The 230686-nt window shown below is 42.5% G+C and carries 212 protein-coding genes, 3 tRNA genes and 1 pseudogene (1 of these 216 cut by a window edge); 85 read left to right on the forward strand and 131 right to left on the reverse strand.

All coding sequences use genetic code 11. The features are described 5' to 3' along the window. Positions 1-410: 410 nt before the first annotated feature. Together J8M00_RS13550 and J8M00_RS13555 are read right to left on the reverse strand one after the other, a co-directional pair. Positions 411-1349, reverse strand: a complete 939-nt coding sequence (locus J8M00_RS13550) for a porin (protein ID WP_211010936.1) — start codon at positions 1347-1349, stop codon at positions 411-413. 165 nt (positions 1350-1514) lie between these two features. Further along, on the reverse strand, positions 1515-2363 hold the full coding sequence (locus J8M00_RS13555; protein WP_211010938.1) for a LysR family transcriptional regulator: 849 nt from the start codon (positions 2361-2363) through the stop codon (positions 1515-1517). Positions 2364-2447: 84 nt separating this feature from the next. Here J8M00_RS13555 and J8M00_RS13560 point away from each other — a divergent pair, with 84 nt between their 5' ends. Both J8M00_RS13560 and J8M00_RS13565 read left to right on the forward strand, forming a co-directional pair. Next, positions 2448-2822 carry a DUF413 domain-containing protein gene (locus J8M00_RS13560; protein WP_211010940.1) on the forward strand — a complete coding sequence of 125 codons (375 nt, stop codon included), beginning with the start codon at positions 2448-2450 and terminating at the stop codon, positions 2820-2822. Positions 2823-3000: 178 nt separating this feature from the next. Further along, entirely contained in the window at positions 3001-4236 is a 1236-nt protein-coding gene (locus J8M00_RS13565) for a response regulator (RefSeq protein ID WP_211010942.1), read from the forward strand. A 37-nt stretch (positions 4237-4273) separates the two neighbouring features. Here the strand turns inward: J8M00_RS13565 and rarD are convergent, their stop codons facing one another. After that, positions 4274-5176, reverse strand: a complete 903-nt coding sequence (gene rarD / locus J8M00_RS13570; RefSeq protein ID WP_211010944.1) for an EamA family transporter RarD — start codon at positions 5174-5176, stop codon at positions 4274-4276. Between the two features lie 257 nt (positions 5177-5433). Here rarD and recQ point away from each other — a divergent pair, with 257 nt between their 5' ends. The 3 genes from recQ to J8M00_RS13585 all read left to right on the forward strand — a co-directional run bounded on the left by recQ (position 5434) and on the right by J8M00_RS13585 (position 9334). Next, the gene (gene recQ / locus J8M00_RS13575) at positions 5434-7257 is read left to right on the forward strand and encodes a DNA helicase RecQ (RefSeq protein ID WP_432652271.1); all 1824 of its coding nucleotides are present in this window, start codon (positions 5434-5436) and stop codon (positions 7255-7257) included. Between the two features lie 12 nt (positions 7258-7269). Further along, on the forward strand, positions 7270-7569 hold the full coding sequence (locus J8M00_RS13580; protein WP_211010948.1) for a DUF3630 family protein: 300 nt from the start codon (positions 7270-7272) through the stop codon (positions 7567-7569). A gap of 70 nt (positions 7570-7639) precedes the next feature. Next, a complete protein-coding gene (locus J8M00_RS13585; protein ID WP_211010949.1) occupies positions 7640-9334 on the forward strand; it encodes a hypothetical protein in 1695 nt (564 codons plus the stop codon). A 31-nt stretch (positions 9335-9365) separates the two neighbouring features. Here the strand turns inward: J8M00_RS13585 and J8M00_RS13590 are convergent. Then, a tRNA-Arg gene (locus J8M00_RS13590) sits at positions 9366-9440 on the reverse strand. 210 nt (positions 9441-9650) lie between these two features. Between J8M00_RS13590 and J8M00_RS13595 the strand changes: the two genes are divergently transcribed. Beyond that, positions 9651-9833 (forward strand): helix-turn-helix domain-containing protein, encoded by a 183-nt coding sequence (locus J8M00_RS13595; RefSeq protein ID WP_023399936.1) that lies wholly within the window; start codon positions 9651-9653, stop codon positions 9831-9833. A 29-nt stretch (positions 9834-9862) separates the two neighbouring features. On the opposite strand, the gene J8M00_RS13600 is transcribed toward J8M00_RS13595, so the two are convergent. The 16 genes from J8M00_RS13600 to trmJ all read right to left on the reverse strand — a co-directional run bounded on the left by J8M00_RS13600 (position 9863) and on the right by trmJ (position 23874). Then, positions 9863-10711 carry a phosphotransferase gene (locus tag J8M00_RS13600; protein ID WP_211010951.1) on the reverse strand — a complete coding sequence of 283 codons (849 nt, stop codon included), beginning with the start codon at positions 10709-10711 and terminating at the stop codon, positions 9863-9865. After that, positions 10665-11285, reverse strand: coding sequence for a nicotinamide riboside transporter PnuC (gene pnuC / locus J8M00_RS13605; RefSeq protein ID WP_211010953.1), 621 nt, complete (start codon positions 11283-11285; stop codon positions 10665-10667). Before pnuC ends, J8M00_RS13600 begins: the two co-directional genes overlap by 47 nt. Further along, positions 11285-11539: a YkoF family thiamine/hydroxymethylpyrimidine-binding protein gene (locus tag J8M00_RS13610; RefSeq protein WP_211010955.1), complete on the reverse strand. Its 255-nt coding sequence runs from the start codon at positions 11537-11539 to the stop codon at positions 11285-11287. Before J8M00_RS13610 ends, pnuC begins: the two co-directional genes overlap by 1 nt. A gap of 77 nt (positions 11540-11616) precedes the next feature. Continuing rightward, positions 11617-12117 carry a nuclear transport factor 2 family protein gene (locus J8M00_RS13615; protein WP_247687383.1) on the reverse strand — a complete coding sequence of 167 codons (501 nt, stop codon included), beginning with the start codon at positions 12115-12117 and terminating at the stop codon, positions 11617-11619. Between the two features lie 69 nt (positions 12118-12186). Further along, complete coding sequence (locus J8M00_RS13620; protein ID WP_211010956.1) at positions 12187-13560, reverse strand: Gfo/Idh/MocA family protein; 1374 nt, start codon at positions 13558-13560, stop codon at positions 12187-12189. A gap of 395 nt (positions 13561-13955) precedes the next feature. After that, complete coding sequence (locus J8M00_RS13625) at positions 13956-15023, reverse strand: phosphotransferase enzyme family protein (protein WP_211011454.1); 1068 nt, start codon at positions 15021-15023, stop codon at positions 13956-13958. Positions 15024-15066: 43 nt separating this feature from the next. Further along, positions 15067-15954, reverse strand: coding sequence for an NTP transferase domain-containing protein (locus J8M00_RS13630; protein ID WP_211010958.1), 888 nt, complete (start codon positions 15952-15954; stop codon positions 15067-15069). 136 nt (positions 15955-16090) lie between these two features. Next, positions 16091-17524, reverse strand: a complete 1434-nt coding sequence (locus tag J8M00_RS13635; RefSeq protein WP_211010960.1) for an NAD-dependent succinate-semialdehyde dehydrogenase — start codon at positions 17522-17524, stop codon at positions 16091-16093. A gap of 66 nt (positions 17525-17590) precedes the next feature. After that, on the reverse strand, positions 17591-17929 hold the full coding sequence (fdx, locus tag J8M00_RS13640) for an ISC system 2Fe-2S type ferredoxin (RefSeq protein ID WP_023399927.1): 339 nt from the start codon (positions 17927-17929) through the stop codon (positions 17591-17593). Position 17930: 1 nt separating this feature from the next. Next, on the reverse strand, positions 17931-19793 hold the full coding sequence (gene hscA, locus J8M00_RS13645) for a Fe-S protein assembly chaperone HscA (RefSeq protein ID WP_211010962.1): 1863 nt from the start codon (positions 19791-19793) through the stop codon (positions 17931-17933). A 32-nt stretch (positions 19794-19825) separates the two neighbouring features. Further along, positions 19826-20350, reverse strand: a complete 525-nt coding sequence (gene hscB, locus J8M00_RS13650; RefSeq protein WP_211010964.1) for a co-chaperone HscB — start codon at positions 20348-20350, stop codon at positions 19826-19828. Positions 20351-20413: 63 nt separating this feature from the next. Continuing rightward, a complete protein-coding gene (gene iscA, locus J8M00_RS13655) occupies positions 20414-20737 on the reverse strand; it encodes an iron-sulfur cluster assembly protein IscA (RefSeq protein WP_023399924.1) in 324 nt (107 codons plus the stop codon). Between the two features lie 10 nt (positions 20738-20747). After that, positions 20748-21131, reverse strand: a complete 384-nt coding sequence (iscU, locus tag J8M00_RS13660) for a Fe-S cluster assembly scaffold IscU (RefSeq protein ID WP_023399923.1) — start codon at positions 21129-21131, stop codon at positions 20748-20750. Positions 21132-21190: 59 nt separating this feature from the next. Next, positions 21191-22405: an IscS subfamily cysteine desulfurase gene (locus J8M00_RS13665; protein ID WP_211010966.1), complete on the reverse strand. Its 1215-nt coding sequence runs from the start codon at positions 22403-22405 to the stop codon at positions 21191-21193. Between the two features lie 22 nt (positions 22406-22427). Beyond that, positions 22428-22919, reverse strand: coding sequence for a Fe-S cluster assembly transcriptional regulator IscR (gene iscR, locus J8M00_RS13670; protein ID WP_211010968.1), 492 nt, complete (start codon positions 22917-22919; stop codon positions 22428-22430). A 232-nt stretch (positions 22920-23151) separates the two neighbouring features. Beyond that, complete coding sequence (gene trmJ / locus J8M00_RS13675; protein WP_211010970.1) at positions 23152-23874, reverse strand: tRNA (cytosine(32)/uridine(32)-2'-O)-methyltransferase TrmJ; 723 nt, start codon at positions 23872-23874, stop codon at positions 23152-23154. Between the two features lie 182 nt (positions 23875-24056). Here trmJ and suhB point away from each other — a divergent pair, with 182 nt between their 5' ends. Further along, positions 24057-24860 carry an inositol-1-monophosphatase gene (gene suhB / locus J8M00_RS13680; RefSeq protein WP_023399919.1) on the forward strand — a complete coding sequence of 268 codons (804 nt, stop codon included), beginning with the start codon at positions 24057-24059 and terminating at the stop codon, positions 24858-24860. A gap of 63 nt (positions 24861-24923) precedes the next feature. Here the strand turns inward: suhB and J8M00_RS13685 are convergent, their stop codons facing one another. From J8M00_RS13685 to J8M00_RS13700, 4 genes are all read right to left on the reverse strand, one after another. Beyond that, positions 24924-26099 (reverse strand): mandelate racemase/muconate lactonizing enzyme family protein, encoded by a 1176-nt coding sequence (locus J8M00_RS13685; protein WP_211010971.1) that lies wholly within the window; start codon positions 26097-26099, stop codon positions 24924-24926. Positions 26100-26107: 8 nt separating this feature from the next. Beyond that, positions 26108-26875, reverse strand: coding sequence for a class II aldolase/adducin family protein (locus J8M00_RS13690; protein ID WP_211010973.1), 768 nt, complete (start codon positions 26873-26875; stop codon positions 26108-26110). 151 nt (positions 26876-27026) lie between these two features. Then, positions 27027-27314, reverse strand: coding sequence for a c-type cytochrome (locus J8M00_RS13695; RefSeq protein ID WP_432652274.1), 288 nt, complete (start codon positions 27312-27314; stop codon positions 27027-27029). 157 nt (positions 27315-27471) lie between these two features. Then, positions 27472-28014, reverse strand: a complete 543-nt coding sequence (locus J8M00_RS13700; protein WP_211010977.1) for a DUF2058 domain-containing protein — start codon at positions 28012-28014, stop codon at positions 27472-27474. Between the two features lie 254 nt (positions 28015-28268). On the opposite strand from J8M00_RS13700, the gene J8M00_RS13705 reads away from it, so the two are divergent. Further along, positions 28269-29420: an MFS transporter gene (locus J8M00_RS13705; protein WP_211010979.1), complete on the forward strand. Its 1152-nt coding sequence runs from the start codon at positions 28269-28271 to the stop codon at positions 29418-29420. On the opposite strand, the gene J8M00_RS13710 is transcribed toward J8M00_RS13705, so the two are convergent. Further along, entirely contained in the window at positions 29384-29887 is a 504-nt protein-coding gene (locus tag J8M00_RS13710) for a prolyl-tRNA synthetase associated domain-containing protein (RefSeq protein ID WP_211010981.1), read from the reverse strand. The two genes, J8M00_RS13705 and J8M00_RS13710, sit on opposite strands and share 37 nt — an antisense overlap. Continuing rightward, positions 29884-30270 (reverse strand): hypothetical protein, encoded by a 387-nt coding sequence (locus J8M00_RS13715; RefSeq protein ID WP_211010983.1) that lies wholly within the window; start codon positions 30268-30270, stop codon positions 29884-29886. Before J8M00_RS13715 ends, J8M00_RS13710 begins: the two co-directional genes overlap by 4 nt. A 124-nt stretch (positions 30271-30394) precedes the next feature. Here J8M00_RS13715 and J8M00_RS13720 point away from each other — a divergent pair. Both J8M00_RS13720 and J8M00_RS13725 read left to right on the forward strand, forming a co-directional pair. Then, a tRNA-Ala gene (locus J8M00_RS13720) sits at positions 30395-30470 on the forward strand. A 32-nt stretch (positions 30471-30502) separates the two neighbouring features. After that, positions 30503-30578 (forward strand) — tRNA-Ala (locus tag J8M00_RS13725). A 5-nt stretch (positions 30579-30583) separates the two neighbouring features. Here the strand turns inward: J8M00_RS13725 and J8M00_RS13730 are convergent. Further along, a complete protein-coding gene (locus J8M00_RS13730; RefSeq protein WP_211010985.1) occupies positions 30584-31831 on the reverse strand; it encodes a glutamate-5-semialdehyde dehydrogenase in 1248 nt (415 codons plus the stop codon). A gap of 268 nt (positions 31832-32099) precedes the next feature. On the opposite strand from J8M00_RS13730, the gene J8M00_RS13735 reads away from it, so the two are divergent. Continuing rightward, entirely contained in the window at positions 32100-33956 is a 1857-nt protein-coding gene (locus J8M00_RS13735) for a cation:proton antiporter (protein WP_211010986.1), read from the forward strand. A gap of 1 nt (position 33957) precedes the next feature. Here J8M00_RS13735 and J8M00_RS13740 read toward each other — a convergent pair whose 3' ends face one another. From J8M00_RS13740 to J8M00_RS13790, 11 genes are all read right to left on the reverse strand, one after another. Further along, positions 33958-34581: a tetratricopeptide repeat protein gene (locus J8M00_RS13740; protein WP_211010988.1), complete on the reverse strand. Its 624-nt coding sequence runs from the start codon at positions 34579-34581 to the stop codon at positions 33958-33960. Positions 34582-34697: 116 nt separating this feature from the next. Further along, positions 34698-36014: an adenylosuccinate synthase gene (locus J8M00_RS13745; protein ID WP_211010990.1), complete on the reverse strand. Its 1317-nt coding sequence runs from the start codon at positions 36012-36014 to the stop codon at positions 34698-34700. Positions 36015-36199: 185 nt separating this feature from the next. Then, a complete protein-coding gene (gene hflC, locus J8M00_RS13750) occupies positions 36200-37078 on the reverse strand; it encodes a protease modulator HflC (protein ID WP_211010992.1) in 879 nt (292 codons plus the stop codon). 5 nt (positions 37079-37083) lie between these two features. Then, positions 37084-38247, reverse strand: coding sequence for an FtsH protease activity modulator HflK (gene hflK / locus J8M00_RS13755; protein WP_211010994.1), 1164 nt, complete (start codon positions 38245-38247; stop codon positions 37084-37086). 91 nt (positions 38248-38338) lie between these two features. Next, positions 38339-39628 carry a ribosome rescue GTPase HflX gene (gene hflX / locus J8M00_RS13760; protein WP_023399905.1) on the reverse strand — a complete coding sequence of 430 codons (1290 nt, stop codon included), beginning with the start codon at positions 39626-39628 and terminating at the stop codon, positions 38339-38341. 21 nt (positions 39629-39649) lie between these two features. Further along, a complete protein-coding gene (gene hfq, locus J8M00_RS13765; protein WP_023399904.1) occupies positions 39650-39913 on the reverse strand; it encodes an RNA chaperone Hfq in 264 nt (87 codons plus the stop codon). A gap of 77 nt (positions 39914-39990) precedes the next feature. Further along, positions 39991-40881, reverse strand: coding sequence for a tRNA (adenosine(37)-N6)-dimethylallyltransferase MiaA (gene miaA / locus J8M00_RS13770; RefSeq protein WP_247687403.1), 891 nt, complete (start codon positions 40879-40881; stop codon positions 39991-39993). 28 nt (positions 40882-40909) lie between these two features. Beyond that, positions 40910-42826 (reverse strand): DNA mismatch repair endonuclease MutL, encoded by a 1917-nt coding sequence (gene mutL / locus J8M00_RS13775; RefSeq protein ID WP_211010998.1) that lies wholly within the window; start codon positions 42824-42826, stop codon positions 40910-40912. Between the two features lie 2 nt (positions 42827-42828). After that, complete coding sequence (locus J8M00_RS13780; RefSeq protein ID WP_211011000.1) at positions 42829-44169, reverse strand: N-acetylmuramoyl-L-alanine amidase; 1341 nt, start codon at positions 44167-44169, stop codon at positions 42829-42831. Continuing rightward, complete coding sequence (gene tsaE, locus J8M00_RS13785; RefSeq protein WP_211011002.1) at positions 44162-44638, reverse strand: tRNA (adenosine(37)-N6)-threonylcarbamoyltransferase complex ATPase subunit type 1 TsaE; 477 nt, start codon at positions 44636-44638, stop codon at positions 44162-44164. Before tsaE ends, J8M00_RS13780 begins: the two co-directional genes overlap by 8 nt. Continuing rightward, complete coding sequence (locus tag J8M00_RS13790) at positions 44635-46113, reverse strand: NAD(P)H-hydrate dehydratase (RefSeq protein ID WP_211011004.1); 1479 nt, start codon at positions 46111-46113, stop codon at positions 44635-44637. The genes tsaE and J8M00_RS13790 overlap by 4 nt, the downstream gene beginning before the upstream one ends. Between J8M00_RS13790 and queG the strand changes: the two genes are divergently transcribed. Beyond that, positions 46093-47262 (forward strand): tRNA epoxyqueuosine(34) reductase QueG, encoded by a 1170-nt coding sequence (queG, locus tag J8M00_RS13795; protein ID WP_211011006.1) that lies wholly within the window; start codon positions 46093-46095, stop codon positions 47260-47262. The genes J8M00_RS13790 and queG overlap by 21 nt on opposite strands. Positions 47263-47279: 17 nt before the next feature. On the opposite strand, the gene J8M00_RS13800 is transcribed toward queG, so the two are convergent. Both J8M00_RS13800 and J8M00_RS13805 read right to left on the reverse strand, forming a co-directional pair. After that, the gene (locus J8M00_RS13800) at positions 47280-48413 is read right to left on the reverse strand and encodes a response regulator (RefSeq protein WP_211011008.1); all 1134 of its coding nucleotides are present in this window, start codon (positions 48411-48413) and stop codon (positions 47280-47282) included. A gap of 56 nt (positions 48414-48469) precedes the next feature. Next, entirely contained in the window at positions 48470-50422 is a 1953-nt protein-coding gene (locus J8M00_RS13805) for an ATP-binding protein (RefSeq protein ID WP_211011010.1), read from the reverse strand. Positions 50423-50765: 343 nt separating this feature from the next. On the opposite strand from J8M00_RS13805, the gene J8M00_RS13810 reads away from it, so the two are divergent. The 4 genes from J8M00_RS13810 (at position 50766) to J8M00_RS13825 (ending at position 52753) form a co-directional block, all read left to right on the forward strand. Beyond that, positions 50766-51299: a glutathione peroxidase gene (locus tag J8M00_RS13810; RefSeq protein ID WP_211011012.1), complete on the forward strand. Its 534-nt coding sequence runs from the start codon at positions 50766-50768 to the stop codon at positions 51297-51299. Between the two features lie 71 nt (positions 51300-51370). Then, positions 51371-51652: a peptidylprolyl isomerase gene (locus J8M00_RS13815; protein ID WP_023399894.1), complete on the forward strand. Its 282-nt coding sequence runs from the start codon at positions 51371-51373 to the stop codon at positions 51650-51652. 152 nt (positions 51653-51804) lie between these two features. Beyond that, entirely contained in the window at positions 51805-52383 is a 579-nt protein-coding gene (locus J8M00_RS13820; protein ID WP_211011014.1) for a glutathione S-transferase family protein, read from the forward strand. A gap of 19 nt (positions 52384-52402) precedes the next feature. Continuing rightward, positions 52403-52753, forward strand: coding sequence for a DUF2750 domain-containing protein (locus J8M00_RS13825; RefSeq protein WP_036976436.1), 351 nt, complete (start codon positions 52403-52405; stop codon positions 52751-52753). Here the strand turns inward: J8M00_RS13825 and J8M00_RS13830 are convergent. From J8M00_RS13830 to ndk, 10 genes are all read right to left on the reverse strand, one after another. Further along, the gene (locus J8M00_RS13830) at positions 52730-53119 is read right to left on the reverse strand and encodes a VOC family protein (protein ID WP_211011016.1); all 390 of its coding nucleotides are present in this window, start codon (positions 53117-53119) and stop codon (positions 52730-52732) included. The genes J8M00_RS13825 and J8M00_RS13830 overlap by 24 nt on opposite strands. 163 nt (positions 53120-53282) lie before the next feature. Further along, a complete protein-coding gene (der, locus tag J8M00_RS13835) occupies positions 53283-54755 on the reverse strand; it encodes a ribosome biogenesis GTPase Der (RefSeq protein ID WP_211011018.1) in 1473 nt (490 codons plus the stop codon). A 73-nt stretch (positions 54756-54828) separates the two neighbouring features. Further along, positions 54829-56004, reverse strand: a complete 1176-nt coding sequence (bamB, locus tag J8M00_RS13840) for an outer membrane protein assembly factor BamB (protein ID WP_211011020.1) — start codon at positions 56002-56004, stop codon at positions 54829-54831. 9 nt (positions 56005-56013) lie between these two features. After that, entirely contained in the window at positions 56014-56628 is a 615-nt protein-coding gene (locus J8M00_RS13845; RefSeq protein ID WP_211011022.1) for a YfgM family protein, read from the reverse strand. Positions 56629-56637: 9 nt separating this feature from the next. Then, positions 56638-57915 carry a histidine--tRNA ligase gene (hisS, locus tag J8M00_RS13850; protein ID WP_211011024.1) on the reverse strand — a complete coding sequence of 426 codons (1278 nt, stop codon included), beginning with the start codon at positions 57913-57915 and terminating at the stop codon, positions 56638-56640. 143 nt (positions 57916-58058) lie between these two features. Then, entirely contained in the window at positions 58059-59180 is a 1122-nt protein-coding gene (gene ispG / locus J8M00_RS13855; protein WP_211011026.1) for a flavodoxin-dependent (E)-4-hydroxy-3-methylbut-2-enyl-diphosphate synthase, read from the reverse strand. Positions 59181-59185: 5 nt separating this feature from the next. Then, positions 59186-60181: a RodZ domain-containing protein gene (locus J8M00_RS13860; RefSeq protein ID WP_211011028.1), complete on the reverse strand. Its 996-nt coding sequence runs from the start codon at positions 60179-60181 to the stop codon at positions 59186-59188. Further along, complete coding sequence (pilW, locus tag J8M00_RS13865) at positions 60178-61857, reverse strand: type IV pilus biogenesis/stability protein PilW (protein ID WP_211011030.1); 1680 nt, start codon at positions 61855-61857, stop codon at positions 60178-60180. The genes J8M00_RS13860 and pilW overlap by 4 nt, the downstream gene beginning before the upstream one ends. 67 nt (positions 61858-61924) lie before the next feature. Continuing rightward, positions 61925-63055 (reverse strand): bifunctional tRNA (adenosine(37)-C2)-methyltransferase TrmG/ribosomal RNA large subunit methyltransferase RlmN, encoded by a 1131-nt coding sequence (locus J8M00_RS13870; protein ID WP_211011031.1) that lies wholly within the window; start codon positions 63053-63055, stop codon positions 61925-61927. Between the two features lie 190 nt (positions 63056-63245). Then, positions 63246-63677 (reverse strand): nucleoside-diphosphate kinase, encoded by a 432-nt coding sequence (ndk, locus tag J8M00_RS13875; RefSeq protein WP_023399882.1) that lies wholly within the window; start codon positions 63675-63677, stop codon positions 63246-63248. Positions 63678-63893: 216 nt separating this feature from the next. Here ndk and yegQ point away from each other — a divergent pair, with 216 nt between their 5' ends. The 4 genes from yegQ to J8M00_RS13895 all read left to right on the forward strand — a co-directional run bounded on the left by yegQ (position 63894) and on the right by J8M00_RS13895 (position 67807). Next, the gene (gene yegQ / locus J8M00_RS13880) at positions 63894-65252 is read left to right on the forward strand and encodes a tRNA 5-hydroxyuridine modification protein YegQ (RefSeq protein WP_211011033.1); all 1359 of its coding nucleotides are present in this window, start codon (positions 63894-63896) and stop codon (positions 65250-65252) included. A 3-nt stretch (positions 65253-65255) separates the two neighbouring features. After that, on the forward strand, positions 65256-65513 hold the full coding sequence (locus J8M00_RS13885) for a YfhL family 4Fe-4S dicluster ferredoxin (RefSeq protein ID WP_211011035.1): 258 nt from the start codon (positions 65256-65258) through the stop codon (positions 65511-65513). A gap of 197 nt (positions 65514-65710) precedes the next feature. Beyond that, positions 65711-66862 carry a M23 family metallopeptidase gene (locus J8M00_RS13890; RefSeq protein ID WP_211011037.1) on the forward strand — a complete coding sequence of 384 codons (1152 nt, stop codon included), beginning with the start codon at positions 65711-65713 and terminating at the stop codon, positions 66860-66862. A gap of 228 nt (positions 66863-67090) precedes the next feature. Next, on the forward strand, positions 67091-67807 hold the full coding sequence (locus J8M00_RS13895; protein WP_211011039.1) for a helix-turn-helix transcriptional regulator: 717 nt from the start codon (positions 67091-67093) through the stop codon (positions 67805-67807). Here J8M00_RS13895 and J8M00_RS13900 read toward each other — a convergent pair. From J8M00_RS13900 to J8M00_RS13915, 4 genes are read right to left on the reverse strand one after another with little or no spacing between them, the layout of a single operon-like run. After that, the gene (locus J8M00_RS13900; RefSeq protein WP_211011040.1) at positions 67773-68606 is read right to left on the reverse strand and encodes a CsgG/HfaB family protein; all 834 of its coding nucleotides are present in this window, start codon (positions 68604-68606) and stop codon (positions 67773-67775) included. The two genes, J8M00_RS13895 and J8M00_RS13900, sit on opposite strands and share 35 nt — an antisense overlap. Next, positions 68606-69028 carry a curli assembly protein CsgF gene (locus tag J8M00_RS13905; RefSeq protein WP_036976433.1) on the reverse strand — a complete coding sequence of 141 codons (423 nt, stop codon included), beginning with the start codon at positions 69026-69028 and terminating at the stop codon, positions 68606-68608. Before J8M00_RS13905 ends, J8M00_RS13900 begins: the two co-directional genes overlap by 1 nt. Further along, on the reverse strand, positions 69022-69402 hold the full coding sequence (locus J8M00_RS13910) for a CsgE family curli-type amyloid fiber assembly protein (RefSeq protein WP_211011041.1): 381 nt from the start codon (positions 69400-69402) through the stop codon (positions 69022-69024). Before J8M00_RS13910 ends, J8M00_RS13905 begins: the two co-directional genes overlap by 7 nt. Positions 69403-69453: 51 nt before the next feature. Then, the gene (locus J8M00_RS13915; RefSeq protein ID WP_211011042.1) at positions 69454-70986 is read right to left on the reverse strand and encodes a curlin; all 1533 of its coding nucleotides are present in this window, start codon (positions 70984-70986) and stop codon (positions 69454-69456) included. Between the two features lie 715 nt (positions 70987-71701). Here J8M00_RS13915 and J8M00_RS13920 point away from each other — a divergent pair. Beyond that, positions 71702-74203, forward strand: a complete 2502-nt coding sequence (locus J8M00_RS13920) for a S8 family serine peptidase (protein WP_211011043.1) — start codon at positions 71702-71704, stop codon at positions 74201-74203. Positions 74204-74249: 46 nt separating this feature from the next. Here J8M00_RS13920 and J8M00_RS13925 read toward each other — a convergent pair whose 3' ends face one another. From J8M00_RS13925 to J8M00_RS13945, 5 genes are all read right to left on the reverse strand, one after another. Next, positions 74250-74864 (reverse strand): flavin reductase family protein, encoded by a 615-nt coding sequence (locus tag J8M00_RS13925; RefSeq protein ID WP_211011044.1) that lies wholly within the window; start codon positions 74862-74864, stop codon positions 74250-74252. A gap of 104 nt (positions 74865-74968) precedes the next feature. Next, complete coding sequence (locus J8M00_RS13930) at positions 74969-76108, reverse strand: RNA polymerase sigma factor (RefSeq protein WP_211011045.1); 1140 nt, start codon at positions 76106-76108, stop codon at positions 74969-74971. Between the two features lie 181 nt (positions 76109-76289). Beyond that, positions 76290-78716, reverse strand: coding sequence for an ATP-binding protein (locus J8M00_RS13935; RefSeq protein WP_211011046.1), 2427 nt, complete (start codon positions 78714-78716; stop codon positions 76290-76292). A 326-nt stretch (positions 78717-79042) separates the two neighbouring features. After that, positions 79043-79597 (reverse strand): hypothetical protein, encoded by a 555-nt coding sequence (locus tag J8M00_RS13940; protein ID WP_211011047.1) that lies wholly within the window; start codon positions 79595-79597, stop codon positions 79043-79045. 99 nt (positions 79598-79696) lie between these two features. Then, positions 79697-80608, reverse strand: a complete 912-nt coding sequence (locus J8M00_RS13945) for a LysR family transcriptional regulator (RefSeq protein WP_211011049.1) — start codon at positions 80606-80608, stop codon at positions 79697-79699. Positions 80609-80731: 123 nt separating this feature from the next. Between J8M00_RS13945 and J8M00_RS13950 the strand changes: the two genes are divergently transcribed. Then, positions 80732-81577: a type 1 glutamine amidotransferase domain-containing protein gene (locus J8M00_RS13950; RefSeq protein WP_211011051.1), complete on the forward strand. Its 846-nt coding sequence runs from the start codon at positions 80732-80734 to the stop codon at positions 81575-81577. 626 nt (positions 81578-82203) lie between these two features. On the opposite strand, the gene J8M00_RS13955 is transcribed toward J8M00_RS13950, so the two are convergent. The 7 genes from J8M00_RS13955 to J8M00_RS13985 are packed head-to-tail and all read right to left on the reverse strand — an operon-like array spanning position 82204 to position 87115. After that, the gene (locus tag J8M00_RS13955) at positions 82204-83148 is read right to left on the reverse strand and encodes an ion transporter (RefSeq protein WP_211011053.1); all 945 of its coding nucleotides are present in this window, start codon (positions 83146-83148) and stop codon (positions 82204-82206) included. Between the two features lie 44 nt (positions 83149-83192). Beyond that, a complete protein-coding gene (locus J8M00_RS13960; protein ID WP_211011055.1) occupies positions 83193-84398 on the reverse strand; it encodes a low temperature requirement protein A in 1206 nt (401 codons plus the stop codon). Position 84399: 1 nt separating this feature from the next. Further along, complete coding sequence (locus J8M00_RS13965; RefSeq protein ID WP_211011056.1) at positions 84400-84954, reverse strand: carboxymuconolactone decarboxylase family protein; 555 nt, start codon at positions 84952-84954, stop codon at positions 84400-84402. Between the two features lie 12 nt (positions 84955-84966). Beyond that, complete coding sequence (locus J8M00_RS13970) at positions 84967-85608, reverse strand: DsbA family oxidoreductase (RefSeq protein ID WP_211011057.1); 642 nt, start codon at positions 85606-85608, stop codon at positions 84967-84969. Positions 85609-85610: 2 nt separating this feature from the next. Next, positions 85611-85973: a cupin domain-containing protein gene (locus J8M00_RS13975; RefSeq protein ID WP_211011058.1), complete on the reverse strand. Its 363-nt coding sequence runs from the start codon at positions 85971-85973 to the stop codon at positions 85611-85613. A gap of 8 nt (positions 85974-85981) precedes the next feature. After that, a complete protein-coding gene (locus tag J8M00_RS13980) occupies positions 85982-86524 on the reverse strand; it encodes a redoxin domain-containing protein (RefSeq protein ID WP_211011059.1) in 543 nt (180 codons plus the stop codon). A gap of 9 nt (positions 86525-86533) precedes the next feature. Then, on the reverse strand, positions 86534-87115 hold the full coding sequence (locus tag J8M00_RS13985) for an NAD(P)H-dependent oxidoreductase (protein WP_211011060.1): 582 nt from the start codon (positions 87113-87115) through the stop codon (positions 86534-86536). A gap of 120 nt (positions 87116-87235) precedes the next feature. Here J8M00_RS13985 and J8M00_RS13990 point away from each other — a divergent pair, with 120 nt between their 5' ends. Beyond that, complete coding sequence (locus J8M00_RS13990; RefSeq protein WP_010559183.1) at positions 87236-87607, forward strand: winged helix-turn-helix transcriptional regulator; 372 nt, start codon at positions 87236-87238, stop codon at positions 87605-87607. 79 nt (positions 87608-87686) lie between these two features. Here the strand turns inward: J8M00_RS13990 and J8M00_RS13995 are convergent, their stop codons facing one another. The 3 genes from J8M00_RS13995 to J8M00_RS14005 all read right to left on the reverse strand — a co-directional run bounded on the left by J8M00_RS13995 (position 87687) and on the right by J8M00_RS14005 (position 89561). Next, a complete protein-coding gene (locus J8M00_RS13995) occupies positions 87687-88004 on the reverse strand; it encodes a hypothetical protein (protein ID WP_211011061.1) in 318 nt (105 codons plus the stop codon). Positions 88005-88082: 78 nt separating this feature from the next. Beyond that, positions 88083-88853 (reverse strand): 2OG-Fe(II) oxygenase, encoded by a 771-nt coding sequence (locus J8M00_RS14000; protein ID WP_211011062.1) that lies wholly within the window; start codon positions 88851-88853, stop codon positions 88083-88085. A 3-nt stretch (positions 88854-88856) separates the two neighbouring features. Further along, on the reverse strand, positions 88857-89561 hold the full coding sequence (locus J8M00_RS14005) for an aldehyde dehydrogenase family protein (RefSeq protein WP_211011455.1): 705 nt from the start codon (positions 89559-89561) through the stop codon (positions 88857-88859). A 25-nt stretch (positions 89562-89586) separates the two neighbouring features. On the opposite strand from J8M00_RS14005, the gene J8M00_RS14010 reads away from it, so the two are divergent. The 3 genes from J8M00_RS14010 (at position 89587) to J8M00_RS14020 (ending at position 91939) form a co-directional block, all read left to right on the forward strand. After that, on the forward strand, positions 89587-90189 hold the full coding sequence (locus J8M00_RS14010) for a hypothetical protein (RefSeq protein WP_211011064.1): 603 nt from the start codon (positions 89587-89589) through the stop codon (positions 90187-90189). Further along, positions 90128-90736, forward strand: a complete 609-nt coding sequence (locus J8M00_RS14015) for a glycoside hydrolase family 16 protein (protein ID WP_211011066.1) — start codon at positions 90128-90130, stop codon at positions 90734-90736. Before J8M00_RS14010 ends, J8M00_RS14015 begins: the two co-directional genes overlap by 62 nt. Before the next feature lie 330 nt (positions 90737-91066). Further along, the gene (locus J8M00_RS14020; RefSeq protein WP_211011067.1) at positions 91067-91939 is read left to right on the forward strand and encodes an SDR family oxidoreductase; all 873 of its coding nucleotides are present in this window, start codon (positions 91067-91069) and stop codon (positions 91937-91939) included. A gap of 42 nt (positions 91940-91981) precedes the next feature. On the opposite strand, the gene J8M00_RS28315 is transcribed toward J8M00_RS14020, so the two are convergent. The 3 genes from J8M00_RS28315 to J8M00_RS14035 form a co-directional block, all read right to left on the reverse strand. After that, positions 91982-94336, reverse strand: coding sequence for a hybrid sensor histidine kinase/response regulator (locus tag J8M00_RS28315; protein WP_211011069.1), 2355 nt, complete (start codon positions 94334-94336; stop codon positions 91982-91984). Next, on the reverse strand, positions 94333-95361 hold the full coding sequence (locus tag J8M00_RS14030; RefSeq protein ID WP_211011071.1) for a cytochrome-c peroxidase: 1029 nt from the start codon (positions 95359-95361) through the stop codon (positions 94333-94335). The genes J8M00_RS28315 and J8M00_RS14030 overlap by 4 nt, the downstream gene beginning before the upstream one ends. A gap of 490 nt (positions 95362-95851) precedes the next feature. Next, positions 95852-96913 carry a hypothetical protein gene (locus J8M00_RS14035; RefSeq protein WP_211011073.1) on the reverse strand — a complete coding sequence of 354 codons (1062 nt, stop codon included), beginning with the start codon at positions 96911-96913 and terminating at the stop codon, positions 95852-95854. A 665-nt stretch (positions 96914-97578) separates the two neighbouring features. On the opposite strand from J8M00_RS14035, the gene J8M00_RS14040 reads away from it, so the two are divergent. Then, positions 97579-99297 (forward strand): alkaline phosphatase D family protein, encoded by a 1719-nt coding sequence (locus J8M00_RS14040; protein ID WP_211011075.1) that lies wholly within the window; start codon positions 97579-97581, stop codon positions 99295-99297. 121 nt (positions 99298-99418) lie between these two features. Here the strand turns inward: J8M00_RS14040 and J8M00_RS14045 are convergent, their stop codons facing one another. Next, positions 99419-100606, reverse strand: a complete 1188-nt coding sequence (locus J8M00_RS14045) for an NAD(P)/FAD-dependent oxidoreductase (RefSeq protein ID WP_211011077.1) — start codon at positions 100604-100606, stop codon at positions 99419-99421. Positions 100607-100972: 366 nt separating this feature from the next. Between J8M00_RS14045 and J8M00_RS14050 the strand changes: the two genes are divergently transcribed. Then, positions 100973-103105, forward strand: a complete 2133-nt coding sequence (locus J8M00_RS14050) for a S8 family peptidase (protein ID WP_211011079.1) — start codon at positions 100973-100975, stop codon at positions 103103-103105. 451 nt (positions 103106-103556) lie between these two features. On the opposite strand, the gene J8M00_RS14055 is transcribed toward J8M00_RS14050, so the two are convergent. The 4 genes from J8M00_RS14055 to prlC all read right to left on the reverse strand — a co-directional run bounded on the left by J8M00_RS14055 (position 103557) and on the right by prlC (position 109826). Then, positions 103557-105479, reverse strand: a complete 1923-nt coding sequence (locus J8M00_RS14055; protein WP_211011081.1) for a methyl-accepting chemotaxis protein — start codon at positions 105477-105479, stop codon at positions 103557-103559. Between the two features lie 169 nt (positions 105480-105648). Further along, positions 105649-106416 carry a class I SAM-dependent methyltransferase gene (locus J8M00_RS14060; RefSeq protein WP_211011083.1) on the reverse strand — a complete coding sequence of 256 codons (768 nt, stop codon included), beginning with the start codon at positions 106414-106416 and terminating at the stop codon, positions 105649-105651. Positions 106417-106503: 87 nt separating this feature from the next. Further along, on the reverse strand, positions 106504-107658 hold the full coding sequence (locus J8M00_RS14065) for a response regulator (RefSeq protein ID WP_211011084.1): 1155 nt from the start codon (positions 107656-107658) through the stop codon (positions 106504-106506). Between the two features lie 122 nt (positions 107659-107780). After that, positions 107781-109826, reverse strand: a complete 2046-nt coding sequence (prlC, locus tag J8M00_RS14070) for an oligopeptidase A (RefSeq protein WP_211011086.1) — start codon at positions 109824-109826, stop codon at positions 107781-107783. A gap of 152 nt (positions 109827-109978) precedes the next feature. On the opposite strand from prlC, the gene gorA reads away from it, so the two are divergent. After that, on the forward strand, positions 109979-111337 hold the full coding sequence (gorA, locus tag J8M00_RS14075) for a glutathione-disulfide reductase (protein ID WP_211011087.1): 1359 nt from the start codon (positions 109979-109981) through the stop codon (positions 111335-111337). Positions 111338-111616: 279 nt separating this feature from the next. Continuing rightward, positions 111617-112708 carry a 2-aminoethylphosphonate--pyruvate transaminase gene (gene phnW / locus J8M00_RS14080; RefSeq protein ID WP_211011456.1) on the forward strand — a complete coding sequence of 364 codons (1092 nt, stop codon included), beginning with the start codon at positions 111617-111619 and terminating at the stop codon, positions 112706-112708. A 66-nt stretch (positions 112709-112774) separates the two neighbouring features. On the opposite strand, the gene J8M00_RS14085 is transcribed toward phnW, so the two are convergent. The 7 genes from J8M00_RS14085 to J8M00_RS14115 form a co-directional block, all read right to left on the reverse strand. Next, positions 112775-113467 carry a UTRA domain-containing protein gene (locus tag J8M00_RS14085; RefSeq protein WP_211011088.1) on the reverse strand — a complete coding sequence of 231 codons (693 nt, stop codon included), beginning with the start codon at positions 113465-113467 and terminating at the stop codon, positions 112775-112777. A gap of 6 nt (positions 113468-113473) precedes the next feature. Then, complete coding sequence (locus J8M00_RS14090) at positions 113474-114025, reverse strand: phosphohydrolase (RefSeq protein WP_211011089.1); 552 nt, start codon at positions 114023-114025, stop codon at positions 113474-113476. Further along, positions 114022-115416 (reverse strand): FAD-dependent oxidoreductase, encoded by a 1395-nt coding sequence (locus J8M00_RS14095; protein WP_211011090.1) that lies wholly within the window; start codon positions 115414-115416, stop codon positions 114022-114024. The genes J8M00_RS14090 and J8M00_RS14095 overlap by 4 nt, the downstream gene beginning before the upstream one ends. Next, positions 115413-116219, reverse strand: coding sequence for a phosphonoacetaldehyde hydrolase (gene phnX, locus J8M00_RS14100; RefSeq protein WP_211011091.1), 807 nt, complete (start codon positions 116217-116219; stop codon positions 115413-115415). Before phnX ends, J8M00_RS14095 begins: the two co-directional genes overlap by 4 nt. Beyond that, positions 116216-117601: a DUF5690 family protein gene (locus J8M00_RS14105; RefSeq protein ID WP_247687386.1), complete on the reverse strand. Its 1386-nt coding sequence runs from the start codon at positions 117599-117601 to the stop codon at positions 116216-116218. Before J8M00_RS14105 ends, phnX begins: the two co-directional genes overlap by 4 nt. A gap of 61 nt (positions 117602-117662) precedes the next feature. Beyond that, complete coding sequence (locus tag J8M00_RS14110; protein WP_211011092.1) at positions 117663-120500, reverse strand: TonB-dependent receptor; 2838 nt, start codon at positions 120498-120500, stop codon at positions 117663-117665. A 323-nt stretch (positions 120501-120823) separates the two neighbouring features. Beyond that, positions 120824-121378: a TetR/AcrR family transcriptional regulator gene (locus J8M00_RS14115; protein WP_211011093.1), complete on the reverse strand. Its 555-nt coding sequence runs from the start codon at positions 121376-121378 to the stop codon at positions 120824-120826. A gap of 155 nt (positions 121379-121533) precedes the next feature. Between J8M00_RS14115 and J8M00_RS14120 the strand changes: the two genes are divergently transcribed. The 6 genes from J8M00_RS14120 (at position 121534) to J8M00_RS14145 (ending at position 127559) form a co-directional block, all read left to right on the forward strand. Beyond that, a complete protein-coding gene (locus J8M00_RS14120; protein WP_211011095.1) occupies positions 121534-121950 on the forward strand; it encodes a 4-oxalocrotonate tautomerase in 417 nt (138 codons plus the stop codon). A 420-nt stretch (positions 121951-122370) separates the two neighbouring features. Beyond that, complete coding sequence (locus J8M00_RS14125; RefSeq protein WP_211011097.1) at positions 122371-122541, forward strand: hypothetical protein; 171 nt, start codon at positions 122371-122373, stop codon at positions 122539-122541. Between the two features lie 18 nt (positions 122542-122559). Continuing rightward, positions 122560-122715, forward strand: coding sequence for a hypothetical protein (locus J8M00_RS14130; protein WP_211011099.1), 156 nt, complete (start codon positions 122560-122562; stop codon positions 122713-122715). Between the two features lie 346 nt (positions 122716-123061). Then, a complete protein-coding gene (locus J8M00_RS14135) occupies positions 123062-124204 on the forward strand; it encodes a fibrinogen-like YCDxxxxGGGW domain-containing protein (protein WP_211011101.1) in 1143 nt (380 codons plus the stop codon). Between the two features lie 488 nt (positions 124205-124692). After that, the gene (locus J8M00_RS14140) at positions 124693-125523 is read left to right on the forward strand and encodes a GNAT family N-acetyltransferase (RefSeq protein ID WP_211011102.1); all 831 of its coding nucleotides are present in this window, start codon (positions 124693-124695) and stop codon (positions 125521-125523) included. Positions 125524-125606: 83 nt separating this feature from the next. Next, positions 125607-127559, forward strand: coding sequence for a BCCT family transporter (locus J8M00_RS14145; RefSeq protein ID WP_211011103.1), 1953 nt, complete (start codon positions 125607-125609; stop codon positions 127557-127559). A gap of 9 nt (positions 127560-127568) precedes the next feature. Here J8M00_RS14145 and J8M00_RS14150 read toward each other — a convergent pair whose 3' ends face one another. Together J8M00_RS14150 and J8M00_RS14155 are read right to left on the reverse strand one after the other, a co-directional pair. Beyond that, a complete protein-coding gene (locus J8M00_RS14150; RefSeq protein WP_023399827.1) occupies positions 127569-128054 on the reverse strand; it encodes a MarR family winged helix-turn-helix transcriptional regulator in 486 nt (161 codons plus the stop codon). An 89-nt stretch (positions 128055-128143) separates the two neighbouring features. After that, a complete protein-coding gene (locus J8M00_RS14155) occupies positions 128144-128860 on the reverse strand; it encodes a glutamine amidotransferase-related protein (RefSeq protein ID WP_211011104.1) in 717 nt (238 codons plus the stop codon). A 100-nt stretch (positions 128861-128960) separates the two neighbouring features. On the opposite strand from J8M00_RS14155, the gene J8M00_RS14160 reads away from it, so the two are divergent. After that, positions 128961-129740, forward strand: a complete 780-nt coding sequence (locus J8M00_RS14160) for a helix-turn-helix transcriptional regulator (protein WP_211011105.1) — start codon at positions 128961-128963, stop codon at positions 129738-129740. 10 nt (positions 129741-129750) lie between these two features. On the opposite strand, the gene J8M00_RS14165 is transcribed toward J8M00_RS14160, so the two are convergent. Further along, a complete protein-coding gene (locus tag J8M00_RS14165; RefSeq protein WP_211011106.1) occupies positions 129751-130392 on the reverse strand; it encodes an NAD(P)-dependent oxidoreductase in 642 nt (213 codons plus the stop codon). Between the two features lie 198 nt (positions 130393-130590). On the opposite strand from J8M00_RS14165, the gene J8M00_RS14170 reads away from it, so the two are divergent. The 4 genes from J8M00_RS14170 to purU all read left to right on the forward strand — a co-directional run bounded on the left by J8M00_RS14170 (position 130591) and on the right by purU (position 133908). Then, entirely contained in the window at positions 130591-131409 is an 819-nt protein-coding gene (locus J8M00_RS14170; protein WP_211011107.1) for an arylamine N-acetyltransferase family protein, read from the forward strand. A 25-nt stretch (positions 131410-131434) separates the two neighbouring features. After that, on the forward strand, positions 131435-132301 hold the full coding sequence (locus tag J8M00_RS14175; RefSeq protein ID WP_211011108.1) for a DMT family transporter: 867 nt from the start codon (positions 131435-131437) through the stop codon (positions 132299-132301). A gap of 37 nt (positions 132302-132338) precedes the next feature. Further along, the gene (locus tag J8M00_RS14180) at positions 132339-132932 is read left to right on the forward strand and encodes a Crp/Fnr family transcriptional regulator (RefSeq protein WP_247687387.1); all 594 of its coding nucleotides are present in this window, start codon (positions 132339-132341) and stop codon (positions 132930-132932) included. A gap of 145 nt (positions 132933-133077) precedes the next feature. Further along, positions 133078-133908, forward strand: a complete 831-nt coding sequence (gene purU, locus J8M00_RS14185) for a formyltetrahydrofolate deformylase (RefSeq protein WP_211011109.1) — start codon at positions 133078-133080, stop codon at positions 133906-133908. Between the two features lie 38 nt (positions 133909-133946). Here the strand turns inward: purU and J8M00_RS14190 are convergent, their stop codons facing one another. Beyond that, entirely contained in the window at positions 133947-134600 is a 654-nt protein-coding gene (locus J8M00_RS14190; protein ID WP_023399819.1) for a response regulator transcription factor, read from the reverse strand. A gap of 92 nt (positions 134601-134692) precedes the next feature. Next, positions 134693-136633 carry an acetate--CoA ligase gene (acs, locus tag J8M00_RS14195; RefSeq protein WP_211011110.1) on the reverse strand — a complete coding sequence of 647 codons (1941 nt, stop codon included), beginning with the start codon at positions 136631-136633 and terminating at the stop codon, positions 134693-134695. 368 nt (positions 136634-137001) lie between these two features. Here acs and J8M00_RS14200 point away from each other — a divergent pair, with 368 nt between their 5' ends. Further along, positions 137002-138165 (forward strand): DcaP family trimeric outer membrane transporter, encoded by a 1164-nt coding sequence (locus J8M00_RS14200; RefSeq protein ID WP_211011111.1) that lies wholly within the window; start codon positions 137002-137004, stop codon positions 138163-138165. Positions 138166-138217: 52 nt separating this feature from the next. On the opposite strand, the gene gpsA is transcribed toward J8M00_RS14200, so the two are convergent. From gpsA to J8M00_RS14220, 4 genes are all read right to left on the reverse strand, one after another. After that, a complete protein-coding gene (gpsA, locus tag J8M00_RS14205; protein ID WP_211011112.1) occupies positions 138218-139225 on the reverse strand; it encodes an NAD(P)H-dependent glycerol-3-phosphate dehydrogenase in 1008 nt (335 codons plus the stop codon). A 3-nt stretch (positions 139226-139228) separates the two neighbouring features. Continuing rightward, the gene (gene secB, locus J8M00_RS14210) at positions 139229-139711 is read right to left on the reverse strand and encodes a protein-export chaperone SecB (RefSeq protein WP_211011113.1); all 483 of its coding nucleotides are present in this window, start codon (positions 139709-139711) and stop codon (positions 139229-139231) included. A gap of 76 nt (positions 139712-139787) precedes the next feature. Continuing rightward, on the reverse strand, positions 139788-140045 hold the full coding sequence (gene grxC / locus J8M00_RS14215; protein ID WP_023399814.1) for a glutaredoxin 3: 258 nt from the start codon (positions 140043-140045) through the stop codon (positions 139788-139790). A 12-nt stretch (positions 140046-140057) separates the two neighbouring features. After that, a complete protein-coding gene (locus J8M00_RS14220) occupies positions 140058-140489 on the reverse strand; it encodes a rhodanese-like domain-containing protein (protein ID WP_211011114.1) in 432 nt (143 codons plus the stop codon). Between the two features lie 272 nt (positions 140490-140761). Here J8M00_RS14220 and gpmM point away from each other — a divergent pair, with 272 nt between their 5' ends. The 5 genes from gpmM (at position 140762) to J8M00_RS14245 (ending at position 146111) form a co-directional block, all read left to right on the forward strand. Further along, positions 140762-142306 carry a 2,3-bisphosphoglycerate-independent phosphoglycerate mutase gene (gene gpmM, locus J8M00_RS14225; RefSeq protein WP_211011115.1) on the forward strand — a complete coding sequence of 515 codons (1545 nt, stop codon included), beginning with the start codon at positions 140762-140764 and terminating at the stop codon, positions 142304-142306. Positions 142307-142308: 2 nt separating this feature from the next. Continuing rightward, positions 142309-143454, forward strand: a complete 1146-nt coding sequence (locus tag J8M00_RS14230; RefSeq protein WP_211011116.1) for a murein hydrolase activator EnvC family protein — start codon at positions 142309-142311, stop codon at positions 143452-143454. A gap of 38 nt (positions 143455-143492) precedes the next feature. Continuing rightward, the gene (locus tag J8M00_RS14235; RefSeq protein ID WP_211011118.1) at positions 143493-144716 is read left to right on the forward strand and encodes a S41 family peptidase; all 1224 of its coding nucleotides are present in this window, start codon (positions 143493-143495) and stop codon (positions 144714-144716) included. 115 nt (positions 144717-144831) lie between these two features. After that, entirely contained in the window at positions 144832-145593 is a 762-nt protein-coding gene (locus tag J8M00_RS14240) for a divergent polysaccharide deacetylase family protein (RefSeq protein WP_211011120.1), read from the forward strand. A gap of 98 nt (positions 145594-145691) precedes the next feature. Then, positions 145692-146111 (forward strand): CBS domain-containing protein, encoded by a 420-nt coding sequence (locus J8M00_RS14245; RefSeq protein WP_023399808.1) that lies wholly within the window; start codon positions 145692-145694, stop codon positions 146109-146111. A 51-nt stretch (positions 146112-146162) separates the two neighbouring features. Here J8M00_RS14245 and pepB read toward each other — a convergent pair whose 3' ends face one another. Continuing rightward, positions 146163-147458 (reverse strand): aminopeptidase PepB, encoded by a 1296-nt coding sequence (gene pepB / locus J8M00_RS14250; protein ID WP_211011122.1) that lies wholly within the window; start codon positions 147456-147458, stop codon positions 146163-146165. 82 nt (positions 147459-147540) lie between these two features. Here pepB and sfsA point away from each other — a divergent pair, with 82 nt between their 5' ends. The 8 genes from sfsA to J8M00_RS14290 all read left to right on the forward strand — a co-directional run bounded on the left by sfsA (position 147541) and on the right by J8M00_RS14290 (position 154146). Further along, positions 147541-148248 (forward strand): DNA/RNA nuclease SfsA, encoded by a 708-nt coding sequence (sfsA, locus tag J8M00_RS14255; protein WP_211011124.1) that lies wholly within the window; start codon positions 147541-147543, stop codon positions 148246-148248. A gap of 163 nt (positions 148249-148411) precedes the next feature. Beyond that, positions 148412-148855 carry an RNA polymerase-binding protein DksA gene (gene dksA, locus J8M00_RS14260; RefSeq protein WP_023399805.1) on the forward strand — a complete coding sequence of 148 codons (444 nt, stop codon included), beginning with the start codon at positions 148412-148414 and terminating at the stop codon, positions 148853-148855. A gap of 45 nt (positions 148856-148900) precedes the next feature. Continuing rightward, positions 148901-149866 (forward strand): tRNA glutamyl-Q(34) synthetase GluQRS, encoded by a 966-nt coding sequence (gene gluQRS / locus J8M00_RS14265; RefSeq protein WP_211011126.1) that lies wholly within the window; start codon positions 148901-148903, stop codon positions 149864-149866. Positions 149867-150143: 277 nt separating this feature from the next. Continuing rightward, positions 150144-151565 carry a polynucleotide adenylyltransferase PcnB gene (gene pcnB, locus J8M00_RS14270; protein ID WP_211011458.1) on the forward strand — a complete coding sequence of 474 codons (1422 nt, stop codon included), beginning with the start codon at positions 150144-150146 and terminating at the stop codon, positions 151563-151565. Continuing rightward, on the forward strand, positions 151562-152068 hold the full coding sequence (gene folK, locus J8M00_RS14275; RefSeq protein ID WP_211011128.1) for a 2-amino-4-hydroxy-6-hydroxymethyldihydropteridine diphosphokinase: 507 nt from the start codon (positions 151562-151564) through the stop codon (positions 152066-152068). Before pcnB ends, folK begins: the two co-directional genes overlap by 4 nt. Continuing rightward, positions 152068-152862 (forward strand): 3-methyl-2-oxobutanoate hydroxymethyltransferase, encoded by a 795-nt coding sequence (panB, locus tag J8M00_RS14280; RefSeq protein ID WP_211011129.1) that lies wholly within the window; start codon positions 152068-152070, stop codon positions 152860-152862. The genes folK and panB overlap by 1 nt, the downstream gene beginning before the upstream one ends. Beyond that, complete coding sequence (panC, locus tag J8M00_RS14285; RefSeq protein WP_211011131.1) at positions 152862-153710, forward strand: pantoate--beta-alanine ligase; 849 nt, start codon at positions 152862-152864, stop codon at positions 153708-153710. The genes panB and panC overlap by 1 nt, the downstream gene beginning before the upstream one ends. 199 nt (positions 153711-153909) lie before the next feature. Then, positions 153910-154146 carry a hypothetical protein gene (locus tag J8M00_RS14290; RefSeq protein ID WP_348772555.1) on the forward strand — a complete coding sequence of 79 codons (237 nt, stop codon included), beginning with the start codon at positions 153910-153912 and terminating at the stop codon, positions 154144-154146. A 92-nt stretch (positions 154147-154238) separates the two neighbouring features. On the opposite strand, the gene J8M00_RS14295 is transcribed toward J8M00_RS14290, so the two are convergent. The 10 genes from J8M00_RS14295 to J8M00_RS14340 form a co-directional block, all read right to left on the reverse strand. Further along, positions 154239-155207 carry a PstS family phosphate ABC transporter substrate-binding protein gene (locus tag J8M00_RS14295; RefSeq protein WP_211011135.1) on the reverse strand — a complete coding sequence of 323 codons (969 nt, stop codon included), beginning with the start codon at positions 155205-155207 and terminating at the stop codon, positions 154239-154241. A 77-nt stretch (positions 155208-155284) separates the two neighbouring features. Further along, a complete protein-coding gene (gene phoR / locus J8M00_RS14300; RefSeq protein ID WP_211011137.1) occupies positions 155285-156613 on the reverse strand; it encodes a phosphate regulon sensor histidine kinase PhoR in 1329 nt (442 codons plus the stop codon). A gap of 61 nt (positions 156614-156674) precedes the next feature. Continuing rightward, positions 156675-157364: a phosphate regulon transcriptional regulator PhoB gene (phoB, locus tag J8M00_RS14305; protein ID WP_023399796.1), complete on the reverse strand. Its 690-nt coding sequence runs from the start codon at positions 157362-157364 to the stop codon at positions 156675-156677. 636 nt (positions 157365-158000) lie between these two features. Further along, positions 158001-159065, reverse strand: a complete 1065-nt coding sequence (fba, locus tag J8M00_RS14310) for a class II fructose-bisphosphate aldolase (protein WP_023399795.1) — start codon at positions 159063-159065, stop codon at positions 158001-158003. A 148-nt stretch (positions 159066-159213) separates the two neighbouring features. Further along, positions 159214-160392: a phosphoglycerate kinase gene (locus J8M00_RS14315; protein ID WP_211011139.1), complete on the reverse strand. Its 1179-nt coding sequence runs from the start codon at positions 160390-160392 to the stop codon at positions 159214-159216. A gap of 30 nt (positions 160393-160422) precedes the next feature. Continuing rightward, the gene (epd, locus tag J8M00_RS14320) at positions 160423-161436 is read right to left on the reverse strand and encodes an erythrose-4-phosphate dehydrogenase (protein ID WP_211011141.1); all 1014 of its coding nucleotides are present in this window, start codon (positions 161434-161436) and stop codon (positions 160423-160425) included. Positions 161437-161594: 158 nt separating this feature from the next. Beyond that, positions 161595-162215: a 3'-5' exonuclease gene (locus J8M00_RS14325; RefSeq protein ID WP_211011143.1), complete on the reverse strand. Its 621-nt coding sequence runs from the start codon at positions 162213-162215 to the stop codon at positions 161595-161597. Between the two features lie 4 nt (positions 162216-162219). Further along, complete coding sequence (locus tag J8M00_RS14330) at positions 162220-164073, reverse strand: DUF294 nucleotidyltransferase-like domain-containing protein (RefSeq protein WP_211011145.1); 1854 nt, start codon at positions 164071-164073, stop codon at positions 162220-162222. A gap of 60 nt (positions 164074-164133) precedes the next feature. Beyond that, positions 164134-165858, reverse strand: coding sequence for a sodium:solute symporter family protein (locus J8M00_RS14335; protein ID WP_211011147.1), 1725 nt, complete (start codon positions 165856-165858; stop codon positions 164134-164136). An 11-nt stretch (positions 165859-165869) separates the two neighbouring features. Then, positions 165870-166133, reverse strand: coding sequence for a DUF4212 domain-containing protein (locus J8M00_RS14340; protein WP_211011149.1), 264 nt, complete (start codon positions 166131-166133; stop codon positions 165870-165872). A gap of 401 nt (positions 166134-166534) precedes the next feature. Here J8M00_RS14340 and J8M00_RS14345 point away from each other — a divergent pair, with 401 nt between their 5' ends. Beyond that, the gene (locus J8M00_RS14345) at positions 166535-169954 is read left to right on the forward strand and encodes a hybrid sensor histidine kinase/response regulator (RefSeq protein ID WP_211011151.1); all 3420 of its coding nucleotides are present in this window, start codon (positions 166535-166537) and stop codon (positions 169952-169954) included. Between the two features lie 5 nt (positions 169955-169959). On the opposite strand, the gene J8M00_RS14350 is transcribed toward J8M00_RS14345, so the two are convergent. Beyond that, on the reverse strand, positions 169960-171045 hold the full coding sequence (locus J8M00_RS14350; RefSeq protein WP_247687388.1) for a sensor domain-containing diguanylate cyclase: 1086 nt from the start codon (positions 171043-171045) through the stop codon (positions 169960-169962). 328 nt (positions 171046-171373) lie between these two features. Beyond that, positions 171374-173002: a pyridoxal-dependent aspartate 1-decarboxylase PanP gene (gene panP, locus J8M00_RS14355; protein ID WP_211011153.1), complete on the reverse strand. Its 1629-nt coding sequence runs from the start codon at positions 173000-173002 to the stop codon at positions 171374-171376. A 294-nt stretch (positions 173003-173296) separates the two neighbouring features. Here panP and J8M00_RS14360 point away from each other — a divergent pair, with 294 nt between their 5' ends. After that, positions 173297-175186 (forward strand): EAL domain-containing protein, encoded by a 1890-nt coding sequence (locus J8M00_RS14360; RefSeq protein WP_211011167.1) that lies wholly within the window; start codon positions 173297-173299, stop codon positions 175184-175186. Positions 175187-175206: 20 nt separating this feature from the next. Here the strand turns inward: J8M00_RS14360 and trmB (J8M00_RS14365) are convergent, their stop codons facing one another. Continuing rightward, positions 175207-175878, reverse strand: coding sequence for a tRNA (guanine(46)-N(7))-methyltransferase TrmB (gene trmB, locus J8M00_RS14365; RefSeq protein ID WP_211011168.1), 672 nt, complete (start codon positions 175876-175878; stop codon positions 175207-175209). A 306-nt stretch (positions 175879-176184) separates the two neighbouring features. Between trmB (J8M00_RS14365) and J8M00_RS14370 the strand changes: the two genes are divergently transcribed. Continuing rightward, positions 176185-176541 carry a hypothetical protein gene (locus J8M00_RS14370; RefSeq protein WP_211011169.1) on the forward strand — a complete coding sequence of 119 codons (357 nt, stop codon included), beginning with the start codon at positions 176185-176187 and terminating at the stop codon, positions 176539-176541. A 328-nt stretch (positions 176542-176869) separates the two neighbouring features. On the opposite strand, the gene J8M00_RS14375 is transcribed toward J8M00_RS14370, so the two are convergent. From J8M00_RS14375 to rph, 6 genes are all read right to left on the reverse strand, one after another. Next, entirely contained in the window at positions 176870-177637 is a 768-nt protein-coding gene (locus J8M00_RS14375) for an ABC transporter permease (protein WP_211011460.1), read from the reverse strand. Positions 177638-177639: 2 nt separating this feature from the next. After that, complete coding sequence (locus J8M00_RS14380; protein WP_023399781.1) at positions 177640-178560, reverse strand: ABC transporter ATP-binding protein; 921 nt, start codon at positions 178558-178560, stop codon at positions 177640-177642. A 42-nt stretch (positions 178561-178602) separates the two neighbouring features. Further along, on the reverse strand, positions 178603-179220 hold the full coding sequence (locus tag J8M00_RS14385; RefSeq protein WP_211011171.1) for a flavin prenyltransferase UbiX: 618 nt from the start codon (positions 179218-179220) through the stop codon (positions 178603-178605). 4 nt (positions 179221-179224) lie between these two features. Then, positions 179225-180574 carry a UDP-N-acetylmuramate:L-alanyl-gamma-D-glutamyl-meso-diaminopimelate ligase gene (gene mpl / locus J8M00_RS14390; RefSeq protein ID WP_211011173.1) on the reverse strand — a complete coding sequence of 450 codons (1350 nt, stop codon included), beginning with the start codon at positions 180572-180574 and terminating at the stop codon, positions 179225-179227. A gap of 139 nt (positions 180575-180713) precedes the next feature. Continuing rightward, on the reverse strand, positions 180714-181358 hold the full coding sequence (gene pyrE, locus J8M00_RS14395; protein WP_023399778.1) for an orotate phosphoribosyltransferase: 645 nt from the start codon (positions 181356-181358) through the stop codon (positions 180714-180716). 14 nt (positions 181359-181372) lie between these two features. Continuing rightward, positions 181373-182086 carry a ribonuclease PH gene (gene rph / locus J8M00_RS14400; RefSeq protein ID WP_023399777.1) on the reverse strand — a complete coding sequence of 238 codons (714 nt, stop codon included), beginning with the start codon at positions 182084-182086 and terminating at the stop codon, positions 181373-181375. Between the two features lie 153 nt (positions 182087-182239). On the opposite strand from rph, the gene J8M00_RS14405 reads away from it, so the two are divergent. The 4 genes from J8M00_RS14405 (at position 182240) to J8M00_RS14420 (ending at position 187215) form a co-directional block, all read left to right on the forward strand. Then, positions 182240-183100 (forward strand): YicC/YloC family endoribonuclease, encoded by an 861-nt coding sequence (locus J8M00_RS14405; protein ID WP_211011174.1) that lies wholly within the window; start codon positions 182240-182242, stop codon positions 183098-183100. Positions 183101-183337: 237 nt separating this feature from the next. Next, positions 183338-183727, forward strand: coding sequence for an Arm DNA-binding domain-containing protein (locus J8M00_RS14410; RefSeq protein ID WP_211011176.1), 390 nt, complete (start codon positions 183338-183340; stop codon positions 183725-183727). Positions 183728-184761: 1034 nt separating this feature from the next. Beyond that, the gene (locus J8M00_RS14415; RefSeq protein ID WP_211011178.1) at positions 184762-185835 is read left to right on the forward strand and encodes a Mut7-C RNAse domain-containing protein; all 1074 of its coding nucleotides are present in this window, start codon (positions 184762-184764) and stop codon (positions 185833-185835) included. After that, entirely contained in the window at positions 185836-187215 is a 1380-nt protein-coding gene (locus J8M00_RS14420; RefSeq protein WP_211011180.1) for an SDR family NAD(P)-dependent oxidoreductase, read from the forward strand. A 365-nt stretch (positions 187216-187580) separates the two neighbouring features. On the opposite strand, the pseudogene J8M00_RS14425 reads toward J8M00_RS14420, so the two are convergent. After that, positions 187581-188647: pseudogene (locus J8M00_RS14425) on the reverse strand (IS3 family transposase). Positions 188648-189725: 1078 nt separating this feature from the next. Here J8M00_RS14425 and J8M00_RS14430 point away from each other — a divergent pair. The 6 genes from J8M00_RS14430 to J8M00_RS14455 all read left to right on the forward strand — a co-directional run bounded on the left by J8M00_RS14430 (position 189726) and on the right by J8M00_RS14455 (position 197533). Next, positions 189726-191738 carry a methyl-accepting chemotaxis protein gene (locus J8M00_RS14430; RefSeq protein ID WP_211011182.1) on the forward strand — a complete coding sequence of 671 codons (2013 nt, stop codon included), beginning with the start codon at positions 189726-189728 and terminating at the stop codon, positions 191736-191738. Positions 191739-191835: 97 nt separating this feature from the next. After that, positions 191836-192459, forward strand: coding sequence for a guanylate kinase (gmk, locus tag J8M00_RS14435; RefSeq protein ID WP_211011184.1), 624 nt, complete (start codon positions 191836-191838; stop codon positions 192457-192459). 121 nt (positions 192460-192580) lie between these two features. After that, positions 192581-192856 (forward strand): DNA-directed RNA polymerase subunit omega, encoded by a 276-nt coding sequence (rpoZ, locus tag J8M00_RS14440; protein WP_211011186.1) that lies wholly within the window; start codon positions 192581-192583, stop codon positions 192854-192856. Positions 192857-193039: 183 nt separating this feature from the next. After that, entirely contained in the window at positions 193040-195142 is a 2103-nt protein-coding gene (gene spoT, locus J8M00_RS14445) for a bifunctional GTP diphosphokinase/guanosine-3',5'-bis pyrophosphate 3'-pyrophosphohydrolase (RefSeq protein ID WP_211011187.1), read from the forward strand. Positions 195143-195153: 11 nt separating this feature from the next. Next, positions 195154-195546, forward strand: a complete 393-nt coding sequence (locus J8M00_RS14450; RefSeq protein ID WP_023399754.1) for a RidA family protein — start codon at positions 195154-195156, stop codon at positions 195544-195546. 376 nt (positions 195547-195922) lie between these two features. Next, positions 195923-197533 carry a DUF342 domain-containing protein gene (locus J8M00_RS14455; RefSeq protein ID WP_211011189.1) on the forward strand — a complete coding sequence of 537 codons (1611 nt, stop codon included), beginning with the start codon at positions 195923-195925 and terminating at the stop codon, positions 197531-197533. 27 nt (positions 197534-197560) lie between these two features. Here J8M00_RS14455 and asnA read toward each other — a convergent pair whose 3' ends face one another. Further along, positions 197561-198556, reverse strand: a complete 996-nt coding sequence (asnA, locus tag J8M00_RS14460) for an aspartate--ammonia ligase (RefSeq protein ID WP_211011191.1) — start codon at positions 198554-198556, stop codon at positions 197561-197563. A gap of 177 nt (positions 198557-198733) precedes the next feature. Between asnA and asnC the strand changes: the two genes are divergently transcribed. The 3 genes from asnC to recG all read left to right on the forward strand — a co-directional run bounded on the left by asnC (position 198734) and on the right by recG (position 202074). Next, the gene (asnC, locus tag J8M00_RS14465; protein ID WP_211011193.1) at positions 198734-199192 is read left to right on the forward strand and encodes a transcriptional regulator AsnC; all 459 of its coding nucleotides are present in this window, start codon (positions 198734-198736) and stop codon (positions 199190-199192) included. A 93-nt stretch (positions 199193-199285) separates the two neighbouring features. Next, on the forward strand, positions 199286-199981 hold the full coding sequence (trmH, locus tag J8M00_RS14470) for a tRNA (guanosine(18)-2'-O)-methyltransferase TrmH (protein WP_211011195.1): 696 nt from the start codon (positions 199286-199288) through the stop codon (positions 199979-199981). Between the two features lie 8 nt (positions 199982-199989). Continuing rightward, positions 199990-202074 (forward strand): ATP-dependent DNA helicase RecG, encoded by a 2085-nt coding sequence (recG, locus tag J8M00_RS14475; protein ID WP_211011197.1) that lies wholly within the window; start codon positions 199990-199992, stop codon positions 202072-202074. Here the strand turns inward: recG and J8M00_RS14480 are convergent. After that, the gene (locus J8M00_RS14480; protein ID WP_211011199.1) at positions 202071-202466 is read right to left on the reverse strand and encodes a VOC family protein; all 396 of its coding nucleotides are present in this window, start codon (positions 202464-202466) and stop codon (positions 202071-202073) included. The two genes, recG and J8M00_RS14480, sit on opposite strands and share 4 nt — an antisense overlap. A 14-nt stretch (positions 202467-202480) precedes the next feature. Here J8M00_RS14480 and J8M00_RS14485 point away from each other — a divergent pair, with 14 nt between their 5' ends. Both J8M00_RS14485 and J8M00_RS14490 read left to right on the forward strand, forming a co-directional pair. Further along, positions 202481-202750: a ribbon-helix-helix domain-containing protein gene (locus J8M00_RS14485; protein WP_211011201.1), complete on the forward strand. Its 270-nt coding sequence runs from the start codon at positions 202481-202483 to the stop codon at positions 202748-202750. A 112-nt stretch (positions 202751-202862) separates the two neighbouring features. After that, positions 202863-203540, forward strand: a complete 678-nt coding sequence (locus J8M00_RS14490; RefSeq protein ID WP_211011203.1) for a hypothetical protein — start codon at positions 202863-202865, stop codon at positions 203538-203540. A gap of 66 nt (positions 203541-203606) precedes the next feature. On the opposite strand, the gene galU is transcribed toward J8M00_RS14490, so the two are convergent. From galU to rplU, 7 genes are all read right to left on the reverse strand, one after another. Continuing rightward, a complete protein-coding gene (gene galU / locus J8M00_RS14495; protein WP_211011205.1) occupies positions 203607-204482 on the reverse strand; it encodes a UTP--glucose-1-phosphate uridylyltransferase GalU in 876 nt (291 codons plus the stop codon). Positions 204483-204590: 108 nt separating this feature from the next. After that, entirely contained in the window at positions 204591-204947 is a 357-nt protein-coding gene (gene hpf, locus J8M00_RS14500) for a ribosome hibernation-promoting factor, HPF/YfiA family (RefSeq protein ID WP_211011207.1), read from the reverse strand. Positions 204948-205200: 253 nt separating this feature from the next. Further along, positions 205201-205575 (reverse strand): DUF3718 domain-containing protein, encoded by a 375-nt coding sequence (locus J8M00_RS14505; protein ID WP_023399743.1) that lies wholly within the window; start codon positions 205573-205575, stop codon positions 205201-205203. A gap of 78 nt (positions 205576-205653) precedes the next feature. Continuing rightward, complete coding sequence (folA, locus tag J8M00_RS14510) at positions 205654-206145, reverse strand: type 3 dihydrofolate reductase (RefSeq protein WP_211011215.1); 492 nt, start codon at positions 206143-206145, stop codon at positions 205654-205656. 51 nt (positions 206146-206196) lie between these two features. Then, positions 206197-207345 (reverse strand): Obg family GTPase CgtA, encoded by a 1149-nt coding sequence (gene cgtA / locus J8M00_RS14515; RefSeq protein ID WP_023399741.1) that lies wholly within the window; start codon positions 207343-207345, stop codon positions 206197-206199. 129 nt (positions 207346-207474) lie between these two features. Continuing rightward, on the reverse strand, positions 207475-207732 hold the full coding sequence (rpmA, locus tag J8M00_RS14520) for a 50S ribosomal protein L27 (protein WP_023399740.1): 258 nt from the start codon (positions 207730-207732) through the stop codon (positions 207475-207477). A 19-nt stretch (positions 207733-207751) separates the two neighbouring features. Continuing rightward, complete coding sequence (gene rplU / locus J8M00_RS14525) at positions 207752-208063, reverse strand: 50S ribosomal protein L21 (RefSeq protein ID WP_023399739.1); 312 nt, start codon at positions 208061-208063, stop codon at positions 207752-207754. 378 nt (positions 208064-208441) lie between these two features. Here rplU and ispB point away from each other — a divergent pair, with 378 nt between their 5' ends. Next, positions 208442-209416 carry an octaprenyl diphosphate synthase gene (gene ispB, locus J8M00_RS14530; RefSeq protein ID WP_211011217.1) on the forward strand — a complete coding sequence of 325 codons (975 nt, stop codon included), beginning with the start codon at positions 208442-208444 and terminating at the stop codon, positions 209414-209416. Positions 209417-209449: 33 nt separating this feature from the next. On the opposite strand, the gene J8M00_RS14535 is transcribed toward ispB, so the two are convergent. Further along, positions 209450-209722, reverse strand: a complete 273-nt coding sequence (locus J8M00_RS14535; protein ID WP_023399737.1) for an oxidative damage protection protein — start codon at positions 209720-209722, stop codon at positions 209450-209452. 39 nt (positions 209723-209761) lie between these two features. Next, positions 209762-210820 (reverse strand): A/G-specific adenine glycosylase, encoded by a 1059-nt coding sequence (gene mutY, locus J8M00_RS14540; protein WP_211011219.1) that lies wholly within the window; start codon positions 210818-210820, stop codon positions 209762-209764. Between the two features lie 125 nt (positions 210821-210945). On the opposite strand from mutY, the gene trmB (J8M00_RS14545) reads away from it, so the two are divergent. From trmB (J8M00_RS14545) to arcA, 5 genes are all read left to right on the forward strand, one after another. Beyond that, positions 210946-211671: a tRNA (guanosine(46)-N7)-methyltransferase TrmB gene (gene trmB, locus J8M00_RS14545; RefSeq protein ID WP_211011461.1), complete on the forward strand. Its 726-nt coding sequence runs from the start codon at positions 210946-210948 to the stop codon at positions 211669-211671. Positions 211672-211749: 78 nt separating this feature from the next. Beyond that, positions 211750-212787, forward strand: a complete 1038-nt coding sequence (locus J8M00_RS14550; protein ID WP_211011221.1) for a methyltransferase — start codon at positions 211750-211752, stop codon at positions 212785-212787. A gap of 145 nt (positions 212788-212932) precedes the next feature. Beyond that, a complete protein-coding gene (locus J8M00_RS14555) occupies positions 212933-214552 on the forward strand; it encodes a sensor histidine kinase (RefSeq protein ID WP_211011223.1) in 1620 nt (539 codons plus the stop codon). Continuing rightward, positions 214552-215079 (forward strand): YfiR family protein, encoded by a 528-nt coding sequence (locus tag J8M00_RS14560; RefSeq protein WP_023399732.1) that lies wholly within the window; start codon positions 214552-214554, stop codon positions 215077-215079. The genes J8M00_RS14555 and J8M00_RS14560 overlap by 1 nt, the downstream gene beginning before the upstream one ends. Positions 215080-215186: 107 nt before the next feature. Then, positions 215187-215912: a two-component system response regulator ArcA gene (gene arcA / locus J8M00_RS14565; protein ID WP_023399731.1), complete on the forward strand. Its 726-nt coding sequence runs from the start codon at positions 215187-215189 to the stop codon at positions 215910-215912. 4 nt (positions 215913-215916) lie between these two features. Here arcA and arcB read toward each other — a convergent pair whose 3' ends face one another. Then, positions 215917-218244 carry an aerobic respiration two-component sensor histidine kinase ArcB gene (arcB, locus tag J8M00_RS14570; protein ID WP_211011225.1) on the reverse strand — a complete coding sequence of 776 codons (2328 nt, stop codon included), beginning with the start codon at positions 218242-218244 and terminating at the stop codon, positions 215917-215919. Between the two features lie 262 nt (positions 218245-218506). Between arcB and folE2 the strand changes: the two genes are divergently transcribed. The 4 genes from folE2 to J8M00_RS14590 all read left to right on the forward strand — a co-directional run bounded on the left by folE2 (position 218507) and on the right by J8M00_RS14590 (position 221900). Further along, a complete protein-coding gene (gene folE2 / locus J8M00_RS14575) occupies positions 218507-219427 on the forward strand; it encodes a GTP cyclohydrolase FolE2 (RefSeq protein WP_211011227.1) in 921 nt (306 codons plus the stop codon). A gap of 110 nt (positions 219428-219537) precedes the next feature. Beyond that, entirely contained in the window at positions 219538-220128 is a 591-nt protein-coding gene (locus J8M00_RS14580; protein WP_211011229.1) for a DUF2726 domain-containing protein, read from the forward strand. Positions 220129-220247: 119 nt separating this feature from the next. Next, positions 220248-220955, forward strand: a complete 708-nt coding sequence (gene mtnN, locus J8M00_RS14585) for a 5'-methylthioadenosine/S-adenosylhomocysteine nucleosidase (protein WP_211011231.1) — start codon at positions 220248-220250, stop codon at positions 220953-220955. Further along, positions 220956-221900 carry a cobalamin biosynthesis protein CobD/CbiB gene (locus J8M00_RS14590; protein ID WP_348772556.1) on the forward strand — a complete coding sequence of 315 codons (945 nt, stop codon included), beginning with the start codon at positions 220956-220958 and terminating at the stop codon, positions 221898-221900. Between the two features lie 38 nt (positions 221901-221938). Here J8M00_RS14590 and tyrS read toward each other — a convergent pair whose 3' ends face one another. Next, positions 221939-223138 (reverse strand): tyrosine--tRNA ligase, encoded by a 1200-nt coding sequence (tyrS, locus tag J8M00_RS14595; RefSeq protein ID WP_211011463.1) that lies wholly within the window; start codon positions 223136-223138, stop codon positions 221939-221941. A gap of 151 nt (positions 223139-223289) precedes the next feature. Here tyrS and J8M00_RS14600 point away from each other — a divergent pair, with 151 nt between their 5' ends. Beyond that, a complete protein-coding gene (locus J8M00_RS14600) occupies positions 223290-224627 on the forward strand; it encodes a peptidoglycan DD-metalloendopeptidase family protein (protein ID WP_211011233.1) in 1338 nt (445 codons plus the stop codon). A 50-nt stretch (positions 224628-224677) separates the two neighbouring features. Here J8M00_RS14600 and J8M00_RS14605 read toward each other — a convergent pair whose 3' ends face one another. Together J8M00_RS14605 and radA are read right to left on the reverse strand one after the other, a co-directional pair. Beyond that, positions 224678-225601 (reverse strand): hypothetical protein, encoded by a 924-nt coding sequence (locus J8M00_RS14605; protein WP_211011235.1) that lies wholly within the window; start codon positions 225599-225601, stop codon positions 224678-224680. Positions 225602-225610: 9 nt separating this feature from the next. Continuing rightward, positions 225611-226981 (reverse strand): DNA repair protein RadA, encoded by a 1371-nt coding sequence (gene radA / locus J8M00_RS14610; RefSeq protein WP_211011237.1) that lies wholly within the window; start codon positions 226979-226981, stop codon positions 225611-225613. 139 nt (positions 226982-227120) lie between these two features. Between radA and J8M00_RS14615 the strand changes: the two genes are divergently transcribed. Next, positions 227121-229619 (forward strand): PilZ domain-containing protein, encoded by a 2499-nt coding sequence (locus tag J8M00_RS14615; RefSeq protein WP_211011239.1) that lies wholly within the window; start codon positions 227121-227123, stop codon positions 229617-229619. 19 nt (positions 229620-229638) lie between these two features. Here the strand turns inward: J8M00_RS14615 and ampE are convergent, their stop codons facing one another. Beyond that, positions 229639-230523 (reverse strand): beta-lactamase regulator AmpE, encoded by an 885-nt coding sequence (ampE, locus tag J8M00_RS14620; protein ID WP_211011241.1) that lies wholly within the window; start codon positions 230521-230523, stop codon positions 229639-229641. A gap of 5 nt (positions 230524-230528) precedes the next feature. Continuing rightward, positions 230529-230686, reverse strand: partial view of a 1,6-anhydro-N-acetylmuramyl-L-alanine amidase AmpD gene (ampD, locus tag J8M00_RS14625; protein ID WP_211011243.1) — the end only. It continues 406 nt past the right edge of the window; only the last 158 of its 564 coding nucleotides appear in the window; its start codon lies beyond the right edge, outside the window; its stop codon occupies positions 230529-230531.

Below are 230686 nucleotides of genomic sequence, written 5' to 3' on the forward strand. Positions count from 1 at the left end.
TCTGTACGAGTGCCCACACAGATGATTGCTTCATATTTTTAAAGAACAGTGTAACTAACCCTTGGTTAGTTACCGCAGCGTTGCTGCGAAGTGGAGCGCCATATTAACCGCTTCACTTTTAAAGTCAACTAGAAAATTTAATTTTTCTTAACTAAGCTTTCCGTTTAACTTTCCCCTTCACTTTGGTTTGCGTTTTTGTTTGCGTCCCGCTGTGTCAGTGGGTGCGCATTATAGGGAGATTTAAGATTGGCGCAAGCGTTTTTTTACAGGAAAGTAGGAAACACAGCTTAAACGCTCAAAAATCACGCAAACCCGTACGGTAAGCTCAAAAAAGGACAAAAAAAGCCTGCTTTTTATATTTCAAAAAAGCAGGCTTACTTAATTCTTACTTATTCTAATGTATTTTTTGATTAGAATTTATATTCAATACCTAGTCCTAGGTAATCTTCTTCAGTGCCAGCATCTTCATCAACAGATGAGTAGAAAGCGTAAAGCTTTGCTGCTTTTGCAAGCTTATGGTCAATACCAATGCTGATACCGTCCACATCTTTTGACGCTGCGGCATCAAAGTCAATCATTTGATATTGCACTTTAAGTGTATTCGCACCAAAACTATAAGCTGCGTTTAACAAGAAACCATCAGCAGTACCTGTTCCATCAACTTTTTCTTGCTTTTGGTACATAGCACCTAACTTCAAGCTGTCCGTTGCTTTGTATTGGCCTGAAAAACGTAGTGCGTCATAACCTTTTACTTCACTATCACCTGCAAGCGCCAAATAGAATTTGGACTTTTTAAGTTTCGCGTCGCCGTAAGTAACCGCACCAGAATATCCATTTTCGCCGTCTGTTGCATCTTCAGCGATAAAAGTACCTAACACTTTAAAGCCGTTATAGCTAGCTGATTTAAACGAAAGAGAATCACCTAAGCGGTTTTCACCTTTCCAGATATTTTTAATATCAGCTTCTAAATCATTAAATAGGTCCATTTTGCCTTGAGACTGTTTAAATGCAGTGTCATTGCGGCCAATTACCACTTCACCGAATTTACCTTTCAGACCTACATACTGATTACGAGCAGTGATGTTGTCATCGTCACCTTTCGAATCAGCGTCTGAAACGTCTACTTGAAATTCTAACTTGTATATAACCTCAAGTCCTGAATTTAGCTTTTCAGAACCTTTAAAACCAAAACGTGAAGCATTGCTTTTCACTTCAGTAAATGAACCGTCACCTTCGTCAGAAGATTGTACAGAAAGGTTAGCTTTACCATATACATCAACATCGGCATGAGCATTCAAAGAGAGACCACTTAGAATCGAGAGTAGTAATGCTGATTTGGTTAGTTTCATGTGTATTTCCTCAATATCGCAACACGTAATTTTTTAGACAGGCGCAGTCTGCCAGCTATAAGTGACAGAAATATTACACACAAAATAAAAATGACATTTAATTGAAACTGAAATTTCAGCTTTGTGTCATAAATAGGTAATCATAATTAAAACAACATTTTTAAATTACTCTGCAAAAGAGGCCAATAGATTTACGACAGTTTCTATATGCTCTAACTGCTCATTCCCTTTATGATATGCTACAAACACTTCCCGAAAGCTTCGCGAAACGGTACCAACAAGAAACAACTTTTGTTCTTCTATTAGGTCCGCAGCTAACATTTTAGGTAGGTAAGCTGAACCACCACATTGTAAAATAAGCTCCAAGGCAATACGCCCAGTATTAGTACGAAAATAAGGCGGCCCCGCTCCTTCGCATTGCTTTGCATGCCATAGCGAAAAAGAGGTTCCCCAATCTACATAAATATACTGTTTGCCAAAAAAGTCATCTCTATTTGTATAATTAAAAGTACTGACTGGAATTATAGACAAATTTTTAACTTGTCTAACGATTAATTCATCAACCTTGGGCGGATCAAAAAGTACAGCAATATCCAGTGTGCGCTCCAACAAAAGTCTGACACTCTCTTGATGAGCTTTTACTTCAGCTACCAGTGATACCTCTGGCATTGATGAAATAACTTGATTAATGCCGAAATGCAAATATGCATCCCAAATATTTGGCGTTCCCGCCAATGAAAGCTGCTGTTGCCGGTTACTAGCCAAAGTGACATCTAATCGTGCTCTTTGCATTGCGGTCAATAGCATTTTGGCATGGGGAAGTAATCGCTCTCCGGCAGCGGTTAGTTGAATATTGTTTCGCTGTCGAGTGAATAGACTTACCCCTAGGTTTTGTTCCAACTGCCGGATCCTAAAACTCACAGCAGACTGAGTGATGTATAAGTTTTCTGCTGCCCGACCAAAATGACGAGTTTTTGAAACTTCAACAAAAGTTTTTAATAGTTCTTTGTCCATCACCCTACCTTTCAATAAAAAATATTCGTTTAAAAAAGCAGCGTCGTTAGTTCATACTTTTCCAAACAATGTGAGGAAACCATCATGGATATGACTATAGCCGAACTAAAAGAAGCTTTTGCTGCATCTAAGCCTTTTTATGATGATGCAAACTTCCCCCGAGGATTCTCTCGAAGTGGACACTTTACGTTACTTGAATCGGAGCTCTTGCAGCAGCATGGAAAGCTTCTGTCGAGTTTATACAAACAAGAGAGTCCGCCATCCAACTCCTTTCAACAGCAATTTGTTGATACCTTCACCCAACATACCCCCCCCTCCAATCAGATGGAAAAAATATGGGCAAAGTACTTAGATTTGACCACTCGGAAACACAAAACCCACACATTAAGCAGTCAAAAGCCATTTACAAAAAGCCATAATGTTGCCGAGCAACCTGAAGTGGAAGTCAGTTTGGACTAATACTTTATATTTAACGTCAACCCGCTCTTTTTCCGTTAAACGTACACCTGTAGGCGGGTTGACGTTGTCAATAGGGATATTAAGCAGAGAATTGCCCTAGTGAATCTTATAATCATCATTGCTTTTTTCATGCTTTCAGTTAAAACTGAAGTAAAGAAAAGCTGTTAAGGTTGAGCATGTGTTGAGAAAGGTGCTAATAATAGAAGACACTCCAACTATCGCAAAAGTCCAGAAACACATTGCCAGCTCTGTCGGCTACGATGTTGACGTTGCAACCACTTTAGAGAGCGCAAAGCGACTGATAAACGATCACAATTATTTTTGTGCTGTGGTGGATTTTGTTTTGCCTGATGCTTCAAACGGGGAGGCTATCCCATATACGGTTAAAGCCAATATTCCAACAATAGTTATGACAGGTAACCTTGAATCAAGCACTCGAGATACTGTAGATAAATACCCTGTTATTGACTACATCACCAAAGAAAACAAACAAGCTTACCAGTATTTGAAAAGACAGTTACAGCGCCTGCCACGCAATGAGCAGGTTAAAGTCCTAGTTGTCGACGATTCTGCTGCTACAAGGCGACATATTAGTTCCTTATTACAGCGCCATAAATATCAAGTATACGTCGCCGAGGATGGGATAAAAGCCCTCGCTGCTCTAAACGAAAACCCTGACATTGATGTCATCATAACTGACAACGAAATGCCCAACATGCGTGGAGAAGAGCTCTGCGCAGAGATTAGGCGCTTGTATAGTAACGACGATAAAGCCATTATTGGCATTTCTGGTACAGACAATGCCTATTTGTCCGCCAGATTTTTGAAAAGCGGTGCCAACGATTACTTACGTAAACCTTTTAACCCTGAAGAGTTTTATTGTCGTTTAAGTCAAAACGTAGATATGTTGGAAAATATCGCCACCATTAGACGCCAAGCAAATACCGACTATTTAACACAACTCCCTAATAGACGATATTTCTTTGAGCACGCAAGCAAGCAGCTCACGATGAATAGTAGGCAAAACCATGGCTGTATGCTCGCGATGATCGATATCGACTTTTTCAAGAAAATCAACGACCAGCATGGCCATGATGCCGGTGATAAAGTACTCCAATCAATTGGAGAGTGTTTCGAAAAGTTTTTTGAGCATGATCTTTATGCCAGATTGGGTGGGGAAGAGTTTGCTGTTTTATTTCGATCTCAAGATAGAGAAAAGAACGCACAGCAATTAGAGCACTTTAGACTCTATTTAGAGAAAAATAGTAGTTCACTGACGCCTTACCACATCCCGTTTACGGTTTCTATCGGGGTTGCAGACAAGGGGATCGAAAGTATAGATCCGTTAATTAAAATCGCTGACGAAAACCTCTATAAAGCAAAGGAATCAGGGCGCAATCAAATCGCCTTCTGACCGCTTTGAGGCAGAAGGCTATGGTAACTACAATAACTTAATGGGCGTTCACTAACTTAGATTGACTCGCTTTCCAAGAGTCAATACTGAATAAAATGAGCGCTCCCCAAATAAAGGCAAAAGTGACAGCTCGTTCAATGTCAAATGATTCTCCATAAAAGGTTACTGCCAACATGAACATTAAACTTGGCCCGATATATTGGAAAAACCCCAAAGTTGAATAGGGTAACCTTTTCGCTGCAGCAGTAAAGCTCAGTAATGGTAATGTGGTCACAACACCAGCGGCAATTAACAACACATTTAAGTCGATGTCATTCAATAGCATATTACTGGTTGGGCTAGGTGTCATCATCAACCAATAGGCACCTGCCAATGGTAATAAAATAACAGATTCTATCAGTAAGCCTGGTAAAGACTCGACAGCCATTTTCTTTCTCAGCAATCCATAAATTGCAAACGAACAAGCGAGCGATAGCGCAATATACGGAAATGATCCAAAACTAATTAATTGAATTACTACCCCAGTAGAAGCCAGTAAAACAGCTATTTTTTGGCCTTTACGAAGCGTTTCAGATAAAAATAACATTCCCAAAAGAACATTAAGTAGCGGGTTAATATAATAACCTAGACTCGCATCAAGCATATATCCATTGTTTACGGCCCAGATAAACAAACCCCAATTGAAACCTAATAGTAATGCAGTGACCACTAACATCATTAAAAGTTTAGGGTTCACCAAGATCGCATAAACTTTACGCCAATTGTTTCGTAGCGCGATCACAACAACAACAAACACAACAGACCAAACGACTCGATGCACCAAAATTTCCAGCGCTTCAACTTGCTCTATCGACTTGAAATAAATTGGTGCCAAGCCCCACATAATAAAAGCAAGTATGGCATATATATAGCCTTGCCTCGCCTTAGTATCCCCAGCCATTTCACTCCCCTATTCACCCAGATGCGAAGAAGGCGAGCATTATACAGATATAATACTGCATCTCCATTTTGCTACGCTATTGCAATAAACCATCAGCATTGCAATGTTTACAATAGTGTATCGAACTGCTGCCACCAATGCTTCTGCTGTACAATACCATTGTAATTAATGACTCTTTGCCAACATTGACTAAAACTCCTTCAACTCGCATTAAGAATAATCATTAAAGGAAGACAATTACATCAAAACCCTCTAAAATGCGCGCAATGGACACACTTGCAACTCAACAATCATTGACTCCCCAATCAGTACTAAAAGAATTTTTTGGTTACACAACTTTTCGCGCGGGACAACAGGATGCGATAGAAGCATGCCTTGCTGGCCGTGATAGTTTAGTGTTGCTGCCCACAGGGGGCGGGAAGTCTTTATGCTACCAAGTTCCGGCGCTGATGTTACAAGGTGTCACAATCGTAGTATCGCCATTAATCTCTTTAATGCAGGATCAAGTCGCGCAATTACAAGCTCAAGGAATTGCAGCTGAGTTTGTCAATAACAGCGTAGAGTGGCAACAACAACAACATATCTATCAGCGTTTACACAACGGCGAAATTAAAATGCTCTATGTTGCTCCTGAAAAGGTGTTGCAGAGAGAGTTTATCGATCGCCTTAGAAATTTGTCTCTATCATTATTTGCAATTGATGAAGCTCACTGTGTCTCGCACTGGGGTCATGACTTTAGACCACACTATTGTAGGCTGAGCGAACTCAAACAATTATTTCCTCATGTCCCAACAATAGCGCTTACAGCAACTGCTGATATGGCAACTCGCAATGACATTATTTCGCAACTCAACCTAAATGATCCATTCGTTCATACAGGCAGCTTCGATCGCCCAAATATACGCTATACCATTGAAGAGAAATTCAAACCGCTGTCACAGCTTATGCGGTATTTGAAAACGCAAAAAGGCCAAAGCGGCATAATATACTGCTCTAGCCGTCGACGTGTTGATGAGATAGCCGAAAAGCTCTCTGAAGGTGGATTTAATGCAGCTGCCTACCACGCTGGTATGGACAATGATCAGCGTCAGTTTGTACAAAATGCGTTTGCGCGTGATGACGTTCAAATTGTCGTCGCAACAGTGGCCTTTGGTATGGGGATCAATAAACCCAATGTCAGATTTGTATTGCATTATGACATTCCCAAAAGTATAGAGTCCTATTATCAGGAAACAGGTCGAGCGGGACGTGATGGGCTGGCCGCGGAAGCAATTATGTACTTTGACCCAGCGGACATTGGCAGAGTGAGACGCTTTTTCGAAGATATTACTGATGAGCAAAGACGTAAGGTAGAGCAGCAAAGATTTAATGCAATGGCAAACTTTGCGGAAGCTCAGACCTGCCGCCGACAAATTTTACTGAATTATTTTAGCGAATATCAGCGGGAGCCATGCGGCAACTGCGATATTTGTTTGAACCCTCCCAAGCATTTCGATGCGACTATCGTTGCACAAAAAGCACTGTCTTGCGTGTATCGTGCTGAGCAACGTTTTGGGCTTGGGTATATTGTCGATCTGCTGCGTGGTGCAAATACTGCACGCATTCGCGATAACCAACATCACAATTTAAGTACCTACGGTATAGGTAAAGATCAAAGCAATGAATACTGGCTGAGCGTGCTTAGACAGCTCATTCATCACGGCTTGTTGGCTCAAGATATTACTCAAGGTGCCACTTTAAAACTGACCGAAGCTGCACGTGCAGTACTTATAGGTGAATATACATTAAATTTAGCTGAACCTAGATTGCAAGCAAGCCACGTATACCAAGATAAACTCGCACAGTTTAACTATGATCGGAAGCTATTTGCTAAGCTGCGCAGTTTACGCAAGGAGCTCGCAGATCAAGACGATGTGCCACCTTATGTCGTATTCAATGACAAAACACTGGCAGAAATGGCGCAACAAATGCCAACCGAAGACAGTGCTTTTCTTAAAGTATCTGGTGTCGGATTCACAAAATTGACCAAGTATGGTGCTCCTTTTATGCAGCTGATCCGCAATTATTTAGCAGCAGAATAAGCCGAGGAATCTATGACCAATATAAAATTACTGAGCGACAAAAGTACTTTACAAGTCATGCCTAGCGTATTTCCAGATAGCGATGAATTTCAATTATGGGGAAGTATATTTCTCTCGATGGACGCCCTTACCACGCTCGAATTTAACGAGGGGGCCGATCGCCACCAGTGGCGATTTAATTATGAACATCAGTCATTTTGCCTTAATTTCGAATACTATAGCGAGAGTATTTGGATCTCACCTGAAGGAGTTGAAGCTACACAGCTTATCCCAAACCTTCTGACTTACCTTAGATTAAATTTACAACAATAATATAGACTTGCCTAAGCATGTATGCCTAACATAAGCCATACTAATAATAATAGTAGCGTTAGGCATACACATGGTGATATCTAGGTTTTGCTTCTTTGTTTTTTTGGCCACATCAATTACTGGTGTTGTAGCACCTACTCATGCAAATGAGCAAACTATCGCTTCTAATAGTTGCTCAAATGCTTCCCACGATACTCATAACAGTTACAGTCAAGAATTAAGCACCGAACACACCTTGCCCAAAAAAAACGGCGGAAAAATAAGCGCTATTGAACTACACCAGCTCAATGTATTTGATACATCTTTGCCTGAAGAAGACAATGCGCTGTTTAGATTCGCCAATGAGGCACACATAACAACTAAACCAGAAGTCATTAAAAGTGTCTTATTATTTACTGAAAATACTGCCTACGATCCGCAATTATTAATTGAATCAGAGCGCTTGTTACGACAACAACCCTATTTGTACGATGCACGAATTTTCGCTGAAGAAAATTGCCATGGTGACGTTACAGTCACAGTCGTCACCCGAGACCTTTGGACTCTCTTACCTGATCTCAGCTTTAGTCGTAGCGGCGGAGAAAACTCAAGCCGCATAGGATTTCGCGAAAGCAACCTATTTGGGTATGGTAAGCGCCTCTCCCTCACACATATTGAAGATGCAGACAGAAGTGGCTATTTATTTGTTTATGACGACCCCAATATCTTATCTTCTCGATACCAAGGCCGAGTTGAATATTCAGATAATGACGATGGAGAGCGTCACTACATCGGTGTGGATTATCCATTTTTTTCGACTCGTACTCCTGTTAGCTATGGTTTCCTAAATTACGGTAATAAACGTATTGAGCCCCTTTATGAAAACGGTGAAACCGTATCAGAATTTGAGCAAGACTCAGAAGTCACTCAGATTTATTACGGCATAGCAACAGCTCAAAAAGCAAACTGGACACGCAGAGTCATTGCCGGATATAGAGATCAGACGGAGTCATTTCGTGAAGTAAAAGAAACAACTTTGCCCATTGCGCAACAACGAAAACTCAGCTATCCCTACGTGCAAGTACAGTGGCTAGAAACGGACTTTATCAAAGTCAAAAATTTTGACTCCATCTACAGAACAGAGGACCTGAATTTGGGATGGAATATCAACTCACAACTGGGTTACTCTAGCGATTCTATTAGCAATGATGACTCTAGATGGATATTTAATACGACTATCAGCAAGGCCCATTATACTTCAGAAAGAAGCCTGTTTCGGGTCAACTTTGCGTTCAATGGGTATTGGAACCTAGAAAAAGGTGAAAGTGAAAACCTAATTACACAATTAAACCTAGAGTATCACTTAGCTACTGGAAATTATCAATCTTGGTATTCTCAGCTCAATATTGCCCACGGCAAGCACTTGACCGAAGACAAGCAACTAACATTAGGTGGAGAAACCGGATTAAGAGGCTTTCCTGCAAGGTACTTGCAGGGTGATAGACGTATCGTGTTAAACCTAGAAAAGCGATACTATTGGGAATATGACTTACTACATTTGTTTAAAGTAGGTGGAGCCGCATATTTTGATATAGGTCGCGTAGATGGTAAAACCCTTTTCAGCGTAAACCATAAGTTTTACAAAAACCTCGGGTTTGGTATTCGCATGGCACCAAGTAGAGCTAACTCAGGTTTAGTATTGCATTTGGACTTGGCAGCACCAATCGACAAACCTAGCGGCGTGGACTCACTACAATGGCATTTTACTGTAAAAAACAAGTTTTAATTTGACAGGGAGCATATTCGTGGGGCTTTACTGGCGCTCTCGACAGGGATCGAACCTGTAACTTAGCTTCCGGAGAGCCACGTGATATCCATTTCACCACGAGAGCACAGCAATTTAAGCAGCCCCATAATAATCACATCTTAAATGAAATACCAGTCCAGTGACGTTTGTATGACTATTTATTAAACTAAGACGCGAAAAAACATCACTAACTAGACTAAAAGTCATATATTTAGCTATGATTAAAGTTCAAAAATAATAAATGTGTTTGGATTTTAGTAGCCAAGCTACCAACATCATCTTGAGGATTTGTATTATGACCCCTATGACCACTGAGCAAGTTGCTGAATTTTTAAGTGTAAAAGTGGAGCGTGTAAGGCGGCTAGCGAGAGAGAACTTGTTAGTTGCAAAGGAACATGATGAAAATGGAGAGCCTATATTTGACAAGGATGATGTTGAAAAATATAAAGAGTTAGCCAAAAGATTAGGCGGAATTTAAAATCATCACGCCTCGTAAAAATCACTCATTTACGAGGCATAAACCAAATTGTGCTGACGGCACCAAGGTTTAAACTGCTTTTCTAACATCTCCATTTCAGTATTGATATTTTTTTGTTTATACCAAGCAATACTAACCAGCAAATAAATACCTCGAAACACATCTAACTTATATATTGAGTTATCTGGATTTGGACTGCGCCGATAGAAAAAGTACCGTTCTAATAAAGCCTGTCTTTGTTTTTCGTTAAGTTGGTAGGAGCAGCAGATCGCTGCCAAATCAAAAAAACTGTCGTTGTATTGCGCATATTCAAAATCAAGCATACGTACACCGTGAGGTGTGTTTAACACATTATCTTGAACCAAATCATTGTGACAAAAGCAAATATCAGATGGTAACGCTGACAGTTCATCAATCAAGTACTCTCCAAGCCAAGTTTGCTCTAGAAATGAAGATGCCTCCAAGATCGCACCCTTTAAATTAAGCTGTGATGACTTTTCAACAGACAAACTATGAATACCTGATAATAGCTTTGGAATTTGCTCTTCTAGACAGATTGGGGCTTGCACAGCAGTTAAAAACTCCAGCACTGCGACATTATCTATCCTATCCAAACATAAAATAGCCTGAGATACTTGCTGCTGCGCCAGTGCATTTTGAGCATTCAATGCAGTGACCGGCACGGCACCGTTAAACGCTTTCAACAAACAGGGTTTGGCGTCCAGCTTAAAATAGAAGTTATGGTTGCTTAGCCCCTTATCTAGCTTAGAAAGCTGTTCAATTTGGCTATCGGGAAATAGCCTTTGTAGCACATGCAATGCGCAGCTTAAATCAAAGCTGCGCAAGTGTTTTGCCTTCTCTGTTGCTATGCTCTTCATACCACTTCATGTAACCCCAACACGCCATGAATGTATAAAAGATATATAACGCAAGTGTTGGGTAATAACCTTTTAAATAATACAGATACATAGATGCTGCATCGATCACTACCCAGTATAGCCAATTTTCAAGTACCTTTTTTGCAACTAAGTAAGTGGTCACAACCGCAAAACAAGTTGTGAAGCTATCCAAATATGGTAGATCGGCATGGGTATAATTGTCTGTCATATAACCCATAAACACGGCTACACAGGCAGTTATTAAAATGATTTTCATATGTTTGAAAAACGACCAAGATACAATCTTTGATTCAGTATTTTTTTGTCCTGATCGCCACATCCACCAACCAACAAACGCCATAACCAAATAATAAAAGTGTAGTAAGGACTCCATCAACAGCGCACCATTCCAATACATTATGGTATATATAAATGTGCTGAAAAAAGCGGCTGGCCAACACCAGATATTTTCTCGGATAGCTAACAATAGATAAAGAATCGAGAGCGCTACAGCCAAATACTCCCAACCAGACATAGCGGTAAAGCCTGCAAGGGTCTTAGTAATTAATTCCATTATGCCTCAGGGGATAAATCACCAGAAATAAACTTACAAACAAATACGCATTTTCCGTATTGTTCAAATGACGTTTTCATTTGAGATTGAATTACCGACATGACTAGATCAAACTCACCAAACACTTGAGTTGACATGGTATTGGTGATCACGGTTAACCCTTCATGTTCATTCAGCCTTTCAATAAAAGACTTTATGAAAGGGATATAGTCCGAATGAAGTGGGTACTTACTAATCTCTACAGAAAGCTGCATAAGATATTCCTAATTCTCAAATTTCAAAATAGTTGAAATGCAGTTTACATGTAATTGTGATATTTGGGTAAAATAACTTACTTGTCAGTGTTTAAGTTTGGCGCCTCTAACACAAAACTTCTCGGATAGTAATTGATCCAGTCTTGTTGATAATAAATTAAACCAGCATCATTGAACTTTAATACGGTTGTAAATCGCCATGGCCCTAGTTGCTGACCGTTGTAAGAAAAAAGGTTAAACGTACCACGTAAAACAGCAGTACCTTGCTCTTGGGATATTATCGTTTGTTCAACCGAAAAGGTCTTGTTTGAGTCCAGGACGTGGACTTGTTCTGCATTCCAGTTGAAGAAATCGCCTAACTGCTGTTTGGTTGTTGTTTTATACCCATACAACATGTCTTCTAGAACGACATCATCTGAATAAAACGCTAAAAATCGTTCAAAATCGGAACGTGCTTGATATACCTTGATATAGTTTTCGACTACTTCATTTAAGCTAAGCTCACTATCTTTTGTTTTTGTGCTAGTGCAACCTACTAAAATGACTATGAACATCAAGCTGACAAAAAACTTTTGCATTGTTTACCCTTAATAAGTCGTGTGACCCTATTTAAGCACAAAAAAAGCGCCCTTTGGCGCTTTTCTTAACTATGCTCCGACAATCCCTAATGGTTTAGCTGTTTGCCAATGGCCTCGGGTAAAATCAGGAATTGATACTGACTCGCTGCGATTGGCGACTGACTGAGCAGATAGTGGAGATATAACTGACCAAGCAGCCCCATCATATACATCTTGGTCTAGTGGCTCACCATTTCTCAAACAATAAATCATGCGCCAGAACATTAAAAAGTCCATACCACCATGCCCACCATTGCGTTCAGCCTCCTCTCCCATCTTCACCCACAACGGGTGATCATATTTTCCATACCAATAAGCCATATCTTCATCCCAATCATGAAATGAGCCTCTGCCACCTTGCTCCAACGCAATTCGATTTGGGAATCCTGCAAAAACACCATTAGTCCCTTGAATAAGGTTATGACGAGAATAAGGTCGCGGCGTTGTAGTATCATGTTGGACCACAATCGAACGTCCATTTACCGTTTTGATCATGGTCGTATTCATATCACCACAAATATAGTTCCATTGATTACGTTGGTGCGCTTTTGGAAATTCCCTTTGCGCATAAGCAGCTCGTCCAAGTGCAGGAGAACTCATAGAGGTTAGGTAGTCGAATCTGTCACCACGGTTGATATTCATATACTGCGACACAGGTCCAAGGCCATGAGTTGGATATAGGTTGCCATCTCGTCTAGTATGCCATTCAGTCCGCCAAGATCCTGTTTTATGCTCTAGCTCTTTCATTTGCCAACGCAGCTCATGAATATACGCGGCTTCACCATGTAAAAGCTCACCAAACAGTCCTTGACGGACCATGTTCAGCACCATTAACTCATCGCGACCATAGTTGACGTTTTCCATCATCATGCAGTTTTTCTGCGTACGCTCTGCTGTATCGACAATCTGCCACATTTCTTCTACAGTCAATGCAAGAGGCACTTCTACAAATGCATGCTTACCACTCTCCATGGTGTCGATGGCCATCGGTGCATGCCACTTCCATGGTGTAGAAATAATCACAATATCAATATCTTCACGTTCGAGCATTTCTTTATATGCAAGCTCTCCTGTCCCATACAGCGCTGGTTTTTTTAGCCCCTTGTCAGTGAGATATTTTGCAGAACGTTCCAAAACTTCATTGTGAGTATCACAAATAGCGACAATCTCAGCACCTTCAATATGACTCATGCGCTTCACATGTCCGTATCCTCGCTGACCTACACCAATAAATGCAACTCGGACTACATCCATTTTAGGCACCACAAGCCCGATCACAGACTTGCCTTTTGGATTGGAAGATAGTGTGCTAGTGCTATTCGGCTGCGCACAACCTGCAACTACACCTGCAGCTGCGGCTACGCCTGCTGCTTTTAAAAAATGTCTTCTGTTTATTTGTGTCATGAAGGATCCTAGATTAACACTTTATTCTAATTCTTAATTTCATTTTTATGCTTTCCCGTACAGCAGGAAGCCTGAAAAGAGTTATTTTTTCAAACTTCACTACTAATACTTGTTGTTATGACAACGCTATCGTAAGCAGCGCAGAGAATCAAAACGGATGCGACTAATTGATCCTTGTCGCTGATAAAAAGTATCTGATGCTTAAATAATTCGTCACCAACTATAATTCGTCACCCGCCAACTAATTTCGCTTTGCCAAGTTGGCTTTATCCATATTCAACTACTCTGGAGTAAATTCAGAGCATAGATCTGACGCTACGAATAACATGCTCAGCGCAAAAAAAAGCCTGATGGTGGTTCATCAGGCTTTTATTCATTATTTGTCGCAAAGCAATCTAGTTTATCAAAGCACTTAACTGCGTTTCTTTTTTCAGAATATCTTGATAAAGCGCAAATTGATTGCGTGCACGCTCCAAGTTATGGGCTTCATGGTGGGTTGTAAAATAATTATCGCCATCCAAGTAATCGGTTAAGAATCGAATGCCGATCATAAGTGGCATCACTTTCGCACCGAGTATAAAACTCTTTCTTTCAATATCCGTTAACCTTTCTGATACCTCTGCGATATACCCCTTTACGATAGCCTCAAAGATTTCAACGCGAACCACAACATTGTTCAAATTCGTCGAATCTTCTGGTTCAGGAGAACAAAAAGTACGAACCATATCACCAAAGTCATATAGCCAATACCCTGGCATGCAGGTATCAAGATCTATAACAGCCTTGGCTCTATTAGTAGAAGCATCAAACAACATGTTATTTATCTTGGTATCATTGTGACAAACACGCAGTGGCAACTGTGCTTCCATTGCCGTTACTTCATTTGCTAAACGGTATTGCGATTGGCAAAATTCGATGACGTCTAAACACGTATCAACACGACCCACAGGATCCGCTTCAATCACCGCTTTCAATTTCTCGATTCTCATCGCTAAATTATGAAAGTCAGGGATTACCGGAAATAACTGTTTTGCATCAAAATCATTTAATGCATTAGCAAAACATCCAAACGCACCGGCAGCAGTTTGCGCTTTAATCGCGCAATCTACAACGTCTTCACTATAGCTTTTGCCAATAAACTCGAGCGCTCGCCACACCTCTCCTTGATATTCAACCAAGAACTTACCTTCATGGGTAGGTACGTGCTTTATAATGCCTAATTCGTAAGAGCCTGAATCTAATTTAGACGCCAAGTGCTGTTCAATTAAACGAGCATTTTCAACAAGCTGATTAGGTTCAGGAAACACTGTTGTATTTAGTTTTTGAACTACCAGCACTCGTTTGCTGTCCTTTAAAAGCATGGTTGTATTAATATGCCCGCTGCCAATAGGTTTCATTGAGATTTCTTCCTCACACAGGCCATACTGCACAGCCAAATGCTCAGCGATTGAAAGGTATTCCATACTTACCCTATAAACTGGCTTATTAATTACACTTGCGGTTAATTCATCCGTGACGTAGTTCATATATTTTTCCTGCGACACTATCTATTTCTTCTTTATAAGTAACACCAAACCATCTGTCGCGAGCTTCGAATACTCGGACGGCAGCTTGGTCAAAATTAATCATATGCTGAATACAATCGGGTAGATAATACTCTTTTTTGACATCGCTGTCATGACATTCTAGAAAATGATCGAACAACACTTCAAGATTATCAAAAAGTTGCTGAGTTACCCCCCAGCATGTCATCGAAACGAGGCTGTTAGATGCGACAGGTATGTCTTGGTTATTAAAATACCCTTTGTAGCCATCGTCGACCCGGCGTATATTTATGTACTCATGCACTTGCGTAAGGTAGTTTTCTGACAAAGCGCATATGCCCCTATTAACTCCACCAAGCTCTGACATGGTTTGAGTTAAAGGATAGGCTACTATCGCCATTTCGCTAGTATTATGATCTTTATTACAAAAGTGCGAAACTAGCTGCCGGTATGCACTAGGCCCATAGTAGTCGTCTGCCGTAATTACAATTGCATTACCAGTGACATTTGAACGGGCACACAGCAGTGCATGACCTGTTCCCCAAGGCTTTGAGCGTTTAGCGGCAATATCTTTAAACCGCTCAGGCACTCGCTCAATGGACTGCTCTACCAGTTCAACTTTTAACTCGCTAGGCAGTCTAGGTAATATCACTGACTCAATGGTAGATCTGACCAAATCATTTATCACCAACACGACGTGCCGTACACCAGCGCTATAAGCATCTGCTATGCTAAGCTCCATGATTGTTTTACCTATATTCGGTAGCTCTGCGATCTGCTTATTGCCACCAAAGCGAGTACCTAACCCGCCAGCAAGTACAACCAAGGTTGGTAAGTTTGCGCTTGTCATTATATTTTTATATAAAATTGAAAACTACAGCGCAGTCTACCTAGCTTTTTTACAAATTTAAAGCAATTGCAAAAATTGCATTGTTCCAATAATAATTTTTGTCATCATATTTTAGTTCTTATAACAAGCGTTCTCGTTATAAAGTACGCTGGCAAATATATTTGGTTTCCAGATACTCCTCAATCCCTTCCACTCCTCCTTCTCTCCCCAACCCAGACTCTTTCATTCCACCAAAAGGAGCCGCGGGATTAGATATTCCCCCTTCATTAATGCCTATCATCGCAAAATCCAACTCTTGTGATACACGCGCGATTTGCTTAACATCCTGAGAATAAAAATAAGCAGCCAGCCCTGCATCAACTTCGTTTGCCATATCTATCACGTTAGATTCAGAGCTAAATTCTATAATACTGACAACTGGCGCAAAGATTTCACTATGATAAATCGCCATCTGAGAGGTCACATTTTCCAGTATGACTGGAGACATAATAGAACCGTCTCGCACCTTAGCTGGATAAGTTGCATAAGCGCCTTTACTAAGCGCATCTTCGATTAATTGTGCAGCCTTGTCTTTCGCAAGTTCAGTGATCAGGGGACCAATATCATAGTTCTCTTCCAACCCCGAACTTACTATGAGTGCACTTACGCGGCTTTTTAATTTCTCTAAGAATTTGTCCCTTATTGCTTGATGCACAAAGATACGATTTGCGGCAATACAGGTTTGTCCAGCGTTTCTAAATTTGGCAGCCATGAGTCCATCAACGGCGGCATCTAAATCGGCACTCTCAAATACGATAAATGGTGCATTGCCCCCCAATTCCAATGAAATATGCTTCATCGTGTCGATGCACTGGGCATATAGCAACTTGCCAACTTGGGTAGAACCTGTAAAAGTCAGTTTTCTAATTTCTTTTTTGCTCGTTAGGTGTTTAACCAATTGCTCCGGTTTCGCGTTTACTAACACCTGAAAAGCCCCACTTTCCATACCAGCTTCGAGTGCTAGTTTAGCGACTTCAATCGCACTAATCGGCGTTAACTCTGAGGGCTTTAAAATAAAACTGCACCCTGCTGCATAAGCCGGAGCGACTTTACGCGTTATCATTGCCAGCGGGAAATTCCATGGCGTTACACCTAGTACCACACCAACGCCTTGTTTCACTGTCAGTAGCTGATGAGCTTGCGAGTTGGCAGGAATAACAGTGCCATATGCGCGTTCGGCTTGTTGCGCATACCATCTTACATAACCCGCAGCATAAGTGACTTCTGCCAGTGACTCTTTCAGAGGTTTACCTTGCTCTAGCGTAATTATTTCTGCCAGCTGAGAGCGCTTTTCCAGAATTAGTTGATACCAACGATAAAGCGTATTACTGCGCGCCTGTGCGGTGGTGCTTTTCAACTCGAGAAAACACGATTGGGCACTCTCTAGTGCATGATCAGCTTCAACTAAACCTGCTTGCGTCACCTCTGCAAGTAAAGAGCCATCAGCCGGGTTATGTACGGCCAATAGCTTGTCACTTTGGTGATCTAATCCATTAATAATTGAACAAACAGTCTGACCTTTTAAGTACATAATTTTTCACTCCAAATAAAAAAGGCTGTAGTGATAAGCTACAGCCTTTTCGATAAACTTTATGAATTAGTGCTCTTCATTAACAATGTTTAGATTATATTTTGGAATTTCTACAACCAAATCTTCATCGTTGATCACTGCCTGACAGCCCAGACGTGATTCAGGTTCCAAACCCCAAGCTTTGTCTAACATGTCATCTTCAAGCTCATCGCTTTCTTCTAGCGAGTCAAACCCTTCGCGGATAACAACATGACATGTCGTACAAGCACATGACTTTTCACATGCATGAGGGATACTGATCCCATTTTTTAACGCGACATCTAGCACTGTATCACCAGATTTTGCGTCTATCGCCGCGCCCTCAGGACAAAGCTCTTCATGGGGTAAAAAGATAATTTGTGGCATATTAAACCTCGTCTACAGACTGACCTTGCAGTGCCTGTTTGATTGATACATCCATGCGGCGAGATGCAAATTCACTACTTGCTTCATCAACCACTTCAATTGCATGCTTTATCGCATCTGGATCCGATGCATTTTGGCGTTTTTCATCTAACATCGCCATCGCCTCTCTTAGGCTATTTAACTCTTCTTCGTTTAATAACGCAGATTCTGTTGCCAGTGAAGCTTCAAGGGCTTCAAGTACTCTCAGCGCTTCAACCTGCTGTTCTTTGAGCATACGTGCTTGCATATCTTCTTTAGCAAAACTCATTGAGTCTTTAAGCATTTGTGCAACCTGATCATCACTCAAACCGAATGACGGCTTTACTTGGATCTCGGCTTGCACACCAGTCGACTTCTCACTCGCAGACACGCTCAACAAGCCATCTGCATCCACTTTGAACGTAACGCGAATATGTGCTGCCCCGGCAGCCATGGCTGGAATGCCTTTGAGGCTGAATTTAGCCAGTGAACGACAATCATCTACTAATTCTCGTTCACCTTGGAGTACATGCAATGACATCGCAGTTTGGCCATCTTTGAAGGTGGTGAACTCTTGCGCGCGAGCAACTGGAATTGTTGTATTACGTGGAATGATCTTTTCTACCAAGCCACCCATGGTCTCTAAACCCAAAGATAGAGGTAAAACATCCAATAACAGCATATCCGAGTCAGGTTTATTACCTGCTAGAATATCAGCCTGAATTGCAGCGCCAATAGCAACAACGCGATCTGGATCAATAGAAGTTAGCGGCTCTTTTTCAAAAAACTCACCAACCGCTTCACGGATCACAGGCATACGGGTTGACCCACCAACCATCACAGCTTCAAGCACTTCTTCTTTGCTTACACCCGCGTCTTTTAACGCTCTACGGCATGCTCTAAGCGTTTGCTTAACAAGTGGTGCAACTAGCTCAGCAAACTGCTCTTGCGTCACTGTTACCAAGTGCTCAGTTGAGCGCAGTTCGAGTTTCACATTGACAGTTAAATAACTGCTCAACGCTTCTTTGCAGGCTTTTGCTTTTTGGATCAATAAACGCAGCTCTTGTGGTGTAAGCTCACTCAGGCCTAACTGCGACTTAAAGTGTTCAACCAATACAGCATCAAAGTCATCTCCACCTAAACTTGAATCACCACCCGTTGCTAGTACCTCAAAAACACCTTGATTCAAACGCAGTATTGAAATATCAAACGTACCACCACCCAAATCATAGACAGCAATTACACCTTCTTGACCTGAGTCCAAGCCATAAGCAACAGCTGCGGCAGTTGGTTCATTGAGTAACCTCAGTACTTTTAAACCTGCAATTTCAGCTGCATCTTTGGTACTTTGCCTTTGTGCATCATCAAAATAAGCAGGTACAGTGATAACACTCCCCACTATTTCCTCTCCTGCAAAGCTCTCCGTCGCACGTTGATAAAGAGACTTTAAAATTTCTGCTGATGCTTGGATTGGATTGATTGGGCCAGCAACCGTGTTGATTGCCAGCGCACCTTGATGTTCAACAAACTCATAAGGTAAGTTTTGATAGCGCGTGGTAACTTCTGAAACAGATTTGCCAAGAAAACGTTTTACGGAAATAAGCGTATTGGTCGGATCTTCAACCGCAGCCAATTGCGCTTGTTGACCAACAGTGACATTCTCAGCATGATATCTTACGACAGACGGTAGCATAGCATCGCCATTAATATCCACAAGCGTTCTGGCTTCACCACTTTGTACTGTGGCCACCAAAGAATTTGTTGTACCTAAGTCGATACCTATTGCCAGTTTATGTTCGTGAGGTGCCGCGCTCTGCCCCGGCTCAGCAATTTGCAATAATGCCATAATGCTCTTTTAACTTAAGTGGTGACGCTAGATTAATCGAAAAGGCTATCTTCAATGCGAGACAGCTCTTCACGTAATTTATATATGAATTTTAACTTGCGAATATTGTCAGCAGCAATTTCTAACACCGAGTGTTCTTGATCAATAAGCTGCTCTGCTAGTTTTGCGCTGTACTGTTGGTCGAGCACTTTAATTTGGGCTTCAAACGCATCGATTTCATCTTCTGGATCGCTGCTATGCTGGATATCTTCCAGTGCCTCTCTTAGCTCCATTTGCTGCATTAAAAATGCAGGGTCTTGCAGTGTTTGCTGCTCAGCTCTGATATCGACACCTTGCTCACTTAACATATACTCAGCACGTTTCACTGGGTGTTTTAAAACCGCTAAAGCATCATTAATTTCAGACGTTTTTTGCACGGCGATCAGCTTTTCACGCTCACTTTTCCCCGCAAACTTATCAGGATGAACGGCACGTTGTAACTCTAAATAACGTTGATTTAATACTGATAAATCTACGTCATAGCTTACTGGTAAATTAAATAATTCAAAATATCGCATACGGACCTAATACAGCAAAGCCCTACCAAGGCAGGGCTTAAGCTCACTATCTTTTATAGATGGTTAAACGGTAAAGCTTTCACCACAACCACATTCGTCTTTTTGATTTGGGTTGATAAACTTAAACCCTTCATTAAGACCTTCTTTGGTGTAGTCCAGCTCAGTACCGTCGATATAAACCAAGCTTTTTGCATCAACGATGATTTTTACGCCCATTTCTTCGAACACTTCATCGCCTTCAGCTAGCTCATCAACGAACTCGAGTACATACGCAAGACCTGAGCAGCCAGTGGTTTTAATCCCCACTCGCAAGCCAAGACCTTTTCCTCGGTTCGCAAGGAAAGTCTGCACACGATTTGCAGCTGCTTCAGTTAATGTCACTGCCATAATTTATCTCTTACTTCGCCTGCTTATTTTTGTAGTCTGCAATCGCTGCTTGAATTGCATCTTCAGCAAGGATTGAACAGTGGATCTTTACAGGTGGTAACTCTAGCTCAGCAGTAATGTCGGTATTTTTAATTTCTGCAGCTTGGTCTAGAGTTTTACCTTTCACCCACTCTGTCACCAAAGAAGATGAAGCAATCGCACTACCACAGCCGTATGTCTTAAACTTAGCGTCTTCGATAACACCTTCGTCAGACACTTTAATTTGCAGTTTCATTACGTCGCCACAAGCCGGTGCACCAACCATACCGGTTGCTACATTCGGATCGTTTTTGTCTAACGTGCCTACGTTACGTGGGTTTTCCACGTGGTCAATTACTTTATCACTATATGCCATAACTCTTTCCTCACTAACCGCTTATATACTTGCTACAGTGTCAATACAAGCTGTCTTGTTTAATGGTGTGCCCATTCAACTGAATCTAAATCAATACCGTCTTTAAACATTTCCCAAAGAGGAGACATCTCTCTCAAGCGACCGATTGAGTCTTTGATAAGCTTGATGGTGTAATCAATTTCCTCTTCTGTTGTAAAGCGACCGATACTGAATCGAATTGAGCTATGTGCTAATTCGTCATTACGGCCTAGCGCGCGAAGTACATAAGACGGCTCAAGGCTTGCTGATGTACATGCTGAACCAGACGAAACAGCAATGTCTTTCACAGCCATCAGAAGAGATTCACCTTCAACATAGTTGAAGCTGATATTAACAATACCCGGTACAGACTGGTCTACAGTGCCATTGAAATACACTTCTTCCATATCCATAATGCCGTCAACTAGACGCTGGCGAAGTGCGCTAATGTGTGCATGATCTTTGTCAAAATCAGCCTTAGCAATACGGAATGCAGAGCCCATACCTACAATTTGGTGTGTCGCTAGAGTGCCTGAACGCATACCGCGCTCATGACCACCACCGTGCATTTGCGCTTCAAGGCGAGCACGAGGTTTACGACGCACATATAAAGCGCCAATACCCTTAGGACCATAAACTTTGTGACCAGAAAATGACATGAAATCTACTTTTAACTGTTTCATATCAATTGCAACTTTGCCTGCGCTTTGTGCACCATCTACGTGGAACATGATTTTGCGCTCACGGCACATCTCACCGATTGTCGCAATATCTTGAATAACACCCAGCTCATTATTTACGTGCATAACGCTGATTAAAATAGTGTCTTCACGGATCTCACTTTCTAGCTTTTTAAGATCTAATAGGCCGTTTTCTTCAACGTCCATATAGGTTACTTCAAAGCCTTGGCGCTCCAGTTCACGACACGTATCAATAACAGCTTTGTGCTCTGTCTTAACGGTAATGATGTGCTTGCCTTTCTTTTGATAAAAGTTCGCAGCACCTTTTATTGCAAGGTTGTTTGATTCAGTCGCGCCAGAAGTAAATACGATTTCACGCGGGTCTGCGTTAATCAAATCAGCGATATCATTACGTGCTTGGTCAATTAGTTCTTCGGCCTGCCAACCAAAACGGTGTGAACGGGACGCAGGATTACCAAAGTTACCATCCATTGTCAGGCATTGCATCATTTCGTCAGCAACACGCTGATCAACCGGCGTGGTCGCAGCATAATCTAAATATATCGGTAATTTCATTTCTTTCTCCGCTTGACGCCAATTATAGTTGGCAACTCACTTGAATATTATCTAATTGCTTCATCGCATCGCTAACGCTTCTATCTTGACGTGATGCAACTGATTGCACATCAGAGTTAGCGACTAGCTCGGCAAGGGAAATACTGTTTAAAAATTCTTCTATTCGCACGCTTAAATCCGACCACAAGGTGTGGGTCAAGCAGCGCATGCCACTTTGGCAACCACCACCTTCTCCGTGGCATCTTGTTGCATCAACCGATTCATCCACCGCGTTGATAACATCTCCTACAGAGATTGTGTGTGCGTCGCGCCCTAGGAGGTAACCTCCACCAGGGCCTCGTACTGAGCTCACTAGCCCATTCTTACGAAGACGTGCAAATAATTGTTCTAAATATGATAGAGATATTTCCTGACGTTCAGAAATATCAGCCAGAGGCACAGGTCCAATGTTTGCGTGTAGCGCTACATCTAGCATTGCAGTTACTGCATACCTGCCTTTTGAAGTCAGTTTCATACGCGCCTCTAGGTTACATTTATCAAATGCCGCAAATTGTAATTACCTGACTAAGATAGTCAAGTATTAACGACACCTATTGCTTATAAAATAAGTTACTACTTACTCAGTCTCATTTAGCTAATACCTGACTAATTTAATCAGGTATTATCGACATTGTAATTACCCGAGTAATTTAGTCAAGTATTACTGTGATGAAAGTATCTAATCTTTAGATTCTTTCCGATCTTAACTATTTCGTTGATTTGTTAACTGAGCTGAGAATACCACGCAGGATGTTGAGCTCTTGATCTTCCGGTCTTGCACGATTGAACAAACGTTTGAGTTTTGTCATCACCATGCCCGGGTGCTGCTTTACAATAAAACCAGTGTCATTCAAGGTTGATTCAAGGTGCTCATAGAATAGGGCCATTTGCTCAGAGGTAGGATACTTTGTGTCATCAACTTCTGGCTCAGCTTCTTGTGTGTCCAGAAACGTCATGCGCGTTTCATAAGTAAGTGTTTGCACAGCCATTGCCAAATTCAAAGAGCTGTACTCTGGGTTTGCAGGAATACAAACATGGTAGTTACAAAGCTGTAGCTCTTCGTTTGTTAAGCCACTGTTTTCCCTGCCAAACACAAGTGCAACTGGACCATCGCTAGACTCAGCAACAAGTTTTTGTGCACATTCTCTTGGGTCCACCATAGGCCAAGACAAGGTGCGAGAGCGCGCGCTAGTACCTATTACCAAACTACAGTCTGCGATGGCATCTTCCAGTTTATCAACGGTTACTGCATCACCAAGGACATCTGTCGCACCTGCTGCCAGTGCACTTGCGTGACTGTCTACCTCGCAAGCAGGATCGACTAAATATAATTTTGAAAAGCCCATGGTTTTCATTGCGCGTGCAACTGAACCAATATTTCCCGAATGTGAAGTGTTCACAAGTACGATTCTAATATCTTGTAATGCCATGCTATTTATCTCAGACAAAAATAATGGCGTAGTTTACCATAGGTTGACAGGATCAAACCACCAAACCAACTGAACAAAAAAACACCAATTTTTTTCATGCAAAGTTATTTACTTTATCGAGAAAATCGCTAGAATACGCCGGCTCAAAAAATTTAGTTCTTTTACAATTCAAAGGTAATGCTATGCATCCAATGTTAAACATTGCGGTACGCGCTGCGCGTAACGCGGGTAAAGTGATCTTACGTGCAACTGAAGATCTGTCTCAAGTTGAAGCGACTCAGAAGGGTACTAACGACTTCGTGACAAGTGTTGATACAGAAGCAGAACGTGTGATCCGTGACACAATTTTAAAATCTTACCCAGATCACGCAATTGTTGGAGAAGAGCTTGGCCACACTGATGGCAAAGATAAAGATTACCTTTGGGTTATTGATCCTCTTGATGGCACAACTAACTTCATCAAAGGCATCCCTCATTTCGCAATTTCAATTGCACTTAAAGTAAAAGGCCGCGTTGAACAGGCTGTTGTTTACGATCCAATTCGTAGCGAGTTATTCACCGCATCTCGTGGCCAAGGTGCCCAATTAAACAATAAGCGTATTCGTGTAACTAAGAGCAACGAGCTTGCTGGTAGCGTGTTAGCAACTGGTTTCCCATTCAAGCAAAAGCACCACTTAGATGCGTACACAGAAGCTTTTAAAGCACTATTTATTCACACAGCTGATATTCGTCGTGCAGGCTCTGCTGCACTAGACATGGCATACGTTGCGGCAGGCCGTATTGACGGTTTCTATGAAATTGGTCTTAAGCCTTGGGATACAGCGGCAGGTGAACTGTTAGTAAAAGAAGCTGGCGGTATGCTTATGGATTTTGCAGGTGGAGCAAACTACAACAACAGCGGTAACATCGTCTGTGGCGCACCTAAATTGTGCCAAGCGATTGTTAAAGAGATCCGCCCAGTACTGACAGAGTCTCTGCTTAAATAAATGCATTCTTTGAATATAAAAAAACCAGGCTAAGCCTGGTTTTTTTATTGGATATCACGTGCGTTATTTAATTTCTACACGCTGTGAGCGCATCACAACTTCATCATTCAGCTCAATCCCAATACCAGGTTCTTCTGATACCTTAAATACCCCTTTTTCAGGTTGTGGATCTTGAAGACAAAGCTCTCTATTCCACTTTTTAATCGCATATGTATGATGCTCATGGATTAAGAAATTAGGAATGGCTGTCTCTAAATGCAGTGAAGCTGCGGTTGCGACCGGGCCGCCACAAACGTGTGCTTGAATGCGTATATCGAAGATATCTGCATAGTCACATACTTTTTTAGTTTCAGTAAAACCACCACATAAACCAATGTCTGGCTGCAATACATCAATACTTTGATCTTCAAAATAAGGTCTTACATCCCAGCGGTTATAGAGGCGTTCACCACCTGCGATCGGCACAGCTGTTTTGTTGGCAACTTTGGCATGTAAAGAATGGTTTAAGTAGTTTACTGGCTCTTCGTAATACATGCAGTCAAACTCTTCTGCAATCTCTGCAATTTGAATTGCCGATGTCGCACCCGGCAGGCTGTGGCATTCAAAAATAATATCAACTTCATCACCTACCGCTTCACGGATAGCTTTCATACGTGATCGATATAGCTTCATTTCGCCGCGAGAGATAAGCTTTGTACGGTCATAATATGTATTGCCATCTTTGTCATACATAATTGGATCAACCTTCACCGCGTCATAGCCTTCAGCCAAAGCTTTATGAGCTGCCTCTGCATATTCATGGGGCTGTACTAAGGCCTTAAACTCGCTGTCCCAGTCAAATTGCAATTGTGACGCATAGGTGCGTAACTCTGGATTTACTTTACCACCTAACAGCTGGTAAACAGGCAGGTTTAGCGCCTTACCTTTAATATCCCAAAGCGCAGTATCGATGGCACTCATTGCAGCATATACCACGGGACCACCACCTAACCCCCAAAAGCTCTCTCGCAACATGCGAGACCATAACAGCTCAGTTTGGAATGGGTCATGACCAATCAAAAATGCCTCAGCCATTTCTTTGATCATACTTGCCGCAGCACTGTGTCCCAAATCATAAGCAAGTCCTGCTTCACCTACTCCCGAGATCCCTTCATCAGTATGAATCCTGATGAAGACAGGTGTCCAAGCTGGTCTGTCTGGACAGTGTATATCAAATACTTCGACGCGATTTACTTTCATTTCGACTCCTATTTGGCAAAGCCAGGATCTAAGCGATATGCTTTTCTGAGCATTGCAGGCCAAGCTAACTGACCACCGGTACTCCCGCTGTGCACAACTTTAGCTTGATTATAAATGTTATCTTGGATTGGTTGAGGTACTGCAATTGCGGGTTGCCCAGTGGCCAATATCGCCACTTGAATTTCACACGCTCTTTGCAAATCATAAAAGCGCATAAATGCATCTCCAACAGTTGGTCCCACCGTTAGACCACCATGGTTTACCAATAGCATATGGTTGGTATTGCCCAGATCGGCTTGCAAACGCGCTCTTTCGTCATCATTTACAGCAAGTCCTTCATAGCCGTGATAAGACAAAGAAGGAAGCGAAAACATACTGTGTTGACTTAAAGGCTGCAATCCCCCCTCAAGACTCGCTACGGCAATCGTTTCTTTGGTATGCAAATGAATTACGCAATGGGCATCTTCACGTACCTCGTGGATAGCGCTGTGAATTGTAAAACCAGCAGGGTTTATCTCGTATGGCGTATCATCGAGAATATTTCCTTGCAGATCTACTTTCACTAAATTGGATGCGGTTACCTCGTCAAAACTCAAGCCAAATGCGTTAACTAAATAATGATTGGTCCCTGGCAACCTAGCTGACATATGGGTATAAATTAAGTCGCCCCAACGAAAATGCTCAACCAAGCGATAACAAGCTGCAAGATCAACGCGTAACTTCCACTCTTCATCGCTCACTTTACCCTTTAGGTTTAACTCAGGTAGATCAAACATCTTTGCTCCTTACACTCACCATGGTGTTTTTAGATGTATAGAAGTCTAAAACACATAAAAAAATAGTTCAATACACAGAGCTCCCCCTGTGCAAATTAATTCGGTACTAAAAAAGCCACCATGAAAGGTGGCTTTTTCCAGCAGTTAAAACTTAGTTTACTGTAGAAAGATAGGCAGCAATCGCTTCTAGTTCTGCATCAGATACATTGGCAACCATGGCTTTCATTGCAGCAGACATACCATTGCTGCGTTTGCCTGTTTTAATATCTTTCATTTGCGCTAAAAGATACTCTTTACTTTGCCCATTAACTTTTGGGTACAAAGGCATTATAGGTGATTTCCCTTCCGCTCCATGGCACGTTTGGCATAACTTTGCAGAGTACAACGCCTTACCATCTGCAGCAGCTACATTACCAGAGAGCATTGCAGTGACAGCCATGCTTGATGCAAACACAAATTGCTTTATCTTCATCATATCATTTCTCTTTTTTGACGGTTATTTAACCAGTGTAGACGACTCAAAGCCGCTCTACACAATTACTTAATTCAGTTTTAGAATATGAACCTAGTCAGCTAAGAGAAATGAACCTAATACATTACCAAATCAGGTCGTCTGGCACTTCATAGCCCGAGTATGGATCATCGCCATCCTGCTTGTCGTTGTTATCTTCGACGTGGAAAACGATGTACTTTTCATCAACTTCGGCAATCTTTCTAGCTGGTTCATCTTCTAATACATAGAACTGCCCTTCCAGTACGCAGATTGCTAAACGTCCCTTTGATAAAGCCTGTTGCGTCTGTTCGTTTACATCTAGCTCCTTGACTTTATTTTCATAAGTGAAGTTAAATGTGCGGTCGCCTTTGATCTCTGCTTGGTTGTGATGCTCTAGGATTTGTTTAACACGTGCGACTTGTTCACGTTCTTTTAAATCGTCTTGCTTCGCTTTATTTTGCGCTTCTGCTTTTTGCTGCTGAGCAAGTTTGGTTTGCTCAATATGCTTTTGCAGATCTGTTTGATCGCTTGTTGCGCCTTTTTTCTTTTTCTTCTTTTGCTGCTTGCGTTTTTCCGTCTTGGCAACTTTCATTTTGTGCTCAGTTGTCAAACCGGCTTTTAACAGCTGATCCTGTAAAGACCCCATAATGCCACTCCATCAATCTAAACTTGCCGCCATTTTAATACCAAAATTAGCAAATCTCTAAACAATTTCTTTAATAGCTAGGGAAAAGTACATACAGCTTCTAACAAACACGAATTCATTTTTGAGCCATGTACATTAATCTAGCAAAGCCACTAAAGTAATTTATGATGTATAACAAGTTTTTACTTCTTTTTAGAGAAAAAGCTTCGTCAAATGTAGATAATAATTAAGTACATTCATCGCTAAGAAATCGTATGCCAATATTTCATTTACTGCTCTGCTCTGTGGTTATATTTTTCGTGCTTTATGCGCCACAGCCAATGCTGGCGCAATTTGCTGAACACTTCGCGATCACCCCCGCAAAATCAGGCCTTTTAATGACTGTCACCATGCTGCCATTGGCTGTCGCGCCCATTTTTTATGGTTTGGTTTTAACCAGATTTTGTAAACTCATTGTGCTGCGTAATACTATGATTGCGCTGGCACTGTGTTGCACTGTGATAGGTGTAACTCAGCAGTTTGAGTTATTTTTAGCTATGCGATTTATAGAAGGGCTGTTGCTGCCCGCGGCACTGACTTCAATGACTGGCTATATAGGGCAAACTTGGCAAGGCCAATGTCTGCGTAAGAACATGACTTGGTATGTAGGTAGTACCATTGCTGGGGGGTATTTAGGTAGAGCTTTGGCGGCAAATTTTGCGACATGGTGGGGGTTCGAAAGCTTTTACCTATTTAATGCTGTGTTGCTTTTGGTACTTGCTTTGATGGTTAAACCTACCTACGACAAATCAACAAGCCAAGCACCAATCACTTCTCCAAGAGCGTATTTAAAACCTTTAAAGTCGGCCAAGTTGCTGCGCCTTTATGGGGCGGTTTTTTGCATGTTTTACTGCTTTTCTGCACTGCTAAATTACCTCCCTTTTATTTTGAGTAACGAGTATCAAGTCAAAGATCCTAAGCTGATAGCTTGGATATACAGTGGCTATTTAGTCGGCGCATTAATCTCGATGGTTACCCCCTTGCTGTCAAAATTAACCCATAATAATTGGCAAATTTTAACGACGTTATTTGCTATCTACAGCCTGACTTTACTTGCCATGCAATGGAGCTCTCTCAGCTTCTTTGTCGCCATGTTTACACTCTTCTGTGCCTGCATGTTTATGATACATGCCAGTGCGGCTCCCCTAGCCAACGAACTCAGTACGGCCAATGCCAGCATCACCAATGGTGCTTATGTATCATTTTATTATTGTGGCGGGGCGCTAGGCACTTTCGTACCCGGCTTTATTTATCAAATATATGGATTGGCAATCTTCTTAATTAGTTTACTATTTGTGTGTATGTTTGGCGGTTACTTAGTATTGCAAAATCAACGCACTGGCAGTGAAACCCAGTGTGGAGTGTGACCACTTCTTTGCCAAAACACCTTTAAATCAGCCAGCTGTAATACCCAAGTTTTGTCATTTTCAAATGGGTGACACTGCCATTGTTTAGCATCTTCCAATTCACTGTCTAACCACAATTCAACATGATTTTCTGTGTCGTTGAAAGTCGCAAGTGCAGAGACACAACCGGGCCTAACTTGCAGATATTTCGCCAAACGTTCACTGGAACAAAACCCAAGTCGAGAAACACCCTGCTGCTTTGACAAAGTTTTTAAATCAAGCTGCTTTTCAGCTCGCGTGATCACCAAAAAGTGCCTTTTACCATAGTTGTCGCGTAAAAATAGGTTTTTTAATCCCGTACCATCTCGCTCTAGGCCGATTTCTTTGGCTGCATCGCAATTCGCCAATGGTACGTGTTGGTAACTTAAATAGTGAATGTTCAATTGAGCCAGATGCCTTTCTAACGCCTCATAACGAGATAATGTCACAAACAATGTCCTCGCAACTGCACACTACGTTGACGCCAATAAACATTGTCAATGTTATAACCGCTCTGACAATAATTGTCGGCTTTCAAAGCCTGCTGTAACAATGTCACAGCTGTATCCTCAAGTACTAACTTCAACTCGGGCGATTCTTCAACTCGCTGGTAATCTGCAAACTTTTTCAGTTCCTTTTTTGAGATAGGTTTATTTTTAGCAAGATCCATTCTGGGTGTAGACTTCACCGTCACTACAAACGCAAACTCGGGCTGACCTTCTGCGTTGATGCGCTTATGTAAGGTTTGTTTTTCTATTTCAAAATCAGGTTTTGGGGCGGAACTACAAGCAACCAGCACAGTTGACAAGAGCAGTAAAAATAGACGACTCATAATTTTCCTATCCATAAATTTGTCCCAGTGTACCAAAGCTGCTCGTATTTTTGAGTTTTTTAATAAAAAAACTTGACGCGGGAGGCAAAAGTCTTTAAATTTCGCCTCGTCCAAAAGACATGTTGGGGCTATAGCTCAGCTGGGAGAGCGCCTGCCTTGCACGCAGGAGGTCAGCAGTTCGATCCTGCTTAGCTCCACCAATTTTCTTTTGTGATACTTCCCAATTTAAAGTGGGGCTATAGCTCAGCTGGGAGAGCGCCTGCCTTGCACGCAGGAGGTCAGCAGTTCGATCCTGCTTAGCTCCACCACTTTACTAACTTCTTATATTTCCCGTTCCATTAACCAAGTACTTTTCGGTTGTTAACGACTCCAATCCCATTGGACCATATGCATGCAATTTAGTGGTTGCAATACCAATTTCAGCACCTAAACCTAGTTGACCACCGTCACTAAATCTAGACGACGCATTTACCATAACAACAGACGCATCCACACATGTTTGAAATTGTTTAGCTGTTTGCTCAGATTGAGTGCATATAACCTCAGTGTGATGGCTGCCAAATTGATCTATGTGTACCAGTGCCGCAGAAAAATCATCAACAATACGGATTGCTATCTCTAGTCCCAAATACTCTTCTCCAAATTCACCATCGTCCAGTACGTTTGCACAGCTAAAATACGCCGCAGCTGACTGACAAGCATGAACCTGAACACCCGCTTCACTCAACACGTCCCTCACTCGTGGCAAAAAGGTTTGCGCGATTGCACTGTGCACAATTAACCCTTCGAGTGCATTGCATACACCTGTCCTCTGTGTTTTACCATTTAAAAGCAAGTCGATTGCCATATCTAAATCTGCATCTTTATCTACATATAAGTGGCACACACCCTTAAAGTGCTGAATAACAGGGACAGTACTGTGCTCGGTCACAAACTCAATCAAACCTTCACCCCCTCTCGGGATTATTAGGTCGATGTAGGCCTTTTGTTGCATTAGCTCTAACATAAGGGCTCTATCAGGATCGGGGACAACGGTGATCAGCTCAGTAGGTAAACCATGTTCATTCAGCACACCATGCATAACTTGCGCAATCGACAAAGAGCTATTTAACGCCTCCTTTCCGCCGCGTAAGATTACGCCATTGCCAGACTTAAAGCACAAGGCACCTGCATCAGCGGTCACATTTGGCCTCGCTTCGTAAATCATACAAATAACCCCCAGTGGAACACGCATTTTTTGCACTTCAATGCCACTCGGTTGCTTGCCAAGAACTCGCACCTCCCCAACTGGATCTGGAAGCGCCGCTACTTCTTCTAGCCCTAAAGCCATGTCATTTATACGTTGCGAATTTAAAGTTAAACGGTCTACCATAGCCTGCGAGAGCTGATTGTCCCGTGCCGCGCCAAGGTCTAGCGCATTCGCATCTAAAATACTCTGTTCATTTGCTCGAAGCGCGCTTGCCATCTCGATCAGTATGGCGTTTTTCTGTTCTGTATCGAGAATCGCCAGCTTTTTTGCAGCCTTTGCGGCGTTTTTGGCCAAATTCGTTATTAATGTCATCGTCTTCCTCTCATCCCTAGCTAGTGTGTATTCACACAGAGCCTGTTACTCAGACCTTGATAATACGCATTTTAAAAGAGCCTGGTAAAGTGAATATTGTTTAAATTGCACACTTTAATTGCTCGTCCCCCTACCAGAAAATTTGTCAAAAGAATCGGAAAAAAGAAAGCACTTTTAACAGCTTATTCTCTTTTTTGACTTATTTACTATGATATAACGAGGCTAACACTATACTAATATTCAATAAGCTAACTAAGCTGGAGAGTTTATGTCGGCTATTTACATCGCCGCAATTGCCATATGTTCTGTATTTGCCCAGTGGCTGGCATGGGTTGCAAAAGTACCCGCAATTTTATTTTTACTATTAACAGGGCTATTGCTGGGTCCTGTTTCTGGTGTGTTAGACCCAGATAAACTATTAGGTGATCTCCTTTTTCCCGTCGTTTCCTTGTCTGTAGCCATCATACTTTTTGAAGGGTCTTTGACACTTCATTTTCGAGAGCTAAAGGGGATTGGAAAAGTAGTTCGTAATCTCTGCTCAATTGGCATGTTAACTACCTTTGTTATTATTACCGCCTGCGCCATTTATGTATTGGAGTTGGATTGGCCCGTCGCAGCGGTTTTGGGAGCAGTACTGGTTGTGACCGGCCCCACCGTTATTGCGCCTATGCTCAATGCCATGCGCCCAACCAAAGATATAGATAGAATCTTACGTTGGGAAGGCATCGTTATTGATCCAATAGGCGCTTTGTTTGCTGTATTGGTGTTTGAGGCCGTCAGTTTAGTTGATCAAGATGGGGTATTTAGCCACACATTAATGGCTCTACTATCGACACTCGGTGTCGGATTAAGTGTGGGTATCGTTTCTGGCTGGTTTACCAGCTATATTATCCGCAAAGAGTGGCTGCCGTTTGAGCTGCACAAGTTTGGGATATTAGCTCTGGTATTGATGAGCTTTACGCTGTCAAACCATTTAAGTCACGAGTCAGGCTTACTAGCGGTGACGATTTTTGGTATTTGGCTTGCCAATCAGGATGATTTAGAAATAGATGCGGTGCTAGAGTTCAAAGAGGACTTGTCGATGATATTGATTTCTAGCCTATTTATTTTGCTAGCTGCACGCTTGAAGCTAGAAGAATTAATGATGCTAGATAGTGGTATATTTTGGTTTTTAGCCATCGTGCTATTTGTCGCAAGGCCCCTTAGCATTGCCGTTTCGACTTTTAATAGCGACATTCAGCTCAAATCTCGCTTAATGCTCGCATGGATAGCTCCACGCGGTATTGTTGCCGCTGCAGTTGGATCTGTATTTGCGCTCAGTATGGCACAATCCGGGCACCCCGATGCGGCGAAAATAGTACCGCTCATCTTCACCGTCATTATTGTCACTGTCATACTTCAAAGTTTAACTGCAACGCCATTAGCACGCCTACTGGGTGTCCGACAACCCAGCCCAAATACCCTATTGATCATTGGTGCCAACCATGTAGCACGAGCAATTGCCTGTGGACTCAAAGAGCAAAACATAGACGTTTACCTGTCCGATCCTGCATGGGAAAACTGCAAAATGGCGAGAATGGATGGCCTGCCTTGTTATTACGGTAACCCACAATCAGAGCATGCGGAGCGCTACCTGCCGCTTACCAGTTTACACTCTGTACTCGCTTTATCACCCAATCGCCATCACAATGCATTAGGCGTACAATACTTTTCTCACTTACTCGATGAGCAGAGTGTATACTCGTTAAAGTCATCGACAAACCACGCTAAAGCGAATAAAGACAGCGCTACTTTTTTATCTCGGCAAATATTATTTGGAGACACAGGTAATTACGCCAAGCTGAGCAGTTTGATGGCAAAAGGCGGTAAAGTAAGTGCCACTAGATTGTCAGAGGAGTTTAGTTGGGAGCAATACTTAGAAATTAATAAAGAAGCAATTCCTTTGTTCATCATCTCTGAACAGAAAAAAGAGGACGATCCTTTATCCGTGAGGCCTTTTACTTCCGAAGAGGAGAAGCTCCCGCAACAGGGTGACAAAATTTTGGCTTTGCAACCACCTAAGATGTCTATTTTGAAAGACCCGGCAAGTAAAGAGTCTTCAATTGGTGAGAAGTTAAGCAGTTAAGTTAATTTGGCAATCTTGCCCGTTTGATAACACTCTCGGGCATTTTTTCAGCTAACCTTGTCAGTGAGCTTTCTATTTGTTTATGTACCTGCTTATCAGCAACTACAGCGTGAAACAACCATCGATAAGCATCTTCATAGTCGCGAGGACTTCCAAATCCTTGATTGAATAACCCAACAAGACGCAATTGTGCATTTAAGTTCCCAAGCGCAGCCGCTTCGCGCAAATATACAATTGCCATCGCTTTATCAGCTTGCACCAGTTGGCCTATATCATAGTATCTACCGAGTTGCTCAAGCGCCGCAGCAAGGCCTTGCTGTGCCGCTTGCTTCATATAATACAGACCCAACTCCACATCACGCTCAACGCAGACTTCATATGCCAACATATCGCCATACAAAAACTGATAAGATGGCAGGCCCATAATTTCCGCACGTGCTTCTATATCCTGCACTAACTGGCAGTCATCATCTTTCACACGCTGCAAATGGGCATTATTATTGATTAAGGTGATCAACTCATCTTGGGTATATAAAGGTACCGCCTCTATTTGTTCATTGGCAGCACAGTGCCCTGCAAAAATGAACCCAAGCGTTATCAGAGGAAGTCGAAGTGTTCTAATCATAATATTTGGCAATTATTTGATGTCTACAAATATGGATACAAAAACCATACCAAATTATTTTATAGGATATAATTGGATATAAAAAAAGCTGTCGAAGCAGCTTTTTTTATTTTTCATTATTCGCCGAATGGGTTGCGAACAATCATTGTTTCTACACGGTCTGGACCTGTTGAAATAATATCGACTGGTACACCGGTAATTTCTTCTAAGCGCTTGATGTAATTGATCGCAGCTTCCGGCAATTGTTCAACTGACGTTGCGCCGAATGTGTTCTCGCTCCAACCAGGCATCTCTTCATAAACAGGCGTTACCTTCTCGTAACCTTCTGCCGCAAGAGGTGTCACGTTTGTTACTGTACCATCTTCAAGTTGGTAGCCAGTACAAATTTTAATTGTTTCAACGCCATCTAATACATCTAGCTTAGTTAAGCAGAAACCTGTGATGCTGTTGATTTGAACCGCACGGCGCATTGCAACTGCGTCAAACCAGCCCGTACGACGTAAACGACCTGTTGTCGCGCCAAACTCATGGCCTTTTTCACCTAAGTGCTTACCAACTGGGTCTTGCTTATCTACACCATCATATAGTTCAGTTGGGAAAGGACCTGAGCCTACTCGTGTAGTATAAGCTTTAACAATACCTAGCACGTAATCTAGGTTCAACGGGCCAAAACCTGCACCAGTTGCTACACCACCTGCTGTCGTATTTGACGACGTAACATACGGGTAAGTACCGTGGTCGATGTCTAGCAGAGTACCTTGCGCACCTTCAAATAGGATGTTGTCACCCTTCTCACGAGTTTGATCAAGCAGCTCAGTAACATCAACAATCATTGACTTAAGAATTTTGGCAATTTCCATCGCATCATCGTAAGTCTTCTGGAAATCTACTGGCTCTACTTTGTAGTAATGCTCTAGTGAGAAGTTGTGGTACTCAATAACTTCTTTAAGTTTTGCAGCGAATTGCTCTGGGTTGAATAGGTCACCAACACGAAGACCACGGCGTGCAACTTTGTCTTCGTATGCTGGACCAATACCACGACCGGTTGTACCGATGGCTTTATTACCACGTGCAAGTTCACGTGCTTGGTCTAGCGCAACATGGTAAGGAAGAATTAGCGGACATGCTTCACTGATAAGCAGACGCTCACGAACAGGTACACCACGCTCTTCAAGCATGTTTACTTCTTTCATTAGTGCATCTGGCGCCAAAACAACACCGTTACCGATCACACACTTTACGTTGTCACGTAAAATACCTGATGGGATCAAGTGCAGTACTGTTTTCTCACCATTAATAACCAAAGTATGGCCAGCGTTGTGTCCACCTTGATAGCGTACAACTAAAGAAGCCTTATCTGTAAGTAGGTCTACAACCTTACCTTTACCTTCGTCACCCCATTGGGTGCCTAATACAACGACGTTTTTACCCATTGCAATATCACTTAGAAAAAATTAGGCGCAGATTTTACCAGAAAAGGCAGGGGAAAATCACCCTGTTTCGAATGATTTTTCTTCAGACACTTTGATATTAAATAAAAGCGATTGAAATAAATACAAAAAAGCCCGACACAATGCGGGCTTTTTATTTCAAATTAATGACTTTACAAAAGCAAAGACTACTTGCTGTCCTTCTGCTTCATGTAGTCAAAAAACTCACTATCAGGCGAAAGTACCATAACATCGCTTTTGCTTGTGAAAGTTTTCTTATACGCTTCTAACGAACGTATAAAGCCAAAGAACTCAGGATCTTTGTTATATGCTAACGCATAAATATTAGCCGCTTCTGCATCACCTTCACCTCGAACTGTACGCGCATTACGCTCAGCATCAGCCAACATAACCGTTACACGACGGTCAACTTCAGCACGAATAGTCTCAGCTTTCTCTTGACCTTCTGAGCGGTGCTCTTTTGCAACCGCCGTACGCTCAGCACGCATACGTTGGAAGATTGAATTACTGACTTCGTTCGGTAGGTTAATTTGCTTAACGCGCACATCCAGCACTTCAATACCTAGTTCTTGTGCACTGTCAGAGGCTTGAACTAACGCTTCTGCCATCAGCTCACTTCGCTCACCCGATACAATTTCTTTAATTGTTCGAGAACCGAAGTTAGTTCTTAAGCCATTGTTTACTTTCTGTTTTAGTAGCGTTTCAGCATATTGCTTATCACCACGAGCACGTAAGTAAAAGTTAGAAAAGTCACTGACACGCCATTTGACATAAGAATCAACAATAAGGTCTTTCTTCTCGCTTGTTACGAAACGATCAGGTGCACCATCCAATGTTTGAATACGCGCATCAAGATGACGTACTTGGCTAAAGAATGGCACTTTTAGATGCAACCCCGGCTCGTAAACAACTGCGTTATCTGCACTGTCTTTTTGTACTTTACTAAATAACAGCACAATCGCACGCTGCCCTTCAGTTACAACAAAGACAGAAGAAAACCCTAACAGGGCGAGAAGTATTAAAAAGACAAAACCAAAATTTCTCATCAATATTATCTCCCGCTGTTAAAACGATCTTGTGAGAATCTATCATTACTGCTGTTTACGCTGCTGTTACGAGACTGACCCAGTGTTTGACGCAACTGGTTAATGTCGTTTCGGCTAGGCAGAGTCACAGGTGCAGATGATTGAGATTGCTGCATGATCTTATCAAGTGGCAAATACATCATGTTATTGCCGCCTTTCACATCAACGATAACTTTAGAGCTGCGACCTAGAATTTCTTCCATCGCCTCAATGTATAAACGTTCACGTGTTACTTGTTTCGCTGCTGCGTATTCAGGTAGTAACTTTTCAAAGCGAGCGACCTCACCTTGGGCTTCTAAAATGATACGCTCTTTGTAACCTTCTGCCTCTTGAGTCATACGAGTCACTTGACCACGTGCACGAGGCTCTATTTCTCTCGCGTATGCTTCTGCTTCACGAATGAAACGCTCTTCATCTTCTTGTGCAGCAATTGCGTCGTCAAATGCATCTTTAACTTCAGCAGGAGGACGAGAGTCTTTGAAGTTGACGTCTGTCACAATCAAACCAAGGTTATATGGTTCAATAATTTTGTTAAGCTCATCCCACGTACGTTGACGCACCTGCTCACGACCTGTCGTTAATACTTGGTCCATGCGAGAATGGCCTACTACGTAGCGAAGGGCACTATCAAGTGCTTGCTGCAAACTGTGGTCTGCATCTGTTACACTGAAGCGATATAATGTTGGGTCAACAACACGATACTGCACTTCAAACTCAACACTTACCACGTTTTCATCTTCTGTTAGCATAAAACCAGATGCTGATAAAGAGCGAACGGCTTCAATATCAATTGGAATTACACGCTCGATAAACGTCATTTTCCAGCGTAAACCCGGTTCAGCAATACGGTCGAATTTCCCAAATTGCAGCACGATACCGCGCTCAGCTTCTTTAACCGTATAAATACCACTTAGTGCCCATACAATTAAAGCAATAATAAAAATGAAGGTAATTCCAGCGCCGCCAAGTCCATTCTTATTGTTACCTGGCTTACCGCCAAATATCCCGCCAAACTTGTTGTTAAACTTGCGGAATACCTCGTCCAGATCAGGTGGCCCTTGATCTCGTCCACCGCGATTTTTCCACGGGTCGTTATCATTGCCATTATTACCCGGTTCGTTCCAGGCCATAGCTATACTCCATTGTTATAAAATGAATTAAATTAAATCTAACAAAAATTGCCGCATTCTTATAGAGAATTAGGCCGAATTAGTATTTTTTTCAATTTTGAGCAATAAACCGTTCTATTTCCGGCCCTTGTTCTTTTTTCAATCGCTCCCAGTCGGCTTGAGGTAACCTCACATCCAGCAACCAGTTGCCGAGCTCATCGTAGCTCTCGCTGTGAACGGCATTGAGATTAAACAACGCTCCACGTAGCTTGCCAAAAGCAGGCGGCACCAAGAGCTGATGACAAAACATCTTTTTCGCAAGCAATTCAGATATTGCTTGCGAGAGCAACTCTATGCCTTCATTCGCCTGCGCTGAAAGCCATACTCTAATCGGCACACCATTTTCGTCTCTATCGATTTTAGGTTGAATTTCCTCAACTAAATCAATTTTGTTATAGACCAGCAATTGAGGAATTTCATCTGCCTCAATCTCTTCCAAGACCGATTGTACCTGTTCTATATTTTCTTTTCTTCTTTGATCTGCAACATCTACCACATGAAGCTGCAAATCAGCTTCCCGTGTCTCTGTCAATGTCGCTTTAAATGCCGCGACTAAATCATGAGGTAAATGCCTGATAAACCCAACCGTATCGGCCAGTATTACAGCGCCTACATCATCAATTTCAAGTTTACGCAGCGTCGGATCAAGCGTTGCAAACAGTTGGTCTGCTGCATACACATCGGAATTTGTAATTCGGTTGAAAAGCGTGGACTTGCCAGCATTCGTATAACCAACTAATGACACTGTCGGTATTTCATTGCGGCTTCTCGCTCTGCGTCCTTGTTCTCGAACAACGGCGACTTTATCCAGCCTTTTACGAATACTCTTTATACGCTCTCTGAGTAGTCGACGATCCGTTTCTAATTGTGTCTCACCAGGGCCGCGCAGGCCGATCCCGCCCTTTTGCCTCTCTAAGTGCGTCCACCCTCTAATCAAGCGTGTTGAAATATGCCTCAGCTGAGCCAACTCAACTTGCAACTTACCTTCGTGCGTTCTTGCTCGCTGAGCAAATATATCCAAGATAAGCGTTGTTCTATCTAGCACACGGCATCGACAAATATGCTCTAAATTTCTTTCTTGAGAAGGACTTAGTTGGTGATTAAATATAATGACGTCTGCTTTATAAGTTCTGACAATCTCGGCAATTTCTTCTGCTTTACCCGTACCGACAAATAGCTTGGGGTGAGGTGCCTGACGGCTGCCTTGCACAACCGCCACGCTACTAACACCAGCAGAAGATACTAGCATTTCCAATTCTTGCAGATCTTCACGATCTCCTTCATTAGGAAACTCTATGTGCACTAAGACTGCCTGTTCGCCGGCTTCATAACGGTCAAACAAGCAATATGCTCCTAATATCTATTAAAAATTTCCATCTTCACTTTGTTCTGCGCCTTCATTTCCTTGTGTATTTTGGAAATTGACAGCTCTAGCAGGAACAACTGTTGAGATAGCATGTTTGTAAACCATCTGGTTCACGGTATTTTCAAGTAAAATTACAAATTGGTCAAAAGACTGTATTTTGCCTTGTAATTTGATGCCGTTAACTAAAAAAATTGAAACTGGAATGCGCTCACGACGCAAGACATTCAAAAACGGGTCTTGTAACGATTGGCCTTTTGCCATTTTCTTATCCTTCGTTCTAGGTGTTATTATGTTGAGTTAGTTGAATAAAACAAAACAAATTATCGGTTCAACTACTATTAGCTTAGCGAACTTAAAATTCGTTGCAAGTTTTCTTGCTCTCCGGTCTCTAGCCAAGTTACATTTGGCCAACTACGAAGCCAGGTCAACTGTCGCTTTGCAAGTTGTCTGGTAGCGGCGATACCTTTGAATACCATTTCATCGTAATCGCATTCACCGCTTAAATGCTCCCACATTTGCCGATATCCAACACAGCGGATTGAAGGCAAATCAGGATGTAAATCTTTTCGATTATATAGGGTCAAAACTTCGTTTTTAAACCCTTGATCGAGCATTATTTTAAATCTTTTCTCGATTCTTTCATGTAATACTTTACGATCGCTAGGTGCGATCGCAAATTGGTAAAAAGTATAAGGTAGCTCTGGTTGTTTTTGCTTTTGCAATAACGACATGGGCTTACCTGTTATACGATACACCTCTAAGGCCCGATTAATACGCTGAGAGTCATTTTCACTAATTTTCTCAGCAGCCTCAGGATCAATTTTAGCCAGCTCGGCGTGAAGTGCCGGCCACCCTTGCTCTGCAGCATCGCGCTCCAATTCAGTGCGAACCTGAGCAGAAGCTTCAGGCAATGGAGATAAGCCATCTATAAGCCCTTTGAAGTACATCATTGTACCACCAACCAACACCGGGATTTTGCCTTGTGCATGTAGTTTATCTATCAGGGCTATCGCATCACGACGAAAATCAGCCACAGAGTAGCTTTCTTTGGGATCGATCAGGTCGATTAAGTGATGAGGGGCTTGCGCTAACTCACTGGGTTCAGGTTTAGCGGTACCTACATCCATACCTTTATATACTAGCGCTGAATCAACACTGATAATTTCAGTGTCTAAATGCTTACATAGTTCAATAGCCAAAGCTGTTTTACCAGCAGCCGTCGGCCCCATCAGCGTAATAACGGGTTTATTCTGCAAACTAATACCCTTTTGGTAACAAATCTAAAATATAATTGGGGTCTATTTTAACGGCTTTTGCCGTAATTGCTGCTCTGCTTTTCTGTTTTTTTAGCATTTTTTCACGAACTAGAGCAAAATGCTGTGAACGAAAGTACCCTGAAGGGGTATTTTTCAGTAGCCACTCAAGCCAAAAATGCAATTCATTTACCTGACTTTCTTGTTCGCAGCAGGTTTCAACCAATTGCGATACACACTGGGCTACATCTAAACTGTATAAACAGACTGGCAACTTTTTAACCATCACATGGGCATCTTGAAAAACTAGCTCGAATCCTAATAACGTCAGCCAAGAATTAATTTTTTCTAATACCTGCGACTCTTGTTTAGTATGACTAACACGTACAGGGAGCAACAGTGCTTTCCCCAATAATGTGCCATCGGTTTCAATTTGTTCTAGCCACATAGCACAAAGTCCCTCTCTGCCATGAGAGAGCATTAACCCTTCGTCACTTTGTAATAAAATAGCGCCTTCAGGCAAAGCCATCCACTGAGTTTGCTCAACCTTTTGAACCCCATCAGATTCCCTGTTAGAAGCATTATGTTCTGGTGGCGAATGTTTTACAGGACGCTCTGCAGCCTCAGTTGTGAATGCTTGATAAAGCTGATTTACGTTAACCTGTTTTTTATGACCCGACACTGAACCACTGCTTACTCTAGAAGCTGAGCTACTAGATTGGTTGATTCTATCTGAAGAATAAGTGTTATTGTGATAATCAGGCTTGATTTGCCGATCACTAAATAAACTAGGCTCTGTTACTTGTGCACGTTCTTGGCGAAGTGGAGTCCTATACGACTGATGCACATCCCCTTGGTTATGCTCAGTACCCGATCCGCCCTTCTCCAAAATCGGTTCAACTTGGGGGGGGTGTTCGGCGTATGGCAATTGCACAGAGCTGGGTTCAACAACCTGTTTGATCGCCTGCACAATAAAGTCATGAACCAACCGCGCTTGATGAAATCTAACCTCGTGTTTTGCGGGGTGAACATTCACATCCACTTGCCTAGGATCCAACTCTAAATAAATGACAAACCCAGGTGTCTCTTGGCTCCCGGTGGCCTCTTCGAAAGCCTGTCTAATCGCATGTAAGATCAACTTATCACGCATCATTCGACCATTTACATAGGTATACTGTGGTTGGGGATTGCTGCCTACTGGTAACACCCAGCCATACAACTCTAAACCTTCATACCCAGATTCTATGAAACTGGCCTCGCGTTGAAATACCTTGCCCGCAACCTGCGCCACGCGCTCAATACTCCGAGAGTCCTGCTTTGCACGATACTGTCGCACTACTTTCTGATTGTGGGTCAACGTGATTGCAACATCAAACCGACTTAGCGCTATCCTTTTCACTAGCTCATCAATATGGCTAAACTCTGTTTTTTCAGTTCGCAGGAACTTTCTTCGTGCAGGCGTATTAAAAAATAAATCTTTAACTTCAATAGTCGTCCCATCAGGGTGTGCCGTCGGCTGTACTTGCACAGCCATATCTCGCCCCTCTGCGCAAGCTTGCCATGCTGTATCTTGAGATGCTGGTTTCGAGCTCAGCGTTAACCTCGAAACTGAGCTTATCGAGGCCAACGCCTCCCCTCTAAAACCCAATGAAGCAATTGCTTCAAGATCATCTAAGTTCTTAAGTTTACTGGTGGCATGTCGAGATAAGGCCAAAGCCAATTCGTCTTTATTAATGCCCGACCCATTGTCACGAATACGGATCAGCTTGTGTCCGCCTCGTTCAATTTCTATTTGGATCCGGTTAGCCCCAGCATCAATGCTGTTTTCTACCAATTCTTTTACAACAGAAGCAGGTCGCTCGACCACTTCACCAGCAGCAATTTGGTTAGCTAGCCGCGCTGGTAAGATTTCAATTGCCATTTTTACGCCTTTGGAATCGTCAACACTTGACCGACATGTAAAATATTATTTTTTAATCTATTAGCCCGCTTTAACGCGGACACCGTCGTACCATATCTCGCAGCCAGTACACTGAGTGACTCGCCTCTTCTAACCTTGTGATGTAATGGTTTCTTTTCTTTTAACCGTGCAAATAAAGAGTCATCAGGTGGATTCTTCTGATAATACCGTTTAATAGCAACAAAAACAGCATTGGCTAATCGCTGTTGGTGGTACGCGGTTTTCAATTGTTTCTCTTCTTGCGGATTCGAAATGAACCCAGTCTCAACCAGAATAGAGGGAATATCTGGCGATTTCAGCACACCAAAATTTGCAGCCTGTGGTCTTTTTTTATGTAATTTAGCTACTTTTTGCAGCTCCCCCACAACTTGCTCCGCAACTTGAAAACCTGTTTTCATAGAGTGATCCATAGACATATCTAACAGTGTTTTAGCTAGATACTTTTCATTTTCGGTATCCTTAAGTACCCCGGCAGCCCCTCCTAATAATTGTGACTGTTTTTCCCTGTTCTCTAGCCACTTACCTATTTCAGAGTTAGCTCTGCGCAGCGAAAGGGTCCATACAGATGCACCTCTCGGTCGTGGGCTAGAAAACGCATCAGCGTGAATTGAAACAAAAAAGTCTGCACGCTTTTTTCTCGCCTTTGCGGTACGGGTATTCAATTTAAGAAAATAGTCACCAGAGCGTGTAAGCTGTGCTTTCATTCCCGGTTGCTTATTTATCAAACGCTCAAGCCTTTTGGCTATTTGCAGTGTAATGTGCTTCTCGTATGTCCCCGTAGGGCCGATAGATCCCGGATCTTGGCCACCATGCCCGGCATCTATGGCGACAATAATATCGCGGTCACGCTTTACATTGCGCTTCTTACTTGCAGACTTTGTCGCAACTGGCTTTTTCTGACCATAAAGGTCAACCACCAACCGGTCTGAGCTCTTGCCCGTCGGAGCCAATGCAAAAATCACCGGTTTAGTAGGTCGATTCAATTCAAAAACGACTCGAGTGCTGGAACGCTTTTTAGGTGTGCTGTAGCGAATTTTACTGATAACACGATGGCTTTTGGGGATTGTGGGCAGTTTTGGTAGGCGTTTAGTATTTTCAAAGTCGACCACTAATCGCAAAGGTTTTTGCAGCACAAAGTAACTAAAATCGGGCTTTTTAGATAGATCGAATACCACCCGAGTACTCTCTGCTGATGGGCTAATACGCACATTTTTAATAGTATTTTTAGCAACTGTTTGTGCTGCGAACATCAGCAGCACACACATAGTTATAAAATGAATATATTTGATATGTACGCTACGCATAACTACTGATAGCTAATAATACTTGTATTCCACGTTCACTATGTGCTTTGAGCGTAACCGTTCTTGCATCACCCTCATAAGCTAGATAAATATCAATGTCTGGATTAGGAATAAATCCCTCACCCTTTTCTGGCCACTCTACAATACAAACAGCATTTGCAGCAAAGTAATCTCGGATACCCATGAACTCGAGCTCTTCAGGATCACCAAGTCGATATAAATCAAAATGGTACACTGCTTTTGAAGGTAACTCATATGGCTCAACCAGCGTATAAGTTGGGCTCTTCACGTTACCTGTATGTCCTAACCCCTGCACAATGCCCCGAGTCATCGTGGTTTTACCAGCACCTAAATCGCCGTGCATATAAAATACGGCGCCCTCAATAATTGAAGAGGCAAGCCTGCGCCCAAGCTCGACGGTTGCTTCTTCATCACCAAGAGAAAGCGTTAAAGTACTGTTTTGGCTCATCCCATAATACCTCTAATATGGTCAAATAAATCACTCGCTAGCATTCCAAGATGCCCATCGCGAGCGGCTTGCTCTGCTGCAAGACCATGAATATACACACCAAGCGTCGCCGCTTCATAACGGCTGAGGCCCTGTGCCAATAAACCCGCGATTATACCAGATAATACATCACCCATCCCAGCACTGGCCATTGCAGAACACCCTGAGCGGTTAATATTTATTCGTTTGCCATCAACAATTAAACTGCCAGGCCCTTTGAGGACAATACATGCTGCATATTCCTTACTCAATTGTTCAGCCATTTCAAAGCGTTTTGACATATTTAGCGTGGTATTACCTAGCAAGCGCCGAGCTTCCCCAAAATGGGGAGTTAATATTGCACGATGCCATGGAAGGTGAGATTGCGCAAGTAAGTTCAAGCCATCTGCATCACAGACAACCAGCCCTTTGAAGTTTTTAACCGCAGCGTACATTTTCTTTGCCCAAGCATCTTGACCCAGCCCCGGGCCGATTACAACGACATCAGCTTTATCAAGCAAGGCATCTAACTCTTTAGGTAAAGAGATGCCATGAACCATCAATTCATATCGCCCGTTTAACACTGTCGCTTGATTGTCAGGGTGAGTTGCTACGCTCACCAAGCCTGCACCAGTACGCAAACACGCTTCAGCAGCCAACCGAATTGCTCCGGCCATCCCTTTTCCTCCGCCGACTAATAAAACGTGACCACACTGATTTTTATAACTATCTGGGCTTCGTTTTGGTTTCAGAGAATGCAGGTATTTGCCCCCTGGATAACAGCAGTTAGTATGGGATAAATCCTCAAATGCTTGGGCAATCCCTAAATCCGCCAACAACAATTCTCCACATAAACTTGCTGCACTGCCTGTGAGCATCCCTTGCTTCAATGCGATAAAAGTCAGCGTTGTATCCGCATCAAAGCTGTCTGGCGCGACTTCTGCGGTCGATCCATTTACCCCACTGGGAATATCGACAGCCAGTTTCCAAGCTTTACTGGATTTGAACTGGCCAAACGCCTCTTTTACTGAGTCGGGTAGCTCACCTCTAAACCCAGTCCCAAATACGGCATCTACTATTGCGTCAAAGTCTCGGTCTATACATGAGCGCAGAGCAACGACCCGTCCACCGCTTCGACAGAACAGCTGATAGGCCTCCCCTGCATCCCCTTTGAGTAAGGAGGGTTCAAACAATGCGCACACGGTGACATTGATTTGCGCATGCAAGCAGCGCTTTGCAAGCATAAACCCATCACCCGCATTGTTCCCCTTACCGGTGAAAATCAGAATATTTTTAACCGCTTTATTGCGTACAAGTTCAAATAAAGCGTGACCAGCTCGCTGCATCAGCTCACTGAGCGTTGTACCCGAATTTAAAGCTGCTTGTTCTTCATGCAGCTTTACTTCTTGGGCGCAATAAGCAATTTGTGGTAAATTATGCGTGTATTGACCTTGCAAAATAGACAGTCCGTGAATAAAGCCATACCTACTATTAACTATACTGAACTTGCCGAAAAAATTAAGTGTTGGGGCAAAGAATTAGGATTTGCAGAGGTAGGGATCACCGATATAGACCTGAGTGAGCATGAAAAACAACTCCAGCGATGGCTTGATTTAGGCTATCACGGTGAAATGGAGTATATGGCGGCACACGGAATGAAGCGAGCACGACCGGCAGAATTAGTCCCAGGCACCAAAAGTATCGTATCGGTAAAAATGAATTACCTTCCACCTGATGCCAGCTTTGCCAAAGCACTTAAAAACAGCACGACAGCCTATATCAGCCGCTATGCCTTGGGTCGTGATTACCACAAAGTGCTGCGAAACCGTTTAAAGAAACTAGGCCAGAGGATCGAACAAGAAGTTGGCCAATACGGGTTTCGTCCATTTGTTGACTCAGCCCCCGTATTAGAACGGCAAATTGCCGAAAAGGCGGGCCTTGGCTGGCGAGGTAAAAATAGTTTGCTCATTCATAAACAAGCCGGTTCTTGGTTTTTTCTTGGCGAGCTTTTTGTCGATTTACCACTGCCTCCAGATAACAACAAGGTTGAAGAGGGATGTGGCAAGTGCAACGCCTGTATCAGCTTGTGCCCAACAGGCGCAATTGTCGAACCCTATGTCGTCGATGCAAGACGCTGCATCTCCTACCTCACCATTGAATTACAAGGTGCGATCCCGGAAGAATTTCGCCCCTTACTGGGCAATCGCGTTTATGGCTGCGATGACTGTCAACTCGTCTGCCCTTGGAACCGATTCGGCCAGCTAACCGAAGAAGCTGATTTTCACCCAAGAAAAACCTTAAAAGATAGAGAACTGCTTGAACTGTTCGCGTGGGATGAAAATACTTTTTTAAAAAACACTGAAGGAAGCCCTATTCGGCGCATAGGTCACGAGCGATGGCTACGCAACCTTGCTGTAGGGCTTGGCAATGCAAATTACGATGAGCAGATCGTCACAGCACTTAACAACAAGCTGCACCTTGTTAGTGAACTAGTTCAAGAGCATATTCATTGGGCACTGGCACAGCAACATAAAAAGCACCACGACGAGCGAAAAAAAGCACGACTAATACGGATCGTAGAAAAAGGCTTACCAAGAGATGCTTAGTAAGCTTTAATTCTGCTTTAAGAGTCATCTCGTGTGAGCGTACACAGGTCATGTTCTATTTCGGCAAACGCTTCTTTCACTTGAGCGATTGCCTCTTCTCTGGCCACAGAGCTCTGAATTGCTTCATCAATATGCGTAAAAATAAATACCTCTTGATCTTCATCTAACCCCATTGATGGAATGCGAGATTCAAACAATTCTTGAAGGCGTTTAAAGATTGCTTCATTTTGCGAGCGGTTGTTGTTGAGCATAGACAGTAAACCGGAAAATTTGCTATGAATGGTTTTGATTGCCCCATTTAACTCTCGCTGTTGATTTATCAAAGTGTCTTTGGTCAAAATTGATAGCAGCTGTTGCTCTGTAACACTCACAATAAAACATATATGATCTCGAATACGACCGTGTTTGTCTGGATCCTCAGACGGCATATTGAGGATAAGTACGCTTAGCAATTCATAGTTAACCAGTATTCTATTCGTAAATTCATGTAGCCGTCCTTTTGAATGCAAAATTTCGAACAACTCCATTACGATTGGTGAACACAAGCCAGTAGAAGCAAAGTGTTGCCTTTCACCACTGACGCGCATTTCAATATTACAGCTCAAACCAAAATTGGCGAGACAGCTGATCAATGCATTTGCAAGCTCGGACACATCTTGAATATTACCTACTTGCTCAACAAAATTGACAATTTGCCCCATTTCACTACTTGTTGCCATCGCGCTAAATGCAGTGGTTGTCGCATCTTCTACTTGCTGCTCTAGAATATCTTTTTCTAATAACATCTGCCCTAAATGCAACAGTTTTGCTTTTAGTTCACTGTGACCAAACGGTTTTACAATATAGTCTTCGGCGCCAACAGAGTACCCCTCCATACGCTCTTCAACAGATCCTCGCGCCGATACAAACATAACGATAATATGCTGTAAGTTGGGATTAGCTTTGATTTCCCGACACACTTCGTAGCCACTCATTTGAGGCATGCTAACATCCAGTAGAATCACTTGGGGGTCAAAGGACTCAACAACTTCCAGACACTCTTGCCCGCTGATTGCGGTCATGATTTCAAAGTCAAGATCTTCTAAAATTTCTTCAATGATTTCGAGATTAAATGGTTCATCGTCCACTGCTAAAATTCGTTGTAGTGCCATGATTTAATTTCCTTGTGCTCTTTCCATATAGTTATAGTCGGGGATTTAACTTGTCGCTAGTTGCCCTGACCATAGGGCAATTCAATTACGAATTCAGCGCCACCACTATCGCCATTTCGCGCATAAATACACCCTTTGTGCAAAAGAATGAACTCTTTGCAAATAGCAAGACCTAAACCGGTTCCCCCTGCACCACTATTGGTCTTGCTACTTTGCGCAAATTTATCAAATATGTGTTCCAACTCATCTTTGGGAATACCAACCCCTTGATCGCAAATCGTCAGGTTTAATGTATCCACATTGTTGGAAAGATATACTTGCACCTGACTATTTTCTGGGCTGAATTTAAGCGCATTGCCCAATAGATTTCTAACCACTTGAACCATTTGATCTCTATCGCATAAAACTTCTAGTCCACTTTCTTGGGCATGCAAATTAATAGAAATGCACTTTTTCATCGCTAAGCCAGATACATCCTCGACTCCCTCTGCGAGAATGGCGGTGAAATTATGAACACTGGGATTAAAAGGAAAACGCCCCGCATCCAATTTTGATAAGTCGAGTAAATTGTTGAGTAATAAAAGCAGCCTTTCACCACTGGTTTCGATCCTTGATAAATACTTGGTGAGCTTTTCAATTGGGGCTTCATTTGCTGCCAATTTATCAAGACCAAAGCGCGCGAAGCTCAAAATAGAATGCATTGGAGTGCGCAATTCATGGGACATATTTGCTAAAAACTCAGATTTACTAATATTCGCGCGCTCTGCTGCTTCTTTCGCAGATTGCAATTGTGCGGTTCTTGCCTGAACTTCCGCTTCCAACACTTCTTTGGCTTCCTCTAGCAGCTGCTGTTTACGCTTCAAATGCGCGACGTTTTTGAAAATCGCCGCCAGCCCGATCTCTCCATGATGGTCAATTTCAATAAACGTACCCATTAGAGGAACCGAGAGTCCATCAGGTCTAGGTAGTACTAAGTCACAGTCAAAATGCCTTGCCATCAAACCAGCTTCAATTCGGTTTTTTAAGGCCTCTACGGACTGACGCTCAAATAAATTAAAGATTGAGTGAGACTCAAGCTGCTCCGCATTGAGACCAAACAAATTTAAACAGGCGTCATTCGCTTCAATTACGAACCCTTTTAAGTTAAAAAGCATAATCGGATCTGGGGTGTGCTTATAGATGACCCGCAGTAAGCTATCACGCTCGATCAATGCATCAACGGTATCTTGCAAACGCTCCACCAATTCTTGGTTGTGGCGCCTTAACAGCTCTGTTTGCCAAAGTTTATGCAACGACTGTAATAATGCATTCTCATCAACAGGCTTAGTCAGCACATCTTCAACCCCCTGTCGGATCGCTTTTAATGTATCAACTTGGCTCTCTCTTGATGTCATTAATAGACAACGACAGTTAATATGGTAGCTTCTCACTTGTTCGAAAACGTCCAGCCCAGTTTCTTCTTGCAAGTTAAAATCACAGATAAGCAAATCAAAGCTGTGCTCTTTCGCTAATAACCCAGCTTCATGTGCATTACTTGCAGTTTTCACATCCAATTGAGCGCCGGTGAGGCTCACCGACAATTGCTTGAGCCGCGTAGGAACATGATCAACCAATAGTACTTTGGGCAGCAGTAATTGCGCCTGCTCACCAATTTCCATTACCCGTTCTAGCAAGCCTGTAATCTCTTTATTGCCAAAAAATGGGTAAATCACAATTGCATTTGACAATACGCGGTTTAACTGACTAAAAGCACTCAGGTGTTCAGAATTTTCTGGCTTTGGGGCCAAAAGGATGATTTTTTCATGCTGACTCAGCACATCTAAAATTTCAAAATACTCAGGCGGGATCCCGTGAGCAATAGCAATAACATCAAAGTGAGCGAAACAAGTCTGATTGTCTAGGTTTTCATAATGTATGTGCTCCACTTCACTCCCCAGTAGCTCGAACAGTACTTTAATACGCATTGCTAGAACACTATTGCTGTCTATGATCAATACTTTATTTGTCATAGCTATACCCTTTGTCCATGGTACAGCTTAGTGTAGTTCAATTTATAACAATCATTACACTAATCAAAAAGAAGGGATGTTTACGAAAAAAAAGCAGTCGCGCGAGCGCTGTATCTTGGTATCAATCAGGCACTACCTATTTGTCCGTCGCAAACTATAGAGCAATCACTCTTTATCAAGTTTTGTGATAACCTCTGTTGTATAAAAAGGCGTGTAGCTCCAATGGATTGCGCCACAATTGTTGGCACAGTGAAACACGCTTATTTAACAGTCGTTAAATTGCTAACAAAAGATGAACTATTTCTTTCGACGCACGTAAAAAAAATAAACAACGGAATTAGCCATGTTAAAAAAGACAATTTTAAGCCTTATATTTGCACTAAGCAATCCACTTGCCTTTGCTCAATGCGACGACTTTACCGCTGTCGAACTGAGAAAGTTGCGCTCAAAAGACACTGTCGATTTATGTCAGTTTAAAAATAAACCATTGCTCATAGTAAACACTGCTAGTAACTGTGGCTTCACCGGGCAATTTAAAGATCTTGAAGCTCTACATCAAAAATATAAAGATCAAGGTCTTGTGGTACTCGGGTTTCCATCAGATGACTTTTTCCAAGAAGAAAATGATGAAGCAGATACGGCCAAAGTATGCTTTGTAAATTACGGCGTTACCTTTACTATGCTTGCAACAAGCCCTGTAAGAGGCAGTGATGCCAATCCAGTTTTTAAACATTTGGGCGAACAAGTTGGCTCTCCAAAATGGAATTTTTACAAATATCTTGTTTCTGCGGATAGAAAAGAAATACAGCGCTTTGGCAGCCGCACAAAACCATTATCAGCAGAGCTCTCTACGGCAATTGAAAAGCAAATCAGGTAAAAGCATGCGCTTTTACCACTTTTGCATTAGAATAAGGTATGAATAAAAATCAGGCAAGGCATGGAGAGAAGATGACATTAGCAAGTGCAAGACATATTTTAGTAGACAGCGAGGCGCAATGCTTGGAGCTTAAACAACGTATCGCAAGTGGGGAAGACTTTGCGGATCTAGCCAAAGAGTTTTCTAATTGTCCCTCTGGACAAGACGGCGGTGCACTTGGAGAATTTGGACCTGGCATGATGGTACCTGAATTCGATAAGGTTGTATTTTCTGCACCGCTAAACGAAGTTCAAGGGCCTGTACAAACACAATTTGGCTATCACCTATTAGAAGTCACGAGTCGACAAGATTAACATCATCTAGGGTAGGAGTTACATTGTCTACTACCCTAACTTACAGCCCTCACCAGTTTCATTCGTTGTTAGCCTTTCCAAATATAACGTTCTTAAATTCAGCTGATGACATGCTACACTCATAGTCACTAAAACTAATGAGGGAACACACTTTGATTTTATATGGCTCCAATACATCACCTTACGTCAGAAGATTAAGAATATACTGCGCAATGCATAATCTCACAGTGGATTATAAGGCCATTGATATATTTAACGCTGAAGAACGGGAAACCCTTATCAGGCACAACCCTGCACGTAAAATTCCCTTTTTAATTTGTGGTGAAAACACCATATGTGATTCCAATGTAATAGCCAGATACTTGCAAACGAAGTACTCATTACCCCATTTAAACTGGGAGCAGGAAAACTTACTAACAACTATCAATGCCTGCAACGATTCACTGGTCGAGATACTGCTAGGCGAACGCTCAGGGTTAGATACAAAGGCGGATGTGTTGTTTTTTAATTTACAACGCGAACGTATAACTGAAACATTGACCCATTTAGATAGACAATGCACAACAGATGTATTTTTGAACTGCGAGTATTTGCAGATCAGTTTATACTGCCTGTTAGACTGGATCCGATTCAGAAATCTAGCCGATCTTAACAATCACGAAGGGCTGTTAAATCATCTAGAGAGCTGGCAAGACAACAAATATGCTCAAGCAACGGATCCGCGCAGTTAATTTTATACTGGTAAATAATATGAATGATCTTGAATTAGAGTCAGAAGTAGTCAACTTTGTCACCGTTGTTAAACAGAGTGAACAGTTATGGGCACTGGGTGCGGAAGATGGCGGCTTTGTGATTGTGGAATCCAATCAGTTTGAAGAATCAGACGTGTTACTACTCTGGAGCGACGAATCCGCAGCGCAAGAGCAGTGCAAGGACGAGTGGGAAGAGTTTAAACCCATTGAAATTGGTCTAGATACTTTCCTAGATGAGTGGGTAGAAGACTTAAGGGATGACAGTGCACTGGTTGGTATCAACTGGAATAACGATAACGTATGTATTGAAATCGAGCCAGTCAGTCTAGCTCGCGCTCTCGCTGACTAACGCGATTAGCGTCCCCTCTATAGCGCGTACATATGCCTGTATATGTACGCCTTTTTGGCATGGAGCACACAAAGGCTCAGCCCCTGCTGCAACGGCTTTATCGTAACTGCTAGACACATTTTCACAACCAAGTGTCAATTCAAAACCCAAAGCTGGCTGCTTTGGCTGAGAGCGAATATAATTTTGTTTAAATTGGGATTGGGCAACAGGGTGTGTCGCAAAAGCCAGCAAAACTGTTCCGGTGTCTAACTCACCATAATCACCATTCTCTGTTACTGAGTGAGCGCCCAAGCCAAAAGCTTGAAAATAAAAATCTAAGACTTCTTCGACATCATCTACATAAATGACTGTTTTAAGAAAATGCATCACAACAATAAGTTAAACAAATTTATACTAATAAAGCATAATTAATGAGCAGCGTAAAGGCTAGCTCACAAATCAATACCTATCGTCTGTTACACATAAAAAATAAATTTTACCGAATCTATTAAGGCAAATAGCAAAAAAATGGCGCTTTACGCGCCATATTTTATGTTTTGTTCCGTTGCTCTTTAGTAAACGCTCTGAGTTTGCGCTTTTGTGACAACGTCATTTTATTTGTTCGACCTGAGTACGGGTTATCCCCTTCTCTGAACTCAATTTTTATCGGCGTGCCCATAATATTGAGCGCCTTACGATAATAGTTCATCAGATAGCGTTTGTAGCTATCCGGTAAGTCATGTACTTGGTTGCCATGAATAACAATCCTTGGAGGGTTGTAACCACCTGCGTGGGCATATTTTAATTTCACACGTCTACCACGTACTAACGGCGGCTGGTGATCGGCTTGTGCCATATCCATGATACGTCTCAGCATTGCTGTGCTGACACGTTTCGTTGCTGATTCATAAGCTTCATCAACTGACTCAAACAAATGACCAACACCTGTGCCATGCAGAGCAGAAATAAAGTGTAAACGGGCAAAGTCAATAAAGCCTAAACGACGATCCAGCTCAGATTTAATCCTCTCTTTCACGTAATTGTCTAACCCATCCCACTTATTCACTGCAATAACCAGTGAACGACCTGAGTTCAAAGCAAAGCCCAACAGGCTTAAATCTTGATCAGAAATACCCTCACGCGCATCAACAACCAATAAGATAACGTTTGCATCTTCAATTGCTTTTAAGGTCTTAATAACCGAGAATTTCTCAACCACATCACTGACTTTTTTACGCTTACGTACACCTGCTGTGTCAATTAAAACGTACTCTCGATCATTACGAGTCATTGGAATATAAATTGAATCACGCGTCGTGCCTGGCATATCGTAAACAATCACACGCTCTTCGCCTAAAATTCGGTTTGTCAGCGTTGATTTTCCAACATTAGGGCGACCAATAATTGCCAGCTTAACAGGCTTGTCTTCAAATCCTGTTTTTCCTTCTTCAGGTGCTTCCTCACCTTCAAGGTAAAGCTCGGCAATACTGTCATCATCTTGTGCAATTTCGTCATCTTGCTGAGCAAGTTCAGAAATGATGGGGCTCAGTGTTGCATCAAGTAATTGAGTCACACCACGGCCATGCGCTGCTGCGATTTGATGAATATCACCCAGTGCTAATTGGTAAAACTCCGCACAGCTTGAATCAGCGTCTATGCCGTCAGTCTTATTTGCAACGATGAAACTCTTCTTTTCTTGCTTCCTTAAGTGTTGCGCAATGGCTTGATCCGCAGCTGTCATACCTGCGCGCGCATCCACCAAGAACAAAACAATGTCCGCCTCTTCAATCGCCAGAAGCGACTGCTCAGCCATTTCCGTTTCGATGCCCTCTTCACTGCCGTCGATACCACCTGTATCTACTACAATGAACTCATAGCCATCATAATCAGCTTGACCATATTTACGGTCGCGAGTTAGGCCAGGGAAATCGGCGACAAGTGCGTCTCGTGTACGCGTTAAACGATTAAATAATGTGGATTTCCCCACATTTGGTCGCCCTACCAGAGCGATCACAGGAAGCATAGACTACCTCTTCTTTAAACAACAAAAGGCTTCGCAGTGCGAAGCCTTACTAAAACCTTTACGTCAGTGATGATTAAGGGATTCTTATCGCACTGATCTCACCATCTCGGGTGTATACGATCAACTTATCATCGACTACGATGGGTTCAACAAAAAAGCCCGAACTATCAAACTCTTGACGAGAAACTAAATCACCAGTTTGTTTATCAAGCCAGTGCAGGTTACCTTCCTGATCACCAACAACAACATAATTCCCGGCAACAGCTGGTGCCGTTAAATACCAACCCCTTAGGCCAGTTTGGCTCCAGCGCTCTGTTCCAGAGTCTTTATCTAGAGCATAGAGCACACCATCACTATCTACCAAGTAAATCGTATTTAGTTCAATGGCCAAATCGCGATAACTGCTATATTCACGATCCCAAACAACGCTACCATTACGCACATCAATGGCTGCAAGTTTGCCATTATACGCTATCGTGTAAACGTACGCACCGGATACCACAGGTTTTGTATCAACATCGACCAAACGCTCAAATTCAGAGGCGCCTTCCGCAAGTGCGACATCGGCACTCCAAGCTGTAAACCCACTTTCAGCGATAAGTACACTCAGCTTGCCACTTTCTTCGCCGATCAAAACACCGCCATTTGCAGACGTTGGTGAGCTTAGCCCTCGAAGCGTGAGAGCCGGAACTTCTTGCTCATAGCTCCAGCGTTCTTCACCTGTATCTGGGTGCAACGCAAGTAATTTGCCAGAACCTAAGTTGACATAAACTAAACCGTCACCAGCGCTGGGAGAAGATAAAGCTTCACCAGGTACAGACTTACGCCATACAACTTCACCGCTTTCGCGATCCAGTGCGATAACTTCACCATGTTCAGAACCGATATATATCTTGCCGTACGCCTGCAAAATACCTCCGGATAACTTTGCCGAGTCATCGTCTGCCCACGGCCAAATTGAGGTATCTTTTCGGGTATCAATTTCCCACAGCTGCTCGCCATCTTCTGCACTGTACGCAGCAACCAAGCCTTTTCGCTCAGCTGCAAAAATTCGATTATCGTGTGCAGTTGGGGTCAATCGCGAGAAATAGTGCTCTACGCCATCTCCTAGCGACTCTTGCCAAACTGTTTGCGGTTCAAATTGATTGACGATTTCAGGGAGCACTAACTCCTCTTCATCGTCACTTGATGAACAACCCATTAATGACGCCATACACAATGCCAGTGAGGCCATTGCCAACTTCTTCATGGCTACTCCTTAGTTCGATGCGATTGCCAAGTCATCCAATTTAATCTGCAGCAACGCATTATTTTTTGCGCCATCTGCATCAATTGCAGCTTGATATTGCTCGCGAGCTTTACTTTTTTCGCCTTGAGATAAATAGATATCACCTTTCACTTCAGCTACTTGTGCAGTAAACCCTGCTGGCATTGGTTGCGACAAAGTGCTCAAAGCTTGTTCATAATTGGCCTGAGCAGCCTGTACACGCGCTAAACGTAGCTGTGCAGTTGCTTTTAGCTCTGGGCTTTTAACTGTATCGGTAACAAAGGTTAACTTAGTTGCAGCTTGGTCTAGTTTACCGGCTTCAACTGCTTCTCTAGCCGCAACGAATGCTGCCAATACCGAGTAATTAGAGTCCGCATTTTCCGCCAAAAACGCATCGCTTTTTGACAGAACTTCACCGCTTTCAATCAATGAATTGTATGCTTCTGAGCTTGCTTCAGCAGTTGAAATTTGATTCTGGTTATACGCTTTCCAGCCATATAAACCACCTAGACCTAAAACAGCACCAATAATTAATGAAGTCCCGTTTTCTCTAAAAAAATTCTTTATTGCTTCAGCTTGTTGTTCTTCTGTTGAATAAATTTCCATTCTAACCTCTTACCCTACCAACTCGGCCAAAGTAGTGTGTGCTTCAGCCATAGGTAAGGTCAATTGTTCTTTTTGTTCACGTAAATACTTAATTGTCACAGTATTATTCGCGATTTCATTTTCACCAAAAATCAGCGCAACAACCGCACCGCTGTTATCAGCACGTTTCAGTTGTTTTTTAAAGTTGCCGCCACCTGCATGTACTTGAACACGTAGCCCAGGTACCGCATCGCGCAACTCTTCAGCAATCGCCGGCGCTTTGATGCTAGCAACATCACCCATCGCTGCAACATATACGTCTACATTGCGGCGAATGTCACCAACACTATTGAGCTCTTCTAGTAGTAATACTAAACGCTCCATACCCATTGCAAAGCCGACCGCAGGTGTGCCTTTGCCACCGAGTTGCTCTACCAACCCATCGTAGCGCCCACCTGCACATACAGTCCCTTGAGCACCTAGACTCTCGGTAACCCATTCAAATACAGTGCGGTTATAATAATCTAAACCACGTACCAAGTTCTCATTTACCTGATATTCGACGCCAGCCGCGTCCAAACGTTCACATAAATTTGCAAAATGTTGTACAGATTCTTCATCCAAGTGCTCTGAAAGCTTTGGCGCATCCGCAACAACTGCCTGCACATCTGGGTTTTTGCTATCTAAAACACGCAGTGGGTTGGTATACATGCGGCGTAAGGAGTCTTCATCCAATTTATCTTTATGCTGCTCTAAATACGCAACCAACACTTCTTTGTAAGCAGCCCGCGCTTCATTGGAGCCTAACGAGTTTAGTTCTAGTCGCACGTGATCTGAAATACCAAACGACTTCCAAAGACGTGCAGTCAAAATGATCACTTCAGCGTCAATATCAGCACTCGCGATACCAAAAGTCTCTACGCCAAATTGGTGAAATTGACGGTAACGGCCTTTTTGCGGGCGTTCACGACGAAACATAGGGCCCATATACCAAAGTCTTTGCTCTTGGTTGTAAAGCAAACCACCTTCAACACCAGCTCTGACGCATACTGCAGTCCCTTCCGGACGCAGAGTCAAAGAATCACTATTACGATCTTCGAAAGTGTACATTTCTTTTTCAACAATATCGGTCACTTCACCGATTGAGCGCTTAAACAGATCTGTTGATTCAACAACCGGAAAACGAATTTCCTGATAGCCGAATGCACCCATTGTGTCTCTTAAAGTCCCTTCAATTTTTTGCCAGATTTGAGTCGTGCCCGGCAGGCAATCTTTCATGCCACGAATTGCCTTAATTTGCTTTGCCACTGAAATTCCTAACTTTTAACTATTCTTTTCATTAAATTACGAGTGCAGGATACAACAAAACCCTGAATACGGTACGATAAAATGCGTCTATTATACCCTGCTCGATTAAAACGTAAACGAAATAAATTCAGCCTCTAAAAGGCTTACTCTTCGATAATTTTGACATCAATACTCGGCTGAGCTTCTTTTTTAGCAACATAATCGCGTACTTGCTCTTCTAACTGCTCAACAATGTTGTCATTATCTATTCGGGTCTTTTGACGCTCACCATTAATATACAGGCCTGAACGGCGGTTTGCCCCAGCTAAACCGAGGTCACTCACTAGAGCTTCACCCGGGCCATTAACCACACAGCCTATCACCGATACCGTGATCGGTGAAATGATGTCTTCCAGTCTTTCTTCTAGCTGGTTCATGGTGTTGACTACGTCAAACTCTTGTCTTGAACAGCTTGGACAAGCAATGAAATTAATGCCACGAGAGCGGATCCGTAACGACTTCAAGATATCAAAACCGACTTTAATTTCCTGAACAGGGTCAGCCGCCAGTGACACACGCAATGTATCGCCGATACCTTCAGCAAGTAGCATGCCCAAGCCAACCGCTGATTTAACAGAGCCAGCTCTAAAACCGCCGGCCTCCGTGATGCCTAGATGCAGTGGCTGGTCAATTTCTTTTGCAAGTAAACGGTACGCACCTACCGCTAAAAACACATCTGATGCTTTTACAGATACTTTAAACTTATCAAAGTTTAATCTTTGCAAAATCTCTACGTGACGCATGGCTGATTCAAGTAATGCTTCCGGTGTCGGTTCACCATACTTTTCTTGTAAATCACGCTCTAATGAGCCACCATTTACACCAATTCGGATCGGGATATCACGCTCCTGAGCTGCATCAACAACAGCTCTGATCCTGTCTTCACTGCCGATATTACCCGGGTTTATGCGCAGACAATCAACACCATATTGCGCCACCTTTAAGGCGATACGGTAATCAAAATGGATATCCGCAACCAACGGAATATCAACTTGCTGCTTAATACTCTTAAATGCTTCAGCTGCATCCATTGTCGGAACAGATACACGTACAATGTCGGCACCTGCATCTTGAATAGCCTGAATTTGTGCAACGGTTGCATCTACATCTAATGTATCGGTATTTGTCATTGACTGAACAGCAATTGGAGCGCCATCACCAATCGGGACATTACCAACGTTAATACGTGTGGATTTTCTGCGTTTTATAGGAGATTCTGAAAACATGACGACTACTCTGCTAACGGTAATTTAAACTTTGCTAAGCGGTTTCGAGGCAACCCCGAGATATCGATTGGTTGACCATCCAATTCAATACTAACCACTTGATGCTTACCCAAAACGACAGAAAACGGCGCGAGACCTGTTACTGTCATGGTATACCCTGCTTTTTTTACACCAAATGCAACACGTTCCTGCGTTGCATCAAAAATTTCTACCCAGCTATCTTGCTCGAAATACATCACAACAGTGCTTGACTCCACCACTTCGGTAAATATTTCGGGCTCGGGTTGCTCTGCGACTGGCTCACTTTGTTGAGCTGATGCTGCTGGTATTGTTTCAGCGGCTTCGCTAACGTCGTTTGTTGCGGGCTCCACAGCGAGTTCATCAGATGCAACTGCTACGTCTTGAGCCAATATGGATTGCTCTCTAGGCTGCTCAAGAGGTTCAGCACTGGCCGCTTGTTCCGAAACATCTGCTGTCGCTATATTTGATTCTATTGCTTGAGACGCTTCGCCACTAGTTACCAGAGATGAGGAAGTCGTTTCTGGTGTAGTAATCGCTTCATTTAATCCGCTGATCTCTTCGGGGCCTTCAGAGGTACTTGCTGTTTGCCACCACCAAAATGCTGACAGGCCAACAAACACTATCAGCACTAAGTAACTCACTACCATCAAACGGTTATCGTTTGCCTCTTTTTCAGTGCGCCTCGAAAAGCTTTTCATATTTCGCTTTTGTTCTGGAACTTCTGGGGTTTCATATAAAGCAAGTACTTGCTCACTATCTAAACCAAGTAGTGCGCTGTAACTTTTAACATAACCCCGTACAAATGTTTCAGGCCCTAAACTCTGGTACTCATCGTTTTCAAGTTTAGTGATTTGACTGTGGTTTAATTTTAGCCGTGCAGCAATATCATCAAAGCTGAGATTTTGCTCAGCTCTGGCATGTGCAAGGGTCTGACCGAGTGATAATGACTCAGTCGTTGTTTCATTCTCTTCTTGATTCATAAAATATAGTTATTGGGATCTACTATTAAAATATGTCGCCCTGGTGTCAGGGCAACATCAGGCGTTAATCTGTTCCAGCGCATCAAATCATCAATTAATAACTTATGCTTCATAGCAATATCAAATAATGACTCCCCTTTAGCAATGGCATGAGTCGTATTGGGATTATTTAAAAACACAACTTGTCCAATCGCCAGTCGATCTGACTTTTTCAACGCATTCCATTTTAGCAACTTTTCTAGCTTAATATTATATTTAACCGACAGGCTGAATAGGTTTTCCCCCATTTCCATACGATGGGTAGGCACTTGAGGAATCAACACTTCTTCATTCAGCATTTTACCCAAGTTTTCATCGTTCCCTAAATCAATGCTAGGAGCTTGCTCAGTAAACCTTATCTCACTTGGGTCAACGCGATGAAACACAACTTGCTCTGGGGTATCTGGCTTCTGACTGGTTGTAAAGCGTACTTTGGGTTCTTCTGTCTGATTGGTAGCAACAACCTCTTCTAACGTTGATTCATCAAGTGTGGGTAATGTACGCACTACAGGTGAACCACTCGTGAACGCTTTCTGTTGTATCTCTCGTTGCGCATTACCTTTAGATTCAAAACCCTCAGCCTTTATAGTATGTAAGCTCTTACTTTGTCCATCGCGTAGCAATGAATGGCTGCGCTCTACCCGATTGGCGTTCTCTTTTGTCGTGTTTGCTATTTTATTCTGACTAGAAACTTTGCGCTTGATCTTAATTTGCGGATTTGCAACAACTCTGTTGTCGTCTGCTTGAGTTATTTTATCTAACTGGGCTGTTCTGTACTGTTCTTTGAGCTGCTCAAATTCACTCAATTGCAAGGTGTTATTTAAGACAAGCCTCGCCTCAAGAGAGTTCGGGTAGGTCTGTAATAACAGCGTTTCTAACTCTTGCGCATACTGCAAACGTCCCATTCGGGCAGACAGTAGATGCTCCAATAACATGCCTCTTGGTGACACAAACCCTTTATCAGCATAAACTTTTAAAACATCTTCAGCTCGGTGTAGTTCACTTTTGGCATAAAAAACACTCGCCATCAAAATTAATACTGACTGGCGCTGAGAATTGTGATCGAGGGCCCGTTTTAAATACTCAAGCGCTAACTCAAAGTTGTCTTGGCGCAGCGCACACAATGCTAAGTTTTCGTAACTTTCCGCGACCCGCAAGTAACTAGGGATATCTATCGCTTTGAAGAATTGTTCAGTCGCAGCATCAAACTCTCCAATACGACATAAAAATGCACCATAGTTGTTACGTGTATTTGGATCATTTGGCCCGTACTCCAACGCCGTAATGTATGCTTTTTGCGCTTTCTCATTTTCGCCAACTTGTTCAAAGTAGTAAGCCAGCGCATAATGACTTTCTGGTAGTTTGGGCGCAAGATTTACAGCCCGGTCAAGGTTATACTTTGCCTGTGTGTTATTACCCGCATTAAGATATTGAAGTGCCAGTGCAATACGGGTTTTTGCCGCATCTTGGCCATTGGTCTTTTTTTGCACTACGGGTTTGTTACTGTTGGCATATCGTGTTTCGGTTACACAGCCACTCAAGCTGGTCAAAATGACAGCACAGCTTGCGCCGAGCAGCAAACGCCGACGCACACTACACGCGAATTGAGTGAGTAAACCATCCGTTAAAGCAGGCATTGACCACCTTTTTGCTAAGACACAGTGACTCTATCTTACCTGAAAGCCACTGTGTTTCATCTATTTTTTAGCCTACTTTTACTGCTATTGCATTATCTTGATTTTGTTGCTTTCTGACCACGCGTTTGGTTCTGTCAACAACATCCCCTACTAACTGCCCACAAGCAGCATCAATGTCATCTCCGCGTGTACGACGTACAATACATGTCAGACCAGCAGCTTGTAGTACTTTCGAGAAGCGATCAATACGGCTATTACTTGAACGGCCATAGTCATTACCCGGGAATGGGTTAAATGGAATTAAGTTAATTTTAGACGGTGTGCCTTTGAGCACTTGTACTAATTCATGTGCATGATCGGTACTATCATTGACGCCTTGAAGCATAACATACTCAATGGTGACATCTTTGTTTGCTTTTGAGCCATCGATATATCGACGACAAGCTGCTAAAAACTCTTCAATTGGATATTTTTTATTGATCGGCACAAGTTCATCGCGCAATGGGTTGTTTGGCGCATGTAATGATATTGCCAAAGCAACATCAATTTTCTCTTTTAAAATGTCCAGTGCAGGAACAACACCTGATGTACTCAATGTAACGCGACGCTTAGACAAGCCAAATGCCCAGTCATCCATCATCAATTCCATCGCAGGTACAACGTTGTTAATGTTTAGCAATGGCTCCCCCATGCCCATCATTACAACATTGGTAATTGGTCGTTTGGTGCTATCGCCATTATGCAATCCAATGTCTGTTGCTACACGCCATACCTGACCGATGATTTCAGATACCTTTAAATTACGGTTAAAGCCTTGCTGCGCGGTTGAGCAAAAAGTACATTCGAGTGCACACCCAACCTGAGATGATACACATAAAGTTGCGCGGTCTTTTTCAGGGATCCAGACCGTTTCAACTTCCTGACCCCCTTCCAAAATCATCGCATATTTAATCGTGCCATCACTGGCCACTTGTTTAACTGAGATTTCAGGAGCCTTGATCTCACATTGGCTTTGTAACTTTGCACGCAACTTTTTGTTGATATTGCTCATATCATCAAAGTTGTCGATACCAAAGTGATACATCCACTTCATCACCTGATCGGCGCGGAATGGCTTTTCGCCAAATGAAGCAAACAACTCGCGCATCCCCTCGCGGTTTAAATCTAATAGGTTAATTTTTTTCTCAGTCGTGGCCATGAAACAACCTCAGTTCAGGTGACGGATTGAACAACATAAATAAAAGCGCGCAATTGTACAAAAATCAATCAAACATCGCAATGATGTAATCGCTTTCAAAAACACCCCAATTGCTTTTCAAAACGATCAACGTGTATTAAAGGGATTAAAAAAGGGCCCTAGAGCCCTTTTTTATCTGCTCAACTCGATATTAACGAGTACGTGGGCAGATTTCTTCGTCGCTGAAGAAGTAAGCGATTTCGCGAGCTGCAGACTCAGTTGCATCTGAACCGTGTACTGCGTTCTCGTCGATGCTATCAGCGTAGTCAGCACGTAGAGTACCAGCTAGTGCTTCAGCAGGGTTAGTAGCACCCATGATTTCACGGTTTTTACGAACTGCATCTTCACCTTCAAGAACCTGAACCATTACTGGACCAGAAGTCATGAACTCAACTAGTGCACCAAAGAAAGGACGCTCTTTGTGCTCTGCGTAGAAACCTTCAGCTTTCTCTTGAGAAAGGTGAACCATTTTAGAAGCAACGATCTTAAGACCAGCAGACTCAAAACGGTTGTAGATTGCACCGATGTGGTTTTTAGCTACCGCATCAGGCTTAACGATTGAAAAAGTACGCTCTAAAGCCATCTTTTTAGCTCCAATAATAATTGTTGATATTTACGGGCGCGAATTATACGCTCTTTATACGTAAAAGCCCACACCCTTGTTGAAATACCGTGTTTATAGCCCCGAGATAAACCTGATCTACGTCAAAATCCGCCGCGCAAAACTCACTTATACTGCGCCGCTTTTTAACATCCCCAGCAGCTGGTTTGTACCCAGTTCAATGTATGAGGTTTAGATATGTTTGTACCAGAGCTACTATCACCCGCAGGCAGTTTAAAGAATATGCGTTACGCTTTTGCGTATGGCGCCGATGCCGTGTATGCCGGACAACCAAGATATAGTTTGCGTGTTCGCAATAATGAATTTGACTTGGCAAACTTAGAGATAGGTATAAATGAGGCTCGTCAGCAAAACAAAAAACTCTATGTGGTTTCTAATATAGCTCCCCACAATAGCAAGGTTAAAACATACTTAAGGGATATAGAGCCTGTTATCGCAATGAAACCGGATGCACTGATCATGTCCGATCCTGGTTTGATTATGTTAGTGAGAGATAAATGGCCTGACATGCCTATTCATTTATCTGTCCAAGCTAACGCTGTCAATTATGCCTCTGTGAAATTTTGGGCAAGTCAGGGCATTGAGCGGGTTATTTTGTCTCGGGAGTTGTCACTGGAAGAAATCGCCGAGATCCGCACGCTTTGTCCAAATACTGAGCTTGAAGTATTTGTGCATGGTGCACTATGCATGGCGTATTCTGGACGCTGCTTACTGTCTGGATACATCAATAAACGTGATCCTAATCAGGGCACCTGTACAAATGCTTGCCGTTGGAGTTATGACGTTAAGCCAGGTCAAGAAACCGAACTTGGCGATGTTGTCCACAAAGTAAACCCTCAAGATGTGATCCCGACGCTGGGCGATGGACAGCCAACTGAGCAAGTCTTTATGTTAGAAGAGCAAGGCAGACCCGGTGAATTCATGCCTGCGTTTGAAGATGAACACGGCACCTATATTATGAACTCAAAAGATTTGCGTGCTGTGCAGTATGTCGATCAGTTGACCAAAATGGGCGTACACAGCCTAAAAATAGAAGGTCGAACCAAGTCTTTTTATTATGTTGCACGCACGGCTCAGGTTTATCGCAAAGCCATAGATGATGCCGTAGCTGGAAAACCTTTTGATCCTAACTTAATGAGGACATTGGAAAACCTCGCCCACCGAGGTTATACGGAAGGCTTTTTAAAACGCCATGCCCATCAAGACTATCAAAATTATGAGTACGGCCACTCGGTGTCAGACAAACAACAATTTGTTGGCGAAGTGCTCGGTCGCAATCAAAATGGGCTGGTCGAAATAGATGTAAAGAATAAATTTTGCACAGGCCACAGCTTAGAGCTGATGACACCTCAAGGGAATATCGCCTTTAATCTTGAACATATGGAGAATAAAAAAGGCGAAGCCATCAATGACGCCAAAGGCTCTGGGCATATAGTGCAAATACCATTGCCAGAAAACATTGATTTAGACTACGCAATTTTGATGCGAAATCTGGGCGCCCAGGAGGATACCAGAAACCCATTTAAAAAGGCTTAAATGATGGCCTTACTCATCACAAATAAATGCATCAATTGTGATATGTGTGACCCTGAATGTCCAAACCAGGCCATTTATATGGGCAATAAAGTATACGAAATTGATCCCCATAAGTGCACTGAATGTGTTGGTCACTATGACCAACCCACCTGTGTCAGTGTCTGTCCTATTGACTGCATAAAGCCAGATCCTAACCACCGAGAAAACCTCGATACCCTGGCTGAAAAGTACTTACGCTTGACAGGGCAACTAGACACTTAAAGTACGAGGCAAGCACCTTCAATATGGGGGTGTGTGTCTTTACCGCGCTATTATTGCAGCCTCATTGATTATCCGTTCAATTTGTACTCATTTTTTTACAGCCTCCCCCATTTAGTGTCAAAGCTCTTATTTTACAATTTTATTACTTCTCGATATACAAGTTAAGGCAGTACAAAAAACAATCAAGAGGATACAACATGAAACTATACATAAACACCTTGGCTACGGCCTTTGGGGTGCTCTTACTCACGGCCTCAGAAACTAGGGCTGAAGGCCAGCATCTCGATATTCCCGATTTTCAGTTTGAAAAATCTCAGATCCAACAACTGGCCATCAACCCTTTGCTCCAAGTGGATGAGTCACAATTTATCTTTACGGATGAACTACTCAATGAAGATTGGCAATCTCTGTTATATAGCACAGCGCCACACCTCATCGACCATCAAGAGGCCCTGCTGCATTGGGCAGGGTACACCAGTATCAACCCTAAGCTGCTTCTCGTGCTGATGGAGCACGCAAGTCAGGTTATTAGCCAACCAAGCAAGGTAGCCATGACAAAACCTTTCGCCAATTGGTCCGATAAAACCGGGTTTGAAGCGCAACTTGAAGACGTTGCACTGAAATTAAACCAACGTTTTTACGCATTTGAATTGTATGCAACTAAACATAAATCTGTAACGAGTAACTCTGCGACGGCGGCACTATCAAGCCTGTTGGGAAGCGCAAATGCATTGGCCCCCTTAGCACAGCTTTATAACACCACCTTTGCAACACATTTATTGTCACCTCAACAAGTGCGATTTGAAGCTAAATCTGTTGCGCCGCAAGTAAACTTTTCAATGAACTTACCTTGGCCCTCAGGTTACGCATGGTATAGCGGCGGTGCCCATTCCAATACAGGTTCTGGTTACCCATACTCTTCTCTTGATTTTAACAATGGTTCTGGTGGTTGGGGATCGAACACTCCGTGGGTGCAAGCGGCCCATGGAGGAAAAGTAACTCGTTATTCAGCGTGCAATATCAGAGTCACACACTCAAGCGGATACTCGACTCAGTATTACCACATGGACAACTTACAATATAGTACCGGAGACTATATCTCTGCGGGCGATTGGTTAGGCAGATACGCAAATAATCGCAATATGGCTCTTTGCCAAGGGGGACAATCGAGCGGACCCCATGTCCACTTTTCACTCCTTTACAATGGTCGTTTTATCTCCTTACACAACGCCTATATTAGCGGCTACCGTATCGATGTAGGTAATTATAACTATGACGGTAACTGTTACCGTTTTTATTTTGAGAAAAACGGTTACAAAACATGTGCTTGGTCAAGACTTTATCACTAGGATAAACAAGCCTTAAGTTGTATGTTAGGTCGCCTTCCCAAAACGGCCTAACATTTATTACAGACCGTCCAATTGAACTGACAAGCCTTCCAATTCCCTCAGAGCATTTAATCATACTTTATAACTAAATAATGATACAGCCACAGTAAATTGAAAATTAAAGCTAAACTTATTGTGAAAAATATGTATATTTAAAGTAATAGGAACAATAAAAGGTCGTCTAAAAACATGAAAGCGATTCAAACTAGCAACAAGGAAGTTAGTCTATTTGTTTTAACCCACAACAAAACTGATACTCAAGACTTTGAATTTATCCGTTTCGTGAAAATACTGGAAGCAACCAGTAATCAAATTAAAATAGATACTCGCCTACCTGATACACCCCTACGGGCTCAACATCATTTATACTTGGTTGATATTAGCCACCGTGAATGCCAAGATTTGCTCAGCGCAGAAGTCAGTGCCTTGGCGTCACAACAAAACGTATTGTTATTTAACGCTCAGCCAAACTTAGTCAATGAGCAAACAGCCCTTCTTGCACGAATTAAAGGTGTAATTTACCAAAACACATCAGCAGAAAATATTTTCAAAGGGATCCAACGTGTACTTAATGGCGAGTTGTGGTTCTGCCGTACCTCTATCTCTCAAGCCTTTAACGAGCTTATCCAACAAATACCCAATATTCCTCGCCCGCAATCATTGGATATTCAAGACTCAGAGCTTGAGCTGCTGACTGCTCGAGAAAAGTCAGTGATCAAATTATTGGCCAGCGGTGCAAAAAATGACGATATAGCAGATTCGCTCAACATCAGTAGTCACACCGTCAAAACACATATTTATAGCGCCTTTAAAAAAACCAACTCACGCAATCGTATAGAGTTGGCAAACTGGGCACAAAAACATATTCCCCTTAACTCTGCCCCGGTCTCAATACAGCGCCATTAACTTCTTTCGGTAAGGCAGCAACAGCCTGCTCTTTTGCTGCCCAAACCCCCCTATCAATTCCCTGCTCCACCAGCATTGTTAACGCCTTTTCAATAGCTTGAGTAACACAAATATGCATCGGTTCATTTTCACTAAAACCCGCTTCAGCTTCAGCCAATCGCTTGTAACTCACATAGCGGAAAAAGCCAGCACGCACCTCCATTGAGAGCACCTTTTTCGTTGTCGCAACCGACAATAATACTTGACCGGTCCGCACATCCACAGCTCGTAAATAAATTGAGATCACGTCTTCACGGTATAACTCCGAAGCACCAATACCAAAATACTCCATACCTAAGCCGCCCGTTTTTACATTTGAGTCATAGCTAATGATCCCGCCTTCAAAAATGATTTTTGCCATCGTTAATGGGGGTAACTGCGCTGATTTTTTTTGCTCATCGGTCATTGCTGCGCGAGTAATTTTTCGCTCTGTTAGTAAATTTTGCAATCCTTCACGCTCTACCGGAATAAACCACTCTGTTTCATGTAATGCTTGCATCAGAATAGAGTTGGCGCCTTGAGTTACTGCCGTTGAGAATGAACTGACATTATCCTTTGGTTTGTATTGACCAGTTTGATCTCGAAATGAATACACTGCGACAGGGATCCTGCCTCGCGGCTTAGGCAGCTCTTTAAGAGACTGAAATTCATGACTTTTCTCTAATGCCTCAGGCAAACTTTGATCCGGTGGTAACACAGCCCCAATACTGCTGCACCCCACAAGAAACACTAAACAACATACTGCAACTACTTTATACATTAGCCAAACCTCGGCACTTCAATGATTGTGGTATCTCCATTGTCGATATGTTTGATCTGCACCGTTATTGAATCTGGTGTACTCGTGATCACTTGTATTTCATAGTCACCACTTGTAAATGTAGAGTCTTCATTAAAAATGCTGTCTTCTACATCATCACCAAATGCCATGTCTGAGATCTCTCGCACCATACGGTTGAGGTATGTCCGCTCCAATGATTCTTGAAATCGTTCTCCGTAAGACTTTTCGATAATTGGCGCACGATGTTTATTTTGGGCATTGGCTTTATTGAGTAGCATATTTGCATTTAGTGGATTACCACCAAATGAAGGGTTAATGGGTTTGTAAACAATCTCCGTTGCTGATGCACTCAGAGTGAAAAAAGATAAATAGACCAATATTGTTGTTTTCATTACTACCATCCGCTTTCAGCTAAATCGGGAGAACCTTGTTGGTAACGATCACTGGCCATGGCATCCATAACCGCAAATAGCGCAGCTTCAACTCGCTCATCCATAGGGCCTCCGCGACGCCCCATTGCCGTACTGTAAACTAAACGACGATTCATACGCACATCTAGTCGAGTACCTGCACGGGGTAATACAGTTTCTTTTATCGTGATATTTACACCAGAAGTATTAGGCAGTTCTCGCCAAAGTTGTGAGAAGTCATAATAAAATTGATAACCAAAGCGACTAATGCTTTGGTCCATTACCAGACCACCTAATTCAACTTCTTCAGTCTGTTTGGATGTTTTTGCAATTGAGGTGCTGCACAGGCCAAACAGTATCAACATGCATAATATGTGTTTCATAATAGTCAGGGGGCAAAGCCCCCTCTTACATTATTACTGCTGTGTCACTGTTGCGACGTTATTGTCACCAATTTGTGTAATACGCAAAGTTTGCGCATTACCAGTAACACCACCTTCAACCAAGTTGCCGTTACCTGTTTGACTGATAGACACTATATTGTCATTGCCAGCTACTACAAAACCGCCTGACTCAATGCCTGCAATAAAGTTATTGCTGCCATCTTGCGCTAGGTCAATTGAGTTACTACCACCTTCAAGTAATAAATCGATCACGTTGAGCTCACCAGCTTGTGCGATATCAATTTGGTTATTCGAACTAGCTACCGCGTATCCCATGGTAATTGCAGTGCTATTACCAATGTCATTTTGTACAACAGTTACATCATTGTTGTTAGCTTCAATACTCGGATCAGGCTCTGAGGATTGTAGTAAAAACTCATTTTGACTGCCGTTTTGAACAAGGTCTACGTCGTTGTCATCACCATTAAAGAGCGCAATGTGGGCATCATTTTGCTCACCAATTTGCATGGTTGTGATCTCGTTATTGTCACCCGCTAGACCGACATAAAGCGTGTTCAAACCCGCATCTTGATTAAGCGCTTGCTGCGCACTCGTAACTGTGTTGTTATCGCCTTGAATATCAACACCGACAGAAGAGTCATCGCCTCGTTGAGTCACAGTAACATCATTGTCATTCCCTTCGAACAGGCCACTTTCAAACTTAATTTTGTTGCCTTCTTGATCTACCTGTAAGTTGTTGTCGCTACCTACAATGCCAGCAACATTGATGGTGTTGTCATTACCTTCACTTTGCTCAAATTCAATGTCATTGTCATTGCCAGTTACTTGACCTATTTCAATGCGGTGATCCTCACCAATTTGCGACACTTCAATATCATTGTCGTCACCAACGAGAGTTTCAATCTCTACCTTATTGAATACGCCATTTTGATCAATTGTGAAGGCGTTTTGGTCACCTGTAACATTATTCAGATGCACTTCATGCCAACTACCTGATTGAGTACTTGTGACTGTATTTTGGTTGCCTTGCATGTTTTTGTTATACATCCAGTGGCCGCCAGTGCTTTGCGACACGCGTACATCGTTTTCATCACCATTGATGACATTGATAACTTCATTGTTGATACCAAAGTAACCTTCACCGGTTTGTGCCACCGCAAGTTGGTTGCTGTTACCTGTCAACGTTGTTTCAACGCCGTGAGAGTCACCGTCTTGGGTATAGCTTTGAATATTGCTATCACCCGTTGTTGTTACAAGTATTGCGTGGCTTGTGCCCGTTTGGTTCGTCGTGGTTTCATTGAAGTTACCAGTTGTAGTCACGCTCGCCTGATTGCTTGTTCCCTCTTGGAAACTCACCTGTGAATTACCACCCAAAGATGAGTTTTGCGTGAGCGTAAGCGAATTTCCTGTTGTAAGGCCTCTTTCGATTTGACTCAAGTTAGAAATAGATTGTGTTTTGCCTGTTTCTTGTACCGTTTGAGCCGCAACTGATTGAGTAAATGCAACGGCCAATGCGCAGCTAATTAATGATTTAGAAAACTTCACACTTTTCTCCTTAGTGTTTTTGCGTTTTAATTTTGATTTTAGTACCTGATATGCTTTACATTTATTGAAATTAACTGCGCGAAAATTCGTCGTTGCCGGGACAAAAAAACTCAAACTAAAATAAAGTGCATTCGCTATACAAAGTACTGCTAATTAAAGTTGATCTATTCCAGTTCATAAAAACTTGAGAATAAATCATGATGCGTCCTGTTCTTATTTAGAAGTTCTTTAATTATTGGTTTGTCACTTTTTGATCTAATTCAGTATTTATTCTGTGGAAACTGAGTAGACTAGAAAGCAAGTCACGTATTCACTCTAATTTGCTATTTGATGAAGATAAATGAGAAATTTTATTGAATAAATTACTCCATTATAATCATAAACTTATAGTAAATTATCAATTTTATGTAAGTAATCCCCCCTCCGGATACCAAAAAAGTATGAGTAGAAAAAGGATAAAAAAATTGAGCATTAAGTGACTGCAAATACCAAAAAAGCATGAGCCATAGCTAAAAAGCATACATAAAAGTCACAAAAAAACATGAAATTTAACTATTGAACTAATTTCAATTTGATGTCCGCTAATTCTCTATATTAGGTTTTAAGACGTTGCCCAAAATGATGTCGTCATCAGTTCTTAGAAGAAGTCACAAAAAGTAGTCGTGCTCACATGCACAACTTCTAACCACTTAGAACAACTAATATTGGAAGAATGATGAAAACTAAACTTACAGCTTTAACTCTGGCACTCACGCCATTGCTTGCCTTTAATTCACACGCAGCAGTGCAAATTCAATCTACAACACAAACAATTGATGACAGTGTACTCGTTGTATTTAAAGACAATGCGAGTGTTGCCATGCGTGCTCAAGCTAGACAACTCGTCAAAGCTCGTATTTCCGATAGCAATGCCGATGAAAAAGATGACAACTATAAGAATGTTTTGAACGGCCGATTAGCCAAGTTTGACTTAGATGGCATGACGCCCAAGCAAGCTATCAAGCTACTAGAAAAACACCCTGCTGTTTCATATGTTGAACCAAACTATATCGTTACGGCTCTAGCTATTCCTGACGATAGCCGCTTTGATGAACTTTGGGGTTTGCATAATACCGGACAAACAGGCGGTACTAATGATGCTGACATTAATGCCCCAGAAGCATGGGACATCAGTATCGGTTCTCGCGACGTCATTGTCGGTGTTATCGATACCGGTGTAGATTATAATCACCCTGATCTTGCCGCAAACATGTGGCTCAACCCTGGTGAAATTGCAGGCGATGGTGTTGACAATGACGGCAACGGCTATGTCGATGATGTATATGGTATCAATGCAATTACCGATAGCGGTGACCCAATGGATGACCAAGGCCATGGTACTCACGTTTCAGGTACCATTGGTGCTACCGGAAATAATGCGCTAGGCGTTGTCGGCGTTAACCACGAGGTATCCATCGTCGGTTGTAAGTTCTTAAACTCTTCAGGTAGTGGATCTACTGGCGACGCTATTAAGTGTATTGACTATATGGTAGGACTAAAAAATGCGGGTCATAATGTCAGTGTGCTAAATAACAGCTGGGGCGGAGGCGGTTTCAACCAAGCGCTTTATGACTCAATTACAGCGAGCGAGCAAGCTGGCATTTTATTTGTTGCAGCAGCTGGTAACAGTGCTAGGGACAATGATGTTTCACCTGGCTACCCGTCTAGCTATGATCACGATAGTGTCCTTGCTGTCGCATCAACAACCCACACTGATAGCATGTCTTCATTCTCACAATGGGGACTTACATCTGTCGATTTAGGTGCGCCGGGTAGCAATGTATTATCAACAGTACCTGGTGGTGGCTACTCATCTTTTTCTGGTACTTCAATGGCGACGCCTCATGTAGCTGGTGCAGCTGCATTGGCACTGGCAGTGAATCCAAGCCTGACAACTCTTGAACTAAAAAACCTCTTGATGGAATCTGGTAAGCCAATTGCCGCATTAGAAGGTAAAACAGTGTCAGGGAAACGACTTGACGCGCACCAAGCACTGATAGACGCAGATCCGGAGCCTGGCTTTAGAGTGATAGCTACACCAGTAGCACAAGAAGTAACAGCTGGGGAAAATGCTGATTACCAGTTGACGTTTAGTTCAATTGCAAACTGGGATGGTGACATCGCATTGACAGCAAGCGGCGACTTAAATGGTGTCACACTGTCAAAGACAACAGTAAAGCCTGGTGATACCGCAGTGCTGAGTGTGCCAACCACAGCTGAAACTGCATGGGGCGATTATAGCTTCACAGTTGATGCGACGTCTGGTCAGCTCAGTCAACAAAAACAAGTATCTCTGACTGTACTACCTCAAGGGTTGCGTGATTTTACCTATGACAACACAACCAGTGTAGACATACCTGATAACAATCAAGCTGGTGTAGAGTCAAAGATCAACATCGTGGACCCAATCACTATTTTTGGCTCTAGTGTGGCATTAAACATCAGTCATACATATATTAGTGATCTATTGGTAACGCTTACATCACCTGCGGGCACTGTGGCAACCCTGCACAATCGCACCGGTGGCGGCGCTGATGACATCGTCGGTAGCTTTACTTCAGATGCGTTTAACGGAGAAGTGGCAACAGGTGAGTGGACATTGAAAGTCGTGGACAATGCGACTTTAGACACTGGTACTTTGAATAACTGGTCTGTGACTCTTACAGGTATTGGCGAGATCTCTGATCAACCACCAGTCTCTGGCTTCAATTTTGTTCGTGAAGGACTAAACGTCACCTTTACTGACACCAGTACAGATGTCAACGATGACATTGTCAGTCGAGCATGGGACTTTGGCGACGGAAATGTCAGTGATCAGCAAAACCCTGTACATACTTTCGCTGCCTCTGGTACGTATGACGTTGCCTTGACTGTAACTGACAGTAAGGGAAATACCCATACAAGCACACAATCTGTGATAGTAAGCTCTGACAATCCACAACTTGAAATCGTCCGTGCGAATAAAACACGTTTGGGCTCAATCCGAGTTGAATTAAAATGGAGCGGCTCTACTGCCGAGCAGGTTTCAATTTACCGTGACGGACAATTGATCCGCACAGTCAATAACACAGGTAAATTCCGTGACTTCTCTCGCAATGCAGCCGCAACAAGTTACACCTACAAGCTGTGTCAAGATGGTGACATTTGCTCACCGGAAGTGACTGTTAACTTTCAATAACATAAGCGAGTGAACGCTAGGAACCTAGCGCTCGTTATCTGCACGGCTATTGTGGCCGTGCAGACTTAAATACCTCACCTAAACTGGCGAATTCAGCGCCCCCCAGCCTCGCTAGTGGATCTAATTTCAATGCATCAACTTTACTGCGCGCTTTTTCATCGAGTTGAACTATTTCATCATCAATATAGGCCTGTGTCACTTCAACAAACACTAACTTCATGGGCAATTCTCCCATTTCAACCACTTTATGTAGTTTACATGCGAACGCTACTTTTGCTTTTTCTAATCTGGGCAGAGGTGAATCAGGAAAATCAACCAAATCCAAATCAAGTAGATCTAACTCTGACTCATCATTTGGTAGTGATGCCGCCGACTGGGTAACCTCATGAGCTAAAGCACTGTCAGCGATGTGGATAACCAACTCTTCTGTCGCTTCAACATTCACCACAGAATCTTTGTACTCTCCTGTGGGTTTCTGTCCCACTGCATACATTAAAATAGCAGGATCAGAACTGATCGCTGTGAAGTAAGAAAAAGGCGCTAAATTTAATACCCCTTGTGTGTTTTTCGATAATACCCAAGCAATGGGCCTAGGGACCACAGTTTGGGTCAGAGTATGATAAACACGGTTTGGTGATAGTTCCTTGAAATTTAATATCATCCCAATTGCCTCAAAGAAATAAAGCAGCATATGTTAGCCTGCTATCTTTGTACATAGAAAATAGCAGACTATGACTCTCTTCATCACTGAGACTGGCGCACGAACTAAAGTATTTGCGCCAACCGCCCTGTTTGCACAAATCCACCAATTAACCCTGCTGAGCCACCTATTACGCCTAAACACCAACCAAGCATGCCATATTTTTGTTGTCTTGCGAGGCGCTGATAAGCGCTCTGATCAAGCTCTGCTTGCTGTAACAAACGACGCTTATTGGCGACGGCCATCAATAAAGTGAAGCGCGTCACGCCTATCAACAGAAATACAAAACTCAACAAGGGCAACAGCCAGCCCGAACTAATTTCATAGCACACCATCATGATAATAACACTTGCGATGATCCACAGGTTGGTGATTTTTCTCGCGCGATGTAATTGCGCAACGACCGCTATATCATCAAAATGTTTGAGAGCACGTTTTGCACTTAGTTCATTGGCCAGTAATGCCAATATCCCCCCGGTGACGGCGCCTCCGAATAGACTAATCAGCTGCCAAAACCACGACGTTTGATAACCTGACACCACTGTACTTACCGTCATTGCAGCTGCCGGTGGTGCTGTCACCGCTAGGGACATTACCATGGATGACAACCCCACAGGTGCCGTTGCCAAAATCACTTTGCCATATTTTGCCAAAATTTGACTTTTAAGCTGCCGACGTACCCGCTCAAGGCGCTTTCTTACTACCCCTTCATTTATCCCAAGTAATACGCTGACAGCATGCGTGCTTTGCTCTTCTCGATAGTACAGCAAAACCACTTCCCGACTTTCATCAGGCAACGAATCTACAAAGTGATAAAGGACTTGGTTTTGTTGTTGCTGAACAAGTAATGAGTCTAGGGGCATACTGCCATCAAAGAGCTGGTTTAATTGTTGCTCTGCACAAGCTGAACTCACTTGGTGCTGCTCTACAGCCCCCAAATCTCTTAGGTGGTTTATCGCCGTATAGCGTGTAAGCTGCCTGATCCAAGGCAGTATACTGGCATTATTCTTGAGCTCCCCTAGCTTTTGCCAAACCTTAATAAATACTTTTTGGCTGACGTCCTCACTGTGATTCACATCTTTAGTGATCGCCAATGCAATGCTACTGACCACGTTCGAGAGCTGATCAATCAGTGTGGAAAACGCTTTTTGATCCCCTGACTTTGCAGCCTCAACTAATTTTTCCAGTTGTGTATCTACGTTCATTCCCTTACCTCCTCGCTAGCCACGGTGAAACAGCATATTGATTTACCGACTTTAACATATGTTTTCCTTTTGAATGGTTGCTATAGATAAAGTCCCGGTGGATAAATAAACTGTGACAATTTTTATTTATTCATGGATGGAGGGTTGAAGTGGCGCAATACTGTGCCGCCCGTCGCAGCACTTATAAGCTATTGGTCAATGGGCACAATATAATAAAGCATGTGCCTGAGCGCCCGTTTTGCGACTGCAATTCAATTTTGCCATTGAATTCATTTTTGATGATATTGTATAAACGGCCAAGCCCTAAGCCGCCACTGCCCTTGCCTAATGCATGTGCTGCAAAAGGAACAAAAATGTTCTTCGCCATTGTTTGCTCAATCCCACAGCCATTATCACAATAAATAAGCTGAACCATGCGCCCCGCATCTATGATATTTGCACTTATTTCAATATGTCCTTTTTGCGCCACGGTAAAGCCATGCTTAATCGAGTTGTCTATCAATTTACTCAGCACTTCATCCATCGCTTCAGCAGAGCCATGTAAAGATATATTTGGATCGATATTCAATGCATAAGTCACTCTATTGTCTGCAAAGCGTACCGCAAATTTTTCAATTACTTGTGTGCCAAGTTGAGACAATGAAAAAGCATTGTGCGGCGCGTCTGTTTCATGCCGATAACCTAGACCTTGAAACTTCTCACTTAATGCCACCAACTTGTCTACGCTCGCACTATTTGACTGCAAGCTCATTTGAATCACATCAAGTGTTTCTAGCAGGCTAGCCTTTTTCAGCTGATCATGATCAATAGCAGACAGTAAAGCCTCAATTTTTGATTTCATAACCGACTCTGCAATTGCAATATTGCCAATCGGCGTATTGATCTCATGAGCCATACCTACCACCATATTGGTCATTGAAGCCATTTTTTCCGCTTCCACCAGCTCATTCTGAGTTTGTTGCAGCGCTATTAGAGAGGCCTGCAATTTAGTTGTTTGATCGGTCAGCTCTTGATTAGCAACTTGCAATTCTGCTGTTTTTAATGCCACCTTTTCATCTAAAGTCATATTTGATATTTTCAGCTTTTGCTCTGTTTCTTTGAGTTCTGTAATATCGGTGATCACGCCCTCAATGTTCTGCTGATTATCACTATAACCTCCCCGTTCTATCATCCATCTAATCCCTCCGGCGCGATGAATTACTCTGTAGATCACCTTAAACTTACCTGTTGTCTCTAGCTCATCTTGGATCACTTGCCACACCATACCTTGATCATCTGGATAAATAATATCGGCAAACGCCAGCGCTTTATTGTCGATAAAGTCTTCGGCGAGGTAGCCAGTAACGGCTTCTATGGCTCCATTTAAGTACAACATCGTCCAATATTTATCATTCTTGCAGCGATAAACGATTGACGGGATTTTATCTACCAGTGCTTGATAGCGTTGCTTTTCCTGCGCAAGGGTTTGCGAAATGTCTTTGAGGTGCCTGACGTAAGCTCTATTGCGGCGGTGGAAAAACGCAAACAACACAGTCAATATAATGACCTCAACTGCAATACTAATGAACGCCATTGTTTGCAGCGCGGTAAAAGCTTGTTCAATTTTATCTGTGGCAGGTTTAAGCGGCATTGAGGTGAGTAAAACCCACCCTTGAGAATCAATAACTGACATTGTGAACAGTCGCGATTTATAGGCTAGATATGACTCACTGTGCGCCCATAGTTTTTGATACGCCTCATACCACACGCCGTGCTCAAATGTTTTAAAGTCTTCCGCGCCCCCGGCTTGCATCAAGCTTTCAATATCAGATGCAACGATTTCGCTTTTTTCGTTTAGTAAAATAAAAGCACTATGTTGCTCCCCTTTTAGCAACTTTGCGTTATCTAGCAGGCTCTGTAAGGTAATGTCGTGCCCAACAGTGCCGTACCATTTATCTTCGATATAAACTGGCGTTACAGCAGACAACATCAATAATTGAGGAATTGGATCTTCCACCAAGGGGGTCCAATAGGTACCAGGAGCAGCATTTGGCACCAACCATGGCGTCCCCTTATAGCTAAATCCAGCTTGCGCTTTGAATACGAATTCAGGCACCTCGGGCCAATAAATGACAATGCCTCCGGTTCGATTCATAAACCAAGTATCTGAAAATTGATTCGACAAAGCTCCTTGACCAAAGGTTTCAACAATTTGTTTTGCCGTTAATAACCTTTGAGATTGTTTTGCTGACAACTCGCTACCTGGTGGTAAATAAATACCAGCTTGGTGAAAACCATCAAACCCACTTTTGCGCGTCCGCTGTGAACCATCAGGATACGGTTGGATAAGCTCCGACAGTTGCTTACCTAAAGTTGGATAACCTTGCTCTAAGCGTAATTGCAAAGCTCTTGCTAAGCGCCCAGATGACTCAGACGCATACTGTAACCTTTGCTCAATCTGCTCGGCGATAAACCCCGCTTGCCAAGCCCGCTGCTCTTTGATTTCATCAAGTTCTTTGTTGATCAATTTTGACTGTTCTAACATGCTGAAATAAAGCAATACTGACAACACCAGTATTGCCGAAATTGCAGGGACAAACCACGGGGTTGTACGATACTTTACGCCCATACGCACTCTTGTGATACCCAACCCAATAATTCGGCACGTTGTAATTGACTAGAACTCATATTTCATCTAACCACTTATGCATTTACTTAATCATTGTCAAAAACGCTAATTTTTCAAATTAATCCTGCAACTCCCTCTTTGCATCGCTATGAGTGGAGGAAATTGATGACATCTAAAAATTGTATAGTGCAGTGATCAAACGCATTGTGCGCGACGATACGGATGGGGGTAATGGTTAGTCGTATAAACGCTGGCGTGTGAACGCAATCGTGTGAACGACAGCACACCCAGAAGTGTGCTTTTAGACAGTCGTCTTTGCTCTGACGTTATTGCAAGTTTAACTGATGAATTGTCATGGATGCTCGACCACCCGCTTTGTCTGTTAAGTCAGGAACAAAATATAACGCAGAAACCGAAGATTTGATGATCCCTCTATCCTTAGACCACAACGGTGTCCAGTCAGGTCGAGTAAATTGCTGTAAGGTTACTCGCTGAGTTTGAGGTGTGAGTGCTCGTGGCAACACCACTTGATAGTGCGCATAACTTTTGTCTCCCTGACCGCCATATTCTTGCTGTGATAATTTAATCACAAGCGGTTGATCACTTTGATAGGTCAATTCGATGCTATCTAAGCCATTCAAGTTTCCACTGGGAATATCATAAATTAATTCAACCCAAGAGTTATTTTGTTTATCTACCCTAGGTACACGATCAAAGCCTATTTTAACGCGGTTATTTTGCACCAGAGGTTCATCGAGTAACACTTGGCTACCGTGCGGGTCGGTCGCATATCGCCAGTGATCCTCATTAAATTTTACTGGGGACTGCGTACTTGTGCACCCAACTAACAACAACCCACTTAAAAAAGAAACTACACGCATTCAGCTCTCCTTATTCATTCTCTGCGATGATGATAATTCAACCGCTTCGTTTTAACAGGCAATTGCGTTTAGTCACGATATGGACTCGATCAAATGCACTCAGAGCTCACCTCGCGCGACAATAATTAGCTGCTCACGAAACCACTTGATGGCTTGTTCATCATTGTTCTTTATGTGCCAATACAACTTCATTGCATATGAATCTATAGAGACTGGGGTCTCAAATTTTGATACTTGGAACTGATGACCAATCGCTTTTATGAACTTCCTCGGCGCAGTAAAAATTGCATCTGTTTGCTCTACGATATAGGGTGCACTGGAAAAGTTTGCGACCTTGTACTGAACTGTCCGAGATAACCCCAGAGCATTTAACGCATCATCCACCATACCTCGCGTATCCTTACCCGTTCCAGCTAATACATGTGGATAATGACAAAATGCTTTCATGTCTTGAGGGCTCTCCAAGACTGGGTGCCCATTTCTGGCAATTGAAACAAAGTCATCTTTGTATAGGGTTGTTACCATTAAGCTTGGGTGACTCGACTCCATAACACTGATAGAAAAATCAACTTCACCACTTTCAATTTGACTAGCCAACCCTCGCTTATCCAGCTTACGAAACACCACTCTGATCTGTGGCGCAATACCGGCTAGATGTGTGATTAGCGGCGCTGATAACGCCTGCTCAACTAAATCACTGGTAGCAATAAAAAATGTTCGAGTAGACGTTTTTGGTTCAAACTGCTCTTGGAAAAGAATGTTTTTTTCAAAGTCGTTCAGCCACCTATTTAACTGCGGCTTTAATGTCTCGGCACGCGGTGTCATGACCAACTGGTTGCCCTGTCGAATTACCAGTGAATCGTTGAAGCTGTGGCGGAGTTTTTTTAGCGTATGACTGACCGCAGATTGCGTTAACCCTGCGCGTTCTCCTGCCCGTGTTAAGTTTTTTGTTTCAAAGATAATCTGCAACAACCTAAGTTGGTTTAGTTCAATATCCGAGATATTTGCCATCTGGCCACCTCAACCATTAATCATATTCATGATTATATTAAATCAATTAATTTCAATAATGAAGGGAGAGTTTATATGCTGTTTTACATCGCAATCACCTACAGATAAAGCATAGGAAATACAATGAAATTAAACCCCCTCGTAGCGCTGGGCGCTTTGACATTAAGTCCACTAGCTCTTGCAGACGAAATATTAGTGGTTATGTCTGATACGCATAAAATGACTTTAAAAAATGGCACAGAATATAAAACCGGCGTGTATCTCAATGAGTTGATGGAGCCCGTAAAACTATTTTTAGAAGCTGGTCACACCCTTACCTTTGCGTCACCAAAAGGCATGGCCCCTAGGTTAGATCCAGTGTCAGATACACCAGACCACTTTTTAGATACCAGCAAAGCCTATTATAACTCGCATAAGGCGCTGTTTAATCAACTTATGATTGATGATAAAACGCATAGCCCTGTAGTCAGCTTTTCACGTATCGAACAAATAGGTATCGACAAATTTGACGCCGTATTTGTTCCAGGGGGTCATGCTCCTCTCGGGGATTTAGTCGCCAACCCTAAATTAGGTGCTTTTTTAAAACACTTCAATGCAACACAAAAACCGACAGGGTTAGTCTGCCACGGTCCTGTTGCACTTTTATCTGCGTTGCCTGATGCAAAAGCGTTTGAGACACAAATGAAGCTAGGCAAAGAACCGACATCTACAAAGGGCTGGATATATGAAGGGTATAAAATGACCACTTTCAGTAACTCAGAAGAAGCTGTTGCGACACAGTACTATCTTAGTGGGGATGAGCTATTTTACTGGCCACAGGATGCGTTAACTGAAGCTGGCGGCAAGTACGACCGAAGTGAGCAAGACTGGCAACCTCATATTGTTGTCGACCGCGAACTGATAACAGGACAGAACAATAAGTCTTCTGTTGGCGTTGCTCAGGCGCTTTTAGATAAGCTTAACAAATAAGCTATTCTCACATTCTTTTATCAGCGTGCGATTGCACGCTTTTTTTGATCGCACCTGCCGTATATAACCGCCAAAACCCTCTCGTTCTCAACCCCTTAAATACTCGTTTGTACCCTACCTTTATCTATGCCAGGTTCTGGCGCCGCCAACAGCTATTTCACTCTTTAATTTTTGTAATCACGTGGTGATTCCAGAAAGAATTCAGAATTAGATAGACTATTAATCAGCAAGTTATCAAATAACTCATAATTTGAAGTTTTCGTTATTTTAATCTCAGAATAATCATACTTACAAATAACTAACAATTAATAGTTTAGTTTTTGACTTGTTTTTATCGTGTAAATTTAGAAAAAATTGCAGCGCTTTATTCCTACACTGTGAGATAAGCCATTTATTTCCTAAATTTAAACCTTATGTACAATCTTCTGGTGAAGCTCCTAATAACTTATCGTATAAACTAGATTATAAATTTATCTGGCCGGCACTATAGAGCGATGAAGGGACAGTCGCAGTTATTTTCTGTCATAGGCTGACTTATACAGAGTGGACTTAAACCAACTCGTTTATGCACCAAATTATTTAGATATCTTGGTTTATTATATCTTTTAGGCAGAATCGCTAAAAAGCTAGGCTTTACCGCAATGTGCGCATGTCACAGACTTAGAGTTGTGTCTGTTATAGTTTAATATTACCTGCTCAAGCTCTTGAGATGAGATCCCCATTGATTCAGACAACTTTTCAATAGCGACTTGTTCTTCAGAAGTAATTATTCCGTCCTGAAGAGCAGTAGCTATCTCATGTTCTAGTAGTTGTTTCCGCGTTCTCAGCTCATCTCCGAACTTAGCTGCAAGCATAGCAGCAGGTAACGCGACTATACCAACACCTAACAACATGATAAAAATGGATATAAATTTTCCTAAGAAAGTGATTGGTGTCACATCACCATAGCCAACCGTCGTCATAGTCACTACGGACCACCAAATGGCGCTGGGAATACTATCAAACACATCAGGTTGAGCCTCGTGCTCAACGCTATACATAACACTGGCTGACATTAACACTAAGACACTCATGATTATAATTGCTGCGCCTATGCTGGGTAATTCTTTTCTCAAGACATCCATGAATAGTCGAAGTCCTTTGAAGTAGTGAGTTAGTTTCAATAACCTAAGCATTCTAAGCAAACGCAGATATCTTAAATCTATTGCAAATATGAACGATAAGTAAAAAGGTGCTATTGCTAACAAGTCTATAAGTGAAACAGGGCTTAATGAATACCTAACTCTAGATTTTATTGGCGAAGAACTATCACTATGCGGTGATTCAACTGAAACCCATATTCTCGCGAAATATTCTAGCGTAAACACAACAATAGAAAAGATGTTAAACAAGAGAAACTCTAGATGGTACATTTCGCCTATAGGTTTATAAGACTCAAGAAGAATGGCACTCACATTTAAAATGATAAGTACTACGATAAAGCCGCTAAATAATCGACTAGTCCTCGAACCATCGAATCCGTGTTCGAGAATATCGTATACTTTTTGTCTAATTGTTAGTGCCTCGGTCATCTGTATTTCCGCTAATGTTTGAGTTAACTTTTAGTGCCTAATTCTTAAGTTTTAGCCTGTTCTTCTTTAGAAAAAGTAAGATAGGCTCTTGTTACTGGAATGGCTATTTGAGAGATTAATGCCGTTCCCCATAAAAGATTACCCACTAAAGCGGGCACATAGGGTAAGACCATTAATGTTGCTAAAGCCAAAGCAACACCAAACATTCGTACATTTGCGGTAGCAAATCGATGAGCAATGCGTTCTTCGATATTGAATTGAATCCAAAGTAGACACAGTAAATATGAGGCAAGCCCGATACAACCAATTGCACCATATTTAAGCGGGTATGGGTCCCAAAATCCTACTTTTACTTCACCAGCAAGCGCAACACCCACCATCACAGCAGAAAGCATCAGAAACAAATGGGCTAACCACCAGTTAACAAGTGTCCATTTTTCTTGATTTTTCGGTTTTCCATTGCCTACAAAGTCGAAATAAATCCAGCATTGAACAAATACCGCGATACCCCCAAACATAAAGTTAAATAGGACTTCTGGGGTGACTTTATAGACACCTTTTTCGGATAGTGTGATTACTAGCTTAAAGAATCCTTCGCCAACAACAATGAGTAACAGTAGAGCAAATCTCTCAGACATATGCCCTAACCGAGGCAAAAATCGCTTACACTCTAAAACGCCAATTTTGGGAAGCATATACAGAAGTTGGATCGAAAGTATGGCAAGAGCAAATAACGCAAAATTATACGGTTCAGGAAGAAAAGCACTTATTGCGAATACGATAGCAAGAACAAAGAAGTTGCGGCTTACTGTTCGTGAAAGCACTGTTGCTTCAACACCAAGCCTATTCGTTCTGTGATACAAATAGGCGGTGATCATTCTATTTGCTGCGTAAGCAAGGGCAAAATACATCCAGCCCTTATCTAAAACATGAGGAATCGACGCAGCCATAACCATTGCGCTTACAATTTGGCAAGACATGATGAGTCGATGTTTTACGTCTGTGCTGACATAGAGTGAGTTAAATACGCTAGAGTCTGCCCATGCAAACCACACAGCGATAAATAGTCCCGCAAATGCTAGAAAACCATCCACACTCAAGTGGTCACTTAAAAAGTTTCCAAGTAAGAAAATAATGACCACATGGATCAGATCATAAAATAACTCAACCCAATGCACATGGTCATGGGTATTATCATAGTCTAAGTGGTGCTTTGGCAATCGCCACATTGGATGATTTTCTAGTGGCATACTATTTCTCCGGCTTTTCCCAAGCATAAGGCTTCATAGCATCGTCCACTTTTGTATGTGTTAATGCGTTTGTGAAGTTTGAGATTAGTTTTGATGCCAGTCCGGTGAGCACTTCCAAAGCTTGGCGCTTAGTATATCCCGCATTCAAAAACTCATTTAACTTATCGTCACCAATATGACCTCGGTTGTCTAATAAGGCTTTTGTGAAATCATGAAGCGCTTGAAGTTTTGCGTCTGGCAGATTAGTGCCATTTCTCAACGCTTCAATAACATTATCTGGCATTTTAGATGACTTCATCATCCATGTATGGCCCGGAACACAATAGTGGCAATTATTCTCAAAGTTTGACGTCATAAAAACAACTTGTTGCTCAACTGGGCTAAATGTTGTTTCTTTCATGAAGCTTGTAAAGGTTTGGTTATACGCTTTATAGGTTGCTGGCGCTTCAGCTAAAATTTTGTGGAGGTTTGGGATCATGCCAAAACCTGCTAAAGATTGTTCCATTAGTGGTTTCGATTCTTCTGGAGCTGTATCCGGTTCATAATAAGTAAACATAATAAGTTGTCTCTATTTTAAATATTGATTGAGTACACGTTCGAAAGTGGTTACTTCTTGTGCACCTGATAGGGCCTGCTTGCCATTAAAAATAAATAATGGCACGCCATGTATTCCTTTTTGATGCCAGTGCTCTTCGATTAATTTCACTTCTTCAGTGTATGAGTTGTTAGCTATTACAGACTGAGCTTGGTGAGGGTTCAAGCCAACCTTTTGCACCACATGTATAAGTTCAGGCTCTGTAAAAGTGCCTCTATTACTAAAGAAATGCTCAAAAAATGCCTCTGCTAATTGGATTTGGAAATCACTTTCTTTCGTCCAGTGAAGCAGTTGATGACATTGATGTGTATTAAGCATTTTCATTTCATCAAAGTAGTTAAACTTGAAGCCGACTTTTTCGCCTTCTTCTGTCAACATGGCTCTGGCTCGAATGCTTCCCTCTAATGTAGTTCCGTACTTTTTCGACAAATGTTGTCTTAGGTTTTCACCTTCTTTTGGCATATTGGGGTTAAGCTCGAAGGGGTGCCAGACAATATTAACGTCGAATTTATTATCAAAATTGGCTAATGCCTTTTTTAAGCGGCCATAGCCAATGACACACCAAGGACAAACCACATCAGAAACGATATCAATGTTAATTTGTATCTTTGCCATGATTATTTCTTTTCAACGATAATTGCAGTGATTGTTGTGTCACCAACATTTTTAACTTGATGTTCCCATTGGTCATGCCACATAACATAGCCGTCTGGGATCTCCAAAGTCATGTCTTTTTCATTCGTTGTTATCGTCGCCTTGCCACCTTTTTCAAAGTAAACAGTCTCAGCATTGTGTTTATGCCAATTATCCTGTTCTCCTGGTTTTAATGTCATCTTGAGCACGGTAACTTCTTCGTTCTCAAGCAGTAGTTCATATTGATTTGGAGATGCAATGTGCGCAGATTTGACTTTCGTGTCCTCTGCAAGCGCACTTCCAAACAATAGGGCTGAAAAAACAGCTGACAATACAACCTTTTTCATAGGCGCTCCTATTTACGCATACCACGAATAGGGTAGTTGTTAGCGGGATTTCTTATCCAATCTAAACCACTAATCAATGATTGAAGTTCTGGCCTAACAAATGGATTGTTTGAAATGTCCACTACGTGGAGCTTTCCTTCGCTATTCACAACAAATAGACCCGGCTCAGCAAAAGGGTGATCCGTTTCTTCAGGCGATCTAGGATCTGATATATACAGTCCAAGCTCTTCCATCTGTTCAACAGTAAGGCCGTATGCGATAGGGAAGGTCACATTAAGTCTTTCCATATGACTTTCTAGTTGCGCTTTACTGTCACCAGAAACGACGATCAAATCTACGCCTGTTTGAGCAAGTAAGCCTTTTGCATTTTCTAACTGGTTTAAGTAGCGGGTACAGAGCGGGCAGTGTTGCCCTCTGTAAACAACAATCATCTTCCAATCCAAACCATTTTCAGGAGTAGACAACTTTTTAATATCGCCATTCAAAAGTTTGGCTTCGATAATTGGAAAATTAGCTCCTGCATGTAACTTACTGGTATATTCAACGCTCATGACTGCTCCTTAAAAATGTTTGTTAATGTGCGCTTCAAAACGTTTTAAGTCATTTTCCACATCGGCATTTTTCATCACATCAAAACACGCAAATGTTTCCATTGGTTTCATACCAAAGAACTTGAAGTTCATATGCATAGGGAACAGAAGATCATCAACAGATTTGCCATCAAAGAACTCAGTTTCGTCATTAAATGACTCTTCTGGCGCATTGAAAGTCAATGACATCATGTATTTCGTATTAGTTAGTGTGCCACCCATACCATAGTTTTCTTTAGGTGAGTCATGGTGGCGACCGTCACCATTACACAAAGCACCGCCCATACCTGCTGTATACACTTCATCCATATACTTTTTAAAAGACCAAGTAACCCCCATCCAATTAATTGGTGATTGGAAAATAACGAAATCCGCCCACTGATGGTTCTCTAGTTCTTTTTCAACATCTATCGCTTCAGACATTGTTACTACACGTGTTTTATGACCTTTTCCTTCTAATAAGCTAGCTGCTTTATCTACTAAGGTACTGTTAAGCTTGCCTTCAGAAAAAGGGTAATACTGATGACCATTGATGATTAAAATATTGCTCATTTGTGTTTACTCCAAAATTAAAATTTATTTTGAACGGTTATTTGTGGTATATTTTAGGTACCTTTTAACAACAATCAATTAGTATACTTTTAGTAACCTAGGATAAATAAGTGGGTAATTGTGGAAAGTTCAATAGAAACAGATAGTAAGGGAAGAAAAAAAGTTTATAACGCATGTACAGAGCCTTGTGCAATTGAAAAAGGCATGCGTTTAATCGGCGGAAAGTGGAAAGGATCAATCATATATCATTTAAAAGATGAGCCCGTCCGGTTTAATGATTTAACTAGAATGTTAGGCGGCGCAACAAAGAAAATGGTTGATCAGCGTCTCAAGGAACTTGAAGACGAAGGTATGGTAATTAGAAAAGTTATAAGCGATAGACCAATCGCAGTCACTTATGAACTTACTGATTTTGGGAAGTCAGCTTTACATATCTTGGAAGAGTTAAGAACCTGGTCAGAATCGAATGATGTTCAGCTAAATTCAAAGTAGCTTATTAATCAGCTCATCATTTAATACAATGTCATATGTTTTTAACCAAGATTTGGCCAAGTCAATGTCATTAAATAACTTAAAGAATTTGATAAAGATCGCGTACTTGTTGCTTAAATGCGTGTAGGCAAGCTGATTTAGATAGGTAGAATGCGACGTTTTTAAGTCCTGTCGCATTGCGTTTAGTTGTCGCTTTTTTAAATGTTTCACTTACTTCAGGGGTCATTAAGCTGTCACCTTCAAGGGCAACGAATACAGAATATGAAGGGTATTTATTGCCTATCAATAGCTTGTTGAAGTCATTATTATAGCGTTCAAATTTTTCAAAATTCCAAGGCCCAAGTACCTTTACATAAAACACATTATGCAAATATTCAATGTAACCACCCGTGTTCATTCATAAGTTCTTAATCCAATATATATACTAGCTTCATGTTTAATCCTAATATATGAAGCTAGTTTCAACTAACTTGTACTAATTAGTGGGAAAAAGTAAGTCCGTCCTAATTATATATTTGATGCCCTCGTCAATTGGCGCTGAACTATGCAGGCAGTGCAGGGGATGCATACCGTGCGGAAAACATAGTACGCTTCCGGCAGGTGTTCTAACATTGACAAGTTCTGCATCTTGAGCGCTTTTTGCAGGCAAAGTTTTATCATATTTGTTTACCCAAAACTGAGTTTCCCCTCCCGTAAATTCCTCTGAAAGCAAAATTAAAAACGTCATTTGACTCCATCGGTCAGGGTAAGCATTGTGTATATTTTTGCCTTCTCTAATTCGACTCCCAGGCCACGAACCATCGGTATGAGGTTTAAAGAAGTCTCCTTTGTCATATTTGTAGAATCTAAAACGCGCATTAATTCCAAGTGGAGTTTGCCCGTATATGACATCAATGCCTTGTGAGAAAAGGTGTTTACAGCGTTCCCATATAATTGTATCTGTAGCTTCATCAACTACCCACGTTAAACTATCGTTATGCCGAATATGGCGAGGTAGTGATACTGCGGCGTCTTTATTAAAACCTAATGTTTCTCCAATAGAGATAAAGGATTCACATTCCTCTTTGGAGAGTACATTGAGTATTTGAAATGCACCGGGCACTTCATCTATAACTTTGATAGTCGGTTCAAGCGTTGATAGCTTATCTAAGTTCGCTGGGTTTTGTGTTTTGCTTGCCCATAATGGAATGTCGTTACTTTCAGCACCAGATTCTTTTTCGACAATGTAGAATGTATTATCTTTCATCAATTACTCCACGACCGTAACTTGTGCAAATAGCCTGTGTCCTTCTTGGCTTCCGTGAAATCCATATCCACTTTGTTTAGCGCCAACCCAAGGACTATCTCCAGTGCCGCCTGGTCCTTTATTTATACCAATCATTCCAGCCTCAAGTTGATTTGCCACTGCTCTGGCATTTGTTTGTCCAAATACGACCGCTCCTAATCCGTAAATAGAGTTGTTAGTACGAGATATGGCTTCTTCAATACTCTCAAATTCAGAAATAGCGACAATTGGTCCAAATGTTTCATTTGACTCCATCTGCATATCAGGTTTCATACCCGTAATTACCGTTGGTTCGTAATATCGACCGTCTAAAATCCGACCACCTAATAGCAAATTAGCACCTTTAGAAAGGGCGTCTTTTACGTGCAAATCAATCTTACTGAGTTGTCTTTCATTAGTTATTGGCCCCAAATACGTGTTTTCGTCGTGCCAAGGGCCTATTTTGTATCGAGAAGCAATAGCTTTTACTTTCGCTATGAATTCAGGAGCAACCTTTGATTGGACATAAACTCGCTCAGTAGATGTACACATTTGGCCTGAATTTTCAAAGCTACTGGCTACAGCAAACTGTGCAGCAGCATCAAGATTTGCGTCAGGAATAGTAGGTAGCGAATTAACTTCTTTAGCAATGTCTTTATCAATGCTTGGATACCGATGCTGTAGTGATATTTATGAGCTTCCTGACGAAGAAAGAATGAGCCTGCTAAATGTTACAAAAGAGCGAATTTTTTATGCGTATGTAAATGTAGGCTGCCTCGAAAATAAGTGGACGCATCTTGCCAAGCTATATCCAAATGCTCAGATGATATTGTTTCAAGGCAATTCTCCGCATGAAAACTTGAATGACTTAAAAACAGCTTGGGGAAAGAGGCTTCTTTTACTAAACGAAAAGAATTGCTATCAATGGAAAGATATATGCGAATTCTTAAATGTAGTCCCTCCTGTAAGTCCTTATCCGAAAATTGAGGGAATACCCAAAAGAAAAGTAAAGGTTCTGGACAGCTCAGTTGGACAAAACAGATGGTTAGATAGAGATGAGTCACCGTGGATAATTGATAGGCAAAATAAAGAATTTGAATATATTCAATTACGGAAAATAACGGCTAATAAGCCTATCAACGATTACCAATTGGATAACAGTAAATTCTGGCTCTACCGAGACGATACATTTCCCGGCAATGAATGTTTATTTTCGCCAGATAACTTTCGAATAAAAAGCAGAACTAAAGCCAACTTTGTCGCACGAAAAGAAAATATGGAGGTTAGACAATATAGCTCTTCAGCAATCACATCATGAAAGTTTTCTGTATGGAAGATTTGAAGCAGAGCTAAAACCGCCTAAAGTTTCTGGGTTAGTAACAGGAGTTTTCTTACACAGAGATTCCCCTCGACAAGAAATCGACATAGAGTTTGTTGGTAACAAACCAACTAAGATGTTAACTAATGTCTATTACAACCCCGGTGTTGATGGTGCAAGATTTGATTACGGGTATAGAGGGACTCCATTTGAAATAGAACTAGGTTTCGATGCAACTAAAGAGTTTCATCGTTATGCAATAGAATGGTCTGAGAATGACATAAAGTGGTTTGTTGATGATAACTTAGTTCATAGACGTTCAAACTGGGGGCCAACTCCGATACCTCATTTGCCAATGCAATTTCACGTCAACTTATGGCCTACAAGATCTCGTGAATTAGCAGGAAAAATAGAAAACTCTAAACTACCAGCAGTTATGGAGCTAAGAGGAGTTTGTATTAATGCTAGGAAGTGTATTAATGAAAGAGCTATTGTGATTGATAAACGTGGCTTAAAAGAAGGTGACTTGGAGTTAGTTGATAGATAGAGCAGCTATATTAGCTGAACCAAATGAATGATCGTAGTTCGTACTAATTCATATACATACACGATTCTACGATCCATTTATTAGTTAATATATTTTCTATTCATTAAAAACTGCAACATTATTATTACACCTAAGAATAAAATGATTAACTCAGAATAGAGCGTTATTCTAAGTTCTCTAGAGAATCACCACACGCCAGTACCAATCAAGATTAACAATAAACTGAATTAATTTTGCTAATAGTAAAATGAAAGCAATTAATTTCATTAATAGCCAAGCGCAGAATAAGCTATGTGTAACTCAACAGATACCCGAATTTGGAGAATATACATGACACAATCTGTTTTAGTAACTGGTTCAAATAGCGGCTTTGGTTACCTAATTGCAAATACATTAGTACGTCAAGGTTACAAAGTTATAGGTACAATGCGCGACCCACAAGGCCGTAACGCTTCGATAGCAAATGAGATGAAGGCAAATGGTATTATCGTCATCGATATTGATGTCACTGATGACAGCAGTGTTGCCAATGGTATCGCCTTGGCAATTGAAAGCGTAGGTGACATAGACGTTATAATTAATAACGCAGGTGTTGGGACACTTGGTTGGCAGGAAAGCTTCAACATTGATGATTTCCAAAAGGTATTCGATATCAACGTGTTTGGTGTTCAGCGTATAACCCGCGCGATTTTACCGCATATGAAGCAACGAGGAAGTGGCACACTGATCCAAATTTCTAGTATTCTTGGTCAGTTTGTACTGCCATTTTTAGGCTCTTACAATGCAACCAAACACGCCGTAGAGGGCTTGGCGGAGAATTATCGCGTAGAACTGTCTCAATTTGGTATACAGTCTCTGATCGTTCAGCCTGGTGGGTTTGGTACTGATTTTGGCGCCAACCTGCTGCGCTCAAGTGATTCAAGCGTCACAGAAAGTTATGGTGAGTTTGCCACTGCCCCTGAAACGATGTGGGCTGGAACAGAGGCTGGCCACGATGCTGACAATGCGCCTGATCCACAAATGGTGGCGGACGCTATACTGACTCTTTTACAAACCCCTGCAACCCAGCGTCCATTTAGGACCACAGTAGATGGCACAGGATTAAACCAGACCATAGAAACCGTTAACCGCGCAACTGAAGCGGCTATGCAGCATATTTACGCATTATATGATATGGAGCACCTTCTTACACTTAAACAATAACAAAAGCGGAAGTATACCAAGCCACCTTTGGGTTGCTTGGTATTACTCTAAATTCAGTTCAGCCATATGTTGCTTGAAAACCGCTTCGAGCTCATCCATTTTAAAAGGTTTGCCTAAGTGCCCATTCATACCAACCTCTAGGTATTTGTCTACTTCACTTTGCATAACATTCGCTGTAAGTGCCACTATTTTCAACTGCTCTGGAGAAAACGCTTCACGGATCAACTTCGTGGCTTCAACACCGTCCATCACCGGCATTTGAATATCCATAAATACAATGTCAAACTTCCCTTGCGCCTGATTAATTTTATCTACTGCAATCTTTCCATTTTCAGCCACTTGCACATCTATCCCAGGGATCCGATCAAGTAATTTCAAAGCGACAATTCGATTGATATCATTGTCTTCAACCAGCAATACGCGTAAATCAATTCCTCCTAAGATATTTTCGCTTTGCTGCGCTGGGGCGTTACTCTCTACGGGTATATTGATTGTCCCATCTTGCGCTACTGTAGTTGATAATTGGGGCGGTTTTTTTGAGCTTAAAGCGTCTATTAAATCTCGTTTCAACAACGGCTTGTATAAAATAGGGAAACCGGATTCGGTGTCGATACTCTCTTGTGTGTGAGCGGTATATATGACTACGCGTTGCGGTAAACTTCCTTGAGCTTGCAGTATTTTAAGAAGTTCATTTGCTTGGCAGTCTGGTAGTACCCAATCAACCAAGAGAATGTCAAACGTTTGATTAGCGAGTGTAGTTTGCGCATCGCGGCCATTGGTCACACCCGAGACCTGTAGTCCGATAGAGCGAGATATATTTTGACTGATCTCCAAATAAATGGGGTCATCTTCCACGATCAGCATTGAACCAGAGATTGATTTGGGTTTGACCACCTCTTTTTCAGTGACTAACGCCAGAGGCAGTCGTACAGTGAATTTTGACCCTTTGCCCAACTCACTTTCAACCTGTATTTCACCACTCATCAATTCAGTAAGCAATTTACAAATTGTCAGTCCTAATCCAGTTCCGCCATACTTTCGCGTTGTCGATGACTCTGCTTGAGTAAAGCGCTCAAATAACTGGTCGACACTCTCTTGGGCAATACCGATCCCTGTATCAGCGATGGAAATTACCACCCATACTTTGTCATCTTCATACTCCTCTTGCTTCACACTCAAAGTAATCGAGCCATGTTCCGTAAACTTGACAGCATTTGAGGCAAAATTCAGCATAATTTGATTAATTCTGACTGGATCGCCAATATACTGTTTGCTGATATTTGGGGCCAAGTCAAAAATCAGTTTAACGTCCTTAGTATTGGCTAATGGTGTGATCAGAGAACGTAAATTATCAAGCAGATCTTCAAACTGAAATGGAATATGTTCAATATGTAGTTTCTTCGATTCGATCTTTGAGAAGTCTAGAATATCATTGATGATCGTGGTCAAGGCATTGGCTGAAAACCGTACTTTTTCCAAGTAGTTACGCTGAACGCTCGTTAATTCCGTCGAGAGTAAAATATCCGTTAACCCCAAGATTCCATTCATCGGGGTTCTTATTTCATGGGACATATTTGAAACAAATAGAGATTTAGTTTCAGCCGCTTGGTTAGCCAGTATATTGGCTTTTTTCAAGCCCACTAACAACCGTGATAGCGCGATAATAATCAATAAAAATATCGCGCAGATCAGCATAAAAACAGCGCGCACCATCAACCATTTAGTCGCTTCAATCGACTCAGAGACACCGTGAACATTGTGCAAAATCGTTTTCACCACTTCACTTTCTTGGATGGGCACTAGTAAATTCGACGCTTTCAATGCATTGTCTAAAACGAACTCGATATGTAAGCGCAATACTCTCAACCTGGGCGCTTGTGATTCAAGCAGTTTGAGCTCAGGCACCAACAAAACTAATTGGTTATTAACCGTCTCAATAACAGGAATTGAATTGGTAACATGTAAATTGGAGACAAGTGCAATACTGCGACTGATCAACACTTGCGCCTCTTGATTAAATTCGGCCTTAGACAACTCTAATTTGGCTATATAGCGATAAGATGTTTTGAGCATAGATGCCAACTGCATATAGGTATCGATGGTGTTTTTGAACTCATCTAAAGACTGCTTAATCTCAGAGTTTAAACGTGTATTCAACTCCAGCTCATTGATCAAACGTTCTAACTCCAGTTGCTTTTGGGCATGCCTATCAAAGTGGTATACATTTCGGTCCATCGCAGATAAAGTCTCTAGTGACAGCTCTGTCGCCATCCCCTGAAGCTGTCTTTTGAGCAGCAGTTCTTGTTGCAGGTTTTTTGATAGGAAATAAGCATCTATGGCTTGAGAGCCAAAAAACCAAATTAACAGTAAAAGGCACCCTTCAATTAAATATTTCACTCCGCTAATGACCTCGGCAATTCTCCAGTAAAGGCCTGTAATAAGGCTTCAATATCTGCCACATCTTCGTCACTGAGATCCAAACCCAACTGACCCTTTGCCATGATCCGGATGGCATCAGATAAATTATCCACAGAGCCATTGTGAAAATAGGGTGCAGTCAGTGCAACATTACGCAGACTTGGAACCTTGAATACAAACTTGTCCTGTGGGTTTTGAGTCAGCGCAAAACGGCCAACATCATCTAACAAGTGATTGGGCACCCGGTCCAACCGACCAACTTTTTGATACAAATTGCCGCCAATATTTCGCCCTTGATGACAAGTCACACAGCCATAGCCTATAAATTTTTCGTAACCGCGCTGCTGCTGAGGTGTCAAGGCACTGGCATTCCCAAGCAAAAAGGCATCAATAGGACTATTTTGTGAAATGAGTGAGGCTTCAAACGCCACAATGGCTTTGATGATATTTTCGGTCGTTACCCCCTCTTCTGATACCGCGTTAAAACTTTTGACAAAACCAGGCTGTGCTTTGAGTTTTTCTATGATTTCTTGCCAATTGCTGCCCATCTCAATCGGATTGTGGATAGGTTCTGGCGTTTGCGCTTCTAAGTTGGGACTGCGACCATCCCAAAATTGGCGGAAATTCAAAACCGAATTGAATACTGTTGGAGAATTTCTTTCGCCCAATTGCTGCTTTATTCCCACAGAAACTGAAAAACCGTCATCTCCGCCGTTATATAAATCATGACAAGATGCACAAGATACCGTGTTATCGGCTGATAATAGTGGGCTTTTAAACAACGCCTTACCCAATCTTGCCCAAGCAATATCGTATTGTTCGACCACAGGGAGCGGCTGGATCGGCGCCTCAACTTTGCGCTCTAAATAAGTGACGCCAGTTGACAGTATTTCGACTTCTTTTTGCCACTGGTGTTGCTGCTGGGATGCTTTTAACTGCATGGCAAGTACCAGCACTATGGCAAGTAAACACACAGTTACAAGAACCACATACCTACTACTCATAAATGCATCCTTGATAAACACCCTATTCAGTTAGACCATTGATCAAAGTATAGACAGTCACCACCATTTTAACTGGAAATTTTATGTAAAGCGCGAAGGAAGAATTTAGATTGGCCCAGAGCATCGAATAGATCGTATTTTTGCACTCACGCATGAGACCGAGTACACAGAAAAAGTAATGTAAACAATTAAGTTGCAAAGCCGCCAATACAACTTTATTAACGATGGGGCACCTTGCTCATAGAAGATCAAATAACACCTAAAGGACCCAGCGCTTTAAAATTCTAGTTATATTGTTTTCAATGCAATGAGTGAGGCCCTCAGATGATCAGGATCCCAAAAGGCATCGAAACCTCAATGTCCCAAACAACGTTTATGTTTGATATACAGCCGCGATAAGAAGGTTCACCTAGATGTCTAACTAAACAATTACAATTAAAAAAGCAGCAGGTGATGGCTGCCGCTTTTTCATTTTGGATAAAAAGTTAAATCAGCTGAGCTTTTCCAGCAAACCTTCAAGTGCTTTATTCACTTGCTCGTGGTCGTCCCAGTCCAACGCCCCCCAATCAATGTTGGTATCGAGTGTAGATACATCCACAAAAAGCAGCTTTTTCAGCACATCTACTTGTGTGATCTTTTTAACGTTATATGACTTCACTTTTGCGCTAGTAGGCTTTTTACCAAGTAACCGAGCAGCTATTTGCTCTCCTATTTCTCGCTTGTCACCAACACCCAACATTTTTTTATCGTGCAGCGCTTTGTATTCTTGCTCACACTCCAAAATAATTTTTTTAACTTTGACAAATGAAGCGCTTAAGCCGTCCTCATAGGCCTGAATTACTTCTGGGTAGCGAGTCAGTACATTGTAGTTGTCAAACGCGCCCATCGAAACGCCCAGGTTTTTCGCTTTTTCTCTGACGGTCAATTTCTTTTCGCCAATCTTTAACCTTGCCTGATCAATGCCTTCAATTTCTAGCATTGCAGACAAGAAAGCTTGTAACTTACCGTATTGTGGTAAATCTTCACGACTGGCGTTTTCTTGAAATTGTTTAACTTTATAAAGTAAAGGCTTGGAGTCATACACTTTGAACTGTGCGGCATGGTCAAGGCCGTATGTGTAAATCAAAGCAAAGAAGCGCCTGTGTCCTGTTAAAATTTGGTACTGGTTGTCTTCAAGAGGATAAACGGTAGGGACTTGGATAATTTCAGATACGGAAATGTTTTCACCTAGCTCTATAATCGACTCAATAGATTGGTTTGCTTTGCGCCAATCACTCGTTCCATACTTTAGGCAGTTAATAATGCAGTCTTTCCCTATGATCACCTTACCATCTGCTTCGTAAATTTCGACCAATTGGTTTTTAGACAACCTTCTTTCGACGAACAACCTTGCGTGCTCATTCTCGATAAATACGCAGGGTAAAAACCGCGCATTGGTTTCGTCTGGGGTGATTAAATTTAAAAATAGAGATTTATACTCAAAACTCTCACTGTGAAGTTTTTGGCTATTACTCAAAGTGGCTAAAATCAGATCATCTCTACTACTAAACATCGTATCTCAAACTATTTTTATTGCGTTGGCGGATCATAACATACCTACAATTGGATGCCATATAGTTCATATAACCACAATTAACTATGAATACTTTAATAACTTAGGTTGCTATATTCTCGATCAAAAAACTTAAACAAGAAGCTGAAACACGCCATCATTGATTGAAAAGTTGCAAATATACAACCTAGGACGACCCAGAAAGTCCATTTTTTATCAAAAAAGCAAATTATACTCAGCTTAACTTACTAAGTTTTGCCAAGTTCAATTTGCATCACAAAGTAGATAACGGTGTATCAAGGCTCCTGTGAATAGGCTTATGACTATATCTATAATTGGCGTGGAAAAGGTATTACAGATGATTACCCGGCCATTAACTTAACTCTTAGCTTTTCAGGGGAGAAGCTAGAACCTCGAAGTGAATCAATTGAGCTAACGCTTGCCAACGACACAGTCTGAATACCTGTTTGCATCCATGTGTGAGAAAAAGTGACTATAATTTTTATGCAAGTAATACGTAGCACTATAGAGCTGTCTCAAAAACAACACTCTGTACTTCAAAACAGTGCCATCAACGATACAGCTGCGCTATCAAATTAAGTCACTCGGCAATGTAGTTTTTTGCAAAGTATCAGGTTACTTTGCATAACAACAAAGGAATAACTATGACTCATCTACCATCCCCCAATCAATACGAATCATCCCTGCCCAAACTTAAGTCAATGTGTATAGTTGGGCACACAACAGACACCACCACAAAAATTTGGGTTAGGACATTTCAACCAGGTCAGTGGTGCTTAGTACTGGTGAATGACGCAAATATTCAGCAAGTTAAAGGCACGCTGAATGCATTTACTTCTCATCCAAATGACGCTTGCTTTTCTGCATCAGGCATAGTCAAAGCCACATTAAACACAGATGAAAAATATGATAACTGTGAGTGTGTAACAATCGAAAACCTAACGCCAAATACCCGTTACTATTATTACCTGTTCGCCTATGGGGATACATATGACCAACTGCCGCGAAAAATAGAGCGTGGTATGGCCATCGAGCACGCATTTTGCACCGATGAAGCAAACCCAAATTGGCAAAACTTTAGTTTTGGCTTTTACAGCTGTCACGATCCTTTTGGTCATCGCTCTATATCAGATGGGCTTTGGCCAGACTTTGGGGAAGTACTAGAAGATAAAAACACCCGCTTTGTCATTGGCGGGGGCGACCAAGTATATTGCGATACCCATGGTAAACGCTCACGTCGGCAGGCCAAAAAACAAAAGCCAATCATAGAAGATCTCTGGGTTTGGTTAAGCAAGCATAAAAATGACTTATACAATGCCTATATGGAAGGTGAGGAACTCAACACTGAAGGCGTGATCGACTATCTTGCAAAGCTCTATCGTATTTATTATCGAGTGTATTGGAATTTCGATTCGCTCAGAACCGTTTACTGTTCTTATCCGCAATACATGATGTGGGACGACCATGAGATTATGGACGGCTGGGGGTCGCTGACTAGGGACCAGCGAATAGATAAATTAAGCAACTTCTGGCAAGACGATGAAGATCACATCAATTCAAAAATCGCTAGATTGGCTTATCAAGCCGCAAAAAGAGCCTATCTGGACTACCAGCATTTACATAACCCAGATACCAATGTATCGAATAGACAATACGATATCGTAGACAAACAGCAACAGTGGGATTATGGCTTTATCAAAGGCCCCATTGGCGTTTATATGCTTGATACACGCTCTCATCATGATGTTGAACACCAAGCCGACGGTGCCCGTTTGTTAGGGCCAGAGCAAATGACGCGCTTTTTACAATGGCTTAACACCACCGCAGCGAGCGGCGTAAAAGCCCTGTTTATTGTCACCGCCGTGCCAGTTGTGCATTGGAATGACACTGTTATGAACAACATGGATCTACTGTTAAAGATTTTTGGCGCGATGGATGATGCCATTGATGAGTGGGGTAATGAAACCAATATTACTGAGCGAAACAACCTGTTAGAGCAAGTATTTAAAGCCTCACACGCCAATCAGATCCCCATTACTTTCTTAAGTGGTGACGTGCACTGCTCATCGGCATTTAATTTAAAGTCGCCTAACTACACCGACGCCAAAGTAATGAACATTACCTCGAGTGCAATTTCACGCAAACCACCTCCTGCGATGGCCTCAGTCGCCATTGAAGGCAGCAAAAGTATGTACCGTTCGACCCATATAGAAGTGGAAAACGTGTTTGAAATGGCCGGGAAAAACAACTTCCTCGTGGTTGATATTGAGGAAAAAGACAATGACTTGTCTATTAAGGCGAATATCTATTATGGCAAGCCCAATGATGATGAGTTGCAATGCGCACACATCGACATTATCTAAGTCAGGAAGTACAAAAGTAAGCCAGTACACTCAAACAAGGCTTTAGAGAGGAGTATTAAGGAAAAACCAAACGGGCACTAATCGTAAATATGTCCCGTTTGGTTGTTAAAGTAGCGATGAACTAACACACCTGCCCACATGCCCAGCCGCTTGACCATGCATATTGGAAGTTATAGCCGCCGAGCCAACCGGTGACTTCGGTCACTTCGCCGATAAAGTACAGGCCTTTGGCTTTTTTCGCTTCAAACGTTTTAGAGCTCAACTCATCACTGTCGACGCCGCCTAAGGTCACCTCAGCGGTACGGTAACCTTCTGTTCCATTGGGCTTGATTTGCCATACACTTAATGTGTTCGCAATCGTGTCAATCTCACCGTGAGTTAGTTGGTTTGCCGGTTTATCTGGCACGCTGTTTTCACTGATTAACGCTTCAACAAAACGCTTAGGTAGAAGCTGTCCTAGTAGGTTTTTAACCGACTTTTGACCTTGGTTTTGACGCCAATCATGGAGTAGCTCTGTCACGTTTGTATCTGGTAATAAGTTGATACTGACCGCCTGCCCTGCTTGCCAAAATGACGAGATCTGTAAAATTGCCGGGCCGGATAACCCTCGATGAGTAAAGAGGATATTTTCTCTGAATTGGGTGCCATCTTCGCTGCTTACTAGACTATCGACACTGATCCCAGACAAACCTTCAAAACGTGCTTTGTCGTGATCGTGTAAAGTAAATGGCACCAAAGCCGCAGTTGTTGGCAGTAGCTTTAATCCAAACTGTTCTGCGATTTTATATCCAATGGGAGTTGCGCCAAGTTTAGGCATAGTTAACCCGCCCGATGCCACCACTAAAGAAGCACAACTAAATGTCTGCTCTGATGTTGTTACTATATATAAGCCTTGTTCATCGCGCTCAACATTAAGCACTTCATTGCGCAAAAAGATTTCAACGCCGGCCCATTCACACTCAGTCTTCAAAATATCAACAATGTCTTGTGCACTGTTATCGCAAAAGAGTTGGCCCAGTGTTTTATGGTGATAATTTAAGCCATGACGGTCCACCAGCTCAATAAAATCATGTTGGCTATAACGGCTCAAACTGGATTTTACGAAGTGAGGATTGGCACAGAGGTAGTTTTCTGGTGCGGCATTTTCATTGGTAAAATTGCAACGTCCACCACCACTTATGAGAATTTTTCTTCCCACTTTTTTACCCATATCAACAATAGCGACCTTGCGGCCTCTGTAACCAGATTGTGCCGCACACATTAATCCTGCGGCGCCCGCACCAATAATCACCACGTCAAATTGCAACATTGTATACTCTGAAACGAAAAACTTATGTCGCAATTATAACTTTTTTTAAGCTTAGATGGGAGTTTATAGTTCAAAACACAACCAAAAAGACATATTTTTATCACTTTTTAGAATATGAGATAAATCATTTACATTTTTTTACATTGAAAAATAGATTATTCTTTAATCAAGAATATTTTGAAAAATTTTAATAAAAACATAATGATACTGTAATAAAGAAGCCTTTTATCCATCCGCTTATAACCAAATTAATAGTGTAAATAACAAAACAATACTTTCACACAAATCACAACAAGTTTACGTTTGTTAACCACTTGGCATGGAGAGGTTGCCAAGAAAAACAACAAGTAAAACAAGGGTAAAAAAATGACAACAGGAAATTTTAAATTAGCAGCACTTTCAATGGCTGTGACGGGATTACTTTCAGCAAACGCAGCAATGGCTATGCCAGAAGGTGTTAACACACAAGTTGAGTCATTCGGACCAGCAGTGCCAAGTCAGGCTCAAATCGCACAAAAACTAGAATCACAAAGCGGTTTCGGTACTCAGTTCATCATCAAATATAAAAACAACAACAATGACATCATGTCACTATCAAGTGCTGATGCATCACCAGCAATGATGAACACTCGCGCTCGCAGTTTCGTATCAGGCTTCAACAGCAAGCGTGCAGCTGCTAAAGCACAATACGTTCGCCCTATGGCATTGTCGAACCACCACGTAATGCGTGCAGACAAAAAGCTAAGTGCAGCAGAAACACAAAAATTCATGCAGGACATGATTGCATCTGGTAACGTTGAGCACATCGAAGTTGACCAAATGCTACAGCCATTCGCTGTTCCAAACGATCCTAGCTACAGCTCACAATGGCACTACTTCGAAGCTGCGGGCGGTATCAATGCTCCGGCGGCTTGGGATAAAGCAACAGGTAGCGGCGTAGTAGTTGCAGTACTAGATACTGGTTACCGTCCACACGCTGACTTAAACCCAAATATCCTGCAAGGTTATGACATGATCTCTAACCTGTCAGTTGCAAACGATGGCGGCGGTCGTGATAGCGATGCTCGTGACCCGGGCGATGCGGTTACTGCAAACGAATGTGGTTACACACACAGCGCACGTAATTCAAGCTGGCACGGTACTCACGTTGCAGGTACTGTTGCTGCAGTGACTAACAACGGCGAAGGCGTTGCTGGTGTTGCTTATGACTCAAAAGTTGTTCCTGTTCGTGTACTTGGTAAGTGTGGTGGTTTAACGTCTGATATTGCTGACGGTATCATCTGGGCATCAGGCGGTTCAGTTTCTGGCGTACCTGCAAACGCAAACCCTGCTGATGTTATCAACATGAGTTTAGGTGGCAGCGGTGCATGTAGCTCTACAACACAAAGTGCAATCAACCAAGCTCGTGCAAACGGCACAGTGGTTGTTATCGCAGCAGGTAACGACAACGATAATGCAAACAACTACAACCCAGGTAACTGTTCTGGCGTAGTAAACGTTGCATCTGTTGGCCGTAACGGTGGTCGTGCTTACTACTCTAACTACGGTACTTCTATCGACGTTGCAGCACCAGGTGGCGCACAAAGTTTTGCAAACGACCCTGAAGGTATCCTTTCAACTTATAACTCTGGTAGCAACACACCTGTGAGCGATAGCTACAGCTACTCACAAGGTACTTCAATGGCTGCACCTCACGTTGCTGGTATTGCGGCATTAATCAAACAAGCTAAACCAACTGCTACACCAGATGAAATCGAGTCTATCCTAAAAGATACAACGCGTAGCTTCCCTGCAACGTGTACAAACTGTGGTACAGGTATCGTTGATGCAAACGCAGCTGTTGATAAAGCACTTGGTAACGACAACACAAACCCAGGTGACAACGTACTTGTAGACGGCGAAGCTAAAACAGGCCTAAGTGGTGCGAAGAATGCTGAAGCTTTCTTTACTTTCGAAACACCAGCAGGCGCAAGCAAAGTGACTTTCACAATGAGTGGTGGCACAGGTGATGCTGACCTATATGTAAGAGCGGGTTCTAAGCCTACAACAAGCACTTATGACTGTCGTCCTTACGAAAGTGGTAACAACGAAGTATGTACAATTGACAACCCATCTGGCACATATCATGTGATGATGCGCGGTTATGCTGCATACAACGGTGTAAGTTTAGTAGCTAATACAGAAAGCTCAGGTACTCAACCTGGCGGTATCACAGAGACTAACCTATCTGCTTCAACTGGCAACTGGAGTCGTCACCAAGTGACTGTTCCTGCTGGCATGACAAGCCTAACGGTTAAAATCTCAGGTGGTTCTGGTGATGCGGACCTATATGTAAACCCAGGCAGCGCACCTTCTACTTCAACTTACCAGTGTCGCCCTTACGAAAGTGGTAACGTAGAAACTTGTACTATCACAAACCCAGCAGCTGGTGAGTGGCACTTTGGTATTCGCGCTTACCGTACTTTCTCTGGTGTAACACTAGACGCACAGTACAAATAATCCCTAGTACTTAAGTAACAACACAAAGCCGGACTCGTACCGGCTTTTTATATATCCGCGTTATGCCTCAGTATTGAGGCATAAAAAAAGCCAAACATCCGTTTGGCTTTTTGCTTTAGTAGTTAGATCGGTTAAGTTATCAAACTACGTAGGCTGTAGCCTGTCCCATTTGTGTGTTCCAAACAATTGCCAATTTACTTACATACAGCTTTATTGACACTGTTTACCAACTAAAGCTATCTCTACCACATTTATTCATACTTACCCTACCTATTCTGTAGTTACACTAGAGACACTGTACAGATCATTCTTAGTGCTTAACTTACAACACAAATCCGGACTTCACGTCATCTTTTTATATCCGCACTATGACTCGAAAGCTTGCCATAAAAAAGCCAAACATATGTTTGGCTTTTTGCTTACTCTCACGTTAATAGTCAAACTAATCTTGCTACAAGCCCAAGCTTGCTCTTATCTGTGCCATTTGCTGTTCCAAACTTTGTTGTATTTGGCTTATTTGTTGGTTTGAGCCACTTACTTGCTGTTTCATAGATGCCATTGAACTGCTAAAACTATCGACCAGTTCAGTTTGTTGATTAGTTAATGCCATGGCATCTGCCGCAACTTGGCTTGCCCCCTGTGCACGCTCAGCAACCCCTTCAGAATTGCGTTTTAGCTCTTGAGCATGATTGGTTTGCTGCTGCGCCTCTGATGCCAGCGCGCTGATCTGGTTAGATACCTTGCTGGAGTTATCACTTAATATATTCAATTGCGCATTGATATCCGTCAGTGAATCTTGTGTTTGTCTGGCAAGCTTTCTCACTTCATCGGCAACCACTGCAAACCCTCGACCATGCTCACCAGCACGTGCTGACTCAATCGCGGCATTAAGCGCTAGTAAGTTTGTTTGCTCCGCAATGGTGTGGATCATTTCGATAACTCTACCCACATCTTCAACCCCAACTAAGAGTTCATTTAGACTGATCAACCCTTGGTCAACACGATCTTGCGTACTTGAGCTGGCTTTGAGCATCGACTCAGCAAAACCCACACTTTGAGTCATTGCGTTATAGGTATCACTGGCATTATCAGCAACTTGCTGGTTGATATTGCTGGCCTCAAAACCTATCGATTTAATTTCATCAAGTTGCAGTTGGTTGTGTTCAACCTGCTCATAAGTATGCTCTGATTGCTGACTAATGCTGGCCAAGTTGCTGTTCATATCTTGCATAAAGTCGTTGATCACTTGCAGCATTTGCTCACGCTCTTGGGCCTCAATACGCTGTCTTTCAATCAACTGATTAAAGTACTGTGCAATTTCACCTACTTCGGTATTGGCGCGCTTACATTTGATCTGCTTAAGCTCATTGCTCTCAATCAAGAACGCAAACCCATCTCTTAAGTTACGCAGTGGCGTAAGCACTTGGCTAAACTGTACCCAGTAAACACCTACCGCTAGAAGCACTAGCAAGCCTATCGCTGCACCAAAGATGGTAAAGACTTGTGATTTGAGCTCTGTCTGGCGATGTTTTAGCTGCTCACCAGCCGCCAGCATTAAAGTAGACAGTCGTTTGATGTCATCTCGTAAAGCAGATATTCCCTGCTGTCTCTGCTGCGCTTGGCGTAAGGTGTTTTCTAAGTCGCGGCTAAATCGGTTCGGCCAACTGGTCAGCTCGGATTTAATCTCTTGACCAAGGTCCTCTGGCTCTTCCCCTAAAAATAATTCGTCCTCGTCCACCTCAGCCATTACGCCGAGATCATCTAAACGCTCTATCTTTGCGGCTAAATTTTGTAATCGATTGAGAGATTGGTGCAAACTTTGTTGGGTGGCTTTGTCGTAATGTAAAACCAACTGATAGGTATAAATACTTAAATTGGTGGTCTCAAAATAATAGTCAGACGCCAGCGAGTAATATTGCTCACCAAGCGAATGACCTTGAGCCTGTGCAACATAATTCATCAATGACGATGCAGAGCCTGCCATTTGTCTCAGCGCATTATCTAATAGCGCCAGTTCATTGCCTGATAGCTTACCAAGTGCACGATATTTACCCTGAATGTCGCTGTTAAGCGCATCGAGCTGCTCTCCCATATCCGTCATCACATCACTGGACATGGTTGCCAAGTGCTGGTTTTTAATCGTGTTGATATGTTCACTGGCTTGGTTTAAATACAGGCTATCACCTGAACTCAGGTAGTCCTCAATGGTGCCTGCCAAGTCAATCAAAACCGTATTTTTAAGCTGAGTATATGCGCTATCTTGCTGATCTAGCTTACTAAAAACCTGACTCGCCCAAAATAAGGTCGCCGCAAGAATAATACTGGCAATAGCCAACAAAACCGCCAGCAGCCGGGTAAAAGATGAAACACGCATATGTACTACAAACCCCAAAAAGTGAATTTCGGGCTCAGAGTATTAACCTTTTATGACAATTTGATGTAACTTGTATACTAATCACTCAATCTAACGTAAAAGCATACTTTTTTAGTATGCTTTTTGTGTACAAAATTTCATGCTTAAGTTTTGAATTAAGTGGAAGGGGTTATTTCATAGCCGCATTTACATAGACATCAAAGCGGTTTTTCTTGGTGGTAATTTGCATGCTAGGCGTATGCTTATTTAAAAACGGCGCATAATCAGGGCGTTTGACGACCACTCGCTTGGTCGCTAGCTGCATCGCAAAAGGCAGTAACGCGTCAGCATCGTTATCAGCTCCAACCAATGACTGAAATACGCGCATTTCCTTTTTTACTTGCGCCGACTTTTCACGATGTGGAAACATCGGGTCCAAATACACCACATCCGGCTTACTTTCTTCATTTTGCATTGCGTGCTCTAGCAATTCATGACTTGAACCATATGCAATGTGCATATTTTCCTGCATCCAAGTGCCTATCTCGGAGTCTTGATACGCACGCTGTAAACCATCATATAACAGCGCAGCAACCACTGGATGCCTTTCATGCATCAACACTTTGCAGCCCAGTGATGCCAACACAAAGGCATCTCGGCCAAGACCGGCTGTGGCATCTAGCACTTTGGGTGTAACCCCTTTATTAAGCCCTACCGCTTTTGCAATCGCCTGTCCTTTACCACCACCGAATTTACGCCTATGGGCACTGGCCCCAGTGACAAAGTCAACTCGGATGGCGCCTAGTTTGGGCTCGTCTTTTTTAAACAACGCCAGGCCTTCTTCGTCATAAACCAATCGAAACTCCTCTTCGAGTGCTTTATGTTTATCTAGCTCAAAGCGTTTTGTTAGATCATCTAAATAAGGACGGTTTTCGATAAATGGCGTGTGAATATGCAACTGCAGGCTCCTGTCGTTTAAGCCTGCAGATTATATCGTTTAATTAAGTAAAAAAGAATGCGGTAGATACTCTGTGTTGTCATCTACTTAAAACAACTCAATATCGGTTTGTGCGGGCACGTCATCTTCGCCCCAGGGTTTAGCCATTTGATTTAAGCTTTGGATCAACTCTTGCCGCACTTGCGTGATCTCCCCAAGCTTATAACGGATAATGGAAAACTCATCATTCACAAATAAAAAGTGCTCACATAAACGCTCAAGGGAGTTGCGGTGCTCTTCGGTCAATGCCGATTTTACAGCTTCATCTTTTACAAATGCTTCCAACTCAGTAATCTTGCCGCCGTATACCTCACCTATCCCACTGAGTTGCTCACTAAGCTGGGAAAATGCCAGACCAATCTCCTCCACTTTATTAAGGGCCACTTCACTGACTTCCATATCTTTAATCTTGGCGTTTGTCGCCTCTAATATATGTGGCAGTAAATCTTTAAACCGGCCATAAAGTGCGGGGTCGTCGGTGGGCATATTTTTAATTAACAAAGAAACCTTTGGGTAATTGATAATGGTACGCCTGCCAAAATCAACAAATCGACTGCCATCTTTATTGGTTTCTAATAATTCCTGCTCAATGGGCTGAATGGCCCCCTCTTGCGAGAAAAACACCGCTTGATTGTGATACCAAAACGCCAGCGCCACCTCTAAATGCAAAGGGGTAAAAAACTCTAGAAAATATTCGGATAAAGTATTGAGGTCGTGAGCGTGATAAGACTGGCCGACATACCGCATAATACGCCCCATATCACCAGAGTCAGTCATGGCAATTTCTGCGGTGATCTGCGCACGCTGCATGTCTTGTTTTAACGCCACAGATTGCCGGCGGTAATCATCAAGGACTTTGATCCGCGCAAGTAGCTCGGAGCCTTCAAACGGTTTCACAATATAATCAGCAGCCCCCGCATTGTACCCTCGCATACGCTCACTGATATCAGACTTGGAAGATAAGAACATGACGGGGATATCTGCGGTGTGCTCGCCCGTTTTTAAGCGTTCGCACACTTCAAATCCCGACATTCCTGGCATTTCCACATCAAGCAGAATAATATCTGGCTGATATTTTATTGCTAACCTTAAGCCTTGCTCGCCATTTTTAGCGTGGATCAATTTGCAGTGTTGCGACAGTGACTGCTCGATAACATGGTGAATGAGCTTGTCATCGTCAATGGCAAGCACTAAATTTGTCATATGGCTTTCCCTACAAGATCAGGTCTTTACCAAAGCATAGACGGAACTGCTTATTTTGCGAGTGCAAAAATAACAAAGCGCCCAATCAGGCGCTTTGTTGTGATTAACTAAAATGCTAAGGCTTAGGCTGCTTGACCTATACCACTGTGGCGCAACAAGGCATCTACCTGTGGTGCTCGGCCTCTAAAACGTTGGAACAACACCATAGGCTCTTCAGAGCCACCCATTTCGAGGATGTTTTCCATAAACTCTCTGCCCGTTTGTGAGTTAAAGATCCCCTCTTCTTCAAAACGTGAGTAAGCATCCGCAGACAATACTTCAGCCCATTTATACGAGTAGTAACCCGCGCTGTAACCACCAGCAAATATGTGGCTAAAGCTGTGCTGAAAACGATTAAACTCCGGCGCTTTAATGATAGCGATTTGCGCTCTTACTTGATCCAGCCTAGCTTGGATTTGACACGTTTCACCCTGCTGGTAATCAGCATGAATATGGAAATCAAATAGCGAAAACTCAATTTGTCTTAACATTTGCATGGCTGACTGATAATTTTTTGCCGCCAGTAATTTATCTAGTAGCTCTTTAGGTAGCGGCTCACCAGTGTCGTAATGCCCAGAAATAAAGCTCAATGCCTCTTCTTCATAACACCAGTTTTCGAGGAATTGACTTGGCAATTCAACAGCATCCCACGCAACACCGTTAATGCCTGCAACCGCTGGTGCATCAATTTGCGTAAGCATGTGGTGAATACCATGACCAAATTCGTGGAACAAAGTGGTGACTTCATTGTGGGTGAATAATGCTGGTTTATCACCTACCGCTTTGTTGAAATTACAGACCAAGTAAGCAACAGGAGTTTGCAACGTGCCGTCTGTCAATGTACGACGCCCCATGCAGTCATCCATCCAAGCACCGCCACGTTTATGCTCGCGCGCATATAGGTCTAAATAAAAGTGGCCTCGCAGCTCACCCGTTTTATCATGAATAGCAAAAAAGCGTACGTCCTCATGGTAGCTATCAAAGTCGTTTACTTCTGAAACTTTAATGCCAAATAAACGATTGACGGTTTCAAATAAGCCACTTAAAACACGGTCCGCAGGGAAGTATGGGCGCAGTAGCTCATCTGAAATTGCGTACTTAGCTTGTTTTAATTTCTCGCCATAGTAGCCATAATCCCACGCTTCTAATTGCTCAACTTGATGCTCTTTTTGCGCAAATGCTCTTAGCTCATCTACTTCTTGCTGTGCTTGAGGTTTAGACTTTTTAGCTAAATCATTTAAAAACTCAAATACTTGCGCTGGCGTTTCAGCCATTTTAGTCGCCAGTGATTTATTGGCATAGCTCTCAAAGCCGAGAAGTTGCGCCAGCTCATGACGCAGTGCAAGCGCCTCACTCATGATCTCAGAGTTATCAAACTCATTGGCGTTAGGGCCTTGATCAGATGCACGTGTCACAAATGCGCGATACATTTGCTCTCTTAGAGAGCGGTTATCCGCATAAGTCATAATTGGTAAATAAGATGGAATATCCAACGTGAATACCCAACCTTCTAGCTCTTTGGCTTGTGCGGTGTGTGCGGCAAGTGCCAATGCCGATTCAGGTAAGCCACCTAGATCTGCCTCGTCAGTAACATGTAGGTGCCATGCTTGAGTTGCATCCATTACATTGTTACCAAATTTAGCCCCTAGCTCAGACAGCTTTGCACTAATTTCACCGTAACGTTTTTGACCCGCATCATCCAGTGCAATACCCGACAATTTAAAATCACGCAGTGCGTTGGTAATGGTTTTTTGCTGCGCAGTGCTCAAGTCTGCAAAATCATCGCTTTGTTGTAGCGAGAGATAAGCTTTGTATAAACCTTGGTGCTGACCGACATAGGTCGAGTACTCAGAGATTAGAGGCAAACACTCATCGTATGCTTTTCTTAGTTCTTCATTATTTACAACGGAGTGCATGTGAGACACAGGGGACCACATTTTAGACAACTTATCATCTGCTTCTTCAAGAGGCTGAACAAAGTTTTGCCATGTAGATTGTGGTTGTTCAAGCACCTTATCAATGGTTTCACGACAGTGCTCAATCGCCACTTTTAGGGCTGGTACAACGTGCTCAGGCTTTATTTTTGAAAATGGCGGTAATCCTTCAAGGCCAATTAATGGATTGCTCATAGTGTCTCTCTTAATTTTTTATTTCCTGAATAAACTTGAAATAAGGGCTAATAGCGCAAATACAAGTAAAACTTACTAATCTAGTTGAAAGTTATGACGTATATAAGCTGTCATATCAAGACTAGTTCAGCGAATTCAGAAGAGGAAAGATTATGGCTCAACATTTTGACTACATTGCTATTGGCGGTGGTAGCGGTGGTATTGCATCAGCAAACCGAGCGGCAATGCGCGGCGCGAAGGTCGCCCTTGTCGAAGCAAAACACATGGGTGGCACCTGTGTGAATGTCGGCTGCGTCCCTAAAAAAGTAATGTGGCATGGCGCACAAGTTGCCGAAGCCATTAAACTGTATGCACCAGATTATGGCTTTGACGTTGAGCTAAAAAACTTTGATTGGGCCAAGTTAGTCGAAAGCCGTGAAGCGTATATTGGTCGTATTCACCAAGGCTACAACAAGTACCTTGCCAGCAATGGCGTAACCGTGATCAACGGCTTTGCCAAGTTTATCGACAACAACACCATTGAAGTCAACGGCGAACAGTACACAGCTGATCATATTTGTATTGCCGTTGGCGGTCGTCCAAGCATTCCAAATATTCCGGGCGCAGAGCACGGCATCGACTCAAATGGCTTCTTTGAACTCAATGAACAACCTCGTCGCGTTGCCGTCATAGGCGCAGGTTACATCGCAGTTGAATTGGCTGGTGTGTTGCATAGCTTGGGGACTGAAACCCACTTATTTGTCCGAAAACATGCCCCACTGCGTAACTTTGATCCCATGATTGTTGAAACCCTCACCGAGGTGATGGATAAAGAAGGCGCAACACTGCACACCAACGCCACACCAAAAGCATTAGTAAAAGAATCAGATGGCTCAGTCACACTGCAACTTGAAAACGGCGAGTCGCACACCGTTGATCAAGTTATTTGGGCAATTGGCCGAGAGCCTGTGACAGATCTCATTAACCTTGGCGCGACTGATGTAGAAATCACAGAAAAAGGGTATGTTAAAGTCGATGAGTGGCAAAACACCTCTGTGTCTGGCATTTATGCGCTGGGTGACATTATGGAAGGTGGTATTGAGTTAACGCCTGTGGCGGTTAAAGCTGGTCGAATGCTGGCAGAGCGCCTGTTCAACCCAGAATTACCAAATGCTAAAATGGACTACAACCTAGTACCTACCGTTGTATTCAGCCACCCACCGATTGGCACCATTGGCCTCACAGAGCCTGAGGCAATCGCTCAGTACGGTGAAGACAACATCAAGGTTTATAACTCAACCTTTGCAGCTATGTATACAGCGGTTACACAGCACCGCCAGCCATGCCGCATGAAGTTAGTTTGCGCGGGTCCAGAAGAAAAGGTCATCGGCTTACACGGCATCGGATTTGCCGTTGATGAAATGATCCAAGGCTTTGGCGTTGCCATGAAGATGGGCGCAACCAAAGCCGACTTTGATTCAGTTGTGGCTATCCACCCAACAGGCTCGGAAGAGTTTGTTACTATGAGATAACTCTCACAGCCAAACTACAAAGCGCGGACGCCAAGTGCCGCGCTTGATACTCAATGACACAGCTTTAAAACACTTTATCAACCGCTATTCAACCTACTTAATATAAACATAATTCACTGTCACAGCTCACGCCTCGCTACAATCACCTCACAGCATTACCCTTCACAACACAACACTACGTCCCTATATGACATTTCTATTAAACGTCACAGCAGCATATTGTCTAAATGAGTTCCTCACCCTACAATCTGGTCTAGACCAAAAACAAAGCAAGTTAAAATTATGAATCACTACTTATTGTTAACGCCGGGCCCTTTGACTACATCAGAATCAGTAAAAAAAGCCATGTTAAAAGATTGGTGTACTTGGGATGATGACTACAACCTTGATGTTGTACAAAAAATTCGCCAGACCTTAGTTGCTCTGGCAACACCTTCAAACGATTACTCTAGTGTATTGATGCAAGGCAGTGGTACAGCATCCGTCGAGTCTGTATTAGGCAGTGCGATATTGCCTGATGACAAACTACTGGTGATCAATAACGGTGCCTATGGCAAACGTATGGCAGAGATCTGCCAAGTTCTCAGGTTGAACCATGAGGTATTGTCATTTAAAGAAACACAGGCACCTGACTTAGCACTTATCGCTGACACTTTGGCGCATGGGCAGTTTAGCCATTTAGCCATGGTGCACTGCGAAACTACCACAGGCATGCTAAACCCACTTGAGCAGGTTGCTAAGCTGTGTAACCAACATCAAGTGCGTTTTATTCTCGATGCCATGTCGAGCTTTGGCGGGATTGACATGGACGTAGCTGCGCTCAATATCGAGTTTTTGATAAGCTCAGCCAACAAGTGTATTCAAGGCGTTCCCGGGTTTGGTTTTGTGATTGCTAAACGAGCTGCAATAACGCGCTGTAAAGGGAATGCAAAGTCGCTCAGTCTCGATTTATACGATCAATGGCATACCATGGAACATGCCAATGGCAAATGGCGTTTTACTTCTCCAACCCACGTTGTAAGAGCGTTTGCGCAGGCGCTGATGGAACTGGAAGAGGAAGGTGGCGTATCAGCTCGACAAGCCCGTTATACACAAAACCAACAGCTTTTGTGCCACGGCATGCAAGAACTTGGCTTTAAAGCTTTACTGCCGACCGACATGCACTCGCCCATCATTACATCATTTTATTCACCGGCCGAGCCTGAGTATGATTTTAAACGCTTTTATCAGGCCCTCAAAGCGCTTGGGTTTGTGATCTATCCTGGCAAGGTCTCCGATGCAGATTGCTTTCGCATTGGCAATATCGGGGAAGTATACCCTGAAGATATTACCCGATTGTTGTCGGCCATTGCGCAGGCAAAGTATTGGTAGCACATCAAAAAAGGCCGCGGTTGCGGCCTCTTTCAATCTTAGTGATTGGTTAAAATTTATTGACTGTTATTTACTATCCACTTCAATTTCTATCGTACTGTGCACCCAGTATTCCAAATTATAATCTATTAATTTATCCAGTTGATTAAAGCGCTGACGAATGATCTTCAAACATAGTGCCCCTTTATTAACATTTAGGAGCTCAGCTTTGTCATCCGGTATTGCGGTCACAATCAAGCTACTGCGTTCATGGGTCACATTAACTCCATAATCTTGCTCAAATATGGTGGTAATTGAGCCCTCTAACGGCTTATGTTGTAAGTCACCAAATTGAGATGCAAGACAATATATTTCTTCTACCATCACGGGCCGCTCATCCAGTGAACGCACACGACTGATCCTATGAAACTCACCCGGTGAGCCAAGTTCAAAAGCATCATTGACCACCTCACTTGCGGCCGTAGTTTCAAATGAAACCAGCTGAGTTAACGGCGTAAAGTGTTGCTCTTGGGCCAATTGATAAAAGTTGACCTTTTTAACTGGATCCCACTTTAATCTTGGCGGGCAAATAAACCAGCCCTTGCGATTTTGTCGATAGATAATGCCCTCTGCTTCGAGCCGAGTGAGTGCCTCTCTCACCGTAATACGTGTCGAGTTAAATTTTTCCAACAACTCGCGTTCAGAGGGGAGCTTTTTAAGCTCGGGATGTTCCGCAATCAGTACAAATAAATATTGCCGAATTTCTTGATAGAGCAGCATAGGTCCCTAATTTCCTGTTAACACTTGTTTTGTTATCGCTAACCATGGTGAAAGTGACGTATCGATGGCCTGATGAGGTTTGCCTAAATCATCGTAGCGCCTCAGTTCCATCGCCTGTGAAAAGCAAGCGAGCTGTTCAAAATCACGTGCTTCACTGTCTGTCATTGGTCCGCCTTGCTGTTGCAAAGTTTGCCGGCTCGCATTTGATAATGCGTCTGTCCCGCTGCGCCGCGCGGCATACCGTTTTGCCTCGATATGATAGCGAATTGGTAGATAAACGCTAGCGGCAAAGCCCTTTTGTTGTAACCAATTACTTGCCAAGATGTCGTGGTCAATATGGCCCCATTGATCTAGCCCCGCTAACTGGTTTTTATCTGCAATAAAATGCCCAATATCATGTAAAAAAGCGGCACATACCATGGTTTGTGGCGCATTTTGTTGTTGTGCATGCCAAGCGCTGCTGATGGCGTGCGTAAGTTGGTCGCACGCTTCGCCGTAGGTTTTATCACCAAAATGCTTAAACAAGTGTGCGATGTCTGTAATGGCACTGTCGATCATTTGTCTGCTTTTCCTGCCGCTGCTGCCAACTTTGCCATTTGGCTATCAATCCACCACGGCGCTTTGTTTGCATCTTCAAAACGCTCTTTTCGCTGCACAGAACGTTTGACTAACTGAGCGCCAAGATACCGGATTGGTTCAGGCGGAAACGCCCCCAAAGGCCCTTTTGCCAAACCACACTGAGACCAAAAATTGCTTTCGCCCAGCACTAGTGACGACAATATCTCACCGCCTAAATAACTTTGCACTACGCCATTACCCGAATAACCCAAACCATAAAATATATTTGGATTGTCATTGAGCCGACCAAAAAACGGTAAGCCCGTCGCCGAGCGATCTGAAGCTCCCGTCCAACTGGTTTCAAAGTCAGCATCTAATGCTGGAAATAAACGTCGAAAGCTATTGCGCAGCATGGGTTCAAACGCACTTGGTTGCTCAAATGCAGGCAACATTCTGTTTGAATAAGCAAACAAATTGCCGCCCTTACCTAACATCAACCTGCCATCAGCGCTAGTTCTGTAGTAGTGAACAAATATTCGTGAGTCCGCGACTGCTTTTCCATGGGATAAACCAATGTCCGCCAACGCCTCGTGCTGTGGCTTTGTGATCACCATGTCCGAAGACACCAACACATAGTGGCGATTAAAGCGCGGAAACATCTGCCCCATCCAGCCGTTGATCGCCATGACGACTTTTTTGGCTTTCACACTACCCCATTTGCTTTCCACCCTCGGGGTAACGGTTTCATGCAAGCGCTCCATAGGGGTATTTTCGTAAATATTTACGCCCAAAGCCAAAGCCACTTTTTTCAGTCCAAGTACCAACTTCCCCGGATGTAAACTCCCGGCTGCATCGGTCGATATTGCAGCCAAAGTTTGAGCGCTACCAGAGAGTTCAACGGCTTCATTTGACGTTAACTGCTCCCAGCGATTAATGCCGTACTGCGCCAACAAGGAAAGTGGTTGGTACAAGTTGCGCACTTGCGCATCATTTGTCGCAGTATAAATTGCACCGTCAACACGCACATCGGCATTTATTTTGTAATGCTCGCAAAATTGCTGAATCGCAAATACCGCTTGCTCTGATGCTTGAACAAGCTCTACAGCTTCACTCACACCAAACAATCTGATCAAGGTATTGAGTTTTGTCGCAAAGGTTAACATACAGCCACCATTGCGCCCTGATGCGCCTTGCCCGCAATGCCCCTTTTCTAGCACTGTGACATCGGTATTAGGCGACTGCTGCTTTATCTTGATGGCAGTCCAAAGGCCTGTATAACCGCCCCCTACAATACACACATCGGTATTGATATTGGCGGTTAATGGCGGCATTGCTTGATCATCAGTCAGTGTTAATGCCTGCTTAAACCAAAAAGGTTGCGTGTGACTCATGGACGTAAGTGTCTCGCTCTTTTTGCCATAATTTGTTGGATCACAGGAATTGCGTCAGCCAGTGAATCAACCACAAAGTGGGCACCCGCTTGAAACAGCTCACTGTATGCCTTTTCTCTTAACAGGCTCTGTTGCTGTGCAGATAAGTCTCGCCACTCAGTCTCGGTCAAACCAATTGCATTGCCAGTTACCGCAAGACCCACTGTCCACATGCCTGCACGCAGCCCCTCTGTAATACCTGGAGCCGAGTCATCAAATTTAATGCAGTTTGCAACGTCATTGATCCCTAACTTTTGTACGTTTTCCAATGCCATCCAAGGGCCCGGCCTTGAACCTATAGTGTCATCACTGGCCACCCAATAATCCGGTGTATACCCTTGTTTGGCCGCTTCTGGCACTAAGATTTCCATCACTTCCCGTGGATAACCAGAACAAGAACCCACTTTTATTTGCTGCGCCTTTAACCAACTGATGGTGTCTAACGCTCCGTTGATAGGTGTTGCGTGTTGTGCAACTTTGGCTTTTTGCAGCGGCATAAACGTTTGATAAATTTCATCGACAATGTCGTCTGTCATTGCTTGACCAAACTTAGCTTGCCAACGCTTGTCTACTGATGGCAATTGACCCAGTGTTTTGATGTGATCCCATTTGCCCATTCCCATCGGCACACGCGCCTCGGCAAGAGAAATATCAAAATCATAGGCCTGTTTAAACGCTTCAACAAAAATGGTTGTCGGAGCAACAGAGCCATAGTCAACGACTGTGCCTGCCCAATCTAAAATAACGGCTTCAATGTGATTCATGTGTTTTCCTTATAAATAAGTTGGCGAGTATTAGCTGATAGTTCTTCTTTGGGTTTTGAAGCCAAAGGTCTCGTGTTACCTTCTGGGCGCGGTGTTTGTGAGGCTGGCTTATTTCGCAGTAATCGAATACTAAAATACCCCATTGACGCCATCACCAGCACGCCCCCTAAGATTGCGACCAAGTAACAAAGATGGATAAAGAATTCGAGCCAGCTGATATCCGGCGATGCAAACGTTCTGTATAGCAGCATACTGACACTACCTAGGTAGCCTGCGGAGTCAGCGAGATAAATTAAAAAGCCCGCATTGGCAGTAGAGCCAACCGCTGAGATCATGCGGTCAAATAAAAAGCAGTTGTAAGGTATGTAAGCTATATATAGGCCAGCGCCTAACCACACCATCCAAGTTTTGCCATCGATCCACTGTTGCTCAAAGGCGTAGGTTGTACCGCCTAAAAGTGCACAACCCAGTAAGATAAAGCCATGGTTACTTAAAAAGGCGTTGGTATTGTTTTTGATCATCACCATGGCAGCTAATACAAACAACACAACCCCGGCAATACGAATCCCAGCGTAGGCAAATATCGCAGGCTCTTCACCGTGTCCCAATGCTTGCCATATCTCCGCTGAAAAGTTATCGCGGAAATCTCGTAGGCCAGTAAACAGTAAAAAACTGGTGATAAGGAGCAATATGCCGGGGGCATAACGTAAAAAAAATGTCAAACGCTGCTGTCCATTCATCGGCGCCCGCGCTTGACGCGCTGCTTTATCGCTCGGTGAAGGCGGTGGTGTTTGCGCCAAAAAGTACACAGACAAAAACAGTGGCACGGTGAAAATTGCACCTGTGGCTGCTGGCATCCAATATTCAGTGACATTGAGTTCAAGGATCAGCCACTGTCCGACGGTACGCACTAAGCCTGAGGCAACTATAAATGTGACACTTAAAAAAGCCCCGAGAATTTCAGAAGTTTTTCTGCCTTCCAGAAAGCTAAAAACTATGCCCCAAATCATACCCAGCGGAACACCGTTTAAAAACATCATCAGCGGTTTGAAAGGCTCAGGTACCAAGGCAAACAGTACCAAGGCGAATTGCGCCACTAACACCAGCGACACTAGGGCCGCCGCTCTGCGATTGGCCGTAAGTTCAGACACTACTTTGATACCAATGAATTTTGACAATAAATAGCCAAAAACTTGCGCAAGTACCAAGGCAATTTTGAAATCGAGTACCCCCATAAAAGCATCAACTTGCTCAAACTTGCCGACTGAAAAAGGCTTGCGAAACGCATACATGCAAAAGTAAGTCATAAATGCCGCTGACGAAGCATAAATTACAAACACAACCGTGTTACTGCGCTGAAGAAAGTTACTAATTAGAGACATTGATCACTTACCTAACATTGAGAGAAGCTGGGAAGGTTAGCCTTCCCAGTTGACAGCGCGATTAAAAGAAGTCGTATTTGAAGCCAACTTGACCACGGATCCCGTAGTATTCAATTTGGTTTGGACGACGTTCTGAGCCAGTGAAATACTGCAGTGGTTCATCGGTGAGATTATTAAGCTCAATGTAGATCATGGCATTGTCATTGATGTAGTAAGAAGCTGTGGCATCCACACTGGTATAGTCACCATAGTAAGTATCTAACATGGTATTGCTACCGTGATCTTCAATGTACTCACCTTTGTGGTTTACTGCGATACGAGCAGCAAAGTTGCCATCATCGTAATACAAAGCAACGTTGTATAACTCATCTGCCTGACGAGATATTTTCACTTTATCGCTACGGTTTGGGATCTCCATCTCAGAGTCCATCAAAGTAAAGTTAAAGCTCATACCAAAGTCATCGAGTGACTCATTGATAAATGCCAAGCTTGAGTTGGCGGTAAATTCAACGCCATGTAGCCAAGCATCATCACCATTTAACGGGCTTTTTACAGTTACCGAGTTACCGCGGTAACTGCCTTGATAACTCTGCGAAAATACCGGGTCAATGATCTGTTTGTAGAAGTAACCAACAGCAATAACCCCGGCATCATCAAAGTAGTGCTCGTACATCAAGTCGACATTATTTGAATAGGTTGGGTCTAACTCAGGGTTACCTGCGCGTAACTGGTTTTCCATTTCCAAGTAAGTTGCACCGGGTGATAATTGACCAAAGTCAGGACGTGCAAAGGTACGCGTTAATGCGAATCGCACATTGGTCATATCATCTTGATGGTAGGTAACGTGAACCGATGGCAATACAGACCAATAATCTTTGCCACCTTGTTCAGGTTCCACGCTAGTGCCTTGATCATTTTCGACCGCGACATAACCATATACATCGGTTTTAGTTTGTGTCGCGCGCACCCCACCTACAACAGTCCAGTATTCAGATGGCTTATAAGTCGACATACCATATAGGGATAAGTGACTTTCTTCTAAGTCAAAGTTTCGACTCAAGCCGCCACCATTTGCCACGACTTCAGAGTCACCATCTAAGAAATTCAACTTGTGTTTATTATCACCCCACCAGCGCTTTAAATCGTTTACCGGGATCACTTGTGAAAAGTGCTTTTGATAATCATGGGAAAAGTTATCCAGAAATTCACCGCGACCTGGCTGGTCAACCAAACTCACACCTAAGTCTTTGGCCACTTGAGAGAGTGTCGGAGTGGGGCCAAACTGCTCTTCATTCCAGCCATAAAACTTGTCGTAAAAATTGGCGTTGCGTTCTTTGTCACGATATTTAAAACCCGTTTTCAGCTCAAGTTGATCTGAATATGTATGAATAAGATCTAGTTGAGCAACGATTTTATCCCTTTCTTGAATATCAATACCGTACAGCTCGACATCTGCTAAAACAGCTTTGTCAGGGTCCATCACCCAGTCACTCGGCAAGTGCATGCCAATACCACGGGCAGGATCAGTACCGCCATCAATGGTGTTGTATACTAAATTGCTACCTACATCTTGGCCATTTCGCACACCAACTTGGTTATCAAATTCAACACCTTGCTTAAACTTTACGACGTAGTAAGCATTGTCTTCTCCATTTGGAATATCACCGTATTCAAACTGATTGTCATAGGTGCTTAACTTCCACTCTACTCGGGTGTTGAAATCAATATCGTATTCACCACCAAGCTCAAACCCTTTCATTTCGGTGATCAATTCATCGTAAATATGCTGAAGTTCTACGCGGTTTTTGTTGTAGCGAACACGATGTTTGTAGTGAGTTTCTTCATCTGACAAGGTGCCATACATGGCCGACGCATACACTAAGCCATTGTCCAGTAGGTACTCACCCGACATATTTAAGCCGTAGGTTTTACGTGTTCCAGTGTAGTCGCGCAGCTCTAAACGATGCACACCTGCAATGCCGTCATCATCGATTGCTCTGCGAGGTTCATAATTGTCGGTTGCCCAATCACGCTCCCACGCCGTGGCGTTGATCAAAAAGCCAAATTTATCGTCCTCAGAGCGGTCGCCATATAGCATGTTAAATGAATAACTGCCCCCTTCTGCTTTTTCAGCACCACCAACCCCCACATTCACCGATAACATGCGCTCATCTGGTGCACGGCGCGTAACGAAGTTGATGTTACCGCCAATCGCGTCCCCTTCCATATCGGGCGTGATCGCTTTTGAGACCTCAACCAACTCAATCATATCAGTAGGGAAAAAATCAAAAGCCACGGCACGACTTGTGGTTTCTTCTTCTGCGGTAGGTAGACGGTCGCCGTTCATTGAGGTCGAATTCCACTGTGAAGGTAAACCGCGTATCGCAACAAAACGCCCCTCGCCTTGGTCGCGCTCAATCGACACACCTGGCATACGCTGTACAGCTTCGGCGGCATTACGGTCTGGTAATTTTCCGATGCCATCAGCAGACATCACATTTTTAATGTTGTCCGACTCTTTTTGCATGTTAGTTGCCATCATGGCACCGCGACGCATGTGACCAACTGCCACCACTTCCTCCATGGTGGCTTCATTGATATTTAAACTTAAACTACCTAAATCCAAAATTTCGCCATCAACGACTGTAATATCAAAGTCAGACGACGGATAACCTAAATATTCAACACGCAATGTGTACTTACCAGCAGGCAAACGCGATAAGTTAAATTGCCCTTGATGATCTGTCGACGTTTTCGATTTTGTGCCGACAACTGAAATTTTTGCTCCTGATAAAATGCCTGACGCATCAGTCACTAAACCTGTTATCGAACCATCAGCTAGCGCAGAAAAACTGCTCATCGCCAATACACCCGCCGCAATAGATGTTAGTTTGTTCATGTTTACCCCGAGAAAGTGAGTTTAATATTTATTGGTCTAGACCAGATTTTTAGGAACAGTGTATGGGGCATGTGTGACATTAATATGTCGCAATTTTTAAACTGTGATTAATCGGGATAGGTTACTCAAGCTAATTTAGCCATGTTTATTTGCGGGAGAGGGTTAAAAGTATCATCGGAGTCTGCGCTGAATTGACATGCTACCTATTGTCGATACGGAATTAAACGGCGACCTACGGCGACTCTGTAAAAAGCCGTTCACTCATTGAAACTAATATTTTGAGTGCGTGATCAACGCACTCAACTAACAAGCTGCGAGTCTAATTATACTTTTTTAACAGCTTGCTGAACTGCATTGGCAATTTCATCTGCAAGCGCGGGGTCTTTAACGGCTCTAGCCAAAGTCACACCACCTATCAACATAGCAAGTGTTGCCCAAGCATTCGTGTCATTATCGCCATCCAGCACATCTTTGCCTTGATTAAAGGTCTCCACAACTTTTGTTAATTCATTTTGAAACACTTCCCGTGTCTCTTCACCCGAACGCACCACTTCAGGGGTCAGGCTTTGCAGTGCGCAGCTGTCGCTAAGCTCACTGCATCTTTTTTCCCCTAAATAAAATGCAACAAATTCATCAAGCCACTGCTGTGTATGTATATCTTGAAAGTGTTGAATTGCCTGCTCTGTTTGACGAACCCCACCAGTCACCACCTCGCGAAATGCCTTGGGCTTAGAACCAAAGTGCGCATAAAAAGCACCAGATGTCACACCTGCACCGCTTGCAAGCCCGTTGACTCCTGCACCATCGTAGCCATATTGGCGAAAAGTTTTATGCATTGATTCCAAAATGCGCTGGTGCGTTTGCTCTTTTTTACTCATCACGTAATCACCCTCTACTTAGCGTAATTATCATTATATCAATTGAAATATAACGGTCACTATAAAACTGTTTGACAATATAGCGATCGCTATATTATGGTTTTATATAGTGATCACTATATTTAAAACTAACCCTAATCAATTGGAGAAAATATATGCCACTTACACTGACACTCACAGAAGGCGCTTTGCCTGAAGGAACACTAAAGCTGGCTGTCGCCAAAATTACAGATTCAATGCTGAAATGGCATGAACTCACGGATAACAAAGTGATGAAGCCCAATATCACAGCCATCGTGCAAACATTACCTAAAAACTCAACGTTTTCAGGTGCAGAAGAGTTTTTAGGCGTATGGGTCGAGTGGAAAGTGCCCTCATTTGCATTCACCGAACGGGCAGTTCAAATCGGCTTTGGCAAAGAAGTAACCGACGTCATTCATCAACTTTCTGGGTATAAGCAGCCCAAAGAAAACATCTACATTAATGTTGTACACGCAGTGGATGGCTCATGGAACTTCAATGGTACCGCGATGACCAACGAGCAAATAGGACAAGCAATAGCCCTAGGCTGACTGGCCTAACGCTGAGTCTACCTGTTTGATGTAAATAGATAGATTAGCGCTTTAACAGCCATGCTATAAGCTTGCGATTACTCGCTAGATTTAAAGAAGTCCACCACTGTTAGTCAATGTTCATAAGGCTGCCACTGCGCTATTTGGCGTTGTGCAGATAAGTTGTATCCATGAACTTAAAAACGGGGCTCTGATAATAGTTTTGAGATATTTAGCTTTGAGTCAGAGCCCAAGATAAAACTTGAATGTCATACCTAAATTGGCAATAAACCACCTTGACATATTGCCTTAGCACCTTGCCTTAAAGTTGACATTTGACTAATTTAAAATCATCAGGTACAAATTTTATACAGGGCACATAACAGAACCATACTTGGTTCAATTTTTCACAGTGAAACATAAAATAAGGAAAGTTCTACAATGAAACTCACAATTAAGAAAAACAAACTCAAAGACCTTACAAAAAACAATGTGGTTATTTCTGACAAGGTGACACCACAGATCGGTGGTGCTCTGCCGCCAGCAAGCCATTTTTGCGATACTAAAGGTCAATGCAACACCCATACTTGGGTGACTTTTTACTGCCATTAATTAAACAAGGAAATGAAAATGAAAATTCAATTAATCAAAAAAGATCTAAAGCGCCTAACTAATGATGCCCAGTTTGTACCAGCCGAAATTACCCCAGAAGTAGCAGGTGGTAAGCCAAGAGATACGGGCTATACCCACTTTTGTACGGCGATAAGTGTATGCCGCACGCGCTAGAAAAGTGGTCGATAACCAGCCTGTAATAGGTTATCGACCTTTCGACAATTATTGTCTCGTATTAAGCATGTCAAAACCCCACATTTGACTAATAGCTATTACTGCTTATTTCAGTACTGACACATACAGACTGTGGCCTGAATCATGAAAGCGCTACATGACAAATATTGCTTACAATCGCGTTATCATGGCCCTCAAGCGAAAGATTAACCATATAATATTATTATCTTTTTCATAAAATCCGTTGCTATCTCGAATATCCAACCATCTACTGATACTGTATTACGAAGTATTTTTATATCCTTGATAAAAATTACATAATCCCAGAAATCTCAAAGGACACACTATGAATGTAAAACCGCTTGTTGCGGCACTCGCCTGCGCTATCGTTTCCTATAGCAGTTACGCTACTACCAATATTGCACAGTTCATTGATAATCAAGGCAATACCAATATCAACACACCATCTGCGACACCTTATGTGTTCAACCATACAGATATTGACTCCGTCAAAATCACTCAGCAGGGGAGTAAGTTCTATGTCGAAGACGCCGGGATTTATCGAGTCAATTATTCGCTAAGTTGGCGCACATCGGGTGTCGGCGCATCTGCAAGGCGCCAAGTTAAAACTTACATACTGACCAATGGTACAGATATCTCCGCGACGTCTTACGAGTACGCCCGAATTGAAAACTACGCTGAAAACGCCACTAACCAAGGCAATTTTTTGCTTGAGTTAAATGCTGGCGATTACATTGAGCTTATCCACACGGCCTCGTCAGACAACCTCAATGAAGCACTCTCAAATCCAGGTGAGAGCTGGATTGCATTAGAGTTTGTTAGTACCAGAGAAGAAAACGGCCAGTATCCAAAATCGTGTTTAGAGATAAAACAAAATAAACCTTCAAGCAAAAGTGGCACCTATACCATAGATCCAGATGGCACTGATGGTGAGGCACACTTTGATGTGTACTGCGATATGGCCACAGAAGGCGGCGGTTGGACCCTGATCTCAAAATATTCAGGTATTGGCGGTCAGTGTAGCTATCCAGATTTTAACGCCTGTAACCTTGAAGGTATGTCACATGCAGGGCTAACCCAAAGTGCCAAGTTAAATCACAATGCCATTATTGCGCTCGTAGATGGAAGAAGCGACGCCCTGTTTAGAGCAAAAAGCACCTTTGACGATACAGTGATCAAAAGAGTGGATGGCGGAGACCCATTTGCCACAGTAAAAGTTGGCGACAAATTTGCCTGTCGAGATATCGCACAATCAAATTGGCACAATTATTCAATTGATGGCCTAGTTCAATACCCAACACGTTTAACAACGTGGACCACAAACCTCACTTATGTTGGCAAAAGTGATCAAGTAACCCAGTGCGGCAACGGGATCACATTTGAAAGCGAGCGTTTTCCAGCACTACATGCTATTGATGCAGGCTCTACCAGCGCGCCGACTGTACAAGGCGCCTTTTATATAAAATAAAACGGGCTCTCGCTTTGCTTTATGGTCAGCCTGAATTCAAGGCTGACCTACTTAAACCACTGTTTAGTCTCTATAAAGCCACAACTACAACTAAAAAAATAACTGACTTGTATTTCCTTTGAGCAAGCTAAGGAGAACAAAAGTAGCCCGAACATCAGAATGATTTTTCCACAGTTAAACACACTAGTTCGCCACGGGTTACAAGCCTACTTCCTCTGTCTGGTACATATTATACTGGCCCCATATTAATTACAGCTAAAAATAAAAAACACGTTTTATAAAGATAAACAAATTAACTTACGAGAGATTAAACGAAATTAAATATTACTTTGAATCAGTAAAAATACAGAAAGATAGGGTACTGCAAGCCTGTCACTCGCAATGAAATTTAATACGCCTTTAATTGTGAACACTAAAAAGTTACAATACGAATTATTAGAACTCTAATTAAAAGAGTTTCTACCTACTAAACAGGCAATGAGGGTCATATGAATACTTGCAAAGCAACGCCACTATTGCCAAATGACAATCAACACAAAGTGTTGGCATTAGAGGTACTCGCCCAGCATATTTGTGATAAAACACTCAGCCACATAGATCACACAGCCAGTGAGCACGGCGCAACTAAGATTCTACTGAAAATACAAGAGTCCAACTCTTTGCCTTTATTGTCTAATGGTTATCAAATAGAAGCGACAATCCCCAAGTATTACAATAAAGAAGACGCGATATACGTCGCGAAATTCTTAGAAATCCAGCGTCAAATTGAACCTCAAGGGGAAGTATATGATGACGTATTGGATCAAGTGATTGCCAGCACAGACAGGCGGAGTAACGAAGAGCAAAACATCTCTTTGGCACGCCAAGCTAATAGCGCGGATGCTCGAAACATCGCTAAGTTATTCGCCAACAATAGAGCCGCATATTCGAATAAACAACATGATGAAGCCGCTGTGATGGCAAACATCAGAGCTAAACACATCTACTTTGTGATTGAGTATTTAAACAATATTGTGGCAGTCGTACACATCAAGCTCGATAAATCGACACACAGTGCCTTCATTCAAGAGCTGGTTGTAGCAAACTTTGTTAAAAATCAGAGAATGGCCACAACATTAGTGGACTTTGCGCTTATGCAACTGCGCCACACAAACACCACAAAAATACACTGTCACTGCCTTTCAGGAGATTACGCCATGAATAAAGTGATGGCTCACCACGAATTTAATTTTGGTGGGCGCTTAGCAAATCAACTTGTTATCAAAGACCAGTTTCAATCTGTGAATATTTGGTCAAAACATCTAAACGCGGCCAATTGAACGCATTTAGTCCAATGCTTACATAGTTATTTTCACCTTTAACCTAGCAAAATAATTTGTAGTCTAATTAATAGAGTTTCACTATGAAAAAAGACAACTCCTTGCTCAATCTCCCCGTTTTTTACACCTCCTCAGCAGTTGTACTAGCGCTGGTGATTTTTGCCGTTTTAAGCCCATCAGCGGCTTCCTCATTGTTTTCCATTACTCAGTCAGCTATTACCCAAAATGGCAGTTGGTTTTACGTGTTGACTGTCGCCATCATTTTAGGCTTGGTCGCGTATTTAAGTATGTCTCGATTTGGTGAGATTAAACTCGGGCCGGATCACTCAGACCCCGACTACAGTTTCTCAACTTGGTTAGCTATGTTATTTGCCGCCGGTATGGGGATAGGTCTGATGTTTTTTGGTGTCGCCGAACCGGTAATGCACTTTGTTTCACCACCAACGCAAGATAGTGGTTCGCTCGAAGCCATCAAAGAAGCCATGAAAATAACCTTTTTCCATTGGGGTTTTCACGCTTGGGCTATCTATGCCATCGTGGCGATGATTTTGGCCTACTTTAGCTATCGTCATAAATTACCACTGACATTGCGTTCAGCGCTGTACCCTATCATTGGAGACAGGATCTATGGCGGAATTGGTCACGCCGTGGATATTTTTGCGGTGGTTGGTACCGTGTTTGGGGTTGCTACTTCACTGGGTCTAGGCGCGGCACAAGTCAATGCGGGACTCGCCTACCTGTTCTCATTTGATGTCTCGGTACAAAATCAAGTCATCATTATGATCACCATCACTGCGCTGGCATCCGTGTCTGTTGCAACTGGGTTAGATAAAGGAATTAAAATTTTATCGCAAACCAATATGATATTGGCCGTGGTATTGCTGGCACTTATTTTCTTTATCGGCCCGAGTGTATTTTTACTCCAAGCTTACGTACAAAACGTAGGAGAGTATTTATCCGACATCGTGTCTACCACTTTTAACCTTTATGCCTATGAAAAGAAAGATTGGATAGGCGGCTGGACAATATTCTATTGGGGTTGGTGGCTAGCGTGGGCACCTTTTGTCGGGTTGTTTATTGCACGTATCTCCAAAGGCAGAACCATTCGTGAGTTTGTCATTGGTGTAACCTGTATTCCAACTGCGTTTACCTTGTTGTGGATGACTATTTTTGGCAATTCGGCACTGGCGATGATTTATGAGCAGAGTAAAACGAGTATCTCTGACATGGTGAGTAACAACTCAGCTGTGGCGCTGTTTGTATTTTTAGAAAACTTCCCTATGTCGGAGTTTTTGATCGGTCTATCTATCATTATGATTGTGGTATTTTTTGTTACGTCATGTGATTCCGGGGCTATGGTCATTGATATGCTGTGTTCAAACGGTAATAACAATACGCCGCTGTGGCAACGCTTGTTCTGGTCTATCGGCGTTGGTGTTGTTGCCGCTGCGTTGAGCCTTGCAGGTGGTCTTGATGCACTACAAACATTGACGATTGTCAGCGCTCTCCCCTTTTCATTGGTATTACTGGTTGCTTGTTACGGACTGATCCGCGCACTGCGTATTGATGACGCCAAGCGCAGTACACATACGATGCCCATGACTTTTGACAACCAAGTAAACGATGAACAAACGTGGCAAGAAAGTTTAGCCCTGCTCATCGCCACACCAGCTAAAGGCAAAGTCGACAAATTTATTTTAAAAGACGTAAAACCTGCTCTGAAAAAAGTCCGTGATGAATTTGATAATAACCAAGTGGATGCCGAGGTTAAGGTGAACAATGCCGCGGTGATCCTAACTGTGCATCATGGTGATGAACATGACTTTGTCTATGGCGTATACAAAAGTGAAGCACTGCAACCGGACTTTACCCAAAATGATATCACTGAAAGCGACTCATACTATCGGGCTGAAGTGTATTTAAGTGAAGGCGGCCAAAACTATGACATTATGGGCTGGTCAGAAAGTGCAATTATCAATGATGTGCTAGCACAGTACCAAAAGCACCTTCACTTTTTGAATGTGCTACGAGAGTAGCACTTCTATTTATTTACCCGATTCGGTTTGGCTCATCGGTGCGATTTCAAGCACCGGTGCAGCGTCAAGCTCATTGGCATCCATCATAGTTGCGATGCGCTGCATGGAAGACAACAACAAAGATTGCTCCCACTCTTCTAGTTCACAAAAATTTTGAATAAAGTGCTCTTGCAATGGTTGCGGTGCATCAATTAATAAACTTTTTCCCTGCTGGGATAAAAATAAACTCACACGACGTTTATCCAAAGAGCTACGCACTCGCTCCACGATATTTCGACTCTCTAAGCGGTCAAGTATATTCGTCACTGTCGCGGCACTGAGGTTAACATTTTTGGCAATTTGGCTTGCCGTCACACCTTTAACACGCGCTATTTCTTGCATAATAAGCAGTTGAGGCCCCGTTAACCCCGATGACTTATTGAGCTGTTTGGAGTGCAAGTCAATGGCACGGATAACCTTTCTTATTGAGACTAATAGTTCTTCGTACTTTTCCATTTAGTAACGCTACCGATAAATACCAACAGCAGCAGTATAATCCGATTAAACCCGCTGAACCACAATAATTAAGCACTGCAAACTCTGACTCACGAAACGCTTAGATAGCGCGCCACTAGCTTGTCTAAGAACAATGCTAGCATCTTGTTCATATGCGTGTAGTCATGAGCGATAATGCGCTCAGGTAGCTCGACATAACGGTCAATACCTGCGCGACTGAAATCCTCATTCTCTATCAACATACCGACCACTTCAGTGGTTAACTCCAAGTGACACTGAAATCCATATACCAACGGTTGATACTCAACTATTTGCCTCGGACACCCACTGCTACTTGCTAGCACCTTTGCGGATGCAGTTAAGCCTGGCATATCATTGTGCCAATGCCCAACCTCAATACGTGGCGAAAAATGACTGAACAAGGGATGACTGCAACCTTCATCATTCAAAATGATAGGAAACTTACCAACCTCTCGCTCTGGACTAGATTCAAATTTTGCGCCTAGCGCTTCACCAATCAATTGCGCACCTAAGCAAACACCGATGACCATTTTGTTTTCTTTGATTGCACGGGCGATAACCGCCTGCTCTGCTTGTGCATCAAAATGAGGGCAATCCAAGGCACTGGTAGCTGGGCTTTGCGGCCCACCCATAACCACCAACATATCTATATCATCAATACACTGTGGCAGTGCTTGTCCCTCGTAGAGGCGAGAGTAACTGTTCTTCGCGCCGATTGAATTACTCCAATCTTCAAATGCGCCCGGCGCTTCAAAATATTCGTGTACAATAAAGTGGATCCGCATCGCTTTGCTCCTGTCATTGCTTGATGCGATTATCCTATAACAATTTGCCATGGCTTAATTTAAACTAAAAGGCATAAAACATCGAAAAACCGCCAAAAGTATGGATGCCAATCAGCTCATAGCACAAAACTCAAACCAAGCAGCACTCTCAAAGCACCTCGCTATGCCTGCTGGCTTCATAGATAAATGGCACCGACATCCATGGCATCAGGTGATATTTCCGCGCTCGGGGTTAATACAATCACAAAGCGATGGCAGCCAGGTAGTGCTGCCCCATAACGCGTTGCTTTTTGTGCCCGCCAACACCTGGCACGCCTCTGAGGCTATCTGTGATACCCAATTCTTAGCTGTGTATATCAATCCTAGTATAGAAGTCGGGTTTCCAGCACATGCTCAAACTTGTTTAGTAACCCCTTTTTTAAAAGCCCTTATTTTGGAAATAGTCGGTCAGATTGAAAATGCAAAAGCGCAGATAATACATCATCTTTTGCAAGTACTGGGCGACCAGCTAGCCACAGCACAAGCGTATACTATCCCGCTGCTTACGCCAAAGGATAGACGTTTGAATGCAATCTTCACGACGCTAATCGATGCACCAGATACACCTTATACCCTCGCACAGTGGGCTCAACAAGTCGGCGCATCAGAGCGAACATTAAGCAGGTTAATTGCAAAGGAATTTCAGCAATCATTTAGCGCTTGGCGTCAACATATCCGCCTCGTTTTGTCACTGCGCCTGCTGCAAAGTGAGCGCAGTGTACATGACATCGCACTGACATTAGGCTATACATCTGACTCAGCCTATATATGTGCATTCAAAAAACTATTTAAACAAACACCTAATCAATATCGCAAGCTGACCCTTGCCTCAAACCTATAAATCCGTATTACTAGTACCCGGCTGTAAACGCTTTACCCACAAATTGAGCTGTCTCTGCCTCATCGATTAATGCACACGCAAAGTCTTGCCAAGAAATATGTGATTTACCTGTTTTGTCCACCAACAACTCGCCTTCACTCACTCTATATTGCCCTGTGCGCTCACCAACTCCTATCAAAGCAGATGGGCTAGCGTAGCTCCAATTTTGATTGTGGTGGGCGACACAAAGCTGATATTGCTCAAAACAGGCTTGTGCTATGTCTTTCCAACCAGCGGGGACTAAGGATTCATCATCAAGTACCAGCTTACCATCAGAGTTAGGAACCGTTAAACAGGCCGCCCCACCGACTAATAATAGCCGTGTATGAGTTTCTCTTAGCCCGGTTAATAAGGCTTCAGCAATATTGATAAGCTGCTTCTCATGTCCTACTGTCGGGCGTGTTGCACTGATCACTAAATCTTGTCCTTCACTGAGGCGGATCACATCGCTGATATCGTTAACGTCACCTACTTGCGCATATGCCTGCGTAGGTAGCGCTGCGACTTTACGTTGATCCCGTGTAACCGCAGTTACTTGATGACCACGATGGATAGCCTCAGCCACAACCGCTTGACCCACATTACCTGTTGCACCGAATACTGTGATACGCATCTGCTTCTCCTTTAAGTTATTTTGCGTTAACAACACTTTCAATTTAACCTCTCGTGAGAGTTAAGAAATTAACCCAGGTTTAGTGCAACCAGAATTTCGTAAAAAAATAAAAAAACCTCAAAATAAACCTAGGTTCATTACAGCATGTCCAATCGCGATTAAGCTGGGTACTTATCTAAATGACAAGGAATTAAAGCGATGACTGACCTGCAAATTGTGAACGAATATTTAACCGATTTAGGACTTTTTAACCACCCACTTGACGAGTCTTTTTTAGCACAACTGCAAAGTAGGCATGTTGCCAAGCACACCTTCAACAGCGTATCTGCGGTGTTAAAGCAGCCTTTGCCTTTAGATATTGCACACCTATTCACTAAGATCACCAAAAAGCAATTTGGTGGATACTGCTTTGAACATAACAAGCTGGCCTTCCATGTCTTAAAACACCTCGGCTTTGACGTCAAGCTACTGCTCGCTAAGGTTGTTTACAACAGAGATGTTGAGGTGCCGAGAACGCACAGAGCCACATTAGTTACCTATCAAGGTGAACAGTATTTATTCGATGTTGGATTTGGCCCCCAAGGGGCAATATACCCTCTCAAGTTGATGTTGGATGTGCCGCAACCTCAAGGCTATATGACTTATCGAATCTCTCAAAATCAGGCGCAAGATTACTGTTTTCAGGTATTGAAGAACGGCGAGTTTTTCACGCTGTATACATTTGATCTCAACTATTACAGCGAAGCTGACTGCGAACTGAGCCACTTCTATTCACATAAGCACCCCAATGCTGCGTTTGTGAATAACTTAGTTGTCAGCCGAAAGACCCTTGATGAAACCCACTCTTTGAGAAATGGCGAATATCACCATATTACTCCCTCACAAACAGAGATCACAAAAATAGTGAGTGCTGAGCAGTTACACCAATTACTTCAAGAACAGTTTTCGTTAAATTTGGATGAAGCAGTCTGCGCTTATTTATTTAGCAAGTTTTCGCAACCTACACAGGCAAGCTAACCAAAATTACCTAAGCGAGAAAATCATGAATCACTCAGTTACTCAGCCCATACTAATGTTGGTATGGGTCGGCTTGCTATCTTCTTCTTTTGTCGTGTCAGGTAAGTTATTGCCCTATGCAAGTCCCATTACAGCCACATGCCTGCGATTTATACTGACAAGCTTATGCCTCGCGCCACTAATATGGCGTTCAGGGATCGCCCGCTTAACGGCAAAACAAGTCGTACAATATACGCTGATAAGTAGCTTTTTAGTGGCATTTTTTGTCGGCTTGTTTGAATCATTGAAAACCACCTCGGCAGAAAAAACTGCGGTCATTTATACCTTATTGCCGCTAATGAGTGTGATATTGAGCTTTGTTTTTATTGGTATTAAAACCCGAATAAGTCAATTATTCGGCTTTTTAATTGGCACTGCAAGCGCTATCTGGATGTTAGTAAACGGCCAAAAAGACCTAATGATTTTAAGCGCTTGGCAATATGGAGACAGCATATTTTTAATCGCTTGCTTTTGCCTTGCAATGCATGTGTTACTGATAAAAAAGTGGGCGACTGCACTGCCTGCACTGATCAGCACATTTTATATTGTGACACTTGGTAGCGTGTTACTAGTACCGGTGATGTTGCTCTATGGTGATCTGACCAATTTGGTGTGGCAAAGCTATACATTTTGGACATGGCTTATCTATTTAACCTTGTTTACAACTCTTGGCACTTTCTTTTTACAGCAACACCTTTTGAAGCAAGTCAGCCCAAATACCTTTTTAGCCATGACTTATTTGGTGCCTGCCTTTGTATTATTTTTTCAGGGCGGATTATTTCAGTTCTTACTCAGTATACCTGCGCTATTAGTTGCATCTTTTGCACTTTACTTGATATCTCGGGCACCATAACATGTTCCTATAAAGTCGGATTATCAAGGAATGCCGTTTGAACATACAACCCAAGCTCGCTGACTTCGTCTCTTTTTTCAGTGCAGACGAGAAACCGCTTTGCGCAGAAGATTTTCAAAAGTTTGGTTTACAGGGAAAACTCAAACACTACCCTAAAAATGCTTTGTTGATGGTTCAAGGCAGCCCAGCACCAAATTTATTTTTTATCACGCAAGGCGATGTGCGCTACTTTAATGTGTCCGCAGAAGGCAAAGAGTTTACCCAAGCTTTCGCCTGTGCCCCCTGTATTGCAGGCTCTACACGTGCCATGACACAAAACACACCGGCTCTGTTTAGCATTGAAGCTCTTGATGATGTACTTTGTCTTGAGTTTGAATGGCACAATTTTTTCAATACCATGAAAACGCACCCCGGCTTTTTAGAAGCCTATACTCGTCTACTTGAAAACTTATTTATCAAAAAAGAAGAACGCGAGTACGCATTTGTACACCACAGTGCCGAACAGCGGTATTTGAATTTTATTGACAAAAACCCTGAACTCAGTGAACGCGTTCCATTAAAAATGGTGGCATCACACATAGGTATTACGCCAATTGCCCTTAGCCGTATTCGTCGGAAGTTGGCAATGTAACAGGTAAAATAAACATGGCTGAGAATAGTGTAATTTTTTTGCGATTGAAATTTACTCATTTTTGAATAAATAATTCATCTAAAGCATTACAATTTTTTTTCACTACGGTAATCTGAACAACCGCTTAGTAAATGGAATGAGGACCATGAGTTATATACTAACAACGCAATGTAGTGATGAAATTGGATTAATAGCAAAAATCACCAGTTTATGTCATGAGCATAATTTAAATATTGTTCGCAACAATGAATTTGTAGACCGTGAAGGTAAACGCTTTTTTATGCGCACTGAGGTAACGGGCTCACCAACAAACCTATTTCTTTCTCAGCTACAATCGAATTTGCCTGATGATGCACAAGTCAAACTACACAGTCCGACAAAAGTAAAAGTCGTTTTACTCGCGACGAAAGAAGCACACTGTCTAGGTGGTGTATTGCTCAAACAATATGAAAATGCGCTCAATATTGAAATACAAGCTGTCATTGCCAATTACCCAGACTTAAAGCCACTCGCTGAGGCATTCAATGTCCCATTCCACTGCGTATCTCATGAGGGGCTGAGTCGTACAGAACATGATCAGCAAGTCGGTGACCTAATCTCCAACTATCAGCCTGATTTAGTCGGGCTCGCAAAATATATGCGGATTTTAAGCCCCGAGTTTGTTGCCCGTTTTAAAGATAAGATCATTAATATACACCATTCATTTTTACCAGCGTTCATCGGTGCAAAGCCATACCATCAAGCGTTTGAACGAGGTGTCAAAATAATTGGTGCAACTGCACACTTCGTCAACAATGAACTCGATGAAGGACCTATCATAGTACAGGATGTGACTCAGGTTACGCATGCAAATAACGCAGAGGCGATGGCCAAAATAGGGAAAGATATAGAAAAAACCGTTTTTTGCAAAGCTCTGCAATTAGCTTCAGAGCACAAGCTCTTTATCAATGGAACAAAAACGGTGGTATTTAAATAAGTGCTCAGTTTTTAGCAAGGTGCAAAAGTAGCAGTGTGCTACTTTGCCGCCTCGATTGGTTCTAATTGTAGTTTTGAAGCGATTAAAACTGCCTGTGTGCGGTTATAAACACCCAGTTTACGAAATATTGCCGTAATGTGTGCTTTGACCGTTGCCTCGGAGATATTTAACTCATAAGCGATTTGTTTATTCAACAAGCCTTCGTGTAGGTACTGCAGTACTTTATACTGCTGCGGTGTCAACGAAGCAATTTGCTGCGCAAGCTCCCGGTCCTCGCCGTCAAGATCATTTATTTTTTCCTTGATATCCGCCGGTAGCCAGTTTTCACCATCTAGCACCTGTTGTAGCGCACTGACAATATCCTGAGATGAAGATGCTTTTGGAATAAACCCCATCGCACCATAACCCATTACTTTAGAAATAACATTGAGATCTTCACTGCCAGACACCACAACAATAGGTAATGATGGATGGTCTTCGCGGATCCGGATCAGGCCGTATAAGTCGCCATTGCCCGGCATGTGCAAATCTAACAGTAGCAAGTCTAAGTCATCATACTGCGACAACCGCTCTAATGTTTGCTCAAAGTTTTCTGATTCAATAACTTCAAGGCCTTCAAACTGATTTTGCAAAGCCCCCTTTAATGCTTCTCTAAACAGGGGGTGATCATCCGCAATTAAAAACTGATTCATGCATAGCTCCTAAAAAATCGGCTGTCTTTGGTATTAAGACAGCCGATATAGTACGTTTAGAATTCGCTAAATTTCAAGTTTTTAACGCTCAATTAACGGTTTAAACGATTTTCAATTAATTCATCGACTACACTTGGGTCTGCAAGCGTCGATGTATCACCGAGTTGCTGATACTCGTTAGCCGCGATTTTACGCAAGATACGACGCATAATTTTACCCGAGCGAGTTTTAGGCAAGCCCGGGGACCACTGGATCATATCTGGTGATGCAATTGGACTCAGCTCTTTACGTACCCAGCTTCTGACTTCTTTCGTCAAGTCATCCGTAACCACAACCCCCTCGTTTGGTGTAACGTACACATAGATCCCTTGACCTTTGATATCATGCGGGTAACCAACAACCGCAGCTTCCGCAACTGCTTCATGAGCAACCAATGCACTTTCGATTTCAGCCGTGCCCAATCTGTGGCCAGATACATTTAGTACGTCATCAACACGACCAGTAATCCAGTAATAGTCATCTTCATCACGACGGCAACCATCACCAGTGAAGTACACACCGGGATAAGCAGAGAAGTAAGTTTGTTCAAAACGCTCATGATCACCGTAAACTGTGCGAGCTTGTGATGGCCAACTATCAAGAATAACCAAATTACCTTCGGTGGCCCCCTCGAGTGTGTTTCCTTCCGCATCAAACAATGCTGGCGCAATGCCAAAGAATGGACGAGTCGCCGAGCCTGGTTTCATATCTGTAGCCCCAGGTAAAGGCGTGATCATAATGCCACCAGTTTCAGTCTGCCACCAAGTATCGACAATTGGGCACTCACTATTACCAATTTGCTCGTAGTACCATGCCCAAGCTTCAGGGTTAATTGGCTCACCAACAGATCCCATAATACGTAGACTTGTACGCTTAGAGCTGGCTGTTGGCTCATCGCCTTTTGCCATTAGAGCACGAATTGCAGTCGGGGCTGTATAAAGGATAGTTACTTGGTGCTTATCAACCACTTCACCAATACGGCCAGAACTCGGGTAAGTAGGAACCCCTTCAAAAATCACTTGGGTACAGCCATTTACCAATGGGCCGTATGCCATGTAGCTGTGTCCTGTGATCCAACCCACATCAGCTGTACACCAAAAGACATCATCTTCTTTAAGGTCGAATACATACTCATGTGTCATTGAAGCGTATACCAAATATCCACCTGTGGTGTGTACTACCCCCTTTGGTTGACCTGTCGAACCAGAGGTATATAAAATGAATAGTGGATCTTCCGCATTCATTGGCTCTGGTTCACATTGCGCAGGTACATCAGCAACTAACTCATGCCACCACACATCATGGGCATTCCATTCAACTTCACCACCTGTAAGTTGGTGTACGACAACATGTTCAATGGTCGTTACTGAATCTTGTGCAACCGCTTCGTCAACATTGGCCTTAAGCGGTACAGAGTTGCCACCACGACGACCTTCATCTGTCGTGATCACTACTTTAGCACCAGAATCCTTGATACGATCCGCAATCGCTGATGGTGAGAATCCACCAAAAACTACCGAGTGAATTGCACCAATACGCGCACATGCCTGCATAGCATAAATTGCTTGAGGCGTCATAGGCATATAAATAGCAACACGGTCGCCCTTCTCGACACCTAACTTTTTCAAGCCATTTGCCAGCTTCGCTACTTCATCATGTAATGTCTGAAACGTGATATTTTCGCTTTGCTCAGGGTTATCACCTTCCCATATCATGGCTACTTTGTTGGCATTTTTTTCAAGGTGGCGATCGATACAGTTGTAAGAGGCATTAAGTACGCCATCTTCAAACCACTTGATGCTGATATGGCCTTTATCAAACGAGGTATTTTTTACTTTATTAAAAGGTGTGAACCAGTCGAGGCGTTTACCATGTTCAGCCCAAAACCCCGCAGGGTCGTCAATAGACTGCTGATACAGTGCTTGATATTGTTCATTATCTACAAGTGCAGCCTGCTTGATCGCTTCAGGTACCGGATAAATGCTCTGTGACATACTCATCTCCATATTAATTACTTGCCTTTTACGGCTTCACTCAAGGATCACTTACAACCACTCGATTAAGTATTAGACCTTAGTTGTAATTGTTGCTTTAAGTTTATCCAAATCAGAATTATTTAACTATACATTAACGAGCATCAGCATACTGGCTCTCTCAAGCTAAAACCAGAGAGCACATGACAACAACATAAGTATAAGTGTAATTAATTATTGCCAAAGGCAATTTTAGAGCCGACCTCCGTTATTCAACCTTAGTCTCATAGACCAATGGGTAATTGAGTTAAGACCACCCATCATCAACAGTGAATGACGAAATAATTCTCTGCATTGCAACTAAGAGGCAGTATTATAGGAACTCCATTATGACAACTAAAATTAATATAAATAAAAAACTAACTGCGGTTGCAGTGTCTAGCTTACTTTCCAGCCAAGCTCTCGCTGCTAACATCGGGAATACTGAAGTAAGTTACGGGGGATATATCAAACTCGACGCTATCTGGAGTGACTTTTCGGATGGCACACTAGGGTCACAACATATTGGACGAGATTTTTATGTTCCAGGCACTACTCCAGTAGTACCGAGCACAGGAGAGGATGCCGTCTTCGATATGCACGCCCGCCAATCTCGGTTTAATTTTGGCACCGCCTCAAAGCTGGATGATGGCAGCACCATAAAAACGAAAATTGAATTAGATTTTATCGCTTCAACAGGCGGAAATGAGCGCGTGAGTAATTCATATTCGCCACGAATTAGACAGGCTTTTGTCACCTATAAGGGGTGGCTATTTGGGCAGGCTTGGTCCAATTTCCAAAATGTTAGCGCACTGCCAGAAACCTTAGATTTTGTTGGCCCAGCTGAAGGCACAGTATTCGTGCGTCAAGCGATGGCAAAGTATACCATTGGTAACTGGTCGTTCTCAGCAGAAAATCCAGAGAGTACAGTAACAACGGAAGGTGGTGAGAGAAAAGTCACCGATGATGCGCAAATGCCTGATTTTACGGCGCGTTATAATTACAAAGCCGATTGGGGTCACTTTACTGTAGCCGCGCTTGCTAGACAGTTGACTTATAAACTTGGTGCAGCTGATGAAACAGAAAGCTCGTATGGCATAAGTGCTTCTGGTCGCGTAAATTTTGGCAAAAACAATATCAAATTTATGCTCACTCATGGACAAGGTTTGGGCCGTTACGTTGGGTTAAATGTGGCTCATGGCGCAGTGTATGACGGGAAAGATCTCCACGCAATTGACTCAACATCCGGATTCATAGCCTATCAACACTATTGGAATTCGCAGTGGCGTTCAACTTTCCTCTATTCGTATTTCAGCGCCGATAACGATACGAACCTGCTAAATATCACCGGGGACCCTACGGACATGACCACCAGCTACAGTGCCAATATTCTGTATTCTCCTGTTAAAAAGCTCACCTTTGGGGCTGAATATAAAGTCGCTAATAGAGAAGTACAAAGTGGTGCAGAAGGTGATTTAGATAGACTGCAGCTTTCAGTGAAATACGCCTTCTAATTCTCCCAGAAGGCCAAATAAAAAAACCACCTTATGGTGGTTTTTTTACATCTTACTCTGACTTTTGCTCTCTGCCTAAAAGCGCCATCGCAGCCTCTTTAACATCTTTTTTCTCATACAGAACTTGATAAATTTGTTCTGTGATTGGCATTTCAATGCCGCTGCGCTTGGCCAGCAAAAAAACTTCTTTGGTATTGCGATAACCTTCAACAACTTGACCAATACTACTCATCGCATCGTCAACACTTTTCCCCTGCCCCAGCGCCAATCCAAAGCGTCTGTTTCTAGATTGGTTATCCGTGCATGTTAAGATCAAGTCGCCAAGTCCTGCCATACCCATAAAAGTTTCCGTTTTAGCGCCCAGTGCACAGCCTAGCCGACACAGTTCAGCAAGACCTCTTGTGATCAACATTGTGCGTGTATTGGCACCAAAGCCAAAACCATCAGACATACCCGCTCCGATGGCGATCACATTTTTCACCGCACCACCGAGTTGAATACCGATAAAGTCATCATTACTGTATACTCGAAATGAACGACTACAGTGCAATAAACTGGCTAGCTCAGTGCGCAGTGCTTCATCTCTCGCTGACACAGAAATTGCAGTAGGTAACCCCGCGGCCATTTCTTTAGCAAAAGTAGGTCCAGATAATACGGCTAATGCAATCGATTCACCCAGTACTTCTTTTGCAACCTCTTCTAGCAAGCGCCCTGTATTAGGCTCAAGCCCTTTAGTCGCCCACGCCACTTGCGCACCATCTTGTAAATGGGGCTGAATTTGCTTAAGTGTTTGTGCAAATGCATGGCTGGGAACCACCACCAATATAATCTGACTTGCCTTAACGGCACGCGCAAGATCAACTTCCAGCGTCAGTGAATCTGGAAACTTAATATCAGGAAGATAACGTTGGTTTTGACGCTCATCTGCAAGCTGTTCGATATCAGCTTGGTTGCGCCCCCATAAAGTAACTCGGTGACCGTTGCGAGCAAAACAAATAGCAAGGGCGGTGCCATACGACCCCGCCCCTAATACGGTCACAGCAGACTGTGATGTATTCATAAATTATGCGTCAGCTGTTTGCTCTTGACCTGCACGTTGCTGCATGTACTGTGCAAATAGTGCGTCAAAGTTTACAGGTGCCAGGTTAAGCTGTGGGAAAGTACCACGGTTTACTAGGCTTGCTACTGCTTCACGAGCATATGGGAAAAGAAGGTTCGGGCAGAATGCGCCAAGCATATGAGCAAGTTGTAGCTCTTCCAACTCACCTACAGAGAAAATACCAGCTTGCTGAATTTCACATAGGAAAGCTGTCTCTTCGCCGATTGTCGCAGTCACAGTTAATGCTAAAACAACTTCAAATACGCCTTCATCCAATTTAGCTGAACGTGTATCCATATCTAGTTTAACTTCAGGCGTCCACTCTTTTTGGAAAATTGTTGGTGAGTTTGGCGTCTCGAAAGATACATCTTTAGTATAGATACGTTGGATGTTAAATTGTGGGCCTTCTTGCTGCTCCGCTGCAACATTTTGATTTTGTTCAGTCATTATTATTCCTATAAATTTTTATATAAACAGCATTTGTCTTATCAATACAATGCTAGAAATGTTTAATTTCGCTCGACTAAGCCAATAATTGAGTTAGTTTACCTTGAGCCTCAAGCGCCATCATATCATCGCAGCCACCGATGTGCTGACCGTTGATAAAAATTTGTGGCACGGTATATCCGCCATTTGCTTTTTCGATCATCTCTTCACGAAGTTCAGGCTGTACAGCAATATCATATTCTGTATATGTGACGCCTTTACTATCCAATAGCGCCTTCGCACGATGACAAAAAGGACAATAATCTTTAGTGTAAATAATTACATCGTTACTCATTTATTACTCCAATTACTTTCCAGTTGTCGTTGGTAGTCCAGCACTTTGCCACGAACTCATGCCACCTGAAAGCACATAAAGCTTTTCGTAGCCCTGTTGGTGCATTCTTTCAGCAATGTTATTGGCCGTCATACCTGTATTACACACAAGTATAATGGGCTTTGTTTTGTACTTTTCAAGTCCACCAAAGTCATTTTGTTTGGCTTTGTCGACATTCATCATCTCTGCACCGGCAATACGACCCGCCGTAAACTCTTTTTTGCCACGCATATCGAGTACTTGTGCATCTTCACGATTGATCAACAGAGTCAGTTGTTGTGGGTTAATCGGGCGGATTGACGAAAAACGGCTTTTATACCAGCTGTGTACTAACATGATTGCTAGGACGACCCAGATAATGCTTAATACAGGGTGATTGGTGAAAAAAGTAATATATTGTTCCATGGACCTTGCCACTTAGTTAGCAGATAAAACTTACAGTGCAGCGAGTATACTTTTTTACGGGTCTTGGCACAAACCTATTGTTATCAGTGCACACCACTACACGCTCAATGCCCAAATCAGAGACCGAGCACGCGCACTGATGAAGCCTTTATATGAAAGGTGTTACCATTAGATTAATCAATCTTGAACATAAATCACCAGCACAGGGCTGAATTTTCGCGCTAAACAAGGTATTCTATGCGCCATCTATCGTGCATTTTTCAGGAGCCCAAATGACTACGAAGAAAAAACCACTGGTACTTATGATTTTAGATGGCTGGGGATATAGAGAAGAAACACAAAGTAACGCTATCCTCGCAGCTAATACGCCTGTACTTGATGAGCTGTGGCAATCACAACCAAAGACGCTTATTTCTGGGTCTGGATTAGATGTCGGTTTGCCTGATGGTCAAATGGGGAACTCTGAAGTAGGACATGTTAATTTGGGTGCTGGTCGTATCGTCTATCAAGACTTTACACGTATTACCAAAGCCATCGACGATGGTGAATTTGCACATAACCCCACGCTGGTAAAAAGCATTGACGATGCTGTAGCACACAATAAAGCAGTGCACTTAATGGGCTTATTGAGCCCAGGTGGTGTACACAGTCATGAAGACCACATTGTCGCAAGTATCGAACTTGCTGCGCAACGCGGTGCCAAAGAGATTTATTTCCACGCATTCTTGGACGGCCGTGATACACCGCCACGCAGTGCCCAAGCATCCATTGAGCGCATTCAAGATTTGTTTAAAACACTCGGTACTGGCCGATTAGCCTCTATTGTAGGTCGCTACTACGCTATGGACAGAGATAACCGTTGGGAACGTGTCGAGCAGGCATACAATCTAATGGTCTGTGGTGAAGCAGAGTTTACCTTTGCTGATGGGGTTGAAGCCCTTGAAGCCGCTTATCAGCGAGATGAAAATGACGAGTTTGTCAAAGCCACAACGATTGTACCTGCGGGCCAACAAGCGGCACAAATCAACGACGGCGATGCGATTTTGTTCTTAAACTTCAGAGCCGACCGAGCAAGACAAATGACCCGCGCGTTTGTTGATGCCGAATTTAACGGCTTTGAGAAAAAGAGGGCTCCTGAGCTTAGCAGCTTTGTAATGATGACCGAGTACGCAGCTGATATTGATGCACCCATAGCGTTTGCACCTGAAAAACTAAATAACGTTTTAGGTGAGTGGCTTGCCAAACACAATAAAACTCAACTACGTATCTCTGAAACCGAAAAATACGCACACGTTACCTTCTTCTTCAGCGGCGGACGCGAGGACTTATTCGATGGTGAAAAGCGAGAGCTTATTCCTTCACCTCAAGTTGCCACATACGATCTACAGCCTGAAATGAACTCAGAGATGCTTACCGACAAGCTAATTGACGCCATTCAAAGCGGTGAATTTGACGCCATTATTTGTAATTATCCAAACGGCGATATGGTTGGCCACTCGGGTGTTTTTGAAGCAGCGGTTAAAGCGTGTGAAGCTGTTGATAATTGTATTGGTCGCGTTGTCGCAGCATTGAAAGAGCATGGCGGTGAAGCGCTTATAACAGCTGATCACGGTAATGCTGAGCAAATGCAAGACCCTAACTCAGGCCAAGCACACACAGCACATACTAGCGAGCCAGTTCCGTTTATTTATGTTGGTCGTGACGCAGAACCTCAGGCAAACAAAACGTTAAGTGACGTAGCACCAACAATGCTACACCTAATGGGTTTAGAGCAGCCAGCAGAGATGACAGGCTCGCCAATTATGCGTCTTAAGTAAATATGGTACGAGGCGCACTTACCGGCTTTGCACTGTTGATTTCATTGGCTTCGACACATGTCGAGGCCAATGAGTCACAAACCAAAGCAGATTTGGCTGCCGTTCAGGCTGAACTAAAAAAAAGTCAAGCGGCCTATCAAGAGCAAAAAGCGTCCTTCAGTGCGCTTAAACAACGTTTGCAATCTTTTGAGCTTGAAATAGCACGCAGCGCAAAAGCCCTAACCTTAACACAACAGGGGATCAGCGAGAACAAACAACAGCAATATGCACTCGAACGAGAAGGCTCACAGTTAAATCGTCGCAAGCATAAGCTGCAAAAACTGCTAGCAGCCCAACTTAAAAGTGCTTATGTTACAGGTAGCCATGATTACTCCAAGATGTTGCTCAACCAGCAAAAAACATCAGCACTGGAACGTACAATTAGCTACTACGACTATTTCAATAAAGCGCGAATAAACCAATTAGAAGACCTTAAGACTGTCTTTATTGAACTAGAAAAAAACCAACAGGCATTGACCAAATCACAACAACAGTTGGTCGCACTGCTTGAGCAACAACAGATCAGACAAAATGATTTACAGCTTGCACAACAGCAGCGCCAAACACACTTGCGCAAGCTCAACGACAAATTGTCCAAAACCCAGTCTGCGATTGCCTACTTAGAAGAAAATGAATCCACACTAAAAACCACGCTGGAAGCATTAGCTGAAGTACAAGCGCCGTCAGAAGAAGTTTTTATTGCCCAGCTAGATGGCTTGCAGCGCCTAAAAGGCAAGCTAGCTTGGCCACTGTCGGGCAAACTCAAGAAACGATTTGGCCAGCGAAAACATGTAGGAATGAACTGGAAAGGCGTCGTAATTGCGGGCCAAACAGGCACTGAAGTAAACAGCGTTGCGCCGGGGCATGTGGTCTATGCTGACTGGCTCAATGGATTCGGCTGGGTCATAGTGCTTGATCACGGCAAAGGATTTATGAGCCTATATGGGCACGCCCAAACCCTACTAAGAGATGTGGGTGATCACGTCAACCCGGGAGATCCTATCGCATTAGTCGGACAAAGCGGCGGACAACAAAATCCTGGACTATACTTCGAGATACGGCATAAAGGAAGCGCTGTGAATCCAGTTAAGTGGTGCAGATCAAGTTAAATGAATAACCTATGCTGCCCCGTCACTAGGAGCAGCATATGAAATACTTCGTCTCTATTTCCCCGCCCGATTTTCAAAAACGAGCGCTTTTAGTTTTATGCGCGATACTACTTTCCTTTTTATTATCCAATGTGCAGGCCAAGCAAATTAGCCATGCCCATATGGAAGAAATTTTATACCATATTCAAACTTACTACGTTGAAGAAGTTCCCACTTCACACATTAAACAACACAACTTCAACGAGCTTTTCGAGCAGCTAGATCCCTACTCTAAATATTTAAATGAACACGAGCTAGAAACTCTTTTTAGTGCGACCAATGGCCGCTATACCGGGATAGGCATTGAAGTAGAAGAGATTGAAAACCGCATTGTTATTGTCGATACGTTACCCGGTTCGCCTGCGGAGCAAGCTGGCATTGAAGGCGGGGATAAATTAGTTGCGGTTAACACACATGATGTCACCAATAAAAGTATTTCAGAAGTCTCAAAGTTACTAAGAGAAGCAAAATTATCGATCATTCATATTACGGTCGAGCGCGCTGAAGCACATGTTACCTTAGCGCTGCGGCGTCAAGAGATAACCTTGGAGAGTGTCACCAGCAAACTGCTCAACGGAGACATTGGTTATATCTCTATCTCTTCATTTAATAATCACAGCTACCATGATGTTGCCAGACATATCAACATGCTGTTCGCGCACAATGGCCTTTCTTTAAAAGGTCTAATCATTGATCTACGTGACAACCCAGGTGGCACGCTCAACAGCGCGGTCGCGATATCTGATCTGTTTTTACAAAGCGGTATAATCGTCACAACCAAAGGGCGATTTTTCGATGCAAATCAAAAGTTTTATGCTGTGCAAGGCGATATTTTAAACGGTGCACCCATCTTGGTATTAATTAACAAACAGTCCGCCTCAGCAGCTGAGATTTTAGCCGGCGCTTTACAAGACAATAAACGCGCTTTGATATTAGGACAGGGGTCATTTGGTAAGGGCTCGGTGCAGTCGTTGATCCCCATAGGTAATGGTACCAGCGCCCTAAAACTAACCACCGCTCGCTACTACACGCCATCGGGACAATCGATTGAAGGCACAGGGATAAAACCTGATATTGAATACAGTAAAAACACCCTATCGAGCCTAAATAAAACGGCTATAATGAGCAATGACAAAGCCAACAGAGACCTGTACTCGCGGCTTGAGCAACACTGGCATGCTGCCCGTCAACTAGTGACAAAACAGCAACCTACAGTAAACTAATGAAAAATTAGACGCTTTTATCGGTATAAAAAACATGCTAGGTTAGATGATAAAAGCGTCGAACATAATGTATCGACCAACATAAAACATAACAATAGAACTGTGATTTAATTTTGTGCGCTTAATACAATTAGTTACGACATTTATTTGTCTAGTAGCATTTGTTTGTGATGCCAAACAAATTGCGATTGTAATAGACGATATTGGCAACCACCAACGAGATCTGGAATTTCTAAATTTACCGGGTGAGCTAACTTATGCGCTTTTACCCCATACGCCATTCTCCCAGCATTTTGCTTACCAAGCTGCATTAAAAAACAAAGAGCTGATCCTACATATTCCCATGCAGTCTTTAGATAATAAAACATTAGGACCAGGCGGGCTGACCTTGGACATGCAAAAGTGGCAATTACAAAAAACACTTGGACATGCTCTTTCTAGCTTGCCTCATGTGAAAGGTGTAAATAATCATATGGGTTCAGCGCTGACACAACATGATGAGCCCATGAAATGGACAATGGAAATCCTCAAAAAGCGGTCTCTGTACTTTTTGGACAGCCGCACCACACCCTATAGTCAGGCACAAACAGTAGCGAACATCTATGGAGTCAACAATATCGCCAGACATGTATTCTTGGACAACGAACTTGAAAGTAAGCAGTTAGAATTACAGCTCAATCAACTCAAAACGATTGCCACACAACAGGGATATGCGATAGGTATTGCTCATCCTTATCCAAAAACTCAACGGTTTTTACGTGATGCCCTGCGAGATTTGCAAGATCAAGGCTTCGAACTTGTGCCGCTCTCTACCCTAGTAGAGAATAAATATATTCGTCTAGCAGCACTGCAAAACACACCAGCATTGAGTCCATAAAAATCACATTCTGATATAAATTTTGTTGATCTAGCCACAGGAAAATTAAGTCATTTTCAGTTATACCTACTAGTAAGGTTCACTTACAGGAAAATATTATGCTGCATACTGTTGAACAGTTGATGACCCCTGATCCACTCGCTGTTAAGTCGTCACATACCCTGCACGATGCACACAACTTAATGCGCGAAAAAAATATTCGTCATATTCCCGTGATCGATGAAGAAGGTCATTTGGTGGGCATGTTGACCCAAAAAATCATGATAGCCAAAGTGATGAGTATTTTATCTACTTACGGTAACTTGGCATTAGAGCGAAAAGAAAAGCAGGAAAAAGTCAGTGATGCCATGGCGCAGGACTTTGCCAGCGTAACACCGCAGCAGAGCTTACATGAAGTTGTTACTTACTTTGTCGAAAACCGTCATGGCTGCATGCCTGTGGTTGACGAAAACAATAAACTACTGGGGATATTAACCTCATCTGATTTTGTTCGCCTCGCAGCAGCTTTGCTTTCTTAAATTACCCGCTGACGAGTTAAAAGCCTCTCAAAAGAGGCTTTTCTTTATGGGTTACACTTTTGCAATTAGTGTACGAGCAACTGTTCGCATACCCATTGTCGTCGCACCTGACGCCCACTGAGCACCCGCATTATTTTGGAAGCAACCAGCTAGGTCTATGTGCACCCAACCTTGTCCTTCATTTGGCACAAAGCGAGATAAGAAACCAGCGGCATTAGATGCACCGCCAAAACCACCACCCTTTTGAGCTCGGCTATTTGCAGTGTCTGCGTAAGCAGAAGGGCAATTATTTTGGTGCCATTTTTCAAGAGGTAATGGCCAAGCAGCTTCGAACTCTTCACTTGCAAACTGCTGAACCTCACCAACTAGCTCTTTATCAAGACCAAATAAAGCATTGTACTCTTGACCTACCGCCATTAATGCAGCACCAGTTAGTGTTGCAGCATCAATGATCAAAGGCGCACCAGTTTCACCAGCCGCCATTAGACCATCAGCAAGTACAAGGCGACCTTCGGCATCCGTATTCACGATTTCAACTGTCGTGCCATTTTTATACGTTAAAATATCGCCTAGTTTATATGCATGACCTGAAATAAGGTTTTCCGCACAACACAAGAACAATTTAATACGCTTATCAATACCACGTTGGATTGCCAATGCAAGACCAGCAGTGACTGTTGCAGCACCGCCCATGTCGCATTTCATGGTCAACATCCCTTCGCTCGGCTTGATTGAATAACCACCCGAGTCAAAAGTAATGCCTTTACCAACAAGCGCTGCGCTAACTGGCGCATCTTCGTCACCTGTCGGGTTAAAGTCTAACTCAAGTAGTACTGGTGCTCTTTCGCTACCACGGCCTACTTCATGGATCCCAATCCATTGATGTTCTAGTAATGCATCGCCTTTGATTATTTGATAGCTGACGTGCTCTGGTGCTAAAGACTGAATAAACTCAGCGGCCTTACCCGCTAAACTTTCTGGGTAAATATCTTCAGCTGTACCATTGATCATTTGGCGCATCCAAGTTGCTGATTGCTTCAACGCCTGTAACTCATTTAAATCTGATTGTGCATTTTCAACAAAAGCAACTGGATCAAGCTGTTTAGGACTAACAAAGCCCTGATAAAAAGCCCATTGTGATTCTGTACACCAAGCTTCACCACTTAACGCTACCGCAGGGATCCCCTGTTGTGCTAGGCTACGAGCCGCTTTTTGAATATGCTTTAGGGTTTCTTGCTCAGTTAAATGAATGGTTGCACCTTGCTCGTCAAAAGACAGCGATGCATTGTTGCCCCAATGTGCAGCAGGAGCTTGTTCACTTAAGCGAACAATAAATTTATCAGACATATAGGTTTTCACTCTTACGCTTGTAGATTCTAGTCAGTGTACACTAGCAATCACCGAGCCCCAAAACGAATGCGACTAAACTATGAAATTTTCATCCCAACTTCAAAGCGCTACTTTGCTCAAACGCTATAAACGATTTTTAGTCGACTTGCACAAAGAAGATGGTGAAACGTTTACCGTACATTGTGCAAACACTGGCAAGATGACAGGTTGTGCCGACAGTGGCTTTAAAGCCTATTACTCCACCAGCGACAATAAAAAGCGCAAGTATGCACATTCACTTGAGTTAACCGAAGATGGTCAAGGCAACCTCATTTGTGTCAATACTGGTATAGCGAATAAAGTAGCCTATGAAGCGATTCAAGCCGGGGATATTTCACAGTTGAATGGCTATGACAATATCGCCAGCGAAGTAAAGTATGGCAATGAAAATAGCCGCATTGATATATTACTCTCTTCACCTCAACAGCCCAATTGTTATGTTGAGGTCAAGTCCGTCACACTGTTAGAAGGTGACCAAGGCTATTTTCCTGATACCGAAACAACTAGAGGGCAGAAACACCTCAGAGAGTTGATACATATAAAAAATAATCACCAACGCGCCGTGCTATTATTTATTGTTATGCACAACGGCATTGAATCAGTCAAAGCAGCTGAGCACATTGATAAAAAATATGCCCAATTACTGGCTGAGGCTAAAAGCGAAGGGGTTGAAATATATGCATATAAAGCACAAGTTACCCCAAGTGAGGTCAAGGTTATTAAACAAGTATCTGTACTAGATACTTGAAAAAAAAAACTTCACCCTCATATATCTGCCGTTAAAACTTCACTCCAACGGCTTGTTTTAGAACAGGGACGAAGCAAAAAGTGTTTGCTAAGGGTTGAAGATTTTGCTATTTATAGCCGCCGGCGTTAGCTGGGGTTGTTTATTAAGGATTTAGGAGAATGCTATGCCAGACCAGAAAAAACTAGGGTTATTGGCTCAGGCCGGTTTAGAACCTTACCAAGAAAAGCCGGGCGAAGAATACATGGGCGAGGCGCAGCTAGCTCATTTCAAAAAAATATTAGAAGCGTGGCGTAACGATCTTCGCAATGAAGTTGATCGCACCATGAACCACATGCAAGATGAAGCGGCAAATTTCCCTGATCCTGTCGACCGTGCAGCGCAAGAAGAAGAGTTTTCTCTTGAACTGCGTACACGTGACCGAGAGCGTAAGCTGATCAAGAAAATTGAAAAGACACTACAGCTGATTGAAGAAGATGACTTTGGTTTCTGTAATTCATGTGGCATTGAGATTGGTATTCGTCGCTTAGAAGCACGTCCTACCGCAGATTTATGCGTGGATTGTAAAACACTTGCTGAAATCAAAGAAAAACAGCAGGGTCGAGGTTAAAACCGAGTATAAACCTGTAAAAACGATAGGTTAAGCTCACCAGTTATGCAGACCCCACAAAAAAAAGACCCAGAGCAGGATAACTTACATGCTCTGGGTGCGTCTTCTGTTTATCGTGGACGCTTTGCGCCCTCCCCGTCAGGACCTCTACATTTTGGGTCGTTAATTGCGGCACTTACCAGTTACCTTGATGCCAAAGCCAACCAAGGGCAATGGCTAGTTCGAATGGAAGACATTGACACACCACGTGTTGTTAGTGGTGCGGCAGATGCCATTTTAACCACCCTTGAAGCTTATGGGTTACACTGGGATGGTGAGGTAATTTATCAAAGCCAAAGGCACAAGTTATATCACGAGGTGCTCCACTCCCTCGCTTCAACTGGTGATGTCTACGCGTGTGCCTGCACCCGTAAGCAAATCAAACAGCGTGGAGGTTTTTATGATAACCATTGTCGTACGGCCAGCCATGTTTTTGAAAACAACGCGTTACGTCTAAAACAAAATTTCCCTATCTACCAATTTGAAGATGCTTTACAGGGACATGTAGTCATACCAGACCAAGTCGCGCAAGAAGACTACATCGTAAAGCGACGAGATGGCCTGTACGCCTATCAACTTGTAGTGGTTGTGGATGACATAGAACAACAAATCAGCCATGTTGTGCGCGGTGCTGATCTGCTAGAACCGACCGCCAGACAACTTAGTCTGTTTCAACAACTTGCAAAAAAGCCACCACACTACATGCATGTTCCGCTCGCTGTAGCACAGCCTGGATTCAAGTTATCCAAGCAAAACTATGCACCAGCCATTGACAACAATGCCCCCCTACCAGCACTTAAAGCAGCACTTGGATTTTTGGGCTTCGATAAAATTGAACTACATCAAATCGATGATGCTACCGAATTACTCACATGGGCTACAGCTGTATACCATGATGTAAAGTTACCCAAAAATAAAGAAATTCAGGTCATACAACTCAGTTCAACCGACTACCAATTCACGCCGCTGTAGCTCTAACTATTCAGTTAAAACTACAGGCATATAAAACACTGAATAAAGTGCCCAGTGTCGCGAGGATGTCTTGAGATTGGTTGTTGATGTTATGAAAATAACTCGACGTGACAATGTTACAACTCTTAGCGCGTTATTTGGTTGAAAATTTAATCGCTAATTCACGTCTGAAACTTCAATTTCAGTACATTTGAGTATATGATAGCGAGCCTTATGATCTCGCCTACACTTTAGAAAAAATAAAGCATAGTGCGAGCAAAAAAAATCTGTACAAATGATGCTGCGGGTGGGGACTCAAAGTAGTAGGAGAGTGGTTATTATTTCTAAAATATTCAAGTTGTGTAGGCAAATTGTTGGCGCCAAGCAAACTAAAGGGATAGTTGAGGCAAAATTAACACCTCAAATCATCCCGCGTAGTGAGCACAATATCTCACGAAAACAATTTAGCCCCAATGCAATCAAAGTGTTATATCGATTAAAAGATGGCGGCTATGACGCTTACCTTGTCGGTGGTTGTATTCGGGATATTTTGTTAGGGATTGAGCCAAAAGACTTTGACGTTGTCACAAACGCAACACCTGAGGAAGTTAAACGCCTATTTAGAAATTGCCGACTTATCGGTCGTCGCTTCAGACTTGCCCACATTGTATTCGGGCGTGAAGTTATCGAAGTTGCGACAATGCGCGGCCATCACCTATCAAATGGTGAAGATGATCCGACAAGTAAGGCAAGTGAACAGGGGCAATTACTGCGCGATAATGTTTATGGCACCATTGAAGAAGATGCTCAGCGCAGAGACTTCTCTATCAACGCTTTATATTACTCGGTCAATGATTTTGGTGTTCGCGATTTTGCCGGCGGCATTGAAGCCATAAAGGCAAGACGGATTGAGCTAATCGGTGATCCCGAAACCCGTTATCGTGAAGATCCTGTTCGTATGCTGCGTGCGGTTCGCTTTGCTACCAAATTAGATATGGAAATTGCGCCAGCTACGCTCACTCCAATCACTGAATTATCACCGCTGCTTGGGAATATTCCACCAGCAAGATTGTTTGAAGAAACCCTCAAGCTGTTTTTAGGTGGTAAAGCAGAAGCCAACTTTTTAATGCTCAGAGAGTTAGGCCTCTTTAAACAGCTGTTTCCAACACTCGAAGAAATTTTGGCACAAGAGGACAGTGAGTTTGAAAAACGCTTTATCCAGCAAATGTTTGCTAACACGGATGCCCGTATAAATAACAACAAAAAGGTAACTCCTGCGTTTATTTACGCTGCCTTACTGTGGTTCCCATTGCGCAAACGCGCGGCATTGTTAGAACAACAAGGCATTTCAGAATACGACGCGTTCATGCAAGCCATCAGTCAGGTGCTAAGCGAAAATGCACAACGTGTTGCCGTTCCAAAACGGTTTACATTGGGCGCTCGTGATATTTGGCATATTCAGCAACGTTTAGATAGACGCAGTGGTCAACGAGCTTACCGTCTGAGCCTTCAACCTAAGTTTAAGGCCTCGTATGACTTTTTACTGTTGCGTGTTGAAAGTGGCGAATCCGACCAACAGGCGCTAGCTGATTGGTGGACAGAATACCTTAAACAAGATGTCGGCGGGCAAAAAGAAATGGTCAAAAACCTTGGCCAAAAAGATCGTCCAAAACGCCGTTATCGTAATAAGCCTCGTAGAAAACCAAAGCAAGATTCATGAATATAGTGTATATCGGGCTTGGGGCGAATTTAGTCGACCCCCAAGCGCAGTTAACTCAGGCTTTAAATGCCTTGAAAACACATCCAGATTTCAATGACCTGGTTGTATCGAGTTTTTATAGTTCAAAACCAATGGGCCCTCAGGACCAACCAGACTATGTTAACGCCGTAGCAAGGTTTTCAACATTACTTAAACCCGAAGCACTTTTAGACCAGCTTCAAGAGATTGAATTACGCCAAGGTAGAGTGCGCAAAGACGAACGGTGGGGCCCCAGAACTCTGGATTTAGATATCCTCTTGTTTAATGAAGAAAGCATTGCCACTCAGCGTTTAACAGTACCTCATTATGGCCTATGTGAAAGAGAGTTTGTGGTATTCCCCTTGATGGAAATAGCACCTCAACTTCAATTACCCGATGGAACAACACTTAAAAGTGTGGCTGATAAGTTGCCAAAAAATGGCTTAACAGCGCTGCCTAACACAGATACAAAGGAGACTCATTAATGGCAAAAGTTTCGGTTTCAACCTTGGCAAAGAAAAAACAACAAGGTGAAAAAATCACAGCATTAACGGCATACGATGCCAGCTTTGCGAAGCTTTTTTATGACAATGGCGTTGATGTGGTTTTAGTTGGTGACTCATTAGGTATGGTATTGCAAGGCGCTGATGATACACTCAGCGTAACCACAGAAGAAATTGCCTATCACACTCGCAGTGTAAGAGCTGGCAGTAGAGATCTGTTTGTCGTAGCCGATATGCCATTTATGAGTTATTCAAACCCAGCACAAGCCTGCGAAAATGCTGCAACACTTATGCGTAGTGGTGCCAATATGGTCAAGCTAGAAGGCGGTACTTGGTTAACGGAATCAATTAAACTACTTACACAGCAAGGGATCCCTGTGTGTGGTCACTTAGGCCTTACACCACAATCGGTGCACGTCTTTGGCGGCTTTAAGATCCAAGGTCGCGAAGAGCAACAAGCATTGCAAATGATTGCCGATGCACAGGCCCTTGAATCTGCTGGTGCACAGATGTTGGTCATTGAATGTATCCCTTCTAACCTAGCTAAGCGCATAACTGAAGCGGTCAATATTCCTGTTATTGGCATTGGCGCAGGTAAAGAAGTGGATGGTCAAATCCTCGTTATGCACGATCTAGTTGGCATTTCAGCTGGCTATATTCCTAAATTTTCTAAAAACTTTTTAGCAGAAACAGGCAATATGCAAGACGCTGTTAAAAAGTTCTGTGACGATGTTAAATCAGGCGCATTCCCAGGTACAGAACACGAGTTTAACTAATGCAATCAATCACTGAAATAAAGTCATTACGCAGTCAAATTAAAGCTTGGCGTCAACAAGGGCACAGTATTGCGTTTGTGCCCACAATGGGCAACCTGCACCAAGGTCATTTTTCTTTAGTTGAAAAGGCCAAAACGCTGGCGGATAAAGTCGTAGTCAGTATTTTTGTTAACCCAATGCAATTTGGGAAAAATGAAGATTTAGATAGCTACCCAAGAACGCTTGTTCAAGACAAACAAGGGCTTGCAGAGCTTGGCACTGATATTGTTTTCACACCCAGTGTTGAAACAATTTACCCAAATGGACTAGCAACACAAAGCTTTGTCGATGTACCCGGTGTTTCTGAAGGTTATTGTGGTGGTGCGCGTGAAGGACATTTTAGAGGTGTTGCTACGGTGGTAACTAAGCTGTTTAACTTGGTTCAACCGGACTTTGCTTGTTTTGGCGAAAAAGATTACCAACAGTTGCAAGTTATTAAAACCATGGTGCATGACTTGTCTATGCCGATTGAAATTATAGGCGTGCCAACACAAAGGGAAGTGACAGGTCTGGCTATGAGTTCGCGTAACGGCTACCTATCTGAACAAGAAAAAGACGTCGCTAAAGTGCTTTACAAAGTATTGTCACAAACCGCTACCGCACTGAAATCAGGCGAGCGACAATTTGATAGTTTGGAAAGTGAAGCTAAATCTGAGTTAGCGCAAGCAGGCCTCAAACCTGACTACTTTTCGATTGCACATAGAGATACACTCAAGCCAGCACAGCAAAGCGACGAAGCCTTTGTCGTATTAGCAGCTGCATTTTTAGGCAGTGTCAGGTTGATAGACAACATTCAAGTTGTTAATTAACCTGAGAGCTAAAAGAAGCGCCCGTTAAGGGCGTTTTTTGTACCCAAAGGGTATTTTTTATCAGTGTAGTATCAAGAAAAGCCATAATAATACCGCCCTTTCCCCACAGTCCATTATAAATATATGCTAAGTTTAACATTGTACTAAAACATTAAAATCATACATTTTACTCTCTATCTGCAGAATAATAGGAATGACTATGAGATTTGCGCTGCCATTGTTTTTGGTTACTTTAGTCGCTTGTAGTAATCAACAAAACTCACCTGAGCTCACTCAATGTGCTCAACAAAACTTTCAGTGTGAACAAAACTGCTCACTTAGCTCTACCGAACAAACCATGACGAGACAGATATGCAGCGGTGAATGCATTGAACGTTATAATAACTGCAAAGCGCAAGTTGAAGAGCTAACGAAAATTCGCACCGCACAATACTGATGTATTAAATGAAACTCAGCCCTGAGTTGTAGATATGTAAAAATGAAAAAGCCGCTCATATGAGCGGCTTTTTCTTTATTTTTATAAATGAGTTATAGAAGACCTAGCTTCTTAAGCTCACGGCTTGCCATTCTGTTCGTCAATGGTACATAACCGTCTTTTTCTACAATTTTTTGACCTTCTTTAGATAGTACCATCTTCAAGAATTCCGCTTCGATTGGAGAAAGTGGTTTATTTGGGTGCTTATTCACGTAAACGTATAGGAAACGAGATAGAGGATATCTACCTGCTGCTACGTTTTCTAATGTTGCATCTACAAAGTTTTCACCTTTCTTAGTCAGTGGTACAGTACGCACACCTGACGTCTTATAACCGATACCTGAGTAACCGATTGCATTCACAGATGAAGAGATAGACTGTACAACAGATGCAGAACCTGGCTGCTCGTTTACGTTGTTTCTGAAGTCACCTTTACACAGTGCTTTTTTCTTGAAATAACCATATGTACCTGACACTGAGTTACGGCCATAAAGCTGAATATCTTTTGCCGCCCAGTCACCATTTAGGCCAACATCACTCCAACGATTAACTTGCTTATCGCCACCACACTTACGTGTAGAAGAGAAAATAGAGTCAACTTGGTCAATACGAAGACCTTTAATTGGGTTGTCTTTATGTACGAATACAGCTAAGGCATCGATTGCAACGCGTACTTCAGTCGGTTTGTAACCATAACGCTTTTCAAATGCTTCAATCTCTTTCGACTTCATCTTACGGCTCATTGGGCCAAAGTTTGCTGTCGCTTCAGTTAAAGCTGGAGGCGCAGTTGAAGAACCAGCAGCTTGGATCTGAATATTTACGTTAGGGTAAATACGCTTGTACTCTTCAGCCCAAAACGTCATCATGTTCGCTAGTGTATCTGAACCCACAGATGAAAAGTTACCCGAGATACCGCTGGTTTTGTTGTACTCTGGTAGTTGTTTGTCAAGTGCAGTAACTTGCGTTGATACCAATGTTGTTACAGCCACACCCATTGCGGCAACTAAGCTTTTAAATTTCATTTGGGTCACTCCAATTGTTCTTCCCATTTGATTACTGAGGCTCATTGTGCGCTCAGCAAATTACAATAAAATTACCATTAAATGACACTTTTATGACTTTCGGAAGATGTCATAAAAATGCGTTTTTCCTTTGGAAAAGAGAAAGAAAAGCACGACCCTTCACCCAGTTTACTTGAGATCTCCAAATTCGAGTCATGTCGACTCAGCACATGTTTAGTGATCGCAAGCCCTAGACCTGACCCGCCTGTTTTGCGACTGCGCGCCTTATCAACACGGTAAAAACGTTCGGTCAAACGATTAATATGCTCTGACGCTATACCGTCACCGTTGTCAGTAACAGAAAATGCCGGACGCTCACCGTCTAAGCCCCATGTGACCACAATTTTGCCATTGGGCTTAGTATAGTGAATAGCATTAAAGACCAAATTAGAAAACGCACTGCGCAGCTCATCAATACACCCCTTAATATCCAATGTTTCATCAACATTAAACTCAATCTCGTGGTGCTTATCTTGATTTAGCGAGCGTGCTTCTGTGTGGATCAATTGCAGCATTCCTGGCACATTAACCGCTTTATCGTTAGCTTGGTCTCTATCTCCTTCAATTCTCGATAAAGATAACAGTTGATTGACCAAGCTGTCCATACGCTTACACTGCTCGATCATTGTCAACTGTGCTTTTTGCCAGATCGCCGGAGGTGGCACCTGATCCCCTTCCATCATTTCGAGGTAACCAGTTACCACAGTGAGTGGTGTACGCAATTCATGAGATACATTGGCAACAAAGTCTTTGCGCATTTGCTCTAGCTTTTTCAATCGTGATATATCTCGCACTACCATCATCAACTGCTCTGCATAAGGCATAACACGAAACTCTAATACGCGCTCTGCGTTATGACCACTTTCAAGTTCTAATGGATCGGTGAAGTCATGATCTTGCATGTATTTAACGAATTTAGGATCGCGGATCAAGTTGTCTAAACGTTGGCCATGATCTGTCGGCCATTGCAAACCCAAGATCTTAAGTGCCAACTGGTTACACCAAATAATACTGAGATCCTGCTGCATCACGATAACGGCATCGGGAACCGCTTCTGCACCTTCACGAAAACGGCGGATCAATGCAGCAAGTTCATTGCGCTTTTTACGATTGCGATGTTGAAGATGATAGATCCCTTCAAAAATTTGTTCCCACGCACCGGATCCTTCTGGCGGGTTAAAACTACGCTGGTTGATCAACCAGTCGCTCAGTTTATACAGTTGTTTAAAATGCCAAAAAAGCAGTACTGAGGCGCCCAAAAATAACAATACAAATGGTGCACCAAGTAAAATACCGATGAGGGTAAGAGGCAGAAAATACAAAAACAGGCGTTTTAACAACGCCTGTTTATCAATCACTCTATACATATAAAATGATCCTAAAGATTAAGCGCTAGGATAACGCTACCACAGCGCATTTATTAATGCTTTATACTTTACTAGAAAAACGATAGCCTGCGCCACGCACAGTTTGCACTAGCCTGTCATGTCCAAGAGGTGCAATCGCTTTTCTAAGACGTCGAATATGTACGTCTACCGTACGATCTTCAACATACACGTTTGTGCCCCATACGTGGTCAAGCAGTTGTTCACGGCTATATACACGCTCTGGGTGAGTCATAAAGAAATGAAGCAACCTAAACTCGGTTGGACCCATTTCTAGCTCATTCCCCGCAGATGTAACACGATGCGAAATAGGATCAAGTCTTAAGCCGTGAACTTCTATCGCCTCTTCTAAAGAAGTTGGCGACACTCGACGCATCACTGCTTTTATTCTTGCCATGAGCTCTTTTGGTGAAAAAGGCTTAGTCACGTAGTCATCTGCACCTACTTCTAATCCTTTAACCTTGTCTTCCTCTTCACCACGCGCTGTTAGCATGATGATAGGGATCTGACGAGTATACTCACTTTGCTTAAACTTTTTCGCAATTTGGATACCGCTACCACCAGGTAACATCCAATCCAGGAGCACCATATCTGGGTATGGCTCTACCATGGCTGCAATCGCTGAATCATAGTCTTCAGCTTCAATTGCTTGAAAGCCATTCTGTTCTAACACAAACACCAACATTTCTCTTATTGGCGCTTCGTCATCAACTACTAGTACTCTACGTGACATTCCCATTTATCTCTTACGTTACCGAAGTCGGTTTCATTATTATGACTAAGTATGACAGTTTTATGAAAGGTTACCTGATAATATAACCTTAATTCATTTCTCTAGAACACAGTTTCAATGAGTTAGAACTAATTTGTTCCTAATTTATCTGCAATTAGCGTGATTTAGCATCGAATAAAGGGGTTTCTTTACATTCTCGATTTCAATTAAAAAATTATTAAGATCATGTAATCCAGCCCGGATCATTATTTTTCTAAGTAACGGCATGCGAGATCACAATCTTACTTAGTAGATCGTTTTGGGATCACAATTATACCTACTATGATCGCATGTTCCCCGATAAAAGACATGTAAGTCATTGATCTTTTCATCCACACACCTCATATTCTGATCACACCGCCTACTAAACTACGATCTAAACACACACTTGCTAGTAAAAATCTGATCTCTGAACACTGACGTTAGTAAACTTGTGATCCGACACCCTGTAACTTGGTAGAAAACTGATCCCAGTAAACGATCTATCAATTATCACAGATAGCACTACACTACAGTACGCTCAATAAGGCCACGGGCATCTAACAAACACCCATAAAAAAAGCCCCTATTGGGGCTTAGTTATTTAAAATTAGTATCTTATTTTACTTTTGGAGCAAGCTCACCAGATAGGTATTTCACATGCATGTCATCCAGTGAAATTGGCTTGATCTTAGATGCTTGGCCAGCTGTACCAAATGCTTCGTAACGTGCAATACAGATCTCAGTCATTGCTTTAGTCGCTTCCGCTAGGTATTTACGAGGATCAAAGTTAGCTGGGTTATGTGCTAAATGACGACGGATAGCACCAGTTGCAGCCAAACGTAGATCTGTGTCGATATTTACTTTGCGAACACCATGCTTGATCCCTTCAACGATCTGCTCTACTGGTACTCCGTAAGTTTCTGGGATTTCACCGCCAAACTCATTGATCACAGCAAGCCACTCTTGAGGTACAGATGAAGAGCCGTGCATTACTAAGTGTGTATCAGGAATACGTGCGTGGATCTCTTTGATACGGTTGATTGCAAGGATATCGCCCGTTGGTGGACGAGTAAATTTGTATGCACCGTGTGACGTACCACAAGCAATAGCTAATGCATCAACACCCGTTTTCTTGACGAAATCAGCCGCTTCCTCAGGATCGGTAAGAAGTTGATCTTGCGTCAATTTACCAACGGCACCAATGCCATCTTCTTCACCCGCCTCGCCAGTTTCTAGCGAGCCTAAAACACCTAGCTCACCTTCAACAGATACACCACATGCATGGGCCATTTCAACTGTGCGGCGTGTAACATCAACATTGTACTCATACGTTGACGGTGTTTTACCATCATCCAGTAATGAACCATCCATCATTACTGATGAGAAACCTAATTGAATAGAGCGTTGACAAACCGCTGGAGATGTACCGTGATCTTGGTGCATAACAACAGGGATATGTGGCCACTCTTCAACAGCAGCTAAAATCATATGGCGAATAAATGGTGCACCAGCATAGGCTCTTGCACCCGCAGAACCTTGTACAATTACTGGGCTGTTTGTTTTATCAGCCGCTTCCATAATTGCGCGCATTTGCTCTTGGTTATTCACGTTAAAGGCAGGAACGCCGTATCCATTCTCAGCCGCATGATCGAGAAGTTGACGCATACTGATTAAAGCCATATTGCTTTTCTCCAATTTTTGATAGCTCTTGGCTATCTATTTGAACGGGGTAGATTTAGTTTGGTTGGCTAACAACCTCTATTAATCTAAACAAAGAGTGAGAGAGTGTTTAAATTAATAGTTGGAGGCCAAAGGCCTCCATAAATTTTTATGCTTTTGCTCTTTGCTCTAGCATATCAACCGCTGGTAATTTTTTGCCTTCTAAAAACTCTAAGAACGCACCACCACCTGTTGAGATGTACGATATTTCATCGCCAACACCATATTTATCAATCGCTGCTAACGTGTCACCGCCACCAGCAATTGAAAATGCTTTTGACTTAGCAATCGCATGAGCAATGGCTTCTGTACCATTGCCAAATTGATCAAACTCAAATACACCAACTGGGCCATTCCAAACCACAGTGCCAGCCTGCTCAATAATTTTCGCTAGCTCAATTGCCGTATTTGGACCAATATCAAAAATCATGTCATCACTTTCAACTTCAGACGCATCTTTGATCACTGCAACTGCCGTTTCTGAGAACTCTTTACCAACAACTACGTCGGTTGGCACTGGAATTGCGCCATTGTTCGCTTCAGCTGCCGCACTTAGCTTTTGCGCTTCAGGAATTAACTCTTCTTCGTACAAAGATTTGCCCACAGGGCTACCTGATGCCGCGATAAATGTATTTGCAATACCACCACCAGTAACAAGTTGATCGACAACCGTTGACAGTGAATCTAATACTGTTAGTTTAGTTGACACTTTAGAACCACCCACAATTGCCACCAGTGGGCGAGCAGGATTATCAAGCGCTTTGCCAAGTGCATCAAGTTCTGCAGCCAGTAGTGGTCCAGCACATGCTACATCAGCAAATAAGCCAACACCATGGGTTGACGCTTGCGCACGGTGAGCTGTACCAAAAGCGTCCATTACATAAATATCACACAGTGCAGCTAACTGCTTAGAAAGTGCTTCGTCGTTTTTCTTTTCACCTTTATTAAAGCGTACATTTTCAAAAACAACCACTTCGTTATCAGCAACTTCAACACCATCTAGGTAATCTGTTACTAATCTGACGTTTTGTTCAAGTGCTTCATTTAGATGATCAACAACTGGCTGAAGTGAATACTGAGCATCGTATTCCCCTTCCGTTGGGCGACCTAGATGAGACATAACCATTACTTTGGCGCCTTTTTCCAGTGCCAATTTAATGGTTGGCAACGATGCTCTGATACGTGCGTCAGACGTTACTTTTCCGTCTTTCACTGGCACGTTCAAATCTTCACGAATAAGCACGCGTTTGCCGTTTAAATCTAAATCCGCCATCTTGATGACTGACATGGACATCTCCTTAAAAGAACGATACTAAAATTAAGAGGCTTTGATCATTGCCATTGCGGTGTCGAGCATGCGGTTTGCGAAACCCCACTCGTTATCACACCAAACTAACACCTTAACCAAGCGTTTATGGCTCACTCGGGTCTGGGTGCCATCAATAATACTGGAGTGTGGATCATGATTAAAATCAACCGAAACTAATGGCTCTTCGGTATAATCTAGAATTCCATGTAGTCTGCCAGAAGCAGCTTGTTCCAATACTTGATTAACTTGTTCTAATGTGACATCGCTTTGCAACGACACACTTAAGTCCATTGCAGTCACATTAATTGTAGGTACTCTGACAGCGATTGCTTCAAAGCGACCATGAAATTTAGGTAATATTCGCTCGATACCACGCGCTAGCTTGGTATCTACAGGTATAATAGACTGGCTGGCAGCACGCGTTCGTCGCAAATCTTTATGATATGCGTCAATCACTTGCTGGTCATGCATTGACGCATGAATAGTGGTAATTGCACCAGACTCAATACCAAAAGCATCATCTAATACTTTAATGACAGGAACAATACAGTTTGTTGTACATGAGCCATTTGACACAATTGTATGCTCAGCACGTAAATTATCTTCGTTAATGCCGTAGACAATCGTTTCATCTACATCGGCATCTGCTGGATGCGAAAATAGTACTTTTTTTGCCCCTGCGGTCAAATGTGCTTCTGCATGTTGCCTCGAATGATGCACACCAGTGCACTCCAACACAACATCAATATCTAGTGCATGCCAAGGTAAATGACTCGGATCTTGCTCATTAAAAATTTGAATTTGTTGTTCGGCAACTTCTAGATAGGGCTTATTAAGAGTAACGGGATAAGAAAAACGACCATGTGATGTGTCATATTTCATTAAATGTGCGATCCCTTCTGGATCTGCCAACTCATTGATAGCGACGATTTGAAATTCGTTGTGGCGCCCAGACTCAAAGAGGGCTCGGACAATATTGCGACCTATGCGACCAAAACCATTGATTGCCAGTTTGATTGTCATTAACTAGAAGACCCATTTTTAAATGCAAAAAGAAGTGACTAAGACTCCTTTGTAAAGATGGCGCTATTGTAATCGACCTTGAACAAATGTGTAAGTGATAAGCAAAAATTTTTCTTTATATGAGGTAAATTGCCAAAAAACAGATGTGGGTTACTTACTCAATATACCAAATTGCGCAGTTTTATTGACTCCTGCCGATCTAGATGGCTGACGTGTGCCAATAACAATTCCGCTGTAGCGAGCGCGTCACTGAGCGCATTGTGGTTTTGATAAGTCGGCAAACCGTAGCGACTTCTGCATGCAGCTAAAGTAAGTTGATCTTGAGCCAGATATGTTTGACTGCGCAACAACTTGTTTTTTTCGATTTTAAGTGTATCAATGATATGTGCAGGCGTTACAGCCACGCCAAATTTATTCATATATTTCTGTAAAAACCCCCAATCAAGTGAAGCGTTGTGACACACCAGTGATTTGGATGCCAATTCCTCACCAAATGATTTGATAATTCGTTCGAGATGTTCACCGCTTTGTACCAACTGATGCTCGCCTATACCATGATACACAGGGCTTTGAGCAAGCTGTTTTACATCACAATTTAATTTATGCTGGGCTTGCTCAAGTTCAATCCGGCCATTCTTAATCAACACCCAAGCAATCGATACAATTTCATGTGAGTTGGGGTCAAGCCCGGTGAGCTCTAAGTCCACAACTAAAAGTTCGCTATTCAGCCACAGCGCACTTTCCGTGCGTTGAAAAAATCGGGGTAGTCGCCACTTCATTGCGCTATAAACTCCCCCGCGCAAATTTAAATACACACGCCTGCTGAGCTTGCTTGATCAAATGAAATGCTTCTTTTAATTGATGGCGTTCAAGTGAGCTTAAGAGTTCTGGGTTAATGCAATTTGGAGGCAGCTCAGGGGCCTCTATTTGAACTTTAAAACGTAGCTGAGTGAGAAATCGCCAGCAGTCTTGTAAATTGTAGATGTCCTCTTTGCTAAGCACGCCACATTCTTTTAGGGCGGCTAAGCGCATTTGAGTATTCGCTTTGTTGATACCACACTTGAGGGCATACAGACGCACTAGATCGTTCACGATTGCTACACCCCGGATTTTTAAATCCAAATATCGGTGTTTGTGTTTATCCCGCTCCAACTTAAACTGCATAAACAAACCGATAGGCACACTATTGGTACTGATATCCGTCGCCATGGCCGCAAAAAACAGTTCTTGCTGTCGCAGTGTACTCAGTCCCGCATTGAGGCTTTGGTACAACGCTTGATCACCATATATAAAACGTCTATCAAAAAATATTTTACTATTTAACATGGCCTGCGGAGTCGGTGTATGCACCCACTGTTCGTAGCGTAATAACCATTCGTCAACCGTTCCTCGACACTGTGCATTGCTCGCCATAATGCCACCAGGGCAGGCTTTGATACCACAGCTGATCAGGTGCCCCGATACGTATGCACCCAAACGTGCAAAATAGTCGCGTTGATGGTCTAAAATGGCATTGGAAAAAACTAATCCATTATCCTGATCTGAATGTAATGTCTGCTCTTCTCGCGCTTGTGAACCAAAGCAAATCCAGCAAAAACTGCATGGCGGTTCACCCGCTTGTTGAATGAATAACTCAGTCAAGCGGCTCGTCAACGCATCAGTTAAACCACTGAGCAAAGTCCCAATAAAAGAAATGTCTTCAACCGTATTTGAAAAGCCGCGTAACAATGCAGGGATTTCCATCGCTAAACGGATCACTTCCTGATGACTGTGGGCTTTGTAAATTTGCCCAATCAATTGCACGGGATCATGCTTTTGTTGTCGCAGCAGATCTGTACTGGTCACCATCCCCAACGGCACTCGTTCTTCATTGAGTACAGGGAGGTGATGAATATTATGCTTGAGCATCAAATGTAGCGCTGAGAATGCGCGATTATTCTCAAAGATAAACTTGGGGTTTGGAGTCATGATTTGCGCAACACTGGCGCTCGGAGCTAGTTCTGCTGCCAATACTCGATTGCGTAAATCGCGATCGGTTATAATCCCTGACAGCTCGCCTTTTTCAGTGACAATTACTGAGGATACACCCGCATTTTGCATTAATTTAGCAGCATCTACTATGCGCGCGCTGGGCTCAATGGTCACAGCCGATTTGCCCATCAAAGCAGATATTTTGTGCTCAGGCCAAGCGCGTCCTCGTTCTTGATAGTGGCTCGATAACAAGCGCTTTTTGTGTGCTCGAACAAAATGTTGTTCAAACTTCAGGTATTCTCTCCGCAAAAAATCAAAGTCTTGTTGTGGCAACAAAAACACCAACCCACTGGTTTGCACCTCAAGGTGGTTTTTTATCTCTTCACCTGTTAACAGTGAGGGATAACCAAAATAATCCCCCTCCCCAAGCCGAGTTACCACCTCACCTGCGGTATTGACCAAATCAAACACACCTGAGCGAATTAGGTATAAATATCTATCAGTGGGTACCAACAACTCTGATTGATTCAATGACGTGATATAAACCACCTTGGCGTGATTTACATAAAAATGTGCGCATGCAGGGGGCAGCTCACTGAAGGGCAATTGCTTTGTCACAAAGTCCAAAACATCTACAACAGGCGAAACACTCTGAGAATGTGTCATTTTTGCTCCTTCAAAAGACACTAGCCCAGCGAAATGCTGGGCTAGTTTGTCCTCATTACTTTAGTGTGCGTGTGCCGCACTAGAACCTTTAGGGTTACGGATCCCATCGACCATACGTTTTACTTCATCTGGTGTCTCTGCTGTAAGCTTCATAACAACAGCTGCTACACCAAAGTTAACCAGCATACCAATGATACCTATCCCCTCTGGAGAAATACCAAATAGCCAATTTGCTGGAGCGTTCAGCTCTGGACTGACAAACTTAAAGTAAATAATATACGCCGCTGTGAAGCCTATACCTGAAATCATACCAGCAATCGCACCTTCCTTATTCATGCGTTTTGAGAAGATCCCCATGATAATTGCAGGGAAGAAGCTCGCCGCAGCTAAGCCAAAGGCAAACGCGACCACCGAGGCAACAAATCCAGGTGGATTTATCCCAAAGTAAGCCGAGATCCCAATTGCCACCATCGCAGCAAGACGTGCGGCCATTAACTCTTGTTTATCGCTGATATCCGGTTTAAGTGTGCGTTTGAGTAAATCATGAGACACTGACGTCGAAATGACCAATAATAATCCCGCCGTCGTTGACAGTGCCGCAGCAATGCCACCTGCGGCAACGAGTGCAATAACCCAAGCTGGCAAATCGGCAATTTCAGGGTTGGCAAGTACCATAATATCGCGGTCAATTTTTACTTCATTGGCACTGGCTGGATCATCGATTTTACCAGCTGAATAGAACATCTTGCCATCGCCATTTTTATCATTGAATGTGATAAGGCCTGTTCTTTCCCAATTTTTAACCCACTGCGGCGCTTCAGCGTACGCTGTACCACTGCCATCTTTACCATTGATGGTGTCGATCATGTTTACTCGAGCAAACGATGCAACCGCTGGTGCTGTGGTATAGACAATCGCTATAAACACTAAGGTCCACGCTGCTGAAATACGTGTATCTTTTACTTTAGGTACAGTAAAAAAGCGTACGATTACGTGTGGTAAACCAGCAGTACCGACCATCAGGGCTGCAGTGATTGCAAACACATCAATCATGCTCTTCGAGCCTTCGGTATACTGCGCAAAGCCGAGTTCAGTACTGAGCCCGTCGAGTTTGTCGAGTAGGTAGGTATTTGAGCCGTCAGCTAATGTCGCACCAAACCCAGTTTGTGGTAGTAAATGCCCTGTCATCATCATAGAAATAAAAATTGCGGGCACTAGATAGGCAAAAACTAACACACAATATTGCGCAACCTGTGTATAGGTGATCCCTTTCATACCACCTAAAACGGCATAGAAGAAAACAATCACCATGCCAATATAAACGCCCGTTTCAATGTCGACTTCTAAAAAGCGCGAGAATACAACTCCAACGCCACGCATTTGCCCAGCAATGTAGGTAAAGCAGATAAAGATGGCACATAAAATAGCGACCACACGCGCGACCTGCGAATAATATCTATCGCCAATAAAGTCAGGTACCGTGAATTTGCCGAATTTGCGTAAATAAGGTGCCAGACATAATGCAAGTAGCACGTAGCCTCCAGTCCACCCCATCAGGTATACACCACCATCATACCCAGCGAAGGAAATGATACCTGCCATTGAAATGAACGATGCTGCACTCATCCAATCGGCAGCCGTCGCCATACCATTGGCTAGCGGTGGTACGCCACCGCCGGCGACGTAGAATTCATTGGTTGATCCCGCTCGAGCCCAAATAGCGATACCGATATAGAGGGCAAAACTCAGCCCAACAATTAAAAATGTAAACGTTTGAACATCCATTATGCTGCTCCTTACTCATCTACGCCGTATTTTTTATCAAGCGCATCCATTTTCGATACGTAGACAAAAATCAAAGCAACAAATGTATAAATTGCGCCTTGTTGTGAAAACCAAAAACCCAACTTAAACCCAAAAAAACGTACTTCATTTAATACGTCTACAAACAAGATGCCACACCCAAATGACACCACAAACCAAATTGCTAATAGCTTAAACATCAAGGCTAGATTTTCTGACCAATATGCTTTTGCTTGTTCTTCACTTTTAAAGGCCATGATTAACTCCCCGTTTAACGCATGCAGTATGAATGCGTTGGTATGAATTGACCCTTTGACTTTAGCAACGGCTTGTCACGATTGAATTGAGACCTTAGTCGTAAACTCATTTTGACGTTTACGTAAACTGCAAATTAAAGAAACTTGAGGGAAACTAATAGTCTTTAAAATCAGCTAGTTAGATAAAGTTATATTTCTGAGCATTTAGAATAATTAACAATTCATACGGCATAAGACATTAGTCTAATTAGCACAATAAAGTATGCGCTTTAAGACCGATGCGGCGTATTATATTTCCAGCAAGGGCGCTCTGGCTTATTCCTGCTAAGCCAGATAAGATTACCCCTCAAACCGTTCATCGAATTTAATAATATTATCAATAACATCAACTAGGACTTACGATGACAGCTGCGCTTATTCTGGTCGCTCTAAGTTATATTGGCCTACTATTTTGGCTCGCCAATTGGGGAGATAAACATACGCCGTTGGCACAAAAGATTAGCCATCACCCCTTTGTTTATGCGCTAGCTTTAGGGATCTACTGCACCTCATGGACTTATTATGGTTCAGTTGGCACAGCCGCAGCCAGTAGTTGGCACTTCTTTCCAATTTTACTTGGACCCATGTTGCTATTTATATTCGGCCATGGCTTTTTACGTAAAATGATATTGGTAAGTAAAAAACAAAATATTACAACAATCTCAGACTTTATAAGCGCACGCTATGGCAAGCGGCAAATGACTGCAATTATGGTTACGCTTATCGCACTGCTTGCGACTATTCCCTATATTGCTTTGCAGCTGAAAGCACTTGCAAATAGCTTTGAGTTACTGCGTCAAAATGACGATGTTTCTGGAGCCACTTTAGCACTCATCGGCACCTTAATGATGGCACTATTCGCCATATTTTTCGGTGCTAGAAAGGTAGATGTCACGGAATATCGCTCTGGGTTGATGTTAGCCATCGCATTCGAATCTTTGATTAAACTCTTGGCCCTAGTTGCGGTGGCGTACATTTCATTGCAAGCATTGTTTATGCAAGCCCAGACCCAATCAATTTGGCATCATTGGCAAGAGTTTAATTTTGCGGATTTCAATTTTATCGGTCAAACGCTCATGGCTGGCGCTGCAATTATATGCCTACCCAGACAGTTTCACGTCACTGTGGTCGACAACCAAAATAGCAACCACCTCAATACAGCTAGGTGGGCTTTCCCTCTATATTTGATGCTGATCGCCCTGATGATCATTCCCATTGCCAGTGCAGCGATCCATCCACAAATAGGCCAAAATATTGCAGCTGATAGCTTTGTCTTAGGCCTGCCACTGAGCTTTGATTATCCTGTAATGTCGACTTTTGTTTTTATCGGTGGACTCTCCGCAGCCACCGCCATGATAATTGTTGCGACTTTGACACTCAGTACCATGTTATCTAATGACATTGTCTTACCTTTACTCCTAAAAAGACGATTTAAAAAGAGTCTATTAACCAATAACTACAAGTCCCAGATCTTATTGGTAAGACGCTTTATTATTGGCGCTATCTTATTGCTCGCTTATCTGTATCAGCAATGGATTGGCCATGGTGCAGCGCTGGCGAGTATGGGGCTGGTCGCATTCTCTCTTGTTACTCAATTACTCCCAGCCATTGTCGGCGGTTTATACTGGCGCAAGGGCCATGCTTATGGCGTCTATGCAGGCTTACTTGCCGGACTTATCTGTTGGGCGTTGTTTATGTTATTGCCCATCGTATCGTCACCCGAATTACTCGACTATCAAACCCAACAGACTATTGTCACAAGAGGTACTTTGCTCGCTTTACTGGCAAACATCAGCTGCTACATTAGCTTTTCTTTAGGAGCCCATGAGCGACTAATTGATAAGCTCCAAGCAACCGCATTTGTCAGGCCCAAAGAGCAAGCGGCGCTAGCCAAAAAGCTAAACAAAGAAGTCAAAGCAACAGTCTATGATTTCAAAGTGCTACTACAGACATTTTTGGGCATTCAAAGAAGTCAACAACTGCTTGGGCACTACGCGCTCAATGAGGACATAGATGAAAACAATGCCTCGCCAACCCCTGATTTTATTAATTTTTGTGAACGCGCTTTAACCGGGGTTCTCGGTGCATCCTCAGCTCAGGCACTGATCCATGCTGTTTCTTCCGGAAAACAAATGGCATTCGAAGAAGTCGTCACCTTTTTCGACGAAACCACACAAGCTTTGCAGTTTAATCAAAATTTATTGTTTACCTCTTTGGAGAATCTCAGCCATGGTATTTCCGTTGTCGACCGGGACCTCAAATTGGTTGCATGGAACAAGCGCTACAATGAAATGTTTGAATACCCACAGGGCTACCTCCAAGTTGGTCAAGATATTGAAGAAATCATACGCTATAACGCCCAGCGAGGTGAGTGTGGCCCAGGTGCACTAGAAAAGCTGGTTGAAAAGCGCGTTCAACACTTGAGAAATGGGACCCCTCATCATTATATTCGCCATCGGGAAAATGGGCAGGTTTTCGAAATGACAGGTAACCCCTTGCCTGGAGGTGGGTTTGTAACCAGCTTTTCAGACATTACCATGCATATGGCAACACAAAATGCGCTTGAAGAAATTAACATGGACTTGGAAAATCGCATCGAGGCTAGAATGCTGGAGATACGCGCTATCAACCAAGACTTGAAAGCACAAATAGCCACTCGAGAAAAAATAGAACAAGACTTAGTTGCTGCCAAAAAAGAAGCGGAACGCGCTAATGATAGTAAAACGCGCTTTTTAGCCCTCGCAAGTCACGATATCTTGCAACCCCTCAATGCCGCACGACTATACCTTGGAGCCATCAACGAGCAACAACTTCCCGAAACAGAACAAAGCAATTTGAGCAAGCTTGGGGACAGCTTGGACTCGACTGTACATTTAATGTCGTCGCTCCTTGATATCGCCAAACTCGAACAAGGTGCCATGCAACCGACACCTAAACACTTTAATTTGAGTGACATCCTTAACCCACTTGCAAACGAATATGCCCTGATCTGCCAAGATAAAGGGCTGACACTCAAAGTGCGTAATATCAACCACGTTGTACACGGCGATATCACCTACTTGCGCCGTGTCATTCAAAACTTAGTCTCTAACGCAGTTAAATATACTGACTTAGGTGCGGTATTGATCGCTTGTAGAAAACGCGGCCATAGCTTGCGTATTGAAGTTTGGGATACCGGCCCGGGTATTTCCCCTTACGAACAAGAAAAGATCTTTAATGATTTTTACCGTATTGAGGCGGGTGACAATCGCGGTGTCGGTTTGGGTCTTGGGGTCGTAAAACGCTTATGTGATTTGATGAGTATTCCACTTACAATGCACTCTAAGCTTACTAAAGGCAGTCGCTTCTTCATTGAAGTGCCACTTGGTGAGCAACAACAAGTACAAACAGTTGATGCAGTTAGGCACAGTGACAATAAACGAAAGCTAACGGTGATGGCCGTAGATGATGATCCAAATAATTTAGCAGCCATGTCCAGCTTACTGGTTAAATGGCAACTGCAACACACACTGTTTTCTCAAGTTGACGAAGCATTGAACTACGCAAAAAATAATAGAGCACCTGATATACTTTTAATCGACTACCAGCTCGGTTCGCACTGCGATGGCGTCACTTTAATCAAAACACTTAGAGAGGTCTGGCAACATGATATTCCAGCCGTGCTCATCACCGCAGTGCGAGATCAAGCACTCAAAACTCAGGTAAAAGCACAGCAGATCCATTATCTAACAAAGCCATTGAAACCAGCAAAACTCAAGGCTCTGCTAAATCATTCCCAATGATCAAGCTATAGCGCCAGTTTAATTTGATCCCGCCCGGCAGCTTTGGCTTGATAAACAGCTTGATCTGCCGCTTTTAATGATTGGCTAAATGGCATGTGCAAATTAACATCGGCAACGCCTATGCTCACTGTAAAGCGGATCGCCTTGCCTTCATATTGCACCGTGAGTCCCGCGGCCTCTTCTCGCAAACGTTGCGCCACATTCATAGCCTTGGCTACTTCAGTTTCGGGCAATAAAATGATGAACTCTTCACCACCCAATCTACATACGCAATCTTCAGTGCGAACTAGTTCATTGCAACAGCGGGCGAATTGTTTGAGGACTTCATCTCCACCATCGTGACCATACTCATCATTAATCAATTTAAACCTGTCTAAATCAATCATCAAAAGACTTAGCGGTCTATCTGAGCGCTGATGTCGGCTCATCTCACTTCTCGCATAGTCCATTAAGTAGCGACGGTTTTTTAGACCGGTAAGAACATCCTGAAATGCCATTTCTGTTAAGCGCTGCTGCATTTGCCACAGCTCGTGAACTAAGAGTCGTCGGCTACAACAATCCGCGATCAATTCCGCAGCCACAACTTCCCATTGCAACCAGTCTCTTGGCTCAAATCGCCCTTCACAACACACCACACCAATTGCCAAGCCATTTTGAAAAATAGCTGTGTCTAGCAGTGCACAGATTTGCTGCGGAATTAAATAACCTTCCGTGAACTCTTTTGTTCTAGGATCTGTTATTGCGTCGCATGCAGAAATGGTCTCGCCATTTACAATCGCGCGAAAATAATTGGGGTAATCTAATACTGTCAGTTCAGGCAAAGGTCCCGTGATCACGCCTTCCCAATCCGTATTGGCAAAGTTAACTAACTTCTCGGGGTTAGTCACATCATCAAATAGCCACACCGATACACGGCTAACGTTAAGCAACGCCTTTGCTTCTAAAATAATGTCTGACAAAAATTGTTGATGGCCAACAGATACGTCAACCTCTTTTGACAAAACTCTTCTGAGTCTCTGTGTGACATGCGTTAGTTCATTGTGCCGGTTGTTGGACACATCCCCATCGTACTCTTTCACATCTACAGCCAATGCTTTCACCCAAATACATCTAGTTAATACACAGTGTGACCTTAAGTGCTGATCACTTGTTCTAGCTTGTAGCCTTCATTTTCTCAACTATTCTAGGTCTACAGCTCAACTAGGTATAACGCGTTAAGGCAAAACCATCGGCTACTTGTTACACTAATAATACGCCTATAAGATAAAAAAGCACTCAATTTATCCCATAAAAGGAACTTGTCGAGAGATAAATTATTTCAACTGCACCCAGTATAGGTATAAAAACCGATAGAAGCCCAGAATAAGCGCTGCGTATCAAATTTGCGCCAAAATAAAAGGAGCTGGTCAGCTCCTTTTATTATGCGATGTACTTACTTAGATATTTCTTGAAGATGGGATCGTCCTTCGCCATCTCTCTTTGTTCTTCTAATATATCAGCGAGCATTTGATAAGACGTCAGAGGGTTAGCCAGTACAACACGGAAAACAACGGTCGGCTGATTACTATATTGTGGTGGTGTTAAACGTGTTCTTGATACAAATGAACGGCCCGTCTCACGCTGGCGTTTTTGCATACTGGCCGTTAGGCGGTTTAACGCAGCATAAATATCGAGCTTTTCTTGTTCGTCAGCAGCTTGTAATACCGCTTTTACTTCTTTAGGTACGTAGCGATAAGTCAACAAGCACAGTTCTGGCTGTGATATCAACTCAAAGTCATCTTGCTCTGAAATTAGATTGGCAAAATAGTGTGCCTTTTCAATGCTGTGATCAATCAGCATCTCGTAACCTTTACGACCTATCACTTGAAGACACGCATGTACCAACATCGCCATACCCGGGCGGCTACCTTCAAGAGTATGACTACCTAAATCTTTGGAGCCTTTTCGCAAAATGTATTCAGCGTGATGTTCGATTACGTCTGTTGCCGTCGGGTCTTTAAATAAAACGATGCCAGCGCCCATTGGCACGTACATTTGTTTGTGTGCATCAATAGTCACTGAATCTGCTTTTTCAATACCAGATAAAAGGTGGCGATATGTATTTGAAAGCAATGTCGCACCACCCCATGCAGCATCCACATGAAAATGACAATTAAGCTCTTTACATAGCTCAGCCATCTCATTTAACGGGTCAATGCTGCCCGTTTCAGTCGTGCCTGCAACGCCAACTATCGCCATAACTTTGATCCCTTGCGCTTCAAGCTCTCGGGCTTTTTCTCGCATGGCAACCATATCCACTTTGTTATCGTAATTGGTGCGTACAGCAATGAAGTTTTCTCGGCCAATTCCCAACACATCGGCGGCTTTACCCAATGAATAATGCCCGCGTTCTGACACAAGTACTGCTAATCCTTTGTAACCATAATGCATCATTGCCGCAAACATACCTTGCGAGGAGATACCTTTAAAATCACCATCAGGTTTCAACAATCGGTTACGTGCGATCCATAAAGCCGTGATATTGGCTATCGTTCCACCAGAACAAAACGCCCCAAGCGCGTTTTTAGCGCTGTGCATCCACTGTTGATAAAACTCTTCACCTTGCCCGTAAGTCAGGTGGTGCATCATGCCTAAAACTTGACGTTCTAATGGCGTAAATGCTTTTGATGTCTCAATTTTTACCAAGTTTTGGTTAAGACCCACCATCAATTTAGAAAGTGGTAGTAAAAAGTGAGGCAAAGCAGAGGTCATATGACCAATAAAGCTAGGTGACGCTGTATGAACCGAGTGTGCAACTAATTGCTCCATAATATCTTGAGCGTAATCTGACACAAAAGTCGGTTCTTCTGGGATAGCCGCAGACTGAAAGTCTTTCTCTATCTCATGCAGAGGCTTTTCAACCGCAGCAATATTTTCGTTCAAAAAACCCGCTAGATTATGAGAGATCTCTTGTTCAATTTTACTGAGTGTAGAGCCAGGGGCTTCCGGTACGGTAAAGATTCGCATCAAGCTTTCTTCAGAAGCGACTGCACAACGCTTTGGACCCATTGTTATTCCCAATCACAAATAAAGAGTAGATTGTGCAAGCGCTAACATCGCGGCTGACAGACACATCCACCTTACTAATTTATTACGAAATGACTAACTCTACTTTAAAGTTGTAGGAAAGTCTGCAAATGCAGAGCAAAAAAATAAACTCGGTTGCTATTTTCTTCATAAACAGAGGAAATAAAAGTTTTTGGGGACAAAAAACATACTCAATTTACTAAAAATTTTGTAAACTCAGCATCAAAGATATAAAATTTGTAATATTTTCTAACTCACCTCGCAACCGGAATTGCAATGAATAAATGGAACTTTGCTCACCGTACACTTTCTTTAACCTGGGTACTCGTCGGTTTTTTAACTTTTGTAGTCTCGCTCGTTGGTTACGTTTATTACACCTATCAAAGTAGTAAAACAACCATTATGCGTGATATTGACGAAAAGCTGCGTATCGCGGCGCACAGTGCAAACCTATTTGTCGGGGCTGATTACCATGACCGCCTAGACAAATTATCAACTCAAGAATTTAAAGCTCAGAGTGAGCGTCTTACTAAGCTGGCACAGGCTGTCGGAGTACAGTATGTCTATACCATGATTTACGACTCTCCCCATGTCCGCTTTACAGCGTCAAGCTATACGGTTGAAGATGTCACTCAAGGAAATATTACTCAATATCGTGATATCTACGAAGAAGCCACGACTACTAATAAAGGAGCTTTTCGTTCAACCACAGAGGTGTTTGAAACATCAATAGATAAATGGGGCCACTTTAAAACCATATTTGTGCCTCACATTACGCCTGAGGGCCAAATATACCTAACAGGTGCTGATATCCCAATTGCACATATAGAATCTCAATTGCAGGAAAATGTGACACAAGCAGCGTTGTCTGCAAGCTTTTTTTTCTGCATCGCACTGCTAGTAGCGGGCACCTATATGCTGGTGTATCGACGCACCCTAACCACTGACGCCAGAACAGGATTTGCTAACCGTTTGGCACTTGAACAAGACTTAACTAGGGCAAAGCGACCACACCTTAGTCTCGCCATCATTTCAATTTGTGAACTTGAAGAAATCATCAGCTTTTATGGCGCTGGCGTAGGCGACAAAGTCATTCAAAATGTCATGCGGTATTTTCAAAATTTGACCTCACCATTCAAGGTATACCGGTTAGCGACCTCAAAGTTGGTATTGTTGTGTGATACACCAAACGGAGAGCACTATTTAAACAACCTAATTTCAGAATTTCCCTTCTCTCGGCCAATTCTCAATGAACCTATGCTATATATTCAGCTCAAGGCGGGGATCGCTCGGGGGAACAAAGGACTACTGCTTGAAAATGCTTTTATCGCTTGCCGGCAGGCCCAGCAGCTATATCAAACGACTTATATTTACGGTCAGCAGACACAAAAAACAAAATTGTTACAAGAGTCCAACTTAGCCATAGCTAAAACAGTGCAAAGTGCCTTTGATCAGCATCGTATTATTCCATATTTTACCCCTCGGGCCAGCATCGACGATCATCAAATAGTGCAATACCACTGTGCGCCTCGAGTGCTCACCGAGCAAGGCGTGATCTTAAAATCTCAAGCCTTTGGCGAGGTTATTAAGCACTCGCGTTTGAACTCTCAGCTAACCAAACAGATGCTTGAACTATGCGTGACCCAGTTTAGAAAAACCAATATCGCGTGGAGCTTGGCGCTAACACCTCAAGATCTGCGTGACCCGCAAATGATGGAATGCATCACACAATCCATTAACCGCTACCCGCAACCCAACTTGATCACCTTTGAGCTAGATGAACAAGCCCTGATCAGCCAGTTTAATGATATGACTGCCATTATCAGTATATTGCGCAGTAAAGGGGTTAATATTTTAGTGAATTCACGTAATAGTGGCTTACTTACTATCAGCCGAGTGTTAAAAATGTCTATTAATGCGGTAAAACTCGAAGAAACGCTTATTGAGCAGCTGGCTGACAACCCACAAGTAAAAGGACTCGTTCAACATATTGGAGAGCAGTGTAAAAACAGTCAGATCGCATTGATTGTTTCAGGCATAAAAAGCAAAGCGCAATTGCAGCAGCTAGCTAACACGCATATTACCTTGTTTGAAGGGGAGTATATCGGCGCCGCAGCGCCGCATATTAAAGATAACTTGGCCCCGCCAATACTGGATGTATCATAAAAGGGCATTGCTTCGAATTACTAAGGCGTTAAACTCACAACCAAGCGCGTACTGGACTGCCCACTGGCCCAGTACTTGCGCTCAAATGGCGTGATAGCTTGTGCACTTTCATACGCTTCAGCTGCTGCGTCAACTCCGGCTAATTGCAAAGCCCTAGCAAACTCTTCAACATAAATTGACCAGTTGCTTCGCACCTCTAACACGCCACCAAGCTTAACTATAAAAGGGAATACTGCTGCGCCGTGCCAGCGTCTTTGAATGTGTTTAGACTTTGGCCATGGGTTTGGATATAACAAATAGTGGTGGCTTGGTTGCCATTTTGCCTCAACTGCTAAGCGCCAAAAATCGTTTAGATCGGCTTGAACTAAAATGTATTGCCCATGCTCACTTTGCTTGTATTCAATATCGTGCTTATCAAGACGGTGAGAAGACTTATCAACCCCAATCACTAAGGCATTAGGATGGCGTTTAGCCAGATTAGCTGTACTTTCTCCAACCCCACAACATGAATCCAAAATAATCGGGCCCGAGAATGCCTGCACCTTGTCATTTACTTCATTGAATGCCTTTAAAGTATGCTCAGCAATGGGTTTTTTGAACTCAGCTTCCAGATGCTTTTGCACGATTTCATCTAATTTTTCGTGCAAGCCAGTTTGGTTTGAGGTGATACTCCGAGAGTTTGCGTCAGCCATTTTGCTCGTATCGTTAACTTTAAATGGAGCAATTTTAGAAGTTTGAAAAGTAAAGTAAATAGGGGAGTGCCAATTTTAATAGACTTGTACCTAAGGTATAGCAATACAGCGACAATCAACATTTCAATACGTATAAGCTAACGCCCCCACCAAAAATATCAACAGCGCTTCATTATGCTCCAATCCCGCTTCATTCTATGCTTATTTTCATGCCTTACTTGGGTACAATAAGCACAAGCGTAATGAAATGAGAAACAATTACAGCTTGAATATCAATAATTTATAACAACGTTTAAGGATATAAAATTGAAAACACTTATCATCGCTTTATTCACATTATTAATTGCCACCTCTGCAAACGCTGCACGATATGACATAACAGCAAATGTTGGTGAAATTCGATTTCACGGTTCAACTCAGTCAACAGCTGGTAGTCATTGGAATGGGGTTGTTTGGATATCATTAGAAAACCCAGATAAAAACCCGAGCTGCGTAAAATACCGTAACAAATACGCAGTTGCCGTTGCTAAGGGCGACGATAGCGCCTTGAGCATTGCTCTAATGGCCAAAGCGTCTAACTCAAAAATATTAATGACTATAGACGACAGTAAAAAAATGGACGGCGACGTAACTTGCTTACTTCAATATATTACTTTGCTTTAAAAGCTAAGCTTGCTGTCTAGACTCAATTTGCATACACGGCGAGCAGCTATTCGCCGTGTATGATTATATTGGACAGAACATGACTGCATAAAAAAGAAAAACATAAAGCGTTAAGCGCGTTTATCAAACGACGCAATTGCCAATTAAACTGAGCGTATTAGAACACTCCCCCTTAATGCAACTCGAAACACATTAACACGCCAAAAAGCACGCACGCATTCATGCTCTGTATTGCCCTAATAAAAAACCGATACCATCGCTGATACCGGTTTCTATTGAAACAAGCCAAAAGAACATGAGGCCTTTCAACTGTTTTCTTATATCGCTATTAGTGTCTTAGCCCAACACCACGTTTAATAAGCGTCAATGCAATCGTAAATAACACTGAAATAAAGCCAATTAACACGCCAAAAGCAACATAGATATTGACATCCGAAACCCCTAAAAAGCCGAATCTAAACGCATTGACCATGTAGATGATTGGATTGATCTGCGATACCCCCTGCCAAAACTCAGGCAACAGTTGAATTGAGTAGAAAACTCCGCCCAAGTATGTGAGAGGCGTCAATACAAATGTTGGGATAATACTAATATCATCAAAGCTATTTGCGTAAACGGCATTAATAAGTCCACCCAAAGAAAACACCGCAGAGGTTAAAACCACAGTGGCAATAATCACTGCAATATTGTGAATTTGAATATCGACAAAAAATAAGCTGACTATACTGACAATCAACCCCACCAGAATGCCCCGCGCCATACCGCCGCCCATATAACCAAGTACAATGACGTAGTTTGGTACGGGTGCAACTAGCAGTTCTTCAATGCTTTTTTGAAACTTGGTGGAATAAAAACTCGACGCCACATTAGAGTATGAGTTCGTGATCACCGACATCATGATTAGGCCTGGGACGATAAATTCCATATAGCCAAAACCACCCATTTCACCAATGCGTGAGCCTATCAGGCTACCAAAAATAATAAAATAGAGCGTCATGGTGATCGCTGGCGGTACCAGAGTCTGAACCCAGATACGCAAAAAACGAATGCACTCTTTGATCCAAATACTTTTTAGCGCAACACGGTATTTTAATATGCTCATTGATTACGCCCCTGCTCTAATAACCCCACAAATAACTCCTCTAAGCGGTTGGCTTTATTGCGCATACTTAATACAGTGTTTCCCTGCTCACTTAATTGAGCGAAAACCCCATTTAATCCCTGTGATTTTTCAACTTCAACTTCAAGCGTATGGTCGTCTACCAAGGAATACGCATAACCCGATAGGTTTACGGGCTTTATCGGCGCGTGCAAATCCAAGACAAAGGTTTCTTTGTCTAGTTTTGCCAGTAGCGCTTTTATCGTGGTGTGCTCAACAATGACTCCCTTATCAATAATGGCAATATTACGGCACAGCAGCTCCGCCTCTTCCAAATAGTGGGTCGTTAGTATAATCGTCACGCCTTGGCTATTAATCTCACGTAAAAAGTCCCACATTGAACGTCTCAGTTCAATATCGACACCGGCTGTTGGCTCATCCAGTATCAGCAACTTAGGTTCATGCATTAATGCACGTGCGATCATTAAACGACGCTTCATACCACCTGACAAGGTGCGTGCTTGTTTGTCTTTTTTATCGAACAAACCGAGCTGCTTAAGGTACTTTTCCGCTCGCTGGTGCGCCACTTGACGAGGTACACCATAATAACCCGCCTGATTCACCAATATTTGGTTGAGGGTTTCAAACTGACTAAAGTTGAACTCTTGCGGTACCAATCCCAATTCAGATTTAGCATCTTCCAATGCGGTATCAATAGAATGACCGAAAACTTTGACGTCACCTTGAGTTTTATTTACCAAAGAAGCTATTACACCTATGGTGGTTGATTTACCCGCACCATTTGGGCCCAATAACGCGAAGAAATCCCCTTCTTCGACTTCCAAATCGATTCCTTTGACGGCTTCAACACCGTTTTTATAGACTTTTCTTAAGCCTTTTATACTTAATGCAGTTGTCATGTACTTCGGATCCCCAATCCCCATAATGTGTTTTGAATCAATTTAATCCCCGTAACCCCAGCGTTTGGCGAGGTTATGCTCTATGTTCAGATGATCTAAAATCCGCGCAACCATAAAGTCCACCAAGTCTTCTATAGACTGAGGCTGATGATAAAAACCAGGTGCTGCAGGCATGATAGTGACACCCAGCTGGCTCAGTTTGAGCATATTTTCTAAATGAATTGGACTAAACGGCGCTTCGCGAGGTACTAAAATTAATTGACCACGCTCTTTAATTACCACATCAGCTGCGCGCTCAAGTAGATTATCCGAGGCCCCTAACGCAATGGCCGAAACACTCCCTGCACTGCACGGGCACACGACCATTTTTTTCGGCGCCGCAGAACCAGATGCCACAGGGCTAAACCAATTGTCTTTACCAAACACTTGAATTTGGCCATCTTTGGCATTACACAAAGCACTGAGCTGCTCAGTTGCCTTAGCCTCATTCCCAGAAAGCTTAACATTAGATTCGGTATCTAGTACCACTCGCGCCGCGCTGGAAATAAGTACATACACTTGATAGTCCAGTGCAACTAAAACCTCTAATAGCCTTAAACCGTAGGGCGCACCGGATGCACCACTAAATGCTAATGTGATAGGATCTTTATATTGTGACATATGTTTATGACATTACCTTTTCTAGCTCAGTCGTTATGGCATCATGGATACCATTAAAACCACCGTTGCTCATAATTAAAATATGTTGATTTGGTTTGGCCTGCGCAATGACTTGAGCAATGATCTCGTCAGTACTTGAAAAACACTGTCGCCCAGCTTTTTGCGCCGCATCTTTGAGTGACCAAGCTAGGCCATCAGGTTCATATACCAACGCGCTATCTGCCGCTTGTAACGCATTCATCAATGTATCTTGATGTACGCCCATCTTCATGGTGTTTGAACGCGGCTCTAAAATAGCGATAATCTCATCGTCACCCACTTTTGCACGAAGACCTGCTAGTGTCGTTTTTATCGCGGTCGGATGGTGCGCAAAGTCATCATATACTCGCACTCCGCCAATCTCAGCTTTGAGCTCCATACGTCGTTTTGGCGACTTAAAGGTTTGCAATGCTTCGATACTTACTTCCACCGGGATCCCGACATGACGCGCTGCCGCTATCGCCATCATGGCGTTTTTCACATTGTGCTCACCAATAGCAGACCAGCTTACCTCTCCAACAACCTCACTCTCAAGCAGTACTTTAAAGCGACTGCCATCTGAGCTGATTAATTGATACGACCAATCCCCGCCGAGCGATTCTTTTTGACTCCAAAATCCGCGTTCAAGTACTTCATTTATTGCATTATCTTGTGCTGGATAGATGGCTTTCCCCTGCCCTGGTAAAGTCCTTACTAGGTGGTGAAACTGAGTTTGAATGGCGTTTAAGTCCGCAAAAATATCGGCGTGATCAAACTCCAAGTTATTTAAAATTAAAGTACGAGGGAGGTAATGTACAAACTTGCTGCGCTTATCAAAAAAAGCGGTGTCGTATTCATCCGCCTCAATCACAAAAAATGGCGTATCCGTGACACGTGCTGACAGACCGAAATTTTGTACAATTCCACCGATTAAAAATCCGGGGTTAAGGCCTGCGTACTCTAGTAACCACGCGAGCATACTTGCCGTGGTGGTTTTGCCATGGGTGCCGGCAACTGCCAATACCCACGCGTCTTGCAACACATGATGTTTTAACCACTCAGGCCCCGAGGTATATGGTAGGCCTTTTTCTAGCACATATTCAACACACGGATTTCCACGGCTCATAGCATTACCGATCACCACCACATCCGGTTTGGGTTCTAGCTGAGCTGGATCATAGCCTTGGGTTAACTCAATCCCCAAAGACGCTAGTTGGGTACTCATTGGCGGGTAAACGTTTTGATCTGAGCCTGTTACTTTATGGCCCAAAGATTGTGCAATGGCTGCAATGCCCCCCATAAAGGTGCCGCAGATCCCAAGAATATGAATATGCATAAGTTCAGCTAGTTAGGAAAATTGCAGTAAGAGTAACATACTCCAATGAGCCTAGGCTGACTTTATATGCAAAACAGTTTTGCACAGACAAAAAAATACCAGCCACTTGGCTGGTATTTTTCAAATCGAGTGAAGCTGATTAAGCAACACCATATTGGTCGCGGTAAGCTTTCACTGCTGCTAAGTGCTCAGAAGCACTACCTTGCTGCTCAAGGTAAGTAATTAAATCAGCTAGCTTAACAATGGATACCACTGCTGTGCCGAAGTCACGTTCAACTTCTTGAATCGCTGAAAGCTCGCCTTTGCCTTTTTCTTGGCGATCAAGCGCAATTAACACACCCGCTAAGTCCGCTTCGTTCGCCTTGATGATTTCCATCGACTCACGGATCGCTGTACCTGCTGTGATTACATCATCAACTAGCATGATACGGCCTTTGAGCTCAGAACCTACTAGGTTGCCACCCTCACCGTGTTGCTTTTTCTCTTTACGATTAAAGCAGTAAGGCACATCTTTATCATGGTGGTCAGCAAGTGCAACCGCTGTTGTTGTTGCAATTGGAATACCTTTGTACGCAGGGCCAAACAGCACATCATACTCAATGCCCGCATCTTCTAGTGCCGCAGCATAAAAGCGACCTAAGCGCGCAAGGTCGCGGCCAGTGTTAAATAAACCAGCGTTAAAAAAGTAAGGGCTTGTACGACCTGATTTAAGCGTAAACTCACCAAACTTAAGTACCTGCTTTTCAAGAGCAAACTCGATAAAATCTTTTTGATACTGTTTCATAACTAACCTTTTGTTTACGCTAATGCTTGTTTTTGAATATCGATGATCTCACGAATTGAATGCTTGGCTAGCGCCAGTAACTCGTCAAGTTCTTCGAATGAGAAAGGCTCACCTTCAGCAGTGCCTTGAACCTCAATTAACTTACCTGTTTCTGTCATGATCACATTCATGTCAGTCTCAGCTTCTGAGTCTTCAAGGTACTCTAAATCACTAATGGCTTCGCCGTTGTATACACCAACTGAGATCGCCGCAATCATAAACTTAAGTGGGTTGGCATTGATCATACCTTTGGCACGCATATGCGTCAGTGCATCAACAAGGGCAACACAAGCACCGCTGATAGATGCAGTACGCGTTCCGCCATCTGCTTGCAGTACATCACAATCAATAGTAATGGTGTTTTCACCCAGTGCAGATAGGTCAACAGCGGCACGTAAAGCTCGTGCGATCAGGCGTTGAATTTCCATAGTGCGACCGCCTTGCTTGCCTTTTGCAGCTTCACGACCATTACGGGTATGAGTAGAGCGAGGAAGCATACCGTACTCTGCAGTGATCCAACCTTTACCCTGTCCTTTCATAAAACGCGGTACGCCCGCTTCCACAGTGGCTGTACACAGCACTTTTGTATTGCCAAACTCTACAAGCACCGACCCTTCGGCATGCATTGTATAGTTACGGGTAAATGTTACAGGTCTAATCTGATTTGCAGTTCTTTCGCTTGGACGCATCCACGTTCCCCTATCATCAAAGTTTCGCAATATTATAAAGGGATCCTTTGCGCTATGCCACGCAATACCAAAAGAAATCTTAGCTTTACCTATCGAGCAGCGTTTTTCTTAGGCTATAATGGCCACGCAAACCAAATTAAATAGGAACTTTATATGATCCATAGTATGACCGCCTACGCTCGAAAAGAGATTAAAGGCGATTGGGGCACTGGGGTTTGGGAGATCCGCTCAGTTAATCAACGCTATCTCGAAACATTTATCCGCGCGCCGGAGCAATTCAGGGCACTAGAGCCAGTAGTACGTGAACGCCTTCGCAAGCAATTACAGCGAGGCAAAGTGGAAGTCTATTTAAAATTTGCAGCAAACCCAGCTCACGTTGGTCAGCTGTCTATCAATGAAACCCTTGCAAAACAAATCCTTGAAAACGCAAAGTGGGTGCAATCTATCAGCGGTGGCGATATTAACCCGACTGAAATTTTGCGCTGGCCCGGCGTTATGGAAGCGGAAGAAGTTGATTTAGACGAAGTCAATGGCGCTTTGTTAGCTGGCTTTGATGAGTTAGTTCAAGACTTTAAAGCAGCCAGAGCATCAGAAGGTGCAAACCTTGAAAGCATGATCACCACACGTTTAGACGGCATACTTGAGCAGGTATCTATCGTTGAAGGTCATATGCCAGAAGTCACCAAGTGGCAGCGCGACAAGCTTTCGCAAAAACTTGAAGAGCTACAAACTGACATCGATGAGTCACGCCTAGAGCAAGAACTTATCTACCTTGCACAAAAGCAAGATGTAGCAGAAGAGCTGGACCGCTTAAAGTCTCACGTTAAAGAGACCCATAAAATCTTGAAAAAAGGCGGCGCATGCGGCCGTCGTTTAGACTTTATGATGCAAGAGTTTAACCGCGAGTCAAACACCCTAGCCTCTAAGTCAATCAATTCAGAGATCACTAACGCCGCCGTTGAGCTTAAAGTATTAATTGAGCAAATGCGTGAGCAGATCCAAAATATTGAGTAAGGCTCACTAGCGCTCACAAAAACTATTAAAACATTGAAAAACCTCGCTTTATAGCGGGGTTTTGTTTTTTATCGTTCCGTATTTTTCTTTCTGTTTCATCCAATTGGTGAGTATTTATCACTGCTAGTCTCAAACTACTGGTGAGTACAAGAGGTTAAAAAAAATGCCAAATTTAACAGTTAAACAAGTCAACATGCTTGTTAAAGGCATGCCAAGTAAAACACCGATAGAAACGGTTTGTTATTCGTCGTCCTGAAGCGTGGCGAACCTAATTGGTCTCTGGGATATACCTTTAACGAAAAGAGGAAGGGAAAATCACTGGGTAAATTCGGACAGCTGACACTCGCTGAAGCGCGTGGTGAGGCTGAAACGATCAGAGCCATGCGAAGAGATGGCACTGCTGCTCTATCATTGAGCTCTCTCACTAAGCATAGCGGGATGGCTTTTAACGTGCCATTTCAAGATATGTATGAAAATAAGCTGCTAAAACAATTGAAAAGGCCCGATATTCCGAAAAGTAAATATTACAATAATGTAGCCAGATTCATTGGTCACCTTAAAGTTGAGCAGGTTAATGCGTTCCACATTCGAGATATCCTAAATATTATTACCGATAGTGGGCTGTAACTTCCCCAGAGCTGAAAAATGGTTTAATGGGCATTTCTATCCCACAACACGCGATCATTCTGATGGCTTTTACCGACGTTGGACGATTATCAAGTTTATTCATGGTAAATCAGAACGTGATCCTTATTTACTTTATCGTATTCAACAAAACGAATTACTAGGGATCTTAGCCTGGATTATGGATGGCTTACGTGATTACCTTCAAGATGGTCTCTAACTGAATCAAAATCACTATAAATGCATGGTTGAATCGAAAAGAGACGGCAACAGTGTATTAAGCTGGTTTTACGAAGATGAAATTATTACAGCAAGAGGAAGAGGCTCCAACGAACAACCAATAAGGGCGACCCAAGCGTATACTAGCTATAAGTCATAGTGCATAAATAGCCACCATAAACCATATCAAAAAAAGCTATTCTACGATTACATGAATGAAGCTGGGCATAATGCAACTAAAGTGAACGGGATAAATTGCTTTACGTCGTTAAAAATCAAGAGCCCATATGCAATGCTGTAATTCACAGAGGTTTCTAAAATCCATGTAGCAAAAGTAGTCATTTGCGAATAGTGTGCTGCTAAATAGAAATAACCAAGTAAGCATATTTAGCAGATTATTCCTTAAAAAAGCCCCTTTCACTACTTTATGGATAATCTTTTTGCACCCAAGTAAAGCTGTATTTTATTGGCAACACAGCCACTACTCCTCCCTACGCAGGTGCTTTGTGATAAAAACCTTCGTGCTGGGGCGCAGACTAACGATAAATAACCACTCAGAAAAATTTGAAAGTTGAGGTGCGGTTTCTTGATATAAAAATAACTTTAACTATTTTTATAATTGATTTAGACTAACAAGTAATTAAGGGTCGCTTCATATCCCTTCTTCCCACAAGAAAAGATCAGTAGGTCATGAAGTAATAGGTGAACAACCTAAATCATAGTTTAATAAATCATTGCATAATGCACACGTCAGTGGCAGATAACGCTTTTAGAGTGGGACAGAAAATGCGTTATTGGTTGTAAAGACGGAGACAGTTATGCCCTTTTACTTATCCCCAAAAGTATTTTCAAATCAAGCCAAAGCTCTTGTTAAACACTGGCCTTTTAAACCAATAAAAATTTCAGCTGCGCGGAACTTACTTTCACAGCTATATGGTTATAAAAATGATCACCACTATCGAAAGGTGCACATCACGACTACGCATACTACGTCATTAGTACCCTGCTCAGAGGAAATAGTTCAATCTCACTACAGAGAATGGATACAGCGTTTTGCAAAGTTAGGTGCGATGAATGAGATTCAAGCACGCCAACTCATGCATATGCTTTGGCCTGCGTATTTAAATCACAACTATTCACTCACAACGAAGATGTATCATGCATTATTTAGGTTTAACGGTCATTGTACTGACTTTCTTAACGATGAAATTAAGAATGTAGAGATTAAATATGATTTTGATGATACTCCAGCCATTGGGGATGCCATTCAGGCAATGGGGATTCCGCATACAGAAGTAGGATTAATTAGGGTAAATGATAAAAATGTAGACTTAAATTTCCGACTTAATGACGGAGACAAAGTTTCCGTTTACCCCTCTTCTGCTGAGTATACGAATTCAAATATGCCCTGGAAACCAAATAGTGAACTGACATTTTTATTAGATGTTCATTTAGGTGGACTTGCTCGTTACTTGAGAATGGCCGGATTCAATTGCTTATTTGAAAACCATGACCATGGTGATTCGGTATTGGCGGAAGTCGCTTCAGTTGGTGAGTATATTTTATTGACCCGCGATAAAGGCTTGTTGAAACGTAGTAAAGTTAAATACGGTCGCTGGGTAAGAGCTGTAAAGCCGATTGAGCAATTTAGAGAAATAGTTAAACACTATCATTTAGCTGAACACTTCAATCCTTTATCACGCTGTATTAAATGTAATGGCACTATCACTACCGTTAAAAAAGAAGAAATTAAAACAAAAGTACCTAAAAAGGTCTATGCCAATAATATAACTTTTAGCCAATGTGCTAAATGTGAGCAAATTTATTGGCAAGGTGGGCATTTTGGCAAAATACAAAAAATATTAACTGATGTGAAAAATAGGGGCTTGTAAATGAACTTAACTACATCACCTCTGCATTATCATATTAAACAGAACGCAATTTTGTCTAAGTTAGCTCATCATTATAACGGCAATAGTGGTACTCATTCTCAAAAAGAACTACAAAAGCTACATGATGCGATACTACTGGAATCTACAGAGCGATGCCTTGCAGAACCAAACTTCTCGTTAGATGGAGATATCATACCTGGCGGTCAGTGGCTCATGAATAAGTTTCAATGTAAAAAATCAGCTCTTCAAATGTTTGATATTATTGCCTCGTCTGAAAGAAAGTTATTTAAGCCAAACCGATGCTACATTTGCAAGCAACTATATCAATCTGTTCATCATCATTATCACCGTCTATGTAATGAGTGTTCATCCTTTAACTTTCAGCGCAGAAGTGATAAAGCAGATCTAAATGGACGAATTGCTTTATTAACAGGGGGAAGAGTCAAAATTGGTTTTCAAATCGCGTTAAAGCTACTACGTGCTGGTGCGAAAGTGATTGTAACTAGTCGCTTTAAGTACGATACTGCAAGACGTTATATGTTAGAACATGACTATGAAGATTGGGCAGATAACTTAATTATATATGGCCTTGATTTAAAACATATTCCTTCAGTGGAATCTTTTATTGAATATATAGTTAAACGTTATGATAAGCTCGATATTCTTATCAATAATGCTGCGCAAACAATAAAAAAGCCTCAGAGTTACTATCAAGAAATGGCCAAGCGAGAAAACGCCCTTTTAGAATGTGTTGATCGCAATTTACTCAGTCACTTCCTTGATCCTCAGTTAGAAAGTGAGAACCATCATTGGTTAACCTATTCTAGATTATCAAAGCCTAGTGTCATCGATAGCACTATGCTTGATGAGTTTTCCGAGCCAGTCGACATATCACCTCAGAATAGTTGGACAAAAACAGCAGAAAATATAGATACACTTGAATTTTTAGAAACGCAAACTATTAATACAACAGCTCCGTTTTTACTTTGCACTAAACTAAAAAGCCTGCTTCAAAAATCTAGCTTGGAAAGAAAGTTCATAATCAATGTATCGGCGATGGAAGGACAATTTAATCGAAAAAATAAAACTCACCGTCACCCCCATACAAATATGGCAAAAGCGGCGCTAAATATGATGACAAGAACAATCGCATCTGATTACGTAAAACAAGATATATACGTCAATAGTGTTGATACTGGGTGGGTAACTCAGGAAAACCCCTTACCAATTAAATCACGTAATCGAGCTATAGGTGTTGTCCCCCCTTTAGACTGTATTGACGGGGCTGCCAGAGTATTGGCTCCAATTTTTGAAGCTATTAATGGAGCTACTCCTACTTATGGGCGATTTCTAAAAGATTATCATGAATGCGCATGGTAAAAATAAAAAATTCATTAGACAATGATAACAATAAATAATGATGCTCGCGGTTGATGTTGATCATAGAGATGGTTTTGCGTGTGTTGCAGGTGTTTCTTTTAACGATTGACCAGACAAAATTGAAAGCGGCTCTTATATCAGCACAGTTTCTAACGTAAAAGAATATGAAGCTGGTAGCTTCTATCTTAGAAAGTAGCCCTTTATTGCTATCCTATTGAATGAACATTGCCTAAAACCAAACATGATTGTCATCGATGGTTATGTTTGATTGAATTGAATGGTATTAAGAAAGCTGGGCTTGGCGCACATTTATACAGAGCACTTAATTATCGCTACTCCAGCTTTAGTACAGTTTATTAGTAGAGCTATGCAGCCTCAAGATAGCTCATTGGAGTTTGATCTCCTAGTGCACCCTGAGGCCATTCATAATTATATATCTAACCACTCGTCTGTAATGTCACGAACTTGCTGAAATGATTCAAACAGGTATAAATCCAATACTTTTTCTCGGTAGCTACGATTTAATCGCTCAACAAAACCATTCTGATATGGACTATCAGGTTTTAATAAACTCAAGTTTATGCATTTTTCAGTAGCTCAATTTTCCTGAGCACTCGATGTAAACTCAGGACCATTATCCACTCGAATTTGTTTGGGTTTTCCGCGCCATGCAATGACCCGTTCCAACACTCGAATAACGCGTTCAGCTGTCAGGCTTATATCGGCCTCAATTGCTATTGCTTGACGGTTGTAATCATCCAGCACATTCAGTGTTCTAAAGCGATGTCCGTAATTAAGCGCATCGCTCATAAAATCCATCGACCACGAGTCATTATGTTTGCTCGGTGCGCTTAACGGCTTTGATGTGCGTGTTGGTACAAGGCGTTTCCCTTTTCGTCTAAGGTTAAGTTTAAGCATGTTATACACTCGCTCAACGCGTTTTTTATTCCATACTTTGCCTTGATGTCTAAGTCGTTTAAACAGCTTTGGCATGCCCCACTTAGGGTGCCGCTCAACAAGCGCTAACAAAGCATCAATCACATCATCATCCGATGGTCGCTTGCATTTACAGTAATAAACGCTTCGACCTAAACCCGCTACATCACAAGCAAGTGCTACACTAACCTCAAACCGTGCTCGTAAGTATTCGACCCAAGCTCTGCGTCTGCTTGTTTTCACTACTTTTTTGAGATGATTTCCTCTGTTTTAAACTGAGAGTCGCAAACATATCTTTTAGCTTGCGATGTTCACCTTCAAGCCCTTTTAAACGTTTAACGTCAGAGGCTTCCATCCCACCATATTTAGAGCGCCACTTATAAAATGTACTTTGGCCAACACCATGTTTACGGCATATTTCCGGTACAGGCACACCCGATTCAGCTTCTTTGATCATGCCGACTATCTGTGTCTCAGTGAACTTACTTCTTCGCATCGTAAAATTTCCTTTTTATATTGATAGAAATTCTACTTAATGAACTGCTTCAGTTAATGGGGAGTTACACTCTCTATTTTTGGTGGCTTATTTTATGATCCTGTTGCAGGACTTGAGCTACTATTTGAATTTGAAGATGGCTCACAACTAATCATGAAAGCAGCCACTTTGAGATCGGGCACTAAACTACGCTTATCGTACACTAGACACAGTGCGATTGACTCTGATGGAAATCGAATTCCAGATGTAGGTACATCTATCGAAGGAACTTATCAATTTTCGTCGCAATATAAGCTTGAGCAGTACATTCAAAAGGCGGCTGAGTACGAAATTAGAGTAAGAGTAATTTATTCAGGAGTAAGGGGCAGAGTTACGTTCGTCCCCATTAACAGGACTTAAACTATGATAGAAATGCTTAGAAATGGCGAATTACATTTAGCTCCGGTAGTGCTTGTGATTCAAGTGTTAATTTGTCTTGCGATTAATATTTTCGTGGCACAGAAATATAAATACAGTAAGGTTGTTGCAGTTTGCATGGCAGTGGTCCCCCTTCTAAATATGTATGCGACGTGTGTTTATATTGCCTTGGCAATTTTTCATTCAAGAAAGCCTCTGAGCAACAGTGAAAACTGATTGGCATATGGGCTGAGCCTACATTGCGGCTTGGCCTAAAAGCTCATTCTCCGTGACTTGTATTTGTGGCTATATTTATCGCAATAAAAAGTGTCGCTGAAGCCTCTAATGCAATTCAATTGAACACTCTTTAGCCACACTGCGTTTTAGCCTGACTTACCAACGTTATTGCAGCCCAATTAAGCACTGCTATGTTTCAAAAATGCAGAAAGCCCAATATCACAATTCGATAATAGTTGTTCAAATCGAGTATTTGGTTGTTTGACGTTTAAAACCTGTACTTTAACCAAGCAACTCCAATTTATGAACTTCTTCATATCCGGATAAGAAACAATCACTCAAATTAATTCTGAAATTCGCAATTTTCGTATCCTTAAATAATAATTTGGGAAGGCAAATTTGATATTCCAGGGAATCGGAGTACGTAACTTTCTTGGGTAACAATATGAACTTGAGTAAAAAGCTTTATTTGGCCTTTGGCTGCCTCATTGCATTGATGGTGTTTTCCAGTACTGTCGTTTGGTTTAAAGTTTCCACCGAAACTGCCCGCGCATTTGAAGTAAAAGGCGACGATTTGCCGGGCATGATTTTGTACAACCGACTGCTGCACTTAGAGTATCAATTAAGCAACATCGCACTGGAATACCTAAATGGAGATATCAGTAAAGTTGGGCAATTTAACCAACTGTTTGAGCGGTTCAAATCTACCCAAAAAGAGCTATATGGATATGAGTCGGCAAAACAAGCTGACCGCGAGAAAATGGCGCGGATCATGACCCTTGCTGAAACCTTCCACCGTGAAGTTAACAACGAAATATTCGCCAAATATGACCCAAGAGCTTATGAACAGGTGAAGCGACGCGTAGACAAGCTTGATCAAGAAACGGGTGAACAGTTGGAAAGTTTACTGGACTCTTTAAAAGAGCAAGAATTCAATGACGCGCTTAAATCTACCGATTTACAAGAGTCACTCAACGATGACTTACCGGGAGTCAGATACTATCTAGAACTGGTCGATGAAGCTGGCGATATGATAGCGGCCATCATTTCTCATACCACAGGAGCAACCGGTGCAGAAGCTGATTTTAATGACGATGCAGAAAGCTTTAAGCACTACTTAAATTTACTCAAGCCACTTGAACAAAAACCGAATGAGCTGCGAGATATTGCTCGTATTGAAGAGATGTTCGGCACAATTCAACGCGAAGCTAAACATGTATTTGAAAGCTATGACTCTACGGCATATGTGACAGCACAGCGTAAACTCGCTGATTTGACGTCAAAGCAAATGATTGAGCTGTCTAAAATCCTTGATGTATCGAGCGAAGAAGAAAAAGACGATGCCATAAGGGCATTAGACCTACTCGTAGAAGGTCTCAATACCACCTTGGTGATTATTATTATGATCACTTTAATCGCGGCCATCATAGCGATTGCGGTTGCCTATGTGATCAGCCGTTCGATTGTAACCAGATTGAGCCAAGTGCTTACGATAGCCGAAAGAATAAGTGAAGGTGATATTTCAAGACCACTTCTGTCTCATGAAGGTAAGGATGAAATTGATAGCTTGGCCGAAGCCACTAACAAAATGTCGAACTCGTTGAATACGTTATTACAAGCTATCAGCAATGTGGTGAATGATGTTAAAACTTCCAGCGACAACATTGCAGAGACCAATAACCAGATAGCGTCTCGCAGTCAGGCGTCAGCAGATCAGTCCACTCAGGTTGCTACGGCAATCGAACAAATGAGTGCCACGGTATCAGAGGTAGCATCGCAAAGTCAGGTCGCAGCAAGTCATGCAGATGGCGCGCGCAGCCTTGCATCTGAAGGGGGATCAACGGTTACATCAACGGTAGAGAAAATAAAGTCAGCTTCCAATGAGGTACAAGACACCGCTGAAAATGTCACCCATCTCGGTGAGCTCAGTAGCCAAATAGGCAATGTGATTGGCGTGATAGGTAGTATTGCAGAACAAACTAATCTACTGGCGCTCAATGCTGCAATTGAAGCTGCGCGTGCAGGCGAACAGGGCCGCGGGTTTGCCGTAGTAGCAGATGAAGTTCGAACCTTAGCCGAGCGCACTTCAAAAGCCACTGAAGAAGTTGTCAGTACTGTGCAGTCAATTCAATCTCAAACCGAGCATGCTGTTAAGTCCATGGAAAACAGTGTTGCTCAAGTAAATCATAGTGTTTCTATGGCTGAAGATGCGGGAACACAACTCGAAGGCATTGTTACAGGTGCCAGTGAAATTGCGTCCATGATCCAGTCAATCGCAACTGCCACCGAGGAGCAATCTGTTGTCGCAAGCGAAATGGCACGTGATATTTCACAAATTGAGCAATCGAGTCAGAGCTCCTTGCAAGACACGCAAGTCGCAGCGCACTCTGCACAAGAGCTTAACAAGCAAGCCGAAGAGCTGGCTGTTTTAGTGAGTCGATTTAGATTACGTAGTTAGTCAAACTGGTAACTAGACGCACAAAGATTTAAAATAGGGCTTTTTACGGGCAGTAATCAGCTCTATTGCTCCCTTTTGCGTACACAAAGGTTCCACTATGACAAAGACACGCGGTAACTTGTTTATTTTATCTGCCCCTTCAGGTGCTGGTAAATCTAGCCTCATCAAAGCTTTATTGGACAAACAAGCCAACATTAAAGTTTCAGTATCCCATACAACACGCTCCCCTCGTCCGGGAGAAAATAATGGTGAGCACTACCACTTTGTCACAGTGGATGAATTTAAAACGTTGATCGATAAAGGGGACTTTTTTGAGTGGGCGCAAGTATTTGAGAACTACTATGGCACATCAAAACAGGCCATTGAAGATCAACTAAACAATGGTATTGATGTTTTTCTAGACATCGACTGGCAAGGTGCAAGACAAGTTAGAACGCTTTTACCTGAAGTAAAAACAATATTTATTTTACCTCCTTCTCAAAGTGAACTGGAGCAGCGCTTAAACAATCGCGGCCAAGATTCTCAAGAAGTAATCGCATCAAGAATGGCCGAAGCAAAATCAGAAAGTAGTCATTACAACGAGTTTGACTATGTCATTGTCAACGACAATTTTGAGACTGCTTTAACAGAACTTGAGCACATCGTTGTTGCCGCGAGACTACAAACTAAAGCACAACAAGTACGTCATCAGACCCTAATAACGGAACTGTTAGCAGAATAAACCTGCATTGTTCCCTATTACTGTGTAGATTAACGATAAATTTTAACCATTCACTTGGCGAACTCGGTGGTTTCAAGTAAACTAGCCCTTTGCTAAATGTATAATTTTTTGGAGTGCTTCGATGGCTCGCGTAACTGTAGAAGATGCAGTAGATAAAATTGGTAACCGTTTCGATTTAATCCTTGTTGCAGCGCGTCGCGCTCGTCAAATTTCTGTTGGTGGCAAAGATCCAATGGTTGATGCTGAAAATGACAAGCCAACCGTTATTGCGCTACGTGAAATTGAAGAAGGTCTGGTAACAACAGACTCTCTAGATATGATCGATCGTGAAGAGCAACAAAACCAAGAGGCCGCTGAGCTTGCAGCTGTAGCAGCTATCGTTGGTGGTAACCGCTAAAATAAACTTCTAGACGGCTTTTAAAGCCGAATCTAAGCAAAGTTTAAGATAACGCCAGCTTCTAGCTGGCGTTTTTTTTCATTATATTGCAAAAGCTATACGCGTATGCGTTGGCTTCCGAGCCAATTCATCGTATATTCAATAATAACTATCTATTAACTTCACTGGAACATTGGAGTGTGAATGTATCTATTTGAAGGCCTCAAGAAAAAAATCTCAGAGTACCTATCACCAGAAGACGTCGAGCTGGTACAAAAAGCCTATGTTGTCGCTCGTGAAGCGCATGAAGGTCAGACTCGCTCAAGTGGTGAACCCTATATCACTCACCCGGTTGAAGTGACACAGATACTTGCCAGCATGAAGTTAGACCATGAAACCCTCATGGCTGCACTGATGCATGATGTTATCGAAGACACCGATTTTAGTCAGGCGGATCTGGCTGAGATATTTGGTGAAACCGTTGCTGAACTCGTTGCCGGAGTCAGTAAGCTAGACAAACTCGACTTTAAAGATAAAAAAGAGTTTCAAGCTGAAAACTATCGCAAGATGATCATGGCAATGACACAAGATATACGTGTTATTCTTATCAAACTGGCTGATAGAACACATAATATGCGCACATTAGGGTTTTTAAGACCTGAAAAACGTCGACGCATTGCCAGAGAAACACTCGAAATATTTGCGCCTATTGCCAATCGTTTAGGTATCCACGATATCAAAAATGAACTTGAAGACTTAGGTTTTCAAGCCTTGTATCCAATGCGCCATCGAGCGTTAAAATCTGAAGTTGCCAAAGCGCGTGGTAACCGTAAAGAGGTGATCAGCAATATTCAGACAGAGATTGAATCTCGTTTAGAAGAAAGTGGTATCACGGCTTCTGTCAAAGGGCGTGAAAAACACCTTTATAGCATTTACCGTAAGATGCTCAATAAAGAGCTACTTTTTAATGAAGTCATGGATATTTATGCTTTTCGCATCAATGTCGACGACATAGATACCTGTTATCGAGTCCTCGGTGTAGCTCACAACTTGTATAAGCCAATTGAAACACGCTTCAAAGACTATATCGCGGTACCTAAGACCAATGGCTATCAATCTTTACACACCTCGCTAGTCGGCCCACACGGTATCCCTGTTGAAATTCAGATCCGTACCCATGATATGGATCATATGGCAGACAAAGGGGTTGCGGCACATTGGATGTATAAAAAATCAGGTGACAGTGCGGGACATACAGCTCAGCAACGCGCGCGTCAGTGGATGCAAAGCTTACTTGAATTACAGCAAAGTGCCGGTTCATCATTTGAATTTGTCGAAAACGTCAAAACAGAGCTCTTCCCTGAAGAGATTTATGTGTTTACGCCAGATGGCCGAATCGTCGAGCTCCCCATGGGCGCGACTGCTGTTGATTTTGCTTATGCCGTTCATACCGATGTTGGTAACACCTGCGTTGGAGCTCGAGTTAACCGCAAACCTTATCCGCTGAGCAAAGCACTAGACACAGGCCAAACGGTTGAAGTTATTACCAGTTCTGGGGCGCACCCCAATGCGACATGGCTTAATTTCATCGTCACAGGTAAAGCGCGTTTAGGCGTGAGAAACTACCTGAAAAGCCAACATCAAGAAGAGTCCATTCAACTTGGTCGACGACTGCTCGACTCTGCGTTAGGCGAACAAAAACTGGATGATATTCCAACCGAGCAAATTGAGCGCGTACTAGAAGAACACGACCTCAATACCCTGCTTGAGCTGTTAGTCGAGATTGGCAACGGTAATATTATGAGTGTGCTCATAGCCAAACGCCTACTGCAAGCGGACGATGGTATTGAAAGCCTTGCTAAACAAGCAAAGGCAGCAATAATTGGTACTGAAGGTATGCTTGTCACCTATGCTAAATGCTGCCGCCCTGTTCCCGGTGATGCCATCGCAGCCTACGTTAGCCAAGGTAAAGGCTTAATGGTACACAGACAAGAGTGTCGCAACATCAAAGGCTGGGAAAGCGAGCGCGCTAAATATTGTGTTGTAAAATGGGAAGATAACCCAGAAAAAGAATACATTGCAGCCCTGCGCGTTGAAATCATCAATCACCAAGGTGCGCTAGCTAAGCTGACCAATGTGGTTGCCAGTGCACAAGCGAATATTGTTGAAATCGCCACTGAAGAAAAAGAAAGTAATTTATATATTATAGATTTAGGCGTGACCGTTAAAGATAGGATCCACGTCGCAAATATTATGCGTAAGATTCGCGTTATGCCAGACGTGCAACGCGTGTATAGAAAACGCTAAAGGAAGTTATTATGAACAAAGCGATTATTTCTACCGATCAAGCTCCTGCCGCAATCGGTACATACAATCAGGCCATTAAGGTTGGCACGGCTGTTTACTTATCTGGCCAAATTCCATTGGTGCCAAACACGATGGAAATCGTTTCAGAAGATTTTAGTGAGCAAACACACCAAGTATTTAAAAACCTATCAGCTGTATGTGAAGCGGCTGGCGGACAACTTCAGGACATGGTGAAAGTAAACATTTTCATGACGGACTTGAGTAACTTTGCAACCGTCAATGAGATTATGAGCCAATACTTTAAAACCCCATACCCTGCGAGAGCAGCAATAGGTGTAAAAGAGTTGCCAAAAAATGTACAGATAGAAATTGACGGCATTATGGAGCTGCCTTCAATGAATTAATTTTTTCGTTGTAGCACTCACATCAAAACGGCCCGCTAAAAGTGGGCCGTTTTTGCTTCTATGTGTTAAATGAAGAGAGCAAATACACAAAAAGCCTAAAATTCTCCAGCGAACTTTGATCTTAACAGCTTGACTACATAATATTAATTAAGCAAGCTGGTAACACATACATACGTATAACCTAATTAAAATGAGTCAATCAAAGCTTGGCTTTGCAGCTTTAAGGTGAATGTCGGAATTTATTAAGCATTTGGTTGTCATACTAACTACAAATAATATGTTGTGTGTGAGATATTTTTTGCGCCACTGCAAATAAAAAGGGTAAGTTGAAGTGCGGACTCTTTTATAGAGCCGCTCGGTCTATAAGGAATAGTCTGTGTTTAAAGTCACTAAAGATGGCCAAATATTAATGGACGTTGCGTCAGCTACGCCACCTAGCCAAGCCTTCATCGTCGAGGCGCTTGAGTGCTCACCCTATGCCGATTGTGAAGTAGATCACGACTCCATTGCCGCCTATTTCCAGAGCCAAGCTGCTGAGCAACAATTGTTGGTCGCAAAACAAAAAAACGCCCAGTTACGGATCTCCGTTTCAGAAGATAAAATGCAGGCTTCAGCCACTTTGACGACAGCGCAAGGTGGCAGCCTCATTAGCCTAGATCAAGCTAAAAAAATCATTGTAAAGTCCGGCGTATGTAGAGGGTATAAACAAGCCTTCTTAGAAAATATTCTCTCCAAACAATTTGATGCCCCCCCGGGCTCTGAGCATCATGGCGTTATCGCACAGGGTAGACCACCAGAAAATGGCCTTCCAGCCAAACTGATCTCGCATGTTTTGACCCTAAAAGAACGCTTGAAGCAACCAAAACTCAGAGAAGATGGCACAGTAGATATGCGTGATTTTGGCGCTTTATCCAGCGTCTCACCAGGCACACTGTTGATCACTCAACGTCCAGCGACGCCGGGCAAAGAGGGGTTTACAGTGACAGGAGATAGCATAGAACCTAAGCCCGGTGATTCTTTTCAGCTGGTTGCAGGAGAAGGCACAGAAATTTCTCCATCAAACCCACTAGAACTCATTGCAACCATTGCCGGCTGCCCTTCCGATATTCAAAATGGTATGCGCGTAGATGATATTTTTACCATTGCTGACGTCAATGTTAAATCCGGACATATTGAATTTAGCGGCAGTGTCATTGTTACTCACAATGTCGAACCAGGTATGCGCGTAAAAGCATCTGGTGATATTACGATCATGGGCACCGTTGAGTCAGGAGAAATTATCAGTGAAGGCAATATTGAGGTGCGTGGAGGCGTTATTGGCCACTTAGATCACAGTGATAACGACCAAAGCTTAACTTGCAAGCTCATTGCCGAGGGCAACATTGATATCGTGCACGGACAGTACACCTATTTGGAAGCGCGAAATATCTACATTCAAAAACAAGCAAACCACTGTGATATAAAGGCCTTGAGAACTGTCAGAATAGGTTTAGAAGATAACCCTCGCGGGAAACTTATAGGCGGTACAGTATTTGATGCCCAATCAATTACAGCGGGAGAGATAGGCAGCCCATCAGGTGCAACCATGTCTGTCTATCTTGCTAACTCAGGTGTTGAAATTACCAGTAAAACTGACCAATGCATAAGAGATTTGGGTGAAACTGACGAGCAACTTGATAACCTCCAAAAGGCTGTTGAAAAAGCAGATCAGCTTAAAGATGTCGAAAAAAAGAAAGTGCTCATGGCAAAAATCAGTGCAACTCAAACTCATTACTGTCAACAGGCTGAAGCATTGGAAAACAAACTCAGCGAACTCGACCATACATTGCATGAATTACTTGAAGGCACACATCTGCAGGCGACTTCGGCACTTCACTCTGGTGTTGAGATCCATATTTTTGATAAAACTTATACAACAAATCGCAGCTACCCTCCGTGCACGGCAAAATTAACAGACGGCCAAATTGAAATTGAGTTTAAAAGTTAGGGGGACATTTCCCCCTACAATTACCAATTATAAAACGCCTTCAATAGTCTCTTTGAGCTCTTCGGGCCAAACGCCGACCTGAACTTGTGCAATGTGTTGCTTTTGCAGCAACAGCATAACTAATCGAGACTGGCCAATTCCACCACCAATCGTTTGCGGCAGTTCTCCCGCCAATAGTGCCTTGTGCCAATCAAATTCGAGTCGCTCCTGCGCATCACTGATCTTTAACTGATGAGCCAAAGACTCCGGTGATACTCGGATCCCCATAGATGAAATTTCAAAAGCGTCCTCTAACACAGGGTTCCAAACAAGGATATCTCCGTTTAGCCCTTGATACTGGTCACATGTTGCCGTTGACCAGTCGTCATAATCTGGCGCTCTAACATCATGGATTTCACCATCACCTAACTCACCGCCGATACCAATTAAGAACACAGCACCGTATTCTTGCGCAATCGCTTTTTCTCGCTGTTTAGCGCTAAAGTCAGGGTACATTTTACGCAGCGCTTCGGCATGCACAAAAGTAATTTGCTCAGGTAAAAAAGGCTGACTACCAAACTCATCTGCAATTGCCTGCTCTGTGTGTTTGATGCACTGATAAAGCGTGCTAACAGTCTCTTTTAAAGTTGAAAGATCTCGCTGTGTATCTCCACAAATGACCTTTTCCCAATCCCATTGATCAACAAATACTGAATGAATTGGAGATAGACGCTCTTCATCTGGGCGCAGTGCTTTCATATGTGTGTAGAGACCTTCTCCAACACCAAAGCCATAGTCACCCAATGTTTTTCGTTTCCACTTAGCCAGCGAATGAACCACCTCAAACTCACTATCAGCAAGGGTTTTAACGTTTACAGCCACTGCTTTCTCTGTACCGCTCAAGTTGTCTTGAATACCATCACCAACTTTTGCCAAGATAGGTGCTTGTACTTCTACTAGCCCCAACTTTTCAGTTAGTTGCGCTGAGAAAACGCTTTTGACACGTGCTATTTGCTGCTGTGTTTTTAAGTATTGTGATTTCATATTGATCCCCATTCCAAATTGTCGATGATTCTGTGTTGTGATTTATCTGATGTACTCATCGTCAACAAATTTCGATATAAATTCAATATTCAAAAGAAAAAATAACCAATAACAACTTTAATCATCAAAAATATATCTGTATATTTATTGAATCAATAATTTCATTCTCTATAAGCCATGGAAATTTATCAGATCGATAATCTCGACAAATCTATTCTTAACGCATTAATGACCGATGCCCGTACTCCATATGCTGAATTAGCCAAACGTTTCGCCGTCAGTGCGGGAACAATTCACGTGCGAGTGGAGAAAATGAAACAGGCAGGTATTATTGAAGGCACAAAAGTATGTATCAATGCCAAAAAACTCGGCTATGATGTTTGCTGTTTTATCGGTATTAACCTCAAACATGCAAGAGATTATCAAGACACCATCGCCAAGCTGGAAAGCTTTGAAGAGGTTGTAGAAGCTTATTATACAACGGGTAATTACAGTATATTTATCAAAGTATTGAGCTGTTCGATGGACCACTTACACGATGTGCTAGTCAATAAAATACAATCAATTGAAGCAATACAATCCACTGAAACCTTGATCTCTTTGCAAGCCCCTATCAAACGCGAGATACAGCCCTAAGCTTAGCCAATTTGGGAAATAAATAGGTGTGTACTTATACAGTAATTAATTTGATATAATGCGCTGCAATTTTGAATTTAAGAGCAGTTCTCGATGAAAGAAAATCGCTTTCAGCGCGTTAAACGCATTTTGGAGCAGAGACAAACAGACCTAACTGTATGTTTGGATGAGGTGCATAAACATCATAATTTGTCAGCGATTGTACGTACCGCCGACGCGGTTGGCTGTCACTATGTTCATGCGGTATGGCCTCAAGAACAGCGTCGTTTGACCAATAACACATCTGGTGGCAGCAAAAATTGGGTTGACACACAAATGCATGATGATATCGATCAAGCTGTCACTACAATTAGAGAGCAAAACCCAGGTATCCAACTATTGGCCACCAATTTAAGTGACAGCGCAGTAGACTTTAGAGAAATCGATTATACAAAACCAACTGCGATAATTGTTGGGCAAGAACGTTTAGGTATTTCAGATAGAGCACTTGAACATGCCGATCAACATATTGTTATTCCGATGGCTGGTATGGTGCAATCTTTAAATGTGTCTGTTGCTGCTGCATTGATTTTGTATGAAGCGCAAAGACAGCGCGAAGCCGCAGGCATGTACCAACAAAAAGATATGCTGGACCCAAAAGTAAAACACAAGTTACTTTTCGAAGGCTGCCATCCAATTATCGCAAACCGTTGCAATGAAAAGGGATTACCCTACCCTGAGTTAGATGACAATGGTGAAATTATTGCCGACGATACATTTTGGAACACGCTAAAATTTAGCAAACAGTAAGGATACTTATGTCTTCTCCTAATTTGGCGCACTACCCAATCACAGACCTAAAAGGTGTTGGCCCTAAAGCGGCGCAGCGATTGGCTAAATTAGGTATCGCACAAGTACAAGACATGCTATTCCACTTGCCTTTGCGTTATGAAGATAGGGCCAAAACATATAGTATTGCGTCTCTTATGCCGCATATGCATGTGAGTGTGGAAGGTGAAATAGAACAAGCGAACATCACTTTTGGTAAACGACGGATGCTGGTTTGCCAAATTAATGATGGGACAGGACGACTCACTCTGCGTTTTTTCAATTTCTCTGCGGCGCAAAAAAATGCCATGCAACCAGGTAAAATCATGCGCTGTTTCGGAGAAGCTAGACGTGGTAGGGTAGGTCTTGAAATGGCACACCCTGAGTACCACATTCACAGCTCAGCAGAAGCAAGTGATAGTGTAGATGAGTCCTTAACCCCTGTTTATCCGACCACCGAAGGGCTTAAACAATTAAGTATCAGAGCAATTGCTGAACAAGCAGTCGAGCTACTGAGAAAGTACGATATTGATGACCACTTGCCAGTGCAATTTAGGCCCAACCAGCTGAGCTTGAAAGATGCACTATTGCTTTTACACAGCCCGCCACAAGATGTCGATTTAACTCAACTGGAATTGGGGCAACACCCAGCACAACAGCGTTTAGCTTTTGAGGAGCTTTTGGCACAAAACCTCAGCCTATTAAAACTCAGGAAAAAAAGCCAAGCCGTTAAAGCCGTCGCCCTTCCTCCGACCAATTCAATAGAGCCTGAATTTCTCGCGCAACTTCCTTTTAGGCCTACAAATGCGCAAGGCCGGGTTGTCAGTGAAATAAAACAAGATCTGCAAAAACCCGAACCCATGTTGCGCTTAGTACAAGGCGATGTAGGCTCAGGTAAAACCCTAGTTGCTGCACTGAGTGCACTCACAGCCATCGCAAGAGGTTATCAGGTCGCGCTCATGGCACCTACAGAGATACTATCAGAGCAACATGCGCTCAATTTTCAAAACTGGTTTGCTAAATTAAATATAGAAACCTGTTGGCTAGGTGGTAAAACAAAAGGCAAAGAGCGCAAGGAAACCCTCGAAAAAATAGCGTCAGGTAAAGCGCAAATGGTGGTTGGCACTCATGCACTCTTTCAAGAGCAGGTTAACTTTTCAAATCTTGCATTAATCATCATTGATGAACAGCACAGGTTTGGTGTACATCAGCGACTTTCCTTAAGGGAGAAAGGTAAATTTGGCGATTGTTACCCTCATCAGTTAGTCATGACAGCCACACCGATCCCCCGTACCCTTGCTATGACAGCGTATGCCGACTTGGAAACATCCGTCATTGATGAGTTGCCACCTGGAAGAACACCTATTACCACAGTTGCAGTGCCTGATACACGCCGAGATCAAGTTATTCAACGTGTTAAAAGTGCTTGTATAGAACAAAATAGGCAAGTTTATTGGGTATGTACACTGATTGATGAATCGGAGGTGCTTCAGTGTCAAGCGGCTGAAGATACGGCTGAGCAACTCACAAAACAATTACCTGAACTCAAAATTGCGCTAGTGCATGGGCGGATGAAAGCACAAGAAAAACAGCAGATCATGACTGACTTTAAGGCCGGAAATTATCATGTTTTGGTCGCAACAACAGTCATAGAAGTCGGGGTTGATGTACCTAACGCCAGCCTGATTATCATTGAAAACCCTGAACGATTAGGGCTTGCTCAACTACACCAGCTAAGGGGGCGAGTTGGCCGTGGCGCCATAGCGTCTCACTGTTTATTGCTATATCACGCACCACTGTCAAATACCGCACAAAAAAGACTTGGTGTGCTAAGAGATAGTAATGACGGGTTTGTTATTGCTGAAAAGGATTTGGAGATCCGAGGCCCTGGTGAAGTACTAGGGACTAAACAAACTGGACTTGCTGATCTAAAAATTGCTGATCTGACCCGAGACAAGCATATGCTTCCCAGTATTAGAGGTCTTGCATTCTCACTCCTCAATCAACATGAGGAGTGCGTAGACCCACTTATTCTTCGCTGGATGGGCAACCGTGATGAATTTGCAATGGCTTAATTAAAAATATAGTTTCGTTCAATTACCTCTAATTGATAACCATCCGGATCAGTCACAAAAAAGAACTTAGCAACCTGTTGTTCTTGTTGATTTAAAGATTTAATTTCAGAGGGTTGGTATCCCTGTGTTTTGGCTTTCTGCCACAAAAACTCGATGTTATCCGAGCTCAGGGCCAAATGACCATACCCGTTACCCAACTGATAGGGAGCGGTGTTGGCAAAGTTATGTGTCAATTCAAGTTCAAAATGACTTTCGCTATTACCTAAGTAAGTCAATGAAAATTGATCAAACTCAATTGTTCTTCTCACCTCAAACCCAAATAGTTCGTGATAGAATTTAATTGAGCCTGCGAGATCCTGTACACGGATCATTGAATGTATCATTTTAGCCATTGGAGCCTCCAAAAATGTGCGAACTCTACGCCTCCCAGTCACCAGATCTATATTTAGTCAGCAAAAAATCCATTCGCGTACAGGGGGTCGTGACCAGCTTGGCGCTTGAAAATAAGGTATGGCAAGTATTGGAACAGATCGCAGCACAAGAGCAGATCAGTGTTGCGAAGTTCATTTCTATGCTCTATCAGGAATCAATTGAAAGACATGGTGCTGTTAGTAACCTAGCCTCTTTGCTGCGTATATCCTGTCTTACCTATTTGGAAAATGGTACACAAAATTAAAAACCGACTGGTAGTAACCTATTACTACATAAGGATTTATAAATAACTTTATCAATCCATATAAACGCTATAGACTTGTCTACCAAATGTCAGACAGTTAAAGCAGTTACCCATGAAATCTCAGTTTGGTAGGCGCGCCTTTACCCACATGGAACTATATAGCCTATTCAATGGCTACATTTATGGTGACGAAAAACTCAAACGAGAGCAGCCCAAACACTGGCATTTTTGGTTGCCGCTATTGGCTTATTATACCGGTGCATACAGTGATGAGCTGGGCAACCTTACTCTAAATGATATAAAAAAAGTCGACTCCATTCACACCTTCGATTTTCACACTCATGGAAAAATTCAATCTAGACTAGTTCCTATTCACTGCGCCTTGTGGGAAGCCGGGCTTGAGCACTATATACAGCTTGTAGAAGACTCAGGTCATGATCGACTGCTCTTTGATTTACCCTCAAAGTCAGGAAGATATAGCGAAAAAGTGCGTATTTGGTTTTCTGGAGAAGGCGAGCGTCTAGGCTATTTACAAAAGTGTGGTCTACCTAATATTGATCAGCAAGGTTTAAAAACCGCAATCAGCAGCTTAAGATTAAACTTCGAGCAGCAAATTTATATCTCGGCAATTCAGCTAGGAAAACGTCCGGCAATGAGCTATTTACTAGGCCTAAAAGAGGACGGAGCAGCTGTTGAAAAGCTCAACCTTGAATTACTATCCCGGGTAATAAAACCTGTTAGGGTGGTCAACAACCACATTAACTGGCAAAGATTTGTTGAGCGCCACTAGAATGAGAATATAGACGTTGGGTATATCTATCAAGCAGGCATCTGAAACCTGCTTGATCTTTGCACACTAGAGAGATTTAATATACTGAGTAAATTCACTACCCAAAGATTCATCCCTCATTGCATATTGAACAATTGCTTTTAGATAGCCTAGCTTATCACCACAATCATGAGATACACCACTCATATGAAAAGCTTCTACAGTTTCATTCTCCATAAGCATATCGATCGCATCTGTAAGCTGTATTTCACCACCGGCACCGACCGGTGTTCTTTTTAATAAAGGCCAAATCTTTCTTGAAAGCACATAACGACCAACTACAGCTAAGTTCGAAGGCGCTTCTTCTTGCTTTGGTTTCTCTACCATAAAGTTGATAGCTGTGCTCTGGCCAGGTGCCAAGTCCACACCATTAATATCAGCAATACCGTACTTACTAACATCTTCAGCAGGAACAGGCTCTAACATAATCTGACTACTATTATTTTCTTTGAACCGTTTGACCATGGCAGCCAAGTTTTCGCTTTTCTGATCTGCACTATACTCATCCAACACGACATCAGGCAGTACAACAATAAAGTCGTCATCGCCGACAATAGGCTTTGCACACAATACGGCATGCCCAAGGCCTTTAGCCTCACCTTGCCTAACATGCATAATGGTCACGTCTTCAGGGCAAATCGAGTGGATTTCATCTAACAGTTTTCTTTTGACACGTTTCTCTAACGTAGCTTCCAACTCAAAGCTTGTATCAAAATGGTTTTCAATTGCATTTTTCGAAGAGTGAGTCACTAAAACAATTTCTTTTACACCAGCAGACACACATTCCTTAACGATATATTGAATAAGAGGTTTATCCACAATGGGGAGCATTTCCTTTGGAATTGCCTTTGTCGCAGGCAACATGCGAGTCCCTAAGCCCGCAACTGGTATCACAGCTTTCATAAATGTTCGCTTTAAAAAATATAATTTAACTTTGAAATTGATTGTAGATTACTAATCATGTCATTGGAATGAACAGCATAAAAAGAGGCCTATAAAGGCCTCTAAATATTAATTGAGATTCATTTCTTGAATAATTTCATGGGCTATTGGTGGAGTTGTACTTACTGGCTTCTCATGTTTATTTGCTTTTAATTGCCCTTTCCTATGTTTTAAAGAAGCATCAAGCTTTTTCGCTGCATTTGCGATTGCTGGATACATTACACCATCTTCCCCCTTAACTGAGATCCTAGACCCCGCATAGTTGGTGCTAATTTCCGTATAAAACTTTTTGTGTTCTTTACTGATAATAATGTCCAGTGATAACAAAGAAGGAAAGTGATTCGCAATCTTTGCAAACTTTTCTTGTACATGCTGCTTCACTGAATCTGTCATATCGACGTGATGACCAGAAAGATTAATCTTCATAGGATCTTCCTTTTTTTATTTACCCTATAAATAAGTATTGGAGCATAAGCCCCAATTCTCAAGGCCTAATTTAAGAAAATTGTCATCATGCCGTTATACGTTTGATTTAGGTCATATAACTTTGTTGGCTGAACAATACAAAGAAAGGGGCAAGAAGGCAGTCATATGTGCTTATAAGTTGCATATAAAAGCACGGTGTACTGGGCACAAAAAAAGCCCCCATCAGGGAGCCTTCTATGAGCAAATTAACTTATTACAAGCCAGCTCTTTTCTTAATTTCTGCAATAAGCGGTGAAGAACCGTGGCCATTGCTTTCTGCCCAAGCAATGTCAGCACCGTCTGCTAGTGCACTTTTAGGTAAACCTTTGACAATAAGTTTACCCGTTTCAACTGCATTGCTTGCAATTGCATGGCGTAAAATATTATTGCCGTTGCACTGAATTGAGCCAAAGATATTACGAACTTTAACACGAGAACTCTTTAAAGCTTTACGCACACGCCCCTTGTCATCTACTGCGATGTATTCGCATAGCGTCACAGCTAATTGATCGTTTGCTTTAGTTTCAAAACTTAAAGAAAACGCGCCCAAACCAATAGAAACACTTAACAAAACAGGTACAAATTTCATTGCCAATTCACCTAGCACTTTTTTATTACATAAGGACAAACACTATTGTAGCAACACAGACAACTGTTAGCAACAAAGTCATAATCCTTTATTCAAAGTTACGAACTTATAGTGATATTTATTTCGCTCATCAGGCTCATAAGTTTCAACTTCACTCTCTACCCACTCGCCAAATGGCAAATAATCAGGAAATTGCGTATCCCCTGCGACCTCTAGATCGATATGAGTTAGATACAGCCTATTACATAATGGTAGAAACTGTTCGTAAATATTTCCACCTCCAATGATCATAACTTCGTCTATTTTATCTACTAAAGCCAAGGCTTCCTCAGTTGAAGATGCAGTTTCAATGCCTTCAGCTTGATACTGTTCATTTCGCGTTATAACAATATTTCTTCTTCCGGGTAATGGACGTCCAATTGACTCAAAAGTTTTACGTCCCATGATAACTGGTTTACCCATGGTTATTCTTTTAAAGTGCTGAAGATCCGCCGGTAAGTGCCACGGCATTTTATTGTCATCACCGATCACTCGATCCTTTGCCATCGCTGCTATCATTGATATAAGCACAATTAACTCCAATAATATTTTTGTATTAAAAAAGGGCCTCGTGGCCCTCTATTATCGCTCGTAGATAACTTCTACATCGTAGTCATCTTCGTCCCAATCATCCCAATCGTCATTGCTTTCTTGTGTTGCTTGGCGATGATAAGTATCCCACTTGAATTCAACTTCTTCTTGCTGTTCCTCGTCAAATTTATCTCTTGGCAAGGTATCTAGAAGACCTTGTATATCGTAACACAATTGCTGTGTGTTGAATTTATTCGCAGCTGAAATTCGATATACTTCTGTTGCATCAAGCTCTTGAGCGATGCGCTCACATACTTCCTCAAGTTCATCTTCAGCAAGTAAATCAATCTTGTTAAGTACTAACCAGCGAGGTTTTTCTGCTAGTTTTGGACTGTATTGGTGCAATTCATTAATAATGGCAAACGCGTTATCAACTGGATCTGTGCCATCAATTGGCATCACGTCTACAACATGTAATAGCACTCGACAACGCTCCAAGTGCTTCAAAAACCGAATACCCAGTCCAGCACCGTCTGAAGCACCCTCAATTAACCCAGGAATATCGGCGATCACAAATGACTTGTTTGCCTCAGGTCTCACAACTCCAAGGTTAGGCACCAATGTCGTAAATGGATAATCTGCAACCTTCGGTTTTGCAGCTGAAACACTGCGAATAAAGGTAGACTTACCTGCATTAGGCAGTCCAAGCAGGCCGACATCAGCCAATAACATCAGTTCTAACTTTAAGTTTCTAACTTCTCCAGGTGTACCCAGAGTTTTTTGTCTAGGAGCACGGTTGGTACTTGATTTAAAGCGAGTGTTACCTAAACCATGGTAACCACCTTTAGCAACCAAAAGCTTCTGCCCATGACGAGTTAAATCACCAAGGCTTTCCTGTGTATCCACGTCAGTTACACGCGTTCCCACAGGGACTTTTAGGACTAAGTCAGTACCTTTTTTACCAGTACAATTGCGACCTTGACCATTTGTACCACGTTCAGCTCTGTGAAAGCGTTCAAATTGATAGTCAATCAAAGTATTGAGGTTTTCATCGGCTTCTAAAAATACACTGCCGCCGTCGCCACCATCACCGCCATCTGGACCACCATCTGGGACAAACTTCTCTCGACGGAATGAAACAACACCGCTCCCTCCATCGCCGGCTTCAGCACGGATCTCTACTTCATCGACAAACTTCATGGTTACTCTCTTACTGGATTAGAATAGCAACAGCTATTATAGCAAGGTACGCTTAGCTGCTGATAAATAATATGTAGCTATAAAAACAAAAAACCCCGCCTAAGCGGGGTTTTTTAAATCTTTTACCGATTACTCAGCTACGATGCTAACGTATTTACGGTTTAAAGGACCTTTAGTTTCGAAAACTACTTTACCATCTGCTTTCGCGAAGATAGTGTGGTCTTTACCGATACCTGCGTTAGAACCTGCGTGGAACTTAGTACCACGCTGACGAACAAGGATGTTACCCGCTAAAACTGATTCGCCACCGAAACGCTTAACACCTAAACGTTTACTTTCTGAATCGCGACCGTTACGAGTACTACCAGCTGCCTTCTTATGTGCCATCTTTCTGTACCTCTAAAAATTAAGCGCTAATGCCAGTGATTTTAACTTCAGTGAACCACTGACGGTGGCCCATCTGCTTACGAGAATGCTTACGACGTCTGAACTTAACAATCTTAATTTTCTCGCCACGACCGTGAGAAACAACTTCAGCTGTTACCTTACCGCCATTTACGAATGGTGCACCGATCTCGATCTTCTCACCATCAGCAACTAGAAGTACTGAATCAAATTCAATTGATGCACCAGTCTCAACGTCTAATTTCTCTAGACGAATTGTTTGACCTTCAGTCACACGGTGCTGTTTACCACCACTTTGGAAAACCGCGTACATAATTAACTCCGTTGTGCGCCCTCAAATCGACGCAACTTAATATTCTTCAATAGGGCGCGAAGTTTACGCTAATGTCGAACTGCGCGCAATACCCTAAGGATAAAATAATGAATAAAAATTGGCTTGTTTGAGAGCATTAATTCATTTTCGCCTATTCTAGCTAAAAAGTTCGCATTGCCAAACTGTTTTTTACTGCAAAAACTTTCAATAAAAACACTTGACAGTTCATGGCAGTACACATAACAACCACGAAACTGATCAGTATTTAATCCAAATGCTTTTTTTTCTCTATCATTACTCATAAAATTCGAGTCGGCTGAAATTTTAATGTACAATCTGCGGCGTTTATCTCTAACAGGGGCTTTAGCACGGTATACTATGGATATTAAGACTATCCAATCATTGATTGAGCAAGACATGCTGTCTGTAAATCAACTTATTTTTGAGCAAATGCAGTCAGATGTTGCATTGGTAAATCAATTGGGTTTGTATATTGTCAACAGCGGTGGAAAGCGTGTAAGGCCAATGTTGACTTTACTTGTTGCAAAGGCACTTGAAGCAGAACACCAGAACAAACACATCACGCTAGCAACTATTATAGAGTTTATTCATACAGCAACTTTGTTACACGATGATGTTGTCGATGAGTCTAACTTAAGGCGCGGAGAGCCAACTGCCAATGCTGAATTTGGCAACGCTGCGAGCGTACTTGTTGGTGACTTTATTTATACCCGCTCTTTTCAGCTAATGGTTGGCCTCAACAATATGGAGGTCATGCAAATATTAGCCGATGCGACCAACATTATTGCTGAAGGCGAAGTACTGCAGCTTATGAATTGCAATGATCCAGATACAACTGAACAAAGTTATATGCAGGTCATTTATAGCAAAACAGCAAAATTGTTTGAAGCTGCAACCTTGCTCCCTGCCGTCGTATCTGAGCAACCTCAAAACATCAAAGACGCTCTGAAACTATACGGCATGCACCTTGGAACAGCTTTTCAGCTGGTAGATGATGTACTAGATTACAGTGCTAACGCAGAGCTGCTCGGCAAAAATATCGGGGATGACTTAGCAGAGGGTAAACCAACCTTACCGCTTATTTACGCGATGAAATCTGGCACAGATACTCAAGTTGCACAAATTAGAGAAGCGATCGAATCAGGCAACGGCATTGATAACTTAGCTGATATCTTGCAAACACTTGAAGATACTCAAGCACTGCAAAAAACGATGGAAAAAGCCCAACAAGAATCTGAAAAAGCAATTACACAATTAAATTGTTTGGACGACTCTACATTCAAAGAAGCACTAATTGCCCTTGCTAGACTTTCGGTAGATAGAGAGTATTAATATCCTAATAAAAAAGCTGCCTAGGCAGCTTTTTTACTTTTCTGGCGGTCTATAGCCTTCAATTTCTACTTCTTTATTTTCGAATAAAAATCCAACCATTTGCTCTTCAAGCAGTTGGCGGTGCTCAGGGTCCATCATATTTAAATGCTTTTCATTGATCAGCATCGTTTGTTTATGCTGCCACTGCTGCCACGCTTCTTTCGAAATATTATTGAAAATACGCTCGCCTACCTCACCTGGATACAATTGGAAATCCAAACCGGGAGCTTCTTTATTTAACTTCTGACAAAAAACTGTACGTGCCATCTTCTCACCTATAATTCAGTCTCGTATGATACGACAAGTTTACCCCATTGCCTTTAATACTTTAACTAACTTTTTTGTTGGCGCGGCAAGTCCAACCTCAGGCGGCTGATTTATATCGTACCAGAGCAGCTGATTATCATGTACACAATCGGGTATCTGCGCTAACTCGACACAAATAGGGTTAATAGTCAGTTCAAAGTGCGTGAATATATGTACAAAAGGTGCTAACGAATATGTTGTCGCTTCTATTCCTTGTTGAACTAAAAAAGCGTTCAACTCAGATAACTCCGAAAATTCAAAGAATCCAAATAACCCGCCCCAAATACCACTGCTTGGTCGCTTTTCCATCAACACCTGTTCATCGACTTTAAGCATAAGGTGATATGCCGACTTTTTAGGTTTTTCTTTTTTTGGTTTAGAGTTTGGAAACTCTTTCACTTTATTGTTTTTATGTGCAAGACACCTTTCAACCAAAGGACAAGGTTCGCATTGAAACTTTGAACGCGAGCAAAGACTTGCACCTAAGTCCATCATAGCTTGATTAAACTCTCGTACATCACCAGAAGGCGTCACAGCATTCGTTAGCTCCCACAGATGATTTTCAACTTTCTTTACGCCGTACCACCCTTCTACCATAAAAAAGCGCGCCAAGACGCGTTTTACATTGCCATCGAGTATAGAGTAATGTTGTCCCAGTGCTAAAGAGAGGATTGCTCCCGCGGTTGAACGCCCTATGCCCGGTAAGTCAACAACCTGCTCAAATGTTTCTGGGAACTTTCCTTGATATTGGTCGCGAATGATTTTAGCCGTTTTGTGCAAATTTCTTGCTCTCGCGTAATAGCCTAATCCCGTCCAATGATGAAGAACTTCGTCTTCCGGTGCATCAGCCAAATCAATTACTGTAGGGAATCGAGACATAAAGCGCTCAAAGTAAGGGATCACAGTTACGACTTGAGTTTGTTGTAACATTACTTCGGACACCCATACCTTATAAGGTGTTTTATCTATTTGCCACGGCAGTGTTTTCCTACCATGGACGTGGTACCAATCTACAACTTTTGTTGCAAACCAGTCTGCTGTTTGACGATCAACGGCCATCTTTATTCTCTGTCTACTTGCTTCAGCCGCCAGTGTAAGAAGCTTTTTAAAAACGTCAAGCCCTTGTACTTATCAGCGTGAACAGGGATAATGTGCGCCCAATTTTTACACCGCAGATGATGACAATGAACGAATCGAGTAAACAAGCACTAGAGCAAGCTGAGCAGGAAGGTAAATATATCCGTAAAGTGCGCAGCTTTGTAAAACGTGAAGGTCGCCTTACTAAAGGCCAAGCAGCTGCACTAGAAAAGTGCTGGCCAACCCTTGGGCTTGAGCATAGCCAAGGCCTACTCAACTTCAGTGAAGTATTTGGCAATGACAATGATGTTGTCGTAGAAATTGGCTTTGGTATGGGTAAATCTTTGGTTGAAATGGCTAAGAACAACCCACAGCAAAACTTCATCGGTATTGAAGTTCATCGTCCAGGTGTAGGTGCATGTTTAATGGAAGCAGACGAGCACGGCCTAACAAACTTGCGTGTTTTTGAGCACGACGCTGTAGAAGTTTTGGCAGATTGCATTGCAGATAGCAGCCTAAGTAAGCTGCAATTGTTCTTCCCAGATCCATGGCATAAAAAGCGCCACCACAAACGCCGCATTGTACAACCTGAATTTGTACAAAAGATCCGCGCAAAATTAAAAGTTGGTGGCGTATTCCACATGGCAACTGACTGGGAGAATTATGCTGAGCATATGCTGGAAGTGATGCAACAAGCACAAGGCTATGCTAATCAATCTGAAACTAACGATTACGTACCTAGACCTGAGTTCAGACCGCTGACAAAATTTGAACAGCGTGGTCACCGTTTGGGCCACGGCGTGTGGGACCTTATGTTTGAACGCACAGCTTAAGCGCTTTTTTGAGGGGCACAACAGCCCCTTTTCAATCTAACCACACGGCTCTACCAGCTAACATTTTTGAGATAAAAAATGCAAAAACTATCTAACCCTAGCCTACTTTTACTGCGCAATGAAGAAGAGCTCCATGGCAATAAAGTTCTGGTCATAAATCACAGCGATGATGGTTTTTTATCTGAGTTAGCCAATCTTAACTCATCAGCACAAATTTATGCCTTCAGTTACAACTTTGCCGATCACCTAGCTGCGTCTAAGCACTCCAGTATAAATAGCTTTGTTGGCCACAGTTTGCCGAGTATCGAAAACTTAGACTTAGTTATTTATTATTACCCTAAGTCAAAGCCTGAAGCCAATATGATGTTGTCGAACATCAGGGCAAACCTAGGTAAGGCAACTCGGCTTTTGGTTGTCGGAGAAAATAAAGGTGGTGTCAAGTCTGTTGAAAAGCAGCTCAAGCCATATGCACAAGCTAGTTACAAATTAGACAGTGCTAAACATTGTATTTTATATGAGTTTAACGACCTAGAGGCCCAAGAGCGCTTTGATATTACCGACTATCATCAAATCTTCAGTGTCAAAGTCGCAGAACAAAATTTCAATGCAGTCAGTGTACCGGGCGTATTTAACCACGGAAAACTAGACGTGGGCACCGAACTGTTGCTTAACAACCTGTCAATCCCTTCCAAGGGAGCTGTTTTAGATTTTGGTTGTGGAGCTGGCCTGATTGCAACATTTATGCTTAATGCGCAGCCAAGCTTATCACTGCATTGCCTAGATGTCAGTGCGCTGGCCTTATACGCCAGTGAACAAACTTTAGAGCTTAATGGTCATAGCGGGACATTCATTTTGAGCGATGGCTTGGGGCAAGTAACACATCAATTTGATGCAATCGTGAGTAACCCGCCATTTCATACTGGCCTGAATACTGATTACAGCATTGCAGAAGCCTTTATAGCAAATGCGAAACATAAAATGAAAAAGGGTGCTAACTTACAAATTGTTGCAAATAGCTTCTTAAAGTACCCACCTATTATTGACCAACACTTCAGTCAGTTCAAAACAGAAGTTAAAAACTCGAAGTTCGCCGTATATCGAGCACAAAAAGCTTAAAATTTCACTTTTTATTTCAGCTAAAGACTGCGTTAAACCTTTAGCTGATAACAAGTTAATGGGAATTCTCTGCTTTTTTGTTAACTTACTTAACTAAGCTGCTAAACTAAGATTAGCTGTTAAGAGGTCCACCTATGAGCGCACAATGGGAAAACACGCAACAAAAACAAGTATAAGAAAAGTTTTGATAAGTGCTGTTATGTTAGTAACGGCTTTGTCGCTCTCACTTTCCATTTCAATCTCAACTTACCTCGATGTAAAAGAGCAGAAGAAACTGATTGTCAATAAGTTACAAATGATTGCGGAGATCATCGCATTTAACGCACAGATCACGCTGATTTTTGACGATAGAAAAACCGAAGAAAAACGGCTCAAATCGTTCAACAAGGTTGAACTGGTTAAAAATATCCATATTTATGCCATTGATGATGTAACCAATAAACCTGTGTTTTTTACCAGCTATAACGCCAGCAAAACCCCCCCGGTTCCCCTCAAAGTCAATGAAATTGAAACACTTAAAAAGCCAAAAGTATCCACAGATTATGTCGAGCTAATCATTCCTGTCGAATACGAAGGGAAAATAGAAGGGTATGTTTATGTCAGAGGGGGCCTAGAGCGACTGTCTCAATATATCAACCAAAAAATACTCGTAGATATAGCGCTGACGTTAATTGTTCTTATCCTTGTACTATTTGTTGCCCGTGCCATTCAAAAGCGTATAGCCAACCCAATAGATTCCTTATCATTGCTGCTCCAAGACGTTTCTAAAAATCACAACTACTCAGCCCGAGCAACCAAAAGTGATATTGAAGAAGTTAACATGCTGGCTAATAACCTCAATATTATGCTCGCCCGTACGCAAAATCAGTTGGCACGTCATCAAGCTGACAAACTTGAAATAAAGCAACTGAACCAAAACCTCGAAGAAAAGGTCAATCAGCGCACCATCGCTTTGCGCGAAGCCAACCAAGAGCTTCTCAACACCTTAGAGAGGATGCACCAGTATCAAAATCAAATTGTTGAGAATGAAAAAATGGCCTCATTGGGTCAAATGGTTGCCGGTGTTGCCCATGAAGTAAATACGCCTATCGGATTAGGGGTTACCGGCTCGACTTTATTGAGAGACAAACTTGCAGATATCAACGCAGCTTTTGAGCAAAAAACCCTAACCTCAAAACAATTAGAACGTTTTATCCATGACGGCATTGAAAACTTAGATCTCATTTATCGCAACCTCAATCGCGCGGCAGAGCTAATCTCCAGTTTCAAAAAGGTCGCAGTAAGCCAAGACGTCGAAGTAAGTTCCGAAGTAAATATCAACAAGCTTTTCAGTGCAATTATTAGCAGTATGCGTGCTGAAATTGACATCAAGAATGTCACTTGGCAACTCTCTTGCCCAGAGCAGCTCACGGTTAGAACAAAAGCGGGACTCCTTCAACAAGTCTTTGAACAGCTGCTATCTAACTCACTCATCCACGGCTTTTTAGACCTAAAAGACAACCAAATAAGCATTCATGTTGAACAGCGTAGCCAATCCCTTGAGATTATTTACACAGACAATGGGGTGGGTGTATCAAATGCAATCAAAAAACGTATTTTCGACCCTTTTGTCACCACAAAGCGTGGAGAAGGTGGCAGCGGGCTTGGCATGCATTTAGTTTACAATTTAATTACTCAAGCTTTAGGCGGCACTATAACGCTATCAGATGACAATAAAAAAGGTACGGAATTTATTATAACTCTGCCTCTAAAAGGGGTAATTTAATGAAAATAATGTACCTAATAGCTGCATTTATTTTTATTTTTTGTAGTTTAAACGTTGACGCAAAATCACCACATGAAATTCGTTCCGCTTTTTTATATCAAATGGCTAAGCTAATCGATTTTCCGGAGCAAAAAAATAAACAAGTAACCAGGTTTTGTTTTTATGATTTAAATCATGGTCCAGGCGCTATTTTAAATAAAAATAATAACTTAAAAATACGTGGTAAGCCTATAGATATAATAAAAGTGAATCTTTCTGACCCTTTTAGGGAACTTTCCAAGCGCTGTGATATCACATACATTGATGAAACAATGGAAGATGATATACTATCCTCTTGGACCGATACAATTACCTTAAATATGGTGACTGTAGGCGAAAGTATCGAATTTTTGGAAGGGGGTGGGATTGCTTCCTTGGTCCAAGAAGGGAGTAAAATTCGGTTATATATTAACAGACAAGAAGTTGCTCAACATAACTTTAAAGTGCTCTCTAGGCTACTCGCAGTTTCTAAGTTCTATCCTGACTGATTTTACTTGTTAACAATTGAATATACTCCTATAATCGTTAACATTCGGTTTTATTATATAACACCGAAGTTTTTGTAAATAAAACATTCCGAAAAGGTTAATTAATAATGCAAACGCCAGTCATTCTAATTGTTGAGGATGAAGACGTAACTCGACTGAACCTCGTTAGTTTATTTGAAGCCGAAGGTCATAAGGTAATTGAAGCCATTGATGGCGATGATATGCATGAAAAATTGACAGCAAACGACGATGTCAACTGTGTAATCATGGATATAAACCTTCCTGGTAGAAACGGCCTAATTTTGGCTCGTGAGTTACGCCAGAAAAAAAATGTAGGCTTAATTTTCTTAACAGGTCGTGACAACGATGTCGATAGAATCTTAGGTTTAGAGATCGGTGCAGACGACTACGTTACAAAACCGTTCAACCCACGTGAACTAACTATCCGTGTACGTAATCTTATTTCACGTACAGGATCAACACCTGAAGAGTCGACAATCGACAGCAACGGTGTGATCACGTTTAACGGGTGGGAATTAGACGAAAATAGTCGCTGTCTTACATCACCTACAGGTGAATCTAAACGCCTACCAAAAGGTGAATATAGAGCGCTACGCTTAATGCTTGACTCTCCAGGTCGCATTTTCAGCCGTGAGCAGCTTATCAAGCATATGACGGGCCGTGAGCTTCGTGCAAATGACCGTACTGTAGACGTTACTATCCGTCGTATTCGTAAGCACTTCGAGACTGACAGTAACACACCTGAGCTGATTAGTACTATCCACGGTGAAGGTTATCGCTTCATTGGTAAAATCGATAACACTCAACCATAGTTCGCTAAGAGCTTTCAGCGAGTTTTGCAATTAATGAGTGAAGGGTTAACTGCCCTTCTCTTATTAATTCTTCCAATTCTGATATCCACTGCTCACGCACCTCAACATCAACGGATTCACACTCAGTTTCCATTACCTTCGCGTGTTGCTGTACTAGTTTAAGTCCAACAGAGCCTGCTGCACCTTTTAATTTATGCGCCACAGAGCCGTACTCAGCCACATCATCATCACGGTTTGCGACAGTAAGCTCGTTACAGTACGTTGGGTTTAGTTTAGCGAATAATTCACAGCTACGTTTAAAGGTATCAACGCCCATAGACGCCACAAAGTCCGTAATAGTTTCAATGTCGAGTAGATTGCGCTCTACCTCTAATACTTCTACCGTGTTTTGCTGAATCGCGCTTGCGTCTTCTTTAACACTATCAATGCCAAATAATTCAGCCAGCATCTTGTCTAGTTTGGTCGTATTAATTGGCTTTGCCAATGCGCCTTGAATGCTTATTCCTTGTAGTTCTTGCTCTGCGCTTCTGACATTTGCTGTCAAAGCAACAATTGGCAAAGCGTCAAAATGACTATCGTCACGAATTTGTCTAGCAACTTCGTCACCATTTAGATCAGGCAACTGCATATCAAGCAAAATAAGGTCAAGTTCATCCTCGGTTTGAACAAGGGACAATGCATCTTCACCTGTTTCAGCCCAAATCACTTCATGACCGCGCTGTTCAAGTAAATTTGTCGCAATTTCAGCATTTAGCGGAACATCTTCTACAAGTAATATGTATAAACCACGACCGGCATAACTTTGTTGGTTAGGCGCACTGCAAAGTTCCAACGGGATCTCAACATCAAATCGACTTCCTTTACCTGGCATACTACTGACCGCTATACGCCCTTTCATAGCTAACACCAGGGCCTTGGTCACCGCTAATCCGATCCCAGAACCGATGGCATTATTGCCTTCAGCATCAGGCGCCTTGTAGTACATATCAAAGATTTTATCTTGTTGCTCTGCTGAGATCCCCACCCCAGTATCAATAATGCTCATACTTAACCAAGCACCACTGTCGCGGTTTTCTCTACGGCACTCGAGAGTTACACAGCCACGGTGGGTAAATTTCACAGCATTATTGATAAGATTCCAGAGCACTTGACGTAAACGTGTAGGGTCAAGCAATGCGTAAACATCTAGCACACCTGAGCGTTGGATTTTGAACTCGAGGCCTTTTTGGCCTGCAATCAGATCAGAAAAGTTGACCACGTCATTGATAAAATCAGATACATTGATACTGTCCGTTGCTATATCTAGTTGCTCTCGGTCAATCTTATCCAGATCAATAATATCGTTAAAAATATTACCTAAGGTTTCAGCGCTGGAAAAAACCGTGTTGCACCAACTTTTTTGCTGCTGAGTGAGCTCGGTATCTAAAAGCATGCGTGTTAAACCGACAATGCCGTTAAGCGGCGTTCTAAGTTCGTGACTTAACGTGGCAATAAATTTCCCTTTGTCTTTATATGCAGTTTCTAATGCTTGCTCTGCTTCTTTACGGCTGGTGATATCACGACCAAACGCCAATAACCCGATATATTCGCCTTCATTATTAATAAAGGGCAACTTGCGCATCTCAAACCAGCGGTTTTCATCTTTAACAGGGTATTCTACATCCAACGAAATGGTTTGCTGAGTGGCACTAACTTGGGCATCTGTCTCTAGTACTTTGGGCACGACCTGATCGACAAAAATCTCATCAGCAGTTTTACCAATTAAACCTTCGCTATCTTTCCCAATAACTTGTTCAAACTTTTTATTACACCCAGCAAACACACCGTGTTCATCGCGGTAATAAAATAAATCAGGGGATGAATCAACAATTGAGCGCAACAACATGCTTTGCTGTGCAAGCTCTTGCTCAGCTTTACGACGTTCAGTTATTTCATTTCGCAGCTCTGCAATTGCACGGTGTTTTGCATGCAATGCCATTTTTCGTTCATCTATTTCATTATTAAGCCGATTGATATTGTCTTTGAGTGTTTGGTTCAACAATTTTTCTTGTTGAGTAGCTGACTCTAAATACTCTTTCGAGCTCTCCAATTGGCGAATAGCAAAAACAGCAACTGAGATAAGTAAAGGCGAAGTCAGTGCTGCAAATACAACAACAGACAATACATTTACCAAAGTGACTGATCCTAGTGCCACATAATAGAACATACAGGATAAAACCAATGACGCCACGAGCACCAGAACATAAGCAATTGCGCCAGCTTTGCGTTCACCGTATTTTCGAACCAAATTAGAGAGAATTCGAGCCCAAGACCCAAACGAAGAATCAAGCATAATAATAGTCACCTTGTTAACCAGGCCATTATACCTCAGCTGAGCACATATGCGAGCGACCAAATAGTGTAACTTTGTTGAAAAAACTCAAACTTTTGAAAAAAGGCAGCGCTTGAGTAACCACACAAATAGTGTGATAACGTATCAAATAATGCACACTCAATCTGTTTTTGTTTATTCTAATTAAGAATATCCACAGAAAAAAAACTCATTTTAGTGTAATATGAGAGCATTTTTGATGTCGTGATTAAAGAGAGTTTAAATGCCAACTTCAATGCCAGACATTGCACACAATGCAGATGCGCTTCAAACCGGAACCTTAGACTGGGTAGGAATGGGGGACATTGAGCTGCCTCTACAATTAGCAAGTAAGGGTCTTCAAGAACTGCCTGTTAATGCCAAGGCTGACGCTTTCGTCAGTTTAGATAAGCCCGAAGCAAAAGGCATTCACATGTCGAGGCTGTTTTTGGCGTTAGATACACTATCTTGCGAACAAACTCTGACACCTGCCACGCTAGCATCATTACTTGATCAATTTGTGACAACACATAAGGATCTAAGCAATGCGGCAAAAGTTGTTCTCAATTTTGAATTACCTTTGCGCCGCGCTTCGTTATTAAGTGGGAAACAAGGCTGGAAGAGCTACCCTGTAACCATCACGGCAACAATAAAAGATCAAGCATTAAGTATTGAGCTTGCAGTTGATGTAACTTATTCGTCAACTTGCCCATGTTCTGCTGCGCTTGCCAGACAGCTTATTCAAAATGCATTTGAAGAAAACTTTTTAGGTAAAACCTTGGACCATGACAGTGTTCATGCTTGGCTAGGCACAACGGAAGGGATCGTAGCCACCCCTCACTCACAGCGCTCTATCGCCAATATTAAAGTAAAGTTACCACAAGGTGCCAAAGAGTTTGATATTAAAGGTTTAATAGATATCGCAGAGCAAGAATTAAAAACACCTGTACAAGCCGCGGTTAAACGCGAAGACGAGCAAGAGTTTGCCAGATTAAATGGCCAAAACTTGATGTTTTGTGAAGATGCAGCAAGAAAGCTAAAAGCACTGCTGAACCAAAATAACTTTGACGACTTTTACGTTAAAATTAATCACTATGAGTCACTGCATGCACACGACGCAGTAGCATATGCAGTTAAAGGCGTAGAGGGCGGTTACCAAGTTTAACCTGCCACATCGGCGTTAAGTATCCTTACCTTAACGCCGATTCAAAACCACTTCCGGCACACTCCTTGCTTACTAAATACCAAAGTCAATTTGTTGTCGTGGAGTGATTTATGGAATTAACACTTTTAGCTATTTTAGCGCTTGTAGTCATTGCCTCTATCGTAATTTCAAAATATACCGATGTGGGCGGCAATCCATATCCGTTTAATCGTAAAGATTCGGTTTTTACAACCGTAGAAGCATCATTTTTACAGTTACTAGAACGTGCCGTTGGCGATAAGTTTAAGATAGTCAGCCGTGTTAAACTTGTCGATGTCATAGAATGCAAACCAGGCCTATCTAAAAAAGCGCGCCGTTCTGCTATTACCAAAGCACAAAACAAACAGCTTGATTATGTGTTAGTAGATAAAAGCACGCTCAATATTGTAGCGGCTGTAGATTTAGTCAATAACTCAAATAAGAATGGCCACAAAGCACAAAAAGATTGGTTTGTAAGTGGTGCGTTGGAGTCCGCAGGGATCCCTCATATACGCATGAAAATCAAATCAGGTTATAAAAGCCCAGAGGTGCGAGCAGCTATCCTATTCAAGCTTGGCCAGAAACCTGAGCAAACCAAACCAGTACGTAACCGCAGTTACAAGCCGGCTGTTCTCTCCCCATCTCAGGCCAAAGCCGCAAGTACACAACTGGCAGAAATTTAGATTCCATTTGGCTGCTTGAGCTCTTCAAGCAGCTTGCTTCATTGTTTTGCCGCCAAAAGAATGCTTTCAAAAGAAGAATGTATATAATGAGCAGTAACTAAAATACAAAGAGAAAAATTATGAAAATTGGCATTATTGGTGCGATGGAGCAAGAAGTTACGATTTTACGTGACACCATGCAGTCTCCAAAAACACTTACAAAAGGCGGATTTACATTTTACACAGGTGAACTAGGCGGCCATGAAGTAACATTGGTGCAGTCTGGTATCGGTAAAGTTGCCGCAACCGTTGCAACAACCCTACTTATCGATAATTTTTCACCTGATTGCGTGATCAACACAGGTTCTGCTGGTGGATTTGAACCTTCACTAAATGTTGGTGATGTTGTTATCTCAAGTGAAGTACGTCACCATGATGTTGATGTCACAGCTTTTGGCTATGAATTAGGGCAAGTACCTCAAATGCCAGCAGGTTTCGCAGCTCATCCGGCTTTAATTAAAGCGTCGGAAGCGAGCATTCATGCTGTAAAAGATATCCAGACAATGGTAGGTCAAATCTGTACTGGCGATTCATTTATGTGTGATCCAGTACGTATTGAGAAAACACGTCAAGATTTTCCAAATATGCTAGCTGTGGAAATGGAAGGAGCAGCCATTGCACAAGCTTGTCATGTGTTAAATACTCCGTTCGTTGTGATCCGCTCTCTATCTGATATTGCAGGTAAGGAATCTCCTCAGTCATTTGAAGAGTACCTAGAAGTAGCATCGGTTAATTCGTCTAAGCTAGTTATGGCATTGCTTGAAGAGTTAACACAGGTAACCCTGTAAGTGTTTATCACTTTATTGCAAGCCCAAGAGGGCTTGCTCATCTTTTGCTTAGCAGTAATTTGTGCTTTTAGCTTGAATCTATCTAAGCTCTACCACCCCAATACCATTTTTACACTTCTAACCAGCAATTTGGCCAAGCGTGTAGTTCGTAAAGGTAATAAAGTAACTCAGCATAAGCTCTCAGGCGCGCTCGCCTGTATATTACCTACACTCACGATTATCATGTTGCTATACACACTGTCTTACATCTCTTTTTATCCTCAGTGGTTTGGCGGGTTAATTTTATTTTTATGTTTGGATACCCACTTTGAAGGACGGGCCAAACGCATTGCGAGGCTGTTATCTCAAGGTCAAAAAGGTTCAGCTAAACAGCTGCTGGCCAGCATTGTAAACCGAGACACTACAAAGTTATCAGAAATGGGCATCATAAAAGCTTCGCTAGATTCTCTGGCACTTAATACAATCCGCCATTTTTATCTAATTATTATTTTTTATCTGATTGCGGGTCCCTATTTAGCGCTGACGTATAAATTATTACTATTATGCGACCAAAGTTGGCGAAAACAGCTTTGCGTACAGCACCCTTTCATGACTGCCGTACAAAAAATCATATACCTACTCGAATGGCTTCCAATTAGATGTTTCGTCCTAATTATGGCGTTAACCCAAAACCTCGCGAAGACGCAACATTACTTAAAACATTATGCACAGCACTACGTAAACAAAAATTCAGGATGGATCATGGCGTTATTCTCTGCCAGCTTAAATGTGCAGCTCGCAGGTCCCCGCTTTTACCATGATGAGCGCTTTGACAACATTAGAATAGGAAGCGATCGCCAACCGACTGTCGAAGATATGCAGCATATGCTAAAACTATTAAACAGTATGAGGTGGTTTTGGTTGGGCTTAACCGTGTTAATTTGGTTCGCAATAAATTTAGTGTAGCCAAGTGAGCTTTATCACTTGGCTACAGGGTGGATAACTTAAGCTACTGTCACTTTAGCAAACTTACGCTTACCTACTTGGTAAATTTCAGTACTGCCTTTTGCTATTTCTAGCTTAGTATCAGTGATTTTCTCTTCGCCATTAAGCTTCACCGCACCTTGTTTGATCATCCGCATTGCTTCTGAAGTACTTGCCACAAGGCCTGCTTCTTTTAGTAAGTTAGCAATAAATGTTGTATCACCTTCAATGCTTACAGTCACTTCAGGGATCTCGTCGGGTAGAGCATTCTTTTGAAAGCGCTTAATAAAATCTTGATGGGCTGCCTGCGCATCATCTTCACTATGGAAACGTGCAATCATTTCTTTAGCAAAGTCAATTTTGATATCGCGAGGGTTGCGACCGCCTGCAACTTCTTCTTTTAACGCTGCAATGTCAGTCAATGATTTAGCACTCAATAGCTCGTAGTAACGCCACATAAGATCATCGGAAATCGACATAACTTTACCAAACATCTCAGTTGGAGCGTCAGTAATACCGATATAGTTACCTAATGACTTAGACATCTTTTGAACACCATCTGTACCCTCAAGTAATGGCATCATCAAGACTGTTTGTGGCTTTTGACCTTCTTCTTTCTGTAACTCTCTACCCATCAATAGGTTAAAGCGTTGATCCGTACCACCAAGCTCAACATCAGCTTCTAGTGCAACTGAGTCCCAGCCCTGAACTAGCGGATATAAAAATTCATGGATGGCAATTGCCTGACCGCCAGCATAACGCTTTTTAAAATCATCACGCTCTAGCATTCGAGCTACAGTTTGTCGCGATGCAAGCTTAATCATCTCTGCACTGCTTAATTTCTCCATCCATTGCGAGTTAAATGCAACAGTGGTTTTTTCAGGATCCAGAATTTTAAATACTTGCTCTTTATATGTTTCAGCGTTTGCAAGTACGTCTTCTCGGGTAAGTGGCTTGCGCGTGACATTTTTGCCAGTTGGGTCTCCGATCATACCGGTGAAATCACCAATTAAGAAAATGACCTCGTGACCTAAATCTTGGAAAGTTTTTAATTTATTAATTAGTACTGTGTGACCTAAATGTAGATCAGGTGCTGTTGGATCAAATCCTGCCTTAATACGCAGCTTTTTGCCTGACTTTAATTTCTCTTTTAGCTCATCTTCAACCAATATGTCTTCTGCACCGCGCTTTATCTCAGCAAATGCAGTTTCTATGTCCACCATTATCACTCCAACTCTAAATTCAGTTTATCGCCCGATTCTAGCCTATATTTCACGGAGTTTAAATGCACAAAATACTGGTATTAACGCTTTATTACGTATATGCTGCACTATTATTCATAAAATTTCTTGACAGCGAAAAAGGCACGTTATGGTACCTGCAGTAAATAAGCTTCCCAAAAAACACAAAATGCTTATTGTCGGTTTGTTAGCTGCGATGACTGGGATTGCCTTGTTGCCTTCAGAAAAGGCCACTGCATCCAAAGATCATAAAGACGATGCATTGGAAGTTGGCAAGCGTTATGAACTCCCTATCAAAGTTGAAGAACAACAGCCTGAGCAGCTCACTATCCTAAGTGCAGAAGCTGAACCCACTAAAGAGCAAGAGAATACACACACTTATGATTACGTAGATCACAAAGTCCGCTCAGGTGATAGCTTGGCTGTTTTGTTTAAGCGCGCCGGATATTCTGCCCAAACACTTCATAAATTGGTTAACACTAATGAAGAAACGCGTAAATTAACAAAAATACACCCTGGTGAAACCCTGAGCTTTGCCAGCGATAAACAGGGTAACCTTGCGCAATTAAAATATGTACTCTCTAAAACAGATACTTTGTACGTAACGCGTATAGACGATGGCAGCTACGAAACCAAAATAGCAAGCAAAGAAATTGAGACTCGTGAAAAAACCGCCGGTGGAAAAATTCGTTCGAGTTTTTGGACAGCTGGCATTTCAGCAGGTCTGACACAAAGACAAATTATGAACTTTGCTAACATTTTCGGCTGGGATGTGGATTTTGCAAACGACATACGTAAAGGTGATACCTTTACTCTTGTGTACGAATCTCACTATGTGGATGGCGAAGAAATTGGCAATGGAAAAATCATTGCCGCTGAGTTTATAAACCAAGGTGATCGATATACTGCAATTAGGCATACCAACGGTGAGTTTTACACTCCCGAAGGACGCAGTATGAAAAAAGCGTTTTTACGCGCACCGGTGAATTTCAAGTATATCAGTTCAAACTTTAATCCAAGAAGGTTACACCCCGTAACCAAACAAGTTCGCCCACACCGAGGTATAGATTATGCGGCAAAGGTTGGTACACCAGTCGTTGCTGCGGGTAATGGTAGAGTAACCAAAGCTGGCTATCATAGGCTCAATGGTAATTACGTTTTTATCGAGCATGGTAGCCAATACACTACAAAATACCTGCACTTGCACAAGTTGCATGTAAAAGCGGGCCAAAAGGTTAAGCAAGGGCAAAAAATTGGTACTGTTGGAGCCACAGGGCGGGTAACAGGACCACATCTGCATTACGAATTCTTGGTCAACGGCAACCACCGCAATCCAAAAACAGTCAAACTACCTAAGTCACTTCCGCTTCCAAAGCAGGAACTTGCTAAGTTCAGACCTCTTGCTGACAAAATGTTAGTGAGATTAGAGCGCAAACGTGAATTGATGTTAGCTTTGAACAACAAATAACGAAGTTTAAATAAAAAAGGCGAGGTATTCCTCGCCTTTTTTCTATCTAATTATCTACCTACAATCCGGAGCTTCAAAAACTCTTCCAGCGCTTGAGGATTGCCTGCTAACGGTTGAAGCTGCATACCTAGCTGCATAAAGCTCGTCTTTTCTGGAAACTGCATACTGACTTCAAGTAAAGACAGACCAGATACAAAAGACTGAATTGCCTGCTTAGCATTATCACTTGCAGGTACATTTTCCATTTGTACCGCCAATAACGCTTTTAATTGTTCGTGATCTAAGCCGCTTTGTTGCAATACTTCATCAACTAAGGCCTTTAATTCTCCCTCATTTTTCAAGGCAAAGGCCATATCGACTGGTTGAAGTGATTGTAATGCGCTTAGCATTTTACTCTGCATCTGTAACTCAGCTTCCAGAGATACCTCTCCTTGCTCATGCATTTTCTGGATTTCTTGCTGTAAATCCATCAAATTTTGGCTATTTGCTAAGGCGATGTCCATACCAAAGTTAACCACTTTTTCAGCCGAAACGGCAAATTTAAACTGGCTGTCTCCGCTGGCTTCATCGTAGCGCATTGTCGAGTTTAAGTTATATTTCGCATTTGCTAGTGTGGTAGGAAGTGCTTCTAAAGAAAGAGCTTTTAGTTCATCTGTCAAAGATAACCCTTCTATCTCCAACTCAGTGAGAGGGCTAACTTTACCACTCTCGTACCCTTTTAAGGAGAAACGCGCAATATCCACCAATGCGTGTTCACTTTCTTGTGTTTTAAATGAAATGTTCTCGAGCACAACCGTATTACTCAGCAGGCTATAATCTACATTTTGATAGTTCACATCAAACCCAGTCTGCTCTGAGAATTGCTGTACCTGCTCTGCAACAACTTCACTTGCAGTTTTGTTTGCATACCAGTTAACACCTGCAACGCCACCTGCAACAGCAAGTGCGACACCTGTAAGAGCTGCTTTATTCATAATAACTCCTTAAAATAGCGCTTCTAATGCATCGTTTAAGCTGGAAACCCCTATCACTTCCATCCCTTCGATATCTTCTTTTGGTTTATTTGCGACAGGTACAATAGCACGTTTAAAACCATGTTTCGCAGCTTCTCGCAATCTTTCTTGACCACTAGGCACCGGACGGATCTCACCTCCCAGTCCTACCTCACCAAAAACAACTAACTGTTTATCTAATGCATAATTTTTAAAGCTGGATACCAAGGCGGTGATCAGAGCCAAATCCGCACTGGTTTCATTGACCTTTACACCACCAACTACATTGACAAATACATCTTGATCAGCGACTTGCAACCCACCATGACGGTGTAACACTGCCAGCAACATAGCTAATCGGTTTTGTTCTAGACCCACAGTTACACGTCTCGGGTTTGCCAATTGCGAATAGTCGACTAAAGCTTGAACTTCCACTAACAGAGGGCGGGTCCCTTCCCAAATTACCATAACCAGTGAGCCAGGCGTCTGCTCTTCACCCCGGTTAAGAAAAATAGCGGAAGGATTGTTGACTTCTTTTAAGCCTTGCCCCGTCATCGCAAAAACACCCAGTTCGTTAACTGCACCAAAACGGTTTTTATTGCCTCGCAATGTTCTAAATCGGCTGTCACTGCTGCCTTCCAATAGGATTGAACAGTCAATACAGTGCTCTAACACTTTTGGGCCTGCCAGCGTACCATCTTTTGTCACATGACCTACCATGACAATGGCAACTTGGTTTTGCTTCGCAAAGCGCGTCAAATAAGCTGCACTTTCGCGTACTTGAGAGACACTTCCAGGCGCTGACTGAACGTCTGCCATATGCATAACTTGAATCGAGTCGATGACCATAATGGCGGGCTTTTCTCTCAGTGCAAGTTGGCAAATCGTTTCAACATTAGTTTCAGCTAAAGTTTTAAGCTTATCTGTTGGCAAACCCAGACGTTTTGCGCGCATAGCTACTTGCTGTAATGACTCTTCACCAGTTACATATAACGTCGGCATAGATTGCGCAAGTAAACACATAGTTTGCAAAAGTAATGTACTTTTACCCGCGCCCGGTTCACCACCAATTAATATGGCACTACCGGGTACCACACCACCACCCAACACTCTATCAAACTCCTTAAAGCCTGTAGAAAATCGAGGTAACGATTCAAGGTTTACTTCATCTAAGGTTTGAATTTTTGCTTCTACCACACCGGCATACCCGGTGGTACCAGCACTACGTGGAGCCGTTTTCACAGAAGGTACACGAAACTCTGTTACAGTGTTCCAAGCTTTACATTCAGAACATTGCCCTTGCCAACGAGCAAATTCCGCTCCACAATCACTACATACAAATGCGGTTTTCTTTTTTCCCATATATATCAAGGCATAGTTATTGCTTAAAAGGAAAACCCAGTTAAGCTACAAGTTAAGAATGAAGCTATACTGACATAAAATTGGCGAAGGCTGAAATAATAACAAAGAGACATTGTCTGCGGACAAACTGCGAACGGCTATGAGTGAAGATAAACTAGAACTACATCAAGACCTTATTAATGACCTAAAAGGAGATTTAGGCGATCCAAATTTTGATTTTATCTTCAAGCAAAAAACAGCACAACTGAGCAAACCAGACCAATTTTTGTTAAAAATGGAAATGACACGCCTTTCGCAACCTGTTGCGCGCTTTATTGATTTGCGTGGACAGGTATCTGGCGATGTAAAACCATACGAGCATGACGGTAAGCAACACTTTATGGATGATCTTGCTATTAGTGTATTTGAACGTGAGGTTGCGCAGCACGGTGGCTATACGATGGCGGTATATGAAGCAGTCATGCATACCGACAATAATTATAAGGTAATGCAAAAACAAGCTCAGGTCCAAGATGACACAGAACCCGAGGTCGCATTTGAGCATGAAGCCCAATTAATTCGTTTTGCTTCCTATGAAAGCCGTATTGAAGAGCGCATGAATTACTCTATCAAGATCACGGTTGAGTTAAAAAGCGGTACCACGATCCCCGCAAGTACCTCTGACATCTCTTTGAGTGGCGCAAAAATAAAATTGGGAAAAAGCTACCATGTACACCCAAAAAACGTCATCACGCTGCGTTTAGTGGGATTGGAACAAGATTTCGAGCTCGGCTTAAAAGAGGGTATCCAATACGAAGTGGTCGCTGTTGAAGAGTCTAACTCAGATTACAACTATGTCCGTTTAAAAAGAACCTTCGTAGAGAACAACTCGGGGTTTGACGAGTTTTTAGAAAGCTTCATTCACGGCAACAAACGACGCTATAAGATAAATTTAGACAACACTATGGATGCCGTTGTATGCAAAGGGTATGAGCAATATTACTTGCCACGTGTCAGCTCATTATTTGTGTTTTTTAGTCGCATAAACAACATGTTACTGCCGAGTATGACACTCACTAATGAGAACAATGCTTTTATTAATTATTATTTTGAAGATGAGCGAAAAACATCTTGTTTATACAGTATCTTCAACAATAAGCGGCTACAAAAATTACTATTGCAGTCCGCACCAGTAAAAGAGGCCTACTGCTACACATTTACCCACTCAAATGGTGGCAAGATCTACTTTTACTCAGCCTTTGATTACGAACTCGAAGAAAATCCAGAATTAAAAAGCCTATTTTTAGGGTTTGGTAGCGAAAAAGAAAGCTGGCGAGTATTTAAAGTACAGTTGATGCCAAGCCACCATGAAGACGCCTATATTCCACTATCATTGCCTAAAAGCGCAGGAAAGAATGTTGAAAAGCTAAACAGACGACCTCCTCCTCGTGCACAAGGGTTAATTGAGCCTGTGCATCACCTCATGCTGCTCACTGAGATAACCACACCTGAACATAAATCACATTGCAGCAAGTTAACCTATCCACAAGAGAGCATCAATCGCTTAAAAGAGTTTGGCCATGGCAAATCTAAAAACCCGCCACCACTGGAAAAGGTCGCGTTGGAATATGTGAATTTAAGATCCCACAAGCGATTTTTATATCGCACCGGAGTCGCGTTGAATATATCTGATAGCCAGGTATTCAGTGGCAATACCCGGGACTTTTCGATTATGGGCCTGCAAATTGAAGTTGAACACGCTGTGGATGTAGCCAAAGGAGATCTCGTTACTGTCGATTTACCCGACTTGCAAAAGATCACCAAACAGCATGTGCTGTCAGGTTTGCGATACGAGGTCATGGCTGTTAGCAAATCAAAAACTATTATCAACCTTAAAGTAAAGCAAGTCACTAATGCATCTCATACGGCCATCGAATTTTTCACTGCGCTGATCGATAATAATAAAGACAAGCTCCAGCCCAGTGAGGAAGCGCCTAAAATACCAGGACTCTCGACTGCGCTCAGAAATATGGTAACCAAAAGCATCTGTCAGCTACCGCTTTACCTTCATAAAAAAGCATCTCATATGGAAATTGGCGCGGTAGGACATGGACTCTACCCTTCACCATTACACAATATATTGTTGCCGCACCTCATCAACCACAATGGACAAGAACTCCTTTTCCCAAATAAGTTATTTCCCAACAAATTCATTGGCGACTCTTTAACGGAACAATTGAAAGAAAAGTCCAGACAAGACAAACCGCTGCGGTTTACGCTGTTTGTTCACTACGATGAAAAACAATCAGATGAATCAAACCACGGTGTTAAGTCCCAATGCATTCCTTTTGGTGAACCTATTGAGCCGCTGTTTTTATTTGCAAAAAAAGCCCTAAAGAATGGTATTTTGTTTATCTGCCATTTGTATGTGTCCAAAACAGGCCGACCTGATATGGATCATCTCGCCAATGAATTGCGCTATGTAAGCCACTACGCTCTACACAAAGCAAAAGGCTTAGAAGAAGCGCTTTGGTCGGTTAACGGCGTTTGTGATGTCGTCGATGTAACAGATGTAATGATGCCCGTTTTAGGACTGGAGAATCATTTGATTGAGCGCATGAAAAATCGAAAACGCGAGTGGCTAACTAAGCACTTTTAGTCAGCCACCTGAGGCTCGTTTAGCTGAGTCCTGCAAATAAAGTCAATGCAGCGACTAAAAACAAGTAAAATAAAACATTGCGCTTTACCAAGCGCATCATACATGCAGCCTCATATGTGCAACCAAAATATTGTTGCTCTATCTGCTCGGCAGCAAGTGCTGTTTCTGCGACAACTTTGCGATTACAAGCTTGAAAGTCCAATAAGTATTTAAGCCAGCTGCCAGTGCCTTTTGAAAAGTTGCCGATAATCAAGTAACCAAAGCCCGCAAGCCTTGCTGGTAGCCAATTTAGAAAGTGAAATAGTGTACTAAACCGCTGAGTATGCGCAGACATAACTTCAATACACTTTTGCTCGTTTATTGACGGCTCGCCATTCACTTTATCTTTTAGTATCTCAACAACTGCACGTGTTGTGGCATATAACACAGCCCCTGGCGCGCCAAGCAATACAAACCAAAACATCACCGCACAATAATGTGTGAAATTTATCCACGCCAATGTTTGGCCGAAGGTCTCCCCTCCTGGTTCATGTTCGGTTTTCGTTTGGCCCATTTGCAAAGCGTACAAAGTGGCAGCTTCCTTATCATCTCTTGCTAGGGCATTGAGGTATCCCTTGTAAGATTTACGGTATTTCGCACAGCCAAAACAAATCAGCAAAATACAAACATTAAGCGCGATTTGCCACAGCACAAATTCAAACAAACTATATAAAAATGCAATCAGCAACGCTGGAATAGTAAGCCATAACATGACGCCTAAACTGGACTTATACAACCAGCTAACTGCACTTTGTTGGTAACTCCATTGCTGATAATGAGACAAATAGTAGTCGATTTGCCAGTGTGTTGACCTAGCGCCTAAACGCTCGATGATCAGTGCCAATAATATCGAAATTAATATCATGATTTTTACTCAAATATTTCTAATTCACGTTGTAGTAGATCCAAATAGTACGACCAATCAAATGCCTCTCCAGGATCTGTCTTGCGTACTGGCGCAATATCACAATGACCAACAATCTGCTCAGTGGTAATTTTCGGGTAGCGCACTATGATTGCGCGGCTTA

The organism is Pseudoalteromonas luteoviolacea (assembly GCF_018100925.1).
Taxonomy (GTDB): domain Bacteria; phylum Pseudomonadota; class Gammaproteobacteria; order Enterobacterales; family Alteromonadaceae; genus Pseudoalteromonas; species Pseudoalteromonas obscura.

Coding starts and splice junctions, on each gene's coding strand:
- J8M00_RS13550 (WP_211010936.1), bottom strand. CDS start 1,349: ATGAAACTAACCAAATCAGCATTACTACTCTCGATTCTAAGTGGTCTC.
- J8M00_RS13555 (WP_211010938.1), bottom strand. CDS start 2,363: ATGGACAAAGAACTATTAAAAACTTTTGTTGAAGTTTCAAAAACTCGT.
- J8M00_RS13560 (WP_211010940.1), top strand. CDS start 2,448: ATGGATATGACTATAGCCGAACTAAAAGAAGCTTTTGCTGCATCTAAG.
- rarD (WP_211010944.1), bottom strand. CDS start 5,176: ATGGCTGGGGATACTAAGGCGAGGCAAGGCTATATATATGCCATACTT.
- recQ (WP_432652271.1), top strand. CDS start 5,434: ATGCGCGCAATGGACACACTTGCAACTCAACAATCATTGACTCCCCAA.
- J8M00_RS13580 (WP_211010948.1), top strand. CDS start 7,270: ATGACCAATATAAAATTACTGAGCGACAAAAGTACTTTACAAGTCATG.
- J8M00_RS13585 (WP_211010949.1), top strand. CDS start 7,640: ATGGTGATATCTAGGTTTTGCTTCTTTGTTTTTTTGGCCACATCAATT.
- J8M00_RS13595 (WP_023399936.1), top strand. CDS start 9,651: ATGACCCCTATGACCACTGAGCAAGTTGCTGAATTTTTAAGTGTAAAA.
- J8M00_RS13600 (WP_211010951.1), bottom strand. CDS start 10,711: ATGAAGAGCATAGCAACAGAGAAGGCAAAACACTTGCGCAGCTTTGAT.
- pnuC (WP_211010953.1), bottom strand. CDS start 11,285: ATGGAATTAATTACTAAGACCCTTGCAGGCTTTACCGCTATGTCTGGT.
- J8M00_RS13610 (WP_211010955.1), bottom strand. CDS start 11,539: ATGCAGCTTTCTGTAGAGATTAGTAAGTACCCACTTCATTCGGACTAT.
- J8M00_RS13615 (WP_247687383.1), bottom strand. CDS start 12,117: ATGCAAAAGTTTTTTGTCAGCTTGATGTTCATAGTCATTTTAGTAGGT.
- J8M00_RS13620 (WP_211010956.1), bottom strand. CDS start 13,560: ATGACACAAATAAACAGAAGACATTTTTTAAAAGCAGCAGGCGTAGCC.
- J8M00_RS13625 (WP_211011454.1), bottom strand. CDS start 15,023: ATGGAATACCTTTCAATCGCTGAGCATTTGGCTGTGCAGTATGGCCTG.
- J8M00_RS13630 (WP_211010958.1), bottom strand. CDS start 15,954: ATGACAAGCGCAAACTTACCAACCTTGGTTGTACTTGCTGGCGGGTTA.
- J8M00_RS13635 (WP_211010960.1), bottom strand. CDS start 17,524: ATGTACTTAAAAGGTCAGACTGTTTGTTCAATTATTAATGGATTAGAT.
- fdx (WP_023399927.1), bottom strand. CDS start 17,929: ATGCCACAAATTATCTTTTTACCCCATGAAGAGCTTTGTCCTGAGGGC.
- hscA (WP_211010962.1), bottom strand. CDS start 19,793: ATGGCATTATTGCAAATTGCTGAGCCGGGGCAGAGCGCGGCACCTCAC.
- hscB (WP_211010964.1), bottom strand. CDS start 20,350: ATGCGATATTTTGAATTATTTAATTTACCAGTAAGCTATGACGTAGAT.
- iscA (WP_023399924.1), bottom strand. CDS start 20,737: ATGGCAGTGACATTAACTGAAGCAGCTGCAAATCGTGTGCAGACTTTC.
- iscU (WP_023399923.1), bottom strand. CDS start 21,131: ATGGCATATAGTGATAAAGTAATTGACCACGTGGAAAACCCACGTAAC.
- J8M00_RS13665 (WP_211010966.1), bottom strand. CDS start 22,405: ATGAAATTACCGATATATTTAGATTATGCTGCGACCACGCCGGTTGAT.
- iscR (WP_211010968.1), bottom strand. CDS start 22,919: ATGAAACTGACTTCAAAAGGCAGGTATGCAGTAACTGCAATGCTAGAT.
- trmJ (WP_211010970.1), bottom strand. CDS start 23,874: ATGGCATTACAAGATATTAGAATCGTACTTGTGAACACTTCACATTCG.
- suhB (WP_023399919.1), top strand. CDS start 24,057: ATGCATCCAATGTTAAACATTGCGGTACGCGCTGCGCGTAACGCGGGT.
- J8M00_RS13685 (WP_211010971.1), bottom strand. CDS start 26,099: ATGAAAGTAAATCGCGTCGAAGTATTTGATATACACTGTCCAGACAGA.
- J8M00_RS13690 (WP_211010973.1), bottom strand. CDS start 26,875: ATGTTTGATCTACCTGAGTTAAACCTAAAGGGTAAAGTGAGCGATGAA.
- J8M00_RS13695 (WP_432652274.1), bottom strand. CDS start 27,314: ATGGCTGTCACTGCAATGCTCTCTGGTAATGTAGCTGCTGCAGATGGT.
- J8M00_RS13700 (WP_211010977.1), bottom strand. CDS start 28,014: ATGGGGTCTTTACAGGATCAGCTGTTAAAAGCCGGTTTGACAACTGAG.
- J8M00_RS13705 (WP_211010979.1), top strand. CDS start 28,269: ATGCCAATATTTCATTTACTGCTCTGCTCTGTGGTTATATTTTTCGTG.
- J8M00_RS13715 (WP_211010983.1), bottom strand. CDS start 30,270: ATGAGTCGTCTATTTTTACTGCTCTTGTCAACTGTGCTGGTTGCTTGT.
- J8M00_RS13730 (WP_211010985.1), bottom strand. CDS start 31,831: ATGACATTAATAACGAATTTGGCCAAAAACGCCGCAAAGGCTGCAAAA.
- J8M00_RS13735 (WP_211010986.1), top strand. CDS start 32,100: ATGTCGGCTATTTACATCGCCGCAATTGCCATATGTTCTGTATTTGCC.
- J8M00_RS13740 (WP_211010988.1), bottom strand. CDS start 34,581: ATGATTAGAACACTTCGACTTCCTCTGATAACGCTTGGGTTCATTTTT.
- J8M00_RS13745 (WP_211010990.1), bottom strand. CDS start 36,014: ATGGGTAAAAACGTCGTTGTATTAGGCACCCAATGGGGTGACGAAGGT.
- hflC (WP_211010992.1), bottom strand. CDS start 37,078: ATGAGAAATTTTGGTTTTGTCTTTTTAATACTTCTCGCCCTGTTAGGG.
- hflK (WP_211010994.1), bottom strand. CDS start 38,247: ATGGCCTGGAACGAACCGGGTAATAATGGCAATGATAACGACCCGTGG.
- hfq (WP_023399904.1), bottom strand. CDS start 39,913: ATGGCAAAAGGCCAATCGTTACAAGACCCGTTTTTGAATGTCTTGCGT.
- miaA (WP_247687403.1), bottom strand. CDS start 40,881: ATGGGGCCGACGGCTGCTGGTAAAACAGCTTTGGCTATTGAACTATGT.
- mutL (WP_211010998.1), bottom strand. CDS start 42,826: ATGGCAATTGAAATCTTACCAGCGCGGCTAGCTAACCAAATTGCTGCT.
- J8M00_RS13780 (WP_211011000.1), bottom strand. CDS start 44,169: ATGCGTAGCGTACATATCAAATATATTCATTTTATAACTATGTGTGTG.
- tsaE (WP_211011002.1), bottom strand. CDS start 44,638: ATGAGCCAAAACAGTACTTTAACGCTTTCTCTTGGTGATGAAGAAGCA.
- queG (WP_211011006.1), top strand. CDS start 46,093: ATGCGTGTATTGACCTTGCAAAATAGACAGTCCGTGAATAAAGCCATA.
- J8M00_RS13800 (WP_211011008.1), bottom strand. CDS start 48,413: ATGGCACTACAACGAATTTTAGCAGTGGACGATGAACCATTTAATCTC.
- J8M00_RS13805 (WP_211011010.1), bottom strand. CDS start 50,422: ATGACAAATAAAGTATTGATCATAGACAGCAATAGTGTTCTAGCAATG.
- J8M00_RS13810 (WP_211011012.1), top strand. CDS start 50,766: ATGTTAAAAAAGACAATTTTAAGCCTTATATTTGCACTAAGCAATCCA.
- J8M00_RS13815 (WP_023399894.1), top strand. CDS start 51,371: ATGACATTAGCAAGTGCAAGACATATTTTAGTAGACAGCGAGGCGCAA.
- J8M00_RS13825 (WP_036976436.1), top strand. CDS start 52,403: ATGAATGATCTTGAATTAGAGTCAGAAGTAGTCAACTTTGTCACCGTT.
- J8M00_RS13830 (WP_211011016.1), bottom strand. CDS start 53,119: ATGCATTTTCTTAAAACAGTCATTTATGTAGATGATGTCGAAGAAGTC.
- der (WP_211011018.1), bottom strand. CDS start 54,755: ATGCTTCCTGTGATCGCTCTGGTAGGGCGACCAAATGTGGGGAAATCC.
- bamB (WP_211011020.1), bottom strand. CDS start 56,004: ATGAAGAAGTTGGCAATGGCCTCACTGGCATTGTGTATGGCGTCATTA.
- J8M00_RS13845 (WP_211011022.1), bottom strand. CDS start 56,628: ATGGAAATTTATTCAACAGAAGAACAACAAGCTGAAGCAATAAAGAAT.
- ispG (WP_211011026.1), bottom strand. CDS start 59,180: ATGTTTTCAGAATCTCCTATAAAACGCAGAAAATCCACACGTATTAAC.
- J8M00_RS13860 (WP_211011028.1), bottom strand. CDS start 60,181: ATGAATCAAGAAGAGAATGAAACAACGACTGAGTCATTATCACTCGGT.
- pilW (WP_211011030.1), bottom strand. CDS start 61,857: ATGCCTGCTTTAACGGATGGTTTACTCACTCAATTCGCGTGTAGTGTG.
- J8M00_RS13870 (WP_211011031.1), bottom strand. CDS start 63,055: ATGGCCACGACTGAGAAAAAAATTAACCTATTAGATTTAAACCGCGAG.
- ndk (WP_023399882.1), bottom strand. CDS start 63,677: ATGGCTTTAGAGCGTACTTTTTCAATCGTTAAGCCTGATGCGGTAGCT.
- yegQ (WP_211011033.1), top strand. CDS start 63,894: ATGTTTGTACCAGAGCTACTATCACCCGCAGGCAGTTTAAAGAATATG.
- J8M00_RS13885 (WP_211011035.1), top strand. CDS start 65,256: ATGGCCTTACTCATCACAAATAAATGCATCAATTGTGATATGTGTGAC.
- J8M00_RS13890 (WP_211011037.1), top strand. CDS start 65,711: ATGAAACTATACATAAACACCTTGGCTACGGCCTTTGGGGTGCTCTTA.
- J8M00_RS13895 (WP_211011039.1), top strand. CDS start 67,091: ATGAAAGCGATTCAAACTAGCAACAAGGAAGTTAGTCTATTTGTTTTA.
- J8M00_RS13900 (WP_211011040.1), bottom strand. CDS start 68,606: ATGTATAAAGTAGTTGCAGTATGTTGTTTAGTGTTTCTTGTGGGGTGC.
- J8M00_RS13905 (WP_036976433.1), bottom strand. CDS start 69,028: ATGGTAGTAATGAAAACAACAATATTGGTCTATTTATCTTTTTTCACT.
- J8M00_RS13910 (WP_211011041.1), bottom strand. CDS start 69,402: ATGTTGATACTGTTTGGCCTGTGCAGCACCTCAATTGCAAAAACATCC.
- J8M00_RS13920 (WP_211011043.1), top strand. CDS start 71,702: ATGAAAACTAAACTTACAGCTTTAACTCTGGCACTCACGCCATTGCTT.
- J8M00_RS13925 (WP_211011044.1), bottom strand. CDS start 74,864: ATGATATTAAATTTCAAGGAACTATCACCAAACCGTGTTTATCATACT.
- J8M00_RS13930 (WP_211011045.1), bottom strand. CDS start 76,108: ATGAACGTAGATACACAACTGGAAAAATTAGTTGAGGCTGCAAAGTCA.
- J8M00_RS13935 (WP_211011046.1), bottom strand. CDS start 78,716: ATGGGCGTAAAGTATCGTACAACCCCGTGGTTTGTCCCTGCAATTTCG.
- J8M00_RS13940 (WP_211011047.1), bottom strand. CDS start 79,597: ATGCGTGTAGTTTCTTTTTTAAGTGGGTTGTTGTTAGTTGGGTGCACA.
- J8M00_RS13945 (WP_211011049.1), bottom strand. CDS start 80,608: ATGGCAAATATCTCGGATATTGAACTAAACCAACTTAGGTTGTTGCAG.
- J8M00_RS13950 (WP_211011051.1), top strand. CDS start 80,732: ATGAAATTAAACCCCCTCGTAGCGCTGGGCGCTTTGACATTAAGTCCA.
- J8M00_RS13955 (WP_211011053.1), bottom strand. CDS start 83,148: ATGACCGAGGCACTAACAATTAGACAAAAAGTATACGATATTCTCGAA.
- J8M00_RS13960 (WP_211011055.1), bottom strand. CDS start 84,398: ATGCCACTAGAAAATCATCCAATGTGGCGATTGCCAAAGCACCACTTA.
- J8M00_RS13965 (WP_211011056.1), bottom strand. CDS start 84,954: ATGTTTACTTATTATGAACCGGATACAGCTCCAGAAGAATCGAAACCA.
- J8M00_RS13970 (WP_211011057.1), bottom strand. CDS start 85,608: ATGGCAAAGATACAAATTAACATTGATATCGTTTCTGATGTGGTTTGT.
- J8M00_RS13975 (WP_211011058.1), bottom strand. CDS start 85,973: ATGAAAAAGGTTGTATTGTCAGCTGTTTTTTCAGCCCTATTGTTTGGA.
- J8M00_RS13980 (WP_211011059.1), bottom strand. CDS start 86,524: ATGAGCGTTGAATATACCAGTAAGTTACATGCAGGAGCTAATTTTCCA.
- J8M00_RS13985 (WP_211011060.1), bottom strand. CDS start 87,115: ATGAGCAATATTTTAATCATCAATGGTCATCAGTATTACCCTTTTTCT.
- J8M00_RS13995 (WP_211011061.1), bottom strand. CDS start 88,004: ATGAACACGGGTGGTTACATTGAATATTTGCATAATGTGTTTTATGTA.
- J8M00_RS14000 (WP_211011062.1), bottom strand. CDS start 88,853: ATGAAAGATAATACATTCTACATTGTCGAAAAAGAATCTGGTGCTGAA.
- J8M00_RS14010 (WP_211011064.1), top strand. CDS start 89,587: ATGAGCCTGCTAAATGTTACAAAAGAGCGAATTTTTTATGCGTATGTA.
- J8M00_RS14020 (WP_211011067.1), top strand. CDS start 91,067: ATGACACAATCTGTTTTAGTAACTGGTTCAAATAGCGGCTTTGGTTAC.
- J8M00_RS14030 (WP_211011071.1), bottom strand. CDS start 95,361: ATGAGTAGTAGGTATGTGGTTCTTGTAACTGTGTGTTTACTTGCCATA.
- J8M00_RS14035 (WP_211011073.1), bottom strand. CDS start 96,913: ATGTTTAGTAGTAGAGATGATCTGATTTTAGCCACTTTGAGTAATAGC.
- J8M00_RS14040 (WP_211011075.1), top strand. CDS start 97,579: ATGACTCATCTACCATCCCCCAATCAATACGAATCATCCCTGCCCAAA.
- J8M00_RS14045 (WP_211011077.1), bottom strand. CDS start 100,606: ATGTTGCAATTTGACGTGGTGATTATTGGTGCGGGCGCCGCAGGATTA.
- J8M00_RS14050 (WP_211011079.1), top strand. CDS start 100,973: ATGACAACAGGAAATTTTAAATTAGCAGCACTTTCAATGGCTGTGACG.
- J8M00_RS14055 (WP_211011081.1), bottom strand. CDS start 105,479: ATGCGTGTTTCATCTTTTACCCGGCTGCTGGCGGTTTTGTTGGCTATT.
- J8M00_RS14065 (WP_211011084.1), bottom strand. CDS start 107,658: ATGACAAATTTAGTGCTTGCCATTGACGATGACAAGCTCATTCACCAT.
- prlC (WP_211011086.1), bottom strand. CDS start 109,826: ATGAGCAATCCATTAATTGGCCTTGAAGGATTACCGCCATTTTCAAAA.
- gorA (WP_211011087.1), top strand. CDS start 109,979: ATGGCTCAACATTTTGACTACATTGCTATTGGCGGTGGTAGCGGTGGT.
- J8M00_RS14085 (WP_211011088.1), bottom strand. CDS start 113,467: ATGCTGCTCTATCAAGAAATTCGGCAATATTTATTTGTACTGATTGCG.
- J8M00_RS14090 (WP_211011089.1), bottom strand. CDS start 114,025: ATGATCGACAGTGCCATTACAGACATCGCACACTTGTTTAAGCATTTT.
- J8M00_RS14095 (WP_211011090.1), bottom strand. CDS start 115,416: ATGAGTCACACGCAACCTTTTTGGTTTAAGCAGGCATTAACACTGACT.
- phnX (WP_211011091.1), bottom strand. CDS start 116,219: ATGAATCACATTGAAGCCGTTATTTTAGATTGGGCAGGCACAGTCGTT.
- J8M00_RS14105 (WP_247687386.1), bottom strand. CDS start 117,601: ATGTCTCTAATTAGTAACTTTCTTCAGCGCAGTAACACGGTTGTGTTT.
- J8M00_RS14110 (WP_211011092.1), bottom strand. CDS start 120,500: ATGAACAAACTAACATCTATTGCGGCGGGTGTATTGGCGATGAGCAGT.
- J8M00_RS14115 (WP_211011093.1), bottom strand. CDS start 121,378: ATGAGTAAAAAAGAGCAAACGCACCAGCGCATTTTGGAATCAATGCAT.
- J8M00_RS14120 (WP_211011095.1), top strand. CDS start 121,534: ATGCCACTTACACTGACACTCACAGAAGGCGCTTTGCCTGAAGGAACA.
- J8M00_RS14125 (WP_211011097.1), top strand. CDS start 122,371: ATGAAACTCACAATTAAGAAAAACAAACTCAAAGACCTTACAAAAAAC.
- J8M00_RS14130 (WP_211011099.1), top strand. CDS start 122,560: ATGAAAATTCAATTAATCAAAAAAGATCTAAAGCGCCTAACTAATGAT.
- J8M00_RS14135 (WP_211011101.1), top strand. CDS start 123,062: ATGAATGTAAAACCGCTTGTTGCGGCACTCGCCTGCGCTATCGTTTCC.
- J8M00_RS14140 (WP_211011102.1), top strand. CDS start 124,693: ATGAATACTTGCAAAGCAACGCCACTATTGCCAAATGACAATCAACAC.
- J8M00_RS14145 (WP_211011103.1), top strand. CDS start 125,607: ATGAAAAAAGACAACTCCTTGCTCAATCTCCCCGTTTTTTACACCTCC.
- J8M00_RS14150 (WP_023399827.1), bottom strand. CDS start 128,054: ATGGAAAAGTACGAAGAACTATTAGTCTCAATAAGAAAGGTTATCCGT.
- J8M00_RS14155 (WP_211011104.1), bottom strand. CDS start 128,860: ATGCGGATCCACTTTATTGTACACGAATATTTTGAAGCGCCGGGCGCA.
- J8M00_RS14160 (WP_211011105.1), top strand. CDS start 128,961: ATGGATGCCAATCAGCTCATAGCACAAAACTCAAACCAAGCAGCACTC.
- J8M00_RS14165 (WP_211011106.1), bottom strand. CDS start 130,392: ATGCGTATCACAGTATTCGGTGCAACAGGTAATGTGGGTCAAGCGGTT.
- J8M00_RS14170 (WP_211011107.1), top strand. CDS start 130,591: ATGACTGACCTGCAAATTGTGAACGAATATTTAACCGATTTAGGACTT.
- J8M00_RS14175 (WP_211011108.1), top strand. CDS start 131,435: ATGAATCACTCAGTTACTCAGCCCATACTAATGTTGGTATGGGTCGGC.
- purU (WP_211011109.1), top strand. CDS start 133,078: ATGAGTTATATACTAACAACGCAATGTAGTGATGAAATTGGATTAATA.
- J8M00_RS14190 (WP_023399819.1), bottom strand. CDS start 134,600: ATGAATCAGTTTTTAATTGCGGATGATCACCCCCTGTTTAGAGAAGCA.
- acs (WP_211011110.1), bottom strand. CDS start 136,633: ATGTCACAGAGCATTTATCCGGTACCTGAAGCGATCAAGCAGGCTGCA.
- J8M00_RS14200 (WP_211011111.1), top strand. CDS start 137,002: ATGACAACTAAAATTAATATAAATAAAAAACTAACTGCGGTTGCAGTG.
- gpsA (WP_211011112.1), bottom strand. CDS start 139,225: ATGAATACATCACAGTCTGCTGTGACCGTATTAGGGGCGGGGTCGTAT.
- secB (WP_211011113.1), bottom strand. CDS start 139,711: ATGACTGAACAAAATCAAAATGTTGCAGCGGAGCAGCAAGAAGGCCCA.
- grxC (WP_023399814.1), bottom strand. CDS start 140,045: ATGAGTAACGATGTAATTATTTACACTAAAGATTATTGTCCTTTTTGT.
- J8M00_RS14220 (WP_211011114.1), bottom strand. CDS start 140,489: ATGGAACAATATATTACTTTTTTCACCAATCACCCTGTATTAAGCATT.
- gpmM (WP_211011115.1), top strand. CDS start 140,762: ATGACTACGAAGAAAAAACCACTGGTACTTATGATTTTAGATGGCTGG.
- J8M00_RS14230 (WP_211011116.1), top strand. CDS start 142,309: ATGGTACGAGGCGCACTTACCGGCTTTGCACTGTTGATTTCATTGGCT.
- J8M00_RS14235 (WP_211011118.1), top strand. CDS start 143,493: ATGAAATACTTCGTCTCTATTTCCCCGCCCGATTTTCAAAAACGAGCG.
- J8M00_RS14245 (WP_023399808.1), top strand. CDS start 145,692: ATGCTGCATACTGTTGAACAGTTGATGACCCCTGATCCACTCGCTGTT.
- pepB (WP_211011122.1), bottom strand. CDS start 147,458: ATGTCTGATAAATTTATTGTTCGCTTAAGTGAACAAGCTCCTGCTGCA.
- sfsA (WP_211011124.1), top strand. CDS start 147,541: ATGAAATTTTCATCCCAACTTCAAAGCGCTACTTTGCTCAAACGCTAT.
- dksA (WP_023399805.1), top strand. CDS start 148,412: ATGCCAGACCAGAAAAAACTAGGGTTATTGGCTCAGGCCGGTTTAGAA.
- gluQRS (WP_211011126.1), top strand. CDS start 148,901: ATGCAGACCCCACAAAAAAAAGACCCAGAGCAGGATAACTTACATGCT.
- pcnB (WP_211011458.1), top strand. CDS start 150,144: ATGCTGCGGGTGGGGACTCAAAGTAGTAGGAGAGTGGTTATTATTTCT.
- folK (WP_211011128.1), top strand. CDS start 151,562: ATGAATATAGTGTATATCGGGCTTGGGGCGAATTTAGTCGACCCCCAA.
- panB (WP_211011129.1), top strand. CDS start 152,068: ATGGCAAAAGTTTCGGTTTCAACCTTGGCAAAGAAAAAACAACAAGGT.
- panC (WP_211011131.1), top strand. CDS start 152,862: ATGCAATCAATCACTGAAATAAAGTCATTACGCAGTCAAATTAAAGCT.
- J8M00_RS14290 (WP_348772555.1), top strand. CDS start 153,910: ATGAGATTTGCGCTGCCATTGTTTTTGGTTACTTTAGTCGCTTGTAGT.
- J8M00_RS14295 (WP_211011135.1), bottom strand. CDS start 155,207: ATGAAATTTAAAAGCTTAGTTGCCGCAATGGGTGTGGCTGTAACAACA.
- phoR (WP_211011137.1), bottom strand. CDS start 156,613: ATGTATAGAGTGATTGATAAACAGGCGTTGTTAAAACGCCTGTTTTTG.
- phoB (WP_023399796.1), bottom strand. CDS start 157,364: ATGTCACGTAGAGTACTAGTAGTTGATGACGAAGCGCCAATAAGAGAA.
- fba (WP_023399795.1), bottom strand. CDS start 159,065: ATGGCTTTAATCAGTATGCGTCAACTTCTCGATCATGCGGCTGAGAAT.
- J8M00_RS14315 (WP_211011139.1), bottom strand. CDS start 160,392: ATGTCAGTCATCAAGATGGCGGATTTAGATTTAAACGGCAAACGCGTG.
- epd (WP_211011141.1), bottom strand. CDS start 161,436: ATGACAATCAAACTGGCAATCAATGGTTTTGGTCGCATAGGTCGCAAT.
- J8M00_RS14325 (WP_211011143.1), bottom strand. CDS start 162,215: ATGAAGTGGCGACTACCCCGATTTTTTCAACGCACGGAAAGTGCGCTG.
- J8M00_RS14330 (WP_211011145.1), bottom strand. CDS start 164,073: ATGACACATTCTCAGAGTGTTTCGCCTGTTGTAGATGTTTTGGACTTT.
- J8M00_RS14335 (WP_211011147.1), bottom strand. CDS start 165,858: ATGGATGTTCAAACGTTTACATTTTTAATTGTTGGGCTGAGTTTTGCC.
- J8M00_RS14340 (WP_211011149.1), bottom strand. CDS start 166,133: ATGGCCTTTAAAAGTGAAGAACAAGCAAAAGCATATTGGTCAGAAAAT.
- J8M00_RS14345 (WP_211011151.1), top strand. CDS start 166,535: ATGACAGCTGCGCTTATTCTGGTCGCTCTAAGTTATATTGGCCTACTA.
- panP (WP_211011153.1), bottom strand. CDS start 173,002: ATGGGTCCAAAGCGTTGTGCAGTCGCTTCTGAAGAAAGCTTGATGCGA.
- J8M00_RS14360 (WP_211011167.1), top strand. CDS start 173,297: ATGAATAAATGGAACTTTGCTCACCGTACACTTTCTTTAACCTGGGTA.
- trmB (WP_211011168.1), bottom strand. CDS start 175,878: ATGGCTGACGCAAACTCTCGGAGTATCACCTCAAACCAAACTGGCTTG.
- J8M00_RS14380 (WP_023399781.1), bottom strand. CDS start 178,560: ATGACAACTGCATTAAGTATAAAAGGCTTAAGAAAAGTCTATAAAAAC.
- J8M00_RS14385 (WP_211011171.1), bottom strand. CDS start 179,220: ATGTCACAATATAAAGATCCTATCACATTAGCATTTAGTGGTGCATCC.
- mpl (WP_211011173.1), bottom strand. CDS start 180,574: ATGCATATTCATATTCTTGGGATCTGCGGCACCTTTATGGGGGGCATT.
- pyrE (WP_023399778.1), bottom strand. CDS start 181,358: ATGAAACAGTATCAAAAAGATTTTATCGAGTTTGCTCTTGAAAAGCAG.
- rph (WP_023399777.1), bottom strand. CDS start 182,086: ATGCGTCCAAGCGAAAGAACTGCAAATCAGATTAGACCTGTAACATTT.
- J8M00_RS14405 (WP_211011174.1), top strand. CDS start 182,240: ATGATCCATAGTATGACCGCCTACGCTCGAAAAGAGATTAAAGGCGAT.
- J8M00_RS14415 (WP_211011178.1), top strand. CDS start 184,762: ATGCCCTTTTACTTATCCCCAAAAGTATTTTCAAATCAAGCCAAAGCT.
- J8M00_RS14420 (WP_211011180.1), top strand. CDS start 185,836: ATGAACTTAACTACATCACCTCTGCATTATCATATTAAACAGAACGCA.
- J8M00_RS14430 (WP_211011182.1), top strand. CDS start 189,726: ATGAACTTGAGTAAAAAGCTTTATTTGGCCTTTGGCTGCCTCATTGCA.
- gmk (WP_211011184.1), top strand. CDS start 191,836: ATGACAAAGACACGCGGTAACTTGTTTATTTTATCTGCCCCTTCAGGT.
- rpoZ (WP_211011186.1), top strand. CDS start 192,581: ATGGCTCGCGTAACTGTAGAAGATGCAGTAGATAAAATTGGTAACCGT.
- spoT (WP_211011187.1), top strand. CDS start 193,040: ATGTATCTATTTGAAGGCCTCAAGAAAAAAATCTCAGAGTACCTATCA.
- J8M00_RS14450 (WP_023399754.1), top strand. CDS start 195,154: ATGAACAAAGCGATTATTTCTACCGATCAAGCTCCTGCCGCAATCGGT.
- asnA (WP_211011191.1), bottom strand. CDS start 198,556: ATGAAATCACAATACTTAAAAACACAGCAGCAAATAGCACGTGTCAAA.
- asnC (WP_211011193.1), top strand. CDS start 198,734: ATGGAAATTTATCAGATCGATAATCTCGACAAATCTATTCTTAACGCA.
- trmH (WP_211011195.1), top strand. CDS start 199,286: ATGAAAGAAAATCGCTTTCAGCGCGTTAAACGCATTTTGGAGCAGAGA.
- recG (WP_211011197.1), top strand. CDS start 199,990: ATGTCTTCTCCTAATTTGGCGCACTACCCAATCACAGACCTAAAAGGT.
- J8M00_RS14480 (WP_211011199.1), bottom strand. CDS start 202,466: ATGGCTAAAATGATACATTCAATGATCCGTGTACAGGATCTCGCAGGC.
- J8M00_RS14485 (WP_211011201.1), top strand. CDS start 202,481: ATGTGCGAACTCTACGCCTCCCAGTCACCAGATCTATATTTAGTCAGC.
- J8M00_RS14490 (WP_211011203.1), top strand. CDS start 202,863: ATGAAATCTCAGTTTGGTAGGCGCGCCTTTACCCACATGGAACTATAT.
- galU (WP_211011205.1), bottom strand. CDS start 204,482: ATGAAAGCTGTGATACCAGTTGCGGGCTTAGGGACTCGCATGTTGCCT.
- hpf (WP_211011207.1), bottom strand. CDS start 204,947: ATGAAGATTAATCTTTCTGGTCATCACGTCGATATGACAGATTCAGTG.
- J8M00_RS14505 (WP_023399743.1), bottom strand. CDS start 205,575: ATGAAATTTGTACCTGTTTTGTTAAGTGTTTCTATTGGTTTGGGCGCG.
- cgtA (WP_023399741.1), bottom strand. CDS start 207,345: ATGAAGTTTGTCGATGAAGTAGAGATCCGTGCTGAAGCCGGCGATGGA.
- rpmA (WP_023399740.1), bottom strand. CDS start 207,732: ATGGCACATAAGAAGGCAGCTGGTAGTACTCGTAACGGTCGCGATTCA.
- rplU (WP_023399739.1), bottom strand. CDS start 208,063: ATGTACGCGGTTTTCCAAAGTGGTGGTAAACAGCACCGTGTGACTGAA.
- ispB (WP_211011217.1), top strand. CDS start 208,442: ATGGATATTAAGACTATCCAATCATTGATTGAGCAAGACATGCTGTCT.
- J8M00_RS14535 (WP_023399737.1), bottom strand. CDS start 209,722: ATGGCACGTACAGTTTTTTGTCAGAAGTTAAATAAAGAAGCTCCCGGT.
- mutY (WP_211011219.1), bottom strand. CDS start 210,820: ATGGCCGTTGATCGTCAAACAGCAGACTGGTTTGCAACAAAAGTTGTA.
- trmB (WP_211011461.1), top strand. CDS start 210,946: ATGAACGAATCGAGTAAACAAGCACTAGAGCAAGCTGAGCAGGAAGGT.
- J8M00_RS14550 (WP_211011221.1), top strand. CDS start 211,750: ATGCAAAAACTATCTAACCCTAGCCTACTTTTACTGCGCAATGAAGAA.
- J8M00_RS14555 (WP_211011223.1), top strand. CDS start 212,933: ATGGGAAAACACGCAACAAAAACAAGTATAAGAAAAGTTTTGATAAGT.
- J8M00_RS14560 (WP_023399732.1), top strand. CDS start 214,552: ATGAAAATAATGTACCTAATAGCTGCATTTATTTTTATTTTTTGTAGT.
- arcA (WP_023399731.1), top strand. CDS start 215,187: ATGCAAACGCCAGTCATTCTAATTGTTGAGGATGAAGACGTAACTCGA.
- arcB (WP_211011225.1), bottom strand. CDS start 218,244: ATGCTTGATTCTTCGTTTGGGTCTTGGGCTCGAATTCTCTCTAATTTG.
- folE2 (WP_211011227.1), top strand. CDS start 218,507: ATGCCAACTTCAATGCCAGACATTGCACACAATGCAGATGCGCTTCAA.
- J8M00_RS14580 (WP_211011229.1), top strand. CDS start 219,538: ATGGAATTAACACTTTTAGCTATTTTAGCGCTTGTAGTCATTGCCTCT.
- mtnN (WP_211011231.1), top strand. CDS start 220,248: ATGAAAATTGGCATTATTGGTGCGATGGAGCAAGAAGTTACGATTTTA.
- J8M00_RS14600 (WP_211011233.1), top strand. CDS start 223,290: ATGGTACCTGCAGTAAATAAGCTTCCCAAAAAACACAAAATGCTTATT.
- J8M00_RS14605 (WP_211011235.1), bottom strand. CDS start 225,601: ATGAATAAAGCAGCTCTTACAGGTGTCGCACTTGCTGTTGCAGGTGGC.
- radA (WP_211011237.1), bottom strand. CDS start 226,981: ATGGGAAAAAAGAAAACCGCATTTGTATGTAGTGATTGTGGAGCGGAA.
- J8M00_RS14615 (WP_211011239.1), top strand. CDS start 227,121: ATGAGTGAAGATAAACTAGAACTACATCAAGACCTTATTAATGACCTA.
- ampE (WP_211011241.1), bottom strand. CDS start 230,523: ATGATATTAATTTCGATATTATTGGCACTGATCATCGAGCGTTTAGGC.